Annotated in this window: 195 protein-coding genes, 9 tRNA genes, 6 rRNA genes, 7 pseudogenes and 1 other annotated feature (2 of these 218 cut by a window edge); of the genes and pseudogenes, 70 read left to right on the top strand and 147 right to left on the bottom strand. The window is 45.1% G+C overall.

Annotated features, from left to right (window positions below; translation table 11 throughout):
• The 3 genes from srfAB to hxlR all read right to left on the bottom strand — a co-directional run.
• Positions 1 to 6,882, bottom strand: the 5' portion of a protein-coding gene (srfAB, locus tag MKY50_RS02120; RefSeq protein WP_445662036.1) for a surfactin non-ribosomal peptide synthetase SrfAB. The gene continues 3,864 nt to the left of window position 1, outside the view; the window shows 6,882 of its 10,746 coding nt (coding positions 1–6,882); it begins with the start codon at positions 6,880 to 6,882; its stop codon lies off the left edge, out of view.
• A gap of 12 nt (positions 6,883 to 6,894) precedes the next feature.
• Positions 6,895 to 17,658 carry a surfactin non-ribosomal peptide synthetase SrfAA gene (srfAA, locus tag MKY50_RS02105; protein WP_341116087.1) on the bottom strand — a complete coding sequence of 3,588 codons (10,764 nt, stop codon included), beginning with the start codon at positions 17,656 to 17,658 and terminating at the stop codon, positions 6,895 to 6,897.
• 563 nt (positions 17,659 to 18,221) lie between these two features.
• The gene (gene hxlR, locus MKY50_RS02100; protein ID WP_003246265.1) at positions 18,222 to 18,584 is read right to left on the bottom strand and encodes a transcriptional activator HxlR; all 363 of its coding nucleotides are present in this window, start codon (positions 18,582 to 18,584) and stop codon (positions 18,222 to 18,224) included.
• 231 nt (positions 18,585 to 18,815) lie between these two features.
• Here hxlR and hxlA point away from each other — a divergent pair, with 231 nt between their 5' ends.
• The 5 genes from hxlA to nin all read left to right on the top strand — a co-directional run bounded on the left by hxlA (position 18,816) and on the right by nin (position 22,885).
• The gene (hxlA, locus tag MKY50_RS02095; protein ID WP_032724921.1) at positions 18,816 to 19,448 is read left to right on the top strand and encodes a 3-hexulose-6-phosphate synthase; all 633 of its coding nucleotides are present in this window, start codon (positions 18,816 to 18,818) and stop codon (positions 19,446 to 19,448) included.
• Between the two features lie 5 nt (positions 19,449 to 19,453).
• Positions 19,454 to 20,011 (top strand): 6-phospho-3-hexuloisomerase, encoded by a 558-nt coding sequence (gene hxlB / locus MKY50_RS02090; RefSeq protein WP_213420222.1) that lies wholly within the window; start codon positions 19,454 to 19,456, stop codon positions 20,009 to 20,011.
• Between the two features lie 110 nt (positions 20,012 to 20,121).
• Complete coding sequence (tlpC, locus tag MKY50_RS02085) at positions 20,122 to 21,843, top strand: methyl-accepting chemotaxis protein TlpC (protein WP_341116085.1); 1,722 nt, start codon at positions 20,122 to 20,124, stop codon at positions 21,841 to 21,843.
• Positions 21,844 to 22,010: 167 nt separating this feature from the next.
• Positions 22,011 to 22,460, top strand: coding sequence for a DNA-entry nuclease (gene nucA / locus MKY50_RS02080; RefSeq protein WP_003234608.1), 450 nt, complete (start codon positions 22,011 to 22,013; stop codon positions 22,458 to 22,460).
• 26 nt (positions 22,461 to 22,486) lie between these two features.
• Positions 22,487 to 22,885, top strand: a complete 399-nt coding sequence (nin, locus tag MKY50_RS02075; RefSeq protein ID WP_015252845.1) for a DNA-entry nuclease inhibitor — start codon at positions 22,487 to 22,489, stop codon at positions 22,883 to 22,885.
• A 36-nt stretch (positions 22,886 to 22,921) separates the two neighbouring features.
• Here nin and bglC read toward each other — a convergent pair whose 3' ends face one another.
• The 7 genes and pseudogenes from bglC to MKY50_RS02040 form a co-directional block, all read right to left on the bottom strand.
• Positions 22,922 to 24,355, bottom strand: coding sequence for a 6-phospho-beta-glucosidase (bglC, locus tag MKY50_RS02070; RefSeq protein WP_341116084.1), 1,434 nt, complete (start codon positions 24,353 to 24,355; stop codon positions 22,922 to 22,924).
• Positions 24,356 to 24,427: 72 nt separating this feature from the next.
• Positions 24,428 to 25,156, bottom strand: a complete 729-nt coding sequence (locus tag MKY50_RS02065; protein ID WP_021481826.1) for an AAA family ATPase — start codon at positions 25,154 to 25,156, stop codon at positions 24,428 to 24,430.
• 18 nt (positions 25,157 to 25,174) lie between these two features.
• Positions 25,175 to 25,516, bottom strand: coding sequence for a DUF3147 family protein (locus tag MKY50_RS02060; protein ID WP_032724911.1), 342 nt, complete (start codon positions 25,514 to 25,516; stop codon positions 25,175 to 25,177).
• Positions 25,504 to 25,926 carry a MarR family winged helix-turn-helix transcriptional regulator gene (locus MKY50_RS02055; RefSeq protein ID WP_170939093.1) on the bottom strand — a complete coding sequence of 141 codons (423 nt, stop codon included), beginning with the start codon at positions 25,924 to 25,926 and terminating at the stop codon, positions 25,504 to 25,506. The genes MKY50_RS02060 and MKY50_RS02055 overlap by 13 nt, the downstream gene beginning before the upstream one ends.
• 127 nt (positions 25,927 to 26,053) lie before the next feature.
• Positions 26,054 to 26,386 carry a YckD family protein gene (locus MKY50_RS02050; RefSeq protein WP_032724908.1) on the bottom strand — a complete coding sequence of 111 codons (333 nt, stop codon included), beginning with the start codon at positions 26,384 to 26,386 and terminating at the stop codon, positions 26,054 to 26,056.
• Positions 26,387 to 26,467: 81 nt separating this feature from the next.
• Positions 26,468 to 26,923: an RDD family protein gene (locus MKY50_RS02045; protein WP_341116082.1), complete on the bottom strand. Its 456-nt coding sequence runs from the start codon at positions 26,921 to 26,923 to the stop codon at positions 26,468 to 26,470.
• A 19-nt stretch (positions 26,924 to 26,942) separates the two neighbouring features.
• Positions 26,943 to 27,140 (bottom strand): annotated as a pseudogene (locus MKY50_RS02040) (formaldehyde dehydrogenase).
• Positions 27,141 to 27,301: 161 nt separating this feature from the next.
• Between MKY50_RS02040 and MKY50_RS02035 the strand changes: the two are divergent.
• Positions 27,302 to 28,165, top strand: coding sequence for a transporter substrate-binding domain-containing protein (locus tag MKY50_RS02035; protein WP_009966510.1), 864 nt, complete (start codon positions 27,302 to 27,304; stop codon positions 28,163 to 28,165).
• A gap of 9 nt (positions 28,166 to 28,174) precedes the next feature.
• Complete coding sequence (locus MKY50_RS02030; RefSeq protein WP_341116080.1) at positions 28,175 to 28,855, top strand: amino acid ABC transporter permease; 681 nt, start codon at positions 28,175 to 28,177, stop codon at positions 28,853 to 28,855.
• Between the two features lie 48 nt (positions 28,856 to 28,903).
• Here MKY50_RS02030 and zinU read toward each other — a convergent pair whose 3' ends face one another.
• The 5 genes from zinU to MKY50_RS02005 form a co-directional block, all read right to left on the bottom strand.
• Entirely contained in the window at positions 28,904 to 30,097 is a 1,194-nt protein-coding gene (gene zinU / locus MKY50_RS02025) for a zinc metallochaperone ZinU (RefSeq protein WP_341116079.1), read from the bottom strand.
• A gap of 27 nt (positions 30,098 to 30,124) precedes the next feature.
• Positions 30,125 to 30,298, bottom strand: coding sequence for a hypothetical protein (locus tag MKY50_RS02020; protein ID WP_250634951.1), 174 nt, complete (start codon positions 30,296 to 30,298; stop codon positions 30,125 to 30,127).
• A gap of 226 nt (positions 30,299 to 30,524) precedes the next feature.
• Complete coding sequence (locus MKY50_RS02015; protein WP_129138115.1) at positions 30,525 to 31,109, bottom strand: L,D-transpeptidase; 585 nt, start codon at positions 31,107 to 31,109, stop codon at positions 30,525 to 30,527.
• Positions 31,106 to 32,020 (bottom strand): GTP cyclohydrolase FolE2, encoded by a 915-nt coding sequence (folE2, locus tag MKY50_RS02010; RefSeq protein ID WP_003246378.1) that lies wholly within the window; start codon positions 32,018 to 32,020, stop codon positions 31,106 to 31,108. The genes MKY50_RS02015 and folE2 overlap by 4 nt, the downstream gene beginning before the upstream one ends.
• A 116-nt stretch (positions 32,021 to 32,136) precedes the next feature.
• The gene (locus MKY50_RS02005) at positions 32,137 to 33,342 is read right to left on the bottom strand and encodes an MFS transporter (protein WP_032677544.1); all 1,206 of its coding nucleotides are present in this window, start codon (positions 33,340 to 33,342) and stop codon (positions 32,137 to 32,139) included.
• Between the two features lie 179 nt (positions 33,343 to 33,521).
• On the opposite strand from MKY50_RS02005, the gene nasB reads away from it, so the two are divergent.
• The 5 genes from nasB to cobA all read left to right on the top strand — a co-directional run bounded on the left by nasB (position 33,522) and on the right by cobA (position 42,378).
• Positions 33,522 to 35,837: an assimilatory nitrate reductase electron transfer subunit NasB gene (gene nasB / locus MKY50_RS02000; RefSeq protein WP_327842816.1), complete on the top strand. Its 2,316-nt coding sequence runs from the start codon at positions 33,522 to 33,524 to the stop codon at positions 35,835 to 35,837.
• A 6-nt stretch (positions 35,838 to 35,843) separates the two neighbouring features.
• Complete coding sequence (gene nasC / locus MKY50_RS01995) at positions 35,844 to 37,976, top strand: assimilatory nitrate reductase catalytic subunit NasC (RefSeq protein ID WP_341116078.1); 2,133 nt, start codon at positions 35,844 to 35,846, stop codon at positions 37,974 to 37,976.
• Between the two features lie 120 nt (positions 37,977 to 38,096).
• Positions 38,097 to 40,514, top strand: coding sequence for an NADPH-nitrite reductase (gene nasD / locus MKY50_RS01990; RefSeq protein ID WP_069322355.1), 2,418 nt, complete (start codon positions 38,097 to 38,099; stop codon positions 40,512 to 40,514).
• A gap of 31 nt (positions 40,515 to 40,545) precedes the next feature.
• The gene (gene nirD / locus MKY50_RS01985) at positions 40,546 to 40,866 is read left to right on the top strand and encodes a nitrite reductase small subunit NirD (protein WP_014475751.1); all 321 of its coding nucleotides are present in this window, start codon (positions 40,546 to 40,548) and stop codon (positions 40,864 to 40,866) included.
• Between the two features lie 60 nt (positions 40,867 to 40,926).
• Positions 40,927 to 42,378: a uroporphyrinogen-III C-methyltransferase gene (cobA, locus tag MKY50_RS01980; RefSeq protein WP_080479505.1), complete on the top strand. Its 1,452-nt coding sequence runs from the start codon at positions 40,927 to 40,929 to the stop codon at positions 42,376 to 42,378.
• A 31-nt stretch (positions 42,379 to 42,409) separates the two neighbouring features.
• On the opposite strand, the gene ffoR is transcribed toward cobA, so the two are convergent.
• On the bottom strand, positions 42,410 to 43,420 hold the full coding sequence (gene ffoR, locus MKY50_RS01975) for a ferredoxin--NADP(+) reductase (RefSeq protein ID WP_029317199.1): 1,011 nt from the start codon (positions 43,418 to 43,420) through the stop codon (positions 42,410 to 42,412).
• A 162-nt stretch (positions 43,421 to 43,582) separates the two neighbouring features.
• Between ffoR and MKY50_RS01970 the strand changes: the two genes are divergently transcribed.
• The 3 genes from MKY50_RS01970 (at position 43,583) to MKY50_RS01960 (ending at position 46,280) form a co-directional block, all read left to right on the top strand.
• Positions 43,583 to 44,437 (top strand): alpha/beta fold hydrolase, encoded by an 855-nt coding sequence (locus tag MKY50_RS01970; protein WP_341116076.1) that lies wholly within the window; start codon positions 43,583 to 43,585, stop codon positions 44,435 to 44,437.
• 99 nt (positions 44,438 to 44,536) lie between these two features.
• Positions 44,537 to 45,418 (top strand): permease, encoded by an 882-nt coding sequence (locus MKY50_RS01965; RefSeq protein ID WP_072557077.1) that lies wholly within the window; start codon positions 44,537 to 44,539, stop codon positions 45,416 to 45,418.
• A 4-nt stretch (positions 45,419 to 45,422) separates the two neighbouring features.
• The gene (locus MKY50_RS01960; RefSeq protein WP_003234649.1) at positions 45,423 to 46,280 is read left to right on the top strand and encodes a TIGR03943 family putative permease subunit; all 858 of its coding nucleotides are present in this window, start codon (positions 45,423 to 45,425) and stop codon (positions 46,278 to 46,280) included.
• Between the two features lie 36 nt (positions 46,281 to 46,316).
• Here the strand turns inward: MKY50_RS01960 and putR are convergent, their stop codons facing one another.
• The 7 genes from putR to MKY50_RS01925 form a co-directional block, all read right to left on the bottom strand.
• A complete protein-coding gene (putR, locus tag MKY50_RS01955) occupies positions 46,317 to 47,552 on the bottom strand; it encodes a proline utilization transcriptional regulator PutR (protein WP_003234651.1) in 1,236 nt (411 codons plus the stop codon).
• A gap of 151 nt (positions 47,553 to 47,703) precedes the next feature.
• Positions 47,704 to 49,158 carry a sodium/proline symporter PutP gene (gene putP / locus MKY50_RS01950; protein WP_072175235.1) on the bottom strand — a complete coding sequence of 485 codons (1,455 nt, stop codon included), beginning with the start codon at positions 49,156 to 49,158 and terminating at the stop codon, positions 47,704 to 47,706.
• A gap of 90 nt (positions 49,159 to 49,248) precedes the next feature.
• The gene (gene pruA, locus MKY50_RS01945) at positions 49,249 to 50,796 is read right to left on the bottom strand and encodes an L-glutamate gamma-semialdehyde dehydrogenase (protein ID WP_341116075.1); all 1,548 of its coding nucleotides are present in this window, start codon (positions 50,794 to 50,796) and stop codon (positions 49,249 to 49,251) included.
• Between the two features lie 16 nt (positions 50,797 to 50,812).
• Complete coding sequence (gene putB / locus MKY50_RS01940) at positions 50,813 to 51,724, bottom strand: proline dehydrogenase PutB (RefSeq protein WP_003246421.1); 912 nt, start codon at positions 51,722 to 51,724, stop codon at positions 50,813 to 50,815.
• A gap of 191 nt (positions 51,725 to 51,915) precedes the next feature.
• The gene (locus tag MKY50_RS01935) at positions 51,916 to 52,698 is read right to left on the bottom strand and encodes a nucleotidyltransferase domain-containing protein (protein ID WP_003246492.1); all 783 of its coding nucleotides are present in this window, start codon (positions 52,696 to 52,698) and stop codon (positions 51,916 to 51,918) included.
• 83 nt (positions 52,699 to 52,781) lie between these two features.
• Entirely contained in the window at positions 52,782 to 53,738 is a 957-nt protein-coding gene (cah, locus tag MKY50_RS01930) for a cephalosporin C deacetylase (protein WP_003246400.1), read from the bottom strand.
• A 71-nt stretch (positions 53,739 to 53,809) separates the two neighbouring features.
• A complete protein-coding gene (locus MKY50_RS01925) occupies positions 53,810 to 54,784 on the bottom strand; it encodes a LysR family transcriptional regulator (RefSeq protein WP_003246430.1) in 975 nt (324 codons plus the stop codon).
• Positions 54,785 to 54,859: 75 nt separating this feature from the next.
• On the opposite strand from MKY50_RS01925, the gene MKY50_RS01920 reads away from it, so the two are divergent.
• Positions 54,860 to 55,663, top strand: a complete 804-nt coding sequence (locus MKY50_RS01920) for a class I SAM-dependent methyltransferase (protein WP_372553874.1) — start codon at positions 54,860 to 54,862, stop codon at positions 55,661 to 55,663.
• A gap of 27 nt (positions 55,664 to 55,690) precedes the next feature.
• Here MKY50_RS01920 and MKY50_RS01915 read toward each other — a convergent pair whose 3' ends face one another.
• Positions 55,691 to 56,251: a shikimate kinase gene (locus MKY50_RS01915; RefSeq protein ID WP_003246473.1), complete on the bottom strand. Its 561-nt coding sequence runs from the start codon at positions 56,249 to 56,251 to the stop codon at positions 55,691 to 55,693.
• Between the two features lie 275 nt (positions 56,252 to 56,526).
• Between MKY50_RS01915 and tmrB the strand changes: the two genes are divergently transcribed.
• Complete coding sequence (gene tmrB, locus MKY50_RS01910) at positions 56,527 to 57,120, top strand: tunicamycin resistance ATP-binding TmrB (protein ID WP_003246258.1); 594 nt, start codon at positions 56,527 to 56,529, stop codon at positions 57,118 to 57,120.
• A 49-nt stretch (positions 57,121 to 57,169) separates the two neighbouring features.
• Here the strand turns inward: tmrB and nadE are convergent, their stop codons facing one another.
• Together nadE and MKY50_RS01900 are read right to left on the bottom strand one after the other, a co-directional pair.
• Entirely contained in the window at positions 57,170 to 57,988 is an 819-nt protein-coding gene (gene nadE / locus MKY50_RS01905; RefSeq protein ID WP_003246440.1) for an ammonia-dependent NAD(+) synthetase, read from the bottom strand.
• A gap of 129 nt (positions 57,989 to 58,117) precedes the next feature.
• Complete coding sequence (locus tag MKY50_RS01900; RefSeq protein ID WP_003246345.1) at positions 58,118 to 58,714, bottom strand: DUF1989 domain-containing protein; 597 nt, start codon at positions 58,712 to 58,714, stop codon at positions 58,118 to 58,120.
• Between the two features lie 129 nt (positions 58,715 to 58,843).
• Between MKY50_RS01900 and MKY50_RS01895 the strand changes: the two genes are divergently transcribed.
• Positions 58,844 to 60,184 carry an amino acid permease gene (locus MKY50_RS01895; protein WP_003234675.1) on the top strand — a complete coding sequence of 447 codons (1,341 nt, stop codon included), beginning with the start codon at positions 58,844 to 58,846 and terminating at the stop codon, positions 60,182 to 60,184.
• A 1-nt stretch (position 60,185) separates the two neighbouring features.
• On the opposite strand, the gene MKY50_RS01890 is transcribed toward MKY50_RS01895, so the two are convergent.
• The 3 genes from MKY50_RS01890 to MKY50_RS01880 form a co-directional block, all read right to left on the bottom strand.
• Positions 60,186 to 60,947 (bottom strand): YqcI/YcgG family protein, encoded by a 762-nt coding sequence (locus MKY50_RS01890; protein ID WP_044052645.1) that lies wholly within the window; start codon positions 60,945 to 60,947, stop codon positions 60,186 to 60,188.
• A gap of 69 nt (positions 60,948 to 61,016) precedes the next feature.
• On the bottom strand, positions 61,017 to 61,646 hold the full coding sequence (locus tag MKY50_RS01885) for a LysE family translocator (protein ID WP_003246469.1): 630 nt from the start codon (positions 61,644 to 61,646) through the stop codon (positions 61,017 to 61,019).
• Between the two features lie 73 nt (positions 61,647 to 61,719).
• The gene (locus MKY50_RS01880; RefSeq protein WP_003246360.1) at positions 61,720 to 62,184 is read right to left on the bottom strand and encodes a MarR family transcriptional regulator; all 465 of its coding nucleotides are present in this window, start codon (positions 62,182 to 62,184) and stop codon (positions 61,720 to 61,722) included.
• A gap of 112 nt (positions 62,185 to 62,296) precedes the next feature.
• Between MKY50_RS01880 and bmr3 the strand changes: the two genes are divergently transcribed.
• The gene (gene bmr3, locus MKY50_RS01875; RefSeq protein ID WP_049140249.1) at positions 62,297 to 63,835 is read left to right on the top strand and encodes a multidrug efflux MFS transporter Bmr3; all 1,539 of its coding nucleotides are present in this window, start codon (positions 62,297 to 62,299) and stop codon (positions 63,833 to 63,835) included.
• Between the two features lie 43 nt (positions 63,836 to 63,878).
• On the opposite strand, the gene MKY50_RS01870 is transcribed toward bmr3, so the two are convergent.
• From MKY50_RS01870 to MKY50_RS01850, 5 genes and pseudogenes are all read right to left on the bottom strand, one after another.
• The gene (locus tag MKY50_RS01870) at positions 63,879 to 65,504 is read right to left on the bottom strand and encodes an L-lactate permease (RefSeq protein WP_341116074.1); all 1,626 of its coding nucleotides are present in this window, start codon (positions 65,502 to 65,504) and stop codon (positions 63,879 to 63,881) included.
• A 31-nt stretch (positions 65,505 to 65,535) separates the two neighbouring features.
• On the bottom strand, positions 65,536 to 66,501 hold the full coding sequence (locus MKY50_RS01865; RefSeq protein ID WP_341116073.1) for an L-lactate dehydrogenase: 966 nt from the start codon (positions 66,499 to 66,501) through the stop codon (positions 65,536 to 65,538).
• A gap of 176 nt (positions 66,502 to 66,677) precedes the next feature.
• Positions 66,678 to 68,657 carry an alpha-amylase gene (amyE, locus tag MKY50_RS01860; RefSeq protein ID WP_341116072.1) on the bottom strand — a complete coding sequence of 660 codons (1,980 nt, stop codon included), beginning with the start codon at positions 68,655 to 68,657 and terminating at the stop codon, positions 66,678 to 66,680.
• A 148-nt stretch (positions 68,658 to 68,805) separates the two neighbouring features.
• Positions 68,806 to 69,407, bottom strand: a pseudogene (locus MKY50_RS01855) (DUF6773 family protein).
• Between the two features lie 115 nt (positions 69,408 to 69,522).
• Entirely contained in the window at positions 69,523 to 70,956 is a 1,434-nt protein-coding gene (locus MKY50_RS01850; RefSeq protein WP_327829695.1) for a YfcC family protein, read from the bottom strand.
• 149 nt (positions 70,957 to 71,105) lie between these two features.
• Between MKY50_RS01850 and MKY50_RS01845 the strand changes: the two genes are divergently transcribed.
• The gene (locus MKY50_RS01845) at positions 71,106 to 72,257 is read left to right on the top strand and encodes a M20 peptidase aminoacylase family protein (RefSeq protein ID WP_341116071.1); all 1,152 of its coding nucleotides are present in this window, start codon (positions 71,106 to 71,108) and stop codon (positions 72,255 to 72,257) included.
• A gap of 37 nt (positions 72,258 to 72,294) precedes the next feature.
• On the opposite strand, the gene opuAC is transcribed toward MKY50_RS01845, so the two are convergent.
• From opuAC to opuAA, 3 genes are read right to left on the bottom strand one after another with little or no spacing between them, the layout of a single operon-like run.
• Positions 72,295 to 73,176 carry a glycine/proline betaine ABC transporter substrate-binding protein OpuAC gene (gene opuAC, locus MKY50_RS01840; RefSeq protein WP_003246462.1) on the bottom strand — a complete coding sequence of 294 codons (882 nt, stop codon included), beginning with the start codon at positions 73,174 to 73,176 and terminating at the stop codon, positions 72,295 to 72,297.
• The gene (gene opuAB, locus MKY50_RS01835) at positions 73,176 to 74,024 is read right to left on the bottom strand and encodes a glycine/proline betaine ABC transporter permease subunit OpuAB (RefSeq protein ID WP_003241221.1); all 849 of its coding nucleotides are present in this window, start codon (positions 74,022 to 74,024) and stop codon (positions 73,176 to 73,178) included. The genes opuAC and opuAB overlap by 1 nt, the downstream gene beginning before the upstream one ends.
• A 1-nt stretch (position 74,025) precedes the next feature.
• Positions 74,026 to 75,282: a glycine/proline betaine ABC transporter ATP-binding protein OpuAA gene (gene opuAA, locus MKY50_RS01830; RefSeq protein WP_088325273.1), complete on the bottom strand. Its 1,257-nt coding sequence runs from the start codon at positions 75,280 to 75,282 to the stop codon at positions 74,026 to 74,028.
• Between the two features lie 289 nt (positions 75,283 to 75,571).
• Between opuAA and MKY50_RS01825 the strand changes: the two genes are divergently transcribed.
• Complete coding sequence (locus MKY50_RS01825; protein ID WP_341116070.1) at positions 75,572 to 75,874, top strand: ArsR/SmtB family transcription factor; 303 nt, start codon at positions 75,572 to 75,574, stop codon at positions 75,872 to 75,874.
• A gap of 68 nt (positions 75,875 to 75,942) precedes the next feature.
• A complete protein-coding gene (locus MKY50_RS01820; protein ID WP_341116069.1) occupies positions 75,943 to 77,115 on the top strand; it encodes an MFS transporter in 1,173 nt (390 codons plus the stop codon).
• Between the two features lie 286 nt (positions 77,116 to 77,401).
• Here MKY50_RS01820 and niaP read toward each other — a convergent pair whose 3' ends face one another.
• From niaP to MKY50_RS01785, 7 genes are all read right to left on the bottom strand, one after another.
• Positions 77,402 to 78,604, bottom strand: coding sequence for a niacin permease NiaP (gene niaP, locus MKY50_RS01815; RefSeq protein WP_251187297.1), 1,203 nt, complete (start codon positions 78,602 to 78,604; stop codon positions 77,402 to 77,404).
• 121 nt (positions 78,605 to 78,725) lie between these two features.
• Complete coding sequence (locus tag MKY50_RS01810) at positions 78,726 to 79,817, bottom strand: toxic anion resistance protein (RefSeq protein ID WP_003234715.1); 1,092 nt, start codon at positions 79,815 to 79,817, stop codon at positions 78,726 to 78,728.
• A gap of 15 nt (positions 79,818 to 79,832) precedes the next feature.
• Positions 79,833 to 81,446 carry a YceG family protein gene (locus MKY50_RS01805; protein ID WP_341116068.1) on the bottom strand — a complete coding sequence of 538 codons (1,614 nt, stop codon included), beginning with the start codon at positions 81,444 to 81,446 and terminating at the stop codon, positions 79,833 to 79,835.
• Positions 81,447 to 81,529: 83 nt separating this feature from the next.
• Positions 81,530 to 82,303, bottom strand: coding sequence for a TerC family protein (locus tag MKY50_RS01800; protein ID WP_003246458.1), 774 nt, complete (start codon positions 82,301 to 82,303; stop codon positions 81,530 to 81,532).
• Between the two features lie 51 nt (positions 82,304 to 82,354).
• Positions 82,355 to 82,933 (bottom strand): TerD family protein, encoded by a 579-nt coding sequence (locus MKY50_RS01795; protein ID WP_003241242.1) that lies wholly within the window; start codon positions 82,931 to 82,933, stop codon positions 82,355 to 82,357.
• 34 nt (positions 82,934 to 82,967) lie between these two features.
• Positions 82,968 to 83,549 (bottom strand): TerD family protein, encoded by a 582-nt coding sequence (locus tag MKY50_RS01790; RefSeq protein ID WP_003234723.1) that lies wholly within the window; start codon positions 83,547 to 83,549, stop codon positions 82,968 to 82,970.
• 21 nt (positions 83,550 to 83,570) lie between these two features.
• Positions 83,571 to 84,170, bottom strand: a complete 600-nt coding sequence (locus MKY50_RS01785; protein WP_015482760.1) for a TerD family protein — start codon at positions 84,168 to 84,170, stop codon at positions 83,571 to 83,573.
• Between the two features lie 283 nt (positions 84,171 to 84,453).
• Here MKY50_RS01785 and MKY50_RS01780 point away from each other — a divergent pair, with 283 nt between their 5' ends.
• On the top strand, positions 84,454 to 85,449 hold the full coding sequence (locus MKY50_RS01780) for an LLM class flavin-dependent oxidoreductase (protein WP_339246897.1): 996 nt from the start codon (positions 84,454 to 84,456) through the stop codon (positions 85,447 to 85,449).
• A gap of 38 nt (positions 85,450 to 85,487) precedes the next feature.
• On the opposite strand, the gene znuB is transcribed toward MKY50_RS01780, so the two are convergent.
• The 6 genes from znuB to rapJ all read right to left on the bottom strand — a co-directional run bounded on the left by znuB (position 85,488) and on the right by rapJ (position 91,899).
• Positions 85,488 to 86,330, bottom strand: a complete 843-nt coding sequence (gene znuB, locus MKY50_RS01775; RefSeq protein WP_003246340.1) for a zinc ABC transporter permease ZnuB — start codon at positions 86,328 to 86,330, stop codon at positions 85,488 to 85,490.
• Entirely contained in the window at positions 86,288 to 86,983 is a 696-nt protein-coding gene (gene znuC, locus MKY50_RS01770; protein WP_014475714.1) for a zinc ABC transporter ATP-binding protein ZnuC, read from the bottom strand. Before znuC ends, znuB begins: the two co-directional genes overlap by 43 nt.
• A 54-nt stretch (positions 86,984 to 87,037) precedes the next feature.
• Positions 87,038 to 87,997 (bottom strand): metal ABC transporter substrate-binding protein, encoded by a 960-nt coding sequence (locus tag MKY50_RS01765; protein ID WP_341116067.1) that lies wholly within the window; start codon positions 87,995 to 87,997, stop codon positions 87,038 to 87,040.
• A 187-nt stretch (positions 87,998 to 88,184) separates the two neighbouring features.
• Complete coding sequence (locus MKY50_RS01760) at positions 88,185 to 89,870, bottom strand: glycoside hydrolase family 13 protein (protein ID WP_341116066.1); 1,686 nt, start codon at positions 89,868 to 89,870, stop codon at positions 88,185 to 88,187.
• 24 nt (positions 89,871 to 89,894) lie between these two features.
• Positions 89,895 to 90,671: an SDR family oxidoreductase gene (locus tag MKY50_RS01755; protein ID WP_327847576.1), complete on the bottom strand. Its 777-nt coding sequence runs from the start codon at positions 90,669 to 90,671 to the stop codon at positions 89,895 to 89,897.
• A gap of 106 nt (positions 90,672 to 90,777) precedes the next feature.
• Positions 90,778 to 91,899, bottom strand: coding sequence for a response regulator aspartate phosphatase RapJ (rapJ, locus tag MKY50_RS01750; RefSeq protein WP_015715201.1), 1,122 nt, complete (start codon positions 91,897 to 91,899; stop codon positions 90,778 to 90,780).
• A 122-nt stretch (positions 91,900 to 92,021) separates the two neighbouring features.
• On the opposite strand from rapJ, the gene cwlK reads away from it, so the two are divergent.
• Positions 92,022 to 92,525: a peptidoglycan L-alanyl-D-glutamate endopeptidase CwlK gene (cwlK, locus tag MKY50_RS01745; RefSeq protein ID WP_327847577.1), complete on the top strand. Its 504-nt coding sequence runs from the start codon at positions 92,022 to 92,024 to the stop codon at positions 92,523 to 92,525.
• A 7-nt stretch (positions 92,526 to 92,532) separates the two neighbouring features.
• Here the strand turns inward: cwlK and MKY50_RS01740 are convergent, their stop codons facing one another.
• Together MKY50_RS01740 and MKY50_RS01735 are read right to left on the bottom strand one after the other, a co-directional pair.
• Entirely contained in the window at positions 92,533 to 93,894 is a 1,362-nt protein-coding gene (locus MKY50_RS01740) for a YcdB/YcdC domain-containing protein (protein ID WP_341117277.1), read from the bottom strand.
• Between the two features lie 186 nt (positions 93,895 to 94,080).
• Positions 94,081 to 95,502, bottom strand: a complete 1,422-nt coding sequence (locus MKY50_RS01735) for a YcdB/YcdC domain-containing protein (protein ID WP_341116065.1) — start codon at positions 95,500 to 95,502, stop codon at positions 94,081 to 94,083.
• Between the two features lie 173 nt (positions 95,503 to 95,675).
• Here MKY50_RS01735 and MKY50_RS01730 point away from each other — a divergent pair, with 173 nt between their 5' ends.
• Positions 95,676 to 95,828: a hypothetical protein gene (locus MKY50_RS01730; protein ID WP_021481864.1), complete on the top strand. Its 153-nt coding sequence runs from the start codon at positions 95,676 to 95,678 to the stop codon at positions 95,826 to 95,828.
• Positions 95,829 to 96,893: a DUF4352 domain-containing protein gene (locus tag MKY50_RS01725; protein ID WP_029317224.1), complete on the top strand. Its 1,065-nt coding sequence runs from the start codon at positions 95,829 to 95,831 to the stop codon at positions 96,891 to 96,893.
• Between the two features lie 38 nt (positions 96,894 to 96,931).
• Here MKY50_RS01725 and MKY50_RS01720 read toward each other — a convergent pair whose 3' ends face one another.
• From MKY50_RS01720 to natA, 3 genes are all read right to left on the bottom strand, one after another.
• Positions 96,932 to 97,864, bottom strand: a complete 933-nt coding sequence (locus tag MKY50_RS01720; protein ID WP_161476485.1) for an aldo/keto reductase — start codon at positions 97,862 to 97,864, stop codon at positions 96,932 to 96,934.
• A 135-nt stretch (positions 97,865 to 97,999) separates the two neighbouring features.
• Positions 98,000 to 99,160 carry a sodium ABC transporter permease NatB gene (gene natB, locus MKY50_RS01715; protein ID WP_021481867.1) on the bottom strand — a complete coding sequence of 387 codons (1,161 nt, stop codon included), beginning with the start codon at positions 99,158 to 99,160 and terminating at the stop codon, positions 98,000 to 98,002.
• Complete coding sequence (gene natA, locus MKY50_RS01710; protein WP_015252894.1) at positions 99,161 to 99,901, bottom strand: sodium ABC transporter ATP-binding protein NatA; 741 nt, start codon at positions 99,899 to 99,901, stop codon at positions 99,161 to 99,163.
• Between the two features lie 143 nt (positions 99,902 to 100,044).
• On the opposite strand from natA, the gene natR reads away from it, so the two are divergent.
• Positions 100,045 to 100,746 (top strand): two-component system response regulator NatR, encoded by a 702-nt coding sequence (natR, locus tag MKY50_RS01705; RefSeq protein ID WP_003234759.1) that lies wholly within the window; start codon positions 100,045 to 100,047, stop codon positions 100,744 to 100,746.
• A gap of 12 nt (positions 100,747 to 100,758) precedes the next feature.
• A complete protein-coding gene (gene natK, locus MKY50_RS01700) occupies positions 100,759 to 101,715 on the top strand; it encodes a two-component system sensor histidine kinase NatK (RefSeq protein WP_128739995.1) in 957 nt (318 codons plus the stop codon).
• A 39-nt stretch (positions 101,716 to 101,754) separates the two neighbouring features.
• On the opposite strand, the gene MKY50_RS01695 is transcribed toward natK, so the two are convergent.
• Positions 101,755 to 102,831: a helix-turn-helix domain-containing protein gene (locus MKY50_RS01695; protein WP_003246276.1), complete on the bottom strand. Its 1,077-nt coding sequence runs from the start codon at positions 102,829 to 102,831 to the stop codon at positions 101,755 to 101,757.
• Positions 102,832 to 103,061: 230 nt separating this feature from the next.
• On the opposite strand from MKY50_RS01695, the gene MKY50_RS01690 reads away from it, so the two are divergent.
• A complete protein-coding gene (locus tag MKY50_RS01690) occupies positions 103,062 to 103,445 on the top strand; it encodes an RDD family protein (RefSeq protein ID WP_029317228.1) in 384 nt (127 codons plus the stop codon).
• 37 nt (positions 103,446 to 103,482) lie between these two features.
• On the opposite strand, the gene lipA is transcribed toward MKY50_RS01690, so the two are convergent.
• Together lipA and ansZ are read right to left on the bottom strand one after the other, a co-directional pair.
• On the bottom strand, positions 103,483 to 104,121 hold the full coding sequence (gene lipA, locus MKY50_RS01685; RefSeq protein ID WP_003246250.1) for a lipase LipA: 639 nt from the start codon (positions 104,119 to 104,121) through the stop codon (positions 103,483 to 103,485).
• 161 nt (positions 104,122 to 104,282) lie between these two features.
• Entirely contained in the window at positions 104,283 to 105,410 is a 1,128-nt protein-coding gene (gene ansZ / locus MKY50_RS01680) for an asparaginase AnsZ (protein ID WP_129092913.1), read from the bottom strand.
• Positions 105,411 to 105,626: 216 nt separating this feature from the next.
• On the opposite strand from ansZ, the gene lmrA reads away from it, so the two are divergent.
• Together lmrA and lmr(B) are read left to right on the top strand one after the other, a co-directional pair.
• Positions 105,627 to 106,193: a transcriptional regulator LmrA gene (lmrA, locus tag MKY50_RS01675; protein ID WP_014478725.1), complete on the top strand. Its 567-nt coding sequence runs from the start codon at positions 105,627 to 105,629 to the stop codon at positions 106,191 to 106,193.
• A 38-nt stretch (positions 106,194 to 106,231) separates the two neighbouring features.
• On the top strand, positions 106,232 to 107,671 hold the full coding sequence (gene lmr(B), locus MKY50_RS01670) for a lincomycin efflux MFS transporter Lmr(B) (RefSeq protein WP_341116064.1): 1,440 nt from the start codon (positions 106,232 to 106,234) through the stop codon (positions 107,669 to 107,671).
• 41 nt (positions 107,672 to 107,712) lie between these two features.
• Here the strand turns inward: lmr(B) and MKY50_RS01665 are convergent, their stop codons facing one another.
• Positions 107,713 to 108,825 (bottom strand): aminotransferase class V-fold PLP-dependent enzyme, encoded by a 1,113-nt coding sequence (locus MKY50_RS01665; RefSeq protein WP_341116063.1) that lies wholly within the window; start codon positions 108,823 to 108,825, stop codon positions 107,713 to 107,715.
• Positions 108,826 to 108,903: 78 nt separating this feature from the next.
• Here MKY50_RS01665 and pcp point away from each other — a divergent pair, with 78 nt between their 5' ends.
• Complete coding sequence (pcp, locus tag MKY50_RS01660) at positions 108,904 to 109,551, top strand: pyroglutamyl-peptidase I (protein ID WP_063335999.1); 648 nt, start codon at positions 108,904 to 108,906, stop codon at positions 109,549 to 109,551.
• Here the strand turns inward: pcp and tatC are convergent.
• The 6 genes from tatC to cwlJ all read right to left on the bottom strand — a co-directional run bounded on the left by tatC (position 109,548) and on the right by cwlJ (position 113,855).
• Positions 109,548 to 110,276, bottom strand: coding sequence for a twin-arginine translocase subunit TatC (gene tatC / locus MKY50_RS01655; protein WP_080528878.1), 729 nt, complete (start codon positions 110,274 to 110,276; stop codon positions 109,548 to 109,550). The genes pcp and tatC overlap by 4 nt on opposite strands.
• A 60-nt stretch (positions 110,277 to 110,336) precedes the next feature.
• Positions 110,337 to 110,549 (bottom strand): sec-independent protein translocase protein TatAD, encoded by a 213-nt coding sequence (gene tatAD, locus MKY50_RS01650; protein ID WP_003223835.1) that lies wholly within the window; start codon positions 110,547 to 110,549, stop codon positions 110,337 to 110,339.
• Positions 110,550 to 110,561: 12 nt separating this feature from the next.
• Positions 110,562 to 112,313: an alkaline phosphatase PhoD gene (gene phoD, locus MKY50_RS01645; protein WP_014475691.1), complete on the bottom strand. Its 1,752-nt coding sequence runs from the start codon at positions 112,311 to 112,313 to the stop codon at positions 110,562 to 110,564.
• An 18-nt stretch (positions 112,314 to 112,331) separates the two neighbouring features.
• Positions 112,332 to 112,508, bottom strand: a complete 177-nt coding sequence (locus tag MKY50_RS01640) for a hypothetical protein (RefSeq protein WP_003246278.1) — start codon at positions 112,506 to 112,508, stop codon at positions 112,332 to 112,334.
• 81 nt (positions 112,509 to 112,589) lie between these two features.
• Positions 112,590 to 113,321 (bottom strand): vWA domain-containing protein, encoded by a 732-nt coding sequence (locus MKY50_RS01635; RefSeq protein WP_003246379.1) that lies wholly within the window; start codon positions 113,319 to 113,321, stop codon positions 112,590 to 112,592.
• A gap of 105 nt (positions 113,322 to 113,426) precedes the next feature.
• Positions 113,427 to 113,855: a cell wall hydrolase CwlJ gene (cwlJ, locus tag MKY50_RS01630; protein WP_003246500.1), complete on the bottom strand. Its 429-nt coding sequence runs from the start codon at positions 113,853 to 113,855 to the stop codon at positions 113,427 to 113,429.
• Between the two features lie 312 nt (positions 113,856 to 114,167).
• On the opposite strand from cwlJ, the gene MKY50_RS01625 reads away from it, so the two are divergent.
• Positions 114,168 to 114,554 (top strand): YndM family protein, encoded by a 387-nt coding sequence (locus tag MKY50_RS01625; RefSeq protein WP_003246313.1) that lies wholly within the window; start codon positions 114,168 to 114,170, stop codon positions 114,552 to 114,554.
• Positions 114,514 to 114,648: a hypothetical protein gene (locus MKY50_RS01620; RefSeq protein WP_119122840.1), complete on the top strand. Its 135-nt coding sequence runs from the start codon at positions 114,514 to 114,516 to the stop codon at positions 114,646 to 114,648. Before MKY50_RS01625 ends, MKY50_RS01620 begins: the two co-directional genes overlap by 41 nt.
• Here MKY50_RS01620 and MKY50_RS01615 read toward each other — a convergent pair.
• The 15 genes and pseudogenes from MKY50_RS01615 to glnK all read right to left on the bottom strand — a co-directional run bounded on the left by MKY50_RS01615 (position 114,609) and on the right by glnK (position 130,848).
• On the bottom strand, positions 114,609 to 115,295 hold the full coding sequence (locus tag MKY50_RS01615) for an ABC transporter permease (RefSeq protein ID WP_010886395.1): 687 nt from the start codon (positions 115,293 to 115,295) through the stop codon (positions 114,609 to 114,611). The two genes, MKY50_RS01620 and MKY50_RS01615, sit on opposite strands and share 40 nt — an antisense overlap.
• A gap of 18 nt (positions 115,296 to 115,313) precedes the next feature.
• Positions 115,314 to 116,237 (bottom strand): ABC transporter ATP-binding protein, encoded by a 924-nt coding sequence (locus tag MKY50_RS01610; RefSeq protein WP_076458364.1) that lies wholly within the window; start codon positions 116,235 to 116,237, stop codon positions 115,314 to 115,316.
• A 91-nt stretch (positions 116,238 to 116,328) separates the two neighbouring features.
• Positions 116,329 to 117,264, bottom strand: coding sequence for a two-component system sensor histidine kinase YcbM (gene ycbM, locus MKY50_RS01605; protein ID WP_063335995.1), 936 nt, complete (start codon positions 117,262 to 117,264; stop codon positions 116,329 to 116,331).
• Position 117,265: 1 nt separating this feature from the next.
• A complete protein-coding gene (gene ycbL, locus MKY50_RS01600) occupies positions 117,266 to 117,946 on the bottom strand; it encodes a two-component system response regulator YcbL (protein WP_080121048.1) in 681 nt (226 codons plus the stop codon).
• Positions 117,947 to 118,048: 102 nt separating this feature from the next.
• Positions 118,049 to 118,981 (bottom strand): annotated as a pseudogene (locus MKY50_RS01595) (DMT family transporter).
• A gap of 20 nt (positions 118,982 to 119,001) precedes the next feature.
• Positions 119,002 to 119,163 carry an anti-TRAP regulator gene (gene rtpA, locus MKY50_RS01590; RefSeq protein WP_003234807.1) on the bottom strand — a complete coding sequence of 54 codons (162 nt, stop codon included), beginning with the start codon at positions 119,161 to 119,163 and terminating at the stop codon, positions 119,002 to 119,004.
• A 97-nt stretch (positions 119,164 to 119,260) separates the two neighbouring features.
• Positions 119,261 to 119,508, bottom strand: a binding site (T-box leader).
• 56 nt (positions 119,509 to 119,564) lie between these two features.
• Positions 119,565 to 120,485, bottom strand: coding sequence for a macrolide 2'-phosphotransferase MphK (gene mphK / locus MKY50_RS01585; RefSeq protein ID WP_341116060.1), 921 nt, complete (start codon positions 120,483 to 120,485; stop codon positions 119,565 to 119,567).
• A gap of 276 nt (positions 120,486 to 120,761) precedes the next feature.
• A complete protein-coding gene (gene garD, locus MKY50_RS01580; protein ID WP_003246362.1) occupies positions 120,762 to 122,294 on the bottom strand; it encodes a galactarate dehydratase in 1,533 nt (510 codons plus the stop codon).
• Positions 122,295 to 122,384: 90 nt separating this feature from the next.
• Entirely contained in the window at positions 122,385 to 123,086 is a 702-nt protein-coding gene (locus tag MKY50_RS01575; protein WP_003246338.1) for a FadR/GntR family transcriptional regulator, read from the bottom strand.
• 69 nt (positions 123,087 to 123,155) lie between these two features.
• On the bottom strand, positions 123,156 to 124,523 hold the full coding sequence (gudD, locus tag MKY50_RS01570) for a glucarate dehydratase (protein ID WP_341116057.1): 1,368 nt from the start codon (positions 124,521 to 124,523) through the stop codon (positions 123,156 to 123,158).
• A 36-nt stretch (positions 124,524 to 124,559) separates the two neighbouring features.
• Positions 124,560 to 125,927, bottom strand: coding sequence for a glucarate transporter GudP (gene gudP, locus MKY50_RS01565; RefSeq protein ID WP_341116055.1), 1,368 nt, complete (start codon positions 125,925 to 125,927; stop codon positions 124,560 to 124,562).
• Between the two features lie 84 nt (positions 125,928 to 126,011).
• The gene (gene gucD, locus MKY50_RS01560; RefSeq protein ID WP_128992361.1) at positions 126,012 to 127,478 is read right to left on the bottom strand and encodes an alpha-ketoglutaric semialdehyde dehydrogenase GucD; all 1,467 of its coding nucleotides are present in this window, start codon (positions 127,476 to 127,478) and stop codon (positions 126,012 to 126,014) included.
• A gap of 29 nt (positions 127,479 to 127,507) precedes the next feature.
• A complete protein-coding gene (gene kdgD, locus MKY50_RS01555; protein WP_326132458.1) occupies positions 127,508 to 128,434 on the bottom strand; it encodes a 5-dehydro-4-deoxyglucarate dehydratase in 927 nt (308 codons plus the stop codon).
• A 226-nt stretch (positions 128,435 to 128,660) separates the two neighbouring features.
• Positions 128,661 to 129,605 (bottom strand): glutamine utilization two-component system response regulator GlnL, encoded by a 945-nt coding sequence (glnL, locus tag MKY50_RS01550; protein WP_003234824.1) that lies wholly within the window; start codon positions 129,603 to 129,605, stop codon positions 128,661 to 128,663.
• A gap of 10 nt (positions 129,606 to 129,615) precedes the next feature.
• Entirely contained in the window at positions 129,616 to 130,848 is a 1,233-nt protein-coding gene (glnK, locus tag MKY50_RS01545; RefSeq protein WP_080265307.1) for a two-component system sensor histidine kinase GlnK, read from the bottom strand.
• Positions 130,849 to 131,149: 301 nt separating this feature from the next.
• Between glnK and MKY50_RS01540 the strand changes: the two genes are divergently transcribed.
• The 4 genes from MKY50_RS01540 to mmuP all read left to right on the top strand — a co-directional run bounded on the left by MKY50_RS01540 (position 131,150) and on the right by mmuP (position 136,195).
• Positions 131,150 to 132,133 carry a glutaminase gene (locus MKY50_RS01540; RefSeq protein ID WP_014475676.1) on the top strand — a complete coding sequence of 328 codons (984 nt, stop codon included), beginning with the start codon at positions 131,150 to 131,152 and terminating at the stop codon, positions 132,131 to 132,133.
• 22 nt (positions 132,134 to 132,155) lie between these two features.
• Positions 132,156 to 133,592 carry an alanine/glycine:cation symporter family protein gene (locus tag MKY50_RS01535; RefSeq protein ID WP_032722877.1) on the top strand — a complete coding sequence of 479 codons (1,437 nt, stop codon included), beginning with the start codon at positions 132,156 to 132,158 and terminating at the stop codon, positions 133,590 to 133,592.
• A gap of 123 nt (positions 133,593 to 133,715) precedes the next feature.
• On the top strand, positions 133,716 to 134,663 hold the full coding sequence (gene mmuM / locus MKY50_RS01530) for a homocysteine S-methyltransferase (protein WP_015252920.1): 948 nt from the start codon (positions 133,716 to 133,718) through the stop codon (positions 134,661 to 134,663).
• Between the two features lie 119 nt (positions 134,664 to 134,782).
• Positions 134,783 to 136,195, top strand: a complete 1,413-nt coding sequence (gene mmuP, locus MKY50_RS01525) for an S-methylmethionine permease (protein ID WP_131227071.1) — start codon at positions 134,783 to 134,785, stop codon at positions 136,193 to 136,195.
• 36 nt (positions 136,196 to 136,231) lie between these two features.
• On the opposite strand, the gene MKY50_RS01520 is transcribed toward mmuP, so the two are convergent.
• The 3 genes from MKY50_RS01520 to gamR form a co-directional block, all read right to left on the bottom strand.
• The gene (locus MKY50_RS01520) at positions 136,232 to 137,302 is read right to left on the bottom strand and encodes a branched-chain amino acid aminotransferase (RefSeq protein ID WP_019712566.1); all 1,071 of its coding nucleotides are present in this window, start codon (positions 137,300 to 137,302) and stop codon (positions 136,232 to 136,234) included.
• 209 nt (positions 137,303 to 137,511) lie between these two features.
• Positions 137,512 to 137,787 carry a DUF1648 domain-containing protein gene (locus MKY50_RS01515; RefSeq protein WP_015252923.1) on the bottom strand — a complete coding sequence of 92 codons (276 nt, stop codon included), beginning with the start codon at positions 137,785 to 137,787 and terminating at the stop codon, positions 137,512 to 137,514.
• 33 nt (positions 137,788 to 137,820) lie between these two features.
• The gene (gene gamR / locus MKY50_RS01510; protein ID WP_003234841.1) at positions 137,821 to 138,528 is read right to left on the bottom strand and encodes a transcriptional regulator GamR; all 708 of its coding nucleotides are present in this window, start codon (positions 138,526 to 138,528) and stop codon (positions 137,821 to 137,823) included.
• 218 nt (positions 138,529 to 138,746) lie between these two features.
• Between gamR and nagB the strand changes: the two genes are divergently transcribed.
• The 3 genes from nagB (at position 138,747) to gltP (ending at position 142,801) form a co-directional block, all read left to right on the top strand.
• Entirely contained in the window at positions 138,747 to 139,496 is a 750-nt protein-coding gene (gene nagB, locus MKY50_RS01505) for a glucosamine-6-phosphate deaminase (protein WP_003246480.1), read from the top strand.
• 20 nt (positions 139,497 to 139,516) lie between these two features.
• On the top strand, positions 139,517 to 141,412 hold the full coding sequence (gene ptsG, locus MKY50_RS01500) for a glucose-specific PTS transporter subunit IIBC (protein WP_029317245.1): 1,896 nt from the start codon (positions 139,517 to 139,519) through the stop codon (positions 141,410 to 141,412).
• 144 nt (positions 141,413 to 141,556) lie between these two features.
• Positions 141,557 to 142,801, top strand: coding sequence for a glutamate-aspartate/proton symporter GltP (gltP, locus tag MKY50_RS01495; RefSeq protein ID WP_003234847.1), 1,245 nt, complete (start codon positions 141,557 to 141,559; stop codon positions 142,799 to 142,801).
• A gap of 34 nt (positions 142,802 to 142,835) precedes the next feature.
• Here the strand turns inward: gltP and trhO are convergent, their stop codons facing one another.
• The 11 genes from trhO to purT form a co-directional block, all read right to left on the bottom strand.
• Positions 142,836 to 143,804, bottom strand: coding sequence for an oxygen-dependent tRNA uridine(34) hydroxylase TrhO (trhO, locus tag MKY50_RS01490; protein ID WP_017694986.1), 969 nt, complete (start codon positions 143,802 to 143,804; stop codon positions 142,836 to 142,838).
• A gap of 199 nt (positions 143,805 to 144,003) precedes the next feature.
• Positions 144,004 to 144,891, bottom strand: coding sequence for a helix-turn-helix transcriptional regulator (locus MKY50_RS01485; protein WP_003246240.1), 888 nt, complete (start codon positions 144,889 to 144,891; stop codon positions 144,004 to 144,006).
• A gap of 107 nt (positions 144,892 to 144,998) precedes the next feature.
• Positions 144,999 to 146,339 carry an erythromycin esterase family protein gene (locus MKY50_RS01480; protein WP_338382268.1) on the bottom strand — a complete coding sequence of 447 codons (1,341 nt, stop codon included), beginning with the start codon at positions 146,337 to 146,339 and terminating at the stop codon, positions 144,999 to 145,001.
• A 104-nt stretch (positions 146,340 to 146,443) separates the two neighbouring features.
• On the bottom strand, positions 146,444 to 146,722 hold the full coding sequence (locus MKY50_RS01475; protein ID WP_021481898.1) for a hypothetical protein: 279 nt from the start codon (positions 146,720 to 146,722) through the stop codon (positions 146,444 to 146,446).
• A 54-nt stretch (positions 146,723 to 146,776) separates the two neighbouring features.
• Positions 146,777 to 147,568 (bottom strand): phosphatidylserine decarboxylase, encoded by a 792-nt coding sequence (locus MKY50_RS01470; RefSeq protein WP_003234858.1) that lies wholly within the window; start codon positions 147,566 to 147,568, stop codon positions 146,777 to 146,779.
• Positions 147,561 to 148,049, bottom strand: coding sequence for a DedA family protein (locus MKY50_RS01465; RefSeq protein WP_003234861.1), 489 nt, complete (start codon positions 148,047 to 148,049; stop codon positions 147,561 to 147,563). The genes MKY50_RS01470 and MKY50_RS01465 overlap by 8 nt, the downstream gene beginning before the upstream one ends.
• Complete coding sequence (gene pssA / locus MKY50_RS01460) at positions 148,040 to 148,573, bottom strand: CDP-diacylglycerol--serine O-phosphatidyltransferase (protein ID WP_341116044.1); 534 nt, start codon at positions 148,571 to 148,573, stop codon at positions 148,040 to 148,042. The genes MKY50_RS01465 and pssA overlap by 10 nt, the downstream gene beginning before the upstream one ends.
• Positions 148,574 to 148,767: 194 nt before the next feature.
• Positions 148,768 to 149,658, bottom strand: a complete 891-nt coding sequence (cesB, locus tag MKY50_RS01455) for an enantioselective carboxylesterase CesB (protein WP_019712564.1) — start codon at positions 149,656 to 149,658, stop codon at positions 148,768 to 148,770.
• A 165-nt stretch (positions 149,659 to 149,823) separates the two neighbouring features.
• Entirely contained in the window at positions 149,824 to 150,222 is a 399-nt protein-coding gene (locus MKY50_RS01450) for a YbfJ family protein (RefSeq protein ID WP_024571582.1), read from the bottom strand.
• A complete protein-coding gene (gene mpr, locus MKY50_RS01445; RefSeq protein WP_015252930.1) occupies positions 150,185 to 151,126 on the bottom strand; it encodes an extracellular metalloprotease Mpr in 942 nt (313 codons plus the stop codon). Before mpr ends, MKY50_RS01450 begins: the two co-directional genes overlap by 38 nt.
• Before the next feature lie 143 nt (positions 151,127 to 151,269).
• Entirely contained in the window at positions 151,270 to 152,439 is a 1,170-nt protein-coding gene (gene purT / locus MKY50_RS01440) for a phosphoribosylglycinamide formyltransferase 2 (protein WP_264099899.1), read from the bottom strand.
• Positions 152,440 to 152,808: 369 nt separating this feature from the next.
• Here purT and MKY50_RS01435 point away from each other — a divergent pair, with 369 nt between their 5' ends.
• On the top strand, positions 152,809 to 153,039 hold the full coding sequence (locus MKY50_RS01435; RefSeq protein WP_129110428.1) for a hypothetical protein: 231 nt from the start codon (positions 152,809 to 152,811) through the stop codon (positions 153,037 to 153,039).
• Positions 153,040 to 153,685: 646 nt separating this feature from the next.
• Entirely contained in the window at positions 153,686 to 154,513 is an 828-nt protein-coding gene (locus tag MKY50_RS01430) for a hypothetical protein (RefSeq protein WP_341116041.1), read from the top strand.
• Between the two features lie 109 nt (positions 154,514 to 154,622).
• Here MKY50_RS01430 and MKY50_RS01425 read toward each other — a convergent pair whose 3' ends face one another.
• The 3 genes from MKY50_RS01425 to MKY50_RS01415 all read right to left on the bottom strand — a co-directional run bounded on the left by MKY50_RS01425 (position 154,623) and on the right by MKY50_RS01415 (position 157,174).
• Entirely contained in the window at positions 154,623 to 155,927 is a 1,305-nt protein-coding gene (locus tag MKY50_RS01425; protein ID WP_153530033.1) for a LysM peptidoglycan-binding domain-containing protein, read from the bottom strand.
• 395 nt (positions 155,928 to 156,322) lie between these two features.
• Entirely contained in the window at positions 156,323 to 156,565 is a 243-nt protein-coding gene (locus MKY50_RS01420; RefSeq protein ID WP_033881264.1) for a phage holin, read from the bottom strand.
• Positions 156,566 to 156,742: 177 nt separating this feature from the next.
• Positions 156,743 to 157,174, bottom strand: a complete 432-nt coding sequence (locus tag MKY50_RS01415) for a transcriptional regulator (protein WP_076458348.1) — start codon at positions 157,172 to 157,174, stop codon at positions 156,743 to 156,745.
• Positions 157,175 to 158,366: 1,192 nt separating this feature from the next.
• Between MKY50_RS01415 and MKY50_RS01410 the strand changes: the two genes are divergently transcribed.
• The gene (locus MKY50_RS01410; RefSeq protein ID WP_015382640.1) at positions 158,367 to 159,194 is read left to right on the top strand and encodes an AraC family ligand binding domain-containing protein; all 828 of its coding nucleotides are present in this window, start codon (positions 158,367 to 158,369) and stop codon (positions 159,192 to 159,194) included.
• On the top strand, positions 159,191 to 160,111 hold the full coding sequence (locus MKY50_RS01405) for a DMT family transporter (protein WP_341116038.1): 921 nt from the start codon (positions 159,191 to 159,193) through the stop codon (positions 160,109 to 160,111). Before MKY50_RS01410 ends, MKY50_RS01405 begins: the two co-directional genes overlap by 4 nt.
• Positions 160,112 to 160,368: 257 nt before the next feature.
• Here the strand turns inward: MKY50_RS01405 and MKY50_RS01400 are convergent, their stop codons facing one another.
• The 3 genes from MKY50_RS01400 to MKY50_RS01390 all read right to left on the bottom strand — a co-directional run bounded on the left by MKY50_RS01400 (position 160,369) and on the right by MKY50_RS01390 (position 162,873).
• Complete coding sequence (locus MKY50_RS01400; RefSeq protein ID WP_041520540.1) at positions 160,369 to 161,619, bottom strand: MFS transporter; 1,251 nt, start codon at positions 161,617 to 161,619, stop codon at positions 160,369 to 160,371.
• The gene (locus MKY50_RS01395; RefSeq protein WP_341116037.1) at positions 161,616 to 162,533 is read right to left on the bottom strand and encodes a bifunctional helix-turn-helix transcriptional regulator/GNAT family N-acetyltransferase; all 918 of its coding nucleotides are present in this window, start codon (positions 162,531 to 162,533) and stop codon (positions 161,616 to 161,618) included. The genes MKY50_RS01400 and MKY50_RS01395 overlap by 4 nt, the downstream gene beginning before the upstream one ends.
• A 91-nt stretch (positions 162,534 to 162,624) precedes the next feature.
• Positions 162,625 to 162,873 carry a YbeF family protein gene (locus MKY50_RS01390; RefSeq protein ID WP_015715167.1) on the bottom strand — a complete coding sequence of 83 codons (249 nt, stop codon included), beginning with the start codon at positions 162,871 to 162,873 and terminating at the stop codon, positions 162,625 to 162,627.
• A 295-nt stretch (positions 162,874 to 163,168) separates the two neighbouring features.
• Here MKY50_RS01390 and glpT point away from each other — a divergent pair, with 295 nt between their 5' ends.
• Both glpT and MKY50_RS01380 read left to right on the top strand, forming a co-directional pair.
• A complete protein-coding gene (gene glpT / locus MKY50_RS01385; protein ID WP_003246460.1) occupies positions 163,169 to 164,503 on the top strand; it encodes a glycerol-3-phosphate transporter in 1,335 nt (444 codons plus the stop codon).
• 98 nt (positions 164,504 to 164,601) lie between these two features.
• The gene (locus tag MKY50_RS01380; RefSeq protein ID WP_116316303.1) at positions 164,602 to 165,483 is read left to right on the top strand and encodes a glycerophosphodiester phosphodiesterase; all 882 of its coding nucleotides are present in this window, start codon (positions 164,602 to 164,604) and stop codon (positions 165,481 to 165,483) included.
• 46 nt (positions 165,484 to 165,529) lie between these two features.
• On the opposite strand, the gene MKY50_RS01375 is transcribed toward MKY50_RS01380, so the two are convergent.
• Entirely contained in the window at positions 165,530 to 167,149 is a 1,620-nt protein-coding gene (locus MKY50_RS01375; protein ID WP_003246447.1) for an APC family permease, read from the bottom strand.
• Between the two features lie 267 nt (positions 167,150 to 167,416).
• Between MKY50_RS01375 and MKY50_RS01370 the strand changes: the two genes are divergently transcribed.
• Positions 167,417 to 167,677 carry a hypothetical protein gene (locus MKY50_RS01370; protein WP_003234883.1) on the top strand — a complete coding sequence of 87 codons (261 nt, stop codon included), beginning with the start codon at positions 167,417 to 167,419 and terminating at the stop codon, positions 167,675 to 167,677.
• Between the two features lie 40 nt (positions 167,678 to 167,717).
• On the opposite strand, the gene cypC is transcribed toward MKY50_RS01370, so the two are convergent.
• On the bottom strand, positions 167,718 to 168,971 hold the full coding sequence (gene cypC, locus MKY50_RS01365) for a fatty-acid peroxygenase (RefSeq protein ID WP_131227056.1): 1,254 nt from the start codon (positions 168,969 to 168,971) through the stop codon (positions 167,718 to 167,720).
• Positions 168,972 to 169,143: 172 nt separating this feature from the next.
• Between cypC and blaOXA the strand changes: the two genes are divergently transcribed.
• Complete coding sequence (blaOXA, locus tag MKY50_RS01360) at positions 169,144 to 169,947, top strand: class D beta-lactamase (protein ID WP_128992345.1); 804 nt, start codon at positions 169,144 to 169,146, stop codon at positions 169,945 to 169,947.
• Positions 169,948 to 169,973: 26 nt separating this feature from the next.
• On the opposite strand, the gene MKY50_RS01355 is transcribed toward blaOXA, so the two are convergent.
• From MKY50_RS01355 to MKY50_RS01340, 4 genes are all read right to left on the bottom strand, one after another.
• Positions 169,974 to 170,165 (bottom strand): DUF5370 family protein, encoded by a 192-nt coding sequence (locus MKY50_RS01355; protein WP_003234886.1) that lies wholly within the window; start codon positions 170,163 to 170,165, stop codon positions 169,974 to 169,976.
• A 16-nt stretch (positions 170,166 to 170,181) separates the two neighbouring features.
• Complete coding sequence (csgA, locus tag MKY50_RS01350) at positions 170,182 to 170,430, bottom strand: sigma-G-dependent sporulation-specific acid-soluble spore protein CsgA (protein ID WP_024571599.1); 249 nt, start codon at positions 170,428 to 170,430, stop codon at positions 170,182 to 170,184.
• 111 nt (positions 170,431 to 170,541) lie between these two features.
• Positions 170,542 to 171,930 (bottom strand): amino acid permease, encoded by a 1,389-nt coding sequence (locus MKY50_RS01345; RefSeq protein WP_003246273.1) that lies wholly within the window; start codon positions 171,928 to 171,930, stop codon positions 170,542 to 170,544.
• A 317-nt stretch (positions 171,931 to 172,247) separates the two neighbouring features.
• Complete coding sequence (locus MKY50_RS01340; RefSeq protein ID WP_192858162.1) at positions 172,248 to 173,432, bottom strand: DUF4885 domain-containing protein; 1,185 nt, start codon at positions 173,430 to 173,432, stop codon at positions 172,248 to 172,250.
• Between the two features lie 131 nt (positions 173,433 to 173,563).
• Here MKY50_RS01340 and MKY50_RS01335 point away from each other — a divergent pair, with 131 nt between their 5' ends.
• Entirely contained in the window at positions 173,564 to 174,421 is an 858-nt protein-coding gene (locus MKY50_RS01335) for a hypothetical protein (protein ID WP_017694963.1), read from the top strand.
• Between the two features lie 85 nt (positions 174,422 to 174,506).
• A complete protein-coding gene (locus tag MKY50_RS01330; protein WP_042977360.1) occupies positions 174,507 to 175,277 on the top strand; it encodes a serine/threonine protein kinase in 771 nt (256 codons plus the stop codon).
• Here MKY50_RS01330 and MKY50_RS01325 read toward each other — a convergent pair.
• The 4 genes and pseudogenes from MKY50_RS01325 to MKY50_RS01310 all read right to left on the bottom strand — a co-directional run bounded on the left by MKY50_RS01325 (position 175,262) and on the right by MKY50_RS01310 (position 178,216).
• A pseudogene (locus MKY50_RS01325) lies at positions 175,262 to 175,524 on the bottom strand (hypothetical protein). The gene MKY50_RS01330 and the pseudogene MKY50_RS01325 overlap by 16 nt on opposite strands.
• A 58-nt stretch (positions 175,525 to 175,582) precedes the next feature.
• Positions 175,583 to 176,569, bottom strand: a complete 987-nt coding sequence (ybdK, locus tag MKY50_RS01320) for a two-component system sensor histidine kinase YbdK (RefSeq protein ID WP_167407799.1) — start codon at positions 176,567 to 176,569, stop codon at positions 175,583 to 175,585.
• Complete coding sequence (gene ybdJ, locus MKY50_RS01315) at positions 176,566 to 177,237, bottom strand: two-component system response regulator YbdJ (protein WP_003234895.1); 672 nt, start codon at positions 177,235 to 177,237, stop codon at positions 176,566 to 176,568. Before ybdJ ends, ybdK begins: the two co-directional genes overlap by 4 nt.
• 1 nt (position 177,238) lies before the next feature.
• Positions 177,239 to 178,216 (bottom strand): alpha/beta hydrolase, encoded by a 978-nt coding sequence (locus tag MKY50_RS01310; protein WP_015715154.1) that lies wholly within the window; start codon positions 178,214 to 178,216, stop codon positions 177,239 to 177,241.
• Positions 178,217 to 178,342: 126 nt separating this feature from the next.
• On the opposite strand from MKY50_RS01310, the pseudogene MKY50_RS01305 reads away from it, so the two are divergent.
• Positions 178,343 to 178,494: pseudogene (locus MKY50_RS01305) on the top strand (MerR family DNA-binding transcriptional regulator); the annotation flags it as partial.
• Between the two features lie 103 nt (positions 178,495 to 178,597).
• Here MKY50_RS01305 and MKY50_RS01300 read toward each other — a convergent pair.
• The 10 genes from MKY50_RS01300 to adaA all read right to left on the bottom strand — a co-directional run bounded on the left by MKY50_RS01300 (position 178,598) and on the right by adaA (position 188,457).
• Complete coding sequence (locus tag MKY50_RS01300) at positions 178,598 to 178,951, bottom strand: hypothetical protein (RefSeq protein WP_341116036.1); 354 nt, start codon at positions 178,949 to 178,951, stop codon at positions 178,598 to 178,600.
• A gap of 207 nt (positions 178,952 to 179,158) precedes the next feature.
• Positions 179,159 to 180,331 (bottom strand): MFS transporter, encoded by a 1,173-nt coding sequence (locus MKY50_RS01295; protein ID WP_017694956.1) that lies wholly within the window; start codon positions 180,329 to 180,331, stop codon positions 179,159 to 179,161.
• Positions 180,332 to 180,457: 126 nt separating this feature from the next.
• Positions 180,458 to 180,760 (bottom strand): ArsR/SmtB family transcription factor, encoded by a 303-nt coding sequence (locus tag MKY50_RS01290; RefSeq protein ID WP_003234907.1) that lies wholly within the window; start codon positions 180,758 to 180,760, stop codon positions 180,458 to 180,460.
• A gap of 482 nt (positions 180,761 to 181,242) precedes the next feature.
• On the bottom strand, positions 181,243 to 181,617 hold the full coding sequence (locus tag MKY50_RS01285) for a DUF2294 domain-containing protein (RefSeq protein WP_003246482.1): 375 nt from the start codon (positions 181,615 to 181,617) through the stop codon (positions 181,243 to 181,245).
• Between the two features lie 57 nt (positions 181,618 to 181,674).
• Positions 181,675 to 181,965 carry a DUF6407 family protein gene (locus MKY50_RS01280; protein WP_326253290.1) on the bottom strand — a complete coding sequence of 97 codons (291 nt, stop codon included), beginning with the start codon at positions 181,963 to 181,965 and terminating at the stop codon, positions 181,675 to 181,677.
• Positions 181,966 to 182,028: 63 nt separating this feature from the next.
• Positions 182,029 to 182,556, bottom strand: a complete 528-nt coding sequence (locus tag MKY50_RS01275) for a carbonic anhydrase (protein WP_100506624.1) — start codon at positions 182,554 to 182,556, stop codon at positions 182,029 to 182,031.
• Positions 182,557 to 182,632: 76 nt separating this feature from the next.
• A complete protein-coding gene (locus tag MKY50_RS01270; protein WP_341116035.1) occupies positions 182,633 to 185,245 on the bottom strand; it encodes a DUF2309 domain-containing protein in 2,613 nt (870 codons plus the stop codon).
• Between the two features lie 14 nt (positions 185,246 to 185,259).
• Positions 185,260 to 186,777, bottom strand: coding sequence for an NADH dehydrogenase subunit 5 (locus tag MKY50_RS01265; protein WP_116316294.1), 1,518 nt, complete (start codon positions 186,775 to 186,777; stop codon positions 185,260 to 185,262).
• 518 nt (positions 186,778 to 187,295) lie between these two features.
• On the bottom strand, positions 187,296 to 187,835 hold the full coding sequence (gene adaB, locus MKY50_RS01260; protein ID WP_029317265.1) for a methylated-DNA--[protein]-cysteine S-methyltransferase: 540 nt from the start codon (positions 187,833 to 187,835) through the stop codon (positions 187,296 to 187,298).
• The gene (gene adaA / locus MKY50_RS01255) at positions 187,822 to 188,457 is read right to left on the bottom strand and encodes a bifunctional transcriptional activator/DNA repair enzyme AdaA (RefSeq protein ID WP_069322324.1); all 636 of its coding nucleotides are present in this window, start codon (positions 188,455 to 188,457) and stop codon (positions 187,822 to 187,824) included. The genes adaB and adaA overlap by 14 nt, the downstream gene beginning before the upstream one ends.
• A gap of 272 nt (positions 188,458 to 188,729) precedes the next feature.
• On the opposite strand from adaA, the gene alkA reads away from it, so the two are divergent.
• Positions 188,730 to 189,641: a DNA-3-methyladenine glycosidase II gene (alkA, locus tag MKY50_RS01250; protein WP_341116034.1), complete on the top strand. Its 912-nt coding sequence runs from the start codon at positions 188,730 to 188,732 to the stop codon at positions 189,639 to 189,641.
• A gap of 265 nt (positions 189,642 to 189,906) precedes the next feature.
• Here the strand turns inward: alkA and MKY50_RS01245 are convergent, their stop codons facing one another.
• The 12 genes from MKY50_RS01245 to MKY50_RS01190 form a co-directional block, all read right to left on the bottom strand.
• Positions 189,907 to 190,047 (bottom strand): hypothetical protein, encoded by a 141-nt coding sequence (locus tag MKY50_RS01245; protein WP_129010101.1) that lies wholly within the window; start codon positions 190,045 to 190,047, stop codon positions 189,907 to 189,909.
• Between the two features lie 46 nt (positions 190,048 to 190,093).
• A complete protein-coding gene (glmS, locus tag MKY50_RS01240) occupies positions 190,094 to 191,896 on the bottom strand; it encodes a glutamine--fructose-6-phosphate transaminase (isomerizing) (RefSeq protein ID WP_015252962.1) in 1,803 nt (600 codons plus the stop codon).
• 433 nt (positions 191,897 to 192,329) lie between these two features.
• Positions 192,330 to 193,676 carry a phosphoglucosamine mutase gene (gene glmM / locus MKY50_RS01235; RefSeq protein WP_014478651.1) on the bottom strand — a complete coding sequence of 449 codons (1,347 nt, stop codon included), beginning with the start codon at positions 193,674 to 193,676 and terminating at the stop codon, positions 192,330 to 192,332.
• A gap of 18 nt (positions 193,677 to 193,694) precedes the next feature.
• Positions 193,695 to 195,149, bottom strand: coding sequence for a CdaA regulatory protein CdaR (cdaR, locus tag MKY50_RS01230; protein ID WP_131227045.1), 1,455 nt, complete (start codon positions 195,147 to 195,149; stop codon positions 193,695 to 193,697).
• Positions 195,142 to 195,963 (bottom strand): diadenylate cyclase CdaA, encoded by an 822-nt coding sequence (gene cdaA / locus MKY50_RS01225; RefSeq protein WP_003223651.1) that lies wholly within the window; start codon positions 195,961 to 195,963, stop codon positions 195,142 to 195,144. Before cdaA ends, cdaR begins: the two co-directional genes overlap by 8 nt.
• A 160-nt stretch (positions 195,964 to 196,123) precedes the next feature.
• Positions 196,124 to 196,750: an anti-sigma-W factor RsiW gene (gene rsiW, locus MKY50_RS01220; protein WP_015252964.1), complete on the bottom strand. Its 627-nt coding sequence runs from the start codon at positions 196,748 to 196,750 to the stop codon at positions 196,124 to 196,126.
• Positions 196,751 to 196,763: 13 nt separating this feature from the next.
• A complete protein-coding gene (gene sigW / locus MKY50_RS01215; protein WP_003223646.1) occupies positions 196,764 to 197,327 on the bottom strand; it encodes an RNA polymerase sigma factor SigW in 564 nt (187 codons plus the stop codon).
• Between the two features lie 230 nt (positions 197,328 to 197,557).
• Positions 197,558 to 197,629, bottom strand: a tRNA-Gln gene (locus MKY50_RS01210).
• Between the two features lie 4 nt (positions 197,630 to 197,633).
• Positions 197,634 to 197,718: transfer RNA gene (locus tag MKY50_RS01205), tRNA-Tyr, on the bottom strand.
• A gap of 22 nt (positions 197,719 to 197,740) precedes the next feature.
• A tRNA-Thr gene (locus tag MKY50_RS01200) sits at positions 197,741 to 197,813 on the bottom strand.
• 4 nt (positions 197,814 to 197,817) lie between these two features.
• Positions 197,818 to 197,893, bottom strand: a tRNA-Val gene (locus MKY50_RS01195).
• Between the two features lie 3 nt (positions 197,894 to 197,896).
• Positions 197,897 to 197,971: transfer RNA gene (locus MKY50_RS01190), tRNA-Glu, on the bottom strand.
• Positions 197,972 to 198,150: 179 nt separating this feature from the next.
• Here MKY50_RS01190 and MKY50_RS01185 point away from each other — a divergent pair.
• The 13 genes from MKY50_RS01185 to MKY50_RS01125 all read left to right on the top strand — a co-directional run bounded on the left by MKY50_RS01185 (position 198,151) and on the right by MKY50_RS01125 (position 212,584).
• On the top strand, positions 198,151 to 198,606 hold the full coding sequence (locus tag MKY50_RS01185) for a DUF523 domain-containing protein (RefSeq protein ID WP_021481932.1): 456 nt from the start codon (positions 198,151 to 198,153) through the stop codon (positions 198,604 to 198,606).
• A 12-nt stretch (positions 198,607 to 198,618) separates the two neighbouring features.
• Positions 198,619 to 199,101 carry a GNAT family N-acetyltransferase gene (locus tag MKY50_RS01180; RefSeq protein ID WP_032722859.1) on the top strand — a complete coding sequence of 161 codons (483 nt, stop codon included), beginning with the start codon at positions 198,619 to 198,621 and terminating at the stop codon, positions 199,099 to 199,101.
• Positions 199,102 to 199,210: 109 nt separating this feature from the next.
• Positions 199,211 to 200,125 (top strand): N-acetylmuramic acid 6-phosphate etherase, encoded by a 915-nt coding sequence (gene murQ, locus MKY50_RS01175; protein ID WP_015252967.1) that lies wholly within the window; start codon positions 199,211 to 199,213, stop codon positions 200,123 to 200,125.
• A gap of 16 nt (positions 200,126 to 200,141) precedes the next feature.
• Entirely contained in the window at positions 200,142 to 200,993 is an 852-nt protein-coding gene (locus tag MKY50_RS01170; protein ID WP_251187350.1) for a MurR/RpiR family transcriptional regulator, read from the top strand.
• A 25-nt stretch (positions 200,994 to 201,018) separates the two neighbouring features.
• On the top strand, positions 201,019 to 202,389 hold the full coding sequence (locus tag MKY50_RS01165; RefSeq protein ID WP_251187351.1) for a PTS transporter subunit EIIC: 1,371 nt from the start codon (positions 201,019 to 201,021) through the stop codon (positions 202,387 to 202,389).
• Between the two features lie 56 nt (positions 202,390 to 202,445).
• Positions 202,446 to 203,771, top strand: coding sequence for an N-acetylmuramoyl-L-alanine amidase (gene amiE / locus MKY50_RS01160; protein ID WP_341116032.1), 1,326 nt, complete (start codon positions 202,446 to 202,448; stop codon positions 203,769 to 203,771).
• 27 nt (positions 203,772 to 203,798) lie between these two features.
• Positions 203,799 to 205,727: a beta-N-acetylhexosaminidase gene (gene nagZ / locus MKY50_RS01155; RefSeq protein ID WP_341116031.1), complete on the top strand. Its 1,929-nt coding sequence runs from the start codon at positions 203,799 to 203,801 to the stop codon at positions 205,725 to 205,727.
• A gap of 13 nt (positions 205,728 to 205,740) precedes the next feature.
• Positions 205,741 to 206,985 carry an exo-beta-N-acetylmuramidase NamZ family protein gene (locus tag MKY50_RS01150; RefSeq protein WP_341116029.1) on the top strand — a complete coding sequence of 415 codons (1,245 nt, stop codon included), beginning with the start codon at positions 205,741 to 205,743 and terminating at the stop codon, positions 206,983 to 206,985.
• Between the two features lie 190 nt (positions 206,986 to 207,175).
• Complete coding sequence (gene btr / locus MKY50_RS01145; RefSeq protein ID WP_341116027.1) at positions 207,176 to 208,765, top strand: bacillibactin transport transcriptional regulator Btr; 1,590 nt, start codon at positions 207,176 to 207,178, stop codon at positions 208,763 to 208,765.
• Positions 208,766 to 208,855: 90 nt separating this feature from the next.
• Positions 208,856 to 209,809, top strand: coding sequence for an iron ABC transporter substrate-binding protein FeuA (gene feuA, locus MKY50_RS01140; protein WP_014478641.1), 954 nt, complete (start codon positions 208,856 to 208,858; stop codon positions 209,807 to 209,809).
• An 18-nt stretch (positions 209,810 to 209,827) separates the two neighbouring features.
• Positions 209,828 to 210,832 carry a FecCD family ABC transporter permease gene (locus MKY50_RS01135; protein ID WP_003234979.1) on the top strand — a complete coding sequence of 335 codons (1,005 nt, stop codon included), beginning with the start codon at positions 209,828 to 209,830 and terminating at the stop codon, positions 210,830 to 210,832.
• Positions 210,825 to 211,835: an iron ABC transporter permease FeuC gene (feuC, locus tag MKY50_RS01130; protein WP_003234980.1), complete on the top strand. Its 1,011-nt coding sequence runs from the start codon at positions 210,825 to 210,827 to the stop codon at positions 211,833 to 211,835. Before MKY50_RS01135 ends, feuC begins: the two co-directional genes overlap by 8 nt.
• Entirely contained in the window at positions 211,832 to 212,584 is a 753-nt protein-coding gene (locus MKY50_RS01125) for an alpha/beta hydrolase (RefSeq protein WP_003234982.1), read from the top strand. The genes feuC and MKY50_RS01125 overlap by 4 nt, the downstream gene beginning before the upstream one ends.
• Positions 212,585 to 212,593: 9 nt before the next feature.
• On the opposite strand, the gene MKY50_RS01120 is transcribed toward MKY50_RS01125, so the two are convergent.
• Positions 212,594 to 213,514, bottom strand: coding sequence for a bile acid:sodium symporter family protein (locus MKY50_RS01120; protein WP_010886390.1), 921 nt, complete (start codon positions 213,512 to 213,514; stop codon positions 212,594 to 212,596).
• Between the two features lie 145 nt (positions 213,515 to 213,659).
• Positions 213,660 to 215,096 (bottom strand): SulP family inorganic anion transporter, encoded by a 1,437-nt coding sequence (locus MKY50_RS01115; protein WP_003234986.1) that lies wholly within the window; start codon positions 215,094 to 215,096, stop codon positions 213,660 to 213,662.
• A gap of 382 nt (positions 215,097 to 215,478) precedes the next feature.
• On the opposite strand from MKY50_RS01115, the gene MKY50_RS01110 reads away from it, so the two are divergent.
• Entirely contained in the window at positions 215,479 to 215,715 is a 237-nt protein-coding gene (locus MKY50_RS01110; protein ID WP_003234987.1) for a hypothetical protein, read from the top strand.
• A gap of 151 nt (positions 215,716 to 215,866) precedes the next feature.
• Here the strand turns inward: MKY50_RS01110 and rrf (MKY50_RS01105) are convergent.
• The 10 genes from rrf (MKY50_RS01105) to MKY50_RS01060 form a co-directional block, all read right to left on the bottom strand.
• Positions 215,867 to 215,982, bottom strand: a 5S ribosomal RNA gene (gene rrf, locus MKY50_RS01105).
• Positions 215,983 to 216,037: 55 nt separating this feature from the next.
• Positions 216,038 to 218,965: ribosomal RNA gene (locus tag MKY50_RS01100) — 23S ribosomal RNA — on the bottom strand.
• A gap of 170 nt (positions 218,966 to 219,135) precedes the next feature.
• Positions 219,136 to 220,685: ribosomal RNA gene (locus MKY50_RS01095) — 16S ribosomal RNA — on the bottom strand.
• A 188-nt stretch (positions 220,686 to 220,873) separates the two neighbouring features.
• Positions 220,874 to 220,989 (bottom strand): 5S ribosomal RNA (gene rrf, locus MKY50_RS01090).
• Positions 220,990 to 221,044: 55 nt separating this feature from the next.
• Positions 221,045 to 223,972: ribosomal RNA gene (locus tag MKY50_RS01085) — 23S ribosomal RNA — on the bottom strand.
• Between the two features lie 170 nt (positions 223,973 to 224,142).
• A 16S ribosomal RNA gene (locus tag MKY50_RS01080) occupies positions 224,143 to 225,692 on the bottom strand.
• Together the 16S, 23S and 5S rRNA genes with 4 tRNA genes alongside form the textbook arrangement of a ribosomal RNA operon.
• Before the next feature lie 171 nt (positions 225,693 to 225,863).
• Positions 225,864 to 225,939 (bottom strand) — tRNA-Ala (locus MKY50_RS01075).
• 8 nt (positions 225,940 to 225,947) lie between these two features.
• A tRNA-Pro gene (locus tag MKY50_RS01070) sits at positions 225,948 to 226,024 on the bottom strand.
• Positions 226,025 to 226,051: 27 nt separating this feature from the next.
• Positions 226,052 to 226,128: transfer RNA gene (locus MKY50_RS01065), tRNA-Arg, on the bottom strand.
• Positions 226,129 to 226,159: 31 nt separating this feature from the next.
• A tRNA-Gly gene (locus tag MKY50_RS01060) sits at positions 226,160 to 226,234 on the bottom strand.
• A gap of 396 nt (positions 226,235 to 226,630) precedes the next feature.
• Here MKY50_RS01060 and MKY50_RS01055 point away from each other — a divergent pair.
• Positions 226,631 to 226,846, top strand: a pseudogene (locus tag MKY50_RS01055) (carboxymuconolactone decarboxylase family protein); the annotation flags it as partial.
• 310 nt (positions 226,847 to 227,156) lie between these two features.
• Here MKY50_RS01055 and MKY50_RS01050 read toward each other — a convergent pair.
• Positions 227,157 to 227,513, bottom strand: a complete 357-nt coding sequence (locus MKY50_RS01050; protein ID WP_029318131.1) for a hypothetical protein — start codon at positions 227,511 to 227,513, stop codon at positions 227,157 to 227,159.
• Positions 227,514 to 227,567: 54 nt separating this feature from the next.
• On the bottom strand, positions 227,568 to 227,960 hold the full coding sequence (locus MKY50_RS01045; protein WP_341116023.1) for a hypothetical protein: 393 nt from the start codon (positions 227,958 to 227,960) through the stop codon (positions 227,568 to 227,570).
• A 245-nt stretch (positions 227,961 to 228,205) separates the two neighbouring features.
• Here MKY50_RS01045 and MKY50_RS01040 point away from each other — a divergent pair, with 245 nt between their 5' ends.
• Positions 228,206 to 229,918: a ribonuclease YeeF family protein gene (locus MKY50_RS01040; protein WP_338382287.1), complete on the top strand. Its 1,713-nt coding sequence runs from the start codon at positions 228,206 to 228,208 to the stop codon at positions 229,916 to 229,918.
• A gap of 5 nt (positions 229,919 to 229,923) precedes the next feature.
• On the top strand, positions 229,924 to 230,208 hold the full coding sequence (locus MKY50_RS01035; protein WP_033885405.1) for a hypothetical protein: 285 nt from the start codon (positions 229,924 to 229,926) through the stop codon (positions 230,206 to 230,208).
• A 462-nt stretch (positions 230,209 to 230,670) separates the two neighbouring features.
• On the opposite strand, the pseudogene MKY50_RS21695 reads toward MKY50_RS01035, so the two are convergent.
• Positions 230,671 to 230,686: pseudogene (locus MKY50_RS21695) on the bottom strand (hypothetical protein) (its annotated part continues 92 nt past the right edge of the window); the annotation flags it as partial.

Below are 230,686 nucleotides of genomic sequence, written 5' to 3'. Positions count from 1 at the left end.
CGGACGGGCATAATCGAGCGGGAGATCAAGCTCAGGCAGCTCGCCTGAAAGAACTGACAGCCAGTACGCCTCATGCTCCTTCATCCGTTCTTTTTGCTCAGCTTCATTTTGCCAAACGGCGAAATCTTTATAATGAAGCGTCGGCTCCGGAAGCTGCTCTCCTTTGTAAAGCAGCGCCAATTCTTTTACAAAGATGCCTCTTGAGACGCCGTCTGCGATGATATGATGCATATCTAAAAGCAGCAAATGTTTTTTCGCTTCTATTCGAAGCAAAGCTGCGCGAATGAGCGGTGCGTCGTTTAAGTCGAATGGCCGGATAAATTCCTTAATCTTTTGGTCCGCTTCGTCTTCTTTGGCTTCAAACACATGAAGATCAACCTCCGCCTTCTCAATGATGCGCTGAACAGGCTCACCATTAGCTTCCATAAATGACGTCCGCAATGATTCGTGACGGTTCACAAGCTGATTGAGTGAGTCGCGCAGGCGCGAAATATCAAGCTCTCCTTCCATTAGAAGAACTGATGGCATGTTGTAGCTTATCGTCCGGCGGTCAAGCTGATTGAGCACGTACATCCGTTTCTGTGCGGATGACAATGGATACATAGCCTGCTTGTCAGCCGGTTTGAGGACTTGATGATCGCCTGAAACGGCAGACGCCTCCATATAAGCCGCCAGCTGGCGAACAGTCGGCTGCTCGAACAGTGCTTTAAGCGGTACGCTTTTCTCCAATTCCGCCTGAATGTTGGCAATCAGCATCATCCCTTTTAATGAATGGCCGCCTAAATCGAAAAAATTGTCATCAATGCCGATGGCTTCTATGCCAAGCGTTTTCTGCCAAATGCGGCATAAGCTTTCTTCAAGCGCTGTCTCCGGTGCGGCCAAGGCCTTGCCTCCGGATTGTGCCGCGTTCGGCTTCGGCAAAGCGTTTCTGTCGGTTTTTCCGTTTGCCGTCAGCGGAATCGCGTCAACCTGCACAAAGAAAGCAGGAATCATATGAGACGGCAGTGTTAGGGAAAGCTGGTACCGGAGCTCTGCTTTTTCAATAGCTTGATCCGACGTATAATACGCGCAAAGCTCTTGAAGACCGCCCTCGGAAACCGCTAGTACAACCGCTTCTTGAATTCCGCTGAGGCTGAGCATGACCGTTTCAATTTCTTTCGGCTCAATGCGGTAGCCTCGGATTTTCACCTGATCATCAGCCCGGCCGATAAATGCAAGCGTACCGTCAGAAAGTCTTCGTACGACATCTCCGGTTTTGTACATGAGGCTTCCCGGCGAATATGGATTTTCTACAAATCTCTCGGCTGTCAGCTGAGGCCTGTTGAGATACCCTCTCGCGAGCCCCTGTCCCGTGATATAGAGCTGTCCGCTCGCTCCAGGCGGCACAAGCTTCAATGCTTCATTTAAGACAAGCGCACCGGCATTCGCAATCGGGCGTCCGATTGTCGGGCGTTTCGCAAATGCATCCGGCTCAGACAGATCAACCCGCCCGGCGATGGCGCCGATCGTTGCTTCTGTCGGGCCGTAGTGATTGATAAATTCGGTATGTCCATACATCTTACGGAAGGCGATAACATCAGTCGGGATGATTTTTTCTCCTCCCAAGACGATCAAGCGCAAGGATTCAAAGTTCGCATCTTTTGCAAAACTGGCGGTGTTCACTATTGTATGGAACAGAGACGGTGTCAGCTTGATATAAGTGATCCCATGCTCCTTGATATAGTGCGCTATTTCATCCGGCGCCGTATAGGTTTCCTTCTGGACGATATGGAGCTCGCCCCCGCCCAGAAGTACAGGGAACATGCTCGTATAGCCAAGGTCAAATGCGTAAGATGAAAGCAATACAGTCTTATCATTTTCCGTCAGGCCCGCCTCTTCACTAAACCAAGAGACATAGTTTGTCAGATTACGATGCTCAATCTGCACGCCCTTTGGCTTTCCGGTCGTACCGGACGTATAAATGACGTATGCAAGATTGCGAGACCCGGAAATGGATGATGGGCGCTCCTTGCTTTCATTTCTCCATTTACCGTCATCAAGGCTGACGATTGTCCCTTCATATTGCCCAATAGCCGTCATGTTTCTTTCATTCACGACCGCAAATTTTGCTCCGCTGTCCTCTAATGAATAACGGATTCGTTCTTCGGGTGTATCAGGATCAATCGGAAGGAAAGCTGCCCCCGCCTTCATGATACCGAGAATCGATATCATGACTTCAGCTGACCGGTCCATAACAATCGCGACGATGTCTTCATTTCCTGCCCCTTGGGCACGAAGATGATGCGCCAGCTGGTTCGCCTGTTCATCAAGCTCGCGATAGGTCAGCAGATTTCCGCCAGCCTTCACCGCAGAATGGTCAGGTGTTTGCTGGGCCTGTTTTTCAAAAAGTGCTGCAAAGGTTTCGGTAATTTGAGTCATATGTCTTTCTTCTAGCAAAGCAGCCGTTTCTGCAGATGAAAGCAGATCTACATCAGACAGCCGAACGTTTGGATTAGCCGCGGCCGCTTTGATGATATTGACAAAGTGGCGGCTCCAGCGGCGGATCGTCTCGTCCTTAAACAAGGCAGTCGCATAGTCAAAGCTTAGGCCGATATCCTCTTCACGCTCGACCGCTTCCAAGGAAAGATCAAATTTCGCAACATGATGAAGCATGGAATACGAGGAAATCTTCAAATCTCCTAATCTTAATGAAGGAATCTCCATATTCTGCATGTTGAACATCACGCTGAACAGCGGACTTCTGCTTGTATCCCTTGTAAGCGGAAGCTTTTCAATCAGCTCCTCAAGCGGATAGCTCTGGTGCTCGAATGCTTGAAGGCTGGCTGTTTTGACCTCTTCAAGGAATTGCGCGAAGGTTTTATCTCCCGTTGGTGCCGTTCTGAGTGCCACCGTGTTGACAAACATACCCGGCACACCTTGCAGATCAGGATGTGTTCTGCCAGCTGTCGGCGAGCCGACAATGATATCATCCTGTGACGCGTACTTGGAAAGGAGTACATTGAACGCCGCCAGCAAAAACATGTACATTGTCGTATCTGTTTCTGCCATGAGTGATTTGATTTGAGCCGTGATTTGCTTATCAAGCCCAAACATCACGCGCTCTCCCGCAAAGCTCCGTTCAGCAGGCCGCTCGAAATCCGCGGGAAGATCCAGTATTGGCAGTTCGCCTTTAAAGACATCGAGCCAGTATTCCTCATCTTTTTGATAATTAGTTTGTTCTTTGTGCCAAACTGCGTAATCTTTATAGTGAATTTGTGGCAGTTCCAGATCTGCGCCTTGATATATTTTGGCAAGATCACCGATTAGAATGCCTGTTGAACTTCCGTCAGTAATAATATGATGCATATCAATGAGCAGCAGGTGGCGTTTTTCTTCCAGCTGGACAAGCTTCGAACGGACGAGCGGCGCGCGGTTTAATTCAAACGGCTGAACAAATGCTTTGATCATCTCTTCCGCGTCTTCTTCCCGTCCCTTGGCAGCCTCCAGCTGGAACGATATGTTTTTATGAACGGTTTGCACAACCTCTCCGTCGATCATGTCAAACGATGTACGGAGGATTTCGTGCCGGTTGATTAATTGCTGAATCGCGTTTTCAAGCCGGTCTTTATCTACTTCTCCCTCCAGCAGAAGTACAGCGGGGACGTTGTAGCTTGTGTTTGCTTGTCCAAGCTGATTGAGGATATACATTCTCCGCTGGGCCGGGGATACAGGATAATGCTGCTGATAAGATGCTTGCCTGATCGGTTCAAACGTCTGCTCCTCCTTGCTTTCGTTCTCTTCCAAATACAGTGCCAGTTCTTGAATAGTCGGCTTTTCAAAAAGCACTTTTATCGGAACTTCCTTATGAAAATGCTCTTGGATTTTTGCCGTCATCATCATCGCTTTCAAAGAATGGCCGCCGATCATAAAGAAGTTATCGGTAACGCCTGCTTTGACGCCGAGTATTCCTTCCCAGATCTCCGCTAATTTCTTTTCACTCTCTGTTTCTGGTGCTGCGTATTCCGGCTGCACAGCTTCTGATTGCGGTGCAGGCAGTTCCTTTTTGTTGATTTTCCCGTTTGGCGTGAGCGGCAGACTGTCCATTTGAATCAGGTGGGCAGGGACCATATAGTCAGGCAAAGACTGAGACAGTGTTTTTCTCAGCTCGCTCACAGCCACTTCACGGTCCGCCGTAAAGTACGCGCAAATTTCATTTTCATCCGCTTTGTTCTTGCGGATGATCACCGCGGCTTCTGTCACATGCTCAGCCATGTTCAGTTTTGTTTCAATTTCGCCAAGCTCAATTCGGAAGCCGCGCACCTTCACTTGGTTGTCGATTCTGCCTAAAAATTCGATATTGCCGTCCGGCAGCCATCTTGCCAAGTCACCAGTGCGGTAAATTCTCTCACCCGGTCTGAACGGGTCTTCCAGAAATTGCTTCTCCGTCAGCTCAGGGAGATTGACATACCCACGCGCTACACCGATTCCGCCTACGCAAAGCTCACCAGGCGCGCCGATTGGCTGCAGGCATTGCTGCTCATCCATAATATAGGCAGTGGAATTTCCGATCGGCTTCCCGATTGGGATAGAGCCGCCATACTCGCGGTCGATCAGAAAACTGGTTGAAAACGTCGTGTTTTCTGTCGGGCCGTATCCGTTCCACAATGAAAGCGACGGCGATGCCTGTTTTACTTTGCTGACAATATGCGGGACAAGGGCATCTCCGCCGATGATTAAATGGCGCAGTGTGCCGAACATACCCGCATCCTTTGCAGCAAGCTGGTTGAATAAAGGTGATGTCAGCCACATAGTTGTGATGCTTTGCTCACGCAGGAATGCAGCAAATTGTTTCGCATCAAGCAGTGTCTCTTTTTTGACCGGATAAAGCGCTGCGCCATTCAGCAGTGCGCCGAATACCTCAAACGTTCCGGCATCAAAGCTGACTGCCCCTGTTTGCGCCATGCGGTCCTCTTCAGTAACAGGAACGTACCCGGCATTTTTGACGAGGCGCAGAATGCTTTTATGTTCGATCATGACGCCTTTCGGTTTGCCCGTTGAACCGGATGTGTACATGATGTACGCCAAATCAGACGGGGCGGATGGCAGGTTGAGATTGTCAGCTTCGCCATCTTCAATGCCTATGTCCAGTGTAAGAACCGGCACCTGCAGCTGATGTGCCTGCCCTGTATAAGAATTTCCGATCAAAACCATTCGAACGCAGCTGTCCTCTGCCATGAAACGAAGACGATCCCCAGGAAGCGCTGGATCAAGCGGCACATATGCGGCGCCTGCTTTTAACACAGCCAGCATGCCGACAACGGTTTCTACTGAGCGATCGTTCATAATCGCTGCTGTTTCCCCTTTTTGAAGCCCTTGTTCGACAAGCTTTTTCGCCAGGCGGTTAGCCGCTGCATTTAGCTCGCGGTACGTCAGCTCGGTTCCTTCATATACGACGGCAGTGCTCGCCGGCGTCCGTTTCGCTTGCTCTTCAAACACTTGGTGAACAGCCATTCCTTCAGGGAGTTCGGCTTTCGTGCTGTTAAACACCTCGACAATTTGCCGCTGCTCTTCGTCTCCCACAAGCCCGTACTCACGCACAAAAGCGGCCGGCTGATCGACAGCTGCTTCCATCATGCGGGTAAGGTGCTCCGCTGTCCGTTCGATAAAAGCGGAATCAAAGGCGGCTCCGTTATATTTAATTTTGACGGTCCACGTTTTGCCCGGATACACAATCAGGTTGAAATCGAAGCTCGTTTGTTCAAATGCGCTTTCTACCTTAATCGAAAACCCGAGGCGGTCTTCCATGCTGCCGTTTTCAAGCTCTTGATCAAGCGGATAATTTTCAAACGCGACCAGATGGTTTAAGAGATTGCCATCAAGGGCTGAGCGTTTTTGAATCTCATAGAGCGGCACGTAATCGTAACGCTCTGCCTCTACTGCATGCTGCTGAACAGCTGTGAAAATATCAGCGAATGCAGCATCTCGTTCAACTTTCACCCGCACTGGAATGGTGTTGATAAACAGCCCCGCCATCGTTTCGATTCCGTTGATTTCAGACGGCCTTCCTGAGACGACCGTTCCGAAGACAACATCATCCGTAAAGTTGTATTTGCTGAGAACAATGCCCCAAACGGCCTGAAATAGGTTAGGCCCTGTCACTTGATGGAGATTTGCGGTTTGCTGAATACGGGCAACCAATGTTTCGTCCCATGTAAAGGAATATTCTTTATTGACGTATTCGTCTTTTTTCACAGGCAGGCGGCCCGGGAGCACGCTTGGCTGTTCAAAACCCGCCAAGCGCTCGCTCCAGTAGCTCTCCGCTTCTTCATTGTCCTGTTTTCCAAGCCATTTGATGTAGTCGGAGTAAGGCTTGCCTTGACCGTTTGCAGGTGTCCTTCCTGCTCTGAGCGCTTCATAGTTTTGGAACAGGCTTTTCATGAGGACGCCCATGCTCCAGCCGTCCATCATAATATGATGATTGCTCCAGACAAGATACAGCTGATCTGCATCAAGGCGGAAAACCGCTACCTTGAACAATATGTCTTTTGCCAGGTTAAAGCCTTGGCGCTGAACGTCTTGTTTGTAACGCTCAATGTGCTCTTTCTGGCGGTTCTCGTCTGCATGACTGATATCCTCATAATGCACCTTTGTTTTGCGTTCCACTAACACGACCTGACGCGGTTTTTGCAGCTGCTGATGCACAAATACCGTACGGAGAATATCGTATGACCGAATCAGTTCATTGACGCTTTTCTCAAAGATTTCAAGATCAAAAGCGCCGTGAATCCCAAGCTCTAATTGTGTGAAGTACGAGGAAGAATGCGGATCAAGCATCGCATGATACAGCATTCCCTCCTGCATTGGTGTCAGTGCGTACACCTTTTGAATCGATTTTTTGCTCATATGCCACCTCTATTAGAAAATTTCCATTAATTTATCCAGCTCATCCAGCGTCAAATCGTCGTCACCAAGATCACTCGGGGTCAGTTCCGTACCGTCTTGAGATAGGCAATGTTCAATGATTCTGAGAAGATGCGCTTTAAAGCTGTCACTGAATGTTTGTACTGTTTTTTCATGAAATTCAAGAGAATGATAGGCCAGTGACATCGTCAGTTTTCCGTTTTCGATATATCCGACAACATCCAGCGCATTCGGTTTTTCTGTTTCAGGGCTTAATGACTGTCCTGACGGCAGCTCTGATCTCGTAAACAAACCTGCATCCGACATTTCGTCAAACTGACCTAAATAGTTGAAGCTGACATCCGGCTGAATCGAGAACGCCACATCTTCTTTATGTTCCGGTGCCGTCAGATAGCGCAGAATACCGTATCCGACTCCCTTATTCGGCACATGTCTGATATCTTCTTTCATTTGCTTCAGCTGGTAGCCCAGATCATCCGCATGCTTCATATCGAGCACCATGGGGTACATACTTGTAAACCAGCCGACTGTGCGGGAAATGGTCAGGTCTTCTATGATTTCTTCACGTCCATGCCCCTCTAAATGAACACTTACTCGATCTTGACCCGTCCACTCCTTCATTGCCAATCCGAATGCCGTCAGCAAAATATCATTCATTTCTGTGTGATATGCCTCATGCACCTTTGTGGTGAGCTGTTCTGTCTCTTCAGCAGTCAGCGAGAATTCAATTGTCTTTGTATGTTTCATTCGCTGATCACCAGATTCGCGGTCTTTCGGAAGCTTTGCCGCAACAGCTTGTTCTTCAAGCTGTCTCCAATACTCTTTTTCTTTCAAAAAGGCTTTGGAGTTCGCGAAGTCTTGCAATCTCTCTGCATACTCTGCAAATGAATGTGTTTTCTGCGGGAGAACCGGTTCATTGCCTTGCTCAAGCTGTGTATATACTGCGGCGAAATCCTCCAGTAGAATCCGCCACGACACGCCGTCAACCACTAAGTGGTGAATGGCAAGCAGCAAGTGGTCTCCGTCTTCCGCTTGGAACAAGCCTGCTTTTAACAAGCCGCCTTCCTGCAAGTCGATGCTGCTTTGCAAACGCTCCGCTTCTCTCTCTATACGGTCTTCGTAATCTGCAGCTTGGCCCTCAATCTGAATGACCTCCAATTGAGCTGAAGCAGCTTCAAGACCTCTGTTGTATTGAATGACGTCTTCCTGTCCCTCACGATAGACCATGCGGAGCGCGTCATGATGCTCGATCAGCGCCTGCAATGTTTTCTCCACCCGTTCAGGGTCAAAGCCCTTCGCGGCGTGAAGCATCACCGATTGGTTCCAGTGGTGCTTGTTCGTGAAGTTCTTTTCAAAGAACCAGCGCTGGATCGGCGTCAGGATGACTTCGCCCTCCACCGGGCCTTGGTCTGCCTGTTTGCCTTCGGCACGCTCTACGTACTGGGTGAGCTCTTCGATCGTCGGATGCTGGAAGAGATCTTTCATTTCCAGCTTCCAGCCGTGCTGATTCAAGCGGCTCGCCATTTGAATTCCTTTGATGGAATCTCCGCCAAGCGAGAAGAAATTGTCGGTGACACCGACTTCAGACATTCCAAGCACGTCCTGCCAGATGCCGGCAAGCAGCTCTTCCATGTCGGTCGTCGGCGCTTTGTATTCTCCGCTTCCCGCTTCGATGTCCGGCTCAGGCAAGGCTTTGCGGTCGACTTTGCCGTTTGCCGTAACCGGAAGCTCGTTCAGCGTCACCCAGAACGCCGGGATCATGTAATCCGGCAGGGTTTCCTTCAGTGCTGATTTCAGTGCTTCTATGTTAGCTGTTTCCGGTGTGACATACGCCGCGATCGCTGTGTTGCCTCCTTTATCTTTGACAGCTGTCACCGCCGCATCCTGCACCTCAGAAAGCTGGGCGAGCTGGACTTCAATTTCTGAGAGCTCGATCCGGTAGCCGCGGACCTTGACCTGCTGGTCGATCCGGCCGATGTATTCGATGCCGCCGCCTGTCCACTTCACCAAATCGCCGGTGCGGTACATGCGCTCACCCGGCACAAACGGATCAGCGACAAACCGCTTCGCGGTTTCGTCTTCTCGATTCAGATAGCCGCGTGCCAGTCCGCGCCCCGCCACGCAAAGCTCTCCGGCTACGCCTTCCGGCTGCACCTGATTGCCCTCGCCGAGAATGTATACTCTCGTATTGGCAATGGCCCGTCCGATGGAAAGCGAGCCTTCCTCCGGATGGATTTCTGCGCTTGTGGCAACGACCGTGTTTTCTGTCGGCCCGTAGTTGTTGACGAGTGTGTACGGCTTTTTCACTGCGCGCTTCAGCTTGTCTCCTCCGGTCAAGAGGACGCGAAGTGATGTGTTCTCAAGCTCCATGAACTGTTCCGCAAGCTGTGTCGGCAGGAACGTGATCGTTACGCCGTTCGTTTCAAAATAATCGTTCAGGCGGACGATATCGAGGCGGATCGCTTCATCAATGACGTGAAGTTCGGCGCCGATTGTCCAGGTCGGGAACATCTCCCAAATGGAAGCGTCGAACCCGAAGCCCGCGTACTTCGCATTGCGGTCCTCCGCTGTCATGCTGAACGCGTCGTGGTGCCAGAAGCACAGGTTCACAAGCGCATGGTGCTCGACCATGACACCCTTCGGCTGTCCGGTCGTTCCAGACGTGTAAATCATGTACGCCAAGTTCTCCGCGGTTACAGCCGTCTCTGGATTTCCCTCGTCGTTTTCATCAAGCGGCAGGCTTAGAATCGTGCGGCTTCCGTCGAGAAGAATGACGTCTCCTGAGAAGCTATCCGGCACTGAAATGCCTTCCTGTTTCAAGAGGAGCTTCGCGCCGCTGTCCTGTAAAATATACTCAATCCGCTGATCCGGGTAGTCAGGATCAATCGGCACAAACGCCGCTCCGGCTTTCAAGACGCCGAGCACCGCGGCGGACATTTCAAGCGACGGCTTCGTGAGAACGCCGACGCGGTCATCCGGGCTGATGCCGCAGTCCATCAGAATCCGCGCGAGACGGTTTGCCTTCGCATTCAGCTCGCCGTACGTCCAAGACTGGCCGTTGTATGTGACAGCCGGGCGGTCTTTGTGGCGCTGGACAGTCTCTTCGAATAGCTGATGAACCGTTTTGTCTGTCGGCACAGGCAGCGCCTTGCCCTTCCATGCCTCAAGAAGCGCTTGCTTTTCTGTCTCTGTGACCAGTGACAGGCTGGAAAGCGGCTGGTTCGGGTTCCCAGTAACTGCATCTAAAAGCTCCATCCAATATTGCTTCCATCGTTCAATCGTTTCCTGCTTAAACAGAGCTGTATTGTATTCGAATACGAATGTAAGCCCTCCGTCGGTTTCGTCAACCGTCAGCGTGAGGTCAAACTTGGCTGTTTTCCGTTCAAACGGATGCGGCTCAAGCTGAATCCCTTTCATTGTTAAATCCTTTATATTCGCATTTTGCATTGAAAAAACTGCATCGAATAACGGGTTTCTGCTTGTGTCACGCTGAACTTGAACATTTCCGATCAAATCCTCAAGCGGGTAATCCTGCGCATCAAATGCGCTGAGTGCCGTTTCTTTCACTTCGTTAAGATAGTCAGCAAACGTCTTTTCACCCTTCGGATACGTGCGAAGCGCCAATGTATTGACGAACATTCCGATGACGCGGCTGACGTCCGCTTGAGATCGTCCGGCCACAGGTGAACCGACGATGATATCGTCTTGCCCGCTAAGTTTTGATAAAAATGCACTGTATGAAGCCAGAAGCACCATGTAAAGCGTGGAATCCGTTTCTTTTGCAAGCCTGCGCAGAGCATCAGCTTTGCCTGCTTCTAATGAAAATGCAATGCGGTCTCCCTCAAATGTTTGAACGGCAGGCCGACTGTAATCAGTCGGAAGCGTCAGCACCGGCAGCTCTCCGTCCAGCTCCTTCAGCCAATGCTCTTCTTGCTTCTTGTAAAGCTCAGACTGAATGAACTGCTGCTGCCACACGGCATAATCCTTATATTGAATACGGAGCGGCTCAAGGGTTTCTCCATCGTACAGCTTTGAAAGCTCCTCAATCAGCACACCGACAGATGCACCATCAGAAATAATATGATGCATATCGAACAGCAGCACATGCTCAGTGTCTGAATGCTTGATAAGCCCTATTCTGAACAGTGGAAGTTGGTCGATTTTGAAAGGCTTAATAAACTCAGAAACGATCCGCTCTGTCTCTTCTTCCGGGGCTTCGAAATAGGCTATCTCACACTCAGCCTTTTCCCAGATCCGCTGCACCGTTTCTCCATCTTTTATTTCAAACGTGGTTCTCAAGGCTTCATGACGCTGCATTAACTGCTGCATGACGCTGTTAAGCCTTTCAACATCAAGCTCACCTGTCAGGCGCAGAACCGCCGGCATGTTATAGCTCGTTTGCGCATCCTCAAGCTGCTGAAGCACGTACATCCGTTTTTGCGGTGAAGAAACAGGATACGTATCTTGTTTCTCTGCCGGGCTGATACTTGCGGCTGTCCCTTTTTCAGCAGAGGCAATCACCTGTGCCAAGCCCTCAACCGTCGGTGACTGGAAGAGATCCTTGAGTGACAGCTCAACGCCCAGTTCCTGATGAACCAAGGCAAGCATCTTCATGCCTGCTAATGAATGTCCGCCAATGTCAAAGAAGTGGTCATAAGCGCCGACTTGTTCTGCCTGAAGTACCTGTGCCCAAATGTCTGCGACTTTTTGTTCCGTTCCATTGCGTGGCGCAACATATGAAACACCTCTTGAAACGTTGGCATCAGGAATCGGCAGCGCTCTCCGGTCAATTTTTCCGTTCCCTGTCAGCGGCAGCTCGTCCATTTGGATAAACACCGCAGGAACCATATATGCCGGCAAGTCCTTCGCAGCATGCTCTCTCATCTCTTGTGATGAGATGTCTCCTTCTCCGACATAGTAAGCACACAACAGTTTATCTCCCGCTCCTTGATCAACGGCAAGCACAACACTTTCCTGAACACGATCATGGGTTTGCAGCTGATGTTCGATTTCTCCAAGCTCGATGCGCTGTCCGCGAATCTTCACCTGATGGTCGATTCGCCCGATAAATTCGATGTCGCCATTCGGCAGCCATCTCGCAAGGTCTCCCGTTTTATACATGCGTTCGCCGGATGTAAACGGATGGGGAACAAATTTCTCCTCAGTCAGTTCTGGACGGTTGTAATAGCCTTTCACGAGACCTTCGCCGCTGACGCAAAGCTCTCCGGCAATCCCGGCAGGCTGCACGTTTCCCGTACGGTCAAGAATGTATACTTCCGTATTGCTGACCGGTTTTCCAATCGGAACAGACAGCGTGTGCTCCTCCAATTCATCAACCGGATGATACGTCGCGAAAACCGTGCTTTCAGACGGTCCATACATGTGAAGGAGCTTGCCCTTTCCAACCGTTTGCAAAGCTTTTCTGACATGCTCAACCGAAGCCCGTTCCCCGCCAAACATAATCTTGCGAAGCGTTGACAAGCATGCCGGATTCAAGTCCACAAGCAAGTGGAACAAAGCGGTTGTAATCATGAGAATGCTGATGTTCTCCCGTTCAATGACGCGGGACAGGCGAGCCATGTCCAAAACGGTTTCCTTCGGTATCAGCACCAGCTTGGCTCCGTTTAACAAAGAGCCGAACATATCGAACATAAACGCGTCAAACACGTAATTGGAAAGACCGAGAATCGTATCCTGTTCTGTAATGCTGAGATAATTCGTTTCCTTTACCGTGCGGAGGATATTGGCATGTGTCACGATATTCCCCTTAGGTGTTCCAGTCGTTCCGGAAGTATACGTCAGGTTGGCCATTGCTGCAGAATCAAGAGGCAGTGCGAGATTTCGCGCATCGGCATGATAGCTTTCTTCCTCATCGGCTAGCACGATAACGCCCTTAAATTCCGCTTCTTCCGCCAAAGCCTTTAATTTCCTCTGAGTGAGAAGCACCTTTGCTCCGCTGTCACGGAAGAAATGCTGCATCCGCTGAATCGGATGTTCCGGATCGATCGGAACATAAGCCGAACCTGATTTTAATACTGCCAAGATCGACACAATCATATCAATTGACCGCTCGCATAAGACAGCCGCAGTTCTGCCTTCGCCAGCTCCAAGAGAAAGAATGCCGCGGGCTAAACGATTGGCCCGTTCATTCAGTTCACGATAAGTGAGTGATTCGCCTTCATATTGAAGCGCAGTGTGGTCTGGCGTATTCGCCGCTTGCTCCTCAAACAGCTGAACAATTGTTTTATCTTTCGGATAAGGTGTTCTGCCCGGGTTAAACTGCTGAATTTGCGAAGCGGCCTCCTCTTCAGAAAGAAGCTTATACTCAGAAATCGGCTTCTCTGGATCAGCCGCAGCATCTTCAAGCAAACGCGCAAAATGCGTAAGCAGCCTGTTTGCCGTGCTTTGTTTAAACAGCTTTGTGCTGTAATCCAAATCAAGCTCAATGCCTTCATCGGTTTCTCTCGCCTGCACGGTCAAATCAAATTTGGCAATCTTGAAATTGGTCTCATGAACAGACAAGGACAGATCGCCGACAGCCGGAATGCCCTCTGTCGCGTTTTGAAGGCTGAACATCGTGTCAAACAGCGGATGCCTGCTAACATCACGCGGGATGTTCAAATCTTCAACAAGCCACTCAAACGGATAGTCCTGATGAGAAAAGGCATTCAGCACCCGTTTGCGGACACGCGAGATCAATTGGGTAAACGTCTCATCTTGCTTCACCTCACTGCGAATCGCAAGCGTATTGACAAACATCCCGATAATGCCCTCTGTATCGGAGTGATTTCTGCCCGCTGACGGTGTCCCGACAATGATGTCATCCTGCCCCGTATACTTTGACAAAAGCGTATAGTAAGCGGACAGCATCACCATATATAAAGTGGCGCCGTTTTGTTCAGCCAAACGATTGAGGCGATCCTTTACCCCCGCATCCAGCTTGATTGACACCCGATCCCCTTCAAAGCTTTGAACAGGCGGTCTTGGGTAATCGGACAGAAGCTGAAGCACCGGGAGCTCGCCTGCAAAGACTTCCTTCCAATAAGCCTGGTCCTTCTTGTACCCTTCAGCAGCCTGTCTGCTTTGCCATACAGCGTAGTCCTTATACTGGAGACGAAGCTCAGGAAGCTGTTCGCCTTTATAAATGCGTGCTAACTCCTCCAGCATAATGCCAATGGATACACCGTCAGAAATCAAATGGTGCATGTCAAACAGCAGCATATGACGGTTCTCTTCAAGCCCCAGCAAACCGATTCTGAACAGCGGAGCTTTCGCCAAATCAAATGTCCGAACGAATGAAGCCATAATTGCCTCATCTGAGCGGCCGCCTCTTTCAATCATTTCGATGTTGAAATCAACGCTATCGTGAATGTTCTGTCTCGGCGTGCTGTTTTCAAGAACAAATGATGTTCTCAATGACTCGTGGCGTCGGATTAACCCCTGAAATGCGCGCTCCAGTTTTTGAATATCTAAAGGCCCTTCCAGAATTGCTGCTGCCGGCATGTTGTAGCCGACTCCCGCATCCTCGAACTGGCTGACGATATATGTTCGCTGCTGTGCCAGGGAAAGCGGGTAATGCTCCTGTTTTTCAGCAGGTTCAATCACCGCAAAAGCTTTGCTTTCTCTGTGATCAGCTTCCTCTGCAAGAGCCGCAATCGTCGGATGCTCAAACAAAAATTGAAGCGGAATCTCGATGCCTGTTTCCTTATGAATCTTTGTTAAAAGGGTCATGGCCTTCAATGAATGCCCGCCCGTTTCAAAGAAATTGTCAAAAATCCCCGCCTTCTCAACGTTCAGCACGTCCTGCCAAATGGCTGCGATTGCTTTTTCAGTCTCATTTCGCGGCGCTGTATAGGCAGTGCCGCTGACAGCCTTCACCTCTAGTGCAAACAGCTTGCGGCGGTCGACTTTGCCGCTTGGCGTAAGCGGAATTTCTGTCACTTCTGTAAAGTAAGCCGGCACCATATAGTCAGGAAGCTGTCTGGCCGCATGCTCCCTCAAGCCGGCTGGCGCAAATTCGCTTCCAGGCTTCTGCACAACATATGCGCAAACCTCAAGATTTCCCTGTTCGTCAGGGCGTGCCAAAACAACGGCTTTTGCAACGTCTGGCGCCTGCTGAATCACGGCTTCAATTTCCCCAAGCTCAATCCGGTATCCGCGGACTTTGACCTGGTCATCCTCTCTGCCTAAATATTCGATTGTTCCATCTGGAAGCCAGCGCACCACGTCCCCGGTCCGGTACATGCGATCGCCCGGCACGAATGGATCTTGTAAAAACTTCTCTTCCGTTAATTCAGGCAAATGCAAATAGCCTCGGCCCACACCGTCTCCCGCAATATAAAGCTCACCCGCCACGCCTTCAGGCTGCAGCCGGCCTTTTTGATCCAAAATATATAAGCGGTTATTCCCCAGCGCTTTCCCGATCGGCACATACGCTGATTGAACTGCATTCTCAGGGATAACCGGATGAACAGACGCGTCAACGCACGTTTCAGTCGGCCCGTACACATTAGTCAAACGCGGCGCTGTGCCGGCTTCTTTAAACAGCTTCAGCAGCTTGTCCGCAACAACAGATGACAGGCCTTCTCCTCCGATCAGCATGTGCTTCAGTTTTAGGCCTTCAAAATCGCCCGCTGCTGCCAGCATTTGCAAATGAGCCGGTGTTCCATCCGTCGCCTCAATGCTGTTTCTCCGATAATATGCAGTAAGGGCGGTCCCGTTCGTCACTGTTTTCTTCGGTACGATATAAAGGGTTTGTCCCAAAAGAAGCGACGCGAAGATCTGCTTCACTGACGCATCAAAGTGGAACGGCGCAAGCAATGCCATCCGCAGGGTTTGGCTGCCGCTTTGGTAAATCGTCTGCTGCAGAGATTCAACCAAATGATGAACCTGGCGATGCTCGATCATAACGCCTTTCGGACGTCCGGTTGTTCCCGATGTGTAAATAATGTAGGCAAGATTCCGCGCGTTTACATCAGCCTCCGTCATATCGTCTGCACCTTCCGCAATTGCCTGATCTAAGTCAATCAGCTCAGCATCGGCTTCAGGCGCTGCAACCTTCGATTCAGTCAGGATGAAGTCCGCCCCGCAGTCCTCCAAAATATATTGAATCCGCTCTGCAGGAAAACCCGGATCAATCGGCACATAGGCTCCGCCGGCTTTTAAAATTCCCATGATAGCTGTAATCATCCGTTCAGAACGTTCAATCAAAACCGCGACAGGACTGTCCGGGCCAACCCCTTTCTGTTTCAGCACATTGGCGATGCGTGCGGATTGTTCATGTAACGTTCGATAGGACAATGTACGATCTTCGAATACAACCGCTGGATGATCTGAAAGCTGCTCAGCCTTTTCTTGGAACAGTTCCGGGATCGTCATGTCCTTACGGTAGCTCACAGATTTACCGCCGGCCCTCGCAAGCAGCTTCTCTTTCTCCGCATCAGAAATCATCGTTAATTCATCAATGGTATGCTCTGGATGCGTTAACGCGTTCTCCAGCATGGTAATCATGCGCTCACAAATCATGTTGATTTCTTCACGAGAAAATAAATCAGTGCGGTAATCAAAATCTATGGTGAGTTTCCCAGTATCCCATCGATCCTTTACATGAATTGAGACATCATTTAATCCGCTGCCGCTGAAAATCGGCTCAGTCAAAAAGGCAAGATCCTCTTCTTTCTGCCACTGCATCACTTGATATTCAAGAGAAACAGTAAACAGCTTGGTCAGAGAGCTCTTTGTTTCACGCAAATCGTTGATCAGGAGATTATACGGGTACTTTTGGTGGCGGAGTGTCTTCATGAGATCCTTCATCCGGTCTTTGACAAATTCTAAAAACGCCTGCCCGCCGTCAATGTTTGTCCGAAGCGGAACCGTAGAAACAAACATGCCAAGCATCTGCTTCTCTTTCGCATTTGTCCGGTTGCCCATAAAGGTTCCCGTCACAACATCATTCTGGCCGCTGACCCTGTACAAGTAGGCGGCGAGCAACGATTGAAATACCGAAAGAACACTGACTTTATTCGCCTCACAAAACGACAGAATCTGCTGATGAAGCGCTTCAGGCACATCTTTAGAGAACCTCTCAGCATCTAAACTTCCTCCTGCGGAAGCATTCCGTTTCAGGGAAACAAGTTCAGGCACCGATTCAAATTGCTTGTTCCAAAACGCCTTGTCCTTTTCAAATCGCTTCGATTGAGCATAGTCCTGTTCAGATAAAACATGATCGATAAATGAATGCGAGATTCCTTCTTTTGCCTCTGAGCCGCTGGCTAATTCTAAATAAATGTGCATGATCGCATTCCCGAGAATATTCATGGAGATACCATCAGAAATCACGTGATGAACATTTGCGTAAAACCATACTTCATTTTCCTTTATGGTGAACAAGGAAAAACGGAACAAATCACAATCGTACAACGGCAAAGGTTTTTTCGTTTCCTCCCGGCTCCATTGTGAAATAAACTCTATCGCATTCGGATCTTCAGTAGTGTCAGTATGTTTTATATCAACAGGCCGATACTCGCTAATATATTGTACAGGCTCCCCGTTTTCATCTAGCCGCAACCGAAGGCGCATGGCGTCATTTCTGCGAATAAACTCTTGAATCGCCTGCTCAACAAGCACATAATCAATCGCATCAGCTGAAACCAGCTTACCAATCCCCGCAAGGTTTGAAATACTTGTGTGAGGATAGAATTTTTCTGTATACCAAATTCGTTTTTGTGCATCCGTTAAAGGATAAAAAGTTATTTCCATATTTTCATACCTCCCCTAGTCTTCATAAGCAGTGAACTTGTGCAGAGTATTTTCTCTTTTTTATCCATACCAGCTTTTAATTCTTATGAACTAACAACCGAAATAGCCCAAAGTACTACACTTAAAAAGCAGTGCTTCCAATCTGCCGCTATTAAAACAGGCTGCCATCAGTCAGCATTGCGGGGTTTAACACAAGCGGATAAAGACCGCAAGACTCTCACCCTAATAGGAAACAATTTTGGCTATTTATTCATTGTTTTCAATATTTTTTATCTTGCTACCGTTCACTTTAAATGAAAAAAATGTTTTTATCACCGAAAAATGGGTGAAAAGTTTCATGCGGGATGCCGAAAGATTCCAGTTTATTTACAGGGATATTTTTGCGGGATGCCGCAATCATTTCCACTAAACATTATTTACAGAAAAATAAAAATTTTTAAACCAAACTGCTGCGTTCAATCTTTTTTTATTGCTGAATGCAATTTACAATCTTTACATGACTATGTGTACCGCGCAAAAACCGAAAAAAAGGCAAAAAAAAAGACACCCTTGCGAAGAGCGTCTTACAACGATTCTTTCATGACATTTTTGTCGATATCAATCAATTCCATATAGCCTTTCCCCCACTCATACATGGCTTCAAGAATAGGCATGAGGCTTTCTCCATGCGGGGTCAGAGAATATTCAACCTTCGGCGGGACAACCGGATACACTTCCCTGTGAACAATCATATCCTGCTCAAGCTCTCTCAGCTGATTCACGAGGATCTTCTGCGTAATATCAGGAATCAATGTTTTTAATTCATTGAACCGTTTTGTGCCTTCTTTTCCTAAATGCCATAAAATGAGCATTTTCCATTTACCGCCAATCACTGCAAGCGTTAATTCCTTCTCACAATTAAACCTTTTGTCGTCCATCCGGCTCAATAGAATCCCCCCTTAGTAACCTTTTTGTATGTTAGATACGTATCATCACTTACTTACTTTTTTGCAGACTCTTTTTTCATTATACTCACTCATAAAATCAAGCGAAAGAAATCTGATTGCCTCTCCTCACAGTATCCTCCAAGTAACTTGTTGACTTCAAAGTGCCTACTTCTCAACAAAAGAGGGAACCTATAGAATGAACAATAATTCGAAAAAGGGAGTGGATCAACAATGGAATTACAGCTTGCATTAGACCTCGTCAACATCCCGGAAGCCATTGAGCTTGTCAAAGAGGTAGAACAATACATCGACGTAGTTGAAATCGGAACACCGGTCGTCATTAATGAAGGCCTAAGAGCCGTTAAAGAAATAAAAGAAGCATTTCCTCAATTGAAGGTTCTTGCAGACCTGAAAATCATGGATGCCGGAGGCTACGAAATTATGAAAGCGTCGGAAGCAGGCGCTGACATCATCACCGTTTTAGGAGCTACAGACGACGCAACGATTAAAGGCGCAGTAGAAGAAGCCAAAAAACAAAAGAAGAAAATCTTAGTGGACATGATTAACGTGAAAGATATCGAGTCCCGTGCGCAAGAAATTGACGCACTCGGTGTTGACTACATCTGCGTCCACACTGGCTATGATCTTCAAGCAGAGGGCAAGAACTCTTTCGAAGAATTAACGACAATCAAAAACACCGTAAAAAACGCAAAAACCGCAATCGCGGGCGGCATCAAACTTGATACACTGCCAGAAGTGATCCAGCAAAAGCCTGACCTTGTCATTGTCGGAGGCGGAATTACAAGCGCAGCTGATAAGGCGGAAACAGCTTCAAAAATGAAGCAGCTGATTGTCCAAGGATAACTCCGATGAAAACGACTGAATACGTAGCGGAAATTCTCAATGAGTTACACCGTTCAGCAGCTTATATTTCTAATGAAGAGGCTGACCAGCTTGCCGATCACATTCTTTCATCCCACCAAATTTTCACTGCGGGTGCGGGGCGGTCTGGCCTGATGGCAAAATCCTTCGCGATGAGATTGATGCACATGGGCTTCAACGCCCATATAGTAGGTGAGATTCTCACTCCGCCGCTCGGCGAAGGAGATCTAGTTATTATCGGCTCAGGATCAGGCGAGACAAAGAGCTTGATTGATACCGCAGCAAAAGCAAAAAGCTTACACGGAATTGTTGCCGCTTTAACCATCAATCCGGAATCAAGCATCGGAAAACAAGCGGACCTCATCATCAGAATGCCTGGTTCTCCTAAAGACCAGTCAAACGGAAACTATAAAACCATTCAGCCAATGGGATCATTATTTGAACAAACTTTGCTGCTCTTCTATGATGCAGTGATTTTAAAACTCATGGAGAAAAAAGGTCTCGATTCTGAAACTATGTTCACTCACCACGCAAACCTTGAATAGCATCACACAACCGGCCTGAAGATCAGGCCGGTTTTATTTTTTCTAAAATAAAACTTTAAACCCAAAAACCCGATAAGTAATATGACCTGCAAATCGTAAAGGGAGGAATTATGTTGATAAAACGATTTAAGATGAAGCTAGGAACTAAAATTCTTTGCCTCGTTTTCGTGGTGATTCTTTTGTTTTCGGCATCAGTTGGCACTGTGATGCTTAAGGAAATTACAGAAAGCTTGAAACAAATGGCAACTGAAAAAGCGAAAGGTGATCTCGCTTTAAGCAGCACTTATATTGATGATGTCATGTCAGGCGACTGGCAGGTGAAAAACAATAAGCTCTATAAAGGGCAAACACAAATCAATGGAAATGAAGATATTGTTGATCTGCTTGGCGAAAAAACAGGTGATACCATTACCATTTTCCAAGGCGATACTCGTGTTGCAACCAATGTCATGAAAAATGGCGAAAGAGCTGTCGGCACCCAGGCTTCTTCTGAAGTTATTGCCGCTGTTTTAAAGAAAGGAAAGCGTTTTTACGGACAAGCAGATGTAGCAGGTTCTTCTTATCAGACTGCATACATGCCGTTAAAAGATCAAAATGGGAACATCATCGGCATGCTGTATACCGGAGCTAATCAAAGTATTTTAGCATCACTTACACAATCACTTTTCACTCAATTCGCTATCGTTCTTGTTATCGTCATTATGGTATCAGTCATCCTTGTCTTGGTTTTCACCAGAAAAATCAACAAGCGGCTGAACGCTTTAAAAAGTGCCTTTGAAAGTGCCGGAAACGGAGATATGACAATAGAGGTGTCAGACAAAACCGGTGACGAGCTATCAGAACTAAGCGTCTATTATAATAAGATGAGAATGAAGCTGAACGATACCATACAAACCGTACAACAATCAGCCCTTCAGCTTGCGTCAGCCTCTCAGCAGCTCTCAGCCGGAGCAGAGGAAACAAATCAAGCTTCAGAAAAAATCACAGAAGCTGTACAGCAGATTGCAAATGGAGCCCAAGATCAGATCACCCGAATTGAAAACAGTGAAAGCTCATTAAAACAAGCTTCAGCAGACATCCGGGATATTTCTGCAAATACTGCCGCTATCGCTGACAAAGGGCAGCTCGCTCAATCAAAAGCAGACATTGGGCAAAAGGAAATTGCAAATGTACAGGCGCAAATGGATGCGATCCACCAGTCAATTCAGAAAAGCGGAGAAATCATACACCAGTTAGACGGCCGCTCTAAACAAATTGAGCAAATTTTATCGGTCATCACCCAAATTGCCGATCAGACAAACCTGCTTGCGCTGAATGCAGCGATTGAAGCTGCCAGAGCCGGTGAACAAGGAAAAGGCTTTGCTGTTGTTGCTGATGAAGTACGGAAATTAGCAGAAGAGTCTCAACAGTCTGCGGGACAGATTTCAAAACTGATCATAGAAATACAAAATGATATGAACCGGTCTGCAAGATCTGTTGAGCATGTGAAAACAGAAGCTGCAGAAGGAGTCACCATGATCCAGCGCACCAGAGATGCATTTAAGGAAATTGCAGCTGCAACAGGTGAAATCAGTGCCGAGATTAGTGATTTATCAGCATCTGTAACAAACATTTCAGCCAGTGCACATCAAATAAATGATTCCTTTGCAGCCAATACGGCCGACATTAAAGAATCTACTAAAAATACCCGGCAAGCGGCTGCATTAACAGAGGAGCAATTTGCTGCAATGGAGGAGATTACCGCAGCTTCTGAAACACTTTCTCAATTAGCTGAGGAGCTTACCGGTATCATAAGCCAATTTAAAATGATTAATCAAGCCGAAAACGGCTGATGACTTACTATCATTATTGTAAATTGGCAATCGTATTTTGCTGAAAACAAATATTTCGATCTGCTAAAATTACGATTTCTGCAATAAACTGAGCGTAAAACATAAAATTTAAACCTTTACACCAAATGCTTTCTGGATTACTCTTGTGTCAGTTTTAAAATCGGGAGGTGAACATCACGACGGACATCATAAAAACGATACTTCTCGTCATCGTCATCATAGCAGCTGCAGCTGTCGGTCTGATAAAAGGAGACTTTTTTTCAACTGATCAAAAAACGTCTCAAACGAAAGAATATGATGAAACAATCGCCTTCCCATCTGACCGGTATCCCGAAACTGCCAAGCATATTAAGGATGCGATAAATGAGGGACACTCAGAGGTGTGCACTATTGACAGAGACGGAGCTGAGGAACGCCGCGAGCAATCATTAAAGGACGTACCTTCCAAAAAGGGGTATGACAGAGATGAATGGCCAATGGCCATGTGCAAAGAAGGCGGTGAGGGAGCTTCTGTAGAATACATTTCTCCCGCTGACAACCGCGGAGCAGGCTCTTGGGTCGGGCATCAGCTTACCGATTACCCAGACGGCACAAAGGTTTTATTCACAATTCAGTAAACAGTACATAGAGGAGGAACAGCACATTGATCAAATCATGGAAGCCGCAAGAACTTTCGATTTCATATCATCAATTTACTGTATTTCAAAAGGATTCTACACCTCCTGTAATGGATTGGACTGACGAAGCGATTGAAAAAGGATATGCTGCGGCAGACGGAGCCATTTCCTTTGAGGCACAGCGAAATACAAAGGCCTTTATTCTTTTGCGCCTGAACAGTTCAGAAACAGTAAACTCCTACGAAACAAAAGTGACTGTTCCTTTTCATGTCACAGAAAACGGAATTCATATTGAAAGCATCATGTCTAAAAGACTGTCCTTTGATCTGCCTAAAGGAGACTATCAATTGACATGCTGGACTGTGCCGGCTGAAATGTCAGATTTGCACGCCGACACTTATATTATTGATGCTGTTTCTGTGTAATGAAAAACCCCTGAGAGAATAACTCTCAGGGACTCTTTATAAACTTTCTCCGTTTGTCTTGATGACATCTTGATACCAATAAAAGCTTTTTTTCTTCAAGCGTTTTAAATCGTATGTGCTTTCTTCATCACGATTGACATATACAAATCCGTATCTTTTTTGGTAGCCGTTCAGCCAGCTTAACAGATCAGTAAACGACCAGCTGCAATAGCCGATTAAATCGACACCGTCACTGATGGCTTGTCTGCATTGCTCAAGATGCGAACGCAAATAATCAATTCGATAATCATCCTGTACAGTGCCGTCCTCAACTTTATCAAATTCACCCAAACCGTTCTCTGTTATAAACACTGGAAGCTGATAGCGGCTTGTAATTCGGCGAAGACCGATACGCAGCCCAATTGGGTCAATTGTCCAATCCCAGTTGCTCGTTGTCAGATACGGATTTTTTTTCGTTTTGAACACTCCGGGTATCCCCGTCTCCTGATTGGTTCCCTTTTGGCCTGTCGTATTCATTTTCCCTTCAGACACACCATCAAGCGGATTTCGTTCATAGGTGATCGTCTGATAATAATTGACACCTACAAAATCAGGCTTCCCTTTGGCAAGCAGCTCCATATCTCCTGCTTCGATTGTCGGCGCCCATCCCTGTTTTTCCAAGTAGCGGAATGGAATTTGCGGGTAGGTTCCCCAGCAATACATGTCAAGCCACCAATTGTTCATAAATTCTTCGGCGTTTTCAAATGCCAGTATATCCTCTGGATGGCTTGATAAAGGGTAAGCCGGAGAATAAGCAAAGCTAGGACCTATTTTGCCTTCAGGCACATATTCTCTAAATGATTCGATGGCTTTTGCATTAGCCAGAAACGCAATATGGTTTGCTTCGTAAAATCGTTTTCTGTCTTTCACTCCAGGCGGATGCATGGCTGTAATAAATCCGTGATTAAAATTGTAGTTCTGTTCATTTAACGTAACCCAATATTTCACCCTGTCTCCAAAACGTTTATAAAGAGTAATACAGTAGTGATTAAAATCCTCTATGATGTTTCTGGATTCAAACCCGCCGTATTCGTCCATAAGCGCTTGAGGCAAATCCCAGTGATATAAAGTCAGAACCGGCTCGATGTGATGAGAAAGCAATTCATCAATCAGACTATCGTAAAACGCTAGACCTGCTTCATTGATCTCTCCTTTTCCTTTTGGAAAAACCCGTGGCCAGCTGACGGAAAATCGATATGCTTTTAACCCCATCTCAGCCATCAGAGCGACATCTTCTTTAAATCGGTGATAATGGTCAACCGCAATGTCGCCATTGGTTTCTTTAAACGTTTTGCCCGGTATTTTCGTAAACACATCCCAAACAGAAGGGCCTTTGCCATCTTCATTCCAAGCGCCTTCAATCTGGTACGCGGCAGAAGCAGAGCCCCACAAAAAATGTTTCGGAAAAGATTCTGGATGCTGGTGGATCATAGTGTTTATCACTCCTGAATTATTTGATAAACCTATCATAGGCTATGAAACGCGTTTCATATCAACTTGAAGTTAGTCGCGGAACAGCTCAGCTAATATTTTTTCTCTTTGTCCAAGAAAATATCGTGTTAATTGAACATGCTCTGTATTCTCATATTCAATATGATGTATTCTTCCACCATCAAAGCTTAAAATATTAGCATTGGGATAGCCCAGTAGGATTGGGGAGTGAGTCGCAATAATCATCTGTACATTTCCGCCCTTCACCAAATCATGTATAACTCTCAAAAAAGCTAATTGTCTAGCTGGAGAAAGTGCTGCTTCTGGCTCATCTAAAAGGTAAATCGCTTTCTCTTTAAAACGATGACGGAATAGAGACATAAAGGACTCTCCATGTGATTGATTGTGTAGCGGCCTCCCTCCATAGGAACGGTATGGCTGAGGAGCATCTAGTTCCATCTCATCCAGATGAAGAGAAAGATGATAAAACGATTCAGCCCTTAAGAAGAAGCCATTTGTTACCTTTGGAAGCCAAGATAAACGTATATAATCTCCTAAATGGGAATCTGACTCCCGTAATTCATAGACATTATTTCGGCTTCCGCCCGCTGTATTGAATTCACACTTATCTGCTATCGCTTCAAGCAAAGTAGATTTTCCAGATCCATTTTCCCCCACAAAAAAAGTCACTTGGCTAGTAAATAAGATGTCATTTAATTGACTTATAGCCGGGATAGTAAAAGGAAATCTGTCAAAGTCCAAAATCTTATCTCGAAGAAGAGTAACCTTTTTTAAAAACATAGCATCTCCTTTCTATACTCAGTTAAATAATATATTGAGAAAGATCTTCTGCATCCATAAAAACATAGCCCATCCTAGTATTCCAACACATAATGCAAACCAAAACGGCACATGAATTTTCAGCAAAAAAGCCAAAATAGCTAGTAAACAAACTGTAGCTGGGATTCCTGTAAGCACACCAGATGCAAATTGACTTAATTGAGCTGTTTTTTCACCTTGTATTTGCATCCAAAAAAGGCTTAATAAACTGACCAAGGGCAAAGCAGCAATGATGCCGCCATAGGTCGGATGTCTTTTTGATATTTCAGTAACAAAACCGATAATCAACGCAGAGATGATTACTTTACTTAAAACTGCCATTGTTTAGCTTCCCTACTTAAAAGTTCAAATGCCTGTTCAAGTAATTTCTTTTCTGATGTGCTCATTCGTTCAATTATTTCTTTTAATTTCTCTTTATCTAGCTGTGTATGCTGTTCAAGAACAGATCTTCCTTCTTGTGTTAAGAAAACTAAAACTTTTCGTTCATCCTGTTGACTTCGCCGTTTAGCTATAAATCCCTTTTGAATCAAACGTTTAGTATGCTCTGACGCTGTATTGTGAGAGACAGACAAGTATTCAGCCAAAGCTCCTATTGTCGCCTCACCTTGCTTTTCAATATGCTGCATAATCCGTATTGCCTGGTGAGAAATATTATCTTTATGTTGATAATGTAATAAATAATAAATATCTGTCCACTGCTGATTAAGTTTAGAGATTAAATCCATTTCCATCATTATACACCCCATTTATATCTTATTATAAGATATAATCAACAAAAGCGATATATTTTTCCAGAAAATTCATTCAGTAACTTTTAACAATAAAAAAGCACCCAATTCCAATTGGATGCTTACCATTTTAATGTCTTTTTTCAAATTTATGCGGATGAGGATGGTGCTTTGGAACAAAGCCGTTTTGTTTCATCATTTCAAAGTGTTTGTCCAAGTGATTTTTGATGTGTTCTCCTCTTTCTTTAGGCAGGACACCATATTGTACATACTTTGAGATCACGTCTTTGCGCTTTTTAAGAATCTCTGCTTCCAGTTGTTCAATCTCTTTCTTTTGCTGATCTGTCAGTGTAACATTTGCGGGAGGCTGCTGCTGTTTTTCAACGGCCTCAGCTGTACCGGTCAGAGAAATGACAGCCGCTGCAATGAACATTGTGATGATGTTGATGGTTATTCGTTTCATCCAGTTTATTCCTCCAATCCTATTTTTCATATGTTTTGCTGCCTTGTATTTTTTATGCATAAAAATCAAAAGAGCGAACCATTATTCGCTCTTTCTAATCTCTTCGTCAGCATTAAGTTCTTCTTCACCTGGTGTCGAATAAGTGACATACGTTCCCGCGATTAAATCATGCAGGGTCCGTTTGTCTTCTCGTACGGCAATCAGAATCAGGCTGGCGATCAAGCCGAGTCCGAAGGTTATACCGTAAAACAGGCCGGCTACAATAACCCGTAAAAACATTGTTAACAGGCTGACTTGTGATCCGTCTTTTTTTACGATTCTGATTCCGCAGATTCTTTTTCCGATAAGGTATCCGCTCCAAAACACCGGCAGCAAAATAGAGTACAGCAGAACAACCAAACTGATGAACATGCTGTCATTCGGGTCTTTTCCTGTAATCAGCCAATAGATCAGCAAAAGAGGCACGGAGACTATAATGTAGTCTAACAATGCAGCTCCAAGTCTGATCCAAAATCCGGCTGGTTTGTAAATGTTCATTTGACTCCCCCATTATGGTTTAAATGTTTCCGTTTTCTTTCTCATCGAATATATCATATGCCTTAGGGGCATCAGCAAGACTTTAATTTATTCTGAAGATCGATTTCATGCTTCTTGACCATTTCTTACGGTATTGGCATAGATGAATGACGGATCACCTGCATCCTTCACGTCCACATGTGTTTCCTTGGTACGTCTGGCATTCATCCTTGGACAACTCCTTTTTTCATCACCTCTTCCCTTCATAGACGCTTTTAAACACCCATCCATGCCTTTTGTATACACAATTCGAACTTTTTGAAAACGCGATCAACATATTGCAACCCCTTATGTTCAATGCTATCTTTTTAGTTGATTAACAGATTGGGGGAACTATAGGTGAAATCATTCATGCATTCCAAAGCCGTTATATTCAGTTTCACAATGGCTTTCTTTCTTATATTGGCAGCCTGTTCCGGCAAAAATGAAGCCGATTCCAAGGATACAGGCTGGGAGCAGATTAAGGATAAAGGGAAAATCGTAGTCGCTACATCAGGTACGCTCTATCCCACTTCTTATCACGATACTGACTCTGGCTCTGATAAGCTGACGGGCTACGAGGTTGAAGTTGTTCGTGAAGCGGCAAAACGCTTGGGGCTGAAGGTTGAGTTCAAGGAGATGGGCATTGACGGGATGCTGACAGCGGTGAACAGCGGACAGGTTGACGCAGCCGCGAATGACATCGATGTGACGAAGGACCGTGAGGAGAAGTTCGCATTTTCCACTCCATATAAATATTCATACGGCACGGCAATTGTCCGAAAAGACGATTTATCAGGGATTAAAACGCTCAAGGATTTAAAAGGGAAGAAAGCGGCTGGCGCGGCTACAACCGTCTACATGGAGGTCGCGAGAAAATACGGCGCCAAAGAAGTGATTTATGATAATGCGACGAATGAGCAATATTTAAAAGATGTTGCCAACGGACGCACTGACGTCATTTTAAACGACTATTACCTGCAGACACTTGCGCTCGCGGCATTCCCGGATCTCAACATTACAATTCATCCTGACATCAAGTACATGCCGAACAAACAGGCCCTTGTCATGAAAAAAAGCAATGCGGCACTTCAGAAAAAGATGAACGAAGCATTGAAAGAGATGAGCAAGGATGGCTCTTTGACTAAACTGTCGAAACAATTCTTCAATAAAGCAGATGTATCAAAAAAAATTGATGCCGACGTTCAGGACGTTGATTTGTAATCGGACGCCATGATCAATAGCATTCAATGGGAATATATTTTCAACACGAAGCTGGCTATTGAATCGTTCCCTTATGTCATAAAAGGCATTGGGTATACACTGCTCATCTCTTTTGTAAGCATGTTTGCGGGAACTGTGATCGGCCTGTTCATATCACTCGCCAGAATGTCTAAGCTTGCTTTGTTAAGATGGCCGGCGAAGCTCTATATCTCATTTATGCGGGGCGTTCCGATTTTGGTGATTTTGTTTATCCTTTATTTCGGGTTTCCTTATATCGGCATTGAATTTTCCGCTGTCACGGCTGCTTTAATCGGCTTTAGCCTAAACAGCGCCGCCTACATTGCGGAAATTAACCGTTCAGCCATTTCATCCGTCGAAAAAGGACAGTGGGAAGCCGCATCCTCGCTGGGTCTTTCCTATTGGCAGACGATGAGGGGCATCATTTTTCCGCAATCGATACGTATTGCGCTGCCTCCGCTTGCCAATGTATTGCTCGACTTAATCAAGGCGTCCTCTCTCGCTGCGATGATTACAGTGCCGGAATTGCTCCAGCATGCGAAAATCATCGGGGGCAGAGAGTTTGATTATATGACCATGTATATTCTGACCGCTCTCATTTATTGGGCCATCTGCTCCATTGCCGCGGTCTTTCAGAATATCCTTGAGAAAAAATACGCTCATTATGTTTAAACAAACGTTTCATTAAAAAAAGCCGCTCCCCATGGGACGGCTTTTTTTCTATTGATTCAGCTTCCATTTAAACGGGTCCTCAAACAGCGACCAGTCGGAATCAAATTCATACTCAGTCAGCAGGCATTGATCAAGCTCTTTCGTGATCGTTTCTTCATCCAGGTCAGTTCCGATAAAAACTAGCTGCGTTAGGCGGTCGCCGAACTCCGGGTCCCACTCCTCCAGGATTTCCGGCTCCTGCTGTTTGACTTGCTCCTGCTCAAGCTTCGGCAGTGCCGCCACCCAATAAGATACAGGCTCAATCGTAACCGACGGACCTGCTTGCGACATCAGTAAAGCAAGGTTGTTATGAGATGCGCACCAGACGATTCCTTTGGCCCGAACCATGTTCTTTGGCATTTGATCCAACCAACGGTAAAATCGTGTAGAATGAAACGGCAAACGTCTCTTATATACAAATGAAGAGATACCGTATTCTTCTGTTTCCGGGGTGTGTTCCGCATGGCCTGCCGTCAGCTCTTGAATCCAGCCGGCCGATCCGCTCGCTTCCTCGAAGTTAAATAACCCTGTATGCAAAATCTCCTGCGGTTTTACATTTCCTTTGACGGAACGAATGAACCTGGCTCTTGGCTGCAGTTTACGAAGAACGTTTTCAAGCTGTTCGAGCTCTTGCTCGCTGACCAAATCACATTTATTTAAGATCAGTACATCGCAAAACTCAATTTGATCGATCAAGAGGTCGGCGATTTCTCTTTCATCCTTTTCCCCCAATGCTTCTTTGCGGTCCAGAAGGCTTTCGCCTGACTGATAATCATGCCAAAAACGGTTGGCATCAACAACCGTCACCATCGTATCCAGCTGACAGAATTTTGTAAGATCGATTCCCATCTCTTCATCGATATAAGAGAAAGTCTGGGCCACCGGGATCGGTTCGCTGATTCCTGTCGATTCGATGACGATATAATCAAACCGTCCGTCTTTTGCCAGCTTCTCAACTTCAATTAATAAGTCTTCGCGAAGCGTGCAGCAAATGCAGCCGTTTGACATTTCCACAAGCTTTTCATCTGTTCTGGAAAGGCCCCCTTCCTGCTTAACCAAGCCCGCGTCAATGTTCACCTCGCTCATATCGTTTACGATAACCGCTATTTTCAAGCCTTCGCGATTTTGCAGAATGCTGTTCAGCAATGTTGTTTTTCCCGCACCTAGATAACCGCTCAGTACGGTAACCGGAATTTTTTTCATAACAGTGCCTCCATTAAAATAGAATGATTACGATTTAAATTGTATACTTCGCCATATGTACAATGGTGTAGAGCAGCTTTTCGCGCTCATTTCTCGCTGCCACCCGATTTCTAAATCAGTAAAGGCTCCAACCGCGTTTAATCCTTTTCCCCATCGCAAATCCCTGCCCCTTGCCGACATTCGGAAAACCGCAGCTTGCATAAAGCAATCGCTCCACTTGCGTTGCTGAACCGATGGAAAGCGCAAATATCTCATCAGAAAGTAGCTTGGGTTTCGTTTCCAGTTTTCAAGAGACGCTTCATGGGGCAAGATCCTTAGCCTTTCCGCTTTTCACAGATACAGACAATGATAAGCCATTTATCACAAAACGTAATGGTTACGATTTAAATTGTATGGTCTTTTTTCCTTTTTGTCAACGGTTTTCAATTCAGCTGATCACCACTTTTGTATGTTCAGGGATATTTTCATATATCCATTTCGCATCTGGAATGGTCAGCCTGATACAACCGTGAGATGCTTTCGTTCCTAGTTTTTCTGCTTCCGTTTTGATGACTTTTTGATCCTTTGTCATTGGCACACTATGAAATAGAAATTCGCCGTGGTTTTTCCATGATACCCAGTATTCTGCGCCTTCCTGGTATCCTTCGGAGAAAAACCATTCTCCCCGTTCAGGCTCTACATAAAAGGTGCCCTTTGGCGTAGCATCATCTTTTGTTTGATCAAGACCAGAAGAGATCATCATTGTATAGATAGTGTTGCTTCCTTCCTTGATGTAAGCCTTCTGCTCCTTCACATTCACATCAATCCAGACATGCTTCTGTTTAATATCCGGGTATTCTCCGCCCGAAGGCTTCGTCCAATCAATGCTTGTTTTTGCTGTTTTTCGAACGTCCGTTATGTTTTCGACCGTTTTCTTTGTATTGATACTTGCGTGTTCTTCTGCATGATCGGAGCAGGCTGACAGCAGGCTGACTGGCATAAGAACTGCAATAATGAATAATGAGAGTTTCATATTTTATCCACTTCCTTCGAAAAACACAGCTTCGCATAGGCATCGTGAAGATGGATCGATTCTTCATTTCGGCATTCAATCTCAAAGGCTGACACCCATTCAAGCTCAAACAAATCTGCAGCAATCAGCCGGGCGAGATCCTCAACAAATCTCGGGTTTTCATAGGCCGTTTCTGTCACGGCTTTTTCATCAGGCCGCTTCAATACCGGATGCAGTCTCGCAGAAGCATTTGATTCTGCGGCGTGAAGCAAATCAGCTTTAACATCACTTGGCAGCGATGCGGCCGGGTGAATATCCGCCCAAATGCTGACCGTTCCCCTCTGATTATGGGCACTGTATTCGCTGATTTCCTTGGAGCAAGGGCACAGAGTCGTTACTTTTGCTGAGATGCCGGCACGCTGTTTAAACGGCTGATCTTTGCGATAGGTGACAGACATGAATATATCAGCATGCATCAAACCCGCTTTCTCAAGCTTCGGGCTTTTCCGTTCGAAAAACCACGGAAACCTCACTTCAACTGTGGCAGATGATGTGTCCATGTTTTCTGCAAGCTCTTTCGTAAATTGCTGAAGAGAGGAAAATGAGAGAATCCAGCCATTTTGATGATAGACTTGCAGCAGCTCTGTTAACCGGCTCATGTTAATCCCCTTCTGATTTCTCGGCAAATTACAAGTCATTGTAAAGTTCGCAGCCGTTGTTTGCTCGGCAGGCATCATGGCAGAAGTGATTGTGACTGGATGGGACACATTAGCGACACCTACATGCTGAATGTCAAAAAAATAATCCTTCCTGATATTTTGCAGGTCCTTCATTTTCTCTTTTTCCACTGGTTTCTCGCCTTTGATCGGACTGACCGATCCAAAGTATTGAAGACGCTCCGTTTTTTTCGGGAGCAGCGTATGTTGATTCATTCAGAAAACTCCTCTCACTAACAAATCGTAATAATTACTATTTATTTTGATCGGTTCACTGTTGAAAATCAAGAGAAAATAAAAAAGACACGCACAAACGCGTGTCCGTCAAAATCCTAAACATCCGCCGGGCTGCTTTCCGCGCTCCAGCTTTTCCGCCAGTAATAGCCTGCGGCAAGCACAAGTGCAAACGCCAGCAGCGCGATACAGGAAAACGTGATAAAACCGATAGCATATGTGCCTGTCATCTGTTTGAGAGATCCTAAGATGTTCGGCAGGAAAAACCCTCCGATTCCTCCGGCCGCACCGACGATTCCCGTCACCATGCCGATTTCTTTGCGGAAACGCTGCGGCACGAGCTGGAATACTGCGCCGTTTCCCATTCCGAGCCCCATCATTCCGACAAACAATAGAACAATGACCATTGAAAGAGATGGCAGGCTGCTGACTCCGGCCATACACAGTGCCACGATGACAAACAATACAGAAAGAACTTTCGTGCCGCCGACACGATCCGAAATCAAGCCCCCGACAGGCCGGAAAAAGCTCCCCGCCGCCACACATAATGTAACGAAGTCGCCCGCGTGAATTTTTGACAGCTGGTATTGATCAACAAAGAAAATAGATAAAAAGCTTGAGAGCCCGACAAATCCGCCAAATGTGACGCTGTACAGCAGGCAGAAAAACCATGTTTCCTTTTGCCCGAACACATGCAGATAGCTTTTGAGCGGCTGCGGAGCCGGCTGTGCAGGAGAATCCTTTGCCATGGATACAAAAAGAATAAAGACGATCAATAATGGAATTAGCGCAATTCCCATGACAATGTGCCAGCCGAACTGCTCTGCCAGACGAGGGCCAAACAGGGTTGCAAACAACGTGCCGCTGTTCCCCGCTCCGGCAATCCCCATCGCAAGTCCCTGCAAATGAGGCGGATACCAGCGGCTGGCCATAGGCAGCGCTACAGCAAAGCTTGCCCCCGCCACGCCAAGCAGAATCCCGATGGCATACAGCTCAGTCAGGGAACGGCCGCCGAATGTCCCCCAAAGCAGCGGAATCATCGTCATCAGCATCCCGATCACTGCCGTTTTTTTCGGTCCGATTCTGTCCGTTAAAATACCAAGAATGATACGAAACACAGATCCAGATAAAATCGGCACAGCTACGACAAGCCCTTTCTCAAAAGGAGACAGGCCAAAATCCTGAGAAATATAAACACCCAGCGCCCCAAGCATAACCCATATCATAAAACTGACATCAAAGTATAAAAAGGAACAGAGCAAAGTGAGTGGATGACCGCTAGTTTTCAGTTCCGACAGCTTCATAAGATTCCCCTTTCTAGACCCTCATTATTTTACATTTTCTGAATCAAGGATATAGGACCATTATTTTCTGGAAAAGACATGTGTAAGTTTTTGTGACACGTTTAATGCGTTAACAATGCATTGTGACATAATTTTTAATAGGAGAAAACTTACGAGCTTCGCCAAAGGAGGTCTGATACATGAAGAAACAAAGATTGGTGTTAGCGGGAAACGGCATGGCCGGAATCCGCTGTATTGAAGAAGTATTAAAGCTGAATCGCCACATGTTTGAGATTGTCATTTTCGGAAGCGAGCCGCATCCCAATTACAATCGCATTCTCTTATCCTCTGTATTGCAGGGTGAAGCGTCACTCGATGATATTACACTGAACAGCAAGGATTGGTACGACAAGCACGGGATCACGCTTTACACAGGCGAAACGGTTATTCAGATTGATACAGATCAGCAGCAGGTCATCACAGATCGGAAACGCACTCTGTCGTATGACAAATTAATAGTGGCAACAGGTTCCTCCCCTCATATTCTCCCTATCCCCGGGGCAGACAAAAAAGGTGTCTATGGATTTCGGACAATAGAAGACTGCCAAGCACTGATGAAGATGGCCCAGCACTTTCAAAAGGCTGCGGTAATCGGAGCCGGCTTATTAGGACTGGAAGCTGCAGTCGGTTTACAGCATCTCGGTATGAATGTCAGCGTCATTCACCACTCCGCCGGCATTATGCAAAAACAGCTCGATCAAACAGCGGCGCGGCTGCTGCAAACAGAGCTGGAACAAAAAGGCCTAACCTTTCTTTTGGAGAAAGACACCGTCTCCATTTCCGGCGCCACGAAGGCAGACCGAATCCATTTTAAAGATGGCTCTTCATTAAAAGCAGACTTGATTGTGATGGCGGCCGGCGTCAAACCGAATATTGAATTGGCTGTATCCGCTGGAATCAAAGTGAACCGCGGGATCATCGTGAATGACTTCATGCAGACAAGCGAACCGAATATCTACGCCGTTGGTGAATGCGCTGAGCATAACGGAACGGTGTACGGATTGGTGGCTCCGCTTTATGAGCAGGGAAAAGCGCTCGCCAGTCATATTTGCGGCGTTCCATGTGAGGAATATCAAGGCTCAGCACCATCTGCGGCGTTAAAAATAGCTGGAATCGATGTGTGGTCAGCAGGAAAGATCCAAGAGGATGAACGCACGACGAGCATCAAAATCTACGACGAACAAGCAGGCGTTTATAAAAAAGCGCTTTTTGTAGATGACAAACTGGCCGGCGTTATTTTATTCGGAGACACCCGTGACAAGCAGCGGCTTCTCGACAGCCTGCTTAAACAACGAGACATCTCCATTGTCAAAAAGCAGATCATCGAACCGGAGACAAGCGGCCCTTTATTTGAATCCATGCCTTCCAGTGAAACGATTTGCCAATGCAACACAGTGACGAAAGGCGCGATTGAAGACGCGGTGCACACGAATAGCTTAACAACTGTTGAGGAAGTCAAGCACTGCACCAAAGCCACTGGGTCCTGCGGAGGATGCAAACCGCTCGTTGAAGACCTTTTGAGATACATGACCAACAGCGAATATACGAAGCCCGCCAGCACACCTTCGTTTTGCAGCTGTACTGATTTTACAGAAGACGACATCATCGCTGAGCTTCAGCGCAGGCCATTCACTAATCCGGCAGAAGTGATGAACCAGCTTGACTGGAAAACAAAAAACGGATGCAGTACTTGTGTTCCTGCGATTCAATACTATCTGGAAATGCTGTACCCTGGGTTTGTCCAGCCTGAGCCAGCCACTGAAGAGACATGCATCCTGATTCCGCAAATGTACGGCGGGCGGACAAACGCGGAGCAGCTAAGAACCATCGCCAACATCATTGAGGCATACAGCATTCCCGACGTATCCATCACTCACGGCCAAAGGCTGAAGCTTTCCGGGATCAAGCCTGCGGATCTCCCGAACATGAAAAAAGACCTGAAAATGCCCGTTTACACTAATGAACACCGACACGCGCTGCAAAGCATCAAAGCATGTACATGCGGGCAAAATCGATCGATTCAGCAGCTGGCAGCTCAAATCGAAAGACAACTTGAGATGCTTCCCTTACCCGCTCCCATTTCTATCAGCTTATCATGTGAAACAGACTGCACCGATGCCGCCCTGCAAGATGTCGGCGCAATTCGGACACAAGCTGGCTGGGACATTCACATCGGCGGCGTCCGGGGAACTCATGCCCGTTCAGGAGCTTTGTTTTGCGTGACTGAGAACGAAGACAGCACTGCCGGCATGATCAAAGGACTGATCCAGTATTATCGGGAAACGGCTCATTACTTAGAAGCAGTTCATCAGTGGATAGACCGTCTCGGGATCGTTCATATCAGAGAAGTGCTATTCGAAGAAGACCTAAGGGCACAGCTGCTGGAAAACCTCCAAACAGATCTGTCACTGATTCAAAACCCGACTGTAGAGACGAGCGCATATAAGAAAGGATGAGGCATTTTGACTGAACGACTGCTTAGATATTTCCGTGATAAACAACAAGACGTCCAATCTGAAAAAACATATGACACCCAATGCCCGTTTTGCAGCATGCAGTGCAATATGCAGCTCGTGGAACAAACCATCGTCACACGCAAAAAGTACACTGCGATCGGGATTGATAATCCTACAACACAGGGCCGGCTATGCATGAAGGGCATGAATGCTCACCAGCATGCATTGAACTCCTCTCGCATCACCCGCCCGCTGCTGAAGAAAAACGGCGAGTTTATGCCTGTTTCCTGGGAAGAAGCACTGAATTACATTAAAGACCAAGTGACAATGATACAAGTAGAACACGGCCATGACGCTATGGCGGTATACGGAAGCGCCTCGATTACAAATGAAGAGGCGTATTTGTTAGGGAAATTCGCACGGGTGGGCTTACAGACAAAATACATCGACTACAACGGGAGGCTTTGTATGTCCGCCGCAGCAACCGCAGCCAACCAAACATTCGGCGCGGACAGAGGCTTAACGAATCCCTTATCAGACATTCCCCACACCCGTGTGATCATTCTGGCCGGCACCAATATCGCGGAGTGCCAGCCTACGATTATGCCATATTTTGAAAAAGCGAAAGAAAACGGAGCTTACATCATTGCCATTGATCCGCGTGAAACAGCGACAACAAAAATCGCCGATCTTCATTTGAAAATCAAACCCGGCACAGACGCCGCCCTTGCCAACGGTCTCGTCAAAATCATCATCGACGAACAGCTTATAAACGAGGATTTCATTCAATCACGAACAAATGGATTCGAAGAGCTGAAGCAGCATACTGACTCGTTGGACCTGAATGACATCGCCGAACAGACGAGTGTCCCCCTGGTGGATATAAGAAAAGCGGCTGTAAAGTTTGCCAAGGAAACGTCCGGCATGCTGTTTACAGCCCGCGGGATTGAACAGCAAACCGATGGAACAGCGGCTGTGAAAGGCTTCTTAAACATGGTGCTGATCACAGGAAAAATCGGCAAACCTTACTCGGGCTACGGGGCGATCACCGGACAAGGCAACGGGCAAGGCGCCAGAGAGCATGGCCAAAAAGCCGATCAGCTTCCAGGCTACCGTTCTATCGAAAACGAAGAACACCGGGCGCATATTGCGAAAGTGTGGGGAATCCATCAGGATGAACTCCCGCGAAAAGGTGTCTCAGCCTATGAAATGATGGAAAAAATCAATGACGGCGACATCAAAGGACTGTTCCTCATGTGCTCCAACCCTGCTGTTTCCAGTCCAAATGCAAATCTCGTGAAAAAGGCTTTAAGAAGACTGACATTCTTTGTCGCAATCGATTTGTTTATTTCTGAGACTGCGAAATACGCAGATGTGATTTTACCTGCCTCCTCTTACTTAGAAGATGAAGGCACCATGACAAATGTAGAAGGACGCGTGACATTAAGAGAAGCAAGCCGGCCATGCCCCGGCGAAGCAAAGCATGATTGGCAGATCATTTGTGATCTCGCATCCGCTCTCGGCAAGGGCCGCTACTTTTCTTATACGTCAGCGGAGGATATTTTCAATGAATTGAGAGAAGCGAGCCGAGGCGGGATTGCCGATTATTCAGGCATCTCATACGGCAGGCTCAGACGTGAAGGCGGCATTCATTGGCCGTGTCCGGAATCTGATCATCCCGGAACTGGGCGCTTGTTTACAGAATCATTTGCTCATCCGGATCAAAAAGCGGCATTAAGTGTGATTCCAAACGAACCATCTGTTCCAAAAGAGAAGCCAACAGCCGATTATCCGCTTTATTTAACGACAGGCAGAGTCATGTCTCACTACTTAACAGGCGTCCAAACAAGAAAAAGCGCCGCCCTTGCCGCGAGACATTTTGAATCGTTTATGGAAATCCATCCGCAAACAGCAGCGACCTACAATATCGAGGACCGTGTACTGGTAAAAATAGAATCGCCGCGGGGAAGCATCACCGTCCGCAGCAAATTATCAGAACAAATCAGAAAAGATACTGTTTTTGTTCCCATCCATTGGGCAGACGCTCAAAATGTGAATGATTTAATCGGAGAAGCCTTAGATCCAGTCTGTAAAATGCCCGGTTTTAAGGTATGCGCCGTCCGAATCAGACCTATTTAAATTTTTCATAAAATTTTTAGAACTTTTCGTATATTTTGTTACATTTTATAACATGTATCTTAAATATTCCTTTTTGCTGTGCTACGCTGGAAAAAACATTGATAAGGAGCGGATCATCTGATGGGAAAAAAACAGCTAGTTCTTGTTGGTAATGGAATGGCCGGGGTAAGGGCCATTGAAGAGATACTGAGTGTTGCTAAAGACGAGTTTCAGATCACAATTTTCGGTGCCGAACCGCATCCCAATTACAACCGAATCCTTTTGTCAAAAGTGCTTCAAGGCGATACAGATATTAAAGATATTACGTTAAACGATTGGGACTGGTACGAAGAAAACAACATTCAATTGTATACAAATGAAACAGTCATCAAAGTGGACACGGAAAACAAAACAGTCATCACAGATGCAGACAGAATCCAGCCTTACGATGAATTGATCCTGGCGACAGGCTCGGTCCCTTTTATCCTTCCGATTCCGGGCGCAGACAAAAAAGGCGTCACAGCTTTCCGGGACATAAAAGATACAGACACAATGCTCGCCGCGTCAAAACAATATAAAAAAGCTGCCGTCATCGGCGGAGGACTTCTTGGTTTGGAAGCAGCTCGCGGACTGCTGAATCTTGGCATGGACGTGTCCGTCATCCACCTTGCCCCATTCCTGATGGAGCGCCAGCTTGATGCAACGGCAGGACGCCTGCTGCAAAACGAGTTAGAAAAACAAGGTATGACCTTTTTACTTGAAAAGCAAACAGAAGAAATTGTCGGTGACGACCGTGTCGAAGGCCTCCGATTCAAGGATGGCACAAGCATTGAAGCTGATTTAGTCGTCATGGCTGTCGGCATCCGCCCAAATACAACGCTCGGGGCCGAGAGCGGCATTCCGGTTAACCGCGGCATCATCGTCAACGATTATATGCAGACTGAAATCCCGCACATTTACGCGGTCGGCGAATGTGCCGAGCACCGAGGAATCGCCTACGGGCTTGTGGCGCCGCTGTATGAACAGGCAAAAGTGCTGGCAAAGCATATGTGCGGCATCGAAACAAAACCGTATGAGGGCTCCGTTCTCTCCACACAGTTAAAGGTATCAGGCGTCGAGGTCTTCTCTGCCGGTGACTTTAACGAATCAGAGGAGAAAAAAGCGATTAAAGTCTTCGATGAGCAGGACGGCATCTATAAAAAAATCGTCCTGAGAGGCAATCAAATTGTCGGTGCTGTTTTATTCGGCGACAGCAGCGAAGGCAATCGCCTGTTTTCTATGATTCAAAAAGAAGCCGATATCTCTGAAACCTCTAAAATATCAATCTTACAGCCCCTCAGCCAGGAAGCAGGCACAAGCATAACCGCAGCGATGAGCGACGATGAAATCATCTGCGGCTGTAACGGCGTGTCAAAAGGTGCGATTATTCAAGCCATACAGGAAAAGGGCTGCTCGTCAACGGACGAAATCAAAGCATGCACCGGCGCATCCCGCTCATGCGGAGGCTGTAAGCCACTCGTAGAAGAAATCCTCCAGCATACGCTCGGATCAGACTTTGATGCGTCAGCGCAAAAAGAATCCATTTGCGGCTGTACCACATTGTCGAGAGATGAAGTCGTAGAAGAAATCAAAGCCAAAGGGCTGTCACATACAAGAGAAGTCATGAATGTGCTCGGCTGGAAAACGCCAGAAGGCTGTTCCAAATGCCGCCCGGCTCTGAACTACTACTTAGGCATGATCAATCCAACCAAATACGAGGATGACCGGACATCCCGCTTTGTTAATGAACGAATGCACGCCAATATTCAAAAAGACGGAACATACTCAGTCGTTCCTCGGATGTACGGCGGCGTGACCAACTCCACAGATTTGCGCAAGATCGCCGATGTCGTTGACAAATATGAGATCCCGCTCGTGAAAATGACAGGCGGCCAGCGAATTGATCTTATCGGCGTGAAAAAAGAAGACCTTCCGAAGGTATGGGAAGATCTTGATATGCCATCGGGCTACGCGTACGGAAAAACGCTCCGCACAGTGAAAACGTGTGTAGGCGAGCAATTCTGCCGCTTCGGCACACAAGACTCCATGGCACTGGGCATTGCGCTTGAGAAAAAATTCGAAGGGCTGAACACGCCTCACAAAGTCAAAATGGCCGTGTCTGCCTGCCCGCGAAACTGTGCGGAATCCGGCATTAAGGACCTTGGCGTTGTCGGCATCGACGGAGGCTGGGAGCTTTATGTCGGCGGAAACGGCGGAACCCATTTGCGTGCCGGCGATTTGCTGATGAAGGTGAAAACAAATGAAGAAGTCTTAGAATACGCAGGCGCTTACCTGCAATATTACAGGGAAACCGCAAACTATCTGGAGCGTACGTCCGCATGGCTTGAGCGCGTCGGTTTATCCCATGTCCAATCCGTGTTAAACGATCCGGAAAAGCGGCAGGAGCTGAACGGCCGAATGAATGAAACACTCTCTGTCCACAAGGATCCGTGGAAAGACTTTTTAGAGGATAAACAAACCTCTAAAGAATTATTTGAAAATGTCGTGACCACATCATAATGACAAAAACAATCATTGAGGAGGAATGGACATGGTAAACAAAGACGTAACAAAAGTATGTATCGGAAAAATTGAAGAATTGCCTGAACAATTAGGCAAAACAGTGTATATTGAAGATAAGGAGCTCGCGGTTTTCAAGCTTTCAGACGGAAGCATCCGCGCCATCGAAAACCGCTGTCCGCATAAGGGCGGCGTCCTGGCAGAAGGCATCGTCAGCGGTGAATATGTTTTCTGCCCGATGCATGACTGGAAAATTTCCTTAGAAGACGGAATCGTCCAAGAACCTGACCACGGATGTGTCAAAACATATGAAACGCTGATCGAAGGAGAACATGTTTATCTCGTATATTGATCAAAAGACCGGATCACTTTTCTAGTGGTCCTTCATTTTTTACAGTGACGGAAGGATGACATGATCATGAAGAACGGAATCGTATATTTCGTGGGAGCCGGACCCGGCGACCCAGGCCTGCTCACCATCAAAGGAAAACAGGCGCTCGAGGAAGCAGATGTGATTTTATATGACCGGCTCGCCAACCCGAAGCTGCTCGAATTTGCATCACCGGACTGCCAGTTTATTTATTGCGGAAAACTGCCAAACCGCCATTTTATGAAACAAAAAGAAATTAACGCCCTGCTGGTTGAAAAAGCATTAAATGGGTTAACCGTCGTTCGCTTGAAGGGCGGAGATCCGAGCGTATTCGGCAGAGTCGGCGAGGAAGCAGATGCTCTTCATGAGCACGGCATTCGCTATGAAATGGTGCCGGGAATCACCTCTGGAATTGCAGCGCCGCTATATGCGGGCATCCCCGTCACGCATCGGGATTTTGCATCGTCTTTTGCCATGATTACAGCGCATGATAAATCATTAAAAGGCACGCCGAACCTTGACTGGGAAGGGCTTGCCCGAAGCGTTCAAACCCTTGTTTTTTACATGGGTGTCAAGAACTTGTCTTATATTTGCCAGCAGCTTATTTCATACGGGAAATCGCCTTCTGTCCCTGTCATTGTCATCCAATGGGGAACGTGGGGCCGCCAGCGGAGTGTGAAAGGAACACTTGAGAACATTCAGCAAAAAGTGCAGGAACACCAGATTACAAACCCTGCGATTATCGTCATCGGAGACATCGTCAACTTTCAAACACACAGCTGGTTTGAAAGCAAACCGCTCATCGGACGGCATTTGATGGTTGTGACTCATGGCGAAGATGAAGACCCGCTTGCAGACAAGCTGCGCGATTCCGGCGCCGATGTCATCGAGTGGCCGAAATGGCGGACCGAAAACATGCCTGTCAATGAAGACATTCTTCGAAAAATTGGCACCTTTGAAGACGTTTTTTTCACATCGCGCCGGGCAGTTTGTGAATTTTTCAGAGCACTGGCTTCTCAGAAAATCGACATCCGCCAGCTGACAGCCAAACTGAGTGCAGCATCTGAGCAAGCAAAGACAGAGCTTGAGAAACGGGGCTTTCTTGTCACCGCCATTCAGCCTAATTCAGAAAAAACTCTGGTTGTTGGGAGCCGCCATGCAGTGGAATTCATGCAAAAGCATGAATCCTGTTCGTTTTATATCACTCATGAAAACGTCATAGATGACCGGTTCACCCACATGATTCAGCGTACCATCAGTGAATCCCCGCTGCACATGGTCATTTGCCCGAACAAGCTGTCCGTTCAGCAATTGATCAATGGTGGCGAACAAATTGGCATTTCGACGGATCCATCAGCAAGCCGGCCTCCTATCGTCTGTATAGGTGATGACTCAGCTGCCGAAGCTTATGGATTCACAGCCGTACAAGAACAGGATGAATTATTTGCTTTCATCCAAAATCAACAAGCGGAAAAAAAACTCCTTCACAGCTGATGGCAAACAGCCCTTTCCCCCAAGGGCTGTTTTATTTATGTACCAATTTTTTATGATGGGTGGAATACATCGCCATATTCTCGGCCTTAGGGTCCAGATAAGCCTTGGCACTGTTGACCGCTGTCGGGCCTTCCGTAAATCCGCCGGCAATCAATCTCAGCTTGCTTTCATAAAAAGCCGCGTCGCCCGCCACAAACACGCCCGGAAGATTCGTTCGCATATGTCTGTCAGCTTTCACCCTTCCTTCTTCAATCTCCAGCCCCCACTCCATCATCGGCCCGAGATCAATTTTGAACCCATGATTAATGATCAGCTCATCAATTTCTATGTCTTTCCTCTGGCCAGACTCAGTATGACAAACGGTCACGCTTTTGATGCCCTCTTCATCTCCGTTCAACTGCTCCAGCCGATAAGGCGTAAGCACCCGCACCGATGATTGCTTCATTTTCGTCACGCTGCTTTCCATTCCGCCGAATTCCTCACGCCGATGAACGACAGTCACAGACGCCGCAATCGGTTCAAGCTCATTAGCCCAATCGACCGCAGTATCTCCGCCGCCTGATATCACCACGCGTTTCCCTTTAAACGCATCGAGCTTCTCCACTCCATAATGAAGATTTTTGCCCGCATATCGGGCCGCATCCTCGCTGTCAAACTCATTGACCTCAAGTGTACCCATGCCGCAAGCCAAAATTACAGTTCTTGTATAGTGCTTTTCCCCTTCAGAACCCGTCAGTACAATGGTGCCGTCATCTAGGCATTCAAACCCGGTCACACGCTGATTCAATACGATATCAGGATCAAACGTTGCCGCCTGCTCCTTCAGCTGCTCGATCAGCTGCTTTCCCGCAATCCCCGGTATGCCGCCGATATCGCGAATGATTTTCTCAGGAAAGAATAAAGACACCTTCCCTCCGAGCTTCGGCAAAAATTCGATTACCTTTGTTTTCAGCTCCCGCATCCCGCAGTAAAAAGCAGTAAACAGCCCGATCGGCCCCCCGCCTATTATCGTAACGTCATATACCTCTTGATTCTCAGCCATCCGTCCTGCCTCCCGTTCACATCTATATCAAATCATTTTAATTGAGAATGAATATCAATACAAAGTATATCATATTTCACGAGCCTGTGTTTATTCATTTCTTCACCTTGTGGTCAATTGCTGAAAACCCTATAATAGGAAAAAACCAATTGGGTGAAACAGATGAAAAGACGAGTCGAAACGATCACCTTCGAAGGACATACACTAGAATATTCAGTGGCTGGAAAGGGTGCCCCCATCCTTGTCATGCATGGCGGGCATTCAAATTGTTACGAGGAATTCGGATACACAGCGTTGATTGAGCAAGGGTATTCCATCATTACGCCTTCAAGGCCCGGCTATGGACGAACGTCAAAAGAAATTGGAAAAAGTCTTGCCAACGCCTGCCGTTTCTATGTGAAATTATTAGATCATTTACAAATCGACAGTGTCCATGTGATCGCCATCTCAGCAGGAGGGCCGAGCGGCATATGCTTTGCCTCACATTATCCGGAAAGAGTAAATACATTGACCCTGCAATCCGCGGTCACCAAAGAGTGGCTCACCCCAAAAGACACTGAATATAAATTGGGGAGAATTCTCTTCCGCCCGCCGGTGGAAAAGTGGATATGGAAGCTGATTTCTTCTTTGAATAACGCTTTCCCGCGTTTGATGTTTCGAGCTATGAGCCCCCAATTCAGCACGCTTCCGTTTCAGCGAATCAAGTCCTTGATGGATGAAAAAGACATAGAAGCATTTCGGAAAATGAACAGCCGGCAGCGCTCGGGTGAAGGATTTCTGATTGACTTGTCACAAACCGCCGCTGTCTCTTTAAAAGACCTGCAAGCCATCATATGTCCCGTGCTGATTATGCAAAGTGTTTATGATGGATTGGTTGGCTTGTCACATGCACATCATGCAAAAGAGCACATTCGTGGCGCTGCTCTCTGTTTGCTTCACTCATGGGGGCACCTGATTTGGCTCGGAAAAGAAGCTGCAGAAACAGACAGTATCCTACTCGGCTTTTTGGAATCCTAACCAAAGTGAAACGATCCTTTCCCTTCCTCCGTCAAACAAGCAGTGCCTTTTTTTCTGGTATCATAAGAAAGGCAGCTTAACATGAGCGGAGGTTTTATTGTGACAGCACAATCATCTTTTCTTCAGCTGAATTCTATTTTTATCAGCATTTTAATAGAAGCCATTCCGTTTATTCTGATTGGCGTCATACTTTCCGGAATCATTCAAATGTTTGTTTCTGAAGAAATGATTGCAAGAATCATGCCGAAAAACCGTTTTCTCGCCGTTTTATTCGGTGCGCTGGCCGGCGTTTTATTTCCCGCCTGCGAATGCGGCATCATCCCGATTACGAGGCGGCTTCTGTTAAAGGGAGTTCCTCTGCATGCGGGCGTTGCTTTCATGCTGACCGCGCCTATCATTAATCCTATCGTTTTATTTTCTACTTATATTGCGTTCGGGAATAGATGGAGCGTGGTCTTTTACAGAGGCGGACTGGCTCTCGCCGTTTCGCTGATCATCGGGGTCATCTTATCCTATCAATTTAAGGATACCCAGCTTTTAAAGCCTGATGAACCCGGGCACCATCATCATCACGGCACCTTGCTCCAAAAACTGGGCGGGACCTTGCGGCATGCCATTGATGAATTTTTCTCCGTGGGGAAATATTTAATCATCGGCGCCTTTATCGCAGCCGCTATGCAGACGTATGTCAAAACATCCACTCTGCTTGCGATCGGGCAGAATGATGTATCCTCTTCCCTCGTGATGATGGGTCTGGCGTTTGTCCTGTCGCTTTGTTCAGAAGTTGATGCGTTCATCGCGTCTTCCTTCAGCAGCACGTTTTCATTAGGATCGTTAATCGCCTTTCTCGTCTTTGGTGCAATGGTGGATATTAAGAATCTATTGATGATGCTTGCGGCCTTCAAAAAACGATTTGTTTTCCTGCTGATTACATACATTGTCGTGATTGTTTTAGCGGGATCACTACTGGTAAAGGGGTGATTGGATGTTTCGTTTATTGGTGCTGATGGGATTTACGTTTTTCTTTTATCATCTGCATGCCTCAGGAAATCTAACAAAATATATCAATATGAAATATGCCTATCTATCCTTTATTGCGATCTTCCTGCTGGCCATTTTGACCGCCGTCCAAGCATATCTATTTATCAAGTCGCCTGAAAAAAGCGGGCATCACCATGACCATGATTGCGGGTGCGGCCATGATCACGAGCATGACCATGAACAAAACAAGCCATTTTATCAGCGTTATTTGATTTATGTTGTTTTTCTTTTTCCTTTGGTGTCAGGCATCTTCTTCCCGATTGCAACGCTTGACTCATCCATAGTCAAAACAAAAGGGTTCTCGTTTAAGGCGATGGAGAGCGGAGATCACTACTCCCAAACACAGTATTTGCGGCCTGATGCCAGCCTTTATTACGCGCAAGACAGCTATGACAAACAAATGAAACAGCTGTTTAATAAGTATTCCAGCAAAAAAGAGATTTCTCTGACCGATGACGATTTCCTAAAAGGAATGGAAACCATCTATAATTATCCGGGTGAATTTCTCGGACGGACGATAGAATTCCATGGATTTGCTTACAAAGGAAACGCAATTAACAAAAATCAGTTGTTCGTATTAAGGTTTGGCATCATTCACTGTATCGCTGATTCCGGCGTGTACGGGATGCTTGTGGAATTTCCGAAGGACATGGACATCAAGGATGATGAATGGATTCACATTAAGGGCACTCTGGCCTCAGAATATTACCAGCCATTCAAGTCAACTCTCCCTGTCGTCAAAGTAACTGACTGGAATACCATTAAAAAACCTGATGATCCTTATGTTTACAGAGGATTTTAAGTGAAGACGAAACCAGTACAAGTACTGGTTTCTTTTTTATTTCTTTTTCATCAGCATCAAATCGAGATAGAGCTGGCACCGCGTTCTGAAATCGCTTAAATCGATCGACGTCATCTCAGTAATCTGTTTGATGCGGTAATTCAATGTATTTTGGTGAATAAACAGCTGTTCTGCCGCTGGTTTTGTTTTGCAGTTGTTGAGGAGATAGATTTCCAAGGTTTTGAGCAGCTCAGTGCTGCTTTCTTCGTCTTTCGCTTTTAATAAAGCTAAATCTTTATTCTCGTATTCTAAAAATTCATTTTTCTGTTCGATGCTTTCTAAATAGCGGTAAATGCCGAGTTTGGCATATTCATATGGAATGTTTTCCTGATTGCCGGTGATTTCTGCGGCTTTGATGACTTCAAGTGCTTCTGTGTAGCTCTTGCCAAGTTTTAATAGGTGATTATATTCGTTTCCGATACCGATATAAATAGGGGTAGGTATTTTTTGAAAGTGAAAATGTGTTAACAGCTTGTTAATAAACTCAGAAGCTGCTGAGGAGACGGAGCTTTTTTGGGAAAAACTCGCTACGACGATGACAATGTTTGATTCGATCGTTAAGACATGACTGACCTTATCCCGTAAATTCAGGTACGACCTGATATTTTCCTTTAAATCCTCAACCGCTTCCCCATCCCCATTTGCGGCGTGCAGGATAACAACTGAAAACATGGAAGGCAGCACGGTGTTGATCCTTTCAGCTTCCCGTCTGAGTTCCTTCTCAGAGGTAAATTGCTGATAGATCGCCCGTTTGATGAGATCCTCTGCTTTTTCTTCCTTTTCCTGTTTCAATTTATTCGTTTTATAAATGATTTTCCCGACATGGAAGGAGGTCTCGTACAAAAAGTCGAGCTCTTCATCCGTCAGATTTTGGTCCAGCTCCTGAATCCAGATGTAGCCCATGACTTCCCCTTTGTGCTTTGCACTCACGACCACCCTCTGGTTTAACCCAATGCTTTCAATTTTATTGACGCGAAAAGGCTCAGGCTCTGTTTTCAATTTTTCAATAATTCCGTCCTTCAGAAACCTCTCAAAAATCTGGACTGGACACTTTTTCGAAAAAATAGTCTGCTGGTTGGCAGAATCAAAATGGTTAATATAGTAAGAATTATAGGCTAACAAAAAGAAATCCGCGCTTTCCAGTATCACTGGCTTTTGCAGTTCATAGCTAATAAAATCAATCAGCTTATCAACATCTGAAAATGAAAAAACTCTCTCTAAAAGCTCTTCCATACCTTTTTCTCCTATACTTTTTTACTTTAATCATATCCATACGGGGTCTTTTTGTATAGAAAAAAATACGTTTGTTTCCAAAAGAAAAAAATGGCCGTTTAAAAGGAGAAAAGAGGAAAAAGGGACAGCCCCTTCCTCCTCCTTTCGATCTTTATTGCGACATTGTATCTTGGTAGTCGTTGAACTGGTCTGTGACAGCTTGTGACGGAGCCTGCGTCAATATGCTGACAAAAAAGACAGATAATAGACTCGCAGCAAAACCAGGTATCATTTCATACAGAAAGTCCGAAAGACCGGCATTCGCCCAAATGATTACAGTCGCTGCTCCCACAATCATGCCGGCGAGTGCCCCCCATTTGGTCATTCGTTTCCAAAACAGACTGAGCAGTACAACCGGCCCGAATGATGCACCGAAGCCCGCCCACGCGTAGCTGACCAATCCAAGGATGGTGTTATTTTTCTCCCAAGCCAGAACCAACGCGACAATTGAAACAGCCAGAACAGCCAGTCGGCCTAAAAACACCAGTTCTTTATCTGAAGCTGAGCGTCTGAACATCGACTTATACAAATCTTCTACCAGAGAGCTTGATGTCACAAGCAGCTGGGAAGAAATTGTACTCATAATCGCGGCCAAAATCGCTGAAATCAGAAAACCCGTGATAATCGGATGGAACAAGATATTCCCTAATTGAATAAAAATCGTCTCTGGGTCCTTCAGTGTCATGCCGCGCTGATGGTAATAAGCGATTCCGCCCAAACCGGTCAGCACTGCGCCTACTGCAGACAAAATCATCCAGCCCATCCCAATTCTGCGCGCTCTTTTGATCTCTTTTACGGACGTTATCGCCATAAAACGCACAATAATATGCGGCTGGCCAAAGTATCCCAGCCCCCAGGCAAACAAAGAAATAATGCCAAGGACGCTCGTTCCTTTGAAAATATTAAACATATCAGGATCTACAGAGCGGATTTCAGCAACTGTATCACCTGCTCCTCCCGTGTGGAAAAACGTAACGATCGGCACAAGAATGAGTGCGGCAAACATAATGATCCCCTGAACAAAATCTGTCCAGCTGACTGCCAAAAAGCCGCCAAACAGGGTATATGCCACAACAACACCCGTCACAATCCACAGGCCGGTGTGATAATCCATCCCCAAGATGCTGTTGAATAAGACGCCGCCGGACACCATTCCGGACGATACATAAAACGTGAAAAAGACTAAAATGACAATTCCTGAAAACAGTCTGAGAAGCTTTGTTTGATCTCCGAAGCGATTTTCCAGGAATCCGGGAATTGTAATCGAATTCCCCGCTTTTTCAGTATAGGTTCTCAGCCGCGGTGCGACGTAAAGCCAGTTCGCCCACGCTCCAAGGCAAAGTCCGATGACGATCCAAGCGCCGCTCAGACCAGTAGAAAACATGGCGCCCGGAAGCCCCATTAGCAGCCAGCCACTCATATCGGCAGCGCCGGCACTGAGAGCAGTTACTGCCGGACCCAAAGAGCGTCCTCCCAGCATGTAATCCGTCAGATTCGACGTACGCTTGTAAGCAAAGTAGCCGATTAGCAGCATTCCCGCCATATAAATACAAATCGAAATAATCAGCTGTGTGTTTTCTATGGCACTTCCTCCTCTTTTTTATAGTATATGGATGAAATGGACACCCCCGCAGGGAGGATGCCCATTTAGTCCCGCTTAGAACATTTCACTGATTGTTTTTGCTTGCATATGCAGAGCTAAGTAATCCGGCCCGCCTGCTTTTGAATCCGTTCCCGACATTTTGAAGCCGCCAAACGGATGGTAGCCGACGATAGCACCTGTACAGTTGCGGTTGAAGTATAGGTTTCCAACATGGAATTCCTGTTTCGCACGCTCGATGTGCTTGCGGTTGTTTGTGATAACCGCGCCTGTCAAACCATATTCAGTATTGTTTGCCACTTCTAAAGCTTCATCAAAGTCTGACATTTTACAAAATGCAACGACAGGTCCGAAAATTTCTTCCTGCATGAGTCTTGCTTTCGGATCAAGGTCAGCGAAGATCGTCGGTTTGATGAAGTATCCTTTCGAATCATCACCAGTACCGCCGCTTACTAAACGCCCTTCCTGTTTTCCGATCTCAATATAGCTCATAATTTTATCATAAGAACCTTGGTCAATGACAGGTCCCATATAAACATCTGCACTGTCAGGTTTAGCTGTTACTTTTGATTCCGTAATTTCAATGACACGCTCTAATACTTGATCATACACTTTTTCATGAACTACTGCACGTGAACCTGCAGAGCATTTTTGTCCTGCAAAGCCGAATGCTGAAGTAAAGATCGATTGAGCCGCTAATTCAATGTCCGCATCCTCATCAACAACAACCGTATCTTTACCGCCCATTTCAGCGATGACACGCTTTAAATGCTGCTGGCCCGGCTGAACCTTCGCCGCGCGTTCGAAAATTCTCGTACCAACTTCTCTTGATCCCGTAAATGTGATAAGGCTTGTTTTCGGATGGTCAACAAGATAGTCGCCTACTTCCGCTCCGCTTCCCGGAACAAAGTTGACTACGCCTTTTGGCAATCCGGACTCTTCAAGCACCTCAACAAATTTTGCTGCAATAACAGGTGTAGCACTCGCAGGTTTCAGAACCACTGTGTTTCCAGTAACGATCGGCGCCACTGTTGTGCCTGCCATGATCGCAAACAAGAAGTTCCAAGGCGGGATAACGACTGTCACTCCAGTCGGCGTGTATACATATTGGTTTTTCTCGCCTTCACGGCTGTTGACCGGTTTGCCTTTTGCCAGTTCGATCATTTGGCGTGCATAATACTCCATGAAGTCAATCGCTTCAGCCGTATCGGCATCCGCCTCGTTCCAAGGCTTTCCTGCTTCTTTCACAAGCAAAGCTGAGAATTCATGTTTTCTTCTGCGGACTTTGGCAGCAGCGCGGAACAGGACAGCCGCTCTCTCTTCAGGAGACGTGTATCTCCACTCTTCAAATGCTTTTGCAGCCGCTTGAATCGCTTGCTCAGCGTGCTCTTGAGACGCTTTTGACACTCGGCCGACGACTTCTTCTTTATCAGCCGGGTTGATTGAAACGATTTTCGCTTCCGTTTCCACTCTCTCGCCGTTAATGACAAGCGGATAGTCTTTTCCTAAATATTCGCTTACTGTCGCAAGCGCTTTTTTAAACGCTTCCACGTTGTTTTGATCTTGGAAATTTGTGAATGGCTCGTGTTTGTAAGGTGTTGTCATGATAATCTCTCCTTTTTTACTTCTTTGTCATTCCTTTGAAAGCAAATGCAATGTTTGACGGACGTTCTGCAAGGCGTCTCATAAAGTAGCCGTACCAATCCTCGCCGTATGGCAGGTAGACTCTCATGTTATAACCTTCTTTTACGAGGCTGAGCTGGGTTTGCGACCGCATGCCGTACAGCATCTGAAATTCAAACTTGTCATTGGCAATGCCATGTTCCTTGGCAAGCTGCTTTGTAAAGTCGATCATTTTGTCGTCATGTGTGGCAATCGCTGTATAGTGACCGTTTAAGAGCTGCTTTCGGATGATTTTTTTGTAATTTTCATCGACATCGCTTTTCTCCGGGAAAGCTACTTTTTCTGATTCTTTATAAGCTCCTTTTACAAGGCGAAGGAACGGGTTTAAAGAATCCAAATCGTCAATGTCTTTTTCCGTCCGGTACAGATAGGCTTGCAGCACTGTGCTCACATGCTCGTATTTCTTTCTGAAATCTTTGAAAATATCAAGCGTTTTCTGGCATCTGACTTCGTCCTCCATGTCAATGGTGACCATGATTTTATGTTTCTCGGCCGTCTGAAGGATTTTTGTCATATTTTCATACACCAAATCCATATCTATATCCAAACCTAAAGACGTCATTTTTAAAGAAACGTGTGAGTTCAGCTCCTGATCCGCGATGGTCGCAATGGTTTGAATGCACTCTTCCGTACGCTCCCGTGCGACCTCGGCGCTGTTCACAAACTCGCCTAAATGATCGACAGTAACTGACAAGCCTTGGCTGTTAAGCTGTCGAATGGTCGGGATTGAACTGTTAAAGTCATTCCCGCCGATAATTTTACCCGCTGCTACCCGACTTCCCCAGTTCCTCGCCATTTTATTGAGAAAGCCGCTTTTGGATAAAAATAAGAAAAAATCTCTTGTGATCACTTCCAACCTCAACACCCCGCAATCTAAGAAGTATTTGTATGAGTTTATTGTAAATGGACAAAACCAGCGTTCACAATATTCTCAAAATACAAAGATTCTGATTATTTTTGTGGGTTTGCCACAATCAGATAGTTAGAAAGTCGGGGGGGGGATTCTGTCGAATAAAGGAGAAAAGGAAGCGACAAAAAACATCAGCTTCCTCCATCCTTCCACACTTCTTCAACCGTATTCAAAAGCAAACGGTTCAATTCAGATGTCATATCTTTTTTCTCTGCCTTCAGTTCTTTTGCCGCTTCCATGATTCTTTCGATTTCCGTTTCAATGAATTGGTGAATAACATCGATTCTTGCTTCGAGGTCAAGCTCTTCCCCTCTTCTTTTCCGTTCAAGCAAGGTTTCCATTTCAGCCTTCAGCTCGGGTTCAGCAACAAGTTCATTCATCAAAACAGTAAAGTCCATTGGCGGTATGGTTCCGTGCTTTTCAATCCATTGGCAGGCCAAAATAGGCCGAAGAACGTAGAAGTACTTTTTAATTTTGACCTCTTGTCCTTGTAGATAATCCTTGACGTTCCTTCTCGCCATATTGATATAGTGATACACGCTTGCTTCAGGCTTAAATGCCTCCGTGCGCAGTTTTCTTAACTGCTCTGCGGTCGTAAATGCTTCATAATACACAATGTCTGAGGACAGCCATTCGAGTAGCGGAGGGTTTGACTTTTTGAAAAGCCGAAGCGTTTTTCTCAGCTCCCAGCCGCTGATATCCAGCAAATCGTGAATCGGTTCCTCAATGACATCACGCTCCTGCTCAATTGAAAAGTACCACTCCTTTTTCGGAACATAAATAAAGCGGACGTCGTAATCACTATCCTGCGAGGGAAATCCCCATGCGCGGCTTCCTGACTCGACGGCATACACGATTTTGACTCCGTATGACTGCTCGATCCGTTTTAATTCATCAATGATTCTTTGTTTCATATCTATTCGTCTCCAGTCTGTTCTCATTCCGGCAGTTTGCAGAAAAAAACCGCCTGATGATATGCGGCGGCTTTTCACATTTATCAGCCTTTAAGATGCTGCTTAAAGAAAGCAAGTTTTTCAGTTTGAAAAGCAGGGATATACTCATGTCCGAAGTAGCGGTACACCTTCAGCTCTTTCTTTGTTTCCAAATGATTGTAGGCGGCAAACACGGTGGACGGCGGCGTGACCTTGTCAATCAGGCCGATTGACATCAGGACAGGCACCTTCACTCGGTCAGCGAGATTCATAATATCGAAATATGAAAGTGTCTTCATCGCCTGCACTTCTGTTTCCGGGCTGCCATTTCTTCTGAAGAAGGAATTGATTTCAAGGTACGGCTGTTCAAGCGCCACATCAATGGCCCGTTCGAAGTTGCTTAAATAAGGATAATCGGCAACCGCGGCTTTTGGAATGTCTGACAGCGCTGCTGCGGCAATGGTTAAACCTCCGCCTTGGCTTCCTCCTGTCACACCGATCCTTGTTTCGTCAACCTCGTCGAAGCTGCTGATGACCTCAAGCGCGCGGACGGCGTCCAAATAAACACCGCGGTAATAGTATGTATCTTTATCAAGAATTCCTTTCGTCATCCAGCCCAAAGCGTGACCGTGCGGTGAAATACTCGTATCCTCGCTGCTCTGCTGGCCGCGGACAAGCATGCCGAATGTGGCGTAGCCATGGAGTGCCCAGTTTACCATTTCATGAATCTCACCATCATAGCTTGCATTGTAGCCATGATATTTCACGATCGCCGGATGCGGGCCTTCCTTGTCAGGCACCGCGTACCATCCGGTAATGCGGGCGTTTCCGAAGCTTTTATATGTGAGACGGTACACTTTTACTCCGTCAGCAGGATAGTCAACCGGCTGTAAATCAGGTTCTGCTTGGACTTTTGCAAGTTCCTCCAAAGACAATTTCCAAAACTCAGAAAAATCTTTCGGTGCTGTTTTTTCAGGCTTATATGTTTGCAATTGGTCGAGCGGCAGATCGAATAGTTGCATTTCCGATTATTCCCCTTTGTTTTATAAGATTTAGTTTGTATTCCTATACTACCACGTTTCGTCTTTGTTTTCTAAATATTTTCATCTTTGTTTCCCAGACAGCCTTCATCAAACGTTTGTTTAAGACTTTCCCGGCTTAGTTCCATAAAGGCCTGGGCCGTCAGACTGACATAGCGGTTCTTTAAAAAGACAAAGACGAGGGTTCGTGATGGCGCGGATTGAATCGATAAATAGATCACACCCGGATCTTTATCCCTTCTGACCATATTCGGTGCCATTGTCACACCTAATCCGTTAGCCACAAGAGATTGGGCGGTTTCAATATGGCTCGTCTTAAAGGCAGCATTCGGCTTAAAGCCGCTTTCCGCACAGAGATCGAGAACTGTCCTGCGAAAGCCGAAGCCTTCTTTTAACAGAATAAAGGGCACGTTCCTTACCATGTCAATCGGCACACACGGCTGGCGTCCCTCATCTTCTTCCAGCGCTTTCTCAATCAGCGCGACCAATTCCGGCGGCATCCACCTTTGTTTTTCCTTCGGCACCGCGAGAACAACCGGTTCCGTGAGCAAGGGTGTAATGGAGAGCCGTTCATCCTCGATGGGCAAGGATAAAACAGAAAGGTCAACTTCTCCCTTTGCCGTCATCTTCTCTAATGAAACCGGATCTTTTTCAACAAGCTGAACCTCCACATGAGGATAGCGCGCCAAAAACTGCTTCAGCAGCGGAGGAAAGAGATATCTCCCTGTTACAGCAGGAATCCCGATGGATAATTTATGACCGATTCCCTGTGATCGCTCCTGCATTTCCCGAAGCAAATCATCTCTGGAACGAATGATGTCCTCGGCTTTTTCAATGAAACGCCTGCCGTGAGGTGTCAGTGTAACAGAGCCATGGGATCTGTGAAAAAGGGTAAGCCCCAGCTCAGCCTCAAGCTTTTTGATTTGCTGGCTGAGAGACGGCTGTGCGATATGAAGATGTTCCGCCGCCTTTGTAAAGCTTTGGCGCCGGGCAATTTCCGCTGCATATTCCATCACTTTAATATCCATTTCAGCCTCCATAGGTTGAACCTATCATTTTCATCATTTTTATATCTTGGACGAATCATAACAGAAATTGCTAACATAATCCATATCATCATTTACGAAAAGAAGGAGCTGGTTCAAATGACAAATGAAACACCGTTTTCTAAAAACGCCGAGATGTATCGGGATGAAAAGGTATTTGCCGAGGGGGAAGATTTGGGGTTGATGATCAAAACAGCGGAATGCCGGGCAGAGCATCGAGTGCTGGATATAGGAGCGGGCGCCGGCCATACGGCGCTGGCATTTTCTCCTTATGTACAGGAGTGCATCGGTGTTGATGCAACGAAAGAGATGGTTGAGGTTGCGTCCTCCTTCGCGCAAGAAAAAGGAGTTGAAAACGTACGCTTTCAGCAAGGAACGGCAGAGTCACTCCCCTTCCCCGACGATTCATTTGACATCATCACCTGCCGATACGCAGCCCACCATTTTTCAGATGTCCGCAAAGCTGTCAGAGAGGTTGCACGCGTACTAAAACAGGACGGACGTTTTCTCTTAGTTGATCATTACGCGCCTGAAGATCCCGTTCTTGATGAGTTTGTCAATCATTTGAACCGGCTTCGAGACCCTTCCCATGTTCGTGAAAGCTCATTATCAGAATGGCAGGCGATGTTCAGCGCCAATCAACTGGCCTATCAAGACATCCAAAAGTGGAACTTGCCGATTCAATACGATAGCTGGATCAAACGAGGCGGAACCCCCGCTGACCGAGAAAAACAAATCATTACCCACTTGAATCACGCATCAGACGAAGCACGCGACACGTTCTGTATTACATTGAACCAAAACGGACAGCCCATCTCCTTTTGTTTAAAAGCGATTTTGATACAAGGGATAAAACGATAAAAAAAGCCGTGCGCTGCGCACGGCTTTTTACATCGGCTGATAAAGATCCCAGCCAATTTTTAATGTCTCAACAATGTAATCGGCAACCTCTTCCGGGGAAAGGTTGTCTGTTGCCACTTTTGAATTGTGCTTGTCATAAATGACTTTTCTTTCGTTAAACAGCTGTTCCATTTCATCCATTGAACGGTTATGCAGTACAGGGCGGCTTTCGATCAATAAATCCGCGCGCTGCTTCCAGTTCTCCCATGACAGGTCCAGATGAAGCACGAGACAGTTTTCCAGACAGCAATTTCTGATTTCTTCTTGTTTAAAAGATCCCCCGCCCAGAGATACGATTTTGAATCGTTTATGATGGCAGATGTCTAAAATATATTCCTTCTCCGTTTTCCGGAAAAAGTCTTCTCCCTTTTTCTCAAATATCTCAGGAATTGACATATTGAAATCCTTTTCGATCTGCTGGTCAATATCAATAAAATCTCTATATAATTTTTTAGCGACCAATTGGCCGATTGTTGTTTTTCCTACACCCATGAATCCGATCAGGACGATATTTCTTTCTCTTACTGGGATGGCTCGTTTAGCGTTCATCTTCGGCGAAATCCTCCTAAGGAATGAAATTATATATTCATTATATGCTTATTTAGCGAATATTTATATAGATACCGGCTTTACCGGTCAAGCTTATAGTGCGCTTTGTTGTAGCCATTTTTGCCTGAATGACATTCATTGTACAACATTTCTGCAGGTATTTTAATACTTCGACGCAAAAAAGCGTTAAAACCTTCCGCCTTTATTGTTTTTCCAGCTGACTCTTCGATGGAAGGGTCTTTTTCTGTATGATAAATAGGAAGGGAGAAATGGCGATGATCATTTGGATAAACGGGGCATTCGGTTCGGGAAAAACACAAACAGCCTTCGAACTGCACAGAAGGCTGAACCCATCTTACGTGTATGATCCCGAGAAAATGGGTTTTGCGCTGCGCTCCATGGTGCCGCAGGAGATCGCAAAGGACGATTTTCAAAGCTATCCTTTATGGCGGGCGTTCAATTACAGTTTGCTAGCTTCTCTGACAGATACATACCGCGGCATCCTTATTGTGCCTATGACGATTGTACACCCTGAATACTTCAATGAGATCATCGGCAGGCTCAGACAGGAAGGCAGGATCGTTCACCACTTTACACTAATGGCTTCAAAGGAAACCTTGTTAAAAAGGCTGCGCACCAGAGCAGAAGGAAAAAACTCATGGGCCGCCAAACAAATTGACCGCTGTGTTGAAGGATTATCATCACCCATTTTTGAGGACCACATTCAAACAGACAACCTGTCGATTCAGGATGTGGCAGAGAACATTGCCGCGAGAGCCGAACTCCCATTAGATCCTGATACAAGAGGCAGCCTCCGAAGGTTCGCCGACAGATTAATGGTAAAGCTGAATCATATCCGCATCAAATAAAGCTTCTGTACACGACAAAAGCCCGCTCCGAGAGCGGGCTTTCTTCAACTTATTTCCACCAGTCATCAAACATAGACGCCGGAACCTGGCGTTTATGTTCAGTCATGCTGTAGCGTTTTTCCAGCGCTTCTGATACTTTCGCTGATACTTCTTTTCCTTCGAGATAATCGTCAATCTCGTCGTAGGAAATGCCAAGCTCTGTTTCATCCGACTGCTGCGGTTTTTCGTCGAGCAGATCGGCAGTCGGTTCTTTTAAGTATAAGCGTTCCGGTGCACCCAGCTCTTTCAGCAAGGTTCTTCCCTGGCGCTTCGTCAAGCCTGTCAGCGGCAGGAGGTCTGCTCCGCCGTCACCGTACTTCGTAAAGAAACCAGTCACTGCTTCAGCAGCATGGTCTGTTCCTAACACAAGAAGACCTTCCTGGCCGCCGATCGCGTATTGCGCGATCATTCTTGTTCTTGCTTTTACGTTTCCTTTATTAAAGTCCGTCAGCTGATCGCCTGTTTCCTGCTGATACTGATCAGAAAAAGCGCTGACTGTCGATTTAATATCAAACTTCCATGATTTATCCGGCTTAATAAACTTCAAAGCAAGCTGGGCATCGTCTTCATCCTGCTGTGTGCCATGCGGAAGACGGACCGCGATAAATTGAGCGTCTCCGCCCTCCTCGCGAATGCTCTCCACCGCAAGCTGAGCGAGTCTTCCCGCAAGTGTTGAATCCTGGCCCCCGCTGATTCCCAATACAAAGCCTTTAGCACCGGTTTTCTTTACATATTGTTTTAAAAAATTGACTCGGTCCTCAATTTCTTGCTTTGGATCAATTGAGGGCTTCACATGTAACTCACGCATAATCTTTTCCTGCATGCTCATCCCAATCATTCCTCCTGTACATTTTCCCTTATTACTGATCATTTCCCTAAATCAATGAAAATGAATCATGACTGTTATGTATCCCTATTAAATATAGCACAGGTCTTCATTCACAGTGAACAAGAGAGATCAGCTGACTTCAACCCGTATGGATGTCACACTGTCGCCATTGCATTTCCCTTTTTCAATCGGGCAGGAAGAAAACGCGACAATTAAATCCATCTCCGCCCTGAGCCTTACATAATCTCCGGCATTCGAAAGCGGCGTTTCCACAGACAGATTCCCTTTCTCATCAAGGACAGTATTCATAAAAATCGCAAATGGGTAATGCATGTGGGGCTTCGGTACGCCAAACTGCTCAAGCGCACGGTTCATATTGTCATAGCACGTATCCTGAAACTCATCCTTTTGCTTCCCATATAAGAGCCTGTTCATATCAGGACGGCAGGCGGGCAACAGCAGATCATGCTTGCCGACCGTATCTTCAATCAGGGTTAACATCGGCTTATACAGGTTGGAGTAGAGATGGTCGTTGACCTTCACATGAATGGAGTGATTGGCGTCTATCGTCGCTCCCTGATCAAGGTGTTCATAAAAATCCTTGGCATGGTATGCGACAAAATCAGCCACCTGCTGCCCTTCTACATCAACCACCTTTAAAATCTGCCCCTTTTTCAGCTTCAGCCCAAGCCCTTTTTTCGGCTCCACAATATATTGCTGTGTCATTGGTTTGCTCCTTTTTTCATTAGTATGAGCGTCTGCTTCCTTCTCCATGTAAAAAGAGGCAAAAATCCGATGTATATAAGCTTTGGACAGATCACAATCTAACCTTAGATAAAAGGGGTTGAATAAATAATGAGCCAAACAAAAAAAGACCAGCCAAAAGGGAATCTGGCTTGGTGGCAGCTGTCACTGATCGGAGTCGGCTGCACGATTGGAACAGGCTTCTTTCTCGGTTCCAGCATCGCAATTGTAAAAAGCGGTTTTTCCGTTCTCCTTTCATTTCTGATCGCAGGGATCGGTACGTATTTTGTCTTTGAACAGCTCGCCAAGCTATCGGCGAAGCAGCCGGAAAAAGGTTCGTTTTGTGCGTATGCCCGAAAAGCATTCGGCAAATGGGCAGGCTTCAGCAACGGCTGGGTGTACTGGACATCAGAAATGCTGATTACCGGAAGCCAGCTGACAGCCATTTCGCTCTTTACGAAGCATTGGTTTCCTCAAGTGCCGCTATGGGTGTTTGCCTCAATCTACGCAGTACTTGGGCTCCTTATTATTTTCACCGGCCTGTCCGTCTTTGAAAAAACAGAAAACGTGCTGGCAGTGATTAAAACAGCTGCTATTTTTATGTTTATTGTCATTGCCATCCTGGCTTTATGCGGTATCCTGTCCGGCGGAAATCATGGCATACATGTTCCAAATAAGACGATTGAGTTTTTCCCATACGGCGCCATGGGGCTGTGGACAGGTTTAATCTACGCGTTTTACGCTTTTGGCGGAATTGAGGTCATGGGGCTGATGGCGGTTCACTTAAAAAAACCTGAGGAAGCGTCTAAATCAGGGAAACTGATGCTGGCAACGCTGGCGATTATTTATATTATTTCAATCGGGCTGGCTCTGCTTTTGGTTCCGTTACACGCGTTTACTGAACAGGACAGTCCGTTCATTACATCATTAAAAGGATATAACCTTGAGATCATCCTTGATATATTTAACGGGATTTTCATCATCGCCGGGTTCTCGACCCTTGTCGCTTCGCTTTTTGCCGTTACGACATTGCTTTGTACAATGGCTGATGACGGCGACGCGCCGAAATGCTTTACTCTAAAGGAAGGCAAAAAAATATGCTGGCCGGCACTTGGGCTGACGTTTGCGGGGCTTGTTCTCTCCATTATTCTGTCGTTAGTGCTGCCTAAAAACATTTATGAGCATATGACAACAGCTGCGGGGCTTATGCTTTTATACACTTGGCTGTTTATCCTGTTCTCCAGCAAAAAGCTGACTGATCCCGAGGGCATGGGAAAAACGCAAATTTATTTAGCGATGGTTCTGATTGCTGCGGCTGTGTCCGGTACATTGTTTGAAAAATCAAGCCGGCCCGGTTTTTTCGTCAGCATAGGTTTTCTCGTGATCATCGCCATCGTTACCATGATCTATCAAAAAAAGCAGGGTCATAAAGATCGCCCTGCCAGTCCTTGATTTATTTCATTTTGTTGAACATGTTCTTTAAATAAGAAAACGGGCACTTCGATACCTGTTTTTCGTCATCACGGAGGAAATACTGCTTCCATTCACGATTATCCTTTCCTCCGTACCAGCCTAATTGCGGGTGAATCGGAGCCTGATCATAGGCCTCTAAACGAGATCGGATCAGCCTGCTCATGTTACGGCCAAATGCAGTTGATCCATTTAGGTCATCAAACACCCACCTTGGCTGAAACGTGACCATAAAAAAAGGAAAGCTCCGGCTTCTTCTTGCCTCGTGCCCCGGTGTAGCGCACAGAATGAAATACGGCTCGCCGTCAAAACAAAACTCCCATTTATAATGCTCAGGATCGGCCGGAATGTCTTCCGGCCATTCTTTTTCGTCTTGATGACTCAGTCTATTTAAAAAGCGCCAAAACAGCTCTTCATACGCTTCAATCGAATAATGCTCCGCCAAATCTTCCGGTGTATCAAACAACACAACGAGGGATGCATATTTTCCCGTGTCCCGCGATATCTTGCCGTACTCCGCAAGCAACGGAGCCAGTTCCTCCGCTGTACAGTTTTCCCGCGGATCTCCGGCAAAAGCAATCCGAAGCTGATCAGTCAGAAACGCCTGGCGTCCGGGAATGCACGGAAACGTATCCGCGTCGTCCCCCAGAGTTTCTGCCAGCAGCTCAAAAGCGATTCTTTGCCATTCAGGAAGCTCTTCCTGAATACGTTCCAGAAAACTTTTGGTGTAAATCCCATTCACCATTGATCCACCTCCAGTATCATCTGGATACTATATTAAAACTGGAAGCGGCAGGTGACTGTCCTTCATGAATCAGCCCAATAACTGTTTGATGCCCTGATAACCAAAGTAAAAGCCAAACACAAGGAGGGATACACCGGCGATTCCGGTCAATCCTCTCAATAGCTTTTCATGAAGCAGGTTTCTGAACGTACTGGCTGTGATAGCCATGCAGAAATCCCAGATTAAAATGCCGATCATGATGCCGGAGCTATAGATTAGAAGCTGATTCATATTGTAGGCCTCTGCTGTTTTCGCAAGAATGCTTCCGTAAATTCCAAGCCAAAAAAGGATGCTCAATGGGTTTGACAATGAAATGAGAAAACCCGATGCGAATGTTTTCCTGTATGACGGTTTCCCCCGCGAGCTTCGCACATCCATCGGTTCTCTGACGTTTTTAAGCGTTTCAATTCCGGTATAGGTCAGGACAAAAAAGCCGAAGAGCCACAAAAACGTTTTCACAAATGGAGCGGTCAAAAACTGTGACAGCCCGAAATAGATAAAAAGCATGTACAGCCCATCCGCTGTCATGGCGCCTAAACCGAAAATCCATGCATGCCAAAAACCGTTTTTAATTCCTTTGTCTATTTGCGCCGCATTCACTGGCCCCACAGGCGCAGACAAGGACAGTCCCAGCACAATATAGCTCAAAAAAATGTTCACCGGCCCGTACTCCCTTCTCTTATGTAACTTGTACAATTTATTCGGGAACGGGCCAAGCTATGCACAAATTCACTTACTGTTTCAGACGTTCAAGCTCTTCCTCCATAATATCGGCGGCTTTGCCTACAAAACTGAAAATGAGTTCCAGCTCCTCTTCCGTATATTCGCGGCACAAATCCATCGTCGACTCAGACAGAGGACGGAACAAATCCTTTATATGTTTTTTCGAAGCAGTCAAAGGGACGATTACGACTCTCCTGCGATCGTTCGGGTCCTTTTCACGAGCCACATACCCCGCTTTTTCCAGCCGGTCAACAAGCGCCGTGACGGAACCCGTGCTGAGGCCGGTTTTTTTCCCCAACTCTCCGGCCGTCATCGGCCCTGCTTCATTTAAAATGTCAGCTGATTTCAAATCGGTGGGAAACAGACCGAGAGCTTGAGCGGCTGCCTGATGAAACAGAACCGTTCTTGTGCCCAGTTTTCGAAAAAGCTGAACAGCAGTCTTTTCCAACTCACTTCTAGAATTTCTTGTTGACAACTGACAGTCCTCCCTATAAAATCGAGTTTATCTTGATAATCGAGATATTCAACAATCAAACTATTATCATGATATCAGAACTTACATAGAAAAGTAAGAGGAGGTAGAACAAATGGACACAACAACAGCAAAACAGGCTTCCACCAAATTTGTGGTCCTCGGTCTCCTGCTGGGCATCTTGATGTCTGCAATGGACAATACGATTGTTGCCACCGCGATGGGCAATATCGTAGCCGATCTTGGAAGCTTCGATAAATTTGCCTGGGTGACGGCATCCTATATGGTGGCGGTTATGGCTGGCATGCCGATTTACGGCAAGCTTTCCGATATGTACGGCCGAAAACGTTTTTTCCTGTTTGGACTTATTTTTTTCTTAATCGGTTCTGCTTTATGCGGGATTGCCCAGACGATGAATCAGCTGATCATCTTCCGGGCCATTCAAGGGATCGGAGGCGGCGCGCTCCTGCCGATTGCCTTTACCATTATCTTCGATTTGTTTCCGCCGGAAAAACGCGGAAAAATGTCCGGCATGTTCGGTGCTGTATTTGGATTATCCAGTGTTCTTGGTCCGCTCTTAGGCGCGATCATTACAGATTCGATCAGCTGGCACTGGGTGTTTTACATCAATGTGCCGATCGGCGCATTGTCATTGTTTTTCATTATTCGCTACTACAAAGAATCTCTGGAGCACAGAAAGCAGAAAATAGACTGGGGCGGCGCGATTACCTTAGTCGTATCCATTGTATGTCTGATGTTCGCCCTTGAGCTTGGCGGCAAAACATACGATTGGAATTCCATTCAGATCATCGGGCTGTTTATTGTATTCGCCGTTTTCTTCATTGCCTTTTTTATTGTGGAGAGAAAAGCAGAAGAGCCGATTATTTCTTTCTGGATGTTTAAGAACCGCTTGTTTGCCACAGCGCAGATTCTCGCTTTCCTGTATGGCGGAACATTTATTATTTTAGCGGTATTTATTCCGATTTTCGTTCAGGCGGTCTACGGCAGCTCGGCGACAAGCGCGGGCTTCATTCTGACGCCGATGATGATTGGATCAGTCATCGGAAGCATGATCGGCGGGATCTTCCAAACGAAGGCAAGCTTCCGCAATTTGATGCTGATATCTGTTATAGCTTTCTTTATCGGCATGCTGCTTCTTTCCAATATGACGCCTGACACAGCACGGGTATGGCTGACAGTCTTTATGATGATTTCAGGCTTTGGTGTAGGCTTTAACTTCTCCCTGCTGCCGGCGGCATCGATGAATGATCTTGAACCTCGCTTTCGGGGAACGGCAAACTCTACAAATTCATTTTTGCGATCATTTGGCATGACCTTAGGCGTCACCATTTTCGGAACGGTGCAAACAAACGTATTCACGAACAAGCTGAGCGACGCCTTCAGCGGGATGAAAGGCTCAGCGGGATCAGGTGCTACGCAAAATATTGGCGACCCGCAGGAGATATTCCAAGCGGGAACACGTTCCCAGATTCCTGATGCGATCCTGAATCGCATTATTGACGCGATGTCATCAAGTATTACGTATGTCTTTTTGCTCGCTTTGATTCCAATTGTCCTCGCGGCGGTTACCATTTTATTTATGGGAAAAGCCAGAGTGAAAACAACAGCCGAAATGACAAAGAAAGCAAATTAACATAAAAAAGCAGTACATGCTGGGCATGTACTGCTTTTTTCTATTACACTCCAAATCTTGCAAGAATAAACGTCCATATACAAATGATCAATAACAGAATCAGGCTGTACGCCACTGTCCTTTTAAACAGTTTAGATTCCTTGCCTGTTTGGCCTACCGCTGCGGCAGCGATGGCGATAGATTGAGGAGAAACAAGTTTCGCCATGACACCGCCCGCCGTATTTGCGGCTAACAGCAAGTCTGAACCCGCACCGATCTGCGCTCCGGTGACAACCTGCAAATGGCCGAACAAAGCATTATTGCTGACAACAGAACCGGTGATGAACACGCCAATCCAGCCAAGAACAGGACTGACAAACGGGAACAGGTCTCCTGTTTTCGCCAATGCTAATCCAATTGAAGAGCTGAGCCCTGCGAAGTTGGCCAGATTGGCAAACCCCATCACGAAGCAGATCGTCATAATCGGCACCCACAGCTCTTTTCCTGTCTCCTTCAGGGAAGCAAAGGCATCCCGAGAGGAGAACTTTTTGCTGAACAGCCCTGTCACGATGACCGCCGCTAAAATCGCTGTACCAGTCGCTGACAGCAGATCAACTTTAAAGACTGCATCTAACGGCATGGCAGATGGCGCAATCGGCGGCATTTTCATAATTTGCTGATGCAGAAAAGGCATTTTGAACAGGAGCGTTGATTGATATAACAGCCCGCCTTCTTGGAAAAGCGCTTTGAAGGCAGGAAGGCTCCAAATGGTGATCGCCGCAGTTAAAATGTAGAAAGGAGACCACGCTTTCGCAATGTCAGCGGCACGGTATGCCTTTTTCTCACAAGCATCGCCGGCCCCTTCCTCGCGGTAAATCTCTTTCGGCTGCCATTTGCGGAGGAAGAGGGCAAGCCCGCCCATGCTGAATAAGGCCGCCAAAATGTTTGCTAATTCCGGCCCGAGCACCGCCATTGTCAGTGTCTGAACCGCTGTATACCCACCGCTCACAACCAGAAGAGCGGGCCATGTCTGTTTGATTCCTTTCATTCGGTCTAATAAGAATACAAGCAGGAATGGTATGAAAAATGAGATCATCGGCAGTGTCCACATTAATGTCCGTGACAGCTCAAGAGCAGACAAATCACCAATCTGCGCCCCTGTGATGACAGGAATCCCGATCGCCCCAAAGGCTCCGGAGGCGGCGTTTGCAATCAAGCAGAGCGCTGCCGCTTTTAACGGTTTAAAACCAAGTTCGACGAGCAGCGCCGCACTAATCGCAATCGGAACACCAAAACCGGCCGCGCCTTCTAAAAACGCGTTAAAACAAAAACCAATTAATAATAGCTGTAATCGTTGGTCAGGCGAAATGCCGGCAATGCTGGACCGAATAATGGTAAATTTCCCGGTTTTCACTGCGATTTTATACAGCCACACCGCCATCAGGACGATGTAGCCAATGGGCCACAGCCCGCTCCCGATTCCTAACAAAACAGAAGAAATCGCTTTTTCAACCGGCATATGAAATGCCCAAACGGAGACGAAGAAACTGACGGCTAGGGTAAGAAATGCCGCAAGAATGCCTTTCATTTTCAAAACAGTTAAAGCCAAAAGAAAAAAGAGAATCGGAGTGAGCGCCACAAGTGCGCTCACATACTCGTTTCCAAACGGATCATACAACTGCTCCCACATTGACAATCAGCCCTTTACTCTAAAGTTGCGGTTAGTTGACTTTTTGTTCTGTAAAATGAGGTTTTAAAATGTTTTTAAGGACGCCGGCGCTGTGAAGGAACTGTTCTTTTTCTTTCTCATTTAAGTTCAGCTCAGTGATACCTGCGATCCCTCCGCGATTCACGACAGCCGGCACACCGATGTACACATCATCTGCACCATATTGCCCGTCCAAATATGTGCTGACAGTTAATATGCTGTTTTCATTATGAAGAATGGCTTTTGTAATGCGAGCAAGACTCATCGCAACCCCATAATAAGTCGCGCCTTTTTTCTCAATGATATGGTAAGCTGCGTTTTTCACATCATCTACAATTTGGTCCAGCTCTTCTTGTTTGTACGCATCGTTTTTCTCAACGAGTTCACTGACCGGCACACCGCCGACATTCGCATGGCTCCAAACAGGAAGCTCTGTGTCGCCGTGCTCTCCGATAATATGTGCGTGCACGTTTTGAGGCGCTGCGCCAAAGTATTCGCTCAGCATGAAACGGAATCTCGCAGAATCTAGTGTTGTGCCGCTTCCGATCACCCGCTCTTTTGGCAGGCCGCTGAATTTCCATGTTGCGTAAGTCAGGATATCAACCGGATTTGTCGCGATTAAGAAAATACCGTCAAATCCGCTCGCCATGACTTCACTGACGATGCCTTTGAAAATCTTCAAGTTCTTTTCTACTAATTCAAGGCGTGTCTCACCAGGTTTTTGGTTTGCTCCGGCGCAAATGCAGACAATATCAGCATCCTTGCAGTCTTCATATGTTCCGTAAGATGTTTTGACCGGTTGTGGCGCAAACGCCTTTCCGTGGTTTAAATCCATCACATCGCCCATTGCTTTTTCTTTATTTAAATCAATGACCACAAGCTCATCTGTGATCCCTTGGTTAATTAACGCAAATGCATAACTGCTTCCAACAAAACCCGCTCCGATTAAAGCTACTTTATTTACATGTTTGTTCATCATTAATCATCCTTCCAGGGTATGTTTCTCTTTGATGTCTTTTTATTTGTGAAGTATTTCACATTTATATTGTGCAATACTTCACAAACTTTTGCAAGAGAAAAGTTTTGTCTGATTTATGAACAAAAAAGAAACCATCATTGATGGTTTCTTTCGGTAAGTCCCGTCTAGCCTTGCCCTCAATGGGGAAGAGAACCGCTTAAGCCCGAGTCATTATATAAACCATTTTGCACGTAATCAAAGCCAGGCTGATTCTGGCCGGGCACTTGGGCGCTGCCATTATTAAAAATCACTTTGGCGTTGGTTGTATCCGTATCCGCAGGCAGCGTCAGCGTGTAAATTCCGTCTGCATTTTTAGTCATTGGTTTTCCAGGCCAAGATCCGGTCAATTCAATTGCCCGGCCCCCATCATGTTTATAGATATAAGCATTTACCTGGCTCCAATGATTCGGATTTTGATAGCCGATGGTTTTGGCCGAAGCTGGATCTCTTTTAACAAAGCTGTATTCCTCGGCCCTCGTTACACCATCACTGTTCGTTCCTTTTAACATGATGGTGTATGTTTTGCCAAATGGATCTCCTTTTCCGATTGTGAATTGATCTCCATCCTTAAACGCCGTCTCTGGTCCATTATTGATTTGATAAACGGCTTTTGTTGTATTCGCATCTGCACGCAAGGTAATCGTCAGTTGATCATTGAAAGAATGTGTTACACCTGTTTTGTAATTCTCAAGGAAAACATGAGGCGCTTTTGCAATATCATCAGGATAAAGCACAGCCACAGACCTGGCATTGATCGTGCCTGTCAGTTTACCATCATTCACTTGAAATGAACCTGCCCCAGCTTTATTGTCATATCTGCCATCAGGCAATTTTGTTGGCGTATTGATAGAAACAGAGGATGAACCTGCATTTGCCAGCACAACGCCATGTGAGCCGCGCTGATTCATAAATATCTGGTTGTTTCCATTCGGATTCGAGAGCTCCTCAGGCTGTCCAGCCATCACATTGTGAAATCTATTGACCGCTGTGATAGCCTGATCTTCAAATAAAGCACTCCCGCGATCACCTATTTGGCTTTTCCCCGGGAATCTAACACCATTTCCGCCTCCCTCAGGTCTGGAAAAGAAAAGAGGCGTACTGCCTGAACGAGAAGCTATCACCGCCCAGCCTAAACGGATATCATCATCGCTCATCCATGTCGACTCTTCATCATCATTGGCATACGTATCATGCGACTCTACCCATGTCACTAGCTTGTCCGCAGACACATCAGATGCATAGTGGGAGATATTCGACACGCCCAGATTACGATTCTTTAAAGCGGACCTTATGGAATGCCCATAGTTAGACGCTGTCACATTCATATAATTCGCATATGAAGCATCTCTGGAGGCACTATCCTGCAGGATTTCTCCGTATTGGAACTCTGCAGATGTATTTGTGATATTCGGCCAAAATTGACTGCCGTAACTGCCATCATCCGGAAGCTCTATATGTTTGGCGGCATCAAAACGAAAACCGTCTGCTCCATCATTCAATGCTCTTTCTAAGAACCGTTTCAGATAGGACTGTACTTGTGTATTTTGTGTATTCCAGTCATACAGCCCGAGCAATGAATTCTGCGTGACATCCCATCGATCAGACCAGTTTTTAATTTGTGTGTTTCCATGTGTCCAGTTTGGAATACCCTTAATCTCATTGGAAATCGCGGCATAGTCACTGGTGGTATGATTGATGACCGCGTCAACAATGACCTTTATGCCATATTCTTCAGCGGCTGCACACATTTCTTTAAATTCTTGTTCAGTACCTAAGTAACGGTTGCCAATTTGGTACGATGTCGGCTGATACAGCCAGTACCAGTTCGACATGCTTTTATCTCCTTGGTTCCCTTCCTTTACTTGGTTAATCGGAGATGTCTGAATGGCTGTATATCCTGCATCATGAATATCCTTCATATTATGTTTTAACGTATTGAACGACCAATTCCATGCATGAAGAATGGTTCCGCTTTTGATCGACGGTGCTGTAAGCTCATTCGATTTGTTCGCCGTTTCAGCACTCGCAGCCCCCGGTCCTGCCAGAACCAAATGAAACAGCAATAAAAATCCAGCGAATAACGGCAGTAAAGAGGTTTTGAATCGTTTTGCAAACATTCTTGACACTCCTTATTTGATTTTTTGAAGACTTACTTCGGAGTCAAAAATCCCTCTTACTTCATTCTTCCGCTTCCTCCTTTCAAACTGATGTGAAGACTGGAGAATTTTGTTAACGCTTACATTTTAAATTATCACAATCACTCTATCAAAACAACTTGGCAGAGTGAATACAAATCAATGTTCCTATAAAAAAAGCTGACTGAAACTGTGAACGCTTCCCTCGCTTTCCAAACAAAAAAAGAAACCATCTATTTTTCAAGATGGTTTCTTTTTTACTTCTTCTTTTACCGCTCTTCTGTAAGCCAGCTTCACAATCACATACCGAAGCAGAAACAGAACGCCGCCGCAGACGATAAAAAGAAGAATCATTTTCAGCCAAGCGAAGAATGTATGGGGAATCCCCCTGTCGTACATCGTAAGCACCACTACCGCAAAGGCGACCGCAATTGATTCTATTCGCTGCTGCTTCACCCGTTTTTGCAGTTCTTCTTTGGTGTCTATTCTCGGCATGAGCATACCGGATGCCGCAGCCCTGATGCAGTAATATAAGATAATGATGAACAAAAACACAAGGCTTGCAGCCCATTCTTTAAACGGAAATTCAAACATAATGCCGCGGATGATCACATCAAGCAGCGCAAATGCTCCCGCTATCATCCCAATCTCCGACCAGATTTTTTGTTCTTTTTCTTTTACTCTCTTATTTTTCCCATTCACGCCTGAAAGTCTATTACGCAGATTATTCATGACCTTCCTCCCGCACTTTTACGAATGGCTTATGGCTTACATGTTACAATAACAGCCTGCGCTTCTGCAATGAATAACTCAAAAGCCCGCCGTACAAGCCGGCGGGCAGCAATCGTTAAAACGGCCCCCAATTGATCATGACGCCGATCACGATAAAGACAAGCCCGATCAAGAACCAAATCAGAGCAAGCGGCACCATAAACCGCAGCCACTTGACATACGGAATACCGCTGGCGGCAAGCACCGCCATGAGAACGCCGGATGTCGGGTTCACACAGTTGACGACCCCTTCTCCAAGCATAACCGCTTCAACCGCAACCTGTCTCGTGATTCCCATCAAATCAGCGAGCGGCGCCAGGATTGGAATAAATACAACGGCTTCGCCAGAACCTGAAGAGATGAGAAAATGAAGCAGCGCACTGGCGATATACATGCCGATTGCCCCAGCAATCGGGCTGAATCCATCCAAAAGTGAAGCCAAAGCATTGACGACAGTATCGAGAAGCTTTCCATTTTCAAGGATAACGGAAATGCTTCGTGCCATCCCGACAATCAGCGCCCCGTATACAAGACTTTGGCAGCCCGTAATGAAGGTTTTGGCAATATCGTTCGCCGCAAGCCCGCCTATTAAACCGGCAAGGACAGAAATAAAAATAAATGTCGCAGCCATTTGGGAATCTGACCAGCCAAGCTTCAAAGCGCCGTATAAAAATCCGACAAGTGAGAGTCCCGCCACAGCCAAAATCAGCTTATGGCGAACGGTAAACGGCACTGACTGATCTTCTTCTTTACCGGCTTCGCCCATTCCTGCCGCAGGGAACCAATCTGTTCCTAACACACTGGCATCTTTTGATTTTTTTAATTTTCTCGTATACAAATAGATATAAATAATAGAAGACAGCAAAAAGCATATGTATATCACAACTCGCAGGCCGATTCCTGAGAAAAGAGGGAGCTCCGCGATTGATTGTGATAAACCGAGCGGTGACGGTGATAATATGGTGGAGTTAAATCCAGCGTAGCAGCCGATGTATATAACAGCGGCTCCCGCGACTGCGTCCCATTTTAAGGATCGTGCCACAATGAGGCCGATGGGGATAAAACCGATAACTGAATTCACGACAATCCCGGTTGTTCCGAGAATGGAGAACAATGCGCCGACAATACAAATAAATAATAATTGCTTTGTGCGGAATTTGCTGATGACATTGTAAATCAGGCCATTGATGGCACCCGTTTTTTCTAGAATAGCAATGGTGCCGCCTGTGAATAAAATCAGAAAGATGATGGGTGCTGATCCAACCATTCCATCCTGTAGAGAAGTAAAAAAGCTGATCAAGCTGACCGGAGACTGTTCAATTGAATGATAGCTTCCCGGAACAGCGGTCGTGACATTCCCCTTTGTCACGCGGTCAAATTCACCTGCCGGCACAATATATGAAGCGATTGCGCAAATGAAAGCAATCATAAATAAGAGGACATAGGCGTCAGGCATTTTAAATGTCATACGTTTTTTCTTAGGCTGTGTTTCGGCTGCTGGCATACTCATATTTCGATCCATCCCCTCTGTTTGAAAATATTAATTATTCTGAATAGTAGCAATATGTGCTATATTATATACAGCCTATCTTCCTGTTTCAATATAAATAAAGTAAAGAAGGTAAAAATTCATTCTGATAGAAGGAGGTATTTCTTACCATGCAAAAGCTTTCAGAAGACATGAAACAAACCATTATAGACATCTTCGAGCATCTGCACGCGAACCCTGAAGTCAGCTGGAAGGAATATGAGACAACTTCATTTTTGAAACAAAAGCTTGAGGATTTAGGGTGCCGGACGCGCACGTTTTCAGACTGCACCGGGGTTGTCGGCGAAATCGGCTCAGGCTCACCTGTTGTAGCGGTACGCGCTGATATTGACGCGCTGTGGCAGGAGGTTAACGGCACATTTCGCGCCAACCATTCCTGCGGACACGATTCACATATGACAATGGCATTGGGCACGTTAATGCTGCTAAAAAAACAACCTGAGCTTCCGAAGGGCACAATCCGTTTTATCTTTCAGCCGGCAGAAGAAAAAGGCGGCGGCGCCTTGAAAATGATAGAAGAAGGCGTGCTTGATGATATCGACTATTTGTATGGCGTTCACGTCCGTCCGATCCAGGAAACACAGAACGGCCGCTGCGCTCCGTCTATTCTGCACGGATCAAGCCAGCACATTGAGGGAACGATCATCGGGGAAGAGGCTCATGGCGCCCGTCCGCACCTCGGGAAAAACAGCATTGAAATTGCGGCATTTCTTGTACATAAGCTCGGACTCATTCATATTGACCCGCAAATCCCGCATACCGTCAAAATGACAAAACTTCAAGCCGGCGGTGAAAGCTCTAACATCATTCCAGGAAAAGCATCGTTCAGCCTTGATTTGCGCGCACAGACCAATGAAGCCATGGAGGCGTTAATCGCCGAGACAGAAAGAGCCTGTGAAGCGGCCGCCGCTGCATTCGGCGCAAAAATCGATCTGCAAAAAGAACACAGCCTTCCTGCGGCAACACAAAACAAAGAAGCTGAAGCGATCATGGCAGAAGCCATTACAGATATCATCGGGGCTGAGCGGCTTGATGACCCGCTTGTCACTACCGGCGGAGAGGATTTCCATTTTTACGCCGTGAAGGTGCCGAATCTGAAAACAACGATGCTCGGACTAGGCTGCGGGCTCCAGCCGGGGCTCCATCATCCGCACATGACCTTTGACAGAAATGCGATGTTTACCGGCATTCATATTTTGGCGAACGCCGTGCTCAAAACATTTCAGAAGGCGGAATCACTTGCTGCCGCTAACGCTTCTTAACGCAAAAAAAGCAGCCTGACACAGGCTGCTTTCTTCATTACTTCTTCAAATCTTCAATTGAGTTGACATTTTTCATATATTGAGGAACAACAAGCCCCATCTTCACACCAGTCATACTGGTGCCAATATCATCATATTTGCCTTTATATTTAGCAGCGTATGCTTTATGGGTATTCGGCAGCCATGCGGAAAGTGATGCATCCGCACTTCCCGTTGCAATTGCAGTCCACATCGGCCCAGCCTCTACCTGAGTAAGTGTTACCTCATAGCCCAAGTCTTCTAAGACTTTGCCTATGACGTTTGTACTTGCAATCTCACTGTCCCACGCCACATAGGCAAGGTTGATTTTGTCTCCCTTCACCTTTTGAACGCCTTTTGTCCATTCGGCTATCTGATCCTTGTGTTTATTGACGTACTCAGCAGCAACTTTGGCAGGTTTCTCGCCTTCTTCCACCTTGATCATGATTTCGCCCATTTCGTCTTGCGTCCATTTAAACTGGCTCAGAAGCTTTGCGGCATTCGGCTGCTCTTTGCTGAAGCCTTTGCGTGTGATGGTATGGATTTCCTCTGCGCTGCCATAAGATTGTTTCGGATCATCGAGATATTTCAGCTTATATCTGGAGAACATCCAGTGCGGTGTCCATCCTGTAATGATAATCGGTTTCTTACGGTCGTATGACTTTTTAAGCGTAGCAGTCATCGCAGCACTTGACGCTGAAATCAATGTCCAGTCATTCAGGTCATAATCCTTCATCGCTTTGTCAGTCAGGGACATAATCCCTGAACCGGGGTCAATCCCGATGATGGTCTTATTCACCTGTTCTGCTGCGGATGCATTTTCATCGTTTTCTGAACCGCAAGCCGCAAGTGAGAGCGCCAGCATGGCGGAAACGCCGATGCCGATGATTTTTTTAAGCATCAGGCATTCCCCCTGCTTTTCTTCTTCACTTTAATATTTTGAGTAATACGGTCCAGGGTAATGGCAACGATAACGATGGCGATACCGGCCTCTACTCCGACCCCGGTTTTCAGCTGTGTAACGGCACTGTATACTTCAGAACCAAGTCCCGGTGCACCGACCATTGCGGCGATAACAACCATTGATAACGCAAGCATGATGCTCTGGTTAATTCCGGCCAAAATCGTTTTTGTCGCAAGCGGAAGCTGAACTTTAAACAAACGCTGAGCTGTTGTAGAACCGAATGCCTCAGTCGCTTCAATCAGATCCGCCGGCACTTGTTTAATACCGAGAACAGTCATGCGGATTGTCGGCGGCATCGCGAAGATAACAGATGCAACAACACCCGGCACAACACCGATGTTAAAGAAGAAAATCGCCGGCAATAGATATACGAAAGCAGGCATTGTCTGCATTAAATCAAGAATTGGCGTTACAATACGGCGAACCGTTTCTTTCTGAGACGCCCAAATTCCGATCGGTACCCCGACCACAATCGAAATAATCACAGATGTCAACACAAGCGCCAATGTTTGCAGCATTGGGTCCCAATATCCTAAATAATCGATCAGAAGGAATCCAATCAATGTAAATAACGCAATTCCCCTTGTACTGATCCACCACGCAAGTGCAGCGAAAATAATTGTTAACAAAATAGATGGAATAAATCCGAGTCCGCTGACAATTCCATTTACAAAAGCAGCCAAACCGTTAGCGATTCCGTCGAAGAATCCGCCAAACGTCATCGTAATCCAGTCAACAAAACGGTCAATGATATCTGCTAAAGGTATTCTAGGCAGTCTATCCATCTTATTTCACCTCCTGTGCAGAAGGATCTTGTGTTTGTTCGTTAGTGCCTTCAGCATTGATATACTCGTTATTGCCGGCAAGTGCGCCAATCAGCGCGCCTCTTACAACAATTCCTTTCATTCTTTGCTTCTCATCCACAACCGCAATTGGAATATTCGCATCGGACACAACGTCAAAAATCTCAGTCAGATACGTATTCTCTGGTACAGTCGTAAATTCTGTATTCAAGATGTCTTGAAGTGACAAATCAGACTCAGCCGCTTTTTTCGCATCAGACGCATAGATAACACCTAATAATTTCTTTTGTTTATCCACTGCATAAATTGAAGAAATTCCAAGGTTTTTCATCAGTGTCAATGCTACGCGAGGCCCTTTATCAATCCGCACTGTTTCAGCGCGTTTCATAATGTGGCCTGCTGTGAGGACTTTAGACAAATCAACATCTTCGACGAATTTCTCAACATATTCGTTAGATGGATTCATCAGGATTTCTTCAGGCGTGCCGATTTGAACGATATTGCCGTCCTTCATTAGGACAATTCTGTCGCCGATCCGCAACGCTTCGTCCAAGTCATGCGTAATAAAGATAATTGTTTTTCCGACATTATCGTGAAGATCAAGAAGCTCATCCTGCATATCTTTACGAATCAGTGGATCAAGCGCACTGAACGCTTCGTCCATCAGAAGGATGTCCGGATCATTTGTCAACGCGCGGGCAAGGCCGACACGCTGCTGCATCCCGCCGGAAAGCTGGTCTGGATATTGGTGTTCAAATCCTTCGAGCCCGACGAGCTTAAGAGACTCAAGCGCTTTTTGCTGCCGCTCTTGTTTGTCTACACCTTGAAGCTCCAGTCCGTATTCTGTGTTTTCAAGTATCGTTCTGTGCGGGAACAGAGCGAACTTTTGGAAGACCATGCTGATTTTTTTCCGGCGGACTTCCCGGAGCTGGTCTTTTGACATATTTGTTATCATGTCACCATCAATGTAAATACTTCCGGCAGTCGGTTCAATAAGCCGGTTTAACATCCGTACTAAAGTTGATTTACCGCTCCCTGATAGACCCATGATGACAAATATCTCACCATCATATACTTCAAAATCTGCCTGATTAACCCCAACGGTTGATCCGGTTGCTTTCAGGATCTCTTTTTTTGTCTTTCCGTTGGCAAGCATTTGAACTGCCTTCTTTGTTTGTTTCCCAAAAATCTTAGAGACTTTCTCGACTTTTATCTTAATTGGTTTCTCATCTACACTCATATTTTCCCTCCATATTAAGCAATCTTTATTACCGTAACATTTATGTAACTTCCCACACAAACAGCATATTCTCTTTTATTCTGTACCATTTCTTTATAAACATCCATGTGACCACATGATCTTATTTATGCTTCTAAATGCTCTGTAATCCTCCTATATGATTGTATTTTACGGGTGATTTTTCGCCTATCTTTAGTTGAAAACGCTTTTATTGGAATTGAATTCCTTCTTCCTCTTATGACTTCCCTCTCCTTTACTGGAAAAATAAGTTGCTTTTTCAACATCAATTATGTATTATAGTTTCATGACTATGAAACAATCAGATGATCAAATCAGAGCGCAAATTTTTAAAGCACTGTCTGATGAAACAAGGCTTGCCATTATTCGTACGCTTTATGTCAGCGGAAAAGAACTCAGCTGCGGTGAAGTAGGTGAAAAGTGCAATATTGTCAAAACCACGGCATCTTATCATTTTAAAACGCTGCGTGAAGCGGGATTGACGGCAACCCGGAAAGATTCGCGGACAAAATACGTCAGTCTGCGTGAAGACACCTTTCACACATACCTGCCTGGCTTTTTGGAAACCCTCTAACAAAGGGTTTTCTCTATACATATCTGTTTCATAGTTTCAAAGTTATAAAACAATAGGAGTGATAAAATTTGAATCGCATTTGGCTTTTCTTCAGTGTCATGTTTGTCATTGGCACGGATACCTTTTTGCTTTCGCCGCTTCTCCCCCTTTTACAGGATCAGTTTCATGTCTCTACTGATTTGTCAGGCTGGATGGTCAGTGCTTATGCACTCGGTTATGCGCTCTTCGCTTTCATTGCAGGCCCAATCTCAGACCGGCTGAACAGGAAAACAGTCATGCTGTGGGGACTTGCAGGCTTTATCGTATCCACATTTTTATGCGGCATCGCTCCCTCTTTTGCCGCCATGTGCCTGTTCCGTTTTGCCGCAGGCGTTAGCGCTGCGTTTGTGACGCCTCAAATTTGGGCGTCCATCCCAGTCATTGTCCGGCCTTCTCAGATCATAAAAGGCATGGGGATTGCGACAGCAGGTTTGGCCGCTTCACAAATGCTCGGACTTCCTATTGGAGGGTTTCTCGCTTCCTTTACATGGCATACGCCATTTTTCGTTTTGTCAGCGTGCTCGCTTATTCTACTATTGATCCTGGCGGCGGTCATGCCTGATATCCGGCCTTCTGAACCATTGGCGCGCCCATCAATAGTCAACCCCTATCGGGAGCTTTTTTCATTGCCGAAAACATCGGTCATTCTGCTTGCCTATTTTCTGTTTCAAACCGGAAACTTCGCTTCGTTCAGCTTTCTGGGTACTTGGCTTTCCGCAGATTATCATTTAACCGTGTCACAAATTGGCGCAGCTATGCTTGTACTCGGACTGGGAAATATGCTCGGGAGCCTTATCGGCAGCCGGGTTTCAGAAAAGCTGGGCATGTTTAAAACACTGATCAGCGGGATGCTGCTAATGGGCGCTCTCTATTTCGCTCTTCCGTTCTTTCCAAACTTGTTTTTAGTAGAAGCCAGCTTTTTTCTCACGTTCTTTACAGCTGGCATCATCTTTCCGTTAATGATGGGTGTCTTTCAATCCATTGCACCAAATGCGCGAGGAACCATCGCTTCCCTTTCCAATGCCGCTATGTATGCCGGAACCACTGTCGGTACAAGTATTGCAGGTTTTTTATATCATAGCACACAGCATTTCGGAGCTGTCACAGGATTTACTGCCATTCTGTTCATACTTTCTATGACGCTCTACCAGGCAATCAGTAAAACCGGGAAACGCCAATCCGCAGCCCGGGCGCAAATGTAAAAAAAGCACCTCATTCAAGAGATGCCTCAGATTGTTGACAAAATCATAAAATGGTTTTCATTTTAGGATTTTGTCATCTTTTCAGCGTGATTGAAAACCCTTGAAGTCTAGGAAGGACGAGCATAGGAGCGGACATTCACAGGATGTGATGACGACGGCGTTTAGGCAGGACGCCTGAGAATTTAGCCGTTGATCCACTTCGCATTGAGCACCGAAGCGCAGTCCTGACAACGAATGCGAGGGTTTGTCGACACGCTGAAAGAACCTCTTTTAAGAGGTGCTTTTCCTATTCTAGCTCAGTTTGTTTCGTTTCTTTCCCCATAATCAAAATACAAGCAACCGCGAGTAAGATTGCAATGCAAAAGATTGAAAAGATGACCGAAAACGAAATATGACGGGCTGCCAGGGTTCCGACGAGCAAAGGCCCGAAGATGCCGCCGATTCTTCCACACGCTGCTGTCGTTCCTGAACCTGTTGCTCGAATCGCAGTCGGGTATTGCTCCGGGGTATAAGCATACAGCACGCCCCACGCACCGAGATTGAAAAACGATAACAGCATTCCAGCCGTAAGGAGAAGACTTAAGGAATCCGCTGTTCCGAAGAAATAGGCGCTTCCTGCTGTACCAATCAAGTAAATGACGAGTATCCACTTCCGGCCCGCTTTTTCAATCAGCCATGCGGCAGAGAAATAGCCCGGTAGCTGAGCAAGCGTCATCAGCAGGACATATTCAAAGCTTTGAATCATGCTGAAGCCTTTCAGCAGCATGACACTCGGGAGCCATAGGAACATGCCGTAATAAGAAAACACCACACAGAACCAAACGATCGACAGCATCACGGTCGGCCGTATATACTGTCTTGCCCAGACGCTTTTTACATTCTCCCACACCGACCTCTTTTGGGCAGAAAGCGATTCATATTTCGGCGAATCAGGCAGACTCGTCCGCAGGTACAGCGCATAAAAAGCAGTCAGCGCAGTTAACAGCAGGGCAGCCTGCCAGCCGAAGCTTGGTATCACAAAGTAAGAAATCAAGGCCGCTGCGAGCCAGCCCACGGCCCAAAAGCTTTCCAAAAGCACAATCACTCTGCCCCGCTTTTCAGGCACAACCGCTTCCGAAACGAGTGTTGAAGCGACTGGAAGCTCTCCGCCAAGTCCCATACCAATCACGAAACGAAGGATTAGAAATGCTGATAAGCTCGTCACAAAAGCAGAAATGCCGCTTCCGATGGAAAAGCATAAAAGAGTGATGATGAACACTTTTTTGCGGCCGATTCGATCAGCCAGCAAACCAAACAAAAACGCACCCGCAGCCATGCCGATGGAATTGACGCTTCCGATCCATTTCATTTCTTCGGGCGACAGATTCCACTCTACATGGAGCGCGGCGATAATAAACGATAATATTCCGACATCCATTGCATCAAACAGCCACCCCAAACCGGCGACGCCCAGCAGTTTACGCTGGGATATAGGCTGTTGTTTTCCCATTGCCAACACCTCTGATATGCAAAATGATTACCGTTTAAGTTTACACCTGTCTTTACACATTGTCATTAACTAAATGATGTAATTGAAAAACCCCGCTTATGTTCCACAAGCGGGGTTTTTCTTATTGCTGCAATGCTGCTTTTTTAATATTATCCTGAAGCTGTGCAATTCGTCTCGCGCCGTCTTCGCGGAGGCGTTTGTTTTCTTCCTCGATTTGTTTTGTTTCCTGCATGCCGCTGACAATCGTGTTCCAAGACGATTCGATCGTTTCAATATCTATGCTCGGTCTGCCGGCCATTCTGGCAATTTCAACACTTTGGCTCGAGATGTTTTCAGCATTTCGTTTCAGCATCTCGTTTGTCCGGCGGTCAAGCTCGCTCATGGAATCAGCCACAAGCTTTTGCCGCTTTACCGTAACAGCCTGAATAATGCCGTTTTTGAAAATCGGAATGGTAATGATAAACGCGGAGTTGATTTTCCCGATCAGCTTTGCATTTCCTCGCTGCAGGAGACGGATTTGAGGTGCGGTTTGAAGCGCCACCATCCGTGCCATGTCCAGATCATACACCCGTTCCTCAAGCGCCTGAATGCCGTTGCGCAACGTATCGAGCTGCATTTGCGCCAGCTGGTTTCCGCTTGCCGCTTTTTCCTCATATGAAGGAAGGATCGACTGCATCTCTTCCAGTTTCATCTGCCCGGCAACGACGTATTTTTCAAGCTCCATATAGTATTTGATATTGTTTTCATACATTTCATCGAGCGTGTAGTTCGTCTTCGTCATCTCATCTTTGTATTTTGAAATCTCAACGTGGATTTTTTCAATCTCTCCGCCAAGTGTCTGATACTTTTTAAAGATTTTTTCAATCATGCTGCCGCCGCGTTTGAAAATTTTCGCCATTAATCCCTTTGGCTCATCAAAATCATTTTTGTCGAAGCGGTCCATGATTTTCCCAAGCTGAGTCAGCATTGTGCCGGAGTCTGTCACGCTTGTTGTTTTCATCATCCCTAAGATGCGGTCAGAGAACTTGGATATTTCAACGGCCGGCTCCTTGCCGTACTCAAGCAGCTCCATTTGGTTTTTGACGTCAATTTGTTGAGCAAGCCGCTTCACTTCTGGTTCCTGACGGAGCTGAAGACGGATATCGTCAGCTTTTTGCTGGGAAATCTCTTCATTTTTATCGAGAACAAGCGGATTTTGATTTTCTGTTGTCATGCTTTTCTTCTCTCCTTATTTTTGGGTAATGGTTCTGAAGAGCCTTTTCACAAGCGAAGGCTCTTTGTAGTCCTGCTGAAACACCATGTCATCCAGCCAGTGGATATCATACTGGTCCTCTTCAATAAACTGCTCAATATCCTGGTGTCCGGGCGGATTATAAATGATGATATCGATTCCGATTTCATTCAGGAACAGCAGGGCGGCAGCATCCGAACGCGTGAGTCCGCCGCTCATTTCCGTATGATATAAAACGAGTTTCGGTACGGTTTGCGCATAGTCGAACATTTGAATCAATTTCAGCAGATTAGCAGGCAGGTTTGTTGTTTGTTTAAACAAATAGATTTGAACATCCTTGACTTGTTCCTGATGCAAAGCTTTAAGCCGCGGGTGCCTGCACATTCTCGAAATCGTTTTGGCAATGGCAGCCTGAACGCCTGCCGGCAGCTGTTTGTACTGCCACACATTGCTTGCCATCAGCTTGTCCGGATCAATGTTCCCTTCTTGATCAAGTGCGTGGCTGTAGTGAAATTGATAGTTCGACTTTATTTCTTCTGTAAATGGAAAGCTTCTGACCATTTCTGTTTCCTGATAATCCGCTAGAGTATGAAGCCTGTTCCAATATTCCTTATTGTCTTTCGACACGCCCATAATTTTGGCGAATACATTCGGAATCTCAATGGAATGTTTATCTGCTTTGAAATTCGGCCGAATAAAGGCGCGTTCTTTCGTGATTAAAAACAATTCATCATAGGTCGTTTTCAGCGTAACGGACACCGGTGTGTGATCTCTGAACTGCCACGGCTTATACAGCATGGATTCCTCGTGATTCAGCACATGTTCAATTTCCTTTGTTGAGCGGTAAGCCACTGTTGATTTCCGGTCAGGTTTTTCTTTCGGAAACGGCTGAAGCTCCGAAACATCCGGGAGCTTTTCCGTAAAACCGAGCTCCTGCTTCGGGTCGACAAGCGCCAGCTGATCCGTTCCCGCCGGATGGAACAGCAGTACATCACAGCCGACCAGCATCAGATAATATAAGAAATAGAGCTGGCTTTTCGTCGCATCTCCATACCAAACAACCTTCGGCATCTCCCGCTCTATATCGGTTTTTTCCAGCCAAGGGTTCAGATGGTTTAAGGAAAACTTCGAGACATCAAGCAGCACTCTGCGAAAATCAGGATGATTCAGCCCCTTTTCATGACTGTCCGCAAAGGTATGTAAAAGCGTCATCAGCGCTTTTCTTAAATGGCGGTGCATCAGGGGGTTTGAGTGCTTCGCAATCAGCTTTTCCCCGTCCAGAAAGGCAACAAAGCGGCTAACTGACAGCCCTTTTTCTTTCTGATTGATGGAATGAATATGCTGAAGCTTTTGAAATGTTTCCGGTTCGATTGTTTTATCAAGCGTTTCACTCAAAATCGTTATGCGGTCGTTTACAGACAGCTCATATAGCTCGTTATAGTAGTCCGTCTCATCAATAGGCGTGCCCAATATCTGACCGGCAAGACGAGAAAAAGAAAGGCCTTGTGCAGTTTCATAGTGATCCCGCTCCGGCAATGGCTGAAACAGCAGGCTTTTCCAATCGCCATCAGCCGGAAGTGCTTTATGAATGGTTAGTTCTTCTTGTCTCATCATATCCTCCTTTCCGGTTTGTCATTGAACGATATTTCGGTAACAAAAAAGGAAGGACATTGAACCTCCCTCCTTGTTTTGTTTTATTCTTCTTTTGAAGCGGCTGTTTGTTCGCGCACCTGCTTTTGTTTATTGATGTAGTGAATGATCAATGTTACCGCAAATGCAGCGATAATGATAATGAAGAATACAGAGTGCGGCATTTCGTAATGGAAAGCGCTCCCCGCCATTTTCAGCGCGATAATGCCGATTAACACGAATGCTGTGTTTTCCAGCTCAGGAATTTTATCAATCAGCACAAGGAACACTTTTGCCACTGTACGCATCATTAAAATACCAAGCATACCGCCGATCAGAAGCACCCATACTTTTTCAGATACTGCAAACGCGGCCAGGATGCTGTCCACAGAGAAGGCAAGATCCATTAATTCTACTGAAATGACAGTCGCCCAGAAGATCCCGAACGTGCGGACCATCCAAGAGTTTTTCTTCATGCCGTCCGCTTCCTCTTCTTTTTCGCCTATCCAGAAGTGCTTAATGACGAGCCAAGCCAGGTAAAGCGCGCCAAGCACCTTGATCCACCAGAATTTAATGAGAAGCATACCGAGCCCGATGAAAATAAACCTGAAAATATAAGCTCCAAACAAACCATACGTTAACGCTTTTTTCCGCTGTTTTTCCGGCAGGTGTTTAACCATGACCGCAAGAACAAGCGCGTTATCGGCCGATAAAAGGCCTTCCAGAACAACAAGGGAACCGATCAAACCCCAGGAAACAGGATCAGTCAGAACTTCCCCCCACATTTTCCAATCGAAAAATGAAGCATACGTAGACAAAATATGATGTAAAAAGTCCAAGTTTTTTCCTCCTATTAATTTGAAACGGTGACTTCTCTATTTGTCACTCGCTTACACTTGCAAACCGTAATTCCGGCACAATGCAGCCAGCCCGCCGGAAAATCCGCTGCCGATCGCATTGAATTTCCACTCGCCGCCGTGTCTGTAAAGCTCACAAACGACAACAGCTGTTTCAATGGAGAAGTCTTCTCCCAAATCGAAGCGAAGAAGCTCATTCTGCGTTTCTTCATCCACAACGCGGACAAATGCATTGGAAACTTGTCCAAAGTTTTGGCTGCGTGCTTCAGCGTCGTGAATGGTCACTGTGATGCCGATTTTCTCAATGTGAGCAGGGATTTTTGAGAAATCAACGATAATCTGCTCATCATCTCCGTCGCCCTCACCCGTGCGGTTGTCACCCGTATGGATGACACCGCCGCTCGGATGTTCAAGGTTATTATAGAAGACGAAATCGAGATCATTTACGCAGTTATCATGCGCATCAACTAAAAAGGCCGAAGCATCCAGGTCAAAATCGTGTCCGCCGGAGTACTTGTTTGTATCCCAGCCTAAGCCGATCACCGCTTTTGTCAGTCCCGGATTTGTTTTTGTTAAATCAATGCGCTGTCCTTTTGATAATTGAATGGCCATACTGCCTCTCTCCTTTCTGCTCTTCGTATTTGTCTTAACCGACTTGCAAACCGTAGTCTGTTGCAATGCGGGCAAGGCCGCCTTGGTAGCCTGAGCCGATTGCGGAGAATTTCCACTCGCCGTTATGTCTGTAAAGCTCCCCTGCAATGATTGCCGTTTCAATAGAGAAATCTTCTGCAAGATCGTAACGGATGAGCTCTTCATTTGTTTCTTCATTTACGATGCGGACAAACGCGTTTGATACTTGTCCAAAGTTTTGGCTGCGCGCTTCTGCATCGTGAATGGTAATAACAAATGAGATTTTATCAATGTTTGCCGGTACAGCGCTGAGATTTACTTTTACATTCTCATCGTCGCCTTCGCCAGCACCAGTCAGGTTGTCGCCTGAATGAACGACTGAACCGTTGCCGCCTTCAAGCTGGTTGTAGAAAATAAAGTCGTTTGGAGATGCGCATTTGCCTGCAGCGTCTAACAGAAACACACTTGAGTCAAGATCAAAGTCGTGCCCGCCGTCATACTTGTTCGTATCCCAGCCTAAACCGACAACAACCTTTGAAAGACCCGGATTTGTTTTTGTTAAATCTACTTTTTGTCCTTTTGCCAATGAAATTGTCATGTTTCATCCACTCCTTTTCTTTTATACGTATCGGCTGATAATATCTTCTAATCTCGTATCGTTTGTGCCTTCACCGATCGCCGCAAACTTCCACTCACTGCCGCTGCGGTAGATTTCTGCTGTAATCAGGCTTGTTCTGCCGGCATAATTGTCTCTCAAATTGTACTTGAGCATTTCTTCATGATGAGATTGATCAACTACGCGAATAAACGCATTTTGAATCATGCCGAAATCTTGTTTTCTTCTGACACAATCGTAAATGTTTACTACAAATACAAGCTTATCAATGTTTGCAGGCACTTTATCTAAATCTATCATAATTTGCTCGTCATCGCCCGCACCGTCACCCGTCAGGTTGTCGCCTGTATGCTGTACACCGCCGCAGCGGCTTTTCAGGTTGCCGAAATAAATCAGGTTTTTCTTATCGGTGAATTTTCCGTTTTCCAGCATCAACACTGAAGCGTCACAGTCGATATTCGGACCGCCTCCGCCAAGCAGTTTGCTGAAGAATCCTCCGCCTGAGGACACTGGGTCCCAGCCGAGACCGACCATCAATTTTGACAGACCGGCTTTTCCTTTTGTTAAATCAATTCGTTGACCTTTTTCTAAAGAAATTGCCACACGATTCACTCCTACTCATCGAAATGTGAAGATAGTCACATTTATTTTTACGCTCACAAGGAAAATAAGCCGTAAATTACTAATATATACGTTTGTTATTATATCAAAGTTTCGTAAAAGTTAAGAATAATTGACGAAAAACCTCGAAAAAAAACTTCCATATTTGATATATGATTTGCAAATGCTATAAAGTGCGCTTCTTAAACAAACCATTTGACGCGGGCAAGTCATTTTGCCTATTCTTGTGTCACCATCTAAAAACAGACAGAAAGGAAGCGGCCTTTTGATTCATTTAAGCATACTTGATCAGGCACCTGTTTCTAAAGGAGAAAGCCCTGTGACAACTCTTCAGCATTCGGTTGAGCTTGCCCAATTAAGCGAAGAGTGGGGCTATAAGCGTTATTGGTTTGCCGAGCATCACAGCACGAAAGGACTGGCAAGCACAGCGCCTGAAATCATGATCGCCCGCATCGCAGCACAGACAAACACCATTCGTGTCGGATCAGGCGGCGTGCTTCTGCCCCAATACAGCCCATTTAAAGTGGCTGAAACCTTTCGCCAGCTTGAGGCCCTGTATCCAAACCGGATTGACCTCGGCGTCGGTCGTTCCCCCGGCGGCACGACAAAAACCAGGCTTGCATTAACGGACGGGGTGAAAAAAAGCTTAACCGAATTTAACAGACAGCTGCAGGATGTCTCTTATTTTCTAACAGATTCCCTTCCTCCCGACCATCCGTATGCCGGAATCAAAGCGGCGCCCCTTATTGGTACGGCACCCGAGCTATGGGTGCTCGGTCTTGGTGAAAACAGCGCAAGACGCGCGGCGCACCAGGGGATTGGATATGTATTTGGGCATTTCATTAATCCCGAGCGAGGAGAAAATGCATTCCGCATCTACCGGGAAAGCTTTCGGCCCTCAGCCCATTTTTCGAATCCATCCGCACTGTTTACGATTTTTGTCATTTGCGCAAAAACAGATGAAGAGGCAGAAGAACTCGCATTAAGCCAGGATTTGTGGCTTCTTCGCATCGGAAAAGGCTTGGACAGCCGCGTGCCAAGCATCGAGGAAGCGAAAGCCCATCTCTACACAGCGTCCGATAAAAAACTCATAGAAGAAAACAGAAAGCGGATGGTGATCGGTTCTCCAAGCACTGTCAAACAACAGCTGTTAGACCTCACAGGCCGCTATGAAACAAATGAAATCATGATTCTGTGCAATGTGTTTGATTTTGAGGCGAAAAAAGAATCTTATGAGCGCCTTGCCGGATTGTTTCTATAAAAAAAAGCAGTTTTCCCTAGGGAGAACTGCTTTTCATGTTATCGGCTTCTTTTTTTGCGCTGAGCTTCTTTTTTGATAAACGTCCAAACTCCCTGAACTGCAAATCCGATTAATAGCAAAACGATCAATAGCAGGGTAATAGACGGACCTGGCGGCGTCCCGAGCTGATAGGATGATGTCAGTCCCGTAAATACGCTGAATAATGAAATGAGTATGGCTGTAATGAAAACCATGTTAAAGCCTTTTGCAATTCTGATGGCGAATGCTGCCGGCAATACGAGCAGGGCCGATACAAGAAGGACCCCGATGATCGGAATAATGACTGAAATCGCAAGGCCTGTGACAATACTGAATGACAACGAGAGAACGTTTGTATTGATTCCCGATGTTTTGGCTGTTGCTTCATCAAACGTCAGCAGGTAGAGCGGCCTTCTCAGTACGATAAAATAAAGCAGGATCAGCAGTGTGATAATACTGATAATATAGACCTGCTGCTGGTTTACTGTCACAAGCGATCCAAATAGGTATTGATCGATGCTCATATTGGCTGTGCCTTTGGAAAGGCTGATTAAAAACATCGCGAAGGACAAACCAGCTGCCATTAAGATGGCAATGGACACTTCTGAATAAGTCCGATACGCCCGCCGCATGTATTCAATTCCGATCGCGCCGATGGTCACGACGACTATGCTTGCTGCGGTTATATTGGTGCTGAGAAAAAAGCCGATGGCAACACCTGACAATGAGATATGTGAAAGTGTGTCAGCCATTAAGGCCTGTCTTCTGAGAACGAGATACACTCCTAGTATCGGAGCCATGACGGCGATCATGCCGCCTGCTAGAAAAGCTCGTCGCATGAATTCCAAGTCAAACATTTCCATCCGCCTTTTTCTCCTCTCTCTAATCGAATCACTTTATCTAAAAATTGCTGTACTTCGTTTTGTTCGTGAGTAACCATCACAACTGTGCGGTTGTGATTTTTCACAAGGTGATGCATAAATTCGTAAAATCCTTTTCTGCTGTCGTAATCAACAGCTGTCGTCGGTTCGTCCAGCATCAGCAGATCCGGGTTGCTGGCGAGCATTCTGGCGATACAGATTTTCTGTTTCTGTCCGCCTGATAAATCACCGATTTTACGATGACGGAGCTCCCACATTTCCACCATTTTCAGTGCTTTTTCTACTTCAAGATGATCTTCTTCATTTAAACGTTTAAACCATTTCCCTTTTGTATAGCGGCCTGACTGAACAAGCTCCAGCACCGTGCTCGGAAAGCCGGCATTAAATGAAGAAATTTGCTGCGGGACGTACCCTATGGTCAGGCGTTTCCCTTCTGTATTCCTTTTACTGATCGTCACTGTGCCTTCCCACGGTTTCAGCATGCCGAGCATTACCTTTATGAGCGTCGATTTAGAGGCGCCGTTTGGTCCAGTGATGCCGACGAACTCACCGCTTTCAATATCAAGTGATACTTTATCTAAAACAGGCGTATGGGAATAGCCGAAAACGATATCTTTCAATGAGACGAGATTCATGTTAATCTTCCTTTCTCACAAAGAAATAGTGTGCACCCTCCGGCGCACACTATCTTATGATTTAACCAATAGTGAATCTTTCAGGGCATCGAGGTTTTGTTTCATAATGTCGATATACCCTAAACCTTTATCCTGTTCTTCTTTGCTCAAGCCTTCCAATGTATTCAGCACTTCTGTCTTCGCGCCGATTTCACTGGCGAGCGTATCTGCGACCTTTGAGGATGTAATTTCTTCAAAGTAAATGACTTTTACATTATGTTCTTTGGCATATGTTTTCAGCTTTGCCAAGCTGGCTGCACTCGGTTCTTGGTCAGGTGACAGCCCTGCAATCGGAACCTGCTTCAAGCCGTATTCTTTTGCCAGATAGCCAAAAGCTGTATGCTGCGTGATAAATTCTTTTTTCTCCGCTTTTTTTGCGGTTGTACGATATAGTTTATCAAGATCCTGCAGTTTTGCAATATATTCTTTACTATTTTTCTCATAGTATTCTTTGTTATCCGGGTCCTGCTTCACGATTTGCGCCGTAATATTTTTAACTTCCTTCTGTGCCAGAACAGGGCTGAGCCATACGTGAGGATCCATTGCATGACTGTGCTCATGCTCCCCATGATCATGCTCTTCGTGTTCTTCTTCAGAGCCTTCCATTAAATCAATACCTTTGCTTGCATTAACGAAAACGGCATGGCCTTGGCCCATGCTTTTTTCAGCTGACGGAACCCATGTCTCCATGTATTCACTATTATAAACGAACAAATCAGCATCCTGAATGTTAGCAATGTCTTTCGGCGTCGGTTCCCAATCATGCGGTTCAACGGAAGATGGGATTAACAGATCCACATCGCCTTTGTCTTTTACAATTTGTTTTGTGAATTCATACATCGGGTAGAACGTTGTGACAACGTGCAGTTTATCACCCTTTGAATCCGCCGACCCTTTTGTTGATGAGTTGCCGCATGCTGCAACCAATAAAAAGCACGCTGCAATCACAAACAAACCGCTCCATTTTTTAAACATATCGTATATCCCCTCTTTTTCAGTAACTTTAAATCAAAATGATAACGATTTTGTAATCCTATATCATAATAAACCGAAGTCATTACGTTTTGCAAGAATAAATTTCATTTTCATTTATTCTTCCCGCCTGCAGAGCGAATATATGTACTAAAAAAACCCGGCTAAAAATGCCGGGCTACTTCAATCATTAGTTTGTTTTGTCCAGAAGATAGACCCTGCTCTCATAAGGCCGGAACACCATTTCGTCATCAAGATCATCGTTGTTATAATTGCTGAGAAGCAGTGAGGCCTGAGCTTTGCCGCAGTTCTTAGGCCACTGAAAAACAGCCTGCTCTTTTGAAAAATTATTGACCGACAAAAGCTGTTGTTTACTGTTTTCTCTCATGTATACAAACAACTGCGGATCGTCCGGAAGCAAAAGATCAAAGCTCCCTTTCATGAGGTCAGCGTACTGCTTTCTCAGGCTGATCAGCTTTTTGTAATAGTTTAAGACAGAATCAGGATCTCCCTGCGCTTCCTCCACATTGATTGCGGTGAAGTTCGGATTGACCTTCAGCCAAGGCGTGCCGTCAGTAAATCCGGCATTTTTGCCGCTGTTCCACTGCATCGGGGTCCGGGCGTGATCCCGGCTTTTGGCTAAGATCGATCTCATCACATCATTTGGATCATAGCCTTTTTCAAACACCCGTTTATGATACATATTGATCGTTTGGATATCTTTGTAGTCTTCAATCCGGGTGAACGGCGCGTTTGTCATCCCGATTTCTTCTCCCTGATAAATATACGGCGTGCCCTTCATAAAATAAATTACGGCTGCCAGCATTTTCGCTGATGCTTTGCGGTATTCCCCATCGTCTCCGAATCTGGACACAATCCGGGGCTGGTCGTGGTTGCACCAAAACAATGTATTCCAGCCTTGATGTTCAAGCTTCTTTTGCCATTTTGTCAAAACCGATTTTAAATCAGAAAGCTCAAGGGGCTTCAAATCCCAATGTTCTTTTCCGGGCTGCTGATCAAGCTCCATATGCTGAAAGTGAAAAATCATATTCAGCTCATGCTTATCTGTTCCCGTATATTTCAAGCCTTCTTCCGGTGTGACACTGCCGACCTCTCCGACAGACATGACATCATAATGAGAAAACACTTCATCTGTGATTTCTTTTAAATAGTCATGGATTCGTTCGCCATTTGGCTGAAAGGGCTTCGGCTCTGCCTGCTGATTGATATAGTCCTCATACGAAGGAAGATATTCTTTCTTAGAAATGAGATGGAGCTGATCAATTCGCAAACCGTCGACCCCTTTATCGAGCCAAAATTTCATCATGTCATACACCGCCCGGCGAACTTCGGGATTTTCCCAGTTTAAATCAGCTTGTTTGACGGCATTCATATGGAGATAGTATTCTCCGGTGTGCTCCTCGTATTGCCAGACCGGGCATCCATAGTTTGAGAGCCAGTCTGTCGGCGGGCCGTTCTTTGTGCCGGGACGCCAATAATAATAGCTGCGGTATTTGCTGCTTTTGTCCAGCTCCGCTTCTTTAAACCACGGATGCTCGACCGAGGTGTGATTTAACACAAAGTCCATCACCAGCTTTAATCCCCGCTGATGCACCTGGTCCAGCAGCTCGTGAAAATCGTCCATTGTTCCGTAAGAATCCATAATCGCCTTATGGTTTGTCACATCATAGCCGTAATCAACATTCGGAGAAGGATAGATCGGGCAAATCCAAATCACATCTGCCCCGAGCTCCTTTATGTAGTCAAGACGGGAAATAATCCCCCGCAAGTCCCCAATTCCGTCTCCATTGCTGTCCTGAAAGCTTCTCGGGTAAATTTGGTACACCACTGCATCCTTCCACCAGTCTGTTTTCATCCCGCAATCCCCCTGTTTTGTGTTCTATTCAAGCTGAGACGGATAAAGTGTCATCCCGCCATCGACGAAAAGTGTTGTGCCGGTCACATAGCTTGCTTCCTCAGATACGAGCCAAGCCGCTGCTGCCGCCACTTCTTCAGGCTTTCCGAAGGCTTTCATCGGGATTTTTTTCAATTGTTTTTGCCTGCTCTCTTCCTTTTTCGTATCAACATTTGATTCTGTGGCAATGGTGCCGGGCGCTATCGCATTGACGCGGATTCCCTTATCCGCATAATTGAGCGCCAGCGTTTCCGTCATCATCTTGATGCCGCCTTTGGATGTGGAATACTGAACGTTTACAGGGCGCGGAATCTGCTGGTGAACACTTGAGATATTCAGCACATTGCCCTTGATATTGTTTTTCATCATGTGGTTAAGTGCTGCTTTCGCTCCCAGAAAGGTTCCGGTAACATTGACATTAATCACTCTCTGCCAATCTTCAAGACTCATCTCATGCGGCATCGCCTCAACGCCGTTAAAACCAGAGTTGTTTACCATCACATCGAGCGTGCCGAAATGCTCTAAAGCTGTGTCCAAGAGCGCCTGAATCCCCTCTTCTTTTGACACGTCCGCCTCAACTGCGACGGCTTTCCCTCCGTTCTGTTTAATGATTTCCAGGGTTTCATCGGCTCCAGACGGGTCGCTGTGGTAGTTTACAACAACATTCATTTTCTCCTGTCCGAACCGTTCCGCAATGGCTTTCCCGATTCCTTTTGAAGACCCTGTCACAATCGCTGTTTTTCCGGTTAAATCTTTGTACATACTTGATATCCTCCTCTGTTTCTCACTATGCAGTGGAAAATACCCTGTTTTTCCGAGTTGAAAACAGCACAAAAAAAGCAGAGAACCTGTAGTTCTCTGCCATTTCCTATTGAAAACGCTGCTCGGCAAGCTTCTTTTTAATATTCATCAGCCTGCGGTAAAAGAAAGCGGCTGACTCGTAATGTTCCAGCTGATTGAAACGTTCCGCTGTATCATGCAGCAGATCTTCGGCGTCAGCAAGAAGCTGCCTGGATTCCAGCAGGTCAAAGCATTCTGTAAGCACGTTCAGGTCGCCGCTTCCAAGATACAGCTCATGAATGAGGCGGAATTTCGTCAAGTACATGTCATCCTCCCATTCAGCCGCGCTCTTTATCCCGCGGTCATACGCCTCTACTGCCTTGTCGTATTTTCCCTCTTTACAGTAGATATGGGTCAGTGAAAATACAGCTTGAACAGCTTGCTGAAAGTTGTGCTCCTCAAAAATGGCGGCGGCTGTTTTGAAATAGCCCTCCGCTTCTTTGTAATCACCCAGACTGTACTTACAGTGTCCGACATTATAATAGGCAGCAGCGATCATGTACGCTTCTTCAAGCTGCCTGGCATGATCTAAAGCGCTGCACAAGTGGGTCAGTGCTTTTTCATGATGATACACATCGGTCAAATTTCCGGCGATGATAAATTCACACTGAACCCGGCGGCGACCGTACAGTTCATATTTCGTATAGATATCAAGCGCCTGGCTCGCATAATTCATGGAAAAATACGTTTGTTTGATGTGATAATACACTTCTGCGACTTTAAAAAGAAACTCAGCTTTTTCGATCTCATCCTCGACATACTCGAGCTTCTCCTCGGCATGTTTATAATGGTCAATCGCTAATATGAAATTTTTCTGCTTGAATTCGTACATTCCTCTGAAATAATAAAAGTAGTATTCCAGTAAGCCCGTGAGTTTTTGCTGATTGCTTTCAATTTCGTTCAGCATATCAGAGAACGGAGGCTTGGTGTCGCTGTCTTTCACCGGCATCAGCTTATCAAGCATGATTCGATGCCGGAATTCCATCAAAGAAAAATATAAAAGCAAGTCCTGGTTCTCTTCCATATCTTCTAAATCGTATTCAATCTCCTGCTTTAACGCTTCTGCTTGATCTGCTTCAAATGCGCGAATGAGCTTGTACCATTCATTCAGCTTTACTGCTACTTCTTCTGATGGAATCTTTGCTCTCATCGGTCTGCCTCCTTCCTCCTGCTACTATTTATGTTATATTTTATCATAGCTGTTCGCTTTTAGAGAGAGTCAATCACTTAAAAGCGTTAACATTCAGCACATCTTGAGAAAGTGAGACCGATATGAAGTTACCCGCAAAAACACTTGTTATTTTATGTATTCTATTTCTTCTAGATCTTTGTTTTAGTTATATTCGGCATGAATGGCATTCTCAAAACGCCTTGCAGGACATGCCTGTCCCCTCGGATCTTCATCCGATTGTGAAGCAGAATGCCGATGCACTCAAAGCCGCTGCAGCGAATAAAGGCATTACCGTCGTCATTACTGAAGGATTCAGGTCCTTTAAGGAACAAGATGAATTATATAAACAGGGACGTACAAAAAAAGGGAATATTGTCACCTATGCAAGAGGAGGGGAATCGTATCATAACTATGGTTTAGCGATTGATTTCGCCCTTCAAAAAAAGGATGGAAGCATCATATGGGATATGGAATATGACGGCAATCAAAACGGAAAATCAGATTGGCTGGAGGTTGTCGAGATCGCTAAGACACTCGGTTTCGAATGGGGCGGGGATTGGAAACGATTCAAGGACTACCCCCACTTGGAGATGATTCCTAACTAGACACCCCTCACAGCCTTTTCTTTTTCCTTATGTGCGCATCAATATAGGAAGGGTAAACCGGCTTATAGACAAGTTTGCAGTGCTGGTCACTGCCTGCAGTAAAGTCAGGCTGCCATTCCAGTTTCACATCAAAAGCGGCTAAAAATGCTTCTTTCGCTTCTTCAGCGGAAACATCCGGCCTGTGATTTATCGCTTCCAATTGTTCAGGTTCAATATCAGGCGCCATAAAAGCGTCAATCAACCCAGTTTCCGGATTGACAATGATGCGGGCAGCGCCGAACCGCAGCGGCACTCCTTTATACCAGACAGAAAAATGGTTGCGGACTCTCCCTCTTTCATCAATTCGGACGGGATTCACCCTGAAAAACTCAGCCGCTCTCGGATAAAGGGCATACAAAAATTGAAGCGCTATCTCTTGGCATTCTTCCGTGGAGCATTGGCGGTTGTTCTGCCGCTCCATAAAAGAAAGCGCTGCTTTTAATTTTCCGGTTCTTTTATCCGTCTTCATTTTGATTGTGTTTTTATTTCTCGTTTCAAAATAGCTTCCTATGCTTAAATCCTTACGTTCCGGCGCAGCGCCCCTGCGCCATGTGCTTCCAATTTGTTCTCCAAAGTCTCTTTCACTGACTTTCTGCATATCAGAGGTAAAACCCAGCAAGGCAAATATATCAACTTCTTCCTTGTTCTGAAGCGGCGGCAGTGGCGCCGTGTTTTCTATTCTTTCATCTGCGATATGCTGGTCGGGCACAATTTCGTCTACATCTGCGGGATAGCTGTATCCCGGGAGAATCGGTTCATAAACAAGCCTTGGTTCCTGTTCGCCATCAATGACATCGTACATCAGCTCAAAAGACATTGTGTTTAAGTAATGGGACACAACCTTCTCTTTTGCTACAAATTCCGTCGGAACTTCGGCTTTATACCCTTCCCCGTAATATAGAAAGTGGACAATCTGACCGCTTCGTGTCATATCAATTAAAAAACCTGAATTGGGAATCGGAAGCCCCAGCTCCATTTTGGTATAGACAAACCGGATGTGCTGCCCCCGTTCTTCCTTGCCTTGAAAATGAAAATTCATAAATGTGCCGGGATGATTCGCAGCGGCAAACTGAAGAGCCGTCAGCTTCAGCTCAGCATCTGGAAGTTGTTTGTCTGTCTCGGAGCGGACAGTTGTTGAAAAGGTGAGCAAAGCGCCGTCATTTCTAAGTTCAACTGTAATGTGCTTTTCCGGATCTTTAGGGTCCTTCCAGATAAAATATGCCTGCCCGTTCTTCTTTTGCTTTTGGTCGTAATCTTCTATCTCAAGCTCATAATGCGTCGGTACATTTCCGATCTCCTGCGCCTTCTTTTTCAGCTGTTTATTAACCAATGAAGTCATCCCTTTCAAAGAGTCTACGACAAAGAGAATCCTGTTTATTATATAAAAAGACCTTTCTTCTTTTAAAGTGAAGAAAGGTCCTTTTCTATTATTGTCATTGTTTTTCGAGATTCTTTCTGTTACTTTCATCACGTACTCTCTTCTATACCTGAGGCAATTGCGTGACTTTTGGCTGTTTTACCATGAGCTGAAGACAGGCTCTCCTGTATGTGCATCGATAAAACGCGGATACACCGGCTTATAGACGAGCCGGTAGCTGTGTTCTTCATCATCTCCGTACTCTCTTTCCCAGCCAAGCTCAACTTTAAAATGCTGCCAAAAGATAGCCTTGGCTTGTTCAACTGAAATGGCCGGCACAGGATCAATGGTTGCCAGCTCATTTGGGTCAATATCTGGTCCCATATAAACGGTGATATACCCTGTCTGGCGGCTGACACAAATTTTGATCTGCCCAAATCGGATCGGAACTCCGTGACAATGCGCTTCAAACGTAAAACCAGCGACTGCGTTTTCTTCTTCATCCTTTTCATCGTATCTGATCCTAAAATATTGATCGGCATTCGGAAATAAAGCAAACAGAAAGCGAAGCGCGATTTTTTCGCACTCTGCCTCAGTTACTGTCAACGGCCCTTTTTTCTCCATAAATGACATGACGCCTTCGAGTTTTCCGGTTTCTTTGTTATAGATGGTTTTCAGCACTTGATGAGTCCGTCCCTTAAACCAGCTGTCCATGCTTTTATCCGCCGGCTGATACACAGGGTCATCCGGATTCCGCCAAACGATTCCGATTCTCCCATCTCCCAAATCCGCTTCCCGCTCTTTGACAAACCCATTTTCAATACCAATCATGCTGTCAGGATCGGCCTTTTCGCGGATACCCTCGAATAAAGGGAGAGGAAAGCTCTCCGGCTCCCTGTAATCATCGTCATCATCAACTCCTCCTTGTTCTTCTTGAACCAAATCCGCAGGTACGGTAATCGCCCTACATTCAGGCTCATACACCAAATGCGGCTGATCATCTCCATTTCTGTAAACAGAACGATGGAGAACCTCAAACAAAAGGTCGAACTCCACGTCCTTCTTGATAAAGGCAAGTGCCTCTTCAACATCCGCGACCCTCTTTGGCTTGATGATGCTGCCTGCTTCGCCGTAATAGCGAAAGTAACCGATCTCACCTGATAAGGAAACATCAGCCATAAATCCGCTCATGGGGAGAGGAAGCCCAGCCTCCATTTGAACATATGAAAATCTCACTTTATCGCCGTATGCACGGTCATTTTCTTCACGAACAAAGGCAGAGAGTGCCCCCGGATGATGAGTCTCGACAAATTGGCGCATGATATCCTCTAGTTTCTCCTCAGACAGCCTTTCTCCGCTTTCAGGCTCAATATCACGGGAAAGGGATTCCAGCTCCCCGTCCGGTCCAAGTTCCACGATAATGCCGATATTCTCATCCTGAGGATCTGCCCAACAAAAATGAGCTCTTTTATCATCACCGCCATAATCTTCAATTTCCAGTTTTAAGTGTGTCGGCACCCGGCCGATTTCCAGTGCTTTTTGTTTCAGTCCCTCTTTCTTCACAAAGGCAGCCCCTTTCATCCTTCTTATGTTCCCTTCAACTAATCAAAAAGTAATAGTCTAAAATACACAGTTTTCTGAGTTTACCAGTTTTACCAGAACATTTTTCACCAAAAATAGGATGATGAACCTATTCAATATAAAAGCTAATAATCTTAAAATTAATTCCGTTGTAACTTTTTATAGGTCCATTCATGACAAAGGAGGGCGGAGTTTCCAGAAAATCCGGTGAAAACCGTGAGAAAAGAACTGATTTTTTTGGTTATATGATGCTAATCCATTCAAAAAGATCCATTTCTCAAAGACAAAAGACTCCCTTTCCTAAACCATTTGAGGAGGAAAAATGAATGTTTCAGAAAAAATCGTACGCTGTTTTCCTAATTCTTCTGCTGATGATGTTTACAGCTGCTTGTTCCGGCAGCAAAACAAGCGCGGAGAAGAAAGAATCAGAAACAGAAAAAAGCTCAGATATAGCTCAAGTCAAAATCAAGGATGTCTCTTACACACTTCCGTCTAAATATGATAAGTCCACTTCAGATGACCAGCTTGTGTTAAAAGTCAATGTCGCGGTTAAAAACACAGGAAAAGACCCGCTGAATGTAGACAGTATGGATTTCACATTGTATCAAGGTGATACCAAAATGTCTGACACAGACCCTGAAGACTATAGCGAAAAGCTTCAAGGCAGCACGATTAACGCTGACAAATCCGTTGAAGGAAATCTTTTCTTCGTTGTAGATAAAGGCAAGCAATACGAGCTCAACTATACGCCGGAATCTTACGGTGATAAAAAGCCAAAATCAGTTACTTTTAAAATTGACGGAAAAGACAAAAAAATCCTGGCGACGGCAGATAAGCTCCAAGATTCTGCAAAAGCGTTATCAGCTTATGTTGATGTCCTTCTTTTCGGCAAAGATAACGCCGATTTCGAAAAAATCACCGGCGCTAACAAAAATGAAATTGTAAATGATTTCAATGAATCAGCCAAAGACGGTTATCTCTCAGCTTCCGGCCTTTCCAGCACATATGCGGACAGCAAAGCGCTTGATAATATCGTGAACGGCATTAAAGAGGGATTAAGCAAAAACTCTTCCATTCAAGCAAAAACGACTTCAATCTCTAAAGACGAAGCAATTGTTGAAGCCACAGTTAAACCTGTAGATGCATCTTCTCTTTCAGACCGTATCGAAGACAAAGTGAAAGACTACTACAGTAAAAACTCTAGTGCCAGCTATGAAGAGGCAGTGAAATACGCGCTTCAAGTCTATCCTGAGGAATTCAAAAAGCTTGGACCTGCTTCATCTGAAAAAACAGTTGAAGTGAAAATGAAGAAAAATGACATCGACCAATGGCAGCTTGATATGGATGATTACAGAGCAGCAGAATTAGTCGAAGCATTCATCAAAGAATAAAACACCAAAAGGAAATAGCCATGACGGCTATTTCCTTTTTATTTGAAAATGTCGCTGATGAAATTCACTTCATCTTCGGTGAGTTCAATGTTCAAGGTTTTCAGGTTATCCTGTAATTGCTCAGGTCGTTTAGCTCCTGGAATAATGGCATCAATCGCCGGTCTCGTTAACAGCCACGCCAAGGCGACATGTGCCGTATCCACTTGTTTTTCCTCCGCTACTGCTTTCAGCTTATCTACTTTTTTGAGATTGTGGATAAACGTTTCACCCTGGAATTGAGGTTTATCCTTTCTGAAATCATCAAAGACTGTGTCTCGCGTGAATTTTCCTGTCAGCAGTCCGGACGCAAGCGGAAAGTAAGGAATAAAGGAGATGCCTTGTTTTTCACAGTATGGAAGAAGCTCTTTCTCGGCATCACGCTGTATGAGAGAATATTCGGCCTGGAAGACCTCCAAATAGCCATCAGCATTAAAATCCTGCAATTGCTGATAATCGAGGTTCGAAGCGCCGATTGCTTTGATTTTCCCCTCATCCTTCAACTCTTTCAAAGTGCCCGCCACTTCAGCGAGAGGTGTTTTTCCATCCGGAAAGTGAACATAATACAAATCAATGTAATCTGTTTTCAGCCGCTTCAGGCTCTTCTCGACCTCGCTGCGAAGAAACTCCCGGCTATTGTCTAATTCAATGCTGCCGTTCACTTCTTTATGAGCTCCTTTGGTGGCGATGATGAGCTCATTCCGCACGCCGCGTTCCTGTACGACTTCGCCGATTAATTCTTCAGATCGCCCCAATCCATATATAAAGGCGGTATCGATAAAATTGACGCCGCCATCCAATGCCGTGCGCACTAAATCCTTCCCAGTTTCATCATTTAGATTTGGAAATAGATTATGCCCGCCGACCGCATTCGCGCCGAATCCGATCCGCTTCACCTTCAGCTTCGTTTTGCCGAGTGTACGTGTTTGATCCATTGTTCCTTCTCCTTTGAAACCAATTTTGATGAAAAATAGTGCAGGGTCACTTTTTGTATTAGATATCCTTTTTCTATTTTCCTTCTTTTTTCAGGATATACAAAAAGGAGAAAGTGTATTTCTCCTTTCGCAAGTTTATTTTGGAAGAACCCATTTGTCTTTCAGGAAGCAGGCTCTGGCTAGTAAAAAGAAGATGGCTATGAGCACGGCGATGGTTCCTGACGTAGACAAAATGGCAGCCGGGTCAACCATCCCGAATAAAAGCTGTTTAAATAACGCATGCAGGTTCAGAAACGGGATGAGAAAGTATGATAAGTCAAATTGGTTCGGTGCCTTGCTGAAGATGAAAAACATCGGGAACACAGGCAGAAAGACGACGAGAGACATATAGCTTTGCGCTTCTTTTACCGAGCTGGACATGATGCTGATGAAAAGCTCCATCGCAGATATCAGCAATGCAGAGAGCACAATGATTAAGGCTGAAGCGCCGATTACACTCCACATATGATCTCCCAGCTGGAAGGCCGTTTTTAAATTTTCGGTAAATAACACGGTGGACAAAATCAAAAACACCAAAGCCAATACACCTGAAGCCACGGCAAAAGTGGAAACCGCAAGCCACTTGCCGACCAGCACTTTGTTTCTGCTGACTGGCGTTAATAGCAGCGCCTCGATTGACTTTCGGTCCTTTTCACCGGCCATGATATCAAGAGCGATCGGCATTGCGCCGGAAACAATGGAAGTCAGAATCAGCATGGGCAGAATGGCGGAAAGCATAATAGCGGAAGTCCCTTTCTCCTCATCCGCTTCCTTTTGCTGAATCGTAAATGGCTGGATGACCGATTGATCAATATGCTTATTTGTTAAACGTTGCTGCACAATTTCATTTTTGTACTGATCTAAGGCAGACTGCACAAGCTGCATGGCATTTGACGACCCTTGATCGATTGAATTGCCGTAAACATCAACCTTAAAAGGTGTCATGCTGTTGACATATGAGTCGAACTCTTTCGGGACGTTCAGATAGGCATCTGCTTTTCCTTCATCAACTGCCTCTTCAGGCTTTGCAAATGTTTTTACGCTGATTTCGTCAATCTCATTAAGCTTGCTTTCCAGTGCGGGCGGAAGCGAATGGCCGACAGCCAGCGTGTACTGCTCCCCTTTGTCGGACAGCATGCTTTCATAAAAGAAGACAAGTCCAAGCATCATAATCATCGGCACTAAAATTGTGAGTAAAATCGTTTTTCTGTCGCGCAAAGCGTCGATCATTTCTTTTTTATAAATATGGCTCAGCATTTAAGAAATCCCCCTGACAAGCTTAGACATAAAGATGTAATTCAAATCCTCACTGCGCTCGCTCTCGTATAGTGATTCAAGCGCCCCTCGGTAAATCACCTCTCCGCTGTGAATCATGATGACACTGTCACAGAGCGCCTGCACTTCCTCCATAATGTGGCTGGAGAAAAGAATCGTTTTTTGTTCTCTTTTCAGCTGCTGTATAAATTCTCGGAAGATGTTGCTTGACGTAATATCAAGCCCAGTTGTCGGCTCATCAAATAAAATGATGTCCGGATCGTGAATCAGCGCTCTGGCAATGGCGACTTTCTGCCTCATGCCTTTCGAAAACCCGCCCACTCTCCGGTTCATATAATCGCGCATGCCGAACCGTTTCGATAAATCTTCTATTCTTGCTTTGATCTCGTGGCGGTTCAGCCCATACAGCCTGCCGAAGTATTGGAGATTTTCTTTAGCGGTCATCCTGTCGTAAAGCCCGGTTTCTCCTCCGAATAAGACACCGATTCTTTTTTTGACTTCAGCCGGCTGCTTGACCGTGTCAAAGCCGTCTACTGTGATTACACCCTGTGATGGTTCAAGCAAGGAAGCAATCATTCTCAGCATCGTGGTTTTGCCGGCACCGTTTTCTCCGAGAATGCCGACGACTTCTCCTTTTTCAATTGTTAAGCTTACATCTCGCACCGCTTTGACTACTTTTTTCTTATCCTGAAACCTGCGGCTGCAATCGGTCAGTGTAATCATGTCACAATCTCCCTTATCTTTATTTCTAGTAATGACTATATACGAAAAGCTGGATTAGTTGGATAAAGTTGTCGCGAAGAGTTCTTTTTATGTCGTGAAATGGGATAGAATAAAGATGATTCTATGTAACTAGGGGAATGATAATGGTAAAAGTCGGACTTGTAGATGATTATCGAGTAGATTTAGAGAAGCTGGAAGCGATCGTGTCCAGAATGCAGGACGTCGAAATTGTCTTTTCCACCGATTCAGCGAAGGAAGCCTACAGGCGGGTAAAGAACGGAGACATTGATCTGCTGCTTGCCGATATCGAGATGCCCCATATGTCTGGCTACGAGCTTGCTGATTTGATCAAATCCCATTCACTTGATGTGGATGTGATTTTTGTTACCGGCCACGGCGGTTATGCGGTTCACGCCTTTGACCTGAACGTCCATGATTATATTATGAAGCCGTACTATGCCGACCGTCTGGCCGCTTCCTTCGACCGTTACTTGAAAAAGAAAACGGAAACGAGTTTGAATGGGCGTATATTGATAAAGCAAAAGTCTGAAATGCACGTCCTGCAAAAGAAGGATATTATTTTCGCAGAACGGACGGGACGTTCGACGACGATTGTGACAACCGCCGAAGAGGTGCAAACGTATCAAACATTAAATGATATTAAAGGCGACCTGCCCGAAAAAGATTTTCTTCGTTCGCATCGTTCCTTTATTATCAACATTCATTACATAAAGCATTTTTCCGCTTATACCAAGCATTCATTCACAGTTTCCTTTGAGGGAACGTCTAAAAAAGCGATGATCACCAAGCAGCAGCTTGATTATTTTCAAAACTACTACTTTTGAGGAGTTCAGAACGTGATTACCCTTTTTCAATGTCTTTATCTGATTTTATTTAGTTTCATATGTTATCAGGGAGCTGCTGCTTTTTCACACAGCACAGCCGTCTCTTGGCTCACCGCTGTTTTAGGCGCAGCTGCTGCAGGATTGTACATTTGGAATACGAAGCGGGTGTGGAAACACTGTTCCTCAGGGCTTTGTGCATGGATTGCCGTGATTCAAGTGATGGCGGCGGGAGTGGTGCTGATCGGCATAGACATCATGCAGGCATTATGTGTAATCGTAATATTTGCAGGGTGTGAAGGGCTCCGTATCGGACAGTCTGCTTTACAGGCAAGGCTTTCTGATCAAATTGATAAGCTGACTCAAGCTGAACAGCACGCCAATCAAATGCTGATTGATGTCAGAAGCCGGAATCATGACACAATGAAACATATCACTGCAATCAAATCAGCTCAGCCCAAGGCAGATACACAAGCATATATTCAAAACTGGGCGGATCAATTCAGGCAATATGACCGTTTTTTGAAAGGAGAGAACGCGTACGTTGCAGGGGTGCTTTATGATTTTTTAGAAAAAGCCCGCGCCTCGAATGTGAGTGTTTCGCTGCATATGCATACACCGCTTTCTTCCCTTCCGTTTTCGCCTGCTGATCAGGTCAGCTTGGTCGGCAACATATTAGAAAATGCGCTCGACAGCGCAGCGGAGGCCCGAGAAAAAGCAGAGATTAAACTGGAAACTTCACTGCGCAGCGGACTTTATGTACTGACTTGTGAAAACAGCACTCCCGGGATGGACCCAAAAGTGCTCGATACAATTTATCAATCGTTTGGCCGCTCAACGAAAAACGACGCTCATGAAGGCATGGGCACATATATCATTCAAAAACTGGTGAAGAGCGCTTTTGGCAGGCTGGATTTTACCTACCGCCACCCCGTCTTCCGGTTAGAAATCAAAATTCCGTTTCAGAAATAAAAAAACCTTGAAAAGCCTGGCTTTTCAAGGTTTTTTCCATTATGAGGATAACGCTTGTGCAAAACGATCTGCTTCATCCTGCAGCGTGCTTTCAATTTCTTTGTAACGGCTGGAAATCGTTGATGCGCTGACGCCGTATTTTTTCGCCAGTTTAGCTTGAGAAACGGACGCGCCGTTAAGAGAAATCGCGTTTACATAATATTCAACTGCCGCAGCAAAAGCTTCCGGCTTTCTGATGACAGGTGATTTTTTCTCGCAGAATGTTTTCCAGATGTCAATAACAGCTGGGATCAATTCAGTCGGATACTCTTCCCCGCTCATGCCTTCTTCAATAGCCGCAGCGGTTTCTTTCTCCAAGTCGTTTGCCCACTCAACAGTGCTTACTTCCGCTTTTTCTGCTTGTGGCTCTTCATCTTTCTCAGCTAACAACGCGAACAGAACGTTGTTGAATTCCTGCTTCATGAAGTCCTCCGGCGTTTTGCCGTCCTTCACAGCGGCATCCGCATATTTCTTCACCTTGCTGATCAGCGCTTCTGTTCTCTTCACCGGGAAGATCGTGAACTGCATGAAGAATTCTGCTTTTTCCGCTTCGTGGATTGGGTATCCAAGAATCAGGCTTCCCACTGGAGGAAGGTCTTGATTGCTGGCGTCCATTTCCACTTCGAATTGTTTTGCCGTAATGACATCTTCAAAGTGAATGATGCCTTCCTTCAGGTCCTTCAGCAGCAATAAAGCAGGCGTCATGCTCTGCCATGATTCTACGATCTCACGCGTTTTCGGACGAGTGATCGAATCGCCTTTTTTCTGAAGGTACTCTTCGAAGATTGTCTTCTCACCAGCAAGCGGGTGGAAGAAGATTCCCCAGATACCCAAATTAAATACGCTGATGTCTTTCGTCTGTCTGTCCATAGCAGAAAGAAAATCATGCTGGTTGATAAAGCCTGAAATGCTTTCTCTATGTACTGTGAAGGCATACTCCACTAAGTCTTCCTGAATTTGTTTTGCTTCTTTTGCCGCTAGTTCCGCCGGGAAGTCGACAACTTTACTTCCGCAGCATTTTTTATATTTCTTGCCGCTGCCACATGGGCAAGGGGCATTTCGTTTCACTTTTCCCACAATAAACCCTCCGAATTCTGTTGTAACTTTTCTATTTTAACAAAAATAACTTCTGAGGGCTTGGTTTCGGGCTAAAAAAGAATTTGGTAATGTGATAAGCTGGCTGATTATGCCAATTTACCTATGACATTTTCACCAACTTTTGTGATTTAAGGCTTATCACCTATTCCCACTTTAGGCCCTTCTTTTTTACAATCATTAGGTGTTTAACATTTTAAGGAGTGTTTCTATTGGAACTAGCTGGTTTCATGCTGCGCGCCTGCGCTCTTTTACTTGATGTAATCATTGCCGCAGCAGTGATTTTGGCAGCCGGATTTACGTTTGGCGATGGGTCCGCCGGTGTCATTATTGTCGCCATATTGATGCTGATTGTGTACCCTTTGCTGATGCCGCTGACAAATTGGAAGGGCACACTGGGCAAAAAAATCATCGGGCTGCAAATCGTGAGGGACGAAACACACGAGAAAATTTCTTTCCTACAGGCGATTGTCCGTTACATCATAGCGTGGGTGCATGTATTCTCCCGCCTGATCTATTTGACAGCCGCATTTACGAAGAAAAAACAAACCGTTCATGATATGGCGGCGAAAACCATTGTGCTGAAAGCAGAATAACCTTGAAGAATAGGACTCTTCAAGGTTATTTATCTCATTAGTTTGTATTCTGGCCCCCGCCGTTCAGCCCTTCTTTAATCAGGCTGTTGACTTGGCTGCTGTACAGAAGGCCGATGTGTCCAACGCCATGGATTTGAACGTTTCTAGCACCGTCTAATCTTGATAAATAATTCATGACAATCATATCGGCACTGCTGTAAATGGATGTGTATAAAATCTTTTGATTTGGATCTGTTCCCGGAAGCGCCTTGCCTGTCGTCAAACGGTTCGCGCCGCCAAGCGTCACGACGTTTGCAACTTTATTTCCGCCGTCCAGATTTTTTATGTAGTAAAGTGTGTTCGCGCCCCCCATACTGTGAGCGACAATATCCACTTTTTTCGCACCCGTTTCATCTAAAACCTTTTGCACAAATCGTGACAATACCGGGCCATTGTTATAATTTGTGCCTGTCTTGTCCCAAAAATCAACTGCATACAGCTTGTCCCGCGACCAGCCCTGAGATACGAGATAGCTCTTAATTCCCGCAAAATTGAATGATGCCCCTCCAATACCGTGAACCATAACGACTGGATTGTGTTCAGCGGCTTTTGCTGACGGCTGCAACGCAAACAGCGATGTAACAGACAGCATCAAAATTGTTACAAGTGCAATGATCCTTCTTTTTACAAATTTCATAATATCCTCCTTTTTTTGCAACAAATTCTCCAAATATATTACGTTACCAAATTAATTAAGTAAAGGGTAATTTTGGCTTATTTTTAAAGAAATTTTAAGATTCATAGGTCATTATTGGTCCTAAAAAGCCAAAAAAAGAAGGCTTATTCGCCTTCTTTTCTTCAATACTCATTGAAATAAGCTTGGATTTTTTGAGGATCATTTGTTTTGGTAAGCGCAAGCATCAGCAACATCCGTGCTTTTTGGGGATTTAAAGAGTTCGATGCCAGCAAGTCCTTTTCCGCATAGTCTTGGTTTGGTGTGACGACACCATTTCCCGTGCGGGTAGAGCGCACCACTGTGACGCCTTTTTTGACTGCGCTGTCCGCCCCTTTTTCGGCTGCGTCAGATAAAGACCCGTTCCCAGAACCGGCAAATACAATCCCCTTTGCTCCGGCTTTTACAGCAGCGTCAAACAGGTAGCTTCCGTCATTTTGGTATCCATAGATAATGTCAACCTGCGGCAGCTCATCAAGATTAGAAACCGAGAAATCCGTGTCCTTCGTATGCTTTCGGGTAATCTCATTATTAAAATAGATATCATCGGCAATTGTTCCGACAAAGCCCATTTCATCTGATTTAAATGTATCTGTTGTGGTTGTGTTTGTTTTGGTGACATATCGGGCTGAGGCAATCCGGTCGTTAAGAACAACAAGCGTCCCTTTCCCTTTTGCCTCAGGGGCACCTGCCACTTTCACTGCATTGTACAGGTTAGAAGGCCCATCAGCGCTGATGGCTGTGGAAGGTCTCATCGAACCGACAATAACAACCGGTTTATCACTTTTCACGGTGAGATTCAAAAAATAAGCGGTTTCCTCCAATGTATCTGTTCCATGAGTCACGACGATTCCGTCTACATCATCTGAAGCGAGCAAGTGGTTGATGCGTTTCGCCAGCTTCAGCAATATTTTATTATCAATATTTGTGCTGCCGACGTTAACAATCTGCTCGCCGCCGACGTTTGCAATGTCCTTCATTTCTGGAACTGCCTCGATCAGTGATTCAACGCCGACAACACCTGCTTTATATTCAGTTGTTGAGGTTTTCGATTGATCGGCACCAGCTATCGTGCCTCCTGTCGCTAAAATTCTAATATTCGGCAGATCCTTTTTTTCAGAGGCAGAAGCCGAAGAGACTTTTTGTGTCTGCGTTTTTTCTTTCGGGGATTCTTTTGTTTCAGGAGAATGTGAACATCCGGTAAAAACAAACAATAGTGCGGTAAAAAGTATGAGCATTCGTTGTTTTTTCATCTATTTCTCTCCTTACATCCATATGATGATTAATCATTGAACATTTTATCTATTCAGTCAAAAGATCAGTCAGCTTTTCTCTCAGTATTTTTTGTTGTCATATCCTTCTTTTTTTGTCTTTTCATACAATGAATTTTTCTTGACAATTGATGATTGAATCAAGATAATAGACCAGTCACTATATTTTTGATTGCAATTCAGTAAGGTGGGAATGTTATGAGTTATGGAGATTCCCGTGAGAAAATCCTTTCGGCAGCTACCCGGCTTTTTCAGCTGCAAGGGTATTACGGCACGGGGCTGAACCAGATTATAAAGGAAAGCGGCGCGCCTAAAGGCTCTCTTTACTACCACTTTCCCGGGGGTAAAGAACAGCTTGCGATCGAAGCCGTGAATGAGATGAAGGAGTATATCCGTCAGAAAATCGCGGACTGCATGGAATCCTACACCGATCCAGCGGAAGGCATTCAAGCCTTTTTGAAGGAGCTCTCCTGCCAGTTTTCATGTACAGAAGACATTGAAGGCTTGCCTGTGGGCTTGCTAGCGGCTGAGACGTCATTGAAAAGCGAACCGTTGCGCGAAGCCTGTCATGAAGCCTACAAAGAATGGGCCTCTGTGTATGAGGAAAAACTGCGGCAGACTGGCTGCAGCGAGAGCCGTGCAAAAGAAGCCAGCACTGTGGTTAACGCGATGATTGAAGGCGGCATCCTTTTATCTTTGACGGCAAAAAACAGTACGCCGCTCCTTCATATCTCCAGCTGCATTCCTGACCTGCTGAAGAGATAAAAAAACGACATACTACATGCAGTTGATAGAGAGGGGAAATGATTTTGGAAACAACAGCTAAAGCATCTCAGCAATACAAAGTGATGCCGATTATGATTTCCTTGCTGTTGGCCGGTTTTATCGGCATGTTCAGTGAAACAGCACTGAATATTGCGTTAACCGACCTTATGAAGGAGTTGAACATTACAGCGGCAACCGTCCAATGGTTAACGACGGGCTACCTGCTTGTACTCGGTATCCTTGTTCCTGTTTCAGGACTGCTGTTGCAGTGGTTCACAACAAGACAGCTTTTTACCGTGTCACTAATCTTTTCAATTATAGGAACCTTGATCGCGGCACTCGCGCCAAGCTTCCCGTTTTTATTGGCGGCAAGGATCGTTCAGGCACTTGGAACCGGTCTTTTACTGCCGCTGATGTTTAACACAATCTTGGTGATTTTCCCGCCTCATAAACGGGGCGCCGCAATGGGAACGATCGGGCTTGTCATTATGTTCGCGCCCGCCATCGGCCCGACTTTCTCAGGATTGGTTCTGGAGCATCTCAACTGGCACTGGATTTTCTGGATCTCTCTTCCATTCCTTTTGCTGGCGCTTGTTTTCGGTATCGCATATATGCAGAATGTATCTGAAACGACAAAGCCGAAAATCGATGTATTGTCTATCATCCTGTCGACGATTGGCTTCGGCGGCATTGTGTTCGGATTCAGCAACGCGGGTGAAGGCTCCGGGGGATGGTCCAGCCCGACTGTTATCGTGTCGCTGATTGTCGGCGTTGTCGGCCTTATCCTATTTTCAATCCGCCAGCTGACAATGAAGCAGCCGATGATGAACCTCCGTGCGTTCAAATACCCGATGTTTATTTTGGGTGTGATCATGGTGTTCATTTGTATGATGGTCATTCTGTCATCTATGCTGCTTCTGCCGATGTATCTGCAAGGCGGCTTAGTCCTGACTGCATTTGCATCTGGTCTTGTTCTCTTGCCGGGCGGTATTTTAAATGGATTTATGTCCCCTGTTACAGGCCGCTTGTTCGATAAATACGGGCCGAAATGGCTTGTCATTCCGGGATTTGTGATTGTCACAGTTGTACTATGGTTCTTCTCAAATGTAACGACCACTTCAACAGCTGTGCTGATTATCATCCTGCACACCTGCTTGATGATCGGGATTTCTATGATCATGATGCCTGCACAGACAAACGGTTTAAACCAACTGCCGCGCGAATTTTATCCAGACGGCACCGCCATTATGAACACGCTGCAGCAAATGGCTGGCGCTATCGGAACAGCGGTTGCGGTCAGCATTATGGCTGCAGGCCAGCATGATTATATGAGTACAGTTAAAAACCCTGCCGATCCGGCAGTCATCCCGCAAGCTTTGACAGCGGGTGTACAGCACGCATTTGTGTTTGCAATGATTGTTGCCATTATCGGTTTAATTGGCGCTTTCTTTATGAAGCGCGTGAAGGTAGATCATTAATATGAAAAGCCCCTGACTAATGTTCAGGGGCTTTTTTATGTTTACTTGTGGATCGTTTTCGCCGCGATTTCATCAATCGCGCGCCGCATGTCCTCCTTCGTATTATAAAAATGGGGAGCGAGACGGATCACATTTTCCCGCGGCGCGCAAATCACTTTTTTCTTCTTCAGCAACGCCGCCGTTTCCGATGCCCGCTCATCCCGGATCGCAACCATGCCCGGCTGACCCCCACCTTGTGCCGCCGCCAGCTGCAGGCCTTTTTCAGCGGCATATTGAACTGCATCGGCACAGATCGTTTTCACATGATCCCTGATATGAGAAACCCCAATATGATTCAGCAGCGATAAAGCCGCTGCAGCTGCGTATACGCTGATAAAAGCTGGGGTGCCCGTTTGAAAACGACGCGCGCCTTTCGCATAAGCCCCATCAAATCCGTTCTCTCTGCCGAACCAAGCTGATGCTTTCGGTTTCAGTGCGTCAGCCAGCTCCTTTCTCACATAAAGAAACGCCACACCCGGTATGCCGAGCAAATACTTCCGGGTGCCTGCTGCCAGCATATCTACGCCCCATTCCTTCACATCAATGGGAATATGCCCGGCTGATTGATAAGCATCTACAAACAATAAAGAGCCCTTTCTCTGAGAAATCTCGGCAATCGCTTTTATATCCTGAACATAGCCGTCACGATAATGAACGTGAGGAACACACGTCAGTACTGTTTCATCCGAAATATGCGTTTCATATTGTTCAAGCGGCAGCACGCCGTCTATTGATGGAATGACGGATACGGTATAATCGGAGTGTGCCTGCCAAACATGAGGCACCGCCGGAAAATCCATATCTGTATATACAACGTGCTTCTTTCCAAATGCAGTTAAGGACGATGCTACAGAAACCAGTGCATCAGAAACTGACGGCACAATCGCCACTTCATCCGGTTCAGCCCCGATCAGCTTTGCAAACTCGTTTCTCGCAAACTCTGTTTTTTCAATCGCTTCTTTCCAGTTCGTCCCTTTATACAGCAGGCTATCATGATAATCCTGGATCGCCCTTGATACAGGCTCTGCCAATGCGCTCTGAGAACAGCTGGCAAGCATCGTATGCGTCTGCAAGGTTGGGAATAAATGACGATACTGCTGCGGTAAATGCTCCATTATGATTCACTCCTTTACATTATTTTGATGAAAAACCCATAAATAAACAATAGAATAAAAGAAAAAGGAGATGAGAAGATGAGAAAAAAAGTGCTGATCACTGGCTTTGACCCTTTTGACAAAGAAACCGTCAATCCATCATGGGAAGCGGCGAAACGGCTTAATGGCTTCGAGACGGAAGAAGCCATTATTACAGCGGAACAAATTCCTACTGTCTTTAGATCCGCTCTGGACACTCTGCGCCAAGCCATTCAAAAACATCAACCAGATATCGTGATTTGTGTCGGCCAAGCAGGAGGACGGATGCAGATTACACCGGAACGGGTGGCGATCAACCTTGCAGATGCGCGAATCCCCGATAACGAAGGGCATCAGCCGATTGATGAAGAGATTTCTCCAGATGGGCCCGCCGCTTACTGGACAGGGCTTCCCGTGAAACGAATGACTGCTAAGATGAAGGAACACGGCATTCCAGCTGCGGTTTCATACACAGCGGGGACCTTTGTATGCAACTATTTGTTCTACGGGTTAATGGATCACATTAGCCGGACATCCCCGCACATTCGCGGCGGTTTTATTCATATTCCTTACATTCCGGAGCAAACAATCGACAAAACAGCACCGAGCCTCAGCCTGGACACGATTGTCCGGGCATTGAGAATCGCCGCTGTTACGGCCGCACAATATGATGAGGATGTGAAGTCACCGGGCGGTACGCTGCACTAAGCGGCCGCCGCTGTTTCTTCCCTCAGCCTCTTTTTGTAGACAAACGCCGATAGGGTGACACTCACTTCAAACAGGACAAGAAGCGGGATCATCACGAGAAAATCAGAAATAAAATCAGGCGGTGTAATCAATATGGACACGACAATTAGCAGAAAATAGGACAGCTTTCTCGCTTTGGCCAGTCTATAAGGATTTAAGATGCCCAGCCTTGTTAAAAACATCACCACCAAGGGCATCTCAAACAAGAAGCCGAACGGCAGGCTCAAATTCACCATAAACCTAAAGTAGCGGTCAGCCGTAAACATCGTTTCAAAGTGGCCGGAGGATAAATGAGTCAAAAAGCTGAGCACGATCGGAAACAAGACAAAGTATCCGAAGGAGATGCCCGCCAAAAACAACGCAAATAAACCTGGTATGTACATGAGCGTCACCTTGCGCTCCATTTTCGTCAGCGCCGGTGCAACGAAACGCCACAGCTGGTACGCGGCAACAGGGATAGAAGCCGCAATGGCACAAATGCCGGAAAGCATCATATACACCCAGAGGATTTCACTCGGCCCAAGCACAGCCAGCTTTCCATCCAAATCCCTGATTAGCCAGTCATAAATGTCCTGTACGAACAAAAAAGCCGTGATGAGAAATAGAAAAAATGCCGCGAGGGTGAAGATAATCCGGCGGCGAAGCTCTTCTAAATGCCCGATCAGATGGGTTTCTTTTTTATCCATTCAAAAAAGCCCTCCCTTTCATAAAAAAAGAGGCAGACCCGGTGTCTGCCTCATCAGCATTCAGCCCGCGTTTTTGTCCTGCTTTACCGCTGTCAGCTCAGCTGATTTCTCTTCTTTTTCATCACCAGACACAAGTGATTTTGTGGCGCTTTTAAATTCCAGCAGTGTCCGTCCGGCGGCACGCCCGATTTCTGGCAGCTTGGAAGGGCCAAAAATAATGAGGGCGATGACGAAGATCAGAATCAAGCCCGGTATTCCAATGTTTGAAAACATAATTTCCACTCCTTAATTCGTGATTTTTGCCCGCTTCTTAATCATTTGTTTTTCGTGGGCTTTGTTGTGCGCAAAGAAACGATCCTCCTCGACTTCATCGGATTGCTTCACCCCGCCTTGGATTGTTGTGGATGATACCTTTCTCAACCCAGTTTGGTCTTTCTGGTAAACGAATGAAGCCCGCGTGGAAATGGCTGCGCCCGGCTCGGTCACAAACGGCATCACCCGATAATCGGCTTTCCACTGGTGAGGCGTCACTGTACAGCGGACATATCCGCGATAGTCGTTAAAGAACTTGATGTGCGGATTTTCTTTTAAAATTTGGTCCGTATCCGCTCGCTTATCCGCTCCGTTCCCTCCGGAAGTGATCGAGGTTCCGACAAATTCGGCTCCGAATATTTTTGAACTTGTCTTCTCGAAATCGACATGCAAATTCGATGCCCAGCTTGCATGTACATCACCTGTCAGTACGACAACATTATTCAGATTTTTGCTTTTAATGAAATTGATAACCCGTTCGCGCTGAGCCGGATAGCCGTCCCACGAATCCATGCTGTAGATCGGGCTTGCGCTTGTCCCGAAATTCCACTTGGCAAAGAAAATCTGCTGCGCCAGCACATTCCAGTGGGCAGTCGAGCTGCCCAAATTGTTGAAGAGCCACTGCTCCTGTTCTTTTCCAAGCAGGGTCCGATTCGGATTGCGCGATTCATCAGAAGGCGGCTTATTGCCGTCGTTATTGGCTTGGTCGTCCCTGTACTGGCGGGTATCAAGCACATTGAAGGACGCCAGGTTTCCGTACGTAAAGTGCCGGTACAGCTGCATATCTGGGCCATTCGGCAAAGAGGAAATGCGGAGCGGCATATGTTCATAGTATGCCTGGTATGCTGCCGCGCGGCGGAGCACGAATGCTTCAACCGACTGTCCTTTTTCAGGTATTTTATTGGCATAGTTGTTTTCAACTTCATGGTCATCCCAAGTTACAACCCAAGGGAATGCCGCATGTGCAGCTTTAAGATTGGCGTCAGAACGGTATTGAGCGTGACGGTTCCGATAGTCTTGCAGCGTAATGATTTCCGCGCTGTTGTGCGTGCGGACATTGCCTGTTTTTGATACATATTCATTTGGGCCGTATTCATATATGTAATCACCGAGATGGAAGACAAGATCAAGCTTTTCCTTTGCCATATGCTTGTAGGCCGTATAATATCCGTGCTCATATTGCTGGCAGGAAGCAAATGCAAAGGTCATTTGCGGCACATTGGCGCCAGGGGCAGGCAGTGTTTTTGTTTTTCCGACAGGGCTTAGTTCATGGCCGGTTTTGAAACGGTAATAGTACACTTTGTTTGGCTCAAGCCCGTCCGCTTCCACATGAACGGAATGGGCAAGACTTGGTTTAGCCATTTCAGTGCCTTTTCTTACGATTTTGCGGAAATGCTCATCCTTTGCGACCTCCCATTTGACAGGCACTGCTTGCTTCGGCATTCCCCCGCCATTCAGCGGATCTGGTGCCAGACGTGTCCAAAGCACGACACTGTCAGAAAGCGGATCACCTGACGCTACCCCTAATGTAAACGGATAGCTTGAGAATTTAGGCGCAGCATTTACTTCAAAGGCCCCAACCGACTGGGCAATCGTTAATCCAAGAGAAAGTCCTGCAATCTTCCCCGCTCCTTGAATAAATTTGCGGCGGTCAAACGTATTGTTTTGAAAGCTTTCCTCTTTCAGTTTCTGTACCCATTCATCAAAACGACTGTCGTATGCCATTCAAGATCCCCTCTCTCCTCATTGATCGTCTCCATTATAGGAAATCATTGTTAAACGACTGTGAAGAAGTGTGAACTGATTGTAAGCGCTGAACATTAAAAACAGGTCTTCCCTCACAAGCCTGCTGCTGAAACATGCCGAAAGCTGGCTGAATGACGCGTTTTCTGCATATCCTGTCGTTTGCAAGCCGCCCATTCGGCCTATTTTTCTTCACATGATCTTAAAAAAACAAAAACACCGAGCCATTTCGCAGAATGACTCAGTGCTCTTTATCAGTTATTTCGAAAACAATCTGCTGAAAAAGCCCTTCTTTTTCGGCTTTTCAGCAGGAGGCTCTTGTTCTCTTACAATCCCTTTTTCCTTCGCTTCTTTCAGCCAAAATGGAAATTCAGCAAGCAGAGCATCATAAAGCTCATCATCAGAAATGCGGTCAATCTCTTCGATATGCAGGAAGTTCGTGTTATCAATGACACGCCCTTCTAACGTATCCAGTTTATTGAGAAAATCAAAGTTTCCGTTTCCGATGCCGACAAACTGCCAGAACACCGGTTTATCAGAAGAAGCTTCAATTATCGGTTTGATTGACTTTTTACAGCCCCCGTCATTGATAAAAACAATGAAAGCAGGATACGAGCTCGGTTCCTCCGTAACATATTTGCGCAGCACGTCCTTCATGACTGGCGGCTCATCATTTCTGCCGAATTTATGCAAGCGGTCATTATTTAAAATTTCACGATCGACATAGCCCGAAAAATCCTTTTCTGAAACTGGCTTTAATCGGGAAAATTCATTATCATACACCCATACATCCAGCAAACCGTTATCATCAAACTGATCAGCCACTGCCAAAATCCGCTCCACCACATTTTGAACCGTCCCGTTTTTGTAGAGCGGTCTCATCGATCCCGTAATATCAAGAACCAGTCCAACACGAGCCGTCACCTTCGTTAACTGCTTTTTCTCCAGTACGATCTTTACACTTTTCTTTTGCAGGTCAATTGTTGCCATTCTGTCATCTCCGTCAGCTCTTTTTTCTTTGATTATCTCACAGGAATATTTTGCATTGCATCTTTTCAAAGAAAAACACCGTTCAATTTGAACGGTGTCCTGTCTCTAAAATGTGTTATATACATTTTCACACGTCTCCGCCGTCGGCTGATAAAAGCAGTGTGACTTAAATCTGGCCACAAACGGCTGGTTATACCACTGGGCTGGACAGTCCCCCTGCGGCCTGAAGTACCATAAACTAAATTTTGCAGGCCAGCGCCTTTCACCATTAATCGACCGGCGTGCAAGGGCACGCTCGCTATCTCGCGCCCTTTGATAAAAATATCCATGAGTCACAGCCTCAAACGCGTGTGGCTGATAAATCATCTGCCTGATGGTGCGGAGGCCTTTAAAATCTGAGCAATTCGCCCGCAGCCGATTAATTCCAACGTTGCCGACAAGCAGCATCCCCTGCTTGCCTTCGCCTTCCGCTTCCGCTCTGAGCAGCCTTGCCATCAAATCGACATCCGCACTCGTTGCTCTCACGACCGCCATCACGTCACCTCCCCTTGATCTCTTTTCATCATATTTCATTACTTCAGAAGTGATGACGGAGGGACAGGAGAAGTTTTTAAATTTATTCATCTAAAAACAGCAAACATAATGGGCTGTTGGGCGTCAAAGCAGCGTCCGGTGCAGTACAAGCTTCACGTTTCCGCTGTCGAAGCGCCGCAGCCTCAATTCCTGATTCACATCATTGACCCCTCCCCAGCAGATTTGCACCCGTCTCCGAAAAGAAATAAGGTTTAACTTTTTACATTTGAGGAATTATACATAACAAATCAAATGACAAAAGGAGGAATTGTAATGACACATGTGAAAGCGCTCGCTATTAAAGGTATTATGACGATTATTGTGTTGTATCTGGTGCTTGGTCTGGGCTTTGGTTTCACGTTTGGTGATACGCTGCTAATGACGATTGTGTTAGGGGTTATTTCTTATTTGCTGGGCGATCTTTATGTATTGCCGAAATGGAATAATATGATTGCAACTTTGGCTGATTTTGGGTTGGCCTTTCTCGTGATCTGGCTGATGGGCATGCCGCTTTCTATGGGGATGACTGGCGGTGAAGTTGCATTGGCGGCTTTATTCGGCGCGATCGTCATGGCAATCGGTGAATATTGCTTCCATTTCTATATGATGAGCAAAGAGATTGGCAAGAAGCATTATCTTGAAACAAGAACAGACTCATAATGGAAAGGCCGGTGCTGACAGCATCGGCCTTTTATACATATTGGGCGCCTTTGTTTACGCATCCTGCTTGTCCGCATTCCTGATCGCCATGTAGGAAAAGAACAAACCGAATGCCGCTAACGATAACGGGATATACACAACAGATGAAATCGAGAAGCCCGGACTTGTTGAGCTGATGAGCATCACAATTACTACAGATGAAATGATGGTCGCCGGAACCGAGTGTCTACGCATCCCAAAAAAGATGGGAACTAAACTGGTTCCAGCGGCGCCAAAAGCGAAAACCGCCATTTTGACCGCCTGTTGAGAAATGATCTCGGAAGTAAGCTCTCCCGGTATGAAATGGCAGATCGAGTTCAGCCAAAAGAAACCGGCGGCTATGAGTATATTTGAAAGTAAAATCGTGATAAACGTCAGTCCGCCCGCGATCATGAGCTTAGCGGTGAGCAGCTTTTTACGGCTGATCGGGTACGTGAACATCACAAGAATGGTTTTGTTTTTATATTCCGAAATCACCAATTTTACGATCAGCACAGCGCCAAATACGATAAATACCGCTCTGACGAAGGTGCCGATGATGAGGAATGCTTCATCCGTACTTTGGAACGAAACCCCGCCATCGGCTTTTTCGGAATAACTGATCAGCCACATAAAACCCATAATGATCACGTTGGCAATGAGGGCACCTCTGATATACCAGCCCATTTTCATTTTTCTTAATTCGATTCTGATCAAATTCATCAACGTGTCTCTCCTCCTTTACGCACTGATGCTATTGCCGTTGATCAATTTGATAAAATAATCCTCCAGCGACGTATACTTTTTGTTCATTGATTCAATGTCTACATCATTTAAAATCAATGCTTTGGATATGGCAGCCTGAGAGGCTTCAGCCTCGTAAATTCGGATTGTTTTCTCATTTAAAATTTTAAAGTTGGTTAATTGCAGCTCTTTCTCCAGCACAAAGCAGGCCCTTGTCTGATTCGGCGTGACAAGCTCGATGTATTCAGTGTTCTGGCCCCTGACATCCTCCATTGATACCTCTTCAAGCAACCTGCCGTCCCGAATGACGCCGATTGTGTCCGCGATTTGTTCGATTTCACCCAACAGGTGGCTTGAGATCAGCAGTGTCATCCCGTACTCTTTGCTCAGCACTTGAAACAATTGCCTGATCTTTTTAATGCCGAGAGGGTCAAGACCATTCACCGGCTCATCCAAAATGAGCAGGTCCGGCTTCGTGAGGATGGCACGCGCAATTCCAAGGCGCTGCTTCATCCCGAGGGAAAAGGTTTTGACGGGTTTTTTATCGATTTGTTTTAAATTCACCATATCCAGCACTTCTTGTATGGCTTTTTTATTGTGGTATCCCATATATTCACAATGCAGATCTAAATTTTCTTCAGCTGTCAGGTTTTCATAAAAAATCGGATATTCAATCATGCTGCCGATGTTCCCCAGCACCTCATATGACGTGTGGGTGAACTTGTTCCCAAGGATGATGATTTCACCGCTTGTCGGTTTGACAAGGCTCGTCAGCATTTTCATGATGGTTGTTTTCCCCGCGCCGTTCGGGCCGAGAAAGCCGTAGATTTCACCTTTTTTAATATGCATGCTGACATTGGATACGACCTCTATGCCCTGATATGTTTTGGTCAGCCCGTTTGTTTGTACGATATAAGTCAACTTTGTTTCTCCTTCCCTCTCTTTTCCTGTTTTCTATTGTAGCGGCGAGCCCTGTCATTTTTATTTCTCAAACCTTAAGAAATTCTTACGATTAATATGTCATGCGTTTCAAGGTGATCGTAAATGCAGTCCGTTCGTACGGCTTGCTTTGGACGGATATGGTGCCTCCCATTTTTTCTGTAAGCCGTTTTGTGATGGTTAAACCCAGTCCGCTTCCTTGAAATGCTTTATTTCTGGATTCTTCAAGTGTGTACAGCCTCTCAAACACCCGCTGCTGATCGGTTTCACTAATCCCTTTTCCGCGATCCCATACGGTGATGGCGATGTTCCTCTCATCATAAGACAGCGTCAGCCCGATTAACTTGCCGGCCGCGCCATATTGAATCGCATTGGACAATAGGTTTTGCAGGATTCTGTCCAGAGCCTCTTCATTCGCCTGCGCATACACCGGCGTATCCGGGATATCGATGGCTGCTTGAAAGCCTTTTGACTGAACAGTGTCATAATAGTGCAGGATATTTCGTTTGCATATGTCGTTCATATGTACTTTGGTAATCGGGATCTCTTTATCTTCAGATTCTAATTTCGCTAAATCAAAAAAGGAGTTGATCATCTGAATGAGTTCATTTGTTTTCTGGCGGAGCTTCCCCAGCAATCTTTCCCGCTCTTCGTCCGGCATGTTCGGGTCACTTTGAATGGCTTCGATATAACCGAGAATGACCGTTAACGGCGTTTTCAGGTCGTGAGACATATTGGTCAGCATCCGCTTCATGGATTGCTCTGTTTTGGCAAATTGGGCGCTGATCTGCTGACGATTCTCAACGATAAGATTGATGTTAACAAGCAAGTCTTTGAGCGCATGATCGTCTGTAGGAAGCAAAATTTGTCCTGCCGAATCCCGGCTGAGCATGTAGCTAAGCTGGTCAGCCGTGTAAGCCAGATTCCCGTCCCGCTTCTTTTTCATTATGAATTGAATCACATTCAGACACGCCAGAGCGATGACAGCGGCCACCCATAGCACTGTCATTCTAAAACTCTCCTAATTTATAACCGATGCCCCATAGCGTTTTAATATATTGAGGGGAGGAGGGGTCATCCTCAATCTTTTCTCTGAGCCGCCGCATATGTACGTTAATGATGTTCTGATCATCAAAGTACTCTTCATTCCAAACGGAACGGTAGATTTGTTCTTTCGTAAACACTTTTTTAGGATTTGATGCAAATAAGCACAGCAGCTGCCATTCTGTTGACGTCAGCTGGAGCGGTTGTCCATTTTTCAAAACGGAAACATTGTCTACATCTATCGCCAGCTGGTGAATCCGGATCACCTTATTCACAGCCGGCTCCTCTGCCGAATATTGCGTCGCCCGCCGTATCGCGGCTTTTACTCTGGCTGTCAGCTCAATCATCGAAAACGGTTTGGCGATATAATCATCCGCCCCAAAGCCCAGTCCCAATGCCTTGTCCACATCTCCGTCTTTTGCCGAAATCATTAAGACCGGAACGTTGCTTTTTTCCCGGATGATTTTCAGAAAATCCATGCCGTTCAGCTTCGGGAGCATGATATCAAGGAGGACCAAATCGTATGAACCCTGCTGAAACAGCCGGATGCCCTCTTCTCCGTCGAAAGCATGCACAATTCCAAAGCCTTCTTTTGTTAAATAATGATCCACCATTTCACTGATTGAGTGGTCGTCTTCTACAAGCAATATGCGCTGCATCTCCTCACCTAACCTTTACAAAATCAAAAAACACACACGTAATTACACTTATTGTAATTGAAAAACGTGTGTGTTTTATATAAATTATTCTTATTTTCCTATTTTCAGCTTCCTGTATTCCATCACCGTAATGACAAAAAATACGGCACCGCATCCAATGACTTGAATGAGCCCGAGCCGTTCACCGAGAAATAAAGCTCCATAGAAAATCGTCAGGATAGGCCCTGCCATTGAAATGGCGGCGGCTCGCTGTGCCCCGATTCGTTTTATGCCCTCAAGCATTAGCACAAATGGAATCACTGTGGTAACGACTGCAATTACCGCGAACAAACCATACATAGAAAGCGGTTATGCTGCCATTGGCGTATTCATGCCAGCCGCCGATTTTATCCCTGTGTAAAGCATCATGGCAGCTCCAGCAGCTGTCATCCCGTATGCATTGAGACGGATCCCTCCGATTTGATGGACGAGATGCCCGGAAAGGACAAGATAACCAGCATAGACGGCCGAAGATAACAAAATGAATACAGCTCCAATCATATTCGCCTGGAAAAGCTCAGCATTCCAGCCGCCCAGCGCCAAGAAAAGCCCAAACATGACCGCCAGAACTGCGAAAAGGTCCTGAATTGAGGACATTTTCCGGTCACGACACGCGGTGAATCCAAACACAAACAACGGATAGCTCATCAGCAATATACGTTCAACCATTGCGGATACATGGTTCAGCCCGATAAAATCAAGCAAGGGAGACAGAAAAAAACAAAACACTCCCGCGCCACAAGCCTTCCATAGGTCTCCTTTTTTCTTACCGTCTGGCATTGGAGGACGGTATATTAAAAAAATCAGCCAAAACAGCGGAACAGCCAGCAGCTGCCTGTATAGCAGCACGGCATCTGGCTCAGCACCCATTTGGTATGCCCATTTTATCCAAATCGATTTAGACGCAAAACAAACTGTTCCGATCAGCAAAAAAATCGTACCTGCTGCGGCCTCACGAATCTTACTCTGCTCTTCTGATCTCATCTCAGCTCAGCTTTTCTCCTTTACTTATTCAAATGCTTTTGGATAAAATCCAGAAGCGTATATCCTTGAGCAGTCAGAATAACACCTTTTCCGCTGCAGGCCGGGCAAGGTGTTCCTTCGATTTCTCCCGCTCTTTCACATTTAGGACATGCGACCTCAAGATCATCAGTTGCAATGACCATTTGATATCCTCCTTTCTAACTCATCTGCTATGCCACCACCAGCCATCGTCCATTGGCCGTCACCTCCTTTAAGAAACGCAAAAAACCCCCGTCCTATGCAAAGGACGAGGGTCTCGCGGTACCACCTTTATTAACAGCTATACAGCCGTTCACTCTAAGTACAGAAAACCTATGTTTCGATACTCCTCTCTTGGTAACGGGGAGAGAAACCCGGCATCGCCTACTATCCGTTCAGCAAAGCAATTCAGAAGCCCATTCGGCATCAGGGGAGGATCGGTTCACACCTGCCACCGACTCTCTGAACCTCCATTCTGATGCGTACTTGCTCTTCCTCACGATTGTTAATCCGTTCTATTATTTGTAGAGTTTATAATACTCGGTTCATGAAACGAAGTCAATTCTTAATCCGATGTTACACCAAGTGCTTCCAGCGCCATATTGATGTGGTCCTCCTGCTGTGTTTGAAGAGCTAGCTTGGCGATTTCCACCGGATACGCCGCCTGCATCTCTGAAATGTGTTCCTGCATTTTTGCCCATATCCGGCCGCCTGCTTGATTATAGTATTCAAGTAAACGGGCAGTTTCTTTTTCCCCGAAAATGGTTTGATAAAGAACAAAATCCTTGGCTGGATCGGCAACCTTCGCTTCTGTCCAATCCAGAAGTCCTGTGACACGTTCATTTTGGTCGATAAGAATATGCGGCGGGTGGAGATCGCCGTGTATCAGTGCAGAAAAACAAGGCCAGTATGCATCATCATCTATCCACTTTTGCCATCTTTCCCAAAGCGTCGTAGATACACCAAACTTATTCTTCACATCAACCATAGAGTCTGCTGTCATTTGCCTGAAATCTTCTGGCCTTATCACTTCTATTCCGGATTGCCCAGCAGATATTTGATCCGTACCATGTAATTCAGCCAGTATGTCGGCAAGTGTGCGGACAAAGTCGTCTGACGGCGGCTGATGATCCATATTCCATACATATTGCTTTTGTTCCAAGTCAATTCCAGCAGCCGGCGTTCCTTTTAACATGGGGTAAGCGATCAATTCCGGTGTATGAATTCTCCAATCCGGCACATCAGCAGTCAGATTCGCGCGGAGAAAGGCAAGCGTTATGCCTTCTGCAGATGCTCTTTCCACAACATCACTTCGCCGCGGTTTTCGCAGCACCCATGGCATACCTGTGTCGTCCTTGGCAAATACAACTTGAAAGTCCATTCCGGTTTCATTCAATTGCGCGTTCTCAGAATGAACCGTCAAACCTTGGCTGCGTGCAAGCCCGACAATCTCAGTGATAAGCTGTTTTTCGTTAAGGTTTGTCATCCCATTTCCCCTTTCTCATGCTCCGGCCTGCAGTAGAGAGAAGGGATGCTTGAAGGCACAAAAAAGGGCAGGCACGCCACCCTCTTTTTTGATAACCATATAAGGGCTCATACATAGGCGGATTCATCCCGATTCTCTCGCATTCAGGCGAGAGTTGTTCACTATTGAATTCGTGTCACTCGGAATCTAATGAATGCCATGCTGTAACCCCTCCGTTTCCTATACGCTGATTTTCATTTTACAGCATATTCCATCTTTCCGCTATAAAAACATGAATCAAGTCACTGGAGCAGGATTAAACAAGCACAAATCATTATGAAGACCCCAACGGTCTGCCCACGTTTGTTTGCGGCCGCTTGCCACATCCAAAATCGTCCTGAAGATTTCCCAGCCTACGTCTTCGATACTGGCCTCTCCTGTCGCGATTCGGCCGGCATTGATATCGATTAAATCAGCCCAATGCTCTGATAAGGAATGCCGCGTCGATACTTTCAGAACCGGCGCAGCAGCCAGGCCATATGGTGTTCCTCTCCCTGTCGTAAACACCTGCAAATTCATGCCCGCAGCCAGCTGCAGGGTGCCGCACACAAAATCGCTTGCCGGTGTCGCCGCGAACAGCAGGCCTTTTTGCTTTGCTCTTTCACCAGGGCCGAGCACGCCGGAGATGGGGCTTGTGCCTGATTTCGCTACCGAACCTAACGCTTTTTCCACCACATTGGATAATCCGCCTTTTTTATTGCCTGGTGACGGGTTTGCGCTACGGTCTGCGTCTCCCCGCCGAAGATAGCTGTCATACCACTTCATCTCTTTGATCAGCGATTGTCCGACCTCTTCACTGACAGCCCGCGGCGTTAATAAATGAATGGCATCCCGCACCTCTGTCACTTCAGAAAACAAAACCGTTGCACCTGCGCGAACCAATAAATCAGCCGCATACCCCACGGCAGGGTTCGCCGTCACGCCGGAAAACGCATCACTGCCGCCGCATTGCAGGCCGATTACCAGATCCGAAACAGGGCATGACACCCGGGTTCTGCTGTTCAGCCTGATTAACCGTTCCTCCGCCATTTCCAAAATGGATTGGATCATCGCCGCAAAACCTCGGTGATCCTGGAGCGATAGAATGTCATCATCATTTTCGGAGGCAATTCTTTCCGGGAGGAGCTTTTCACATCCCAATCCGATGACCATTACTTCTCCGCCGAAGTTCGGATGCTTCGCAAGATTTTGAATCGTGCGGATCGGAATGACAGCGTCGGGCGCATTGATCGCCACGCCGCATCCGTATTGATGATGCAGCGGCACAACGTCATCGACATTTGGGTATTTCGGCAGCAGCTCTTCTTTTATTCGTTTGACTGCATAATCCAAAACGCCAACAACACATTGAACACTTGTCGTGATGCCGAGGATATTTTTTGTCCCCGCACTGCCATCCGCATTACGGTATCCTTCAAAAGTGTAGCCTTCAAGAGGCGGCCGCGGCTGCGGCACCCTGTTTGCGAGAGGAAGATCGTCTAACGCCGGAGGAGCGGGCATTCTCACGAGGGCTTCCCGTATCCAGCTCCCGCGTTTGATCGTCTCATCAGCAAATCCGATCACCTCTCCGTAACGCACGATCTCATCCCCTTGATTGAGATCGGTGAGGGCCACCTTATGGCCTTGAGGAACATCCTCTTCAAGTACGAGCCCGCATGAGAAAACAGTGCCCTTTGGCAGTCCTCCATCATTTACAATAATCGCGGTGTTATCTATTTCATGCACTTTGATGTAAAGGGGGGCTTGGTTCTTCCTGAGGTTCATCGCCATATGAAAATCACTCCTCATATTTTAGTAAGCGTTTTCTAAATTGGTTTAAAAAAACCGCAGCTCTTACGTTTCAACTGCGGTTGCTCACCATTATTTTTCATCCATTCCTTTTAGAATTTTGTCACGGACAAATTTCAGATGCTCATACATGTGGTAATGTGCTTTGTACGGATCTCTTTTGGCAAGGGCGTCGTAGATTTTTTTGTGATATTCGACCGTTACATCTCTCTCCCTGTACGGAATTTGGCTGTCAATTTTCGCATGGGTGATCAGCAGGGACTGAATCATCCCTTCAACGACGGGGTTATTGGCGCTTAACGCAATAATTCGATGGAACTCTTTATCCGCTTCACCATAATGATTGTCAGTGCTGTTGGCAATATCGTCGATCGTCTTCTGCAAACGCTGAAGCTCTTCCTCATTGATTTTTTCCGCTGCAATTGTCACGAGTCCGAGTTCTAGCGCCATCCGCGCTTCAATGATAGCCGGAAGATTATCAGTGGCCAAAGCAAGCATGACGGAAAACGGCTGCATGCCGATTTTATCGTTGAAATATGTGCCCCCTCGTGTTTTTCTCGTAATGACGCCCAGCGTTTCAAGTGAACTGAGTGCCTCCCGAAGCACCGGTCTGCTGACATGCAAAATGTCCATCAGTTCCATTTCTGTCGGCAATTTGTCTCCGGCCCTCAACTGTCCGCTCGATAATAAATGGACAATCCGTTCGATGACCTGCTTGGCTAATGTTTTCCGATTGACTGTATCGACTTTCAAATCCTCTAAACCTTCGTACACGAACAACTCTCCCTTCAGTTGTTCAATTGTAAGACAAAATAGCGGATATGACAATATTTACAATCAAACTTATCGCACAAGACACGGGAGCTTCCGGTCAAATTCCCAGTTGCTGATCAGAAACTGCATTGGGATCGCGTCATTCCGTGCGCCTAAATTCATTTTCCGATAGATCTCATGCGCTTTTTCCACTTGTTCCATATCAATATCGACGCCTAGTCCAGGCTTATCCGGCACCTTGACACAGCCAGAAGAAATCTCAAAAGGCTGTTTCGTTAATCGCTGCCCGTCCTGCCAGATCCAATGGGTATCAATCGCCGTGATCCGCCCCGGAGCCGCTGCTGCCACATGGGTAAACATCGCAAGGGAAATATCAAAGTGGTTGTTGGAGTGCGAGCCCCATGTCAAACCCCAATCATGGCACATTTGCGCAACCCGCACCGACCCTTGCATCGTCCAAAAATGCGGATCAGCCAGCGGTATATCGACCGCGTGGAGCTGAATCGCGTGACCCATTTCCCGCCAGTCAGTCGCAATCATATTTGTCGCAGTCGGAAGCCCTGTCGCGCGGCGGAATTCAGCCATTACTTCACGAGCGGAGTAGCCATTCTCATCCCCGCATGGATCTTCCGCATACGCGAGCACATCTTGCTTTCCTTTGCATAATGCAATAGCTTCCTCTAATGACCATGCCCCGTTCGGATCAAGAGTGATCCTTGCCTCTGGAAAACGTTTCGATAATGCGGTAACAGCTTCGATTTCCTCTTCTCCCCGCAGCACCCCGCCTTTCAATTTGAAATCCTGAAAGCCATAGCGCTCCTGTGCGGATTCGGCAAGACGCACAATGGCCTCCGGCGTCAGCGCTTCCTCATGGCGCAGACGGAACCACGCACAATCTGACTGCTCATCGCTTTGATACGGCAAGGTCGTCCGATTTCGGTCGCCGATGTAAAAGAGGTAACCGAGCATTTTTACTTCATCACGCTGCTTCCCTTCGCCCAGCAAAGCCGCGACCGGTTCCTGAAGAAACTTTCCAAGCAAATCCAACAAAGCCGCTTCCAGTGCGGTGACGGCGTGCACAGTGGTGCGCAAATCAAACGTCTGATTTCCTCGCCCTCCCCTGTCCTGATCGCCAAACTGCTTTCTGACCGTTTGCAATATCGCTTGGTACGCACCGATAGATTTTCCGACAACAAGCGGCTCTGACAGCTCCAGTGTGCGGCGAATATGCTCTCCGCCAGGCACCTCGCCGACTCCCTGATTTCCGCTGCTGTCCGTTAAGATTACGATATTCCGGGTAAAAAACGGGCTGTGTGCTCCGCTTAGATTCAGCAGCATGCTGTCGTGTCCCGCAACAGGAATCACCTTCATTTCAGTAATTGAGGGAATATTCGATCTTTTCTCTTTTTGAACCTGCTCTTGTATTGGTGAACTCATGCATTTTCCTCCCTTTATAAAGCGCTTTCATAAATATTAGACAGGCAACGATTGATCGGGATCTTGTTCTTGTTTCTTTAACACGACCCGTTTGATCGGCCCGACCAGCAGCAAATAGCTGAGGATCGCCGCAATCGCGTTAGCGCCGACAAACACAAGCGCGCCATTGAAAGATCCTGTGGCATTGACAATGTATCCGATAATAATCGGTGTTGTAATCGAGGCAATATTGCCGAAAGTATTGAACAAACCGCCGCTTAATCCTGCACATTCTTTCGGAGACGTATCCGACACGACAGCCCAACCCAATGCGCCGAAGCCTTTTCCGAAAAACGCGAGCGACATAATGACAACGACGAGCCATGCTGAATCTGTGTAGTTGCAGACAATCATACTGCAAGACAGCAGCATGCCGGCAATGATTGGCACTTTTCTTGCAAAGGTCAGTGAACGGCCTTTTTTGAGTAAGATGTCTGACACAATGCCCCCAAGGACGCCGCCGGCAAATCCGCACAGCGCCGGCAGGGAAGCGACAAACCCAGCTTCAAGAATAGACATGCCGCGGGCCTGAACCAAATATACCGGAAACCATGTGAGAAAGAAATAGGTGAGAGTCGTAATACAGTATTGCGCGATGTACACGCCAATCAGCATGCGGTTCGTTAACAGCTGTTTGATATACGGCCATTTCGATTCTGTTTCTTGTTTGCTTTTACTGTCATCCATGGAAATCAGCCCGCCGCCCTGTTCGATGTACGCAAGCTCAGCTTCATTAACCTTTGGGTGTTTTTTCGGTTCATACACCGTTTTTAGCCAGATGACAGCCAGAAGAATGCCCGCAATACCCATAACAACGAAGACGGAATGCCAGCCGAAAGAGTGGGTAAGCCAGCCCATTAAAGGAAAAAAAATGACGATTGCGAAGTATTGTGCTGAATTAAAAAAGGCTGAAGCTGTCCCGCGCTCGGAGCTTGGAAACCATGAGGCAACAACTCTGCCGTTTCCGGGAAATGAAGGCGCTTCTGATAAACCAACCAGAAAACGCAGTGCAAACAGCAGGATAATCGCTGTGCCGGCGGAGAAAAAGCCAATCGCCCCTTGCAGCAGCGTAAAAAACGACCAGAAAAAGATGCTTAACGCAATGATAGTCTTTGAACCAAAACGGTCCAGCAGCCAGCCGCCCGGAAGCTGTCCGATGACATAGGCCCAGCCAAAGGCAGAAAAGACATATCCCATGGCGACCGAGTCCAATCCCAAATCGTGCTGGACGGAATCTCCGGTGATGGAAAGCGTCGCTCGATCCGCGTAGTTAATAGAGGTCACAAGAAACAGCATAAACACGATGAACCAGCGCACGGACGTTTTTTTGCCCGCCGGTGTAACATTCGCAAAGTCTTTTTTCATAGTATCTTCTCCTTTTCAAAGTAGAGAATCATATGCTGGCTGTGATAAAGCTGGGAAAGAGACGCATGCCTCTTTCCAGCACCATTACGGCTTCACAAAAACAGTTTTGATCGCTGTGAAAAAGTCCTTCGCTGCCTCACCCTGTTCTCGGGAGTGGGAGCTCGACTGCTTCATGCCGCCAAAGGGAGCCTGCAGCTCAACACCTGCGCTTTCTGCATTGATCCGAACCAGTCCGGCATCGATTTCATCAATGAAAGAAAGCATTCGGCCGATGTTTTCCGTAAAGATGGATGCACTTAAACCAAACTTCACATCATTGGCGATGTTCAGCGCCTCCTCCATCGAGTCCACCTTGATCAAGGCGATCACCGGACCGAAAATTTCCTCCTGGGCAATTGTCATCTCAGATGTCACATTGTCAAAGATGGCAGGCTGAACATAATAGCCGTTTTGATACTTTCCGTTCTCCAGCTTTTCTCCTCCTATTAAAAGGGAAGCCCCCTCCTGTTTGCCTTTCTCAATGTATGACAGGCAGTTATCAAGCTGATTCTTGCTGGCAATCGGTCCCATCCAGACATCCTCTTTTAAGCTGTCTCCGATTGTAATATCTTTTGTGCGCTGGAGCAGTTTTTCTTTAAAGCGCTCATAAATTCCGCTTTGTACAATGACACGGCTTGTCGCGGTACATTTCTGGCCGGTTGAACGAAAGGCCCCCGTTATGACAGCTTCGGCCGCAGCTTCAAGGTCAGCGTCATCAACTACGATGACAGGGTTTTTGCCGCCCATCTCAAGCTGGTACTTGGCTCCCCTCGCTAAAGCGGCTTGCCCGATGATTTTTCCGACTTGATTTGAACCGGTAAACGTAACGGCGTTTACACCCTCATGCTCAGCAAGCCCCTGCCCGACAACAGAACCCGGGCCTGTCACCAAATTGATGACCCCTGCCGGGAGCCCCGCTTCCTCAAAGCAGGCAATGATCTTCGCGCATGTCACAGCTGTTTCTGTCGCCGGTTTGATGACAACGGTATTGCCGTATACCAATGCCGGCGCCATTTTCCAAATCGGGATCGCCACCGGGAAGTTCCACGGAGAAATCACGCCGACCACACCGAGCGGAACACGGGTGGTAAACATGAGCGCGTCTTTGTCAGTAGACGGAATGACGTCACCCGTTTTTCGCATGCCCTCTCCGGCGTAATAGCGCAGAATGGCAATCCCCCGGGCTGTTTCTCCCTTCGCTTCCGGCAGTGTTTTACCCATTTCACGCGTTGCACAGGCGGCGATTTCCTCCAAGCGCTGCTCCATGATATCCGCTGTTTTGTATAAGTATTGGCCGCGCTCGGCACCCGTCAGCTTTCTCCAAGCCGTTTTGGCTTCATTGGCGGCGGCGACGGCACGTTCCACATCTTCAGCTGTTGAATTCTGTACATATCCGACAATATCATTCACATCGGCAGGGTTTTCGACCTTGACCATATCGCCTGATTGAGACTTAACCCACTCTCCGTTAATAAAGTTGAGGTACGTGTTTTGTTCTGTGATCACAGACATGCCCATTGCCCCTTTCGTGTTTTTTCTGGTCAAACCGTCGCGGCTTTTTTCGGATAACGGTCAGCCGCCTGCTTCAAAATTGCTTCCAATTGCTGATAATGATCTTTTTCAACCGGGCCGACAGGCGGTCTGGCTGTATTCCTTACATTCAAACCCATGATTTCCATACCGGCTTTAATTAAGGATACGGCGTAGCCTTTTCGTTGTTTGCGAATGTCGTTGATCGGAAGAATCACATGCCGATAGAGTTCCTTCACAAGCTCGTCATTTCCGTTTTTCAATGCATCATAGAACATTCGCGAAATATGCGGGATATAATTTGAAATCGCTGAAGAGTAAGAGTGGAACCCGATCGGCAGATAAGCCGGCATCGTCACTTCAGCCATCGGCATTCCGTTGAGCCATCCCAAGCGGTCGCCGATCGTATAGACGAGGTTGATATTCAAATCCATATTTCCTACCCCGTCTTTGACACCGACAAGCTGTTCACATTCGGTCAGACGTTTGATCTGTTCAACAGAGAGAACTGCGTTATCGCGCTGATAAAGAATCGCGTTCAAGTCAGTGCTTTCAATAATCGTTTTCGCATACTGGTACAGCCCCTCCTGTTCGCCATGCACCAAATACGGAGGCAGGATCAAGTAGCCGTCGGCGCCTTTTTTCTCCGACAGCTGCGCCCAATCAAGCGCTGTGCTGAGGTTGCCGCCCACCCCCGTGTAGACCGGCACCTTTCCTCCGGCTGCCGAGACTGCGACTTCCACCATTTGCTCATATTCCTTCTGGCTGAGAGATTGGAATTCACCAGACCCGCAAGCAATAAATATCGCTTCCAAGCCCTCATTCAGCAAAAACTCAATGTTTTGAAAAAGAGCTTCTTCCTCCAGTTTTCCTTGTGTGTTAAAAGGAGCAACCGGAAAACCTAAAATTCCAGCGGGTGCTTTTCTGATACGGCTCATCAACATAACCTCCTGTTATTTGTGTATACAGCCTCTATCTGTAAGCGCTATTATTAATTTTTCTTTCACATCCGCTCCTTCCCATACATCCTTTTGTTTAATTGTAAGACAAATAAACAATAAGTCAATATCTTTATTTTCTGATATTTTATAAAAAAGCGGTAAATCACTGTCCGGCCGGGATTCTGCGCAGCAAAAAAACAGCCAGGTCAGCCGGCTGTTTAGTTTATATCCTTCTTTGTTTCATCGTCTCATGCAAAAGCTTTGCTTCCAAAAAAAACACGTGGATGAATTTTTTCATATTTATTCTAGCAGGTGCAAGGGGTTTTGCATCCTTGGATTGGAGTTCTTTCATTTTCTGGCTGACAACCGGAAAATCAAAGAATTTGGATGCATAGGTTTCAAATTTTGGATTCGAAAAATCAGTTGTGCCCAGTGAAGCAAAATGGTGCAGCGAATGAATAATCGCTCTGCGGATACGCTGCTCCGAGGCTTTCATTTCGCGATTGACTTCCGTCTGTGAGGCCCCTGTGCCCAGCTTCCGTACCGCTACTTGGGTGAATATTTGTTTTAGCGAAGGGCTTTGTTTTTCGTGCGGCTCGGATTGCTCGTGTTCTGCTAAATACTGCAGGACCGCCATGAGATCATGTGCGCCGCCTTCTCCCATCATGCCCAGCTCGGACAACAGGAATGTTCCTGCCTCTTTTAAACCGCTGTCACTCTTCTGCTGGGGACGCGCTTTCCGTTCAGTCCGATTGACAAGCCGGCTTAGAGAATGCTGAATGGCTCCAATCGAGTGTTCAAGCTCGATCCGCTCCTTCACCTTTTGGAGAACCGTGACAATTTCAATGCGGTTAATCGGCTTATGGATAAAATATTCGATGCCGAGCGAGTACGCTTCCCCGACCATTTCCTTCGCCTCCACTTGAGAGATCATTACGATTTTGCCGGAGTACGTATTCTGGATCTGACGAATCGTCTCAATGCCGTCTCTTCCGGGCATTAACAGATCGATTAATAAAATATCAATCTGCTTAAATTGCAGCATATGCCCTTCCACTTGGCTTCCGTCGTCTGCTTCACCAGCAGCTTCCCCGAGATCTTCGTCCTCAATGATCTGCCTTAAAATTGACCGCACTGCACGGTCATCATCTGCAATAAAAAAACGCATAGCTTTCGGTTCACCCTTTCTGAATCAAATGCCGGACAGGCAGCCTGATGGCAAACACCACTCCCCGCTGCTGATTATCAAACGTGATATCCCCTTCTAGCTCAGTCACGATTTCCTTTACGTAGGAAAGTCCGATACCCGTAGAAGGCGTGCCAAATTCGTCATATTTTGAAGTAAAGCCCGGGTCAAACACAATGTCTCCGATTTTCTCGGAAATCCCGGGGCCATTGTCTTCCACCTGGAATTCTACCATACTCTCATTTGGCTTACGGAGCCTCAGACTGACCATTCCCTCTTCATCCATAGCCTCTACCGCATTTGCTGTTAGATTATTAATGATCGAAAGCACGATAAATACGTGATATTCGTCATGCTCTCCCTCGATCGAGCAGTAAAAATCAATCTGTTTCCCTAGTGCTTCAGCGTACTTTTCATTCATTCGAATCACGAGCTGCAGCAAATCAGAAGCCCCCATATAATCTCTCAAACTCTCATTCGAAATCAGTTTTGAAAGCCCTGCGAATATCCGCTGGTTGTCCTTTTTCACTTCATGAATCTCTCCGGCCAGTCTCAGAATTCTGCCGCTCAGCTGAACATCCTTGCCCTTCATTTCCCGATAGAGCTGATACGAATCGTTTGTCACTTTCTCTGTCGTTTTCAATGTCTTTTTTAGGTGCACCGTTTCTTCATATAAATTGGAAACGATCATCAGCATGTGCTCGTGCTGCTGCCTTGTCTGTTTTTCTCTCGATTGTGTTTCATACAGCTTCAGCACACTATAAAAGCTCATCACAATAAATGTGTGAGAAATCGCAATCACCGCAATGTCAGTGATTTTCTCAGGCGTGACAACCGTATGAAAAATGAGAAATTGCACAGCCAGCTCGACACAATCTGACACAACTTCAATCATAAACCCAATGAAACCGAGCATAATCGGCCGTTCACGGAAACGATTGGCCTTTAATATGGAAAACAGACAGGCGTAAGTCATATAAAAGAAAAAGCCAGACGCTTGATCATACAGAATCGGAGTCAGTCCATTGTGTCCTCCGCCCCATAATTCCAGAAAGACGCGAAAGATGAAAACAGCCGCTCCAGTCAGAAAACCCGGCAGCACAGCGGGCACATGCCGCAACAATGATAAAAAGAAGAAAAAAACCGGTGCCCCAAAGCTGACCCGGAATTCTTCATTGAGGGGATAAAATTTCAGTTCACCGGCCAGCGGCACCGTAATCAGCATCAGGGCCAATATATATCCGTCTTTTTCAATAAACCGTTCCAGTTTTATGTTGATCACATCCTCGCTTTTTATTTTGGGGAATCGGGAGAAAACCTGCAAATTGCTTTTGACCCAGAACATGAGGTTTTTATAAATCTTACTGCTTATTTTCAAAATGTTTTTGTCGTATTTTGTATGATTCTGTAGTCTCCATTATACAGTAATTATACCTTCCGCTATTATGAAAGCGTTTAACGCCCCTTTAGCCTTCGTTTTGATACACCTCAGTCCTTTAAGAAAAAAATCAGTGAGGAGGAATTCGATGAAAGAATTGATAAAAGAGCACCAGAAAGACATAAATCCGGCGTTACAGCTTCATGATTGGGTTGAATACTATCGCCCTTTTGCCGCCAATGGACAAAGCGCAAACTATATCCCCGCTTTAGGAAAAGTCAATGATTCACAGCTCGGCATCTGTGTATTGGAGCCTGATGGAACGATGATACACGCCGGCGACTGGAACGTCTCTTTTACCCTGCAAAGCATTTCAAAAGTGATTAGCTTTATTGCCGCCTGCATGAGCCGTGGCATTCCCTATGTGCTGGACCGCGTGGATGTCGAGCCGACAGGCGACGCCTTTAATTCAATTATTCGGCTTGAAATCAACAAGCCGGGAAAGCCCTTCAATCCCATGATCAACGCGGGCGCCCTCACCATCGCTTCGATTCTTCCCGGAGAATCGGCATACGAAAAGCTCGAGTTTCTTTACTCGGTGATGGAAACTTTGATAGGAAAACGGCCGAGAATTCATGAGGAAGTATTCCGTTCTGAATGGGAAACCGCCCACCGCAACAGAGCGCTGGCCTACTATTTAAAAGAAACAAACTTTTTAGAAGCTGAAGTAGAAGAAACACTTGAGGTGTACTTGAAGCAATGCGCTATGGAAAGCACCACAGAAGATATTGCGTTGATCGGCCTGATCCTTGCTCATGACGGGTATCATCCGATTCGACGCGAGCAGGTGATTCCAAAAGATGTGGCAAAATTGGCCAAGGCGTTAATGCTGACGTGCGGCATGTACAACGCTTCAGGCAAATATGCGGCGTTTGTCGGCGTGCCGGCCAAAAGCGGTGTCTCCGGCGGCATCATGGCGCTGGTGCCTCCAAGCGCCAGAAGAGAACAGCCTTTTCAATCCGGATGCGGCATCGGCATTTACGGGCCTGCCATTGATGAATACGGTAACAGCCTCACTGGCGGTATGCTGCTGAAGCATATGGCGCAGGAGTGGGAGCTCAGCATTTTTTAAACATGAAAAAAGAGGTGATTGTATGCAGCAAATCCTAGAACATATCGTCGGTATTGCAAATGATCTTTTGTGGTCAAAGCTATTAATTGTTTTGCTCCTTTCTCTGGGAATCTATTTTACGTTCAGGCTTAAGTTTTTACAGGTTCGCATGCTGAAAGAAATGGTCAGGGTATTAAGAGAAGGTGCTGCTTCCCGGTCAAAAAACAGCATTTCTCCGTTTCAAGCCTTTTGCATCAGCATGGCGGCCCGTGTCGGAACGGGAAATATTACGGGCATTGCCATCGCCATTGCACTCGGCGGGCCCGGTGCAATCTTTTGGATGTGGATTATCGCCATTATTGGATCAGCATCTAGCTTTGTGGAAAGCACACTGGCTCAGATTTATAAAGTAAAAGATGTAAATGGCTTCCGCGGCGGGCCGGCGTATTACATGGAAAAAGGGCTGAACAAAAGGTGGATGGGCGCGCTGTTCGCTGTGTTAATCACCTTATCGTTCGGTATCGTCTTCAACTCGGTTCAATCCAATACAGTCAGCCTTGCCTTTGAAAACGCGTTTGGCACAAACCGCTTGACATTGGGACTCATTTTAATTGCTGTATTCGGCACGATTATTTTTGGCGGAGTCAAGCGCATTGCAAAGCTGGCTGAATCCATTGTCGTCGTATTGGCTGTCCTGTATATCGGAGTTGCGTTTTTCGTCATTTTCACCAACATTACGCAGCTGCCAGGTGTGCTTGCGCTAATCGTGAAAAATGCGTTTGGTTTTGATCAGGCCGCCGGCGGGGCTTTGGGCGCGGCACTCATGCAAGGCGTCAGACGGGGAATCTTTTCAAACGAAGCGGGAATGGGAAGCGCACCGAATGCCGCTGCCACCGCCACAACAAGCCATCCCGTCAAACAGGGGCTGATCCAAGCTTTTGGTGTACTGACAGATACACTGGTCATTTGTACAAGCACCGCCTTTATCATCCTGTTTTCGGATGCCTATCATACTCCGGGTCTGAGCGGAATCGCCTTGACACAAGCCTCTCTCAGCTCCCATGTCGGATCATGGGCATCAGGCTTTCTCGCCATTCTGATTTTGTTATTCGGATTCTGTGCTTTAATCGGAAACTATTATTATGGCGAAACCAATATCGGCTTTTTGAACAAAAGCAAAAAACTGATTTTTGTCTACCGTATCGGCGTGCTGGCAATGATCGTGTTTGGCTGTGTTGCCAAAGTCCAGCTCGTCTGGGATCTTGCTGATTTGTTCATGGGTTTGATGGTCGTCGTGAATTTAATCGCTATTTTCTTACTATCAAAGGTTGTTTTTACGGCGCTGAAAGACTATACACGCCAGAAAAAAGCAGGCAAGGATCCGGTCTTTTATAAAGATGTGCTCAAAAACCACAATGGCATTGAGTGCTGGCCGGTTTCAGACACAAAGACTGACACGCACAACAAACAAATATCATAAGAAAAGGGTGTTCAGACATATGGGCTGAACACCTTTCTCTTTTTGCGTTTATTGACAAACACGTAAGCCTCCATTACGATTTTCATATCTTTTTCAAAAAAATCTGAAAGAAAGGTACATTCTATGAATCCTATCCAACACATACTAGATACATACCCGCTTATTGTTCTAGACGGCGCCATGGCGACCGAGCTTGAACGCAAGGGCTGTGATTTGAACGACAGTCTGTGGTCAGCAAAAATCCTGATGGAAGAGCCGGAGCTGATTAAACAAGTTCATACTGATTATTTTGCGGCAGGTGCCGATTGTGCAATCACCGCCAGCTATCAGTCTACATTTGAAGGCTTTGCCGCACGCGGGCTGAGCGAAGCGGAAGCACGCCGGCTCATCGAGTTGTCCGTCAGCATCGCAGCTGAAGCACGTGATGAATTTTGGTCGCTTAAAGAGAACCGTTTGAATCGGCCAAAACCCATCATTGCGGCTTCTATAGGCCCTTATGGCGCTTATCTTGCAGACGGGTCTGAGTATCGCGGCAACTACGCAATATCAGAAGATGAACTGATTGAATTTCATCGCCCCCGGATGAAGGCGCTGATTGAAGCCGGAGCTGATGTATTGGCATGCGAAACGATTCCGTGTCTGACTGAAGCCAAAGCGATTGTTCGGCTGTTGAAGGAATTTCCTGAAACGTATGCATGGATCAGCTTCAGTGCTAAAGACGGCCTGCATATCAGTGACGGAACACCTGCATCTGATTGCGCATCATGGCTTGATGAACACCGCCAAATTGCAGCACTCGGCATCAACTGCACGCCGCTTCAGCATATCCCTTCCTTGATAGAGGAGTTAAAAAAGAACACGTCAAAACCGATCATTGTCTACCCGAATTCAGGTGAGCAATATGATCCGGAAACAAAAACGTGGAACGGCGCAGCATGCGCAGAATCTTACGGGGCGAGCGCCCGCACCTGGCATGAAAAAGGAGCGAGGCTGATTGGCGGCTGCTGCCGGACAAAACCCGAAAATATTCAAGAAATTGCGGCTTGGGCCCGCTCTTTAAAAACAACTTGACTTATCGGAATAGTTTGTATATTCTAACTTAAAGCCGGTTCGCCGGATTCTCGTGTCACTTTCTGACATGAGATTTTTTATTAGGAGGAAATAAATCGCTGATAGAAAGTTGGAAAAAGATGAACTCTGCCCACAACAAGAATGAGACAACCTTTCAGAGAAGTATGAAAAGCCGGCACCTCTTTATGCTTTCCTTGGGAGGTGTCATCGGAACCGGGCTGTTTTTAAGCTCAGGTTATACCATTCAGCAAGCAGGCCCGGCCGGAACGATACTCGCCTACTTAGTCGGGGCCGGCATCGTCTATCTGGTCATGCTATGCCTCGGTGAGCTGTCAGTCGCCATGCCTGTGACCGGCGCCTTTCACACCTATGCAGCCAAATACATAGGGCCGGGCACCGGATTTACGGTTGCTTGGCTGTACTGGCTGACATGGACCGTGGCATTGGGATCAGAATTCACAGCAGCCGGCCTGTTAATGCAGCGCTGGTTTCTCCATACATCGGTTTGGATGTGGAGTGCCGTCTTTGCGCTGTTCATTTTCTTGCTTAACGCATTTTCGGTCAAGTTTTTCGCTGAATCAGAATTTTGGTTTTCCAGCATCAAAGTATTAGCCATTGTATTATTTATTCTTTTAGGCGGCTCTGCCATGTTCGGCATCATCCCGATCAAAGGCGGAGAAGCCGCACCGATGCTGTCCAACTTCACCGCGGAAGGCGGGCTTTTTCCAAATGGATTTGTCCCGATTTTGATGACGATGCTGTCCGTTAATTTTGCCTTTTCGGGAACGGAACTAATCGGAATCGCAGCCGGTGAAAGCGTTGATCCTGACAAGACAATACCAAAAGCGATTAAAACAACGGTCTGGCGTCTCTCACTCTTCTTTGTCGGAACAATTTTTGTGCTGTCAGGGCTGATTCCGATTCAAGATGCAGGTGTCATCAAAAGCCCGTTTGTCGCTGTCTTTGACAGAGTCGGTGTACCATACGCAGCCGATATCATGAACTTTGTTATCCTGACAGCGATCCTGTCAGCGGCTAATTCCGGACTCTACGCTTCTTCCCGGATGCTGTGGTCTTTATCAAAAGAAAAAACGCTTCATCCGACATTTGCAAAGCTGACGTCAAAAGGAACCCCTTTTAACGCGCTGGTGTTCAGCATGATCGGCGGCATTCTGTCGTTGCTGTCCAGCGTATTTGCGCCAGACACTGTATACGTTGTGCTCGTGTCGATTTCCGGTTTTGCCGTCGTTGTCGTGTGGATGGGAATCGCTGCTTCTCAATTCATGTTCAGAAAACGTTATATCGAAGCGGGAAACAAGGTTACTGATTTGAAATACAGAACCCCTTTGTATCCGTTCGTGCCGATTGCTGCGTTCCTGTTATGCCTGGCTTCCGTTGTTGGCATTGCCTTTGATCCGAATCAAAGAATCGCACTGTATTGCGGCGTTCCATTTATGGCCATTTGCTATGCAATATATTATGTAAAAAACCGCAAAAGCGAGCCGGCTGCTGATATGACTTATTCAAAATAAAAAGAACCTGCCTTCGGGCAGGTTCTTTTTCGATTTTCACACTTCCACTGTCCAGTTAAACGGGCCTTTTACCTTGCCAAGCTGAATATCTGTTATCGTTTCATACAGCTTTTTCGAGAGGTCCCCGATTTGCCCGTCGCCTACAATCACCGTTTTTCCATGGATGTTGAGTTCACCGACAGGCGTAACGACTGCTGCCGTGCCTGTGCCGAAGACCTCTGTCAATTCTCCGCGTGCAGAGGCCGCATACACCTCATCAATCGATATTCTCTCTTCACGAACCGGAATGCCCCAGCTTCGAATCAATTCAATCGCAGACGCGCGTGTCACCCCGCTTAAAATGCTTCCGCTTAAAGCAGGTGTGACAGCTTCCCCGTTTATGACGAAAAAGATGTTCATACTTCCCACTTCTTCCACATATTTCTTTTCGATGGCGTCCAGCCACAGTACCTGGTCATAGCCCAGTTCATTCGCTTTCCGCTGTGCCTGAAGACTGGCGGCATAGTTTCCAGCCGTTTTTGCAAACCCGACTCCTCCGTTGACCGCCCGCACATACTCATCTTCGACATAGATTCTAACCGGCTTCAGCTGATCGTCGCCATAATAGGAGCCGACAGGCGAAAGCACGATCATAAATGTATAGCTCCTGGATGCCTTCACACCGAGACTCGGTTCTGTGGCAATGACAAAAGGACGAATATACAGTGACGTTCCTTTTTTCTTTGGAACCCAATCTTTCTCCAGCTCAACTAATTGTGTCAATGCCTCAAGCACCAGCTCTTCGTCTAAAGGGGGCATGCTCATGCGCTCACACGATCTGTTCAGCCGTTTGATATTTTGATCCGGACGGAACAGGAGCACCCTGCCATCCTCTGTTCTGTATGCTTTTAATCCTTCAAAAACAGCCTGGCCGTAATGAAAAACAGATGAAGACGGATCGAGCGTAAGCGGTGCGTACGGTGCAATTCTTGGATGATGCCATCCAATTCCCTCTTCGTAGTCCATCACAAACATATAATCTGTAAAATATTGTCCAAACCCCAAGGAAGACGGGTCGGGCTTTTCCTTATAATATACAGTTTTTTCTCGTTCGATAAGCTTATTCAATCTGATCAGCACACCTTTCATATAATTGTTTAAATATTCAGTCTTTTTAAGGTTGCAAAAAACATACAGCCCTTCCTTTCATGATACGCCGCTCCACACCGATAAATTTCAGAATATTCTTTAGGATCATCAGCTATTATACACCACATTCATTGTCAGATGAAGCTGAAATTAAAGAAAAACAGCCAGTTTTATTCTGGCTGTTTGATTTAGACCGCTAAACAAAGGACGACAATGTGGCAAATCAGCAAAATATACACTGCGAATACAAATTGCCAATTGATCTTCCGCGCCCATGCAAACACCACCATCAAAACAGGCAGCATCACAGTCCCCGCCAGCTTGTTAACCGTCAGATCCGGACTGTTCGCAACATCATAATGAATCGGCATCTGCGTCGGCAGAAAAGGGTAAAATACAATTGAAAGGATGAATGCAGCAATCACTGCTCCCCACAGCACTTTTCCATTCGTCAATAAAAACATAGAACCACCATTCCCTTCTTAAAACACATTGCTTTATGAATGATATGACTGTTCAACGGTGAATTTCGTTCGGTCTCCCCGGGTAATAATTTGCGCATATTCCACCACTTCTTCATTTTTATCATAGGTAAGGGATTCTGATAAAAACGCAGGCGCTCCGACATTGGTTAATAAGTGGCCGCTGATCGTTTCATCCGTTAAAATCGGTTCGATCGATTCCGTGCCCCTGCTGATTTCAATATTGTATTTTGTCCTTAACAATTCAAACAGTGAGCCGGTGCATTCCTCCTGTGCCAGCCCCGGTGCCGCCTTCCAGGGAATATATGAGGTATGATACTGCAAAGGTTCCCCCTCGGCGTATCTGACTCTGACAAGCTTGTTGACAGGTTCATTCTCTTTCATTTTCAAAAGCTCGGCAATGGAGTGATCGGCAGGAATCACAACAAGCTCAAGCACTTTTGATTCAGAACGAAGGCCTCTCATTTGTTCTGCAAAGCTCGTAATCTTATGCGGAATCGGCGTTTGTATTTTTGCCGCCGAAACAAATGTCCCTTTTCCTTGAATTCTTTTAATATATCCCTCAAGCTCTAGCTGCTGCAGAGCCAGTCTCACAGTTGTTCTGCTGACATCATATTGTTCGCAAAACTCACTCTCCGTCGGCAGCTGATCATTCGCCTGATATTTGCCCGATTTAATTAACTCAATGATTTTAAACTTGATAACAGAATATAAAGCTGTCATTTCATTCTCCCCATTCTGTATGCAATCCGTTCTTTTTCATTGAGACCATAATACCATTTGCCCTCCCAATATGAAAGATTTGTATCCTTCTTTTATAACAAATTTTCAGAAATTAATATTGACAGTTTGATAAGGGCGGTGCTAAATTCGTAATGACAAGTATCATAAATTGGTCATAACAAATATGGTGCTTGTCTATCTCTTTGAGGGGGTGTCACATGAAGATTCTGATCGCCGAGCACTACGAAGAACTCTGTAAGTTAAGCGCTGCCATTATTAAAGAACAAATACAAGCTAAGAAAGATGCCGTTCTCGGCCTGGCAACAGGAAGCACACCGGTCGGCTTGTATAAGCAGTTGATTTCAGACTATCAGGCAGGCGAAATTGATTTTTCAAAGGTTACTACATTTAATTTGGATGAATATGCTGGTCTCTCTCCATCTCATCCGCAAAGTTATAACCATTTTATGCATGAGCATCTTTTTCAGCATATCAATATGCAGCCTGATCATATTCATATCCCGCAAGGAGACAATCCGCAGCTTGAGGCGGCATGCAAAGTATACGAGGATCTCATCCGCCAGGCGGGAGGCATTGATGTCCAAATTCTCGGCATCGGCGCCAATGGCCATATCGGTTTTAATGAACCGGGATCTGATTTTGAAGACCGGACACGTGTTGTGAAGCTCTCGGAAAGCACGATACAGGCAAATGCCAGATTCTTCGGCGGCGATCCGGTGCTGGTGCCGAGACTCGCGATTTCAATGGGCATTAAAACCATCATGGAATTCAGCAAACATATTGTGCTTTTAGCAAGCGGCGAGGAAAAAGCAGACGCCATTCAAAAGATGGCTGAAGGTCCTGTCACGACAGATGTACCAGCCTCCATTCTTCAAAAACACAATCATGTAACCGTTATCGCCGATTATAAAGCAGCTCAAAAATTAAAGAGTGCATCATTCTCATAACACAATAAAAGGAGACTGTCATGTTTAAAAAGGCATTTCAAATTCTGCAGCAGCTTGGCCGCGCGTTGATGACTCCGGTTGCCGTCCTGCCGGCAGCAGGTCTTTTGCTCCGTTTCGGAGACAAGGATTTACTGAACATCCCTATTATAAAGGATGCGGGCGGCGTTGTATTCGATAACCTTCCGCTGATTTTCGCCGTGGGGGTCGCGATCGGATTAGCCGGCGGAGAAGGTGTAGCCGGACTTGCCGCTGTCATCGGATACTTAATTTTAACCGTCACCCTCGACAATATGGGAAAATTACTCGGCCTTCAGCCTCCGTATGAAGGAGCCGAGCACCTGATTGATATGGGGGTTTTCGGAGGAATCATTATCGGGCTTCTCGCCGCCTATTTATATAAGCGGTTTTCATCAATCGAGCTGCATCCGGTCCTTGGATTTTTCTCTGGAAAACGCTTTGTCCCGATTATTACTTCCGTCAGTTCATTGGTGATCGGCGTCATTTTCTCATTCGTTTGGCCGCTGATCCAAAACGGAATTAACGCAGCCAGCAGTTTAATTGCCGATTCAACAGTCGGCCTGTTCTTTTATGCAACGATCTATCGTTTGCTGATTCCTTTTGGCCTGCATCATATTTTTTATACGCCTTTCTATTTTATGATGGGAGAATACACAGACCCATCAACAGGCAACACCGTAACCGGAGACCTGACAAGGTTTTTCGCGGGAGACCCGACAGCCGGGCGCTTTATGATGGGGGATTTCCCTTACATGATTTTCTGTCTGCCGGCAGTTGCTCTTGCCATTATCCATACCGCGCGTCCGGAAAAGAAAAAAATGATCTCCGGCGTGATGATTTCTGCGGCACTCACATCTATGCTGACCGGAATTACAGAGCCGGTTGAGTTTTCTTTCTTGTTCGTTGCGCCTGTGCTCTATTTGATTAACTCTATTCTTGCCGGCGTCATCTTTGTCGTTTGTGATTTATTCCATGTCCGCCACGGCTATACGTTCTCAGGCGGCGGAATTGACTACGTCTTGAACTACGGACTGTCTACAAACGGCTGGGTTGTCATTCCTGTCGGGATCGTGTTTGCTTTCATTTATTATTATTTGTTCCGATTTACGATTCTGAAATGGAATTTGAAAACGCCCGGCCGTGAGACAGATGAAGACGGTCAGAATGAGGAGAAAGCTCCAGTTGCAAAAGACCAGCTTGCCTTTCACGTGCTGCAGGCCTTGGGCGGACAGCAAAATATCGCTAACCTGGATGCATGTATCACAAGGCTTCGTGTGACCGTTCATCAGCCAAGCCAAGTCAGCAAGGATGAATTAAAACGGCTTGGTGCAGTAGGTGTGCTGGAGGTCAACAACAACTTCCAAGCAATATTCGGAACCAAGTCCGATGCCTTAAAAGACGACATCAAAACAATCATAGCCGGAGGCGTCCCTTCCACCGCCGCCACGCTTGACACGGTAACTGACAAACAGCAGAAGCCCGATTTCGGTGAGACCTTTATTTATCCGATTAAAGGAGAAACAGTCTCTTTAAAAGATGTGCCTGATCAAGTCTTTTCAGAAAAACTGATGGGCGAGGGATTTGCGATTATACCATCAGAAGGAAAAGTCGTTGCACCTGCGGACGGCGAGATCGTCTCGATTTTTCCGACAAAACACGCCATCGGCTTTATGAGCGCCGGCGGCACTGAAATTCTGATTCATGTCGGCGTTGATACCGTCAAACTAAATGGGGAAGGCTTTGAAGCACATGTCACAAGCGGACAAGCCGTCAAACAAGGCGAACTGCTTCTCACCTTTGACCTCAATTACATCAAGCAGCATGCCGCTTCAGCCATAACACCGGTTATTTTCACAAATACCTCTGAAGAAGATCTAAAGCACATTCAAATGAAGTAAAAAAGTCCCCCCTGCTGCGGGGGACTTTTTCGCCAACATAATGAAAGCGCTGTCAAAATAAAATAACTTGAAAAAAGGTGTTTGCATTTGAATCACGAATGATATGAATATGCCTAAATTCTATCGTTCTAAAGGGGGATTCATTTGAAAAAATTAATCGCGTTTCAAATTTTAATCGCTTTGGCTGTCGGCGCAGTGATCGGCCACTTTTTTCCTGATTTCGGGATGGCACTGAGGCCTGTCGGAGATGGATTTATCCGCCTGATTAAAATGATTGTTGTGCCGATTGTGTTTTCTACCATTGTCATTGGAGCCGCAGGAAGCGGAAGCATGAAAAAAATGGGCAGCCTTGGTATCAAGACGATCATTTGGTTCGAAGTGATTACAACGTTGGTATTAGGGCTTGGACTTTTATTAGCGAATGTCTTAAAACCAGGTGTCGGGCTTGACCTCTCCCATTTGGCAAAAAAAGATATCCATGAACTTTCCGGCTACACAGACAAAGTTGTTGATTTCAAGCAAATGATCCTGGATATTATCCCTACAAACATTATTGATGTCATGGCCAGAAATGATTTGCTTGCCGTTATTTTCTTCGCCATTTTATTTGGTGTCGCCGCAGCTGGTATCGGCAAAGCTTCTGAACCAGTAATGAAGTTCTTTGAATCTACCGCTCAGATTATGTTCAAGCTCACACAAATCGTCATGGTCACTGCTCCTATCGGCGTGTTAGCCCTGATGGCAGCTTCTGTAGGCCAATACGGCATTGAACTCCTCCTCCCTATGTTTAAGCTGGTTGGCACCGTATTCCTTGGCCTGTTCCTGATCCTCTTTGTCCTCTTTCCGCTTGTCGGTCTCATCTTTCAGATTAAGTATTTCGAAGTATTGAAAATGATATGGGATCTGTTTTTAATTGCATTTTCCACCACCAGCACTGAAACCATTCTCCCTCAGCTGATGGATAGAATGGAGAAATACGGCTGTCCCAAACGAGTGGTATCATTTGTAGTTCCCTCCGGCTTGTCATTGAACTGTGACGGCTCCAGCTTATATTTATCGGTTTCTTGTATCTTTCTCGCACAGGCCTTTCAAGTAGACATGACATTGTCCCAGCAGCTGCTCATGATGCTTGTGCTTGTGATGACCAGTAAAGGCATTGCAGCTGTACCCTCAGGATCGCTTGTAGTTCTTCTGGCGACTGCCAATGCTGTAGGACTGCCGGCTGAAGGCGTTGCCATTATCGCGGGTGTTGACCGCGTCATGGACATGGCGAGAACAGGCGTGAACGTACCGGGACATGCGATCGCCTGTATCGTGGTATCAAAATGGGAAAAGGCCTTCCGCCAAAAAGAATGGGTTTCCGCAAACAGCCAAACCGAAAGCATATAGAAAAAAAACACCTCAATCCGAGGTGTTCTTTTTATTATTCAGCAGCAGCGTGATCTTCTGTTTCAATCGCTGCCAGTCTTGCGTTTACTTCTTCTACTGTCATATTATGCTCTTTCACATACAGGTTTCTTGGGTTCGTGCGGCATTCGTGGCTGCAGCTGCGCATATATTTATACTCATTTTCCGGTGTGCATATCATTTTTTTATTGCAAGATGGATTTGCGCAGTTCACATAACGCTCACACGGTTCTCCTGTAAAGTAGTCCTTGCCGACAATCACATGCTCGACACGGTTGACAGGCACGCTGATTCTTTCATCAAATACGTAGCACTGGCCGTCCCAAAGCTTGCCTTGCACCTCTGGATCTTTTCCGTATGTCACGATTCCGCCGTCAAGCTGTGCTACATCTTCAAAGCCTTGCTTCACCAGCCATCCTGAGAACTTTTCACAGCGTACGCCGCCTGTACAGTACGTTAAAATCTTTTTGCCTTCAAGCATATCTTTGTGTTCTTCGATCCATTCAGGTAATTCGCGGAAGGCTTCGATGTCAGGACGGACCGCACCTCTGAAATGGCCTAGGTCATACTCGTAATCATTACGCGCGTCGATGACAATTGTGTTTGGATCCTGCATCTTCTCATAAAATTCTGCAGGCTTCAAATGCTGGCCTGTTGTTTCGTTCGGATCGACATCATCTTCAAGACGAAGCGTTACAAGCTCTTTTTTATGGCGGACGAAGATTTTTTTGAAGGCATGGCCTTCTGCTTCATCAATTTTAAATACCATGTCCGCAAAACGAGGATCAGCTTTCATCGTTTCCATATATTTTTCAGTCTGTTCAACCGTACCTGATACCGTACCGTTAATTCCTTCAGAAGAAACAAGGATACGGCCTAACAAACCAAGCTCCTTACAAAAAGCCAGATGCTGCTCTCTAAACGCCTCTGGATCTTCAATCGGAACATATTTATAGTAAAGTAATACTCTGTATTGTTTTTCCATGTTTTAAACACCCTGTTCAATTATAGTTAGTTGCTATGCACACTCTTACTATATCATACAGGAAAATGCCGCAAAGATGAACAGATCCGCCCAGACTGATAAAAATATCCAAGCTCTTACAAACCTAAGCAGCACAAGGGTTTATTAATAACAAATAGTATTTTCCAATAACTCACTAATAAAAATAGTTGTCTGAAAACTATTTTTGTAGTTCCTCTTCAAAAGATAAATTTACCGGTTCATCTAAAAGTTCTCCCGGCATTTCAAGGTTTGTTGAAGGAACGCTCTCATCTACCTCTTCAAAAACAACATGATCCATCCACACCTGACCCGGCCCAGATAATTGAACGCCAAAAGATATCACAGCGCTATTTTCTGGGACATCTAAAACGATAGCATAATGATTCCAATTGGTTGTTCCGGTAATAGGTCTGTTGCTCATATTATCAAATTGGAGAACATCATCAGCAGCACTGTCAACCCGCATCCAAAGTGAGGCAAAATGCTGCACCCCCTTTGTTTTGATAAAACTTGATAGACGAAGCCTTTTTCCTAGATAGCGATCTGCTTTGAATTGCTGCATCATCGTCGCAAATTCACCGATATCCTGAACCATCGTTGACTTTAAATACCCTGAAGCTTTTCCCTGATGTACATTTTCCCGGTCAATCCCCATTTCGAATTGGAACGGATGGCTCCCGCTCAATACCCAGCCTTTCATTTTTTTCTCCATGTAAGATTCCTCCTTTTTTGAAGTAAAGCGTTTCATAAATGTTCGGTATGCTCCTGGCGGCATGTGATACATCTTTTTGAACGTCCTCGTAAATGCTTCTTGAGATTCAAACTGATAATACAAAGCAATATCGATAATACGATGATCTGTATAAAGCAAAGCTGCCGCCGCATTCGCAAGACGTCTTAACCGAATATAAGAAGCAACCGACATGCCGACTTCTTTTTGAAAAATCCGATGAAAATGGAATTTTGAAAAGCTTGAAACGTTAACAATATCCTCGTTTGATATTTGCTCATGTAAATGTGATTCAATCCAATTGATTGTTTTCTGGACAGCTTTTTCATAATACATTGCACGCTCCAATCTCCTTTCTGTTTTAGAATAATGGATCACGGATTATATGTTTTGATTATTTTTGCGATATGTAAAAATCCCCTGTTTACCACAGGGGACACCGCTCACTTGATAATGACAGATGGTGTGATATGCTCCAGCCAAATGACACCGTCATATTGTTCCTTAAGGATCAGCTGCTCTTCTGTGAATCCCCAATAGAGTGCTGTGCGGGGGGTATACATCCACGAAGTGCCTTTCTTGTTTTTTGTATGGAGAAAATCAACAAAAACAGCCGGTCGGTCCGCCGCTTTCAGCAAAGCTTCAAGGCTCCCAGACGGCGGCGGGCTTGTAACCGGCTTAACAGTCTTATTATCGGAGCTATCAAGACTCGCACCTGAGTAAGCATAAATGCCAATCGTATATGTTTGTTTTTTCAGCCGCTCCGGCAAATAATCACCCATGTTAGGGCCATTTAGCTGTACCCAGTCCTTTATCATCTTCGTATTCTGTTTGCGTAGATGGTAATTGTGGCCCCAGACAATGATTTTCTTTTTCGGATAAAGGGTGTCAGCTACCCACTGAAATTGTTCAGCCATCATGCGGTCTCTCATAAAGAATGAAAAATCCTCAATATTCTCCGGATACTCCTCTAGTTTTTCTTTCATTTCTTCCAGCATATACGTTTCCATTACGTCAATTCTCAGCTGAAGAGAATGCATAAACATCTCATAAGCTTTCGGCTCTTTTGGAAGGTTTTCTTTTAGCTCTGAAGCATGTGTTTTAGTGAAATTGATCAGCTTCTGATAGTTTTTCACAAGCTCTTCCTTCTTTTGCGAAAATTCATCAAACGTATTGCTGTCTGTCACTAATGTTGAAAAATCATTTTCTGATTGGGAGAGCAACTCTGCTTTCTCAGGGTCCACCGCTTTTACCCAATGAGTCGCAGCATCATTGAATGAATTCTTCATGCTTTGAATATCAAAACCGGTAAGGATCAGCGGATCGCCTTTCTCTTTTTGCTCTTTCATGTAATCAAACAATTCAACGACATCTTCTGTGTGCCATACAGCGTAAATGGAGTTTTTCATCGTGCTTTTAGGGGTTAATTGGTCCATATTAAGGTAGGATGCATTTGTATCAGGAAAGCCAGACTCAAATGCCAATACATCGTATCCCAGCTCTTCGTGGAGATATTTGATCATTCTGACCTTTGTGGCGTTGATTTCACCAGCGCCGTGTGTCGTTTCCCCTAACTGAACGATTCGTTTCCCTTTCAGCACCTTCTTTAGAAATCGAAGGTCTTTGTTTGAAGCATTGGAAGCATCCAGCGGCTGTGCATGTCGTTCAATCCATGAATCCCAATATTTTTCTTCAGAAGCAGCACGTGCCGAGACTGAAAAAGAAGAAAACGCCAGACAGACAATCAGCAGCGGCAGGGTCATTCTCACTATCATTCGTTTCAATTCTATCTCTCCTTTTCTGCTAGGTTCTCTAGTCATTACGAGATAGATATAGAAAAAGATTCCTTTTTTCACCAACAAAAAAAGCTTCTCTGTTGAAAGAAGCTTTAGCTGGATTCTCTCATCACCTGATGAAAGTAAAACCGATACGTATTTCGTAAAAATGTCTCAACCGGAAGCTGCACATCCGCTTGGTATTTGCTGATGATGAACGGAAACCGCTCGATTCCTTTTTCGCGCAAATTGTTCGCTTGTTCATCATCTATTGCCTTCTCTTGCAAAACCGCTTCAACGATCGGCCAGCACACTTCTCGCACTTGCCGCAGGACGGCTTCATCTCCGGTGTTTTGATAATCTGTAATCCAGCTGATGATTTGTTTCTCCATAAGTCTCACCTTTCTTCAAAAAAAGAGGCGCTGCGTTTATGCAAGCTCCTCTTCTTACTCTTCATAACCTATCAGTTCTCCGACTTGAACTTCTTGGCCTTCTGCTAAATGGGCGGACGGCTGGAACGCGTCTTTTTCAAAAATCAAAATGACGGTTGACCCGAATGAAAAGTATCCCAGCTCTTCGCCGATCTCCAATTCAGCACGGGTGCTCGTCTGCACGATAGAATTAATATTCATCGCGCCGACAGGAATCATCAGGACATTTCGGCTGCCGCTATTCAGCTCGTACACAAACCGATAATTTTTCGACAGCACATCTTTCCCGTATTTTAAGCCTAGTTGATTTACCGGGTATGAGCGATTTCCGAGCTCGGCCAGCTTTTGATACCTGCAGCTGATCGGAGAATGGAAACGGTGATAATGCCTCGGGCTTAGATACAGCACGACGAAATATCCGCCGTTGTATTGATGGTCTGCGCTTTTACAGCCGGTCAGCTCAGCGAATGAGTAATCTTTTCCCTTCACCGTAAAGGTTTGATTCGGGTTGATGATTCCTACCGTCTGAACCACACCGTCAACAGGGCTGACCACCGCATGCGCCTCTTTTGACACAGGGCGCCGCTCCAGATTTATTTGTCGAATGAACAATTCGGACAGCGATCCGTAATCAGCAGCCGTACCGTCCACATCATCCCAATTCAGCCGAAAATGTTTTGAGAAAAGCGGAATGACCGGTTTGCTGATTTTCGACTCGCAAAATCCTTTAATCAGATAGGATGACAGACGATGATTCGTCAGCTCTATCAATGATCGATACAGAATCTTTACAGCCGTATTAAACATGAATAATCCCTATAACCCTTCCGATTGTAATAAAAACAAAGCACCACAAAAAGGCGCCGATTGCAGCAAACGCAACATACGTTTTCAGATCCATTTTGCCGATCCCCGAAAAGTAGCACGTCACATGTCTGACGCCGGGAATAAAATAACCTAAAATAAGAGAATATGGACCGTATTTCTTCATCCATTTTTCCACTTTCATCATTCTCTTTTCTTTTAAGCCGACCCACTTGCCGTACTTATCGATAAACGGGCGTCCGGCTTTTCTGCCAATCATGTAGCTGATCAGCATACCTAACAAAGCCCCGACAAAACTAATCAATATCGAAAGCTCATAATTCAATACATCGGTATGCGTGAAATAGCCAACAACGGTCATCATTACTTCATCTGGAATCGGCAATCCTACAATCCCTAATACCAACATCAAAAAAATAGCGAGATAACCGTAATCCGCTATGAGCTGCTGAACTAATTCCATCTCCCGGACTCCAGGTTTTCTGCCGCATGTTTTTTAAAATGAGGGAATTTTATTTTACTCACCATCAAATATGAAAGTCCGCAAGTGCCGATTGCCAGAAGGATCGGGTTATAGGTGAAGCTTAGAATAACGAGACACATGCCCGCAAACGGAATCGGCATACCGATAAACGTCGGGAGCTTGCTTTGTTCAATGTTAAATTTAGAGAGGCGAAGCATTCCGCAAATGCTGTACATCAATGCGCATAAGATCCCGATAAATGGCAGGGTATACAACGCGACACTGTAAGCAAGCATAGAAGGGGCCACCCCAAACGTAACCAGATCGGCAAACGAATCCAGTTCTCTCCCCATATCAGAAACGGCATTCAGCTTACGAGCAGCCATCCCGTCAAAGAAATCAAGGAACATGCCTGTAAAAATAAAAAGCACTGCTGAATGAATGTTGTGATATAGCAAGGAATGAATCGCCAGCAATCCGCAAATGAAGTTTCCTATCGTAATCATACAGGGGATGTAATTCACAGTGTAACCAAACCTCCAATTGTAAAACCATCTATATTATTTGACGATAGTGATCGAATAGCGTTACAGGAAAAATTTTTCTCCAATAAGCATGATAACATAGAATGCTCCCAAAAAAGCAGCATTCAAATTCTATTATTATACAACATTTGTTACCTTTTGAAAAACGAATGCCAATCTTTTCATGTTCCTTACTATTTTATCCCCCCGCATAAAAAGGACAAGACGCGTTGATTGACGTACTCTGGCTGCTCCAGAGATAACAGATGTCCGGCGTTCTTTACGATTTCAGCCTGAATTCCCGGCACCAATACCGAAGCCCGCTCAAAGGCCATTTGCTGATGGTACATGGCCTCGTGCTCACCGAACATCAGCAGTACCGGGACTTGTATCGATTTCAATTCCTGGTCTGTGAACACGTACGGAAAGCCGTTTTCTGTCGGCTTCAGGCTCCTTTGCTCATCCTGCCATTCCACGCCCGCCACAATTTGTCTTTGCAGTAAAGGATGCAGATCATAACTGTTGCCTGTGATCCACTTGATATATGATTCAGCTCCTCTTGCCCCTGTAAGCTCTGCAGCGTATTTATAGACATCCGGATGAAATGAAATAAACGCTTCAGCGGGACTCATAACAACCGCCCGCTCTACTCTTTCAGGCGCGCGGAGTAAGAAATTCACGATATGGGACCCGCCAAGCGAAAGGCCGGCCAGGTGTGCCGTCTCAAGTCCAAGAGAATCAAAGACATCTTTCATCCATTCTGCAAAATCAGCTCTCGTTTCCATGGCTGCTGATGGTATACTTTTATTTTTGTCTCCTATTATATCGACCGCATATGTACGAAATTGACTGCTCCACGCTGCGATATTCGGATACCACATCGCAGAGCTGAAAAGGCCTCCGTGAAGCAAAATGAGCGAAGGTGCGTCCTTTGGCCCACTTGCAATGATATGTGTTTTTCCAAAACGAGTAGAAACATAGAATGCTTCCGACTCAATCGGCCACAAAGAAAGGCTTTGATCATATGCCTGGTAAAAGCGCAGACCACTTTCAACCGCGGCAAACTGCATTGAATCTTGTATCATCTTCTTCTTTTTCCTCCGGGTTTGATTGATATAAAGGATAACGCCCCTTTTGTCTCGTAAGAAAAAATACCTATTTCTTATTATCTCACATAATAAATTTCCAGTATATAGTTTGGTTTCCTGCAATAAATAAAAAAGGCAGTTCCCTTAAAATCAAGGAAACTGCTATTCTTTGAAGACTAATGGAATGGCATGATCTTTTTTATCCTCTGTTAACGAGATCTGATGGGTTACTGATGTTTCACCCTTCGTCAACGCGACTGAGTAATCGCCTTTTCTGCCGGTATCCCATTTGATATCTCCGTTTTTGTCTGTTTTACCAAGTATCTCGCCAATCTCTGTACTCGGCTCCTCATCTGAAGAGGGCGCTTTGACAATCGTCACTTGAACCCCTGCGACCGGCAGCCCCTTAGCATCCTCCACATGAAGAGTGACAGGAATAGTCGTTTCTTTTTGAGAAGAATGCGTCTGCGAACTGCATCCGCATAAAAACAAAATAGACATGAATATGGCTAGTTTGCTGTATTTATTGATTTGCCCAATATTGAATATTGTTGAATACATCGTTCGTCACCCTTGTTCCCAAGTTATATGACGATCCTCCGTTCGTGTGAATGGCAATCGCTGTCTGCCCTGTATCACTGTAGTTTCGATAAACAGGCGAGCCGCTTTGGCAGCCGTACGTATCGGTTGTATAGGTCAGCTTATACGTTTCAGCGGAGCGAATCGGCTTTGTATCAGACCACATCGTGCCAAAGGTTTTGTCACACGGGAATCCTGTCACTGACGAGGAAAGGCCCACGGGACTGCTGCTGTTTGTGGTCCGGTAGCCGTACCAGCCAACCGTGTTTCCAGGAGAACCGTTTAATTTAATAGCTCCGTAATCATAATTGGTGTCTTTGCTTTCCGTCCATCCTTTGACGGAGTAAAACATCGTGCCTGAATAAGTACCGTACGGATATGACGAACCATTGCGGCCCGGCGCGGCGGTTATCGTCGAAGCCCATCCATGATCCTGGCTGTACACACAATGTCCAGCCGTGACGACTGTATTTGGATTGACTAAAAATCCGGTACATCCATAAGTGCTTGAAGTGTTGGGATACTTGATTGACAGTTGAACAGTTGCTCTATATGGAAAAGATGTCGTGCTGGAGATTCTGGTGCGTTCATCAGTTCCGATAATGCTCGAAGGCTGTAAGGTTTGAATATTTTTCTCCAGTTCCGTTTGGCCGCCGTATAACGATTTACTTGTTTTTCCGGTTCCCTCATAAGGGGCGGAAACCTGTTCTGCTTTTGACGTTTGGTTTTTCGTGGCATCAGCTTCTTTACCAGTATTCGATACAGAAGTTTGCGGGTTCTCTGCCGCTTTTGCCGGTACGCCAAAAGATACCGCTGCTGCCAATGCCAAACACAAAACCGTTAAGTAAGCGAACCATTGTTTTCTGAATCTTGGAACTAATTTCATTTTGTCATCTCCCTCCTTTAGTGTCAACCACCCGTAGGGATGGAAGACTTTTACATTATAATCAGGTTTCTGATTCTTATGATAAAACTTTTATGAAGGAAGAAAAAAACAGGCCTTGTCCCATGACAAGACCTGCTCAAACTCTATTTTATCGTAAGCTGTTCCAACGCTTTCTTTGCATTCTCTCTTGCCGTTTCAACTGAATCAGCAGCAGAAAGCGCAACTGCCATACGACGTCCGGCTTTCGTTATCGGCTTTCCAAAGACGCGCACTTGAGTCTTTGGGACTGCCAGTGCGTTTTCCAATCCTTCAACAGTGTAATCCGCTAATTCTTCCGGCGCTTTGAGGGGCCTGCTGGCGCCAGGAGAAAGCTGTGTGATTTCTGTAATCGGAAAGCCGAGAATCGCCCGGACATGCAGTGCGAATTCTGACAAATTTTGCGTCACCAGCGTGACAAGACCCGTATCATGCGGACGAGGAGATACCTCACTGAAATATACCCTATCTTTCGCAAGGAACAGCTCAACACCAAACAGACCGTATCCGCCAAGCTCATCCGTGATCGTTTTCGCAATATGCTTCGCTTCTTCTATTTGCTGCTCTGTCATATCATGCGGCTGCCATGATTCGATATAATCCCCGTCCTTTTGCACATGACCGATCGGCTCGCAAAATGCCGTACCGTTAACCGCACGTACGGTTAAGAGTGTGATTTCTGATTCGAATGGGATAAACTCCTCAACGATCACGCGGCCGTTTTTCACCCGTCCGCCTTCCATCGCCGTCTCCCAGCAGCTCTCTAAATCCGCTTCAGAGCGGCAGATACTTTGGCCTTTTCCAGAAGAACTCATCAATGGTTTAACGACACAAGGAAAACCGATCTGTGCTGCCGCTTGTATAAATTCATCATATGTATTCGCAAATTCATAGCCAGCCGTCGCAAGTCCAAGCGTTTCCGCCGCAAGCCGTCTGATGCCTTCCCGATCCATCGTCAGCTTGGCCGCACGGGCATTCGGGATGACGTGAAATCCTTCCTCTTCAAGCTTCAGCAATTCATCCGTCGCGATCGCCTCCACCTCAGGCACAATCAAATCCGGCTTTTCTTTCTCAATAATGGTTCTGATCTGATCTGGGTCCAGCATATCAACGACATAACTGTTATGCGCGACCTGCATCGCCGGAGCATGCTCGTAACTGTCAACTGCCACCGTCTGTACCCCAAGACGCTGGGCTTCAATCACTACCTCTTTACCTAATTCACCTGAACCTAACAATAAAACCTTCTTTGATTGATACATCTTTGCCCCTCCTATCTGTTCCAAACCATTATAACTGAAATATTTGAAAAATAAATTTTTATTAAAGAAAACAAAATAAGAAGATCTTACTTTCCCTCCGCCATTAAAACGAAAATAAATGGACTCCCCATAAATGGAAGCCAGCACAGAAGATCTCCGTTTTCCAGCTGATGTGTTATACATCTCAAAAATTCACGTTTGGCATTCAGAGTCATGCAAAAAATGCAGCACAAGCATACATGTCGCACGCGAAAACACACTATCAAATAAATGTTGAGTGATATCTTCTTCTATCAAAGCCGCTTGATTCTCCAGCACATCATTTTTTTCACACTCATCTAGCACTCACTCTGACATATCCACTCCTGCAAAATGCCAGCCCCGATGTCTTGTTCCAAGCATCACCAGTTCCTTTCCGCTTCTCGCACCTCCAAATTCACTATCAAAAAGAAAAACGCCGTCTACTGGCAGAACTGCGCAGCTAATCTGACAAACGATGCGCCAATTCAGGCTAACAATTCTCTAAACACATTTGGACAATATGATGTCGGCATTTTGAATCTTTCTCACGCACTTGATATCATCTCCTTTATTAACCAACCGACCCAGCATTGATTTAACGTCATGCATGAATGGGAAAACTAAATGAAGATACACACCCAAATAATTCGCGCCGGCATTAAAAAGCACGAATAAATGAAACAGCCAAGTTTCTCATTCCAAACCGGAGCCAGCCCTGTCTCTCCTTGAAAGCAAGCCGACTAACAGGAAGCACGGAACAAAATAGCGTCATCAATCAATCCCGCAAACCCAACCGAAACATTAATGAACTTAGCTAATGCATTTAGTCTGGCAAAACGCGAAAAAACATAGAACTGGTACAAGAAGCTGACGAGAATTCACGCCGAAGCTGACTTCAGCAGCTTCTCCTGCCCATGAGTAAAATAATTAAAAAGAATCAGTAAAAAAGAACCGTTTTTTTGTATTTTTTCAGTTTTCGCTCCTTTCCTAAATTCACCATGTTACCATACTAATAGGGAGTTCTAGCGAAATGCCACAGGGTGTACCAGACAGAGGCCATTGAAGCCAACAAACTCAGCAATTTACTGTTACTTTGGGCGATCTTAGAGGAATCAATCTAAGTATTAGTATTAATAATCGTCCTAGAGTTGAACTTCAAAGTACACTCTTTAAGGTTCATAGAATCTTGACATATTTTCCCTGTATGGTATGTTGTTGATTGAAGGAGAGGAATAAAATAATGAAGAAACTTAGAAAGCTATTTTATTGTAATGTTGCCCTGCTACTGCTCGTGTTATTGCTTGCTGCATGTTCGGGCAATAAGAAAGAAGAATCAAAAAATCCTTCAGATAATGATTCTGCTTTACATTCTGAAGAAAATAACGATGAGACTAAAGATAGCAATCAAATAGGCAAGGAAGAATCGGAGCCAAATTCAAAAGAATCTGCAACAAAGGATTCAGAGGAAAATTCCTCAAAAGACTCTGCAACAAAAGATTCAGAGGAAAATTCCTCAAAAGATTCTGCAACAAAGGATTCAGAGGAAAATTCCTCAAAAGGTTCTGCAACAAAGGATTCAGAGGAAAATTCTTCAAAAGGTTCTGCAACGGATGATCATTCAAAAGAAGCATCTTCAATAGAAGAAAGAAATGAGGGGAAAGGCGAAAATGACAATGTACTGGGAGAATATTCATCCGATAAAATCGAATATGCCCGAGTTTGGCTGCAGCTTGGGCCAAATCAAGATATAGATGAATTGAATGTTCGCCATATTTCAGCCGGCGAACCGATCAATCCTAATGATGACTCCAGTGCCAGCTATCCAGAAGATGTGATCCAGTTGGCAGGTTCTCGGTTAGTGGATGGATCAGTAACTTACAGCGGCAATGGGAATGGCACGATTAATGTATACAATGTTCCTTTACGCTGGGACTCCGCTGATAATTTAGATAAAGGGATAATGAAGAAAGAGACTGAGGACATTAAGAAAAATACAAAAAAAGTGTACGTTGATACAGGCGACGATAAGAAAATTAAGCGACTCATTGATATAATGGTTATTCATTAATCATTCATCGCTAATTATTGAAACGAAAATACCAAACATTTTTCAATAGAAGGGGCAGTTCATCAATACATTGAACCGCCCCTCTGATAAATACTATTTCCACTATCAATTAGAATACTTTAATACATCTATTATAATACATTCTACGATCTTCTAATCCATTATAACCGCCATTGACCCTTCGTGTTACTGCCTCAACTGATGGATTAGTATCACATAGTGCATTCATATTGTTTGAATGCCACCAAAATCCCGCACTAGTCCATGGATAATTATTAGCTACATAATCAACACCTAGACTTATAATTTTAGAATCACCAATTGCATTGGAAAAACGTGTGTAGTTATAACGACCTGTTAATTGAATATAACCTGCTCCTTTAAATTTTGGACCATCACCTGGTTGAGTATTGCCTAGATCTGCGCGTCCCTCGTACGCTCTCCCTGATGCTAATTCTTTTCTCCATCGTCCAGCTCCGGATTCATGACTACATTGACTAATAAAATGACAAAGTCTAGATCTAGTTGTAATGTTGTATCTTTCTAAACAATTATTCAAATCTTGCAACATAGCTTTTGAAATATAAGAGCTTGACCATCCAATTTGATTTAACTGACTCTCGGTTACATAAGTTACAGATGAACCACCATCTCCTTTATCTGGAGTCGAGTTGTCATCTTTTGTATCATCGTTACTACCATTATCATAAACTTTCAATACTTGGCCGACTTGAATTTTATCTGGGTTGCTAATGTTATTCAGTGATTGGATCTCTGACAATGTCATTCCAAATCGTTGGGCGATACTTCCTAAATTGTCTCCAGATTTAACAGTATAAGTGGTCGTTTTTCGTGTGGAACCATCACTGCCAGAATCATTGCCACTAGCGTAAACTTTCAATACTTGGCCGACTTGAATTTTATCTGGGTTGCTAATGTTATTCAGTGATTGGATCTCTGACAATGTCATTCCAAATCGTTGAGCGATACTTCCTAAATTATCTCCAGATTTAACAGTATAAGTGGTCGTTTTTCGTGTGGAACCATCACTGCCAGAATCATTGCCACTAGCGTAAACTTTCAATACTTGGCCGACTTGAATTTTATCTGGGTTGCTAATGTTATTCAGTGATTGGATCTCTGACAACGTCATTCCAAATCGTTGAGCGATACTTCCTAAATTGTCTCCAGATTTAACAGTATAAGTGGTCGTTTTTCGTGTGGAACCCCCACTGCCAGAATCATTGCCACTAGCGTAAACTTTCAATACTTGACCGACTTGAATTTTATCTGGGTTGCTAATGTTATTCAGTGATTGGATCTCTGACAATGTCATTCCAAATCGTTGAGCGATACTTCCTAAATTGTCTCCAGATTTAACAGTATAAGTAGTTGTAGAATATGTTGTTGCCATAATAAACCTCCATTTTTTTTTTAATCCCCATGAGGAAGAGTACATAATTATCTTAAATCTAGAATGAGGTTTAAGAGTACTCATTAAGTAAGCTAAAAATCCCATAAAAATAAAAAAAAGAACCTAAAAAGTATTCAACCTTAGGTTCTTAGGCACAGGTTAAAAAAGCAGTATGACCAACTTTTTAGGGCTATAATTGACTTTTAATTCCCTGTCTCATTCATTTTATAAACTTCCTATCTCTAGATAGATAATAGACTTACTCCCTTAGTAAGCTCAGTCAAAGATGATGCGCCTATCATTGAGTGCAAAGTAATTTTATATTTTATGTATCTCATTCTAGGTATATAAATAAAAAGCTCCCCTATTTAGGAGAGCTACAGGTCTTATGATTATTATTTTTTGACTTTAATTAAATTCTTCTCCTTCAATAATTGTTTTTGTGAGTGCCCTTTTTTTGTAACATAATTGTTTTTATACCATGCTATTATTGCTGCTACAGAGGTGAATACCATAGATACGAATTGTTCCAATTGTTCATTGTCTAAAGGAAGAGGTGATTTGTTATATATTGTGAGTAGTTGGTTTATAAGTGCTATGATCAAGACGAACGTTCTAACAAATGTCCCTTTATCCATCATCAAATCTCCTTTATTTTTAAAATCTATTGCTATCAGTTAAGAGCTATCTTTTTAAAAGTATAATAATTGATAACTTTAAAGAAAAAGGTAGAAGTATTTTGATTTAGTTATACTTCTATCTTCAACTTTAAAGATTTTATGTACCAATCTGCTTTTATACAGCTCTATCAAGTTTTACATGTAAACAACGCTCCCTAAGCTGATCAATAATTTATCCATTACCTGATTACGTATTACAAACAGTGCTTTATCACTATAACCGATCTCTAGTGCACTTTTTTCGATGGTCCAATTTTTGAAATAACGGTATTGAACAAATCTGTACTCTAGTTCTGTTAATTCTGATAATGAAATATCGATTGAATCTTTTAGAAGTTTGATATGTTGCAACTCACTGGCGAGTTTATCCACCGATTCCTGAAACTCACAGTCATCATCGATGCTTTCTTTAAAGATTTCCATATTATCATTTGTAGCTATGAATTCAAGCTGTTTACTTAGATTAAGGATGGCAACTTTGTAATTATTGTAGTTCTTTAAGTGCTTCTCAATATTTTTCACTAGTTTTTTTCTTTTAGGTTTACTAATTTCTTGAAGTGTATACATATGCAATCACCTTTCTTTTCCTAGAAAAAATCGAACATGTGTTCCATATTTTAATTAATTGTCCCCAAAAACATTCGATATAAAAAACAAGGAATTTTTGTTAAAAGAAACCTACTTTCATCCTTTCATTTGTTTTTAGATTTATCCCTATATACCTATTTTAATTGTAAAAAATTCTTTCATCTCTAATATTTGTAACCTTATTCTGGCTGAAAACTCTAAAAATAATCCAAAAGTTTATTTTTTTATAAATAAAAGACCTAAAGGGTATAGACATAGCCTTAAAGGCTTGTTTGATACATAATCTATTCCATTAGGACTTTTTATAGATAGTGCGTCTCAAAGCCTACGTCACTCTCTATGAAAACTAAAACTCGGTTACCCGGACTTTCGACAAACCTTTGAAGAGGAAAAACAGTAATCAAACATCGGAACTTTTCCAGTTCCTCTCTTTCTATGTGGTAGAATCATGAATATATGCTTTTTCTAGAAGTCAATTGCCCGAATTGATTAAAATTGCTGACACAAGTGATCTCATGGACTATTGATAAGGTGACAAAATTTATCCCTGTCAGCACAGGTAAGGCTAGGTATTAGAACCACGGGCGCTTAATGACATTATGTCTACAACGCGGCAGTGATTTTATATAAAAAGGGCAGAGGGCCCAATTGACCTGCTGATTTTCTAAAGGATTTAATCGGATTGCCAATGGCTGGTGTTAGCGGTAAATGTGGTGAACAACTAATATAATGCCCTACGTGGCATAATACGTTCACAACAAGTTTGAATCATTCATCATATAAACCTTCTTGAAAATTTGTGTCGATATACTTCTTTACCAGATGTTTAATTTTAAAATACTAAGTTATAACGAACGTAGGTGAAATCAGAGTATATTTTTGACCTCCTGTTTTCTTCTACCCGCTGACAGAATTCGTTCACATAGAAAGTCAGCATAGATTTTAAAGCCCTGTTGAGTTGGAAAAATCCAGATGCCCGCTTATTAGCACAATATGTATACGTTTACATTAGTTGAGATGGGCACCACAAATCCTATTCATGACTGATGGAAAAGAAAGCAGACCAATAACGGTCTGCTTTCTCTATTCCTAAACAGCAACATCATACAAGAAATCCCCCTAAATAATGCTACACTTAATCCAAGACCACCACACCGACAGGAGGCATCCCATGCAAAATGAAACCCGCACACTGCAGCTTGACCCACACCTTCATATAGAAGCCTACCGCTTCAAGGGAATTATGCAAAAGTTCCCGAACCACTTTCACGATTATTATGTGATTGGATTTATTGAAAAAGGGCAACGGTATCTGGCCTGTCAGGATCAAGAATATATCATCAATCCAGGTGATCTTCTCCTCTTTAACCCCCGTGACACGCATAGCTGTGAACAGATTGACGGCCGGACGCTTGATTATCGGTGTATCAATGTCATGCCGGATATCATGGAGAAGGCGGTGAAAGAGATTACTGGCGCCGGGCACCTCCCTTATTTCTCCCAGCATGTGTTATTCCGCCATGAGCTGACAGCAAGCCTGCAGGAATTGCATATTTTGATATCCGAGGAAAAACAAGCTTTGCGTAAGGAGGAGCTGTTTCTTCATCTATTAGAGGAGCTGATCCGCCATTATTCAGATGTCACGTTCCTTAGCAGCGTTCCAGAACCATCAGACGAAGTCAAAATGGTTTGTGAATTTTTAGAAGAGCATTATGCCGAAAATGTCACACTCAATGATTTGAGTGAATTAACAGGCTGGAGCAAGTATCATTTATTGCGTTCATTTACAAAACAAAAAGGCATTACCCCTAATAGCTACATGGAAACAATCAGGATTAATCAAGCCAAAAAACTCCTTGAACAAGGAGTAAGACCGATTGATGCGGCATTTCAGACAGGATTCAGCGATCAGAGCCATATGACGAAGTTTTTTAAACGGCAGGTGGGGCTGACGCCGAAGCAATACATGAAGATTTTTGAAAAGGAGCTTCACAGATGAACATACAAAGAGAAACTTCGGGGCATATCGCAGCCATTGTGACCATTCTGATTTGGGGGACGACCTTTATTTCGACAAAAGTTCTGCTGGCTGACTTCTCTCCAATGGAAATATTATTTTATCGGTTTTTGATGGGCTTTATCGCTCTTATCCTCGTCCGTCCCAACATGATTCCGTTCAGAAATTGGCGGCAGGAGCTGTTGTTTGCCGGAGCTGGTTTATTTGGCGTAACCTTATACTTTCTATTAGAAAATATAGCTCTCACCTATACATACGCCTCCAATGTCGGCATGATCGTGTCCATTATACCGATGATCACTGCGGTTTTGGCCCATTTTCTGCTTGAAGGCGAAAAACTGCGGCTGACTTTTTTCATTGGATTTGGCTCGGCACTGATCGGGCTTTTATTGATTACGTTCAACGGCAATATCGTACTGCGTCTAAATCCGCTCGGAGACATCATGGCTGCCGGGGCTGCTCTCGTGTTTGGCGGATACTCGATATTCATGAAAAAATTAAGCGCTTACGAACACCACATCATCGAGCTGACACAGAGAGTATTTTTGTATGGCCTATTATTTATGGTTCCCGCTTTATTTTTGTTCGACTTCCATTTTGACCTAAGCCGATTTTCATCTGCTTCAAATATACTCAACATGCTTTTCTTAGGGATTGGCGCTTCGGCCCTGTGCTTCGCCACTTGGAATTATTCAGTTGGCGTGCTCGGAGCCGTCAAATCCAGTGCGTATATATACATGGTCCCGGTTATCACAATCGCCGCCTCCGTCCTGGTCCTGCATGAAAACATGACATGGATCGCTCTTCTAGGAGGCGCCCTTACGCTTTTAGGCCTCTACATTTCGGAGATGAAACCGAAAGCGAAGCTGTTGGAGAATGGATGTAAAATGGATGCTTAATGTCTAAATTACAGTTTATGGGTAGACGACAGACATCTCACGCTGCGTTACAAATCAACTATTGTGAAAATATGTTAAATAATCTCAACTTCCCAATAGATGTTTGAGGTTTTACGCTTATAATCGTTCAGAACGCTTCAAACAAAAATCCGAAAACGCCCGCATAGTCGGTATGATCGACTTCGTATTAGAACAAAAATACAAAAAAAGCATCTCTGAATAATCTCGAAATCAGAGATGCTTTCCCTTTGTCCTCATCACTTGTCTACCACAGCCGCACTGTCACGCGTAACCGCAGCTGGCTCCCTCAGCATCACATTCATTACGCTCGCAAGCACGAGCATTCCAATCGACAAATAAAAAGCCAGTGTATACTCACCCGTTACCGTGTAGATGACGCCGGGCACATACGCACCTAGTGCCGATCCGATCTGATGGGCGAGTGACAGCCAGCCAATCATGAGGCCGATCGAGTAGTTTTGAAAGTACTGGGTGGCGAGCATTTGAGTCGGTGCTACCGTTGCAAAGTCCACTAATCCAAACAGAATCGCAAAGGCTAAAAGCAAGTAAGGCTCGTGGCTGTAAATAAGAATCACGATCGACAGCGCCCGCACCGCATATAAAATGCACAGGATTTTCCGGCTGCTCCACCGGTCCGCTACAATTCCGGACAGCAAGATCCCAGCAATATTAAAGCCTGCTAGCAGACTGACAGCAGCACTCGTGACTGTCGTTGAAAAGCCATGATCATGAGAAAACGGAATCAAATGGGTATCCATCAGCCCCACGGTCGTAAATCCACAGATCAAAAACGGAAAAATCAAGAACCAGAATTGCCTCATACGAAACATCCCGGCCACTGAAAGAGCTGTTGTTTTGGGTGCTGTTTCTTTTTCTGATGCAGCCAGTCCGCCTATCGGCTCTGTATTCTTTTCTGAAGGATTGTTCCGCAGCATCAGCAGCGCAGCCGGAAAGACAATCAAGATTAACAGCAGTCCCAACACCACAACCGTCAGCTTCCAGCTAAACCAATGGATCAACATGAGTGAGCCGGGAACGAGAAGCATTTGTCCCGCGCCAAAGCCTGCTTCCATGATCCCAAAGGCTAGTCCCCGCTTTTTGCTGAACCAATTGACGACCAATACACTTGCCGCCACATTCGATGCTCCGCCCACTCCAAGCGAGACACCCAGCCCGTAAAGCAAAAACAGCTGCCAAGGCGAAGTCACTAAGTATGTTAAGAAAATGCTGACTCCTGTCAGTAACGCACTCCATGCCAAAACAGCCCGAGCACCCCATTTGTCCACAAGCCGACCGATCACAGGCTGTGATATGCCATAAACAATAAAACTCACCGTCGAAATCAGCGAGATGGTGCTTCTATCCATTGAAAACTGCCGTTCCCACGGCTCCACAAACGCACCAAACGACAGCCGCACCCCCTGAACCGCCAATAAGATCAAGAAGGTGATGGAGACGATGATCCAAGCATAATGCAGTCTTTTCATGACAGCTCCAAATCCCACCGTTCTTCTGTCAGCTGCTGTCCCCATAATGGCGCTTCTTGTTTCACTTCACTTATCTTGAATCCAAATTTTTCATAAAGCGGACGAGCCTCAGCCATGGTACTCACCGTCCAAAGGAAAATGCGGTCAAACTTCATGTCTTGGCAGTATGCAACCAGATGCTCCAGCAATTGCGTGCCGAGCCCTCTGCCTCGAAAAGCGGCATCAACCAGAAACCATCTAAGCTGCACTGTCTTTTCATCATGTTTGACCAGCCCAACACATCCGGCAAATTTCCCGACGCTTTCAGCAATCCATATGTTTTCGATTTCCGCATCAAATGTCTCATGAAGATAAGCTAAAAACGTGTCGTCCCAGCCATGAGCCTCAGCATAAAATTGTCTTTGTTTCTCAATAAGGAGTTGAAGATCCTCCGAAAGAAAATAATCTCTAATCGATATCTCTGATGTTCTGGCAGAAAGCGACTGTGAAAGGATCGCTTCAATCTCTGCCATCGCCTCGGCAAGCCTGTGCTGCTCCTTTTGGTTGATTTCATTCAGCATCAGTTCTACTTGTTCGTTGGCTTTCTCCTCCAGCTTTTTATAAATCGTTTTTCCTGTTTCTGTGACAAAAATATAATGGTGGCGGGCGTCATCTTTGCTTCTCTGTTTATAGATCAAATCTTCTTTTTCAAACTGCTTCACAATCCTGCTGACATATCCTCGGTCAAGCCCCAGCTTATCCTGAAGAGCTTTTGCCGTACAATTAGGCGTATTATAAATCTCAAATAAAATCCGTGTTTCTGTTAAGGAAAACGGGCTGTCGTAAATATGCTCATTAAGGAAACCAAGGACGTTTGTATAAAATCGATTGAACTTTCTGAATTTTAACCCGACAGATGATTCTCTTGTTTTCAAATCAATCCCCACTTTCTAATATTGTTGACTAAGGCAATTATAATCACATATAGTTGCTTTAGTCAACGATATGTTAGAAAGTGAGGTCTTTTTAATTTCCTGATTCCTTCCTTTTCCTTACCACAATCAATGTGATATAGGATAAAGCCAGAGAAACCAAGCTATAGACAACAGCCCATCCCAAAAATGATTCATTAAAAATGGTAAAGGTGAGCACAAGAGAAATCACCAAACTAAGCATTGGCATCAGATACGGGTTTTTACAAATACAGGTCCCGACAATCGATAGCAGCATAATTCCTAACGGTAAAATAAAGAATGCGATATCTAATTCATCCACCTTTAAACAGCCTCCCTCCAGATTTTTATGTTACTAGTAAAAAAACATAACTGCATTTAGTAAAAGGATAATATTCACTTCCCTAAGGCCCAATTTGAAAATTACCCGTTTACATTCGCTCCGGACTATGATAATTTAAGAAAGCGCTATCATGATAAGTTAATAGCTTGGATGGAGATGAGGAGAGCCAGGAATCCAACCCCTTTTGACAAGGGGTGTTTTCTGGCTCTTTTTGTTTTTCGGGAAAGGAGGCACGCCACACATCCAGCACAAACAGCAAAGGGGGATAATTTTAATGCTTAATATATTTAAACCGGCTCCTCATATTGAGAGACTGGATGATTCAAAGATGGATGCGGCATACAAACGGCTCAGACTGCAAGTATTCATTGGTATTTTCATTGGCTACGCAGGCTACTACCTGCTACGGAAAAACTTTGCCTTTGCCATTCCTTATCTGCAGGAACAGGGATTTTCGAAAACAGAACTGGGTTTGGTGCTGGCCGCTGTGTCCATTGCGTACGGCTTCAGCAAATTCATCATGGGAATGGTGTCTGACCGCTGTAATCCGAGATATTTTCTGGCGACAGGCCTATTTTTATCAGCAATCGTTAATATTCTATTCGTTTCAATGCCTTGGGTGACTTCGAGCGTCACCATCATGTTTATTTTTATGTTTATCAACGGATGGTTTCAAGGAATGGGCTGGCCGCCATGCGGCAGGACGATGGCCCATTGGTTCTCCATAAGTGAACGCGGCACAAAAATGTCGATCTGGAATGTCGCCCATAACATAGGGGGCGGTATTCTTGCTCCGCTTGTCACTCTTGGGATCGCGATGTTCGTCACTTGGAAAAGCGTGTTTTTCTTCCCTGCCATCATCGCCATTATCATTTCATTTTTAATTGTTTTATTGGTTCGTGATACACCTCAATCCTGCGGACTCCCGCCAATTGAAGAGTATCGGAATGACTATCCAAAACACGCTTTTAAAAATCAGGAAAAAGAATTAACAACAAAAGAAATTCTTTTTCAATATGTGCTGAACAACAAATTTCTTTGGTACATCGCTTTTGCCAATGTATTTGTTTATTTCGTGCGATACGGCGTGGTTGACTGGGCGCCTACTTACTTAACAGAAGCCAAAGGCTTTTCTCCTGAAGACTCACGCTGGTCGTATTTTCTTTACGAATACGCAGGCATACCGGGAACGATCTTGTGCGGCTGGATCAGTGACCGATTCTTCAAAAGCCGCCGGGCACCGGCAGGCGTTTTGTTTATGGCGGGTGTTTTCATTGCCGTATTGGTGTACTGGCTGAATCCGGCCGGCAATCCGCTCGTAGACAATATCGCCCTGATCAGCATTGGCTTCTTAATCTACGGACCTGTTATGCTGATCGGCCTGCAAGCGATCGATCTAGCACCGAAAAAAGCAGCCGGAACTGCAGCCGGTTTGACCGGATTTTTCGGATACATCGGCGGATCCGCCTTCGCAAACGCCATTATGGGCTTTGTCGTTGACCGCTTTAATTGGAACGGCGGCTTTATCATGCTGATCTCATCCTGCATTCTTGCTATCGTCTTCTTGGCTTTGACGTGGAATACAGGAAAACGGGCAGAGCATGTTTAAGAAAGACACATAAAAGATTAATAGTTTTCCAACACGCCGTTTACATCCGTTTTTTATTATGAAAGACAGGTAGTGCTTATCTATAAGGAGGAGAAATCATGAGAAAAAATAGAATACTGGCCTTGTTTGTTCTGTCGCTGGGCTTACTCTCATTTATGGTAACGCCAGTGTCGGCAGCGTCAAAAGGAAACCTGCTGTCACCTGACCGTATCCTGACCGTCGCGCACAGAGGGGCTTCTGGATATGTGCCTGAGCACACGATTCTGTCTTACGAAACCGCTCAGAAAATGAAAGCTGATTTTATTGAATTGGATCTACAAATGACAAAAGACGGAAAATTGATTGTCATGCATGACGAAAAACTGGACCGCACCACAAACGGAATGGGTTGGGTGAAAGACCATACGCTCGCAGACATTAAGAAGCTTGACGCCGGTTCTTGGTTTAATGAAGCCTATCCGGAAAAAGCAAAGCCGCAGTACGTCGGCCTTAGAGTTCCTACATTAGAAGAGGTATTAGACCGTTTCGGAAAGCACGCGAACTACTACATTGAAACAAAATCGCCTGACACCTACCCAGGTATGGAAGAAAAACTGATCGCTTCTTTGCAGAAACATAAATTACTGGGAAAGCATTCTAAGCCAGGCCAGGTGATCATTCAATCGTTCAGCAAAGAAAGCCTGGTAAAAGTCCATCAATTACAGCCAAACCTGCCGACCGTTCAATTGCTGGAAGCCAAACAAATGGCGTCAATGACAGATGCTGCCCTGGAAGAAATCAAAACATACGCTGTCGGTGCGGGCCCGGATTATAAAGCTTTAAATCAAGAAAACGTCCGTATGATCCGCAGCCACGGCCTCCTGCTTCATCCTTACACAGTCAATAATGAAGCTGATATGCATCGCCTGCTTGATTGGGGCGTAACAGGAGTGTTCACCAACTATCCTGATCTTTTCCACAAAGTAAAAAAGGGTTATTAAAAGCAAAAAACCTTGCGACAACTATCGCAAGGTTTTCTTCTATATTTTATTCTTTTCCGGCAGCAGCTTCTGACTGTCCATTAAGCAGCTGAGAATTTATCTCTTTCGCATCCTTTAAGTATTCTGTCTGGTAGCCGCTCTTCAGCGCCCACACATAGAATACAAGTGATACCATCGCAATCAGAACCATATCCCAGCCATAATGAATGACATTCAGGCCGCCGAATTTATCACTGCCCAAATAAGAAATGACCATCATGGCCAGCAGATAAAACACCATCCAGACGCCGGCTTTAAAGTTCCGGCCAAACCCTTTCCATTTCGCCTTCGCCTGATAATAGAAATAAATCGGAAGACCGATCAGGATAATAAACAGGACCTGCCCTGTTAACGGCCAGCGCGCCCAATACAGCACCAGTGACGCAAAGATAAATCCAAGCGGCGCAATCACGTTTAAACCTTTTAAACGAAGAGGCCTGTACAGGTCTTTCCCCGTCCGTCTCAATGTCATGACTGTGATCGGGCCGGTGATATAAGAAATTAACGTAGCAACGGAAATAATTTCCGCTAATACGCCCCACCCTCTGAACAGGAACAAAAAGATGAACGAAACAATCAAGTTAAAGAACATTGCTTGTCGCGGAACGCCGTAAATCGGATGAAGCTTCCCGAATATACTCGGCATGTATTTGTTTTTTTCCATTCCGTAAATCATTCGGGACGTTGTCGCCGTATACGTAATCCCCGTTCCAGACGGTGATACAAATGCATCTGCATATAACACAATAACTAGCCAGTTAATATTCAGCGCAATCGCCAGATCAGCAAAAGGAGAATTAAAATTCAGATGGCTCCAGCCGTGAGCAATATCAGAAGGATTCACAGCTCCAATGAAGGCGATCTGCAGCAGGACATAAATCACTGTCGCAACGAAAAGAGAGCCAACAACCGCAATCGGGATTGATTTCCCCGGATTTTTTGCTTCACCCGCCATATTAATCGGGCTTTGGAAACCATTAAACGCAAAAACGATACCTGAAGTGGCAACCGCCGTCAGCACACTTGCCCAGCCATTCGGCGCAATGCTTTGACCGCCAGTAAAGTTTTCTCCGTGGAATCCGACAAACAGCAAAGCTCCAATCGTAAGACCCGGAATAATAATTTTAAAAATCGTAATTAATGAATTCGCTTTCGAAAATAGATTGACTGTCCAGTAGTTCAGCAGAAAATAAATGAGAAGCAATACAGAGGCAAATGCTAGTCCTTCCCCAGTCAGCGTTCCATTCTTCACCAAACCGCTTGTCCATTTCGCCCATTCCCAAGGCCAAGAACTCATATATTGAACGGAGGCCACCGCTTCAACCGGAATGACGGACACAATCGCAATCCAGTTGGCCCAGCCCGCAATAAAACCGATAAACGAACCATGTGAATATTGCGTATATTTTACCATTCCCCCCGCTTCAGGGAACATAGAACCTAGTTCACTATAAGAAAGAGCAATAAATAAAATGACGACCATTCCAATAACCCATGAAATAATAGCAGCTGGTCCTGCTATTTGAGCCGCACGCCAAGCCCCGAACAGCCAGCCTGAACCGATCATCGACCCGAGCCCGACCATCATGAGGGAAAACGTTCCCATTCTTCGATGCAATTGATTCATATCGTAAACACCTTTCATGTATGATGACATTCTCTTGCTAATTATATTATTATTCTGATTACTTTACTTTGTCAATATTTATCGAATTTTGACTGAAACGATAATAAGTCAATGTATATTACCTTCCAATACAGGAATGAAGTCACTAGTTTCTTTCTAAATGGAATTTACTATAAATTTCAATGATAAAAACACAATAGGTTTAGCTATTTCCAAAACGGGAATGATACAGGAAACACTATTCTTAAAATAGAAAGGAGTATCACCATGAAACAAAAGCTGTTACTTTCAGGTCTCGCTGTTTCAACTGTCGGCATCACTTCTTATCTATTAAAAGACCCGTCAAATCGCCAAAAGGCAAGAGAATTCATTCACAGCATGAAGATGAAAATAACAAAACAGCCCGATATGGAAACGTTCCCAGTTGATAAAGCCGGCCACCCGGACCCGCAAGATATCGAGGATAACAAAATGGTATCAGAAGGCTCCATGTATCCCGTCCAATACTACGATGAAAAAAAGAAGTAATCAAAAAGCTCTCTTCGATAAAGGAAGAGAGCTTTTTGATTTACCTTTTTCGTCTGATTCCGCTCATTACGAAGCCGCTTTCAGGCAATGACGGCATTCTGGCGAGACTGTAATGCAGTGATTGTTCCGGAACATCGTATTCAATCTGATGGACGAGGAAATCCAGGCTCGCTTTCATGACTTCAATTGTAATGCCTTCCCCTGGACAGCGGTGGCCTTTTTCGGCGTGCCCCCCGCCTTGAGGAATCATATCAAACGGATTTTCTTCCCGCTCCGCAAATCGTTCCGGCCGGAATTCATCGGGATGATCCCATAGACGAGGGTCGTGATTCGTTCCATATACATCAAGCAGCACCGATGTGCCCTTCTTAAACTCACAGTTATTCCATACAAAATCTTTTTTGACAAGCGCCCCTAAAAACGGGCCGAACGGATAATATCTGCGGACCTCCTGCACAAACATTTCTCTTTCCCGGCTGTTTCCAGACCGCAGCCATTCCTTATACTTCGGATGCTCATGAAGCGCCAAAGCTGAAAACACCAGAAAGTAAGAAATGGCGACAATAGGCCGCAATACATTAATCAGCTCAATGGCTGCCATGCGGGAATCCAACTGGCTTCCATCTTCTTGTGTGTGAAAAGCCATTTCATGCAGCGCTGTTCCGGGAGTCGTTTTCAGCAAGCCGGCACGAGCATCTTCAATCATGACTTCAATCCACTCTTCCGCACGCGGCCTTGCTCTTCTTCCTTTCCAATGCCGCGGTCCCACAGCACCGAACGCGTCGACCATGTCAATGAAGTCATCCGCTCTCTCTTTGACTTCCGTTTCCTTCAACGGAACACCTGCCCAATAGCACGCTACCCGGCACAGGATTTCTTTTGCTTCCTCAAATAACACAACCTCATCTGCCTTCTCCCATCTTGTGACTGCTGCTTTCCACTCCTCTGTCATCAACTCAGCCAAACGTTTTTGATGCGGCGGTGTCATCAATGACAGAAAAAGCATCTTCCGATGGATATGCGCGCTGCCATCCATTCCCTGAATCGCATTAACACCAAACAGCGATTTCTGCACCCGCTTAGGCAAAGCGTTCTGCCGCTGGAATCGATCCGTATCATAAAACACCTTCGCCGCCTCAGCGCCAGTCATGCAAATAAAGTTTTTTCCCAACAAACGGGCCTGAAACAGATCTGAATTGTAGCGCTCTGTTCTGTTTTTAATAAATAAATACCCTTCCTTCAGCAGTGTCAGACTGTTATCGAGACTTTTGTCATGTGGAATCTGCTCATTCATCCGCTTACCCTGCCTTCCTTTTTACCCTCTATTTTCACGTTATCTTCCGACTATAAACCCAGTAACAGTATTTGTTTGCAAAACCAAATTTAAGCGCTTTTTGATTATTTTTTAAAGGAAGAACAAACGAAAGAGAGAAAAGGTAGTTAATCAAAACAAAGGGGAGAACAAAATGAAAAAATGGATATATATTGTGCTTGTGCTGAGTATTGCAGGGATCGGCGGCTTCTCCGTCCACGCAGCATCATCTGCTCATGAAAAACACTTGAATGTCAGCAGAATGAATGTCGATGACGAATTCAAGGATACGGATGGAACCTTCATTCTTCACGATTTACAAAAGGATCAGACATTTGTCTATAACAGAAAACGGGCAAATCAAAGACAAACTCCGCAATCCACCTTTAAAGTCGTGAACGCTTTAATCGGCTTGCAGGTCAAAGCTGTAAGAGATGAATACGATGTAAAACGATGGGACGGGGTCAAGCGTGAATTCGAATCATGGAACCGCGACCATACGCTTGGCTCGGCCATGCGCGAATCCGCAATCTGGTATTATCAGGCATTAGCGAGAGATATCGGCGAGGAAAGAATGAAAACATGGCTTCATACACTATCTTACGGCAACGAGGATATCAGCGGGGGAATCGACCAGTTTTGGCTGCAAAGCTCGCTCACAATATCTCCGCTGGAACAAGAAACTTTTTTGGAGAAACTGGCTAACGAGGAGCTTCCATTTGACAAGCCGGTAATGAAAACCGTCAAGCGCATGATGATTCAAGAGGAAGGCGATCATTACACGCTCTACGGGAAAACCGGAACTCGCCTGACAGATATGGGATTAGGATGGTTTGTCGGATTCATCAAAACAGAGCATGGCTCTTATGTCTTTGTCACCAATGTCGATGATTCCGGCACAAAAGCCAAAAACATCACCGTGGATATCCTGAAAAAGTATGGGCTGATCACATCCTAAATAAAAGAGCCCTGCACGACAGGGCTCTAAATCTCATGCTCAAAACAATAATGATTCACAAGCTCTTCAATCAAATCATGATCGGGATATTCCCCGTTAAATTCAAATTCGATTTCTTCCACAAACTCTCCTTGGTGGTACACATGGATGGCTCCGTTTTGACGGACAACGCTAAACTCCGGCTGAAATGTATATCCGCTTCGTTCAATTGCTCCCATTTCTTACCCGCCTTTCTCAAAGCAGTAATTCATACACCTCGTTTAATTCCTTGGCCCGTTTTTGATCCTGTTCATTCTGGGCATACTTAATTTCTTTTTCTAATACATGGTTCAAAAAAGACATTTCATTATCATCTAAGTCTTTTACAAATTCCCCTTCATTTGCATAACGCTTCGCCAGCATCTTCTTGCAAATACGCTGGCAGACTTCATTTTCTAGATGATTCGAAAGTGATTCGCGCAAATAACCGAGTGTAACATCCATTTTATGAACACCTTTCCTTCTGCTATCTTTACCCTATAGCTTGCTAAAATAGGGAAAATCCATACGCGAAAAATAAAAAAAGAGACATCCGTGAATGTCTCTTTTTTATCGTTATTCAGCTGCTTGTTCGCTTTTTGTCAAATTGGCCTGCGTGCGTTTGCCAATCCCAAACACATAATAACTAATGACTACAAGCGCTAAGAAAATTACGCCTACAATCAGAGAGATACGAGTATCATCGTTAAACCACATGCCAACCAGAACCATCAGTAAGAAAGCAATCGTCAAATAGTTTGTAAAAGGAGCAAACGGCATTTTGAATGGATGTTTATCTAATGCAGCACCCTTCGCTTTTCTGAATCCGATATGGCTGATCAAAATGATAAACCAAGGAATCATCCCTGGGAGCACGCTTGCGCTGTATACATAGACAAAGATCTTCGGCGGCGCGATATAGTTCAGTACAACGCCGACAGCCAAACCGATCAGCACCGCAATTGTGCCATACAGCGGCACACCATTGCGTGAAATCTTCTTAAAGAATTTCGGTGCTTGTCCATTGACACCCAGTGTATACAGCATGCGGCCCGCGCTGAAAATACCGCTATTACAGCCGGACATTGCAGCAGTAATCACGACAAAGTTAATAATGCCGGCCGCTGCCGTAATTCCGATTTTCGAGAACGTAGAGACAAACGGACTTCCGAGTGAGTTGAGCTCATCCCAAGGATACACCGTCACGATCACAAAAATAGCGCCAATGTAGAAAATCAAAATACGCCAGATAATACTTTGAATCGCATTTCTTAGCGTGTTTTGCGGGTCCTTCGCTTCACCCGCTGTAATCCCGATCAGCTCAACTCCTTGATAGGCCGCAATGACAAGAGACAGTGCAAAGAAGAAACCCGAGAAACCTCCTGCAAAGAAGCCCCCGTGAGACCACAGGTTTGACAAACCGATCGCATCTCCGCCATTGCCAAAACCGAAGAAAATAATTCCGATTCCCGCAATAATCATCAAGATAATCGTCACGATTTTAATCATCGCAAACCAAAACTCAAATTCCCCAAACGACTTAACAGAAATTAAATTCGCCGCACCAAGAATCACCATTGCCACGATACCAGGTATCCAAGCAGGCAAATCCGGGAACCAATACTTCGTATAAGAACCGACAGCGATAATTTCTGACATGCCGACGATAATCCACTGGAACCAGTTGCTCCATGCTGTTATATAACCTGCCATCGGATGAATATATTGATGGCCGAACGTCGCAAAAGAACCTGTGCTCGGCTCGACATACAGCATTTCACCCATCGCACGCATAATAAAAAAGATAAAAATTCCGCATATTGCATAAGCCAGAAGGACAGATGGGCCAGTCCATGAAATCGTGCTGGCAGAACCCATAAACAAGCCAACACCGATTGTACCGCCCAAGGCGATCATCTGAATATGGCGCGCGCCCAGGCCCCTCTTTAATTCTTTATTTGCCACTCCTCTTCCTCCTCCTAACAAAATACTCATAAATGAGAAAACAGCAGACCTGCTTGCCTTCACATGAATCAGTGATAACAATCAGAAAATTCAAACTTAAAATTGTTATATAATCTCCTAAATTACTTATTTCATCATAATAAATTTCTCTGGGAAATACAATTGTTTTTTTCAGGTAAACACCTTTGTTCAGAGTTTTGAATCGTTCACTTCTTTTAAAATCTTTTATATAAAAATAATAAAATTATTTGAATATTGAAATTAATACACCCCTTAGATTCTCATAAAAAATAAGCTGTTCTATATGAACAGCTTACCTAATAATTCACACCCGTTTGACGCTTTAATGCTTCAAGCCACCCGGTATCTCCGGTCCCATAGCTCTTCCTTTGTCCCACATCTCTCAGAGATCCATTGCTGTAATCAATTGATAGGATGAATTCCGGAATGGCATTATACCCGGCTTCCGCGATTTTACTGAGCTCTGAACGATAGTAAGATATAGCATAAGAAGCCGTTTGTTTCTGCACTGGATCTTTTTCAAGTTCTTCTTTATAGACGTCTAATAAGTCACGTCCATCAGGCGTGACATACCGCCCATCAATCACTTCTAAATCCTTTAAATGGTAGCCTGTAACTTCGTACATCTCACGAGCAGCCTGATACTTTTGATAGGCCTCTTCGGAAAATTGTGCTGAATCACTGCTTTGGCTTTTCATGATGTGCAAAAATAGTTCTTTGCTGTTGTCTCCAGATTGCAGCACTTGCTCAATCTGCTTGATCAGATCCTGATCGTCTGTCCCGCTCACCCGCACCTGATAGTCAATCGGTGTGATTGTAAACGTCAGCTCTGTCCCCTCTGGAATATAAATATGGTTTCGATTCAACAGCACTTGCAGCTGCTGGTTAACCTGTCCCCGCTGATACACCTTTTCATTCTCAGCTTCCACTTCCCCATGAAATGTGACATTCCGAAACGCAGCATCCTGGAGGTTATAGTTTTGCGCCTTCCCTTTGAATAACCATTCTGTTTCATTATCGTAAGCGGCCTGTCTCTCTGCAGCTGACAGATCACTTCTGAAATAAGGAGACTTTGAATTTTGGTACTTATCCTTAATATAGCCTAATGGATCAGACTTTGTTTTATTAATCGCATTCATCCTGCTGTATTTTTCATCTAGTATTTTGATTCTGATATCACTCTCAGATTCATAGGGGTTTTGGGATTGAATCACTGTTTCTTCCCCTGTGTCTGTCACTGTTCGATCATTCGCTGATTGATACACTTTGCTGAACGCCCCGCTGTTTCCCGACACGCTGGTTTTAGAATAATTGAACTGATTGATTCCCCCAGTTGAAGATTGTGACTTAAGCCTGCTGTATGCCTTTTCCAGAACTGCCGCTGGATTTTCAGTCGCATTCTCCCGTTTGGCAGGCGCATTCTTGCTCAATATGTTCTGTGCCATCAGCTGAGTGCGGATAAATTGCCGATTCAGACGCATTGAATTCCCTCCCGAGTATTCTCTCTTATTCTTTTTTATCGGCAAAGATAATGTATATATTAACCTCAAAAAACATTTATTTACACCTAAATCGTTATTATGTATGATGGAAATAAAAGGAGGTTGTTTGCATGGTGAAAAAATGGCTTATTCCATTCGCTGTTATGCTGTCTGTCTTATTCACCTTTACGTATTCGGCATCAGCTGTCGGAGTCACTGCTATCACAGGAAACAATTCATTTGATACCGCAATGCCGATCGGTTATTGGAAATATAAAAATATCGATACAACAATACTGGAAGCTGGTCAAGATGAAGCCTATTTCACTTTTACGGCTAATAAGGGAGAAAAAGTATACGTGAGGAGTACATACCAGAGCGCGTATACAGGGATGAAAATTGAAATTTATGATAAGAATAGAATACCTGTTTCTCAAGGGACAGAAGTCATTAACCCTAATACGTTTTCTTCTTTTATTTATGCAAATGCAGACGCCCAAAACACGACGGATACCTTTTATGTGAAAGTGTCACGAGGCACCTATACCGGAAACATGTATTTTACACTTTCAATTGAAGACCGAATCAAATCAGGCAGCGGAACATTCCAATTCAGCGGCATTGCTGAAAATAAAGGAAATACAAGCCTTAGCCCCTCAGGTTCTGACTCCAGCGTGATCAAGGTTGATTTAACAAACCAATCTGGGATACCGCGTGATGCCATTGTAACCAGAGTTCAGACAACCGCCACTCAAACACCAAGCCAGGGAAATACACGCCACCTGATCATGACGAGCGAAAACAACGAATGGCGCCGTGCTCTTGTAAACAGCTCGACTTCAGGGTCTTATGATATCTCTTTGTCAGATCAACTCAGTGTGGCAAAGGTATGGAGTTTTAAATATAATACATTAGCGACAGCCAGATCGACGATGAGCAACGTAAAAGCAAAAATAGATTATGAATACGACGTGACAAAGCAGTTTTAACTTATACCGAGCCGGTTATCCGGCTCTTTTTTATTCTCAGTCTAGAAGGTAAACTATAGTCAGTACAACCAAGGGAAGTGCAGACATGGCATTAAAACTTCTAAAAAAACTGCTATTTGACCGCCCTCTAAAGAACGGCGTTATCTTAAATCATCAATACAAAATCGAAGAGTGCCTCGGTATGGGAGGCTACGGTTTGGTTTATTTGTGCACCGATATCCTAACTCAAACACCTTATGTCTTAAAACAGCTTCGGCCGACAAAAGCGAAAAAGGAAAAAGAGAAAGTCCGATTCCAACAGGAAATAAAACTGCTCAATAGCATTCACCACCCGCAAATTCCGGGCTTCATAGATGAGTTCATCATAGACGGACAGGCTTATTATGTCATGCAGTTCATTGAGGGAGAGAATATAGAAGAATTATTATTTTTTCGAAAACAGCCGTTCACAGAGCTTATGGCATTACAACTGATTTCGCAGCTGCTTGAGATTATAGAATACCTGCATGATCGCCTTATCTTCCACAGCGACATCAGAACGCCTAATATCATCATCAATGACGGCAGGCTCTGCCTCATCGATTTCGGCCTTGCCAAACAATTGACTCCTGAAGAAATGGAGGAAATAAAGGTACGAAAACAGGATGACTTCTTCGATCTCGGAGAAACGCTGTTATTCCTGCTGTACTCTCAATATAAAGGAAAAAAGAAGAAAAACGGCACTTGGCTGGAGGAATTAACACTGACAAAGGAAGTAACCCTGCTGCTGAAAAGATTATTGGGCATTGATGAGGAGTATCAGCACACCGCTTCCATTCGCGAGGATCTAAACCGGGCCATTCAATCGGTCACATAAAAAAACCCTTGTCCCAAAAGCGGAACAAGAACTTTTTTGGATTAACTGCTGCTGTAGCTCCGGCGTTTGTAACGATGACTGCCGCCATAACGGTCGTAGTGTCTTCTTTTGCCCGGGCTGCTGCTGTAGCTGCGATAATGTCTGCGCCGGCTGCTGCTGTAATGCCGGTGTCTGCGATATCGGTCACTAGAACTGCTTGAGAGGTACTTAATCGTTTTGATGATTTTTTTAAACATATGATGTTCACCCCATTTCTTTCTCCCTATTATATAAATTTTATAGGAGAAAGAAAAACATCAGCGGGGTCACTCTTTTGAAAACAAGAACCCCGTTCCGTTATCATTTGTATGCAGCTCATAAGTAATCGCAAGCAGCCTGCATGTATCCTCAATAATCTTTAACCCAAGTCCCTCACTGCTCTCATTCCGATCAAATCCAATACCGTCATCACGAATAAAAACATCGCCATGTTCAATCGTGACTTCCATCTTTTTAGCTTTTGAATGCCTTAACGTATTTTGAAAAATATTATCAAACAGCCTTTCCATCCATAACGCGTTGCTCATCCATATCACATCTTGATCTGCCGCCTTATAGTGCAGCTCAATCCCACTCATACTGTATAAATAATCCCACTTTTTCACCGCTGTTTCTAATAGCTCGTTTAGACGCACTTCTTCATTTACAATATAAGAGCTTTCCAGCGTCTCAGCGGAATATAGATTGAATTCATTGGTTAATTCCGAGATATATTCGATTTGCTGATACAATGATTCGAATACAGCCTGACCATGACATTGGTCTTCCAAATAAAATAAATGCAACCTGAGAGCCGTTAAAGGTGTATTAATGTCATGCCGCAGTTTTTGCAAAAGCTCCTTTTTGATTTCCTCTTGCTGTCTCAGCTCCAGTTCACGATATGTCGTCCGTTCAATTAACAAATTGACCGACTTGATCAGTTCCCCGATTTCATCAGCACGCTTCACTTCAATTTTATCGGGCACCCTTTGATCACTCGCCAAATGCCGAATGGTTTGATTTAATAGATTGATTTTATGCAACAGAGAATGAATCGACTTTGAAAATAAAAAAGCTAACAATAAGAGTGATATCAAAAATACAACTATCATTGCCGGGTACGCAAACGACCTGTGAAAGGGCATACCATGATTCATCGGTTTAAACATGCTGTCATAAATCACCGACATCAAAACACTTACCGCCAGCAATAGCATTGGAACACTAATGACGGCCGTAAACAATAACAACTGATATTTTGTCTTAAGCTTCATTTCTTCACAACGGTATTCAGCCGATACCCTTCTCCATATATATTTTCAATCATCTCACCCGCTTGATCATTGATTTTAGCTCTAATTTTTTTAATATGCACATTGACAATATTCGGGTTTCTATCTTCGAGTTGCCATAGATATTCAAAGAAATGTTCCTTTGTCAGGATACTGTCTCTATTTTCATATAAATAAAAGAAAATTTTCCGCTCAATCGCAGTAAATAATACCTCATCATGCAGGCTTTCATTGAACACTTTTTTCGTTACCGCATCAATATACAAATGTTTGATTTGCGTAAAGGTCCCATAATGATGCTCAAGCATATTCCGCATTCTTAATAGCAGCTCTCTCGGATCAAAGGGCTTTACCATATAATCCTCGCCGATCTGCAAACCTTGAAGCTTGCTGTCCATGTCATTGCGGGCTGAGAGAAAAATAACCGGAATGCCCAGCCCCAGCTTTTTGATTTTTGCAGACATTTGATACCCGTCTTCACCCGGCAGCATCACATCCATAATGACCAAATCCACCTTCTGAATCACCGAAAGCACATCCGCTCCATCTGTTTTCCATATCACACGATATCCCTCACGCTGCAAAATCTTTTGCAGCAAATCACCAATCATCACATCGTCCTCAACGATTAAAATACGATAACCCTTCATCCTAGCGAACCTTTCTCATAAACTCCATGGAAAGTTTATATATTTGATCAGGCTGATATAAATAAATACTGTGTGTTCCCCTCAGTTCCTTTATATCGGCAGTATTGAATTGAGCCGCAAACGCTTCATAGTCTTTTCGGTTTTGTATAGCATACTTTGAATGTCTATTTTGGTCAGAGACCGCATCTAAAATCAAGACGGGAGTTTCCTTTGGCGCCGGCAGATTCACAGATTTGCTGCCGTTTTGGTAAGACTGTAAAAGCTCATGCTCCATATCTGCATTAAAAAATTGCTTAAAGTTAATGGCTTTATAGATTTCTTTTTCTTCATCAGTTAAAAACGACTGCCGAATCACCTCAGGATTATATACAGCGGAAGGCATAAACCGATGAAAACCAATCGAGGTTAACAGGTGGAACCCTCTCACTTTCAATCTGTCAACTCCGCTCAATTTATACGTGACGTACTGCTGGGGCAATCCAATATCCATCGCAATAATGGCCTTGATTTCCTTAGGATATTTCTGTGCCCAATACATCGCTTCAATCCCGGATATCGAATGAGGCATTAAAATATAAGGAGGCTTATTTCCGCTTTTCATAAGCGCTTTCCTCGTCTGTTCCAATACTGTATCAATATCTCTGTCATCGTGAGACACTTCACTGTATCCATAACCTGCCCGATCTACAACAGCAATCTTATTTTCTTTTGAAAACTTGCTGTACAGCCCCTTCATTTCATAAGCAGGCGCAGCAATCCCCGAACCGGACATAAACACAAACGTATCCTTCCCGCTTCCCTCTTGATACACATTCATCTTTTTCCCGTCAACATCGACTACTGTGCCTTTACCTTTCAGCAGTGCCGCCTCCTTATTTAGCTGGAAATGGTGATAAATAAATACCGAGACGGATACAAGCAAAACCAAGGCAGCCAAGCTGACAAAAACAATTTTTAGGACTTTCCATAATGTTTTCATATGATGCTCCTTTCACTTGATACTGAAAGGATACAATATGAAAATAAATTTCTGATTAACTTTGGAACAGTTTTTTTTCACATTTGACTTTGCCCTTACGGAAAGGTGTACATTTGGAGTATGGAGATGATCACTCGGCTATCGATCGGCGAATTTTCAAAGACATGCAAAGTATCAACAAAAACACTGCGATACTATGATGAAATCGGACTCTCCACCCAGAAGACATTAATCCTGAAATCGGAAGGTCTATCCGCAAAGTCCGAGAATTTCTTATACGCAGCCTTCTCCAACCGAGAACGACATTGAGAAGGCTACCGCTTATATCAATCTTTCACAAAACATAATTCAGGGGTATTTAATCTATTTATTCCTATTTATTCACACAACAAAGTCACCACAAAGCTTTTTCTCTTCTTCCTGCTCGATAAACAGATAATTTTCAGGACGGCCCAAAACAGAAAAAAGTGCCAAAAGCAACTTCCAACCTTGAAGCGGACTTCCGCATCTAAACTTCAACACTTCTCCTTCCGCTAAAGTAAACCTCAAAGTTGGGCTTGTACACCAAGCAATCTTCACTTGAATAACATGCTCACCAGGCGGTAAATCAATTCGCAGCCTTCCTCCATCTTTGATAGTTCCCATCTCAGCCCCATCAATTAGCACTGAATACTCTCTCATTTTGTTGATGTACTGCGATGTCCTGCTCATTTCAATGTACGTCTTTTGATTCACGATGACACACCCTCAAAGTAATGATCTTACAGGCGAGAAGCGCTAGAACCCTTCCGCCATACCGTTATTTCCCTTCCTAGTATATTATAACTTGCTGTGCTTCAGCTCTCCGTCGGCAAAAATCCCTTTCAGCTTCAGTGTGCCTTCTACTTGAGCTTTTAAAAAAACACCCGCTTGTTTAACGAGCGGATGTTAGAACTTTCGAAATTATTGATTGATATCTTTTAGCGCTTGTTTCGGTTGCGAATTGAAAATCAGCAATGATGCAATAATGGCAATCATAACCCCTAACGCACCAACCCAGGTAATCGAGGCCAATGATACGTTTTCCACAAAAACCCCTCCTATACCTGCGCCGACCGCCATGGCGAATTGCATCATTGACTGATTCATGCTAAGCAAAACACCTGACATTTCCGGTTCTATTGTAGCCAGGTGAAATTGCTGTGTCGGACCGGTGGACCATGCGGCAAACGACCATAATATGAGAATCACCAACACTCCGATATAGGAATGAGTGACAAGTGACAGCAGAATCAGTGTGACGATATGCAATGTCATCCCGCCAACGAGTGTAAAGGGTACTCCCCATTTATCGGTGCTATATCCCCCAAACTTTGATCCAACCAAACTGGCAATTCCAAATATAAGCAAAACACCGCTAAGCAACTTGCCATTTATACCTGAGATGTTCAAGAGATACGGTGACAAATAAGTGTAAGCAACAGAATATCCCCCGAGCCAGAAGAAAGTGATTGATAATCCCATAGCCACTTTCCGTTTTTTGAAAAGAGCAAGCTGTTGAAGCAAAGGCACAGGCTTATCCCCTTCAGTATGCGGAAGAGTAAAGAAAATAACGACCATTGCGATCAATCCCAACAAAGCAATTGCTCCAAATACAGACTTCCAGCCTAATGCTACTGCTATCATTCTTCCAAGCGGAACACCTATGATTAAAGAAGCGGTAAATCCCATCACGACCGTAGCGATGGCACTGCCCTGCTTCCCTTCCGATGCAATCTTAGCGGCAATCGTTAATGCGGTGACAACAACCACACCTGCTCCCATCGCCATAATGATCCGCGCTGCAATAAACCATCCATAACCAGGCAGTACAAAAGCCAGGACATTACCGAACACAAACAAACCTAGGGCATACATCATCAATTTGCGTCTATCCATACTTGCTGTCAACGCCATAAGTATGGGTGTAGAAAGAGCATATACAAGTGAGAAAATGGTAATAAGCTGGCCCGCGGCAGCTAAAGTGATCCCGAGAGTATGAGCAATTTGATCCAAAATTCCCGAAATGATGTACTCTGAGGTTCCAACTAAAAAGCTGACAATGGCTAAAATATAAATTTTCCAAGTGTTAGACATAAAACATTCACTCCTTAATTATCAATAAACATATCACGAATTATCGATATGTTATTATAAAAAATAAACACATCGTAATATGTCGATATGTATGGTGTAAAAATAAACATCTTTTGATGTTTATTTTTATATCTCTGTTTTAAGAAAGTCAGCAAGTTTCCCAATGGCTTCTTCATCTCTTTTGTAATATGTGTACTTTCCAATACGCTCCGCCTTAATCAAGCCGGCTCTTAAAAGGATGGTAAGATATTGAGAAGCTGTCGATTGCGTCATTTTCAATTTGTCTGTTATTTGACTGACACATACCCCGATTGTGTTCATATCAATCCCTTCATGGGGTGCAAAATGACGATCGGGCTCCTTCAGCCATTGTAAAATTTGCAGCCTTGATTCATTTGATAAGGCTTTGAATACTTCAATTGGTTCCATATCGATTATTATATCGTTATATTCCGATATGTCAATCCGTTTTTTGGATATTTTTAATTAAAGGTTTATCTCTGACTAATTCCGTGAAATGAAACTGAAGACAGCATATCAATTTTGTTCACCGCTTAAATTTATCATCAAGCTTTACGAAATTGGTCTCATAATCATGTCACTAAACACTTGGGGGAACCCGGCAGGTGACAAGGATGTTTTCAAATATTGTTCAAGTGACTAATCACCAGCATCAAATTCATGTATTTAAAATAGATGTAAAAAAACATCCGCTCATAACAACAGCGGATGTTAGATCTTTCGACAGGAATAACACAACAGTGTACTATGAATTGACATCTCTTTATGTCCGCTTAGGATATGAATAAAAGTTATCAATGATACCATAATTGTAAAACAAAAGAATCGGCAGTTCTTTATGTTCAATTCACAACAAATTCCATACCGTCTTAACATTTATTTTCTTTAGATTATAAGATCTTTTCCAAATTTTTCTCTAGATCATTACATAATTTAAATACCATCACTCGTTCACCTGTCCGGGAGCTTAAATCAGTATGAAAACTTTTCACTTTTTCTCCGGTTATTTTTAAGATAATATCCTTAAGGCCTTCTATACCTGATTCAACTAACTCCGAACGAGTTTGTTTGATAGATAACATACCCTCTTTTGATCCACAAACTACATATTCGGCTGGTGTTAAAATCCCTTTTAAATTGACGATGATCATGTCCCGCAGTATATCAGTCTTAACAGATACAGACCCCCGCCCAAGATAATCCTTCTCCCATTGAGTAATGGACTTACTGATCTCTGATTCAATAGAACCCTTAGACTTTTTCATATCTAATACATCTCCTGAGCAAAAAAATTGGCATATTCTATTTGTGATTTCGTCTCATTAATATTCTCTTACAACATATCCTTCATATACACCTTCAATATCCAAATCAGTTTTACCGTTTCTTGTGACCACTATCATTTTGGATAACATATTTTCTTCCATCATAGAGTGGACATGCAAAAATCGAACATTTCCTGAATGGGTTTCCTCAACTTCTTCATAAGACTTTAGATGATAAAAATCAATTGCTTTTCTAATTAGTTTTTTTATACATTCCATATTTTCACGATCAAACGAGTTCATGTCCTCTATTGTTTTCGTGACAAAATCAGTTAAATTAGCGCTCATACAATCTCCTTAGAACTGCTTTCTCCATATATGGGTGCGTTTAGAAGTTAAACCTGCATTTCATCATGACAAGCAATGATCAGGTAAGGCTTGACCTGTTTTAACATCAGGAACCTCCACGATTGAGGGTTTTCCATCCTTATGATGAACGAATAAACCTCTAACTTTAACATATGACGGCACTAGGGGATGATGTCGAATCATATCAACACTTTTTTCAATGGTGTCACTGCTATTTTCATTTAGCCATTCATCGACCGTACCACCTAAAAATTCAGGCTTGCAATTTTGAAACAGATAATCCAATGTTTGTATTTTATCTTTCATTGTTTCAAGTTGAGTTAGTCCATTACCTGCGGAAGTCTTCTTATCTTTTGTTCCTACTACAAAAATCTCCTCAACATCTTCCTGGTAAATCGCAAAAATAACAGACCTCATGATTTCTCCATAAGGATGTGAAATACTGGCACCATAGCTTTGTATAGTCAACATATTCTCTGCAGAAGTGTTAGTCGCTTCTTGTAAAATAGGCTCCAAACCGTTTTCAATATCCGTCAAAAATAATACTTTTTTATTTTGGTTTACATTCATACAGCACACCTCTTCCTTATGTTTATCATTTTTATTTTGAATAACAAATCCATTTGATAAATGCTTAGATTCATCATTACCAGCTTTCCCAACATCCTTCTGGATCAATATTAGCCAGTCGGACCCATCCATTTTGAACTTTTTGCAGAAATGCTGAGTCATGATTTAATAACCGTTCTACATATTCTCTAGGTGCTTGGATGAGTATCAATAAACGAAGAGGAGAATGATAGGCCTCGTGATCTGATTCCATGACGGATTGCCAAGGCAGTCCGGCTAACAAGTCGCTTGCATTCCCCTGCATAACGCCGAGACCTGCAGTAACGGTTTGAGTTGCTTTATTTCCGCTGCCATAATAATGAGGCGCTACCGTTGATGCGTAATATTGTAAATTAATCCATTGGGCTACAGTACCAGGTCCTGCAATAATATTTGCTAGGAGTTCACCGCTTTCATCCTGCTTCCAATCATAATTATGGAGAAAGGCTCTGCCTTCCAAATCACAATCCTGAGTTAGTTCACGTTTACCGATAATAAAAGCGGCATTACGAGCCAGTCCCCATTCCGGACGTATCTCACTCCAATCTTCCGCAAATCGGTTTGCCTCAGCCTTCGGATTTTTTAGCTTCGATTGGAAATTCGGTAATTGGGCTAGACGTTCTGCGTTTACATGATGTCTCACTTTCGGCATAACAGCTTCAATTTGTTCAAATGCTTCTTGTGCAGCTTCGGAAAGCTCTGGTACATAAAGCCAATGTAATTCATCCACCGTTGTATTATGTTCAGCTGCTGCAAAAACCGTATCCTCAGGGATTTTAATTCCTTCAGTTAAAAGAGCTTCTCGTACCTCTGATAGATTACATAAAGCAGCTAAAACTCTAGCATTGAATCCACCGGCCGCTCCACCGCAGGCACCACAATCAAGGGCTGCGGAATAAGGATTATTAGTGCTTTGACTGCCATGCCCGCAGATCACGACCAAGGGTGCGATGTTTTCTGTTAACCCCATCATTTTTAATGCTTGGCGAGCATAGTTCACTTTTTCTTCATCAGTAAAACCCACAGGTATTTCTGCCTCTGTAGTATCATGATGAAGCGAGAGTTTTGTATCAGGTTTGCGCAACCAAGCCTCACGGAGATTACGAATGAAACGACCCGCCTTTCTTGGCACAAAGCTACGTGCTGCCATTTGCAGAGTAAGCCAAGGTCCACTTAGCTCAGGCAGTAGTAAGCTCGAAAGCGCATTCTGCTTCATCGTTTTAAAGGTATGGCTTAAAGAATGAATTGCTTGCTTCCGTTGATTGTATTTTTTGAATACATCCTCATCTGCGAACTCTTTTATTTTATTTTGCGGTTTTTGTATGATCGGCAAGGAAGCATGACTGTGTTTACTGCCAAGTTCACAAGTTGCAATCGGCACCCCGAAGAAACCAGCAATACCAATCGTTTCAAACGGGCCTTCTTTTTCTAGTTGACGACGAAAAGGTTCTGATCGTACATCGATGCAGAATGCTAATTGAGCTAATGCAGATTTTTCACCGCCGGTTTCACGTTGTTTCGAGATGATCTTCTGGCTTAATCGATCAGTGTACGTTTGTTCCCAAGCTTCTAACCAAAGTTTCTTGCGAAGTTTCTCATCAAAGCTGTAGGCAAATGATAAATATTCGTTTTGTTCAATGGCCGTCATCTGTGACCATTCTTCTAATGTAAGCCCACCCCAATGAATCCAAGCTGCTATAAGGGGAGCAATTGAAATTGTTTTCTTAGATCGTTCATTCAAAGGTAAGTATGGCTTTATAAGAGCCCACTCCATGGATATTCGAACCGCTAAGTATTCTGTTAGGAGTGCATGTTCGTGGCTCGATTGCTGGGAGCGCCAAAGCATCATCCCTGCCCATCCAGGTAATGAAAGTAAATGACCTTCAAGATAAGTCTGGATTTCTGACTCTGGGATTTCTAGTGCGAATAAGGCTTCTTGTAAAGCCAAATGTGCCTCTTTCGGCCAACCTTTTAACCTTTCTCGCTGCTTTTTACTAAGTGCTGGATCATATTGAATGAGATGCTGCCAAGCACGATAGAAACCTTCCTCACGATTAGGCATTGTCCAGCCTGCTTGAGAGTCATCAAGATATAATTTACTCCATTTAATGACATGATGATCTAGTATATTGACTAGCCTTTCACCATCTTGATTCTCTATATACGAACTTAGTGGCTGCATAAACACATTCTCGATATGATCCAATCCACTACATTCACCTACTAATTTCTCCAGCTCATGTGATGATAAAAGGTCGGAAGGCAGGGGATCTAACTTTAATGCAGCATGACAAAATCGCTCTGCCACGTCCCGTGGAATGTGATAGGAATGTGAATCAAGCCAACGCTGCAGCCCCATTTCCACAAAATCTTCATCAATCTCACCTTTATTCTTTGCTGAACGGATCATAGACGCACTAGGGTATATATCAACATCGCGAGTGTTTTTCAACCAACTTGCAACCTGATCAAAAGGTTGGTTTTCAAGTCCCATCCACGGATTACGTGCAGCAAATGTAGAAATAGGCCAAAGTGGCGCAATCACTCGGCTGGCAGATGTAATGAAAACGTTAAGATCCCTTTCTTGAACATCAATATCTGTATCTATCTTTTTTACATTATCTTTCGTTAATACGGATGTAATGCCCATCTCAGATTAGCTCCTTATGAAATATATTGTTTAAGGTAGTCTGGGTGACTCTCTACTGACTTTGGTTTTGCTTCACCTAATCGGACTAACCAAAGATAGAGTACCGCGAAAAAAACGGAAGAACGATGACGAGCAACCCACGTACCTAAAGCACTGCCAAAGAGTAAGAGACATACGACAATCATGACAGCTGACATTGGAGGTTGAACACTTTGAAAAATGGTTGTATGCAGCCACTTATAGAAAAGGTTATGAATGATAAAATATACGAGGGCTGCTCCTCCTAAAACAGTTAAGCCGGCAATTCGGCCAATTCGGCCCTCTCCAAAAGCGACAAGCTGAGTCCAAGAAACGGACAATGACCACCCTAAGATCAGCGCACTAATGAATTGATATCCCTCTCCAGGAGCAGTGAGCCAAAAAGCAACACCTATAACTAAGGATAAAATCCGACCAGCCATGACCCATAAATAGGATGTTCTTTCATTAGTACGAGCCGATACTTCATGACGCCCTACTGCTGAACCAGCTTGTAGAAACAACGTAGCCTTGAATAAACCATGTAAAATAAGATGAATAATGGCTGCTATATAGGCGCCTAATGCACACTGAATGAGCATAAACCCCATTTGTCCAATCGTGGAGCCTACTAACTGGCGTTTATAATCAACCTGGACTAAACTAATTCCAGTTCCAATCAATACAGAAATGCCAGCAAGCAGAAGTAAGATAATCGAAGCGATACCACCATGAAATAGAGGTGAAAATCGAGTTAGTATTATTCCTCCAGCATTTACTAAACCTGCATGCATAATTGCAGAAACAGGGGTTGGAGCAACAATAGACTCAACCAACCATCTTTGGAATGGCCATTGAGCTGCAGGAATGATCACCGCCAGTACAATCAATAGCTGAATCCCTGTTCTCTCCCATTCTCCCAGCCCAGCTAAACTTTCATTTGTTACAACCAATGATAACTGCCATTGACCTGTGGCATGAAAAAGCCACATCATTGCGAAAAACAGAGAAAACCAACTTAACAAAAATAAGCGGCCAGAAACCTTGGCTGCTTCACTAGCCACTTGCCAAGCACTGTTTAACCTAATAAGTAAGGTTAAACCAACAAGAGTTGCTCCCCAAAATAGAACCATCAAGCGGAGATCGCCACTTAACCATGTCATTGAAGCAGCACCTGTTGTGAAAGTAAAAAGCGTAAAATATTTTCGATAAGATCGATCCCCCATTAAGTAACGTACAGAAAAACGCTGAATGATGAATCCAATTGCAAGAACAAAGAAAGTCATTAAACAAGCTAAGGAATCTAAGTGCCAAGGGCCAACATTTCCACTCACACCACTATTGGCAAGAATCAGTAAGGAAACCAAAAGTGGTAAAGCCAAGATCCCAATATGAATGCGAACAAAACTCAAGGGTACTCGCGGATGTAAAAACAATAGTCCACTTATCCCAGAAGCCATAAGCATAATAAAAAATAATGTTAATAATGATGACAAACTCAGCGAAACTAACATTCTAAATTCTCCCTTTTTTAAAACTCATTATTGTTCAAAAGACCTTTCAATCAGATCATATTTGTCTATTATTTATTTCAATTTTTATTTATCTCTATTTTTTTCCAACAAAAAAGCCGACAACTTCAAAATTTCAATGATTATGTTAGATCATTGAATCCTGAAAATTGTCGGCTTCACTTCAACTAACTTCAGCGAAGTTTTTTGAAGTGCTACCTTATTATTGGTCTTTACTTTATGCTATGTTTTCATTTCCTTTAATATAGTCCTGATTATCAAATAAATCGACTCATGTTCTCTTCCTTTTTTATTAGGATACTTTTTCATCCTATCAATATTTAAAATTAAATATGAAAAGAATGCTAAAGGCCTAAATATTTTAAAAGGAAAAATAAACATCTGCATCGATTATTAAGTTACGTATAAGATATGCTAAATTTTAAAAGTTGTCAAGTTTATCAGTAAACTGGTCTTTACTTTCCTCTAAAAGAATCCAACCCATTATAGATGATTCACTTTCAATGAGGAACATCCATTTCAGATGAAGCTCGCTTTTCCAGATCGAGGAGCAGTGTCTTCATTTCGAATCCGCCCCGAAAGCCAGTTAATGAGCCATTCTTTCCTATTACACGATGGCACGGTACAGTAATTAATACCGGATTAGCCCCAATAGCCGCACCTACAGCACGAACAGCTGCTGGTTTATTTATATCATTTGCAATGTCGGAATAGGATTTCGTCTGTCCATAAGGAATTTCACAAAGTGCATTCCAGACGGCTAGCTGAAATTGCGTACCGGCGTACTCAACTGGAACAGTAAAGTTTTTCCGCTTTCCTTCTAGATATTGAGTGATTTCAACGGCATAGGGTTCAAGCTTATCATCATCTTCAACAAGAAGACTTCCCGGAAAGCGTTTCCTAGCCCATTCGAACAATTCCTCGATTGGTTTGTTCTGTGAACCTACAAACACAAGCCCCTTTAAAGTTGAAGCAATATAAAAATTCCAATTCTTGAACATTAGTAAAGACCAATAAAGGGTTGGTTTATTTGTTTCCATTGTACGTTTCCTCCATTTTACTCATTTGACGAAATTGTGCTGGTGTCTGTCCAGTTTTCTTTTTAAATAAAGTAATAAAATAAGGCGCGTTAGCTATACCCACACATATAGCGATATCTCCAATCGATTTATTTGTCTGAATCAAATTCTTTTTAGCCGCGTGTACTCTAACTTGTTGTATATACTCAACCAGCGTAATGCCTTTAATCTTTTTAAATGTTCGATGCATATGATACGGACTCCCATGACAAATATCTGCTAACGATTCTAGCGTTAATTTTTCTGTGAAATTTTTATCAATGTATTCAGTAATTAAATCAACCCACTCGCTATCAGGCATTTTTTCATTAGTGGGCTTGCAACGTTTACAAGGGCGAAAATTTGCGCGGAGAGCTTGTTCTGCGTTTGGAAAAATGCATACATTTTCTTTTTTCGGAACGCGAGATTTACAGGATGGTTTACAGAATATCCCTGTCGATTTAACAGCGTAGAAAAATTGATTATTGTACGCTGCATCATTATTTATAATTGCTTGCCACTTTTCATCTGTTATCATTTCTACATCATTCGAAATTCTATGATCATGGCTCTCTTTATGTCCGTTATTGATACTATCCGGCATTTATCTCACCTCTCCTTACATGGCTCATCTAATTCATTTTGAATTGAATCCCAATTTAAATTTTCGACACGCGTTTTTTATATCTTGGGCCATTTTTATCTACTCCCGTTTAGCATTCTTGATAACTACACTATAACCTCATAAATAGAAAAAAATAAGATGGTTAGAATGTAATAGCAAGATAACAAAATGAGTAAAGATGATTATGTGATAAACTAATTTCAACCAGCGTGAGTTTTCTTATAATTATTTAAGATAAGGAGAATGAAAAAGTGGCATGGCATGAAGTCAATGATGTTATTGTCATTACATTACCTGAAATTTTCGACATGAATGCGAACCTAGGCTACCTAACCAGGGAAAAAAATGAATGCATGTATGAAATAGAGAACAATACCATTACAAAAGTTATAGCCATTGGGGAAATTCGGTCCTTAGTGCAGGTAAGCGTAATCAATAATAAACAAATGATTGTTCAATTCCTAAACGATTCTAGACCTGTTGAGCAGTGGAAACGGGAAGAGATTGTAAAATATATTCATGAATGGTTTGATCTTGATAACGATTTAACTCCATTTTATGAAATGGCAAAAGCAGATCCATTACTTAAAATGCCTGCCCGAAAATTTTATGGGTTGCGAGTGATCGGCATTCCCGATTTATTTGAAGCTTTATGTTGGGGAGTTTTAGGACAACAAATTAACTTAGCCTTCGCGTACTCCTTAAAGAAGCAATTTGTAGAAGCATTTGGCGATTCTATTGAATGGAATGGTAAAAAGTATTGGGTGTTCCCACCGTACGAACGAATTGCACGGTTAACCCCTACCGACCTGGCAGATATTAAAATGACGGTAAAAAAAAGTGAATATATCATTGGAATAGCCAGATTAATGGCAAGTGGAGAATTATCGAGGGAAAAATTAATGAAAATGAACTTTAAAGATGCTGAAAAAAACTTAATTAAAATACGAGGAATCGGTCCTTGGACAGCCAATTATGTTCTAATGCGCTGCCTTAGGTTCCCGACAGCTTTTCCAATCGATGATGTGTGTCTAATTCGTTCGATAAAAATATTACGTAATATGAATCGAAAGCCTACGAAAGATGAAATCTTAGAAATATCGTTTTCATGGAAAAAATGGGAGTCATACGCTACCTTTTATTTATGGCGTGTCCTTTACTGAATCATTTCAACTTAAACCGGAATGTACTCAATAAAAAAAGGATGAACTTTAAAACCTAATCTCACAAGTACATTGTAAGTGCGACTTCTAGAATTCTTTTGCCTTTATTAATTGACAATAAAAAAACACGTTATCATTCCAATAGGCTCTCCGGTTTTCGGATTTCTAGCATGCTTTATTCCAACTGCTATCAAAAGCGTATCATAATGAGGAACTGCTCTCTTATATCTGTATTAACATTAGAAAACTCAGTTAGGCAAAAGTCTTAATGCCTTTTAACCTGATTGACCGACCTAATGAGGAAACATCTTAAATCTATAGCCATGGTCGATCGATAGTCGGGTCCAGTACCATCAACTTCTTTAATCCATTTTTCCACTGTAGACGTTCTTTCTCTTTTGGACATAAAAACACCCCTTTAGATAATCTTATCCAAAGGGGTTAAACATTTATTACTCCACAGTAACACTCTTCGCAAGGTTACGCGGTTTATCAACATCACAGCCGCGATGCAGTGCAGCATAGTAAGCGATCAGCTGCAATGGAACAACAGATACCAACGGAGCAAGCGCTGGGTTTACTTCCGGCAGTACGAATCTGTCATCCGCATCGTCTAGGCCTTTCAGTGAGATGATGCATGTGTTTGCTCCGCGAGCGGCAACTTCTTTGACGTTTCCGCGGATGCTTAGGTTTACGTGCTCTTGAGTTGCCAGTGCGAATACTGGTGTTCCTTGTTCGATCAAGGCAATCGTTCCGTGCTTTAGCTCACCGCCGGCAAAACCTTCTGCCTGGATGTAAGAAATCTCTTTCAGCTTCAGTGCGCCTTCGACACATACGAAGTAGTCAAGGCCGCGTCCGATGAAGAAAGCGTTTCTGGATACAGTCAGGTATTCACGGGCGATCATTTCCATTTCGTCTTTCTGGTCGCATAGAGCTTCCATTGCGTTTGCAGCGATACCGAGTTCTTTGACGAGGTCAAATCCGATATCGATGCCGTTTTTGTCAGCAGCCACAGAAGCAAGAACCGCAAGAACTGCAATTTGTGCAGTGTATGCTTTCGTTGACGCAACAGCGATCTCAGGGCCTGCATGAAGCAGCAATGTATAGTCAGCTTCACGAGAAAGCGTTGATCCAGGTACGTTTGTGATTGTCAGGGCTTTGTGTCCGAGCGCTTTGACTTGAACGAGAACCGCGCGGCTGTCTGCTGTTTCTCCGCTTTGAGAAAGGAAAATGAAGAGCGGTTTCTTAGACAGAAGCGGCATGTTGTAGGAGAATTCACTCGCTACATGCACTTCAACCGGCACGTTTGCCCACATTTCAATATATTGTTTACCGACAAGTCCTGCATGGTAGCTTGTTCCGCAGCCAATGATATAGATGCGGTCCGCTTCCGCTACAGCGGCAGCGATATCGCCAGGCACAGACAGCTTGCCGTTTTCATCTTGATACGTTTGGATGATTTTGCGCATAACAACAGGCTGCTCATCCGTTTCTTTCAACATGTAGTGAGGGTACGTGCCTTTTTCGATATCACTGGCATCAAGCTCAGCAATATAAGACGCACGTGTAATCACGTCACCATCAAGGTTTTTGATGACAACTTGGTCATCAGTGACGATAACCATTTCTTTATCCATCAGCTCTACGTATTCGTTGGTTACTTGAAGCATCGCCATCGCATCAGATGCTACGACGTTGAATGTATCTCCAAGACCTACTAATAGAGGGCTTTTGTTTTTCGCTACAAAAATCGTTTCTCTGTTGTCGTTATCGAATAAAGCAATTGCATAAGAGCCTTTTAACAGTGTAAGTGTTTTGCGGAACGCTTCTTCTGTCTCAAGTCCTCCATTGACGAATTGCTCGATTACTTGAACGACTACTTCTGTATCGGTGTCACTTTTGAGCTCTACATCTTGCAAATACTCTTGCTTCAGCTGAACATAGTTCTCGATCACGCCGTTGTGAACAAGTGTAAAGCGGCCCAGTGCGCTTTGATGCGGGTGAGCGTTCAGATAGCTTGGTTCGCCGTGTGTCGCCCAGCGAGTATGCCCAATTCCGGCTTTCGCTTCTACATTGGCATCCACAACTTCACGAAGATCTGCAATGCGTCCTTTTTCTTTGAACACATGGATTCCCTGTTCGTTGGCAACAGCAATACCAGCAGAGTCATAACCGCGATACTCAAGCTTCTCTAACCCTTTTAATAAAATTTCCTTCGCATCAAGCTGACCGATATAACCTACGATTCCACACATATTTTTCTTCCTCCTAAGATTGTAAAAGGAGACGAAGAAAGTCAAATTTCAAGGGGACTTTCAATCGTCCCCTCCTACATGTTTTTTGGAAGATCATGTGATTTCTCTTTGTTCAAGGAGTCACCCCCTTGGTTTGAAGAAATCCTTACGGCTGTGATCTGCACACTCAGCCGGGAGGCATCCGCCGAAAATTCGATAACCTCCATCCTCGTCAACTAAGCCTTTTTCCGGGCGCTTAGTTCGGGCGCTATAATTATAGGTAAAGCAATAATCCCGTCTTCTTTTCCTATTGAGAAAATAAGAACAAGACAAGCTTGATTTTACAACATGTGGCATAAACGGTCAATTGTTTTTTAAACAACTTTGCCGTATGTCTCACAATTATCTTATGTAAACCTCGCTTGTCTTGTTCACTCTCTGATAATAGACTTCGTTACTCTAATCCCATTTCTGACCGGACGACTTCAACAATGCGATTGACATACTCATCGCACAGCTCTTTCGTCTTCGCTTCAGCCATGACACGGACGAGCGGTTCAGTTCCTGAAGGGCGCACCAAAATCCGGCCGTCGCCGTTCATTTCTTTTTCAACTTCAGAAATAACTGCTTTTACTTTTTCATTTTCTTCAACTTTATATTTATCAGTCACTCTCACATTGACTAACAGCTGCGGGAACTTCTGCATTTCAGCTGCAAGCTCTGACAGTGGCTTGCCTGTGGCTTTCAAAGTGTTCATCAGCATAATAGCAGACAATAATCCGTCCCCTGTCGTGTTGTAATCAAGGAAAATAAGATGTCCTGACTGCTCTCCGCCGACGTTGTAGCCGTCTTTTTTCATTGCTTCTACTACGTAGCGGTCGCCGACAGCTGTCTGTACGCTTTTGATGCCTTCTTTTTCGAGCGCCTTATAGAAGCCGAGGTTGCTCATCACGGTTGAAACCAAAGTATCATCCTTTAAACGGCCCTCTGATTTCAGGTGTTTTGAGCATATGTACATGATTTGGTCGCCGTCTACAATATTTCCTTTTTCATCGACAGCAATCAGGCGGTCGCCGTCACCGTCGAATGCAAGGCCGAGATCCGCGTTTTTCTCTTTGACAAACGCGCTGAGCGCTTCGGGATGAGTCGAACCGACGCCGTCATTAATGTTTAATCCGTTCGGGGAAGTTCCCATTGTAGAAACATCTGCATCTAAATCAGCAAACAGGTGTGTCGCCAAGGATGACGTTGCGCCATGGGCACAGTCCAATGCCACATGAATGCCTGTGAAATCTTCATCAGCTGTCTGTTTTAAGAATTGCAGATATTTTTGTCCGCCTTCAAAATAATCGTTTACAAGTCCAAGGTCTGCTCCGACAGGTCTTGGCAGCTTATCCTCAGGTTCGTCCATCAGGCGCTCAATTTCAGCCTCTTGTTCATCAGAAAGCTTAAATCCATCTCCCCCAAAGAATTTGATGCCGTTATCCTGCACTGGGTTATGAGAAGCGGAAATCATGACGCCCGCCTCTGCATCCATCGCTTTTGTCAAATAAGATACACCTGGTGTAGAAATGACGCCCAGACGCATGACTTCTGCGCCAATGGATAAAAGTCCGGCGACAAGGGCTCCCTCCAGCATATGGCCGGAGATGCGTGTATCGCGGCCTATCAGCACTTTTGGACGTTGTTTGTCTTTTGTCAGCACATAACCGCCGAAACGTCCGACTTTAAAGGCCAGCTCAGGTGTAAGCTCACTATTGGCGACACCTCTTACACCGTCTGTTCCAAAATACTTGCCCATTTTATAATCGCTCCTTTTTTATTCCGATGAGGATTGTGAATTCGCAGTGGATTCATCCTCATCCTGATCTTGGTTTTGATCTTTATTTTCGTCTTGGTTTTGATCGTTGTTGTTTTTATCAGTGTTCTTTGTATCTTCTTGCTGATTGTTCTTTTGATCATTTGTTTGTTTATCTGTGTCATCCTGGTTCCCTGATGTATTGCTGCTGTTATCATTCGTTGATGTATTGCTTTTCTTAGACGTCAGCTTGATTTTGGCGTTTTTCCGCCCCAAGGACCAAGTTACATTCTGTGGCCCGTTCACTTCAAGCTTCACGCTATGCTCCCCGTCCTCTAAATCTGAAACATTCACATACAATTCAATATCTGATTTTTTCAGCTTTTTTATATTCGTGGGAGAGCCTTTAGCCGTTACATCTATCGCTTGTGATTCAGGATCAAGAAATTCAATGTTTTGTGAGCTGCTCAGCCCTACAGTCTTGATAGGGACATTCTCGAACTTCTGATCCGCTTCACTATCGACTTCTATATGCAAAGTCACCTTTGACGGTGAGATTTTTTTGACACCGTCAGGAAGCGGAATATCTGCCTCGATATCGGAATCCTTGTTAATTTTACTTAAATCTAAGCTGACGCCGTCAATAAATTCAAGAGAATCCAACACATCCTGTGAGCCGTAAACCGTTACCTCACTGGGGCTGGATTCAATATTCGCTATGCTGACACCGTCAGGAAGGCTTCCTGTCCGTTCAATTTTAAAGGGCACTTTTTTACTCGGGCTTGTCACCGGAACGGTAATCTTGATGACCGAGGGCTCCACGTCGACAGGAAGCGCGTTTCCGTCTTTATCATAGACAGTCACTTTCGCTTCCTTTTCAATCGTTTCATCTGCGTTTTCCAAATTCACTGAAGCTTTTACAAGAGAAATATTATCGATGACATTTTTCGATCCGGTAATCTGCACATTTTTCGGACTGACAATCGGCTGCTCCGGAGAATAGCCTTTTTTCATCTTGCTTTTGTTGTAGTACTCCACTTCTACGGGAAAACTTTTGGTCGTCCGTTCCTGAATGGTCACTGTCGTAACAGACGGATTAATTGAGATTGTCAGCCCATCCGACACGTTTTTGGCCTTAAGCTCAACCTTATGTGTGCCGGTTTTCAAATGTTCCATATCAGCATATATTTCAAAGTTCTTGGTCTGCCGAGCCTTTTTCACGGCGCTTGTCGAGCCTTTTATCGTGACATTAACCGTTTGCGGAACACCCGTCACGACGTAATTTTCATCATCATAATACGCTTTAACCGGAATATCAGTCAGAGTTGCTTCATCTGTTGTTGATGTCGGAAAGAAAGATTCACCCGGTTTTTTCGGAGTCGGTGCTTGGTTGCTGTTAACCGCCACATAAAGCAAGAGCGCGAAAAGCAGAGCAATGATTTTCACAGCCCAGCGGTTGTTTAAGAATTTATCCATTTTTCTTGCCCCTCCAATACCAGCGGTTAGAAGAAGTGTCTCTGGTGTTTTTCTTAAACTCGGCTTCAAGCATTTCTTTCAGCGCTTCTTCTGTCAGCTCTCTGTGAAGGTCGCCGTTCTTTGCCACACTGACGCCGCCGGTCTCTTCAGACACAATAATCGTCAAACTGTCTGTTACTTCACTGATACCGACAGCTGCTCTGTGCCGCGTGCCCAGTTCCTTTGAAATAAACGGGCTCTCAGAAAGCGGCAGATAACAGGCGGCCGCGGCAATTTCATTATTTTTCATAATCACCGCACCGTCATGAAGCGGGGTGTTTGGAATAAAAATATTTATCAGCAGCTCAGAGCTGACTTTGGCATTTAGTGGTATGCCGGTCTCAATATAATCCCCCATTCCAGTATCCCGCTCAATGGTCAGCAGGGCGCCTATACGGCGTTTCGCCATATAATTGATCGCTTTTGTAATGGCCTCAATCGTTTTCTGCTGCGCTTCTTCAACAGGCGTGCCGCTCCTCGAAAAAAAGCGGCCGCGGCCTAGCTGTTCAAGCGCTCTTCTCAGCTCAGGCTGAAAAATAATAATAATTGCTAAAAATCCCCATGTTATCGCTTGGTCCATCAGCCATTGAAGTGTGCTGAGGCCCAAATATTGGCTGGCCATACGAACAAGCACGATGACTACAATTCCTTTTAACAGCTGAACCGCTTTCGTGCCGCGTATCACCATAATCAATTTATATATCACATACCAAACAAGGAGAATATCAACGGCATTGCCGAGGTACTGCAAAAAAGGGATATCCTCAAAAGCCATTTCCTCGTCCTCCAAGATTTCAGTCATTTCGTATTTTGTGTTTTACGTGTTACGCATATGTACTTTACATAGCGAGCCCATTATACCACATTTCGATTTAGCAAGTGAAATGTGCCAGCCCTCTCAGCCCGCAAAAAAAGAGCAAAGCGGCTAACGCGCTTTACTCTTCTCCGTTCGGACTGAATGCATCGAGTACACTTTTCCCCGCAGACTTCATCTTGTACCATGTCCAGTCGAATAATTGATTGATTTCTTCAATCTGACCGGTGACTTGTCCAGCAGAGGCCATATACTTTTCGCCGTTTACGACGGTTACATCCCCGTCTATTTTGCCTTTAATAATCAGCTTGCCGTTTTTAACAGTGACATCACCTTTGACCGTCTCACCTTCTGGCACGGTCACAGTATGGTTATGAACCACAAGATTCGGCTGCTTGGACACGCTGAAATTGTGGTCATTATGCCAGCTGTTAAAAAAACCCCCGCCCATCAAAATGATGAATACCGCAGCAGCTGCGATAACGGGATGGGTTCTGAACCATCTTTTTACAGAAGCTCTTTTCTTCTCCTTAGGCAATTTTGCCATGACATTAGCGGTAAAATCCGCGGGGGCTTCGACATGCGATGTGCTCCGTACGAGCGCTATGGATTTCTCCATCTCGTAAAAATGCTTTCTGCATTTCTCGCATGTCTCCAGATGTTCATTTAATACGTGTTCATCTTTTGGAAGGATATCTCCATCAAGATGCATATGCATAAGCTGCACAATTTGTTCAGGACAGCTCATTTCATCACCCCACTTAAAGATCCCTTAATTGTTTTCTAAGAGCCTCTCTGCCTCTGTGAATCCGCGTTTTCACAGTCCCCACAGGGATGTTTAGAATCTCCCCGATTTCAATTAATGAGAGTTCGTCAATATACTTTAATACGATGACTGTTCTGTATTTGTCAGGAAGCTTTAAAATTTTCTGCTGTATCGTGTTTGAGAGCTCCAGCGATACAACTGCATCTTCAGGCAAAACACCATCTGCGGCGATTTGAGAATACATGGTCAAGCCTTCCGTACCAGCCACCTCTGCATCGAGGTAATAATCCGGCTTCTTTTTGCGAATGCGGTCAATGGTCAAATTGGTCGCGATTCGATAAAGCCAAGTTGAAAATTTCCGGTTAATATCAAAACTGTCGATATTAACGTACGCTCTGATGAAAGCTTCCTGTGCAATATCCTCCGCCTCATGCACATTGCCAAGCATACGGTAGCAAAGCTGATAAATTTTATCTTTGTAAATATCTACGATGTCCGCAAATGCATCCTGGTCGCCTTTTTTGACTTGTTTAATTCTTTTTTTAATCATCATTTCCATATTTATCTAACCTCTGCCTTCACCGGTCTGTATGTATACGAGCTTCGATTCAAAAGGTTTCAATTTTTTTATAAAATAAGTTTAACAAATTTTTGGCAGGGTGTAGATGGTAATTCGTGAATAAACTACCTTAACATATTTTTAAAATTATTATACAGACTGAACAGTTAGAAGTTGGAATGATTTTTCCGAAAAGAAAAAAGACACCTTTTGATCAAAGGTGTCTGTGACTGGGCTAGCTGGATTCGAACCAACGCATGACGGAGTCAAAGTCCGTTGCCTTACCGCTTGGCTATAGCCCAATAATGGTGGAGGGGGGCAGATTCGAACTGCCGAACCCTGAGGGAGCGGATTTACAGTCCGCCGCGTTTAGCCACTTCGCTACCCCTCCACATAAAATTTTGAAAAAACAGTGCCGGCAAGAGGACTTGAACCCCCAACCTACTGATTACAAGTCAGTTGCTCTACCAATTGAGCTACACCGGCAAGATGGTGGAGGATGACGGGCTCGAACCGCCGACCCTCTGCTTGTAAGGCAGATGCTCTCCCAGCTGAGCTAATCCTCCAAATGGTGACCCGTACGGGATTCGAACCCGTGTTACCGCCGTGAAAGGGCGGTGTCTTAACCGCTTGACCAACGGGCCGTTGTGTTCTCGTCGAGCTGACAAAAGTTATTATATACAGGTCACCCCCTGTTTGTAAAGAGAAAAATTAAATTTTTTATTTTCAAACTTTTTAACTCCTTTTTTAACTGAAAAAGCCTCCCAACTAAAGCCATTTATTTTATGATAGAGACAAGCAAAGCAAGAGAGGAGAAACCAATATGATTCTAGTCAGTTCTTGCCTTGGAGGCATTGAATGCAGATATAACGGCTCTCACGCAGCGTCGGAGAAAATCAGAAAACTCGTCGATGAAAAGAAAGCAGTCATGGCTTGCCCTGAACTTCTCGGCGGCTTCTCTACCCCACGCGAACCCGCAGAAATCATAGGAGGCACCGGCGAGGATGTCCTCAATGGAACAGCGAAAATCGTGACAGCTTCAGGAGAAGACGTCACAGAACTATATATGGAAGGCGCCGCGAAAACATTGGCTTACGCAAAAGAAATCAACGCTTCTGCCGTCATATTAAAAGAAAACAGTCCATCTTGCGGAAGCGGTTTTATCTATAACGGCACATTCTCTGGCAAAAAAATCACCGGCAGCGGAGTAACCGCCGCACTGTTAAAACAAGCGGGCTACCGCGTCATTTCGGAAAACGAGCTTGACGACATCTTGTAAGGAGGCCACCCCATGACTCAAGACATTTCTTTATCCTTCTATAAGCCTGAACACTTGCCCGAGCTCCAATCATTCACGCTCACCAACGATGACAAACGCTTTACCTCCCTCCCGAAAGAGGTGCTGTCTCAGGCTCTGGGCATACAGGACCGATACCCGGTTGTTATCTTAAAAGACGACCTTCCAGTCGGTTTTTTCATTTTACATGCATCAAAAGAAACGCTTGCTTCCTATTCTAACAATCCATTTGCTTTACTGCTCAGCTCCCTGTCTTTAAACGCTGTGCACCACGGAAAAGGCTATGCGAAAAAAGCCATGCTTTTGCTTCCCGCTTTTGTGAGCGGATATTTTCCATGGTGCGACGAAATCATCTTGGCCGTCAATCATCTGAACATACGCGCAAAACACCTTTATATGAAAAGCGGGTTCCTTGATAAAGGACGGCGAAGAATCGGCCCGCTTGGAGAACAGTTGATCCTTCAACATTTCTTATAGTCTTGAGTGAAATAAAATTTCAAAAATTTAAAAACATAGTTGAAATATCATAACAGAAATGAATATACTGAATATTGAGATATATCATTTTAAAACAGGGGGCATCCTCATGTCAGAACCATTAAACCTTCACCGTCTTACAACGGAATCACGCAATAGCCAAACAGTTGAAATCCACAAAGCAAACACTCTTGGCATCCTCAAAATGATCAACAACGAAGATATGAAAGTCGCTGCAGCCGTTCAGGAGGTTCTCCCCGACATCAAAACAACTGTAGACTGCGCATATGAATCGTTCCAAAATGGAGGCCGGCTCATATATACAGGCGCCGGCACAAGCGGCAGACTCGGCGTCATGGATGCTGTTGAATGTCCTCCCACCTACAGCGTAAGCCCAGATCAGGTCATCGGAATCATGGCTGGAGGCCCCAAAGCCTTTTTACAGGCAGCAGAGGGCATTGAAGACAGTGAAGAAGCAGGAGCTGAAGATTTAAGAAACATACAGCTCACTTCAAATGACACCGTCATTGCCATCGCAGCAAGCGGCCGCACACCGTACGCCGCAGGCGCCCTAAGATACGCCCGCAAAGTCGGAGCACACACCATCGCCCTTACTTGCAATGAAAATTCCGCCATCAGCAAGGATGCGGATCACAGCATTGAGGTTGTCGTCGGACCTGAGGCCATTACAGGATCAACACGTATGAAAGCCGCAACCGCACATAAAATGATTCTAAACATGATATCTACCGCTGTAATGGTCAAAATCGGCAAGGTTTACGAAAACTTGATGGTAGACGTCAACGTTAGCAACAAAAAACTAAAAGAACGCGCCATCAGCATCATCCAAAGCCTTACAAACGCTTCATACGACACAGCCAGATACACTCTGGAACAAGCCGATCATCACGTCAAAACAGCAATCGTCATGCTCAAAACAAGCACAGATCAGAAACAAGCAAAGACATTACTCGATGAAGCAAACGGTTTCATTGACAAAGCAATCGAACATTACCATCCATGATAAGGAGAGAACTAGAATGGCCACAGGCGGTTTAGCGATCATCCAATCAATGAAGCATAAGCTCCCTCCATCCGAGCGCAAACTTGCAGATTATATCCTAGCCCATCCCCACAAAGCAATCGAAAGCACGGTCAACGAAATCAGCGCCTTAGCCAATTCAAGTGACGCTGCCGTCATCAGGCTCTGCAAATCACTCGGTTTGAAAGGATTTCAAGATTTAAAAATGAGAGTAGCAGGCGATCTGGCAAAGCCTACTTTTCAGGGCTACCGGGATATTGTTCCCCACGAGCCGCTGCCCTCCATTTCCGAAAAAACGGCCGGCAATGCCATTCAAGCCATTCAGGATACTTCAGACCTGATGGATTACAAAGAGCTTGAACGAGCGGTTTCTCTGCTTCTCAAAGCTCATACCGTGCATTTTATCGGTCTCGGGGCTTCCGGCATTGTCGCCAAGGACGCCCAGCAAAAGTGGCTTCGCATTCATAAACAAGCAACCGCGTTTACAGACACTCATCTTGTGGCATCTTTAATCGCAAATGCAGATAAAGACGACATCGTATTCGCCATTTCGTTTTCAGGAGAGACACAGGAAATCATTGAACTGTTCGCCATGGCCAAGGAAAAAGGCATCACAACGATCAGCCTCACACAATTCAGTCAGACATCCGTCTCCGCACTGGCTGATGTCCCATTGTATACAGCCCATTCCAATGAAGCCTTGATTCGAAGTGCGGCCACTTCCTCCCGCCTCGCCCAGCTTTTTATAATTGATGTTTTGTTTTTAGGCATGGCGGCTGAGCAGTATGAAACGACAATCGGTTATATCGATAAAACGAGAGCAGCCATCCAATCTATGAGAAAAAAATAAGGCATCTTGAAGGGGAGGGGTTTTAATGAGTAAAGAAAATAACTACCATCATCTCGCACAGAAAATCCTTGAGCTATGCGGAGGAAAATCCAATATTTCTTCATATACGCATTGCATGACACGCCTGCGCATTACGCCTTACGATGAAAGCAAAGCGGATGCTCAGGCTTTAAGAAAGCTTGACGGCGTATTGGGGGTCGTTGAAGCTGAAACCTTACAAATTATCCTCGGCACAGGAGTCGTCAATCATGTTACAGCTGCTTTCTCAAAGCTCGTGTCAGCAGCAGAAGAAGGTGCCGATGTCAAAGACGCAGCGGCCAAAAAGAAAGCCGATATCAATCGAAAAAACGCCACTCCTTTTAAACTTTTCTTACGTAAAATTGCCAGCATTTTTATCCCTCTTATTCCCGCTCTAGTCGCTTCCGGTTTAATTACTGGGATTACCAAAGCAATTATTCAAGCAGGCTGGCTCTCTGCAGACTCACAAATTGCGGTTATCCTGACAGTCATCGGATCAGGGCTGTTCACTTATCTCGGCATTCTCGTTGGTATTAACGCTTCGAAAGAATTTGGCGGGACACCCGCACTTGGGGCTTTGGCCGGGATCTTGATTATCAATCCGGAGATCGCAAAAATCAGTTTATTTGGAGAAGAGCTTCTCCCGGGCAGGGGAGGTCTGATCGGCGTCCTTTTCGCAGCCATATTCATTGCTTACACCGAACAATTTATTCGCCGTTTTATCCCTCAATCACTCGATATCATTGTCACACCCACCGTTTCACTGTTAATCACCGGAATCGTAACGTATGTCGTATTTATGCCTTTAGGCGGATTCATTTCTGATGCTATTACATCCGGCCTACTGTCCATCCTGGACATCGGCGGCATCGCTGCGGGCTTTATTCTGGGCGCAACCTTCCTTCCTCTCGTCGTAACCGGACTGCATCAAGGCTTGACGCCTGTGCACATGGAACTGATCAATTCAATTGGCAATGATCCTCTGCTCCCTATTTTGGCTATGGGAGGTGCAGGACAGGTAGGCGCGGCCTTTGCCGTTTTCGTGAAGACGAAAAAAACAACACTGAGGAAAGCAATCGCCGGCGGGCTTCCATCGGGACTGCTCGGCATTGGTGAACCGCTTATTTTCGGAGTCACGCTGCCGCTTGGCCGTCCGTTTTTAACAGCATGTTTAGGAGCTGGAATCGGCGGCGCCTTTCAAGCTTATTTTCAAGTAGCCACCATTGCGATTGGTGTCTCCGGACTGCCGCTTTCCTTTCTAGTCCTGCCTTCGCAAATCATTTTGTATATCATTGGGCTCTTTATTTCCTACGCGGCCGGTTTTTTATTAACCTATGCATTCGGATATAAAGATGAAATGGCTTCTCAGTTCGATTAAATTGTTTCTGTTTTAGGGATAGTAAACGGGATAGAAGCACAGAAAGGGGCTAGCCTGTGAAAACAAAGACACTGTTCATATTCAGTGCCATTTTAACCCTATCGATATTTGCGCCAAATGAAACCTTCGCACAAACAGCAGACAACTTGGTTGAGCCGAAAACCATAAATGCAGAAACTGCACAATTCTCGACGAAGAAGCTAAGGAAGGTAGATCAGATGATAGAACGGGATATTGCAGCAGGATTTCCAGGCGCCGTTCTTGTGGTGGTGAAGGATGGACGCATCATAAAAAAAGCAGCATACGGCTACAGTAAAAAGTACGAAGGATCAGAACTGCTGCGCCGTCCGGCCAAAATGAAAACCCGCACGATGTTTGACTTAGCCTCAAATACAAAAATGTACGCAACAAATTTTGCATTGCAGCGCTTAGTCAGCCAAGGAAAACTTGACGTCTATGAAAAAGTTTCTGCATATTTGCCGGGTTTCAAGGATCAGCCGGGTGACCTCATAAAAGGAAAAGACAAGATACGTGTCATCGATGTCCTCCAGCACCAATCAGGGCTCCCATCAAGCTTTTACTTTTACACGCCGGAAAAAGCCGGCAAGTACTATTCCCAGGAACGGGACAAAACGATTGAATATTTGACGAAAATTCCGCTCGATTACCAAACTGGGACAAAGCACGTATACAGTGACATTGGATATATGCTACTCGGATGTATTGTCGAAAAACTCACCGGCAAACGGCTTGATGTCTACACGGAGCAAGAGCTCTACAAACCGCTCAGGCTGAAGCATACCTTGTACAATCCGCTGCAAAAGGGCTTTAAACCGAAACAGTTCGCAGCTACTGAACGCATGGGCAATACACGTGACGGCGTTATTCAATTCCCTAACATCCGCACAAACTCGCTGCAAGGAGAAGTGCATGACGAAAAAGCGTTTTACTCAATGGATGGCGTGTCTGGGCATGCCGGATTGTTCTCAAATGCAGATGATATGGCCATACTGCTGCAAGTCATGTTAAACAAAGGTTCATACCGAAATATTTCTTTATTTGATCAGAAAACAGCCGACCTGTTTACAGCACCTTCAGCAACAGATCCGACATTCGCTCTTGGCTGGAGGCGGAATGGAAGTAAAAGCATGGAATGGATGTTTGGCCCTCATGCCAGTGAAAATGCTTACGGGCATACCGGCTGGACGGGGACAGTTACAATTATTGATCCAGCATACAATTTAGGCATCGCATTGTTAACAAATAAAAAGCATACACCAGTTATTGATCCGGAAGAAAATCCAAACGTCTTTGAGGGTGATCAATTTGCAACAGGCAGTTATGGAAGTGTCATAACCGCGATTTATGAAGCGATGGAGTGAATGATTAGACGATAGGAGGAAGTTTCTATGAGACCTGTCTTTCCGCTTATCCTTTCAGCCGTTCTCTTTCTTTCATGCTTTTTCGGGGCCAGACAAACAGAAGCCTCTGCATCCAAACGTGCAATCGATGCCAATCAGATTGTCAATCGTATGTCTTTAGATGAAAAACTCGGCCAGATGCTGATGCCTGATTTTAGAAATTGGCAAAAGGAAGGCGAGTCCTCTCCGCAAGCCCTTACAGAAATGAATGATGAAGTCGCCAGCCTCGTCAAGAAATATCAATTCGGAGGCATCATCCTTTTTGCAGAAAATGTAAAAACAACAAAACAAACTGTCCAGCTGACAGACGATTACCAAAAGGCAAGTCCAAAAATCCCGCTCATGCTGAGTATTGATCAGGAAGGCGGCATTGTAACGAGGTTAGGGGAGGGCACTAATTTCCCAGGGAATATGGCGCTGGGCGCAGCCAGAAGCAGAATCAATGCGTATCAGACCGGCAGCATCATTGGGAAAGAGCTCTCTGCCTTAGGCATCAATACAGATTTCAGCCCTGTCGTGGACATTAACAATAATCCTAATAATCCTGTAATCGGCGTACGGTCATTCAGCTCCAATCGAGAACTGACATCACGCCTCGGTTTATACACGATGAAAGGGTTGCAGCGGCAGGATATCGCGTCTGCCCTCAAACATTTCCCGGGACATGGAGACACGGACGTTGACAGCCATTATGGACTGCCGCTCGTTTCCCATGGCCAAGAACGGCTTCGTGAGGTCGAGCTTTATCCTTTTCAAAAAGCAATTGATGCTGGTGCTGATATGGTGATGACAGCCCATGTTCAATTCCCTGCCTTCGACGACACCACATACAAAAGCAAACTCGATGGATCGGACATTCTGGTTCCAGCTACACTTTCAAAAAAAGTGATGACAGGTCTTCTTCGTCAGGAAATGGGCTTTAATGGTGTGATCGTTACCGATGCACTCAATATGAAGGCAATCGCAGATCATTTCGGACAGGAAGAGGCTGTGGTCATGGCCGTAAAAGCTGGTGTCGATATTGCATTAATGCCAGCCTCAGTCACTTCAATGAAAGAAGAACAGAAATTCGCACGTGTTATTCAAGCTTTGAAAGAAGCCGTGAAAGACGGGGATATTCCTGAACAACAAATCAACAAATCAGTTGAAAGAATCATTTCTCTGAAAATAAAACGCGGCATGTATCCAGCGCGAAACAGCGACAGTACAAAAGAAAAAATAGCCAAAGCCCAAAAAATCGTAGGAAGCAAGCAGCACCTGAAAGCAGAGAAAAAAATAGCTGAAAAAGCAGTAACTGTATTAAAAAATGAACAGCACACTTTGCCGTTCAAGCCTAAAAAAGGCAGCCACATCTTAATTGTGGCACCTTACGAAGAACAAACTGCTTCAATCGAACAAACCATTCACGATCTCATCAAGCGAAAGAAAATCAAACCCGTATCTGTCGACAATATGAATTTTGCCAACCAAGTATTTAATGCCGAGCATGCAAAACAAGTAAAAAAGGCTGATTATATCATAACCGGCTCCTATGTCGTCAAAAATGACCCTGTCGTCAACGACGGTGTCATCGACGACACAATATCAGATTCAAGCAAATGGGCCACCGTGTTTCCGAGAGCTGTCATGAAAGCCGCACTGCAGCACAACAAACCATTTGTCTTAATGAGCCTGCGCAACCCCTATGATGCAGCCAATTTCGAAGAAGCAAAGGCACTGATTGCAGTCTATGGCTTTAAAGGATACGCAAATGGCCGTTATCTTCAACCTAATATTCCGGCCGGAGTGATGGCGATTTTCGGCCAGGCAAAACCTAAAGGCACACTTCCAGTTGACATCCCATCAGTCACGAACCCGGGGGACACCCTTTATCCATATGGCTACGGATTAAATATCAAAACGGGAAAACCGCTTTAATAAGGAGGGACACATGAGAAAAACAATATTCGCTTTTCTGACAGGGCTCATGATGTTCGGAACGATAACCGCTGCCTCTGCTTCACCCGATGACAAGAATCAAACAGCTAAAAAACCTAAAGTCCAGACTGGTATAGACACGCTCTTGCCAGACTATAAAAAAAAGCTCAAGGGAAAACGCATCGGACTGATCACCAATCCAACCGGAGTAAACGCATCTCTGAAAAGCAGTGTCGATATTCTTTACGAGAACCCAGATATCAAACTGACAGCTTTATTCGGCCCTGAACACGGCGTCCGCGGTGACGCCCAGGCTGGAGACGAAGTAGGCTCTTACATTGACGAAAAAACCGGGGTTCCCGTATACAGCCTCTACGGAAAAACGAAAAAACCGACTCCAGAAATGCTGAAAAATGTCGATATTCTAATGTTTGACATTCAGGATGTCGGGACCCGTTTCTACACGTACATTTATACAATGGCATACGCAATGGAAGCCGCTAAAGAAAACGGCATTCCATTTATGGTGCTGGACCGTCCGAATCCTCAAGGCGGGAATCATATTGAAGGACCAATCTTAGAACCTGAATACGCCTCATTTGTCGGATTGTATCCCATTCCATTGAAGCATGGGATGACGATAGGCGAATTGGCTTCACTGTTCAACAAAGAATTTAGTATTGATGCTGATCTTACAGTGGTAAAAATGAAACACTGGAAACGAAAAATGGATTTTGACGATACCCGATTGCCTTTCGTCCTCCCTTCGCCTAACATGCCGACGGTGGAAAGCACATTTGTTTATCCTGCAATCGGGCTGATTGAAGGAACAAATATATCCGAAGGGCGTGGGACAACAAAGCCATTCGAATTGATCGGAGCTCCCTTTATCAAAAGCACAGAACTTGAAGAAACATTAAACAGCCTCCATTTGCCGGGCGTTACATTTAGGGCAGCATCCTTCACACCGACGTTTTCTAAACATCAAGGAACGCTTTGCCACGGTGTGCAGCTCTATGTGACAGACAGAGATAAGTTTGAAGCCGTTAAAACGGGTCTTTCAGTCATTAAAACCATACACGATCTCTATCCTGAGGATTTTGAGTTCCTGTCAACAGGTTCATTCGATAAACTGGCAGGCAACGGCTGGATCAGGACAAAAATTGAAAATGGAACTTCGGTTGAGGACATCATAAACAGCTATGAAAAAACAGTCCAACAATTCAGCAAAACAAGAAAAAAGTATCTCATTTATTAGAACATAAGCATCGTATGTTACACGTGTAACATATTCTTATTGAACGAAAGACCCTTACTTTTACACATAAGTAAGGGTTTTTTTCATGCTAAAAACCCACTCGCTTTATATAGGAAAACTTTCATTTATTTGGTACAATTTTTATTGAAAATGATTATCAATTGAACGTTTCTGAAAAGGTGGTCTACTCGTGCAAAATGCAGTGATTTATCAACCGGTACAAATTGAATATCTAAAAAAGACAAGTGATCTCTTCTCAGAACAGCAATTAGCCGATTCATTCGTGCTGATTTTTCATTTAAAAGGAAACGGCTATATTTCGATCGGAACAAACACCAATCCTCTGCAAAAAAAGACACTTTATGTTTGTCCACCTAACGATACCTTTGGCTTTACGCCAGCAGCCGATGGACATATAGATGCCTGTCTGATCAGGCTTCAAAGCTATATCAAGGAAACCGGACAAGATATTTTCACACCGTGCACAGAATCGGAATTAGCCAACCTGAAGCTTATGAATGTTTCACATATCGAAAATCTTGCAGTCCGGCTTCAAGAGCTTGCCGCACTATGGAATGAATCGTCTCAGCTTTCTCAGCTAAAATGTGTGATTGAAGTACAAAGCCTGATTTATGACCTTTTTACTGCCAGTTTATCTGATCAAACGGATACACATTCAGCAATCGAAAAAACAAAACACTATATCGAAACTCATGCCGATACAAAAATCACGCTTGCCCAGCTGTCGCAAATGGCAGGAATCAGTGCCAAACACTACAGTGAAAGCTTTAAAAAATGGACAGGACAGAGCGTAACAGAATTTATTACGAAAACACGAATCACAAAGGCAAAACGGCTCATGGCAAAATCAAACTGCAAATTGAAAGAAATCGCACATCAAACCGGTTATCAAGATGAATTTTATTTCAGCAGAATCTTTAAAAAATATACAGGCTGTTCACCTACAAGCTATATGAAAAAACGCCGAAAGAAAATCGCCGCATACGGAAGGGGCACAATGGGCCATCTCATCCCTCTTCACCACATACCTTTTGCGGCCGCTCTGCATCCGAAATGGACGTCTTACTACTATCAGCATTATTCGACAGATATACCCGTCCAGCTCAGTGCATACCGGTTTAATGAAAAGTGGGAAGAAAACCTGTACACGTTATCACAGGCAGAACCAGATGTGATTGTCAGCATGGATTCTATTTCCCCAGAAGAACAAGATCGCCTGAATCGCATCGCAGAAGTCATGTACCTTCCTTCAAGAGAAAGCTGGAGAACCCACTTTCTCCAAACTGCCTCATTTTTAAAGGAGGAGTCCGAAGCAGAAAAGTGGCTAGCGGATTATGACCAGCAGACAACAGCCGCCAAAAAAACACTTCAGCACGTCCAAGGGTTGCGTTTTCTCTTTTTGAGGCTGCATAAGCAAAACTTCTATCTGGCTCATAACCGAAGTGTCCGCGAAGTTTTCTTTGGGGATTTAGGATTCAGCTCGGCAACAACGGCTGACACACCTTCAGAACAAGCGATTTCGTTAGAAAATATCGCAAATTACCAAGCTGACAGTATGATGCTTTTTCTTTTTAAAGAGCCGGAGACCATAGCTTACTACCAGCAATTACAGCAGACAGAAGCATGGCAAAACCTAAGCGCGGTACGGAATAACCGTGTTTATCTTCTATCCCTTGACCCGTGGAATGAATACTCAGCTTGCGGGCACGAACGCATCGTTCAGCAAACTGTTTCTTTACTATCCGGAGATTGTCCATGATAAATCAGGAATTTGTCCATGGTGTTATATCTGTTCATTCTCTATAATTCCAATTGATAATAGTTATCAATTGAACAGGAGGCTCTATAGATGAAAAAGATATCTCTCACCTTATTAATCTTGCTTCTCGCGCTGACAGCGGCAGCTTGCGGCAGTAAAAATGAATCAACTGCCAGCAAGGCAAGCGGCACAGCATCTGAGAAGAAGAAAATTGAATACCTTGATAAAACATATGAAGTAACTGTACCGACAGACAAAATTGCCATTACGGGAAGCGTTGAATCAATGGAAGACGCGAAATTGCTTGACGTTCATCCGCAAGGCGCAATTTCATTCTCCGGCAAATTCCCTGATATGTTCAAAGACATCACTGATAAAGCCAAACCAACCGGAGAAAAAATGGAGCCAAATATTGAAAAGATTCTTGAAATGAAGCCAGATGTTATCCTTGCTTCAACAAAGTTTCCGGAAAAAACGCTTCAAAAAATCAGCACAGCAGGCACGACGATCCCAGTTTCTCATATCTCTTCAAACTGGAAGGAAAACATGATGCTGCTTGCCCAGCTGACTGGAAAAGAGAAAAAAGCAAAGAAAATTATTGCAGACTATGAACAGGATCTAAAAGAAACAAAAACAAAAATCAACGATAAAGCGAAAGATTCAAAAGCGCTTGTCATCAGAATCAGACAAGGCAACATTTACATTTACCCTGAACAGGTGTATTTCAACTCCACACTATACGGTGATTTAGGCCTTAAGGCGCCGAACGAAGTAAAAGCTGCAAAAGCGCAAGAGCTGATTTCATTAGAAAAATTAAGTGAAATGAACCCGGACCATATTTTCGTCCAATTTTCTGATGATGAAAATGCAGACAAACCTGATGCCTTAAAAGATTTAGAGAAAAATCCAATCTGGAAAAGCCTTAAAGCAGTCAAAGAAGACCATGTGTATGTCAACTCAGTGGACCCTCTCGCACAAGGCGGCACAGCTTGGAGCAAAGTCCGTTTCCTGAAAGCGGCTGCTGAAAAATTGACACAAAACTAATTCAGAGTAGGTTTTTGTATGTATTCAAAACAGTGGACACGTATCATATTGATTACTTCTCCATTCGCTATAGCGCTGTCACTTTTGCTTTCAATCCTTTATGGGGCAAAGCATCTTAGCACAGATATTGTTTTTACATCTCTTATTCATTTCGATCCGGGAAACACAGACCATCAAATTATATGGCACTCCCGGATTCCAAGGGCTGCCGGCGCTCTGCTCATAGGGGCAGCCCTTGCTGTTTCTGGAGCGCTTATGCAGGGCATTACGCGCAATTATTTAGCTTCGCCATCCATTATGGGTGTTTCAGATGGTTCAGCGTTTATCATTACGCTTTGCATGGTTCTGCTCCCGCAATCATCTTCGATTGAAATGATGATATACTCTTTTATCGGCTCAGCGTTAGGAGCGGTGTTAGTATTCGGCCTTGCCGCCATGATGCCAAACGGATTTACCCCCGTGCAGCTCGCCATCATCGGCACAGTCACAAGCATGCTGCTCAGCAGCTTATCAGCGGCCATGTCGATTTATTTTCAAATTTCTCAGGATCTCAGTTTCTGGTACAGTGCCAGACTTCATCAAATGAGTCCAGATTTCCTGAAGCTTGCCGCTCCGTTTTTCCTGATTGGCATTATAATGGCCATTTCTCTCAGCAAAAAGGTAACCGCTGTATCATTAGGGGACGACATTTCTAAAAGCCTGGGGCAAAAGAAAAAAACCATTAAAATCATGGCGATGCTTTCCGTCATCATTTTAACCGGCAGTGCCGTAGCGCTGGCCGGAAAAATTGCGTTTGTCGGGTTGGTTGTTCCGCATATCACGAGATTTCTCGTCGGCTCTGATTACAGCAGGCTGATTCCGTGTTCCTGTATTTTGGGCGGAATCTTTTTAACCCTGTGTGATCTCGCAAGCAGATTTATCAACTATCCGTTTGAAACACCGATTGAGGTCGTAACATCCATTATCGGCGTACCTTTCTTCCTTTATTTAATTAAACGAAAAGGAGGGGAGCAAAATGGCTAAAAAATATGCATTGTTCATCGCTTTGATTCTTGTTGTCAGCTATTTCAGCTTAACGAGCGGATCATTTTCTGTTCGTCCTGCTGAGCTGCTCTCCACTCTTTTTCAAATCGACCCGAATCCGCAGTATGAAATTTTGCTGTTCGATTTAAGACTGCCGCGGGTTGTCATGGCTGCTATTATTGGACTCGGTCTTGGCATTGCAGGCGCTGTTATCCAGGCCATCACGAGAAACGGGCTTGCTGACCCTGGAATTCTCGGAATCAACGCAGGGGCAGGAGCTGGCATTGTAGCGTTTATGCTCTTATTCCAAGGCCAGAAGGAAGTGACATCCATAGCTGCAGCGATGGGAATGCCGCTCTTTGGATTGATAGGCGGGCTCATCGCGGCGATCCTGATTTACATATTTGCATGGCACAGAGGCAATTTAGATTCAGGAAGAATTATTTTGGTAGGGATTGCGATCAATTCAGGATTCAGCGCCCTGTCTTTGTTTTTATCTTTAAAAATGGACCCGCAAGACTATCAAATGGCCATGGTGTGGAAAAACGGAAGCATCTGGTCTGCCAACTGGACGTATATTACAGCTGTACTCCCATGGATGCTGCTGTTTATACCGATTCTTATCGGCAAATCCCGCCTGCTCGACACCATTCGTTTTGATGAAGACACAGTCAGAAGCCTCGGTATTTCATCAAATAAAGAAAAAACCATCCTTCTCGTTGCCTGTGTAGCAATCATCAGCGCCTGTGTCTCCGTAGCGGGAAGTATGGCGTTTGTCGGCTTAATTGCTCCCCATATCTCACGGAGACTGGCTGGCGTCGAACATCGCTATATCCTGCCACTGAGCGGTTTAATCGGGATGCTTCTTGTGATAAGCGCAGACTTTGCCGGAAAACTGTTTTTTCAGCCCGCAGAAGTGCCCGCAGGCATCATTTTGGCGATCCTCGGAGTTCCTTATTTCTTATATCTGCTTTTCAAGCAAAAAAAGGGGGAGAATGCTTGAAAGGATCTCTTTCAGAACACAAAGCCGGCAACAGGAGGTTCACGCTGTACCTCCCTCCTTCCTACAGCACAGACAGCGGGGGATTTCCTGCTGTTTACGTGCAGGATGGCAGTTCTTTGTTCCAAAACCAAATCGAATTACTAGAAAGCGCCTTTCAACAGCAAAGGCTCCCTGAACTCGTGCTGATCGGTATCGAACCCGAAAACCGGCTTGATGAATACACCCCATGGCCGGCTGCATCACTCAGTGATCGGTTCACGGACTTCGGCGGAATGGGATATCACTATCTGTCTGATATAACGAACCAGTTCATTCCGCTAATCGAAGAAAACTGGAACGTCACCAGGGAACCGCAGTCAAGAGGAATGATCGGTGCCTCATTAGGCGGCCTCATCTCAATGTTCGCCATATTAAAATATCCGTCAATGTTCGGGAAAATAGGCTCTATATCAGGTTCATACTGGTACGAGAACGCAGCGGAAACCATTCATATATCTTCTTTAAAGCCCGGCACTGCACGTGTTTTCATGTCTATCGGGAGTGAAGAAGGCCGTGAAAAACAATCCATTCAGCGACATATGCTGAAAAAAACAAAGCAAGTTCATCAAAGTCTAAAAGAAAAAGGCTTCACTGAAGACCAGTTGTGTCTTTCAATTGAAAAAGGAGCGGTGCACCACCACAAGTATTTCTGCAAACAGTTCATCAACGCGCTCGAATGGCTATACGGAAAAAACCGCTCAACCCTATGAGCGGTTTTTTTATGCCTTCTGCAACATTGGTTTTAATTCAAAACGATTCAGCATATAGCCAAACAAAGCAGCCAATATCTGCTGAAACAGCATGCCGATCACAACAGGAACGGCAACCTGAGACGGGAAGAACGTAACGGCAAGAACTGCGCCGGCACTAATATTCCTCATGCCTCCCGTAAATATAAGAGAGACTATTTCCTCTTGCCGCCTTTTCATCATTTTTCCGATCAGCCAAGCAGCGGCATAACCTGTTAACGCGATAAAGAATACCGTTACAGCTATTCCTGCAAATCTCAAATCAATGGATTTGAAATAAGGAGCAATCGCTGAACTGTTAATCGCAATCACTGCCATCAAGCAAAGCTTTGAAAAAGGCGACAGCGCACTGCTCACAAACGCAGTTCTTTCTGGAGATGACATCTGATTAAACAGCATGCCCAAAAAAGAAGGAATCACGACCATTACAATCAGACCTTTCATCATTCCCCACACATCCATGTGAACCTGAGCGCCGGCCAGCAATGAAAGACTCAGCGGTACGATTAGCGGTGACAGCACAGTATCAACTAAAATAATCGAAAGTGTCAAACCGACATTCCCTTTGTACATCGCTGCCCAAATCAAGCTTGTAATCCCCGTAGGAATCACAACAGCCAATGTTAAACCGGTAATCGTCAAAGGATCACCTTTAAATATAAGATGGCCGCTGCCCCAAGCAAAAAGCGGCATGAAAATATGAAGAACGAATAGTGCAAGAATCATAGGGAGAGGATGAGACAATGCATGTCTCAAAGATTGAAAGTTCGCGCTCAAACTGCCTGCAAACGTAATAAAAGCAAAGATCCAAGGCACAGCCCATTCATACCCATTTAAAAACTGAGACAGCAGCACGCCCAGCACCACACTAGTCGGCGTTAACAGCGGCATCACTCTCCCCAATACACGGTTCAGCTTCTGAAGCATCATATGCAAGTCCCCTATTTAAAATTTCTCTTCTCTCTATTATATCAATGCTGCTTAAGTGTATGTTATATAAAAAAGCCCAGATCTCATTCATCTGGGCTTCTCTATTTTATGCCATCTGTTTCATTAGAGATTTACTCGCTTTATTCAAACCTTTTAACTCAGCTTCAATGCCTTGTTCCTTAAACTTCGCAACAATCTTATCAAGTGCGGCCGCACCAGAATCGTCCCATACGTGAGCTTCAGTTAAGTCAATCACAACCCGCTCAATATCCTCTTGATATATAAACGCATTCGTAAGATCAGTCACTGACGCAAAAAAGATTTGCCCCTTCACTTGATACGTTCTAAGCTTTTGATCCTCTGCATGAGAAACGATTTTCAGCTTCGAGATTTTTGCTACAAAGAACACGGCACTTAAAAGAACACCGACAAATACACCCTTAGATAAGTCATCCGTCACAACAACCGTAACCACAGTCACAACCATGACAATCGAGTCCGTGAGCGGCGCTTTTTTGAGACCTTTTAAAGAAGACCAATCAAAAGTGCCGACAGACACCATAACCATTACAGCTACTAACGCCGCCATTGGGATTTTCACCACGACATGACTTAACACCGCAATTAAAAACATCAGAAAAGCACCGGCAACAAATGCTGACAAACGTCCGCGACCGCCCGCTTTTGTATTAATGACAGATTGTCCGATCATAGCGCAGCCTGCCATTCCGCCAAAGAATCCAGTCACGATATTCGCAATTCCCTGTCCGCGGCTCTCTTTATTTTTATCACTATCCGTATCCGTCATTTCATCAATAATCTGTGCTGTCAGCAAAGATTCAAGCAACCCGACAAACGCTAAAGCAATTGAATAAGGAAAAATAATTTGCAGTGTTTCAAAGGTAAACGGAACATCAGGGATTAAGAAATGAGGCAATGAACTAGAAATATTGCCCATATCACCAACCGTCCGCACATCCACATGGAAAGTGACCGCAATAATTGTCATCACAATAATCGCCACAAGCGGAGACGGAACAGCAGTCGTAAACCTTGGCAGCACATAAATAATAACCAACGACCCGGCAAGCATCGCATACATGCTCCAAGAAGCACCTTCAAACTGGGGAAGCTGCGCAGAGAAGATAAGGATCGCCAGCGCATTCACAAACCCGATCATCACAGAACGCGGGATGAATTTCATTAATCTTGCAATTTTACTGATACCTAAAATCACCTGAATAATGCCTGTCAAAATCGTAGCCGCAAATAAATACTGAAGCCCATGATCAGCAACCAGCGACACCATAACGACTGCCATTGAGCCTGTCGCAGCTGAAATCATGCCAGGTCTGCCACCAAAAATAGAAATAATAATGGCTATGCAAAATGACGCATAAAGACCGACCATCGGATCCACACCGGCTATAATAGAAAAGCCAATCGCTTCAGGTATTAACGCTAACGCAACTAAAATGCCAGCAAGAATGTCTTTTCGGATATTCCCGAACCATTGCTGTTTTAATGTAAAACTATTATTCAAATATAACGACTCCTTTTTAGTAAAAAATAAATCCGCACCATATCTATTGTATTGGGAGCTTTTTTTATTTTACGGGAGAAAATGAAAAGAAAAACGACCGGAGAAAACGGGGAAACGTTGAGTATATTGTATTGAGGCAAGGAGTTGTCATACAAAGAGTATCATAATAAATTTTTATCAATTACGCAAGATGATTGCTGAAGAAAAAAATGGCTCAAATATAGTCTGAGACATTTTATCATATCCGGATGAAACCAAGAATCGTTTTAATGACAGTAATATCTTTTCTCTCATTTGGCAACCCGAGCTGGTTTCCGAAAAAATAACCTATCATCATTATCTCAGGCTGATAAATATGAGCGGCCTCATTTAACTCTGTATTTTGGCAATCAATAAAACAGCTTTTGCAGGGATTATTCTTAGTTTTTTCTTAGGACTTATTTATGGCCGGCATGTTCGCCATTATTTTATTGTCACCAATCAATTTTATCATGGAAAAACAGAACAAACGACAAGCATGCTGTTCGCTGCCAATGGATTGGCGGCTCTATCCTGCCAATCGCAGTCGGATGGAGTCTGGATGAGTCTCCCGTACAAACTGCATTTTGATTATTTATGACTCTCATGTTGATCATGCTAGGGATTGTATTGGAATTCAAAAGTATTAGAAAACTTTAAAAAGCAGAAGCTTGATAAAATGGATACTGACGAAAGCAAATCGGCACAGATATAAAACAAAAAACCCAGCTCAATGAGCTGGGTTTAAGCTTGCTTGGCGGCGTCCTACTCTCACAGGGGGAAACCCCCGACTACCATCGGCGCTGAAGAGCTTAACTTCCGTGTTCGGTATGGGAACGGGTGTGACCTCTTCGCTATCGCCACCAAACAAATTGAGAGTGTTCTCTCAAAACTAGATAACAGGTGTGACATCATTCAAAAATATGGTTAAGTCCTCGATCGATTAGTATCTGTCAGCTCCATGTGTCGCCACACTTCCACCTCAGACCTATCAACCTGATCATCTTTCAGGGATCTTACTTCCTTGCGGAATGGGAAATCTCATCTTGAGGGGGGCTTCATGCTTAGATGCTTTCAGCACTTATCCCGTCCGCACATAGCTACCCAGCGATGCCCTTGGCAGAACAACTGGTACACCAGCGGTGCGTCCATCCCGGTCCTCTCGTACTAAGGACAGCTCCTCTCAAATTTCCTGCGCCCGCGACGGATAGGGACCGAACTGTCTCACGACGTTCTGAACCCAGCTCGCGTACCGCTTTAATGGGCGAACAGCCCAACCCTTGGGACCGACTACAGCCCCAGGATGCGATGAGCCGACATCGAGGTGCCAAACCTCCCCGTCGATGTGGACTCTTGGGGGAGATAAGCCTGTTATCCCCGGGGTAGCTTTTATCCGTTGAGCGATGGCCCTTCCATGCGGAACCACCGGATCACTAAGCCCGACTTTCGTCCCTGCTCGACTTGTAGGTCTCGCAGTCAAGCTCCCTTGTGCCTTTACACTCTGCGAATGATTTCCAACCATTCTGAGGGAACCTTTGGGCGCCTCCGTTACCTTTTAGGAGGCGACCGCCCCAGTCAAACTGCCCACCTGACACTGTCTCCCCGCCCGATAAGGGCGGCGGGTTAGAAGGTCAATACAGCCAGGGTAGTATCCCACCGATGCCTCCACCGAAGCTGGCGCTCCGGTTTCCAAGGCTCCTACCTATCCTGTACAAGCTGTACCAACATTCAATATCAGGCTGCAGTAAAGCTCCACGGGGTCTTTCCGTCCTGTCGCGGGTAACCTGCATCTTCACAGGTACTATAATTTCACCGAGTCTCTCGTTGAGACAGTGCCCAGATCGTTGCGCCTTTCGTGCGGGTCGGAACTTACCCGACAAGGAATTTCGCTACCTTAGGACCGTTATAGTTACGGCCGCCGTTTACTGGGGCTTCAATTCGCACCTTCGCTTACGCTAAGCGCTCCTCTTAACCTTCCAGCACCGGGCAGGCGTCAGCCCCTATACTTCGCCTTACGGCTTCGCAGAGACCTGTGTTTTTGCTAAACAGTCGCCTGGGCCTATTCACTGCGGCTCTCTCGGGCTTGCACCCTAACAGAGCACCCCTTCTCCCGAAGTTACGGGGTCATTTTGCCGAGTTCCTTAACGAGAGTTCTCTCGATCACCTTAGGATTCTCTCCTCGCCTACCTGTGTCGGTTTGCGGTACGGGCACCTCTCACCTCGCTAGAGGCTTTTCTTGGCAGTGTGGAATCAGGAACTTCGCTACTATATTTCGCTCGCCATCACAGCTCAGCCTTATGGGAAACGGATTTGCCTATTTCCCAGCCTAACTGCTTGGACGCGGATATCCAATACCGCGCTTACCCTATCCTCCTGCGTCCCCCCATTGCTCAAATGGTGAGGAGGTGGTACAGGAATATCAACCTGTTGTCCATCGCCTACGCCTTTCGGCCTCGGCTTAGGTCCCGACTAACCCTGAGCGGACGAGCCTTCCTCAGGAAACCTTAGGCATTCGGTGGAGGGGATTCTCACCCCTCTTTCGCTACTCATACCGGCATTCTCACTTCTAAGCGCTCCACCAGTCCTTCCGGTCTGGCTTCACAGCCCTTAGAACGCTCTCCTACCACTGTTCGAAGAACAGTCCGCAGCTTCGGTGATACGTTTAGCCCCGGTACATTTTCGGCGCAGAGTCACTCGACCAGTGAGCTATTACGCACTCTTTAAATGGTGGCTGCTTCTAAGCCAACATCCTGGTTGTCTAAGCAACTCCACATCCTTTTCCACTTAACGTATACTTTGGGACCTTAGCTGGCGGTCTGGGCTGTTTCCCTTTCGACTACGGATCTTATCACTCGCAGTCTGACTCCCAAGGATAAGTCATTGGCATTCGGAGTTTGACTGAATTCGGTAACCCGGTAGGGGCCCCTAGTCCAATCAGTGCTCTACCTCCAAGACTCTTACCTTGAGGCTAGCCCTAAAGCTATTTCGGAGAGAACCAGCTATCTCCAGGTTCGATTGGCATTTCACCCCTACCCACACCTCATCCCCGCACTTTTCAACGTGCGTGGGTTCGGGCCTCCATTCAGTGTTACCTGAACTTCACCCTGGACATGGGTAGATCACCTGGTTTCGGGTCTACGACCACGTACTCATGCGCCCTATTCAGACTCGCTTTCGCTGCGGCTCCGCATCTTCTGCTTAACCTTGCACGGGATCGTAACTCGCCGGTTCATTCTACAAAAGGCACGCCATCACCCGTTAACGGGCTCTGACTACTTGTAGGCACACGGTTTCAGGATCTCTTTCACTCCCCTTCCGGGGTGCTTTTCACCTTTCCCTCACGGTACTGGTTCACTATCGGTCACTAGGGAGTATTTAGCCTTGGGAGATGGTCCTCCCGGATTCCGACGGAATTTCACGTGTTCCGCCGTACTCAGGATCCACTCAGGAGAGAACGAAGTTTTGACTACAGGGCTGTTACCTCCTATGGCGGGCCTTTCCAGACCTCTTCATCTACCTCGTTCCTTTGTAACTCCGTACAGAGTGTCCTACAACCCCAAGAGGCAAGCCTCTTGGTTTGGGCTAATCCCGTTTCGCTCGCCGCTACTCAGGGAATCGCATTTGCTTTCTCTTCCTCCGGGTACTTAGATGTTTCAGTTCCCCGGGTCTGCCTTCTCATATCCTATGAATTCAGATATGGATACCACTCCATTACGAGTGGTGGGTTTCCCCATTCGGAAATCTCCGGATCAAAGCTTGCTTACAGCTCCCCGAAGCATATCGGTGTTCGTCCCGTCCTTCATCGGCTCCTAGTGCCAAGGCATCCACCGTGCGCCCTTTCTAACTTAACCGTTAAAAAGAATCACTATGTGATATCTTGTATTACTAATTGAATGTGATGTCTACTGTTATCTAGTTTTCAAAGAACACGTTTCGAAGGAATGATCCTTCAAAACTAAACAAGACAGGGAACGTTCTGTTTATAAGACCCAAGGTCTTATATTCCGTATAATATCCTTAGAAAGGAGGTGATCCAGCCGCACCTTCCGATACGGCTACCTTGTTACGACTTCACCCCAATCATCTGTCCCACCTTCGGCGGCTGGCTCCTAAAAGGTTACCTCACCGACTTCGGGTGTTACAAACTCTCGTGGTGTGACGGGCGGTGTGTACAAGGCCCGGGAACGTATTCACCGCGGCATGCTGATCCGCGATTACTAGCGATTCCAGCTTCACGCAGTCGAGTTGCAGACTGCGATCCGAACTGAGAACAGATTTGTGGGATTGGCTTAACCTCGCGGTTTCGCTGCCCTTTGTTCTGTCCATTGTAGCACGTGTGTAGCCCAGGTCATAAGGGGCATGATGATTTGACGTCATCCCCACCTTCCTCCGGTTTGTCACCGGCAGTCACCTTAGAGTGCCCAACTGAATGCTGGCAACTAAGATCAAGGGTTGCGCTCGTTGCGGGACTTAACCCAACATCTCACGACACGAGCTGACGACAACCATGCACCACCTGTCACTCTGCCCCCGAAGGGGACGTCCTATCTCTAGGATTGTCAGAGGATGTCAAGACCTGGTAAGGTTCTTCGCGTTGCTTCGAATTAAACCACATGCTCCACCGCTTGTGCGGGCCCCCGTCAATTCCTTTGAGTTTCAGTCTTGCGACCGTACTCCCCAGGCGGAGTGCTTAATGCGTTAGCTGCAGCACTAAGGGGCGGAAACCCCCTAACACTTAGCACTCATCGTTTACGGCGTGGACTACCAGGGTATCTAATCCTGTTCGCTCCCCACGCTTTCGCTCCTCAGCGTCAGTTACAGACCAGAGAGTCGCCTTCGCCACTGGTGTTCCTCCACATCTCTACGCATTTCACCGCTACACGTGGAATTCCACTCTCCTCTTCTGCACTCAAGTTCCCCAGTTTCCAATGACCCTCCCCGGTTGAGCCGGGGGCTTTCACATCAGACTTAAGAAACCGCCTGCGAGCCCTTTACGCCCAATAATTCCGGACAACGCTTGCCACCTACGTATTACCGCGGCTGCTGGCACGTAGTTAGCCGTGGCTTTCTGGTTAGGTACCGTCAAGGTACCGCCCTATTCGAACGGTACTTGTTCTTCCCTAACAACAGAGCTTTACGATCCGAAAACCTTCATCACTCACGCGGCGTTGCTCCGTCAGACTTTCGTCCATTGCGGAAGATTCCCTACTGCTGCCTCCCGTAGGAGTCTGGGCCGTGTCTCAGTCCCAGTGTGGCCGATCACCCTCTCAGGTCGGCTACGCATCGTTGCCTTGGTGAGCCATTACCTCACCAACTAGCTAATGCGCCGCGGGTCCATCTGTAAGTGGTAGCCGAAGCCACCTTTTATGTTTGAACCATGCGGTTCAAACAACCATCCGGTATTAGCCCCGGTTTCCCGGAGTTATCCCAGTCTTACAGGCAGGTTACCCACGTGTTACTCACCCGTCCGCCGCTAACATCAGGGAGCAAGCTCCCATCTGTCCGCTCGACTTGCATGTATTAGGCACGCCGCCAGCGTTCGTCCTGAGCCAGGATCAAACTCTCCGATAAAGTAGTTTGACTGACTACGCACATCGCTGTGCGATTTTTTAAAAACTGAATTAACAGGTACGTTTTGTCTTGTTTAGTTTTCAAAGATCATTTTGTTTGTTTGCTTTGTTAAAGCAACTTTATTAGTATACAACGTCACTTCTTCAAAGTCAACAACTTTTTTAAAAAAATTACACTAACGTGCAATTGCTTGGCGGCGTCCTACTCTCACAGGGGGAAACCCCCGACTACCATCGGCGCTGAAGAGCTTAACTTCCGTGTTCGGTATGGGAACGGGTGTGACCTCTTCGCTATCGCCACCAAACAAATTGAGAGTGTTCTCTCAAAACTAGATAACAGGTGTGACATCATTCAAAAATATGGTTAAGTCCTCGATCGATTAGTATCTGTCAGCTCCATGTGTCGCCACACTTCCACCTCAGACCTATCAACCTGATCATCTTTCAGGGATCTTACTTCCTTGCGGAATGGGAAATCTCATCTTGAGGGGGGCTTCATGCTTAGATGCTTTCAGCACTTATCCCGTCCGCACATAGCTACCCAGCGATGCCCTTGGCAGAACAACTGGTACACCAGCGGTGCGTCCATCCCGGTCCTCTCGTACTAAGGACAGCTCCTCTCAAATTTCCTGCGCCCGCGACGGATAGGGACCGAACTGTCTCACGACGTTCTGAACCCAGCTCGCGTACCGCTTTAATGGGCGAACAGCCCAACCCTTGGGACCGACTACAGCCCCAGGATGCGATGAGCCGACATCGAGGTGCCAAACCTCCCCGTCGATGTGGACTCTTGGGGGAGATAAGCCTGTTATCCCCGGGGTAGCTTTTATCCGTTGAGCGATGGCCCTTCCATGCGGAACCACCGGATCACTAAGCCCGACTTTCGTCCCTGCTCGACTTGTAGGTCTCGCAGTCAAGCTCCCTTGTGCCTTTACACTCTGCGAATGATTTCCAACCATTCTGAGGGAACCTTTGGGCGCCTCCGTTACCTTTTAGGAGGCGACCGCCCCAGTCAAACTGCCCACCTGACACTGTCTCCCCGCCCGATAAGGGCGGCGGGTTAGAAGGTCAATACAGCCAGGGTAGTATCCCACCGATGCCTCCACCGAAGCTGGCGCTCCGGTTTCCAAGGCTCCTACCTATCCTGTACAAGCTGTACCAACATTCAATATCAGGCTGCAGTAAAGCTCCACGGGGTCTTTCCGTCCTGTCGCGGGTAACCTGCATCTTCACAGGTACTATAATTTCACCGAGTCTCTCGTTGAGACAGTGCCCAGATCGTTGCGCCTTTCGTGCGGGTCGGAACTTACCCGACAAGGAATTTCGCTACCTTAGGACCGTTATAGTTACGGCCGCCGTTTACTGGGGCTTCAATTCGCACCTTCGCTTACGCTAAGCGCTCCTCTTAACCTTCCAGCACCGGGCAGGCGTCAGCCCCTATACTTCGCCTTACGGCTTCGCAGAGACCTGTGTTTTTGCTAAACAGTCGCCTGGGCCTATTCACTGCGGCTCTCTCGGGCTTGCACCCTAACAGAGCACCCCTTCTCCCGAAGTTACGGGGTCATTTTGCCGAGTTCCTTAACGAGAGTTCTCTCGATCACCTTAGGATTCTCTCCTCGCCTACCTGTGTCGGTTTGCGGTACGGGCACCTCTCACCTCGCTAGAGGCTTTTCTTGGCAGTGTGGAATCAGGAACTTCGCTACTATATTTCGCTCGCCATCACAGCTCAGCCTTATGGGAAACGGATTTGCCTATTTCCCAGCCTAACTGCTTGGACGCGGATATCCAATACCGCGCTTACCCTATCCTCCTGCGTCCCCCCATTGCTCAAATGGTGAGGAGGTGGTACAGGAATATCAACCTGTTGTCCATCGCCTACGCCTTTCGGCCTCGGCTTAGGTCCCGACTAACCCTGAGCGGACGAGCCTTCCTCAGGAAACCTTAGGCATTCGGTGGAGGGGATTCTCACCCCTCTTTCGCTACTCATACCGGCATTCTCACTTCTAAGCGCTCCACCAGTCCTTCCGGTCTGGCTTCACAGCCCTTAGAACGCTCTCCTACCACTGTTCGAAGAACAGTCCGCAGCTTCGGTGATACGTTTAGCCCCGGTACATTTTCGGCGCAGAGTCACTCGACCAGTGAGCTATTACGCACTCTTTAAATGGTGGCTGCTTCTAAGCCAACATCCTGGTTGTCTAAGCAACTCCACATCCTTTTCCACTTAACGTATACTTTGGGACCTTAGCTGGCGGTCTGGGCTGTTTCCCTTTCGACTACGGATCTTATCACTCGCAGTCTGACTCCCAAGGATAAGTCATTGGCATTCGGAGTTTGACTGAATTCGGTAACCCGGTAGGGGCCCCTAGTCCAATCAGTGCTCTACCTCCAAGACTCTTACCTTGAGGCTAGCCCTAAAGCTATTTCGGAGAGAACCAGCTATCTCCAGGTTCGATTGGCATTTCACCCCTACCCACACCTCATCCCCGCACTTTTCAACGTGCGTGGGTTCGGGCCTCCATTCAGTGTTACCTGAACTTCACCCTGGACATGGGTAGATCACCTGGTTTCGGGTCTACGACCACGTACTCATGCGCCCTATTCAGACTCGCTTTCGCTGCGGCTCCGCATCTTCTGCTTAACCTTGCACGGGATCGTAACTCGCCGGTTCATTCTACAAAAGGCACGCCATCACCCGTTAACGGGCTCTGACTACTTGTAGGCACACGGTTTCAGGATCTCTTTCACTCCCCTTCCGGGGTGCTTTTCACCTTTCCCTCACGGTACTGGTTCACTATCGGTCACTAGGGAGTATTTAGCCTTGGGAGATGGTCCTCCCGGATTCCGACGGAATTTCACGTGTTCCGCCGTACTCAGGATCCACTCAGGAGAGAACGAAGTTTTGACTACAGGGCTGTTACCTCCTATGGCGGGCCTTTCCAGACCTCTTCATCTACCTCGTTCCTTTGTAACTCCGTACAGAGTGTCCTACAACCCCAAGAGGCAAGCCTCTTGGTTTGGGCTAATCCCGTTTCGCTCGCCGCTACTCAGGGAATCGCATTTGCTTTCTCTTCCTCCGGGTACTTAGATGTTTCAGTTCCCCGGGTCTGCCTTCTCATATCCTATGAATTCAGATATGGATACCACTCCATTACGAGTGGTGGGTTTCCCCATTCGGAAATCTCCGGATCAAAGCTTGCTTACAGCTCCCCGAAGCATATCGGTGTTCGTCCCGTCCTTCATCGGCTCCTAGTGCCAAGGCATCCACCGTGCGCCCTTTCTAACTTAACCGTTAAAAAGAATCACTATGTGATATCTTGTATTACTAATTGAATGTGATGTCTACTGTTATCTAGTTTTCAAAGAACACGTTTCGAAGGAATGATCCTTCAAAACTAAACAAGACAGGGAACGTTCTGTTTATAAGACCCAAGGTCTTATATTCCGTATAATATCCTTAGAAAGGAGGTGATCCAGCCGCACCTTCCGATACGGCTACCTTGTTACGACTTCACCCCAATCATCTGTCCCACCTTCGGCGGCTGGCTCCTAAAAGGTTACCTCACCGACTTCGGGTGTTACAAACTCTCGTGGTGTGACGGGCGGTGTGTACAAGGCCCGGGAACGTATTCACCGCGGCATGCTGATCCGCGATTACTAGCGATTCCAGCTTCACGCAGTCGAGTTGCAGACTGCGATCCGAACTGAGAACAGATTTGTGGGATTGGCTTAACCTCGCGGTTTCGCTGCCCTTTGTTCTGTCCATTGTAGCACGTGTGTAGCCCAGGTCATAAGGGGCATGATGATTTGACGTCATCCCCACCTTCCTCCGGTTTGTCACCGGCAGTCACCTTAGAGTGCCCAACTGAATGCTGGCAACTAAGATCAAGGGTTGCGCTCGTTGCGGGACTTAACCCAACATCTCACGACACGAGCTGACGACAACCATGCACCACCTGTCACTCTGCCCCCGAAGGGGACGTCCTATCTCTAGGATTGTCAGAGGATGTCAAGACCTGGTAAGGTTCTTCGCGTTGCTTCGAATTAAACCACATGCTCCACCGCTTGTGCGGGCCCCCGTCAATTCCTTTGAGTTTCAGTCTTGCGACCGTACTCCCCAGGCGGAGTGCTTAATGCGTTAGCTGCAGCACTAAGGGGCGGAAACCCCCTAACACTTAGCACTCATCGTTTACGGCGTGGACTACCAGGGTATCTAATCCTGTTCGCTCCCCACGCTTTCGCTCCTCAGCGTCAGTTACAGACCAGAGAGTCGCCTTCGCCACTGGTGTTCCTCCACATCTCTACGCATTTCACCGCTACACGTGGAATTCCACTCTCCTCTTCTGCACTCAAGTTCCCCAGTTTCCAATGACCCTCCCCGGTTGAGCCGGGGGCTTTCACATCAGACTTAAGAAACCGCCTGCGAGCCCTTTACGCCCAATAATTCCGGACAACGCTTGCCACCTACGTATTACCGCGGCTGCTGGCACGTAGTTAGCCGTGGCTTTCTGGTTAGGTACCGTCAAGGTACCGCCCTATTCGAACGGTACTTGTTCTTCCCTAACAACAGAGCTTTACGATCCGAAAACCTTCATCACTCACGCGGCGTTGCTCCGTCAGACTTTCGTCCATTGCGGAAGATTCCCTACTGCTGCCTCCCGTAGGAGTCTGGGCCGTGTCTCAGTCCCAGTGTGGCCGATCACCCTCTCAGGTCGGCTACGCATCGTTGCCTTGGTGAGCCATTACCTCACCAACTAGCTAATGCGCCGCGGGTCCATCTGTAAGTGGTAGCCGAAGCCACCTTTTATGTTTGAACCATGCGGTTCAAACAACCATCCGGTATTAGCCCCGGTTTCCCGGAGTTATCCCAGTCTTACAGGCAGGTTACCCACGTGTTACTCACCCGTCCGCCGCTAACATCAGGGAGCAAGCTCCCATCTGTCCGCTCGACTTGCATGTATTAGGCACGCCGCCAGCGTTCGTCCTGAGCCAGGATCAAACTCTCCGATAAAGTAGTTTGACTGACTACGCACATCGCTGTGCGATTTTTTAAAAACTGAATTAACAGGTACGTTTTGTCTTGTTTAGTTTTCAAAGATCATTTTGTTTGTTTGCTTTGTTAAAGCAACTTTATTAGTATACAACGTCACTTCTTCAAAGTCAACAACTTTTTAAAAACTTTTGGTGGAGCCTAGCGGGATCGAACCGCTGACCTCCTGCGTGCAAAGCAGGCGCTCTCCCAGCTGAGCTAAGGCCCCATAAAAAATGGTCGGGAAGACAGGATTCGAACCTGCGACCCCATGGTCCCAAACCATGTGCTCTACCAAGCTGAGCTACTTCCCGATTTCCCATCTATTCTATTAAAAGATATGGCGCGCCCGAGAGGAGTCGAACCCCTAACCTTTTGATCCGTAGTCAAACGCTCTATCCAATTGAGCTACGGGCGCAATTCAATTTACAATATCCCGTTGGGATAAATGGAGCGGAAGACGGGATTCGAACCCGCGACCCCCACCTTGGCAAGGTGGTGTTCTACCACTGAACTACTTCCGCATCTCGCAATAAAAAAAGCTTTCTCCTTATTGAGAAACCTTGGTAATAATACATTTAATAAAGCTTCCAAGCGTAATCGAACCGCTGACCTCTTCCTTACCACGGAAGAGCAACTTGAAAGTTTATATCCGGTTTCTTAGGACAAAGGTAATTATAGCAGGGTTTTGATAAATGTCAATACGGTTTAGACAAATTTAGAAAGGTGGCGAATAATCGTGTTTACCACCTTTCTGCCACCCTGGGTAGCGGACACCTAAAATTAAACGAATAAATAATTCATTAAAATTAAAAATTAGTGCAAAATAAAAAAACATCTATTAATAACATGGCTTCCATCTAACAACTCTCAATGTTCTTGGTAATCCTTCTTCCCACGTTAAATATTTCAGACCATAATTAATTACAATTGCAGCACTCACTACACAAGGTGGCTGTGAACCACAACTACATGTTCATATATATGCAGCACTCAATGTTGGGCTTTCACCAGGTGAGATAGTTGAATCAATATTTCACTGTACGCCTTATACCGGCTTTCTAAGAGTGCTGAATGCAACCTTTGTAGCAAAACGAATTTTTGAAGAGCATAACATTCAAACGATATCCACTTAAAAAATTATAAGCTTTCCCGTTTAGGCGCCAGAGGAACCCTGGCGTTTTATATTATGTTCTACTTTAATGGAAAGAATCGTTTTGAATGATTTGAAAAAGAAGACAGGAAAGAATGAAGAGGATATCCGTGCAACTGTGAAGTATGTTTAAGGTTATTACTATCATTTCTTGTTTATTCTTTTAATTTGATTTAGAACATTTATAAGTTAATGTTAATACTACAATACGGTTTCCTAAGAGCAACCTCAGTTCTACTATCGACCCATTAGCTTAAACGTAAAAAGCACCCGTTTTCAGGTGCCCCAAACAACTATGATATTTTCCTCAATCTATTAGCGCTGAATCCACTGCTTTGGTATGTTTTGACGAGATCGCCCAATCGTACCGAAAAGCCCAAGATGCCGCTGCCCCTGTTCGTTCCACGCGGTACATCATACCAATGTCCGCTCAATTCCACCGCTCCACTCCAATCGTAACTCACTTCCCCTTCTAACACATTGGTCCAATTATGACCACTGCCGTTGTCGCTTAATCCTACCCACCAGACCTTATTGTTATCGAGATGGCGGATGTAGTAAATGCCTCCATCGTCGCCTCGCCAGGTTCCTGTCAAATCGTACGCAGGTTGCCTCCAATGAGTTAATATAGGTACCTGATTGTAGTACATAAGTAGCTCTCCTCTATTGGAATTTTTATTCGTTACAGCATAAGTCCACTACATTTAATACCGAATTCGTTGCCATGTAGTCGCGCCAATTCCACCGGATACCTTAGTCAACCGGTCTCCACTACGGGCGACGACTAAGGTGCCACTGCCCTTGTTCGTTCCACGCGGTACATCGGCCCAATTTCCAGAGATCACCTCTGATCCAGTTTCATCAAACATCCGCATTCCATGAAACACGTGTGTCCAGTGTTGCCCCCTACCGTTGTCGCTGAAGCCTGCCCACCAGACATGGGGGTCATCATGCCGGATGTAGTACACGCCTCCATCGTTGCCTCGCCAGATTCCTGTCATATCCGCTTCCTGCCGAGTCACTTGTGCATCAACAAAAGACTCCCAATCATGCATATGCCTCCAATGAGTTAGCATAGGAACCTGATTGTAGTACATAAATAGCACTCCTCCATTGGAATTTTTGGGTTTATTACACATAACATATGATGAAACATAACAATTGAACCTAGGCAAATGCTGATTTGAGATTATAAATATCGATGATAATCTGATTCAAATAATAGGTTAAATGACACACATCAAATTGATCATTTCGCTTTTTTAAAATGACATTACATTCTGCTTCTACTTTTTCTTATGGTAAAATTTCGTTGAAGCTTTTTAAATGAAAGGATATGATCATGAAGGTATTTGAAGCTAAATCATTGCTTTCTGAAGCTGAAAACCGTGCAAAGGAATACAAAGATACAAGGAGTCAAATGGTCAAATTAAAGAAAGCCTTCAAATCAGTGGCTGATCTTGATGACAGTGAGTTTTCAGGTAAGGGTGCCAATAACATAAAGGCATTTTATGAAGATCAAGCAGGGATCGCTGACCAGTGGATTGATTTGATTGACATGAAAATCGCATTTCTCACGAGTGTTACTGGCATTCTGGAAGACGCAAGCTTATCGGATGCCTACATAGAAGAATCTTTTTTAGAGCACGAGCTGGCAAACGCTTATACTAAATCAAAATCCATCATGTCAGAACAGAAAAAAGCAATGAAGGACATTCTAAATGACATCAACGACATACTACCGCTAGATTTATTCTCCACAGAAACTTTTAAAGACGAACTCTCTTCAACCGACAACAAACGTACCAAGACTATCAAAAAAATTTATGATATCGATGAAAATTTAACATCTGAATATGCGCTCTCAGAAGCAAATGAACAATTGATTCAAACTGATTACCAAGCACTCATGAACGCTACATCAAAAGGCAAAAGCGCCTCCCCTATTTACTATAATGCAAAAGCTTATAGGGACAGTGAAATTCATAAGATGACCGAGGATGTAAAAAAACAATCTACTGATTATATTTCCTTCAAAGATCAGCAGGCCGAACAAAGAAGAATTGCGAAAGAACAGGAAGAACTCGCAAATAGGCCATGGTATGAAAAGACTTGGGATTTCGTTTGTAATTTTACGGGGGAAGTCTCCGGATATTATGATTATAAGAGAGCTGCTGATGGTGTCGATCCAGTCACCGGTGAAAAATTAACTGATGGGCAACGGGTGGCAGCTGGCGCAATGGCTGCGGCAGGATACATCCCTATAGTTGGCTGGGCCGGGAAATTAGCCAAAGGCGGAAAGGCTGTTTACTCAACGAGCAAATCCATCTATAGGGCAGACAAAGCGCTTGATATCTATAAAACTTCTAAGACATTCCCTGCCCTTCAAAACTCCAGTAAAGGACTCTACGGTCTTGCGTCAGCGAATGGTTTTAGTGAAGCAATAACTGGCCGCGATATGTTTGGGAATAAAATTTCCGAGGAGAGACGTGAAAACAGCTTAAACAGTGCGCTTGCCTCAATTGCTCCAATAGGAATGATTGGTGCAGGTAAAGCATTAAAAATAAATTCTGGTGCAGGTAATCCTTCCAACTTATTCAGAGGAGAAGATTTCCCTTATGCAACAAAAAGACCAAATGGTATCGGTAAATCTCATATTTCACCTGAGACCGGGAACCTTGTCCCCGCAAACAAAAGTGGAATGTATCAAGGCCGTCAGGTAACTGTTACGGAACATATTTTAGGAGGGTATAGGAAAGGTGGAAAATCCAATAGTCCATATACCAGTTTTACAATTAACAAAAAGATAGCAAAAGGTTACGGGGAATATACTATTGAATTAAATATATCAGCTCTACGAAAAGCCATACGTTCTGGAGAACTAAAAGGAGTTGCTATCCTGAATCCAAAACAAATTGAGAGACTTATTAAAAATGACACGAGACAAACAGAAAATTGGAAGAAAAAAGCTCTAAAATGGACTAGTAGAGATACGGAGTATTTTGTTAAAGGTGAGATACCAAAAGAATACTTCAAAATGTTTCCTAAGGAGTGAGGAGTATGTTTCTTTATTATCAAAATGAATGCTTAGGTGAAATAGATGGAGCAACAATAGAAGGGCCTTGGGCTTATGGAAAAATCAAACCTAATGAGAATATGGAAAAATTCAAAGATTTTTTCAGAGCAGTGGTGGATGAAGATGATCCCTCTGCAATTGAGAAGTTTGATGATGCTCTACTAGATGATGATAATTGGTTTATCATCGATGATGAGCAAAAAAAAGTAGGGATTTCTTTACCAGGAATCTACGAAGAAGATAACGAAATAAACTGGAGATGGAGATAAAAACAAAAAGGCCCCCTCATTAAGAGACAGGGCCTTTTTAGTGATGCTTCATTGCATCTTGAATAGTTCGCCCAAAGTTCAAATAAAAATTAAAATTAAGTCCTTTGTTGTATATATTAATTTTAAGAAAAGGAGGGATTTGTGATTTTTTATTACGAAGTAATTTGTATAAGTTGCAGGAAAAAATTTAGAGTATATGAAGGCACATTGAAATATAAGCAAGTTAAAGAAAACATGAATGGAAAATATACTTGTGAAGAATGTGGTCATAACATACGTTTAGAGGCTATAAAAAACTTTTTCAGATAACACTTTTTAAGAATTCACAGTATGTTAACTAGAAAACTCGCAAAAGCCTGATTTAATAGGCTTTCTTTTTTTGCATAAAAAAATACCCCCAGTTTGTTCACTGAGGGCAGGTTTTTAGCTTTAAGCGTCCTTTTTATTCTTATAGGGTACAAAATCCTGAATTGCGTTT

Origin of the sequence: Bacillus sp. FSL R7-0685, from assembly GCF_038002425.1 — a bacterium.
In the GTDB taxonomy this organism is placed as follows: Bacteria; Bacillota; Bacilli; order Bacillales; family Bacillaceae; genus Bacillus; species Bacillus subtilis.
Note: the sequence above shows the minus strand (reverse complement) of the source record. Positions and strands in the feature narration are given on the sequence as shown.

What these genes read in the sequence shown, in the direction of transcription:
- srfAA (WP_341116087.1), bottom strand. Translation starts at nt 17,658, where the DNA reads ATGGAAATAACTTTTTATCCTTTAACGGATGCACAAAAACGAATTTGG.
- hxlA (WP_032724921.1), top strand. Translation starts at nt 18,816, where the DNA reads ATGGAATTACAGCTTGCATTAGACCTCGTCAACATCCCGGAAGCCATT.
- hxlB (WP_213420222.1), top strand. Translation starts at nt 19,454, where the DNA reads ATGAAAACGACTGAATACGTAGCGGAAATTCTCAATGAGTTACACCGT.
- tlpC (WP_341116085.1), top strand. Translation starts at nt 20,122, where the DNA reads ATGTTGATAAAACGATTTAAGATGAAGCTAGGAACTAAAATTCTTTGC.
- bglC (WP_341116084.1), bottom strand. Translation starts at nt 24,355, where the DNA reads ATGATCCACCAGCATCCAGAATCTTTTCCGAAACATTTTTTGTGGGGC.
- MKY50_RS02065 (WP_021481826.1), bottom strand. Translation starts at nt 25,156, where the DNA reads ATGTTTTTAAAAAAGGTTACTCTTCTTCGAGATAAGATTTTGGACTTT.
- MKY50_RS02060 (WP_032724911.1), bottom strand. Translation starts at nt 25,516, where the DNA reads ATGGCAGTTTTAAGTAAAGTAATCATCTCTGCGTTGATTATCGGTTTT.
- MKY50_RS02055 (WP_170939093.1), bottom strand. Translation starts at nt 25,926, where the DNA reads ATGGAAATGGATTTAATCTCTAAACTTAATCAGCAGTGGACAGATATT.
- MKY50_RS02050 (WP_032724908.1), bottom strand. Translation starts at nt 26,386, where the DNA reads ATGAAACGAATAACCATCAACATCATCACAATGTTCATTGCAGCGGCT.
- MKY50_RS02045 (WP_341116082.1), bottom strand. Translation starts at nt 26,923, where the DNA reads ATGAACATTTACAAACCAGCCGGATTTTGGATCAGACTTGGAGCTGCA.
- MKY50_RS02030 (WP_341116080.1), top strand. Translation starts at nt 28,175, where the DNA reads ATGATCAATAGCATTCAATGGGAATATATTTTCAACACGAAGCTGGCT.
- zinU (WP_341116079.1), bottom strand. Translation starts at nt 30,097, where the DNA reads ATGAAAAAAATTCCGGTTACCGTACTGAGCGGTTATCTAGGTGCGGGA.
- MKY50_RS02020 (WP_250634951.1), bottom strand. Translation starts at nt 30,298, where the DNA reads ATGCAAGCTGCGGTTTTCCGAATGTCGGCAAGGGGCAGGGATTTGCGA.
- MKY50_RS02015 (WP_129138115.1), bottom strand. Translation starts at nt 31,109, where the DNA reads ATGAAACTCTCATTATTCATTATTGCAGTTCTTATGCCAGTCAGCCTG.
- folE2 (WP_003246378.1), bottom strand. Translation starts at nt 32,020, where the DNA reads ATGAATCAACATACGCTGCTCCCGAAAAAAACGGAGCGTCTTCAATAC.
- MKY50_RS02005 (WP_032677544.1), bottom strand. Translation starts at nt 33,342, where the DNA reads ATGAAGCTGTCGGAACTGAAAACTAGCGGTCATCCACTCACTTTGCTC.
- nasB (WP_327842816.1), top strand. Translation starts at nt 33,522, where the DNA reads ATGAAGAAACAAAGATTGGTGTTAGCGGGAAACGGCATGGCCGGAATC.
- nasD (WP_069322355.1), top strand. Translation starts at nt 38,097, where the DNA reads ATGGGAAAAAAACAGCTAGTTCTTGTTGGTAATGGAATGGCCGGGGTA.
- nirD (WP_014475751.1), top strand. Translation starts at nt 40,546, where the DNA reads ATGGTAAACAAAGACGTAACAAAAGTATGTATCGGAAAAATTGAAGAA.
- cobA (WP_080479505.1), top strand. Translation starts at nt 40,927, where the DNA reads ATGATCATGAAGAACGGAATCGTATATTTCGTGGGAGCCGGACCCGGC.
- ffoR (WP_029317199.1), bottom strand. Translation starts at nt 43,420, where the DNA reads ATGGCTGAGAATCAAGAGGTATATGACGTTACGATAATAGGCGGGGGG.
- MKY50_RS01970 (WP_341116076.1), top strand. Translation starts at nt 43,583, where the DNA reads ATGAAAAGACGAGTCGAAACGATCACCTTCGAAGGACATACACTAGAA.
- MKY50_RS01960 (WP_003234649.1), top strand. Translation starts at nt 45,423, where the DNA reads ATGTTTCGTTTATTGGTGCTGATGGGATTTACGTTTTTCTTTTATCAT.
- putR (WP_003234651.1), bottom strand. Translation starts at nt 47,552, where the DNA reads ATGGAAGAGCTTTTAGAGAGAGTTTTTTCATTTTCAGATGTTGATAAG.
- pruA (WP_341116075.1), bottom strand. Translation starts at nt 50,796, where the DNA reads ATGACAACACCTTACAAACACGAGCCATTCACAAATTTCCAAGATCAA.
- MKY50_RS01935 (WP_003246492.1), bottom strand. Translation starts at nt 52,698, where the DNA reads ATGAAACAAAGAATCATTGATGAATTAAAACGGATCGAGCAGTCATAC.
- cah (WP_003246400.1), bottom strand. Translation starts at nt 53,738, where the DNA reads ATGCAACTATTCGATCTGCCGCTCGACCAATTGCAAACATATAAGCCT.
- MKY50_RS01925 (WP_003246430.1), bottom strand. Translation starts at nt 54,784, where the DNA reads ATGGATATTAAAGTGATGGAATATGCAGCGGAAATTGCCCGGCGCCAA.
- MKY50_RS01915 (WP_003246473.1), bottom strand. Translation starts at nt 56,251, where the DNA reads ATGAACGCTAAACGAGCCATCCCAGTAAGAGAAAGAAATATCGTCCTG.
- tmrB (WP_003246258.1), top strand. Translation starts at nt 56,527, where the DNA reads ATGATCATTTGGATAAACGGGGCATTCGGTTCGGGAAAAACACAAACA.
- nadE (WP_003246440.1), bottom strand. Translation starts at nt 57,988, where the DNA reads ATGAGCATGCAGGAAAAGATTATGCGTGAGTTACATGTGAAGCCCTCA.
- MKY50_RS01900 (WP_003246345.1), bottom strand. Translation starts at nt 58,714, where the DNA reads ATGACACAGCAATATATTGTGGAGCCGAAAAAAGGGCTTGGGCTGAAG.
- MKY50_RS01895 (WP_003234675.1), top strand. Translation starts at nt 58,844, where the DNA reads ATGAGCCAAACAAAAAAAGACCAGCCAAAAGGGAATCTGGCTTGGTGG.
- MKY50_RS01890 (WP_044052645.1), bottom strand. Translation starts at nt 60,947, where the DNA reads ATGGTGAATGGGATTTACACCAAAAGTTTTCTGGAACGTATTCAGGAA.
- bmr3 (WP_049140249.1), top strand. Translation starts at nt 62,297, where the DNA reads ATGGACACAACAACAGCAAAACAGGCTTCCACCAAATTTGTGGTCCTC.
- MKY50_RS01870 (WP_341116074.1), bottom strand. Translation starts at nt 65,504, where the DNA reads ATGTGGGAGCAGTTGTATGATCCGTTTGGAAACGAGTATGTGAGCGCA.
- MKY50_RS01865 (WP_341116073.1), bottom strand. Translation starts at nt 66,501, where the DNA reads ATGATGAACAAACATGTAAATAAAGTAGCTTTAATCGGAGCGGGTTTT.
- amyE (WP_341116072.1), bottom strand. Translation starts at nt 68,657, where the DNA reads ATGTTTGCAAAACGATTCAAAACCTCTTTACTGCCGTTATTCGCTGGA.
- MKY50_RS01850 (WP_327829695.1), bottom strand. Translation starts at nt 70,956, where the DNA reads ATGAGTATGCCAGCAGCCGAAACACAGCCTAAGAAAAAACGTATGACA.
- MKY50_RS01845 (WP_341116071.1), top strand. Translation starts at nt 71,106, where the DNA reads ATGCAAAAGCTTTCAGAAGACATGAAACAAACCATTATAGACATCTTC.
- opuAC (WP_003246462.1), bottom strand. Translation starts at nt 73,176, where the DNA reads ATGCTTAAAAAAATCATCGGCATCGGCGTTTCCGCCATGCTGGCGCTC.
- opuAB (WP_003241221.1), bottom strand. Translation starts at nt 74,024, where the DNA reads ATGGATAGACTGCCTAGAATACCTTTAGCAGATATCATTGACCGTTTT.
- opuAA (WP_088325273.1), bottom strand. Translation starts at nt 75,282, where the DNA reads ATGAGTGTAGATGAGAAACCAATTAAGATAAAAGTCGAGAAAGTCTCT.
- MKY50_RS01825 (WP_341116070.1), top strand. Translation starts at nt 75,572, where the DNA reads ATGTATTATAGTTTCATGACTATGAAACAATCAGATGATCAAATCAGA.
- niaP (WP_251187297.1), bottom strand. Translation starts at nt 78,604, where the DNA reads ATGGGAAAACAACAGCCTATATCCCAGCGTAAACTGCTGGGCGTCGCC.
- MKY50_RS01810 (WP_003234715.1), bottom strand. Translation starts at nt 79,817, where the DNA reads ATGACAACAGAAAATCAAAATCCGCTTGTTCTCGATAAAAATGAAGAG.
- MKY50_RS01805 (WP_341116068.1), bottom strand. Translation starts at nt 81,446, where the DNA reads ATGAGACAAGAAGAACTAACCATTCATAAAGCACTTCCGGCTGATGGC.
- MKY50_RS01795 (WP_003241242.1), bottom strand. Translation starts at nt 82,933, where the DNA reads ATGGCCATTCAATTATCAAAAGGACAGCGCATTGATTTAACAAAAACA.
- MKY50_RS01790 (WP_003234723.1), bottom strand. Translation starts at nt 83,549, where the DNA reads ATGACAATTTCATTGGCAAAAGGACAAAAAGTAGATTTAACAAAAACA.
- znuB (WP_003246340.1), bottom strand. Translation starts at nt 86,330, where the DNA reads ATGGAAATGTTTGACTTGGAATTCATGCGACGAGCTTTTCTAGCAGGC.
- znuC (WP_014475714.1), bottom strand. Translation starts at nt 86,983, where the DNA reads ATGAATCTCGTCTCATTGAAAGATATCGTTTTCGGCTATTCCCATACG.
- MKY50_RS01765 (WP_341116067.1), bottom strand. Translation starts at nt 87,997, where the DNA reads ATGTTTAAAAAATGGAGCGGTTTGTTTGTGATTGCAGCGTGCTTTTTA.
- MKY50_RS01760 (WP_341116066.1), bottom strand. Translation starts at nt 89,870, where the DNA reads ATGAAAACAGACTGGTGGAAGGATGCAGTGGTGTACCAAATTTACCCG.
- MKY50_RS01755 (WP_327847576.1), bottom strand. Translation starts at nt 90,671, where the DNA reads ATGTACAAAGATTTAACCGGAAAAACAGCGATTGTGACAGGGTCTTCA.
- rapJ (WP_015715201.1), bottom strand. Translation starts at nt 91,899, where the DNA reads ATGAGAGCAAAGATTCCATCAGAAGAAGTAGCAGTAAAGCTGAATGAA.
- cwlK (WP_327847577.1), top strand. Translation starts at nt 92,022, where the DNA reads ATGAAGTTACCCGCAAAAACACTTGTTATTTTATGTATTCTATTTCTT.
- MKY50_RS01735 (WP_341116065.1), bottom strand. Translation starts at nt 95,502, where the DNA reads ATGAAAGGGGCTGCCTTTGTGAAGAAAGAGGGACTGAAACAAAAAGCA.
- MKY50_RS01730 (WP_021481864.1), top strand. Translation starts at nt 95,676, where the DNA reads ATGACAAAGGAGGGCGGAGTTTCCAGAAAATCCGGTGAAAACCGTGAG.
- MKY50_RS01725 (WP_029317224.1), top strand. Translation starts at nt 95,829, where the DNA reads ATGTTTCAGAAAAAATCGTACGCTGTTTTCCTAATTCTTCTGCTGATG.
- MKY50_RS01720 (WP_161476485.1), bottom strand. Translation starts at nt 97,864, where the DNA reads ATGGATCAAACACGTACACTCGGCAAAACGAAGCTGAAGGTGAAGCGG.
- natB (WP_021481867.1), bottom strand. Translation starts at nt 99,160, where the DNA reads ATGCTGAGCCATATTTATAAAAAAGAAATGATCGACGCTTTGCGCGAC.
- natA (WP_015252894.1), bottom strand. Translation starts at nt 99,901, where the DNA reads ATGATTACACTGACCGATTGCAGCCGCAGGTTTCAGGATAAGAAAAAA.
- natR (WP_003234759.1), top strand. Translation starts at nt 100,045, where the DNA reads ATGGTAAAAGTCGGACTTGTAGATGATTATCGAGTAGATTTAGAGAAG.
- lipA (WP_003246250.1), bottom strand. Translation starts at nt 104,121, where the DNA reads ATGAAATTTGTAAAAAGAAGGATCATTGCACTTGTAACAATTTTGATG.
- ansZ (WP_129092913.1), bottom strand. Translation starts at nt 105,410, where the DNA reads ATGAAAAAACAACGAATGCTCATACTTTTTACCGCACTATTGTTTGTT.
- lmrA (WP_014478725.1), top strand. Translation starts at nt 105,627, where the DNA reads ATGAGTTATGGAGATTCCCGTGAGAAAATCCTTTCGGCAGCTACCCGG.
- MKY50_RS01665 (WP_341116063.1), bottom strand. Translation starts at nt 108,825, where the DNA reads ATGGAGCATTTACCGCAGCAGTATCGTCATTTATTCCCAACCTTGCAG.
- pcp (WP_063335999.1), top strand. Translation starts at nt 108,904, where the DNA reads ATGAGAAAAAAAGTGCTGATCACTGGCTTTGACCCTTTTGACAAAGAA.
- tatC (WP_080528878.1), bottom strand. Translation starts at nt 110,276, where the DNA reads ATGGATAAAAAAGAAACCCATCTGATCGGGCATTTAGAAGAGCTTCGC.
- tatAD (WP_003223835.1), bottom strand. Translation starts at nt 110,549, where the DNA reads ATGTTTTCAAACATTGGAATACCGGGCTTGATTCTGATCTTCGTCATC.
- phoD (WP_014475691.1), bottom strand. Translation starts at nt 112,313, where the DNA reads ATGGCATACGACAGTCGTTTTGATGAATGGGTACAGAAACTGAAAGAG.
- MKY50_RS01640 (WP_003246278.1), bottom strand. Translation starts at nt 112,508, where the DNA reads ATGGGCGGCTTGCAAACGACAGGATATGCAGAAAACGCGTCATTCAGC.
- MKY50_RS01635 (WP_003246379.1), bottom strand. Translation starts at nt 113,321, where the DNA reads ATGGCAACAATTGACCTGCAAAAGAAAAGTGTAAAGATCGTACTGGAG.
- cwlJ (WP_003246500.1), bottom strand. Translation starts at nt 113,855, where the DNA reads ATGGCGGTCGTGAGAGCAACGAGTGCGGATGTCGATTTGATGGCAAGG.
- MKY50_RS01625 (WP_003246313.1), top strand. Translation starts at nt 114,168, where the DNA reads ATGACACATGTGAAAGCGCTCGCTATTAAAGGTATTATGACGATTATT.
- MKY50_RS01615 (WP_010886395.1), bottom strand. Translation starts at nt 115,295, where the DNA reads ATGAATTTGATCAGAATCGAATTAAGAAAAATGAAAATGGGCTGGTAT.
- ycbM (WP_063335995.1), bottom strand. Translation starts at nt 117,264, where the DNA reads ATGACAGTGCTATGGGTGGCCGCTGTCATCGCTCTGGCGTGTCTGAAT.
- rtpA (WP_003234807.1), bottom strand. Translation starts at nt 119,163, where the DNA reads ATGGTCATTGCAACTGATGATCTTGAGGTCGCATGTCCTAAATGTGAA.
- mphK (WP_341116060.1), bottom strand. Translation starts at nt 120,485, where the DNA reads ATGACAAACCTTAACGAAAAACAGCTTATCACTGAGATTGTCGGGCTT.
- garD (WP_003246362.1), bottom strand. Translation starts at nt 122,294, where the DNA reads ATGGCGATGAACCTCAGGAAGAACCAAGCCCCCCTTTACATCAAAGTG.
- gudD (WP_341116057.1), bottom strand. Translation starts at nt 124,523, where the DNA reads ATGAGTTCACCAATACAAGAGCAGGTTCAAAAAGAGAAAAGATCGAAT.
- gudP (WP_341116055.1), bottom strand. Translation starts at nt 125,927, where the DNA reads ATGAAAAAAGACTTTGCGAATGTTACACCGGCGGGCAAAAAAACGTCC.
- gucD (WP_128992361.1), bottom strand. Translation starts at nt 127,478, where the DNA reads ATGTCTGTGATCACAGAACAAAACACGTACCTCAACTTTATTAACGGA.
- kdgD (WP_326132458.1), bottom strand. Translation starts at nt 128,434, where the DNA reads ATGAGCCGTATCAGAAAAGCACCCGCTGGAATTTTAGGTTTTCCGGTT.
- glnL (WP_003234824.1), bottom strand. Translation starts at nt 129,605, where the DNA reads ATGCGTTTTTTTATTGCAGATGATGACCGTGCAGTGCGGTCAATTTTA.
- glnK (WP_080265307.1), bottom strand. Translation starts at nt 130,848, where the DNA reads ATGCTGATTACGGTGCCGCTGGCCGGTGAACTGAAATTTTATCCCCTC.
- MKY50_RS01540 (WP_014475676.1), top strand. Translation starts at nt 131,150, where the DNA reads ATGAAAGAATTGATAAAAGAGCACCAGAAAGACATAAATCCGGCGTTA.
- MKY50_RS01535 (WP_032722877.1), top strand. Translation starts at nt 132,156, where the DNA reads ATGCAGCAAATCCTAGAACATATCGTCGGTATTGCAAATGATCTTTTG.
- mmuM (WP_015252920.1), top strand. Translation starts at nt 133,716, where the DNA reads ATGAATCCTATCCAACACATACTAGATACATACCCGCTTATTGTTCTA.
- mmuP (WP_131227071.1), top strand. Translation starts at nt 134,783, where the DNA reads ATGAACTCTGCCCACAACAAGAATGAGACAACCTTTCAGAGAAGTATG.
- MKY50_RS01515 (WP_015252923.1), bottom strand. Translation starts at nt 137,787, where the DNA reads ATGTTTTTATTGACGAATGGAAAAGTGCTGTGGGGAGCAGTGATTGCT.
- gamR (WP_003234841.1), bottom strand. Translation starts at nt 138,528, where the DNA reads ATGACAGCTTTATATTCTGTTATCAAGTTTAAAATCATTGAGTTAATT.
- nagB (WP_003246480.1), top strand. Translation starts at nt 138,747, where the DNA reads ATGAAGATTCTGATCGCCGAGCACTACGAAGAACTCTGTAAGTTAAGC.
- ptsG (WP_029317245.1), top strand. Translation starts at nt 139,517, where the DNA reads ATGTTTAAAAAGGCATTTCAAATTCTGCAGCAGCTTGGCCGCGCGTTG.
- trhO (WP_017694986.1), bottom strand. Translation starts at nt 143,804, where the DNA reads ATGGAAAAACAATACAGAGTATTACTTTACTATAAATATGTTCCGATT.
- MKY50_RS01485 (WP_003246240.1), bottom strand. Translation starts at nt 144,891, where the DNA reads ATGTATTATGAAAAAGCTGTCCAGAAAACAATCAATTGGATTGAATCA.
- MKY50_RS01475 (WP_021481898.1), bottom strand. Translation starts at nt 146,722, where the DNA reads ATGGAGAAACAAATCATCAGCTGGATTACAGATTATCAAAACACCGGA.
- MKY50_RS01470 (WP_003234858.1), bottom strand. Translation starts at nt 147,568, where the DNA reads ATGTTTAATACGGCTGTAAAGATTCTGTATCGATCATTGATAGAGCTG.
- MKY50_RS01465 (WP_003234861.1), bottom strand. Translation starts at nt 148,049, where the DNA reads ATGGAATTAGTTCAGCAGCTCATAGCGGATTACGGTTATCTCGCTATT.
- cesB (WP_019712564.1), bottom strand. Translation starts at nt 149,658, where the DNA reads ATGATACAAGATTCAATGCAGTTTGCCGCGGTTGAAAGTGGTCTGCGC.
- MKY50_RS01450 (WP_024571582.1), bottom strand. Translation starts at nt 150,222, where the DNA reads ATGTATTCAACAATATTCAATATTGGGCAAATCAATAAATACAGCAAA.
- mpr (WP_015252930.1), bottom strand. Translation starts at nt 151,126, where the DNA reads ATGAAATTAGTTCCAAGATTCAGAAAACAATGGTTCGCTTACTTAACG.
- MKY50_RS01435 (WP_129110428.1), top strand. Translation starts at nt 152,809, where the DNA reads ATGTCTTGTTCCAAGCATCACCAGTTCCTTTCCGCTTCTCGCACCTCC.
- MKY50_RS01430 (WP_341116041.1), top strand. Translation starts at nt 153,686, where the DNA reads ATGAAGAAACTTAGAAAGCTATTTTATTGTAATGTTGCCCTGCTACTG.
- MKY50_RS01425 (WP_153530033.1), bottom strand. Translation starts at nt 155,927, where the DNA reads ATGGCAACAACATATTCTACAACTACTTATACTGTTAAATCTGGAGAC.
- MKY50_RS01420 (WP_033881264.1), bottom strand. Translation starts at nt 156,565, where the DNA reads ATGGATAAAGGGACATTTGTTAGAACGTTCGTCTTGATCATAGCACTT.
- MKY50_RS01415 (WP_076458348.1), bottom strand. Translation starts at nt 157,174, where the DNA reads ATGTATACACTTCAAGAAATTAGTAAACCTAAAAGAAAAAAACTAGTG.
- MKY50_RS01410 (WP_015382640.1), top strand. Translation starts at nt 158,367, where the DNA reads ATGCAAAATGAAACCCGCACACTGCAGCTTGACCCACACCTTCATATA.
- MKY50_RS01405 (WP_341116038.1), top strand. Translation starts at nt 159,191, where the DNA reads ATGAACATACAAAGAGAAACTTCGGGGCATATCGCAGCCATTGTGACC.
- MKY50_RS01400 (WP_041520540.1), bottom strand. Translation starts at nt 161,619, where the DNA reads ATGAAAAGACTGCATTATGCTTGGATCATCGTCTCCATCACCTTCTTG.
- glpT (WP_003246460.1), top strand. Translation starts at nt 163,169, where the DNA reads ATGCTTAATATATTTAAACCGGCTCCTCATATTGAGAGACTGGATGAT.
- MKY50_RS01380 (WP_116316303.1), top strand. Translation starts at nt 164,602, where the DNA reads ATGAGAAAAAATAGAATACTGGCCTTGTTTGTTCTGTCGCTGGGCTTA.
- MKY50_RS01375 (WP_003246447.1), bottom strand. Translation starts at nt 167,149, where the DNA reads ATGAATCAATTGCATCGAAGAATGGGAACGTTTTCCCTCATGATGGTC.
- MKY50_RS01370 (WP_003234883.1), top strand. Translation starts at nt 167,417, where the DNA reads ATGAAACAAAAGCTGTTACTTTCAGGTCTCGCTGTTTCAACTGTCGGC.
- cypC (WP_131227056.1), bottom strand. Translation starts at nt 168,971, where the DNA reads ATGAATGAGCAGATTCCACATGACAAAAGTCTCGATAACAGTCTGACA.
- blaOXA (WP_128992345.1), top strand. Translation starts at nt 169,144, where the DNA reads ATGAAAAAATGGATATATATTGTGCTTGTGCTGAGTATTGCAGGGATC.
- MKY50_RS01355 (WP_003234886.1), bottom strand. Translation starts at nt 170,165, where the DNA reads ATGGGAGCAATTGAACGAAGCGGATATACATTTCAGCCGGAGTTTAGC.
- csgA (WP_024571599.1), bottom strand. Translation starts at nt 170,430, where the DNA reads ATGGATGTTACACTCGGTTATTTGCGCGAATCACTTTCGAATCATCTA.
- MKY50_RS01340 (WP_192858162.1), bottom strand. Translation starts at nt 173,432, where the DNA reads ATGCGTCTGAATCGGCAATTTATCCGCACTCAGCTGATGGCACAGAAC.
- MKY50_RS01335 (WP_017694963.1), top strand. Translation starts at nt 173,564, where the DNA reads ATGGTGAAAAAATGGCTTATTCCATTCGCTGTTATGCTGTCTGTCTTA.
- MKY50_RS01330 (WP_042977360.1), top strand. Translation starts at nt 174,507, where the DNA reads ATGGCATTAAAACTTCTAAAAAAACTGCTATTTGACCGCCCTCTAAAG.
- ybdK (WP_167407799.1), bottom strand. Translation starts at nt 176,569, where the DNA reads ATGAAGCTTAAGACAAAATATCAGTTGTTATTGTTTACGGCCGTCATT.
- ybdJ (WP_003234895.1), bottom strand. Translation starts at nt 177,237, where the DNA reads ATGAAGGGTTATCGTATTTTAATCGTTGAGGACGATGTGATGATTGGT.
- MKY50_RS01310 (WP_015715154.1), bottom strand. Translation starts at nt 178,216, where the DNA reads ATGAAAACATTATGGAAAGTCCTAAAAATTGTTTTTGTCAGCTTGGCT.
- MKY50_RS01295 (WP_017694956.1), bottom strand. Translation starts at nt 180,331, where the DNA reads ATGTCTAACACTTGGAAAATTTATATTTTAGCCATTGTCAGCTTTTTA.
- MKY50_RS01290 (WP_003234907.1), bottom strand. Translation starts at nt 180,760, where the DNA reads ATGGAACCAATTGAAGTATTCAAAGCCTTATCAAATGAATCAAGGCTG.
- MKY50_RS01285 (WP_003246482.1), bottom strand. Translation starts at nt 181,617, where the DNA reads ATGAAAAAGTCTAAGGGTTCTATTGAATCAGAGATCAGTAAGTCCATT.
- MKY50_RS01280 (WP_326253290.1), bottom strand. Translation starts at nt 181,965, where the DNA reads ATGAGCGCTAATTTAACTGATTTTGTCACGAAAACAATAGAGGACATG.
- MKY50_RS01275 (WP_100506624.1), bottom strand. Translation starts at nt 182,556, where the DNA reads ATGAATGTAAACCAAAATAAAAAAGTATTATTTTTGACGGATATTGAA.
- MKY50_RS01270 (WP_341116035.1), bottom strand. Translation starts at nt 185,245, where the DNA reads ATGGGCATTACATCCGTATTAACGAAAGATAATGTAAAAAAGATAGAT.
- MKY50_RS01265 (WP_116316294.1), bottom strand. Translation starts at nt 186,777, where the DNA reads ATGTTAGTTTCGCTGAGTTTGTCATCATTATTAACATTATTTTTTATT.
- adaB (WP_029317265.1), bottom strand. Translation starts at nt 187,835, where the DNA reads ATGGAAACAAATAAACCAACCCTTTATTGGTCTTTACTAATGTTCAAG.
- adaA (WP_069322324.1), bottom strand. Translation starts at nt 188,457, where the DNA reads ATGCCGGATAGTATCAATAACGGACATAAAGAGAGCCATGATCATAGA.
- MKY50_RS01245 (WP_129010101.1), bottom strand. Translation starts at nt 190,047, where the DNA reads ATGTCCAAAAGAGAAAGAACGTCTACAGTGGAAAAATGGATTAAAGAA.
- glmS (WP_015252962.1), bottom strand. Translation starts at nt 191,896, where the DNA reads ATGTGTGGAATCGTAGGTTATATCGGTCAGCTTGATGCGAAGGAAATT.
- glmM (WP_014478651.1), bottom strand. Translation starts at nt 193,676, where the DNA reads ATGGGCAAGTATTTTGGAACAGACGGTGTAAGAGGTGTCGCCAATAGT.
- cdaR (WP_131227045.1), bottom strand. Translation starts at nt 195,149, where the DNA reads ATGGATAAATTCTTAAACAACCGCTGGGCTGTGAAAATCATTGCTCTG.
- cdaA (WP_003223651.1), bottom strand. Translation starts at nt 195,963, where the DNA reads ATGGCTTTTGAGGATATCCCTTTTTTGCAGTACCTCGGCAATGCCGTT.
- rsiW (WP_015252964.1), bottom strand. Translation starts at nt 196,750, where the DNA reads ATGAGCTGTCCTGAACAAATTGTGCAGCTTATGCATATGCATCTTGAT.
- sigW (WP_003223646.1), bottom strand. Translation starts at nt 197,327, where the DNA reads ATGGAAATGATGATTAAAAAAAGAATTAAACAAGTCAAAAAAGGCGAC.
- MKY50_RS01185 (WP_021481932.1), top strand. Translation starts at nt 198,151, where the DNA reads ATGATTCTAGTCAGTTCTTGCCTTGGAGGCATTGAATGCAGATATAAC.
- MKY50_RS01180 (WP_032722859.1), top strand. Translation starts at nt 198,619, where the DNA reads ATGACTCAAGACATTTCTTTATCCTTCTATAAGCCTGAACACTTGCCC.
- murQ (WP_015252967.1), top strand. Translation starts at nt 199,211, where the DNA reads ATGTCAGAACCATTAAACCTTCACCGTCTTACAACGGAATCACGCAAT.
- MKY50_RS01170 (WP_251187350.1), top strand. Translation starts at nt 200,142, where the DNA reads ATGGCCACAGGCGGTTTAGCGATCATCCAATCAATGAAGCATAAGCTC.
- MKY50_RS01165 (WP_251187351.1), top strand. Translation starts at nt 201,019, where the DNA reads ATGAGTAAAGAAAATAACTACCATCATCTCGCACAGAAAATCCTTGAG.
- nagZ (WP_341116031.1), top strand. Translation starts at nt 203,799, where the DNA reads ATGAGACCTGTCTTTCCGCTTATCCTTTCAGCCGTTCTCTTTCTTTCA.
- MKY50_RS01150 (WP_341116029.1), top strand. Translation starts at nt 205,741, where the DNA reads ATGAGAAAAACAATATTCGCTTTTCTGACAGGGCTCATGATGTTCGGA.
- feuA (WP_014478641.1), top strand. Translation starts at nt 208,856, where the DNA reads ATGAAAAAGATATCTCTCACCTTATTAATCTTGCTTCTCGCGCTGACA.
- MKY50_RS01135 (WP_003234979.1), top strand. Translation starts at nt 209,828, where the DNA reads ATGTATTCAAAACAGTGGACACGTATCATATTGATTACTTCTCCATTC.
- feuC (WP_003234980.1), top strand. Translation starts at nt 210,825, where the DNA reads ATGGCTAAAAAATATGCATTGTTCATCGCTTTGATTCTTGTTGTCAGC.
- MKY50_RS01120 (WP_010886390.1), bottom strand. Translation starts at nt 213,514, where the DNA reads ATGCCGCTGTTAACGCCGACTAGTGTGGTGCTGGGCGTGCTGCTGTCT.
- MKY50_RS01050 (WP_029318131.1), bottom strand. Translation starts at nt 227,513, where the DNA reads ATGTACTACAATCAGGTACCTATATTAACTCATTGGAGGCAACCTGCG.
- MKY50_RS01045 (WP_341116023.1), bottom strand. Translation starts at nt 227,960, where the DNA reads ATGTACTACAATCAGGTTCCTATGCTAACTCATTGGAGGCATATGCAT.
- MKY50_RS01040 (WP_338382287.1), top strand. Translation starts at nt 228,206, where the DNA reads ATGAAGGTATTTGAAGCTAAATCATTGCTTTCTGAAGCTGAAAACCGT.
- MKY50_RS01035 (WP_033885405.1), top strand. Translation starts at nt 229,924, where the DNA reads ATGTTTCTTTATTATCAAAATGAATGCTTAGGTGAAATAGATGGAGCA.